A 230,686-nucleotide genomic window follows, 5' to 3' on the forward strand; every position below is an offset into this window, starting at 1 on the left:
CCTCTTATTGGCTTACCACAAGCTAACCCTCCAATAGTTTGGTTTACTACCGCTTGAAGTACTGAAGCTGCTATATCTTCTTTTTTTGCTCCCTCGTTTATAAGAGGTTGAACATCAGTCTTAGCAAACACTCCACATCTTGAAGCTATTGGATATATTACTGAGTGTTCTTTTGCAAGATCATTAAGTCCTGAAGCATCAGTATTTAATAATGCTGCCATTTGATCTATAAATGCTCCTGTACCACCAGCACAAGTACCATTCATTCTTTGCTCTATTCCACCTTTTAAATAAGTGATTTTAGCATCTTCCCCACCAAGTTCAATTGCGACATCAGTTTGAGGAATAATATTCTCAATAGTTTCAGTACAAGCTATAACTTCTTGAACAAACTTAACATTAAGCCATTCAGAAACTGAAAGCCCTCCTGATCCTGTAATAGTTACTGTAACCTTTCTATCCCCGATTCTCTCATAACACTCTCTCATTAGCCCAATTATAGTATTCTTTATGTCTGAGTAATGTCTTCTATACTCAGAATATACAATAGCATCACTACTATTTAGCATTACTAATTTTACCGTAGTTGATCCTACATCTAACCCCAATTTATAATTGTTCATTAATTTTACACCTACTTATTTCATTTTAAATAAAACACCTATATATGTATTATATATTAACTTACTATCAAATCAACATCTTATACAAAATTATAGTTCTAATTATTGAAAATTTAAGATTACGTTTAATATTTTTTAAGATTTTAGTATATTTTTGGTAAAATGAGAATATATTATAAAATCTATGTACATACTGTTAATGTAAAGATTTTTTTCTATTTAAGGTTAATATAACTTATCTTATTTAACCTTAGAAAAAACTTTGTTTTTCTTAAGGAGGAAATATGAATTACTTTAGTGAAGCAAATAGATTATATAATACTAAGGAATATGAGAAAGCAATACAATTTTATAAAAAAGCAGTAGAGTACAAAGAAAATGAAGCTTGCTCTTATTACAATTCAGGAGTTTGTTTTATTAAACTAAAAAACTACAGTGAAGCAATAACTATGTTAAAAGAAGCTCTTAAGCTTCAGAGAGATAGCAAATACTTTTTTAATCTTGGCTATTGTTATGCTATGCAAGAAAATAATAACAAAGCTTTAATATATTTTAATATGTCTTGGGCTTTAGATAATAAAGATAAAGATTGTGAAAAGGCCATTAATTTAATCCTTTCTAAATTAAAAAAAGATTAGCATAAATTTATGCTAATCTTTTTTATATTACCATTCTCCAGCAATATTTTTCTGTCTATGATCTTTATCAAAATTCTTATTATCAAAGTAATTTCCTGCAATATAGAATGTTGGATCTACTTTAATCCATTTATTTTCGTCCTTAAGATAAACTTCATTCCATGCATGGCTTATATATTCTTCTCCATTATAAGCATCCCCCATAACCATTCTAACATTTAATCCTACAGCTCTACACATTGCTACATACAGACAAGCATAATCAAAACATATACCTTCTCTTTCTTTAAATGCAGGTATCGCTCCACTATTTTTAACATTGTTGCTACTCATCACCATATCAGCTTTATTGTAATCATACTTTATATTACTTCCTACCCAATTATATATTGATTTTGCTTTTTCTCTATCAGTTTTATCTCCTGCAGTTATCTCTTTTGCTTTTTTATCTATTTCACTATTTGATTTTATTCCCTGTTCTAGAGTTACACCATTATAATATATAACAGTAGACTTTGATATATCCTCTACAAGTCCGCTTTTTATTTTACTAATTTTCTGCTCATCAATAAGTCTTGTAAGCTTATTGTACATGTTTAAATTTGAAAAAGTATCTATCTGATATCTCGGAGATACACATCCATTATAAGTTACAATTGCAATTAAAATACACAATACAGCTAATGCTCCTCTTATAATCCCAAGTACAGTACTAAGTACAAATAGTAAAAATCCGCTTACTGCTCCTCCATCATTGAAATTAAAATCAAAAATTGAATTAATAAGCCTAAGCACTACGTAAATAATCCACTTAACAACAAAAAATATTGTAATAAATATTAATACCTTTATTAATCCATTAAGTGTTTGTTCTGGACTTATATTTAATAAAAATTTATCCACTTTACTATTAAAAAAATTATAAAAACTGAACATTACAAAAAAACTTAATACACTTGCTATACTTCCTATTATGGCTGTTATTACTTCATCTAAATTTCTACTTATCATAGAATTTTTTATGCTTGTTATAAGCATAAATGCCATTATTATAAAAATGATTATTTGTGCTAAATTGAAGTTCATATTATTCTCCTTTATACTTTAAATAAACCTCTCTAATACACTCTTTTGCTATATCATAATCATACCCTCTACCTAATAAATATCTTGTAATCTTATTTTTTATTTTAAAATCATCAGATTCTCTCTTTATTATAGACAAATATTTTTTTTCACATAACTCAATCGCACGTTTAACCTCGTCATCTCTGTCTAGCTCTTCAAAAACCTCATCTATTAGATACTTATTAACACCTTTTTGTAATAATGCATACTTAATCTTATTCTTACCTTGATTTTTTATACGATCTTTAACAAACATTCTTACAAATTTTGAATCATCTATAAACCCATATTCTTTTAAAAATTCAACTGTTTTATCTATAGTCTCGTCATCAAATTCTTTTAATAATAACTTATCTCTTATCTCTCTTTCAGTTTTGTAACTTCTCTCTACAGTTCTAAGAGCTGTTTCTTTACATTTCGATAGATTTTCTGAAATAGATATTTCAAGAAGTCTTTCTTTATCAACTTCTTCTTTTTCCTTTAATCCAAATTTATAAACGATCTCCATATTTACTGAAAAAGCATATTCATCATCTATATAAATATTTGCTCTCTCTTTATTTCTCTTACCAGCTTCTATTTTAGTTATTTTACTCAAATTTACTCACCTTGTCTATCTCTTCTTAAAATATGAATTGTAGGGTCTTTTAAAACCTTTGAAGCAACTTCATAAATTTGTTCCTTCTCTATTTTATTTATCCTCTCCATATCTTTAACAAATTCTAATACATCTTCATCTTCAAGTTCTTGATGAAGTACATAATTGCAAAGATCTGCTGAATCTTCAAGAGTTGATATAACTGCTGTTTTATGAACTTTCTTCATTATATCTAAGTCCTTATTTTGGAATCTTATTTTTCCTACATGTATATCATTTATAACGCTATCTATAGCAATCTTTGCCTCTTCTACATCCTCATCTCCTACTGATGTATATATATAAAGGACCTTAGAATCTTTGCTTATATCTAAATGTGTAAAAATATCATAAGCAAGGCCCCTATTCTCTCTAACTTCTCTAAATAATAAAGAATTTGCACTTTCACCTAATCTATGATTTAAAATTCTTAAAGAAAGTTCATCTTCTTTCTTTAACTCATTAAATGTATATAGATATACTATTGTACTTTGTTCAATTTCATTTTTATAACTTGTAACTTCTACTTTTTTGTTTTTCTCGAAAATTACATTCTTTTCTCTAAAATTACTTTTTTCCCATTTCCCAAAGCTCTTTTCTATTAATTTAAGGGCTTTTTCATGTTCAAAAGAAGACACTATTGTAACTACTGAATTATTAGGTCCATAATTTTCATTGTAAAATGCTAATAAATCTTCTCTCATAAATTTATTAACATTTTTTTCCGTTCCTATAACATCATATCTTAAATGACTTCTTTCAAATGCTACTTCATCAGTCTTCTTAAAACTTAAATCTTCTATATCATCCTTGCTAGTTCTTATTTCTGCAAGTATTACACTTCTTTCTTTTTCAATTTCTTCTAATGGAAAATTAGAATTTACTATCATATCCCCTAGTAATACTACTCCATTTTCAATTTCTTCTTCTAAGCAACTTATTGTATAGACAGTTGAATCATAGTCTGTATAAGCATTATATTCTCCACCTAAACATTCAAGTTCTTCATTTAATTCTTCATTACTTCTTGAACTTGTCCCCTTAAATAACATATGTTCAATAAAATGACTTATACCCTTCTCATTTAACTCTTCATACATAGCACCAATACCTACTCCAACATTAATAGATGCTATCTTAGTGTCCTTTTTTACTGTTATTACTTTAAGACCATTTTTAAGCACAGTCTTTTTTATATCAAAATTTAATTTAATCATATTCATCTCCTATTTGTAATTTAATTACAACCTTTAATATAATATGTTTTGAGAAATAATACAATACAAACCTTATAAACTATTTAAATATTTTGATATTTGTATATAATGTAATTAAGTATTTTTTTAACAGGGGGTTAAACAACATGAAAAAATCTATACTTATAGTAGAAGATGAAATAAAAATACGTTTTTTAATTAGAGACTATTTTTTAAAAGAAAACTTTAATATATATGAAGCTGAGGATGGCGAAGTTGGATTAGAAGTCTTTTCAAGAGAAAAGATTGATTTAATAATTTTAGATGTTATGATGCCAAATATGGATGGCTTTACATTTCTTGAAAAAATACGTTCTGTATCATCAGTTCCTGTTATTCTTTTAACAGCTAAAGCTGAAGAAGAAGATAAACTTCAAGGATATGAATTTGGAGCAGATGATTACATGACGAAACCTTTTAGTCCAAAAGTTTTAGTTGCTAAAAGTAAAGCTCTTTTAAAACGTACGAGAAAAGATGTTGATTCAAGTTCTCAAGACTTTAATGGTCTTATAATTAATAAACTTTCTCATGAAGTTAAAGTAGATAATGAAATAATATCTCTATCTCCAAAGGAATATGAACTTCTGTTATATCTAATTTCTAATGAAGGAATCGCTCTTTCAAGAGATACTATATTAGATAATGTATGGGGAATTGATTATTATGGTGATATAAGAACTGTTGATACAAATATAAAAAGACTTCGTGAAAAACTATTAGATAAATCTAGTTATATAGTTACTGTTCGTGGTAGTGGATATAAATTTGAGGTGAAATAATGAAAGAAACTTTATCTAAAAGATTATTTATTATAACGTCTATCTTTCTTGTATCTTTTATGGCATTAACCTTAATTTTTCAAACATTTATTTTTGAGGATTTTTATGAGCGTAAAAAAACTAAAGCACTAACAAATGAAATTGAACAATTTTCAATAGAAAATTCTTTTCAGATTAATAATCCAACGAAGCTGTATTCTGCACTTAAAAATTTTGAAGATGCTAATAATTCAAAAATAGCTATCTTCTCAGTAGATGGTAAACTTAGATATATATCAAATGATCTCCAAAATGATAAAGATGATATAGAAATGCTTACAGAATTTTGCTCTTCTTTATTAGATAACAAAGATATTTTAGTTAAACTATTTACTAAAAATAAGCCAATATCAACTACATTTTATACAAATAATCACGCTGACAAAAATATAGGCGTTGCAGCTCCTATGTCAATTAATAGTAAAAATGATTCTATAGTATTATCAGTATCATCTATTCAACCAATTATTGAAGCTAGTAATGTAATAAGTGAATTTTATGTTTACATATTTATAGGTATATTGTTTATCTGTTTGATAATTTCTTCTATCTTCTCTAGTTTAGTTACTCATCCGCTTAAAAACATTAATCATGTTGCAACTAAAATGTCAAAGATGGATTTTTCAGAAAAATGTGAAACCAGTAGAGATGATGAAATAGGAAACCTTGCCAAAACTTTAAACTTCTTATCTACTAATTTACAATCCTCTTTAGATGACTTAAAAGAAAAAAATAAGAAGCTTGAACAGGATATTGAAAAAGAACGTAAACTTGAAACTATGAGAAAGGATTTTGTAGCTAGTGTAAGTCATGAACTTAAAACTCCTATTGGAATTATTGAAGGATATGCTGAGGGAATAAAGGATGGAATAGTATCAGGACATGATGAACTTGTTTATTTGGAAACAATAATTGATGAATCTCAAAAAATGAGTAAACTTGTTTCAGATATGTTAGAACTATCAAAACTTGAGTCTGGTGTAATCAAGCCACAGTTTGAAGTTTTTAATATTAATAGATTAATAAACAAAGTAGTAAATAAATTAAAGCCAGATTCTAAAGAAAGAAATTTAAATATGAGTTTCACCCCAAAAACAGATTACTCTTATATAAATGCTGACATATTTAAAATGGAACAAGTTCTTACTAATATTATTACTAATGCAATAAAGTATACTCCTGAAAACAACAATATTATAGTAAGTATTGATACTGTAAATGAAGAATACTTTAGAATTTCAGTATTAAACACTGGCACTTCAATACCTGATGGTGAGAATATAAATCTATTTAATAAATTCTATAGACTTGATAAATCAGGAAATAGAAAAAATAATAGCACAGGACTTGGACTTGCAATAGTTAAGAATATACTAGATTTACATCACTTCACCTATGATTTAAGAAATGTTCCTGACGGTGTACTATTTGAATTTTTCTTAAAAAAGGCTCAAATTGATGATGTTGGAGAAGAGATATAATAAATGATTTTAATAATAAATTAAGGACTGCTTACTAAGCAGTCCTTTTATTTTATAGAAATGTAATTTTTAAATACTGTATCATTAGTTTTTATATGAATAACCCTTTAAAATCTTAAATACTTTATATGTTAAATTAATCCCCCATCTATTCTGATTATTTGTCCTGTTAAATAAGATGAGTCATCTGTACATAAAAATACTACGCACTTTGCAATTTCACTACCACTTCCAAATCTCCCCATAGGTATTTCATCCTCTAAGGATTTTCTTTCCTCACCTTGTAAAAATGCATTCATATCAGTATCTATTACTCCTGGTGCTATACAGTTTACTCTTATATTTGAAGGCGCCATTTCTTTAGCTAATGCTTTAGTAAATAAATTCAGTCCTCCTTTTGATGCTGAATATATAACTTCACATGATGCTCCAACTTCTCCCCACATAGAAGATATATTTATTATATTGCCACCTCTTCCAATCATATGTGGTATTCCATGCCTTGTTATATACATAGCTCCTTTGAGATTAACTCCTATAAGATTATCTATATCTTCCTCGCTTGCATCCATAAAAAGTCCTAAACTACTTATTCCTGCATTATTAATTATAATATCAATAGCTCCAAATTTATTTATAGCTGCATCTACTACATTTTTTGCGCCTTTAAAACTTTTAATATCCTCTTTCACCTTTATAGCATATCCACCAAATTCCTTTATTATATCTATAGTTTTATTTGCACCCTCTTCATCCTTTGAATAGTTTATTAAAACATTCGCACCATTTTTTGCAAGCTCTATTGCTATATCTCTTCCTATACCTCTAGATCCCCCTGTAACAATTGCTACTTTCCCTAATAATTTGCTCATTTAATTACTCCTTACTGCATTCCTTTAGTACTCTAATTATATTTTTATAAAATATCTTTTCTATTTCATCATAACTAAATCCCTCTTTTTCAAGATAGTTAGCCAATTTATTCATTTCACTTGTATCTTTTATTTCAACTTCATTCCCAATTCCATCAAAATCGCTCCCCAATGATAGAACATCAATTCCACCTATATTTCTTATATGTTTTGCATGCAGTACTAAATCAGTAATAGATGTTACTTTGTTTTCTCCAACAAAATCATTACAGAAATTTAAGCCCATAACACCACCTTTTCTGGCTAAACATTTTATCATATCATCTGTTAGGTTTCTTGGATGGTTCATTATCCTTCTTGAGTTAGAATGAGTCGCTATAAAAGGTTTCTTGCATATGTTTACTAAGTCGTAAAATCCTTGATCTGATAAATGTGAAGCATCAGGTATTATCCCTACTCTTTCCATTTCTTGAACCATTTCTATTCCTTTATCTTTCAAACCCATATCCTTATATTTAAACTCATAATTTGGATAGCCTATGCTGTTTTCATAATTCCAAGTTAATGTTATCATTCTTATACCTAAATCATAAACTTCCTTAACCTTATCTATATCTCCCTTTAAAACTTCACCTTCTTCTATTGATAAAAAGGCCCCTACCTTTCCTATTCTTTCTGCCTCTTTAAGTTCTTTTAGATTTCTTACTATTTTTATGCTATCTCTATTTTTATTTACTTCCTTCATAAAATTTTTGTACATATCCATAAATCCTACAAATGGATCACTAACTTCATCTAAGTCTAAGAAAAAAGCAAATACTTGAGCAAGGGCCTCTCCCCTTTTAAGTTTTTCTATATCAACCTTGCATATGCTATTACCTAATGGCAATTTTTCATTTAACATCCTATAAGCTGTATCACAGTGTAAATCAATATATTTCATAATTCCTCCAATAAATGTATAACAATTTTATTTATATTATAACATTTATTTCTCAACAAATTTCAAATAAGATTCAACTCTTTCAGGTCCTGCCAAAAAACTCCTTCTTATATATAAATTATTTTCATTTCCAACTTCTATACTCCATTTTACCACTGAAATAAGACCCTTATTAATTTCTAAAGATGTTATACTATTAGGAAGAACACAAGAACCATCATTGAAATAAAGTCCTTCTCCAACCTTTGGAAATTTAATCTTATGTGTATGTCCACATATCAATAAAATTTTATTCTTATCTGACCATTCTCCAAGTTCTTTATCAATTTGGCTTCCTTTCTTATAGTTATTTGCTGGACTATTTGGAGCTTTAAATCCAGCAACTCCTTCTAAAAATCTCCATAAATATCTTACTAGAAATCTACTTACACAGCTTAATTCATCATTCATTAAATCTAATTGATGTCCATGAGCTACTATGCCTTTTTTATTTGATGGTATAAAATTCAGTACAATCCCCTCGTGAAATTCTATATTTTCTATAAGATTTAAGAAATTTTCTCCAAAGTTATCTCCGATTTTTTTAAATCTATTTTTATGAATCATTTTAAAATTTTTATTTTTTTTCATCTTATCATGATTTCCATATAACATATATAATCTCTTATCTTTATTGAATCTATTGTATATACTAAATACATCTTTATAATTATAGGCTATATCTCTACAATCTTTATTTTTCCATAACTCATCCCCGTCTCCAATCTCAACTAAAGTGTATTCTTCTTTATAATAATAATTTATGGCTGCTAAATATATATTCTTATTGCCTATAAGTGAATCAGCAGCTCCTCCATCGCCTCTATGGACATCACTTATAAATACAATTTTAGAATTTAAGTCTATATCTAAGACCTCTGCATTTTGCAATATTTTTTCAAACTTTTTCTTTCCCATATCTATCTCTTTATAATTACTTTGTAGTATTATTATATTCATCAATTTATTCTCTGATAGTATAAATAAGTAGTAAATTTATATCTTCCTTTAACCTTCAATTAAATATAATATCTATGCTAATAAATTTTAATTACCTAAGAAAAGAAAAAGTCAGGTAGTATTCTACCTGACTTTAAATTATTTATACATTCTATGTTTTGAGCTTAAATTTTTAACTCTTTCAATTAACTCTTTAGATCCTTCTTCTCTCTTATCTATTAATTCATTAATTATTGAAGCAATCTCTCTCATATCTTCTTCCTTATATCCTCTAGTTGTTACTGCTGCTGTTCCTATTCTTACACCTGAAGTAACAAATGGACTTCTTTGTTCATTTGGAACTGTATTTTTATTTAATGTAATTCCAATTGAATCTAAAAGATGTTCAGCTTCTTTACCAGTTATATCTTTATTAGTTAAATCTACTAATATTAAATGATTATCAGTTCCTCCTGATACAAGTTTAAATCCATAATTGACAAGCTCTTCTCCTAAAACTTTGCAATTCTTAACAACTTGAGTCATATACTCTTTAAAACTTGGATCTAGCGCTTCACTAAAGCATACAGCTTTTGCAGCTATAACATGCATTAATGGACCTCCTTGCATTCCTGGGAATATATTTTTATCAATATCCTTTGCATACTTTTCTTTGCAAAGAATTAATCCTCCTCTAGGTCCTCTTAAAGTCTTGTGTGTTGTTGATGTTACAAAATCAGCATAAGGAACAGGTGACATATGTAATCCTGCTGCAACAAGACCTGCAATATGAGCCATATCAACCATAAAGTAAGCTCCTACTTCATCACATATATCTTTAAATTTTTTAAAATCTATCTCTCTTGAATAAGCACTAGCACCTGCAACTATCATTTTAGGCTTATGCTCTAAAGCAAGTTTTCTTACATTATCATAATCTATAACCTCAGTATCTTTATCCACGCCATATGATACAAAGTTAAATAATTTACCAGAGAAATTTACTGGTGAACCATGAGTTAAATGTCCTCCATGGCTTAAATCCATTCCAAGTACAGTATCTCCTGGATTTAACACAGTAAAGTATACAGCCATATTTGCTTGTGATCCTGCATGTGGCTGAACATTTGCATGCTCTGCATTAAATAATTTTTTAGCCCTTTCTCTTGCAAGGTCTTCAATTTCATCAACTACATAACATCCACCATAATATCTTTTATTTGGATAACCCTCTGCGTACTTATTTGTTAAGTATGAACCCATAGCTTCCATAACTGCTTCACTTGCAAAATTTTCTGATGCAATTAGTTCTATACCCTCTTCTTGTCTTTCAACTTCCTTCTCAATTAAATTATAAATTTCTTCGTCTTTTTTTGATATTTTTTCAAAATTCATATTTACACCCCAATTTCTTTTAATTATAAAAATTATAAGTTCTTAACCAATATTTTTCAATCTTTTTTCTTAAATTTACTAAATATTATTTCTCATATCTATATATTCCATTCATATAATTTTACTTCTTTTAACATTATAATCCCTTTAATATATGATATAATACTCTTGGTAATTGATTTTGAGGTGGTGATATTTTGGATGTAAATAAATTACTTCATTTATCCACATATGCAGGTATTATAATGCTTCAAAGTGGAGCAGAAATATACAGAGTTGAAGAGACTATATGTAGAATATGTGAAGCATATGAAATTGATGAAGCAAATAGCTTTGTTACTCCAACTGGAATTATGGTATCTCTAAGCTATAATGATCAAACTTACTCTATAGTTAAAAGAGTAAATTTAAGAGGAATTGACTTACATAAGATTGAAAGAATAAATGATTTATCAAGAAGGATAGCTGCTTTTAAACCATCCCTTGAGTCAATAGATAAAGAACTTAATGATATAAATAATACAGCAAGATATTCCATGCCTGTTACACTAATATTTTCAGGACTTGCTGCTGGATTTTTTTCAATACTATTTGGAGGAAACTTTAGAGATTTAATTGCAGCCTTTTTTATAGGTGGCTTTATAAAATATCTAGCCTCATTATTTACAAAAATGTCGTTAAATGAATTCTTTATAAACACTATTTGCGCTGGAGTATCTGCTGCATTTGCAATATTATTTTTAAATCTAGGTTTCATAAGGAATATAGATGAAACTATAATCGGAGCTATAATGATTTTGGTTCCTGGTCTTGCAATTACAAATGCCATACGTGATACTATAGCTGGTGATTACTTAGGTGGAATTATAAAGGCTAGCGAGGCTTTTATAGTCGCAATTGCAATAGCTGTAGGTACAGGTAGTGTTATTAGCTTCTGGCTTAAGGTTTTAGGAGGTGTTTAATATGACTATTATCCTACAAACCATATATGCGTTTATAGCAACTTTAGGATTCGGAATAATTTTCAACATACATGGAAGAAACTTATTTTTTGCAGCAATTGGTGGAGGCATAAGCTGGTTTGTTTATGCATTAGGACTTGAAGCTCATTTTTCAACTACAACAAACTTTTTCTTATCTGCAGTAGTTTTTAGTATTTATTCTGAAATACTTGCAAGAAAGTTAAAGACTCCAGTTACTACTTTAGTTGCTTGTGCACTTATTCCGTTAGTTCCTGGTTCTGGAATGTATTACACTATGTATCAAGCTGTTACTGGAGATGTTATGCAATCCCTTGAACTTGGACTTAATACTCTAGCAAGTGCAGGTGCATTAGCACTTGGGGTTATATTTGTATCAACTATAACTAGGCAATACTATAAAGTAAAACTTAAAAGTAAAGTACAGCTTAAAAGGTTTCAAAAACTTAAAAAGATTGAGAAATAATTTCTCAATCTTTTATTTATTCTAATCATCAGTTAAAATCATATCAATACTACATAACTTTTCACTTAGTTCATCTATATCAATAATTTCATCAAATTCACTTGATGGATATTTTATATTAGTTCTTGTATTAACATAATTATCTAATGCTTTTTTAGCTTTACCAAACTCACAAAGTTCAATTCTCAGAAGACATTCCATAAAATATAGATCTCTAAAATCATCATATTTTTTAGTATAAGTTTTTAAGAATTCTTCTTCTTCATTATACATTTTTAGTTGATGAAGAGCTTTTGTTCTATTTATTATAAGTCTTGGTATCAAGTCTACTATATCCTTATTCTTTTCTTCTTTAATTTTTGTTATAGCCTCATCATAATTTTCTAAAGCATTCTTGAAATTCCCCATCTTTCCAAATTCATTGCCTAACCTAAAAAAGTAATATATATCTTTTTTTTCATTTTCATAATTTTCAAGTATTAAAATATTTCTTTTGCTCTTATTAGCAACATCTACTAAATTCTTATCATTTCCATAATGAAAAATTTGAGCATCGCTAAATGATAAGGAATCTTCACCATAATTTTTTATAATACTATCTTTAACAGTCTCTTGTATCTTTCCTTTAAATCTTATGGCACTATCATTTCTAAAAAGTCTTATAGAATTATCTATGGATCTTTTTTTTCCATCTATAAATGAGGCTACTCTAAGACTTATTCCCTTATCTTTTTTATTATCTTTTATATAATTAAAAATCCTTCGTTTCCCTTCATCATTTATTATCTCATCACAATCTAGTACTAGAATCCACTCTCCCTTAGCTTTTTCTATAGATATATTTCGAACATAAGAAAAATCATCTATCCATTTTTCTTTATAGACCATTCCTCCATATGATTTTACAATGTCCATACTTCTATCAGTCGACCCTGTATCTACAACTATTATCTCATCAACCATATCTCTAACACTCTCTAATGCATTTCCTATTGTTTTTTCCTCATCTTTACATATCATACAAAGACTAATTAAAGCCTTTTCCATAATAAAACCCCTCTCAATCTTTAATTTTATATTACATCTAAAAAAGTTATGTAATATTACTCATATATTATAAAGATATTAATTGGTATAGTAATTTATGTTAAATTATTTTACGATTATAAAAAAATAATATTCAGTAAAAAAGACTTCAGTTTATTTAAACTGAAGTCTTTTTATAACTAAAATCCTAATGGAATTCCAAATGCAAAGAATCCGATTAATAGAATTGTCCAACATATTAAGAATCCAACTGAATATGGGAACATTAATCTTATCATATCTCCTAGTGTGTATTCTGGTTTATACTTTCTCATAAATACAAGTATTATTCCAGCATATGACATAAGTGGAGAGATAACATTTGTTGATGAATCTGCTAATCTATAAGCAGCTGATACAAACTCTGGAGTTAAGTTATTGTTAACTTGGTACAACATTGGAATAAATATAGGTCCAAGTAACATCCACTTTGAAGTTAGTCCGCCAACAAATAGGTTTATTATTGAAGTTATTATAATAAAGCCTATTAAAAGAATTATTGGATATTTATCTATTCCAAGTCCTTGAAGGAATGATGCTCCTAAATATGTTATATAAGTTCCAATATTTGAATAACTAAGTAATGCTAAGAAATTATATGAGAAGAATGTTAATACTAAAATATAACCCATTCCACTCATTTGCTTTGACATAGCTCTTACTATGTCCATTGCATTATTAAACTTACCTACTTTTCTACCATAAAATAATCCTGGCATAAAGAATAAGAATGTAATTATTAATATAACATTATTCATAAATGGATTAACTTTTGCTCCATCTTCTCCTATAAAAGGTGCCAATGGTCCAAGATAAAGAGCTATAACTAAACCTACTCCTATTAAGAATCCAAGTCCTGCAAACTTTAACCCTTTATTTTCTTCATCCTTAACTGAAAAATCTGATAAATCCATATCCTCTGGAATAACATATGTTTCTTTTTCTAACCTTGGTTTTATAAATTTAGCAGTAATAAAGTATCCAACCATTGATAATAAAACGGTTGATGCTACTATAAAGAAATAATGCATTGTTGCAGGGTTTAAAGCTTGTCCACTTTGTGATACAAATGGTACCCCTTGTCCTTCTGCAAATATTTTAGCATTGTTACCAACTATAACATCAATTGGAGTTCCCGGTATTAGATTAGCACTAAACCCAGCTGATACCCCAGCAAAAGCAGCTGCCATACCTATTAATGGGTTTTTCTTTAATCCAACATATAATAATCCTGCAAGTGGTATTAATATTATGTATCCAGCGTCTGTTGCAATACTACTCATTATTCCTAAGAAAACTAAAACTACAGGTAAAAATTTATCTGATACTTTAAGTCCTATTTTCTTAATTAATGTAGTTAATAATCCTGACTCTTCTGCAAGTCCAACTCCAAGCATTACAATAAGTATTGTTCCTAAAACCCCGCCACCATAAGCAAGCCAGTTATTTAAAAGTGCATTATCAAATATCCATCTAAAATTCTCTGCTTGGAACATATTCTTTATTTCATAAGCAACTGTTCCACCATCTGCACCTAAAGTTTCAAATTTTATTCCACCCATGAATATAGTTGCAGTAATTACTATTGCATATAATACCATGAATATTATTACTGGATCTGGTATCTTCTTCCCAACCTTTTCAATAAAAGACCCTTTTTGTTTTTTCCCTTCTTTCATTTTTAAACCCCTTTTCTTTGTTTGTTATTTAGACATATTATTATTAATTTATTCACAATTTCTTTTTAATTATATCATCTTTATTTCTATATTTGAAATTTAAAGTATTTTTTACCTATTCTTTATGATTTTCTTTGCGAGATCAATATTTATCCTATATTAATTGATATTTTATCAAAATTAATCCAGTTTTATTATCAAATCAGTATTAGCTTTCTTTTATTATATATCTATATCTCGTACAATTTTTAATTTTTGTATCTATATGGCGGACATTTTTTTATATACAAAAAAAAATACCTCTTTATTCTATTTAGAATAAAGAGGTATTTGTAATTTTTTAATAATAATATCTTAATTATTATTAATTTTATTTTTATGATAATTGTATATATAAAATGGAACCCCTATAAGCATTAATATAAAGCCCCACATTACAGTTTCCGCACCTGATCCGTATATTGTCCATATTGAATATATAAAAGCTAATATTGGAACTATAGCTTTTGTTATGAAAATTTTAAAGTTAAATTCTTTTGCGCCTTTAAACATTAACATTATTTCTGCTGCGGATGTTAAAAGATATACCGGTAAAAATGAAAGTGTTGCAAGTATAGTTATAAATGTAAATGCTGAAACCATACTCTTTTGGAAATTCATAATTAATAATATATTTACTAATATTGATCCTACTATTAAAGCATTTGCAGGTGTACCATACTTTGGATGAAGTTTTCCGAAGAATTTAGGGAATACTCCGTCTTCTCCAGCTGCAAAAGCAACACGTGCAGTTGAAAGAAGCCATCCTATAGTTGTTCCAAGTATACATATAACTACTGCAATTGTAATTGGCTTGCCAATTGAACTACCTAAAATTTTACTTAATATATCAGTAAGAGGTGCTTGACTATTTGCAAGTTCTCCGTTTGGCATAGCACCCATGCTCGCTATACTAATTAACATATAAATTACAGCTGCTATTATCATTCCATAAATTGTACTCTTTTTAACATTTTTTTCTGGATTCTTTATTTCTCCAGCAGTAACAGTTGCACTTTCAAGCCCTACAAAAGCCCAAAGTGTTGATGTTGCCGCAAGTGAAATTGTTGAAAATCCTTTTCCATCTGGAATTAAAGGCATAATATTTGCCACATCAAAGTTTAAGAAAGCAACTATTATAAATATAGCAAAGAATGCAATTTTAAATACAGTTGCTATAGTTTGAAGTTTTCCAGCCTTTTTAACTCCAATAATATTGATTATAGTAAAAAACCATAAAATCGCACTTGTATATATTATTGAAATAAATGGGTCACGTAGTGCTGGAATAACTGCTGAACTATAGCTTGAAAGTGCTACAATTATAGCTGCATTTCCAATCCATGAACCATTCCAATAAAGCCATGCGCTTAAAAATCCTGTAAATTCTCCAAATGCTATTTTTGTATATTGATATGCTCCACCTGTCGTTGGATACTTTGATCCAAGATTTGCAAAGGATATTGCTATTAATATAGATCCAGCTGATGTTATAATCCAAGCAATTATTGTTGCAAGTGGTCCTGAAAGTTGTGCTAATGTTGCAGGAAGCATGAATACACCAGATCCAATCATATTACCACAAACAAGCATAGTGGCCATAAATAGACTAATCTCTTTTTTTAAGTTTCTTTCTTCCAATTTGTCCCCTCCCAATTTTAGAGTAAAAAAATAAGCCCAAAAGAGCTAATGTCTTTGAGCTTGTATATATCCATTACAAACGCAAAGATAGCTCACCACAATTTCTTGTGGCAGTTTTACACATATTCTATGTAAACCCAGTATATAATCTTAAAGCATTAATTATATACTTCGGCAACAATACCTTTCATATTAACTCAAAGTGCTTTCCTCATTAATATTACTTATTATTATTGCGACCTCTATCTTACCCAATTCATTATATTATGACATTGTAATTTTAGACAAAATTTCAGAAAATGTCAAATGATTTTTAAGTATGCTAATCCCTTGTGGTTATCATATTTTAAAAGTTTTCATTAATTTATAAATTCTTAATGAGCAAATTAATACATTCCATAATTTATCTTATACTTTTTGATATTTTGTTTATTTTTAATTATTTTTCAAATATATAATTTATTTTAATATATGTTAATTAATTACTCCCTATATTTTTTTCTTTAACTATATAAATTCTATATAATTCTATTTATTTTAAACTAAATTTTGTTTTCAAAAAATTCATACTTATTTAATGTAGAGGTACCGAATGTTAATAGCTAGTTCAATAATAGAACTTATAATCGTAACAAATTGTTTTTTCGAGGTGTAATTATGAATATTTCACAAATTTTAATTGGGAAACCATTAATGACCAAAGATTTAAAAAATCAAACATTTAATACATTATGGGGGTTACCTATATTATCAAGTGATGCAATATCATCTGTAGCATATGCTGGTGGTGCAATACTTGGAGTATTATTGCCAGTAACAGGCTTATTAGCCTTTAAATATATGTTATTTGTTACAATTGCCATAATACTATTAATGTTCTTTTTAATTTGCTCCTATAAGCAAGTTATTGATTGTTATCCTTCTGGTGGTGGCGCCTATATGGTTGCCAAAGATAACTTTGGTACAAAGACTAGTTTACTTGCAGCATCTGCACTGATAGTCGACTATATTTTAACCGTAGCCGTTAGTGGTACTGCAAGTACGGATGCTATAACATCAGCTTTTCCCTCACTTTATAACTATAGAGTGTTAATAACAATAGGACTTATACTTTTTTTAACTATAGGTAATTTAAGAGGGATAAGAGAAGCTTCAAAGCTTTTTGGCGTACCTACATATCTTTTTGCAATATCAATCTTATTTATGATTGTTGTTGGTATATATAAGGTACACGTTTTAGGATTTACTCCTAAACCACTATATAGCTTGCCAAGCTTTTCAAAAAATATAACAGTTTTAATATTTTTAAAGGCCTTTGCATCTGGATGTACTGCCCTTACTGGTATTGAAGCTGTAAGTAATGCTGTACCAGCATTTAAAGCCCCTTCACAAAAACATGCAAAGCATGTACTTTATTTATTAGGAATTTTAGTATTTTTAATTTTAGGTGGTTTATCCTATCTATCAACAATATATTATGCTATACCAAATCCTGAACAAACACAGATATCACAAATAGCTATTCAAATATTTGGTCATAATATATTTTACTATATAATACAATTTACAACTGCAATAATATTACTTATGGCTGCAAACACTGCCTTTTCAGGCCTACCATTATTATTATCAATAGTATCAAGAGATGGATTTGCTCCAAGACAATTAAGTAAAATAGGAAGAAGACTTGGTTACTCAAATGGAATCATACTGCTTTCAGTAGTTTCAATACTATTAGTAATTATTTTTAATGGAGATTTATCTTTATTACTTCCCCTTTATGCAATCGGAGTATTTATTTCATTTACAATTGCTCAAAGTGGTATGTTAGTTAAATGGTTTAAAGGAAGACCTAAAGGCTGGAGACATAAAGCTTTAGTAAATGGTCTAGGACTTATTGTAAGTGCTACTACTTTAATTATAATAACAGTTTCTAAATTCCTTGAAGGTGCCTGGATTATTTGCATAATAATCCCTATTATAGTATTCATAATGTATAGAATAAAAAAATACTATGATGTAACTTATTCTGAACTTAAGATACATGAAGGAGAGACTCTTAAAACCTATGAATCAGATATTACAAACTATAGAGTTGTTTTACTTATTGATTCTTTGAATAAAAGTTTTGTTAAATGCTATAATTATGCTAAGTCAATATCTTCAGATATAACAATTCTTCATATATCTACAAATGAAGATAAAACAGAGAAGCTTATTGATGATTTTAAGAAATTTGGATTTAAAAATGAAATTACAGTATTATCATCACCTTATAGAGAAATACGTAATCCAATTATTAAATATATAGATCAAATGTGTAAGAATTTATCCAGTGATGAGAAAGTCTTAGTTGTATTACCTCAACTAGTTTCCTCTAAACTTCATGATAACTTCCTTCATAATCAAATTACTCTAATACTTAGAGCATCTTTATTAACTAGAAAAAGTGTTGCACTAGCAACAATACCTTATATAATTAAATAAAAAATAGCCATAAAGATATTTATATCTCTATGGCTATTTTTTATTTTAAAACTTAAAATAATTCCTTAACTTTTTTACCTATTCTTTCTCCAAATATCATAGGTGTATCTATATCTTTATCATTTACTCCATTTACACTTATATATCCTAAATGTATAAATGGCTTTCCAAGAGCTGCCCCACCAGAATAAATAAGCATTCCCTTTACTATTATCTGATTTATTAAAGTTAAAATAGCAGTGTCTGCACCACCCCATATATAATCTGCTGTTGCATAAAATGATGCTAATTTACCTTCTAAATTTATATCATGAGAATCATCAAGCCATTTCTTCATATTTGTAGTAGTATTTGCAAGATATGTTGGTGTTCCAAATACTACTCCTTTACTCTCATCTAAAAATTCTTTGTCAATTTCTTCAATATTCATACATTTTACTTCTATTCCATCTACTCTTTCAATGCCTTTCTTTATTATTCCCCCTACTTCTCTAGTATGTCCACTTTTAGAATCATATAAAATTGAAACCTTCATACTTTCCTCCTTAATATCATTTAATCTCTCTTTTTATATTACACCTATTCATATTATATATCAAAAAAGGCTAAGCTTTGTTTTTTTAACAATGCCTAGCCTTTTAAATTTTGCCTATATAACTTTATGCTAATTTAACTATTTTTTTAACCTTTGCATATCCTACAAAGCTTAAAACTATCATAGGTATTACAAAAGGAATATACATTAAGAATAATACTCCTCCTACAGTGTAAAGAATAGCGCCAGTTAGTGCAAATCCTGCTTTACTTTTAATTGCCCCTATTACATTGAATATAGTTGCTAGAATAATACAAATCATATGTGGTGTTACTAAAGCTGTTGCTATAGCACCTCCTAAAGCTTCTGCATCTGATGACGCTCCAGATATAGCACCTCCAAAATTAACTACTAAAAATATGGAATATAATACTCCAAGTACTGCTGATACAATTAATACCTTACTTCTCTTTTCCATTTTATAATGCCTCCCAATTAATAAAAAATAATACCTGTAGCCTTTTACTTCCTGCTACAAGTATTATTATAAATTGTCTTATTAATTTTATGGTCTGCTATCAGCATACAAATTAAATTTTATTACTTTCCAATAGTAATCCTAATATAAAGAATATAATTATTGTATATAAAACATATCCACCTAATACTTTAAATTTATTATCACTTTTTAATAATGGTAACTTAACTTTAAGATTAAGAAAATTAGAATATAAAAATATAAGTGCTAATAACGCTACTACCATGTATAAGTTTTCTAAAAATACAGATTTAGTACCTTCTGTTCCTGTAGTAGTAAATAGTCCTATCACTAAAAATCCATATCCACAACATGCTAATATCTTCTTCCATAATACCCCTGTCCTAAAGCCAGGAATTATTTTATAAAAGTTTTTTATAGAAATCTTATCTTCACTTTTATTTATATCTTTAATTTCATCAGCAATTGATGTGCTTTTATCCATATCATTAGAATTGCCCTCTACATTTTCTAAATTTACATTTAAAGTGGAATTATCATCTCTTTTAGTAAGGTCTAACAAATTCATTTTTCTCTTTTTATCCACTGTAGAATCATCAACATTATCTACCGATTTATTAAATCCTTCTTTAAGCATTAGCAAATCTCTTTTTAATTCACTTACATTTTGATATCTATCAGATGGTGAAAATTCTATACTCTTTTTTATTATGTTCTGTAGATATCCATTATTAAGTTTATTTTTAGGATAAGTTCCCGTTGTAAGCACATTCATAAGTATTCCTACTGAATATATATCACTTCTTCCATCAGTTTGTATAAAACCAAATTGTTCAGGAGGTGCATACTCTTCTGTACCCTGAATTTTAGTGTCCTCATTTACTCCTTCTTTATATTCCCTTGATACATCAAAATCTATTAATTTTAATACATCATCACTACTTATTATTATATTTGATGGCTTTATATCCCTATGTATAATTGGTGGATTCATATTATGTAGATGTTCTAGTACATCACAAAGAGATATCATATACTCTATAACCTTCTCTTCTTTAATAATTCCTTTATTCTCTACAATTTCTTTTAAAGTATCACCATGAATATATTCTTCAATAACTATTAGAGATTCATTATTTCTAAATACTTCATATATTTTAGGTAAATTCTTAAAATCCGTTTCTTTTATAGTTTCATATATTCTAAGATTATAATTAGTTAAAACCTTTTTTATATAAATTTTTTTATCGTTAGTATTTTCAACTAAATATATCTTACTTTTATTGTTTTCATTTAATTTAGTTAGTTCTTTATAACAAGAAAGCTTGTATTCTAAAACAAGATTATCCATAATTCTATTTCCCCTTACAATATTGATTTTACCCCTAAAGAATTATATCATATTACTTGTACACCTTACAATTTAATCCTAAGGAGTGAATATATAATAATGAATGAAAAAAATACAACGGAATTACTAGATCGTCTTAAAAATACAAAAAATATTAAAGAATTAGAGAATTATATAGATTCTATAGATGAATATACTTATACAGATTTTGCAAAATATATACTAAATAAATGTGAAGAAAAAGGAATTAAAAAAAGTGAACTTATTAATAAAGCTGATATTAGTAGAACTTATGGATACCAAATATTAAATGGAGATAAAAATCCTAGCCGTGATAAAATAATTAAGCTCTGTATAAGTGCTAAACTTAACTTAGATGAAACTGAAAGAGCTCTTGCAATTGCAAAAGTTGGAAAATTATATGCTAAAGATCCAAGAGACAGTGCAATAATATTTGCAATAAATAAAGGATTATCCGTTGCGGATACAAATGAATTCTTATTTAATCTAAATGAATGCTTTGCATTTGGAGATGAATAAAGAACGTGATATAATTCACGTTCTTTTTTATTTTAAATCTGTCGATTCATTCCAGTTTATGCTACATTTAAGTATTAAATTTTTATTTTCTAAATTTTCTTCTTCAATAGAATCAATTAGAATTCTTGCTGCACACTTACCTTCTTCATATGTTGGCTGTGATATTGTTGTTACTGTTGGAGTAGCGTACCTAGTCCACTCCCAATCATCAAACCCTATAAGTCCAACATTATTTGGTATATTTAAATCTTGAGTCTTTATATAATCATAAGATTTCTGAAGTACCTTTCCATTTACAGCAAATATTAAATTCTTCTTATCTAAATCAATATTTGTATTTATTACTTCATTAAGCTCTTCTCTTGTAATATTATCATCAATTACTTGAACTTTATAACTTACACCTAGTTCCTCTAGTGTATCTATAAACCCATTCATTCTTTCCACTCTAACCATTAACATATTTGGATCTTGAGTTAAAAGTACAAAATTGTTATACCCTTTTTCTACTAAATTAGTAATTGCTTCTTTAGTTATGTCATAGTTGTTTGTTTTAACCCACTTACCTCTAAAGTCTTTATTTACTGAATCTAGTAGTACTAATTTTTTACCACGCTCTTTTATTTTATCTATAAGTTTTGTGAATTTTACAGTTGATTGAACAATAAATCCATCAACACCCATATCTAGCATTCTATTTATATATTTCTCTTCATAATTAAAATCATAACTGCTACTTCCGACTATTATCTGATAGTCTTCTTTTCTAGCAACTTTATCTATACCTTTTACTATTGTACTACTAAAAGGATTTGATATGTCAGCAACTACAACTCCTATTAAATTCATCTTTTTAGAGGTAAGACTCCTTGCCACAATACTTGGACTATAGTTAGTTTCTTTAATTACCTCTTCTATTTTTATTTTTGTCTCTGCTGACATCTTTTCATATTTTCCATTTAAATAAAAAGATACTGTTGTTTTCGACGTTCCTGCCATATCTGCTATATCTTTTATTGTTACTTTTTTCATTATACTCCACCTCTAAATCGGTTTACATTGTATTATCTCATTATGCCTTTAATCTTATCTTATTATAATTTTCTCCTTTTTTATGAATAACTATAACTTTCCCGTAGAAAGGTACATCTTTATAATAATACATTTTTCCACCTTTATATGTTTCTTTATTAAATATTATAACAATATAACTCTCATTTTTAGATATTATGAATTCTTTAGAAAATGCTACTTCTTTATCAACATAATCTAGGCTATTGAATTGCTTTATATTAGCTTCTTTAACTTCAATATTACCATCTATAATAATATCATAATTTACACTTCTATTGTTGAATTTTAATGATTTAACAATCTTTTTATTATTATTAACCTTATTGTAACATTTTGATAAAAGTCCATTAGTTATTCTTAACTTTTCTTCACTTATAATTTTAAGATTATCATTTTCATTTTTTATATCTACGCCATTATAATTTAAAGATGCCTTAACATTATTATCCAAATTATATATACATTCAAGTTCATGCTCTCCACTACATTTTACATCATTAATAACTACCCATATTGCAGGCTCTATATATAATACTTTTCTGTTTATTAAATATGGAACTCCTCTTTTAAGTTCTCCTGTAAACGGCATCTCAGCATAACTTATATTATCTTTATTTTTAAAATAATTTTTAAGACAATCTCCGTAGCTAAAGTAACTCCATGATTTATTTGGTACGCCATGCGGATCATTATCTATTACACATACATTATGAGCTTTATAGGATTTTAAATATTCTCTTAATGGATCATCCTCTACATACGTATATCTACCACAATCAACAATATATGGCTTACCTTTATAATAAATTGATATATGCCCTAGATCTGTATGTCCATGTCCACTACCTAATGTTCCATTTTGAAGATAAGTATAATTTCCATTACATTTAAATGTATCTCTTATATAAATATTTCCTGAATCTTTGAAAAGTCTACTCTTATCCATTGGTTCTTTTTTATTTAATTTATTAAATTTATCATAGCCACTTCTTCCAAGTACCCATACACTCATCAAGTCCATATTATCAAAAGAAGCCCATTTTAACATTTCATTATTAAACAAAACTGCAGCTTTAACTAACACATCTCTAACATCTGTTATATCACTATCCCCTTGCGCTTCTTGAGTTGATTTTGGAGATTTTGAATACATTAGATATTCCGCCATACTCTCTATTTTGTTTATAAAATTATTATCTACTTCTATTCCAAGCTTTTTACTATAATTGATGAATTTCATTGAACAATTTAAAACTTCTACATGATACATAATAGATTGCTCCCAATGTGAGCCATCATCAAATACCTGCATATCTATTTGTTCATATAGTTCTTTCTCAGCCCAATTTTTCAAATCTTTATCTTCTAAAAATTCATTAAGCCATAGATATATAGAACATATTGAAGTTGTTTGAAGTACTCCCCAATTACTTAATGTATATTTACCTATATAAGCTTTCTTTAAATACTCTATTTGATCTTTTATACTAAATATTATTTTAAAAGTTTCTTCATCACTTACTTTATTTTCGTCTATTAAATGAATTAATACTTCAATCCAAGCAAGGCATCTAATCCCAGTGTCAATTGTTCTTATAGTATTTCCGCCCTTTATATTAATTTCATTATTATCTATCCAATTAAATATAAACCATTTTAATTTTTCAATATATTTATCATCTTTTTCAATATAATACGCCATAAGTAATTTATTTAAATACTCATGTCTATTTAACATAAATGTCCACTCTTCATCTCCATTTGGTGTATAATCCCACTTTAATGGATCTACTATATAAGGAATATTGCATTGTTCCATATCCCAAGTATTATCAAAAATAAATGAATTATTCATTAGAAGATTTGCACCTATTAACTTTTTATTATATTCTTCATTCCTTTTATTCTTTATATAATCAATAACGAAATATTTATCATATTCATTAAAGTAATTTTCAACTTTACTTTTAAGCTTCTCTAAATTCTTATTATAACTTTTCATATAGAACCCTCCATTAAACTATATAATTTAATCATTATATTTTAAGAGGCTACAAACAATCTTCTTTGCCTGTAGCCTCTTAACTATAACTTATCTATTTACACTTCCTAAGCTTTTATTGTTAATTAAACTATTAATTTCTTCATTGCTGGCTAAACTAATATCCCCTCTTTGGGCATGTTTTAATACAGCAGCAGCTATTCCAAATTCAATAATTTCACTTTTATCTATTATATTATTACCTAGTATCTTTTTAAGAACTCCAGTTGCAAATGCATCTCCTCCACCAATCCTAGATAACATATGAAATTCATATTTAGATGATCTATAAATTTCTCCATCTGCATAAAGAACCCCTGTAAGTGAATGTATATTTAATGCATTAGCTCTTCTTAAAGTTGTTGCTACATACTTAACTCCAAGCTCTTCTGTCATATACTTAAACTTTTCTTTTAAAGCTAAATCAGTTACTTCCTCTTTAGCTGGATCTAAAAATTTAAATTCTTCTGGATTTTTAGTAAGCCACCCAAAACATATATAACTATCCTTAACTATAGGTCTTAATATTTCTAAAAATTCCTCATAGTCTTCAAATAATTTAGCTCTATAATTTAAATCTACGCTAATTTTAATATCTCTTTTTTTAGCTTCATCTATAATTTTAGTACTAATTTTTCTAACATTTTCTCCAAGTCCAAAAGTTATTCCTGAAACATGTAATAATTCTACTCCATTAAATATGTTATCAAAATTTAAGTCATCTTCTTCTAGCTCTGTTATTGAAGAATTCTTTCTATCATATATTACATTTGCACTTCGTGCACCATATCCTTCTTCATAATAATATAGTCCAAGTCTCTCTCCTTTTGTAACTACATTATCACAGTTAACCCCATAGGACATAAGAAAGGCCTTTGCTGAATTTCCTATTGCATTATTGGGTACTGCTGATATTATGCTTGTCTCTACCCCTAAATTTTTAAGACCAATAGCTACATTAGCCTCTGCACCACCAAAGTACATCTCAAGAGTACTTGTTTGGTCTAACCTTAAATTATTAGGAGGAGTTAATCTCATCAATAATTCTCCTAAAACTAAAACCTTCCTCATTGTATATACCTCATTATTTCTTAAGCTCTTTAATTAAATTTATATATTTTTTAGTTTCATCTCTAACTTTATCTGGATCCTTAAGTTTAGTTATTGCACTACCAATACTTACAACTTCAGCTCCACATTTAAACCATTCACTAATATTATCGTAAGATACACCACCAGATACCATAACTCCAATATCTTTAATTGGAGCTTTAATATCTTTAACAATTGAAGGACTATAGGCTGAACCTGGGAATAGCTTTATAACATCTACTCCTGATTCTCTAGCTTCAACAATCTCTTTAGTAGTAAAGCATCCTGGTATATATGGAACTCCATATCTATTACATATTATTGATGTTTCTTTATTAAAATATGGACTTACAATAAATTCTGCACCTTTTAAAATTGCAAGTCTAGCTGTTTCTGGATCAAGTACAGTTCCAGCACCAATTAAAACATCATCATTCTTATCATTGACTAAATTCTTTATTACTTCGTCAGCATTTGGGATAGTAAAAGTAACCTCAATTACTTTACATCCTCCCTCTATGGCAGCCTTTGCGATTTCAATACCTTCTTTTGTAGTATCAGTTCTTAATACTAATACAAAAGCTTCTTTGCCTATAGCAACTAATTTATTAATTTTATTAATCATATTATCTCACAAGCCATCCGCCATCAACTGCAATAACATGGCCATTTATATAATCTGATGCTCTACTTGATAAGAATACTACTGTTCCCATAAGATCTGAAACTTCTCCCCATCTTTCTGCTGGAATTCTTCCAAGTATTTCAGCATTTCTCTTCTCATCTGCTCTAATTGGTGCAGTATTTGCAGTCTTTATATATCCAGGTGCTATAGCATTTATTTGTACGTTATGCATAGCTAATTCATTAGCAAAAGCACGAGTTATTCCAACTACCCCATGTTTTGATGCTGTATAAGGTGGTACAAATTTTCCTCCTTGGAATGATAGCATTGAAGCTATATTTATTATCTTACCACTTCCTTGCTCTACCATTACTTCAGCAACTCTTCTTGAAAGATAATATACAGCGTTTAAGTTTATGTTCATAACCGCTTCAAAGTCTTCATCTTTGTATTCAAGAAGTGGTGCTCTTCTTATTGTTCCAGCATTATTTACTAAAATATCAATCTTTCCATATTCTTTTAAGCAAGTATCTACAACTGTTTCTCTAACTTCCTTTTTAGTAAGATCTCCCTTTACAAAAACAATTTTTCTTCCAGCACCTTCTACAAGCTCTTTAACTTCTTGTATATTATCATCAAAAGAAGTTACTAATAAATCTGCTCCAGCCTTTGCTAATGCTTCAGCATAAGCCATACCAAGACCTGTATTTCCTCCAGTAATTATAGCTACTCTTCCTCTTAAATTGAAAAAATCTAGTGAAAACTCTTTTAAATTATCCATAATAAACATCTCCCTATTCTTTTAAAGCTCCTATAATACTAGCTTTATCTATTTCTATTATTACATCTTTAGCTATTTCAAGCTTTACTATATTCCCATCTATTTTTTTAATCTTTCCATAAATTCCTGATATAGTAATTATTTTTTCGTTAATTTTTAGAGAAGAGAGAATTTTTTCTCTCTCCCCTTCTTGTTTTGCTAATTTCTTTTTATTTAAAAATGGCATTATCATAAGAACTACTACTGGATATGCCGCTAATAACACTATAAGTATGAATGTTAATCTATCCATAAGAAATTAAGCTAAATCCTTTCTACATATAATAGAACTCATGTCCTTAAGTCCTTCTAATGAAGATTCAATTGTCTCTCTTATGTCCTCATCAGTACTAATAACTAAAGTTTTCATTACTATATCAAGTATACATCCAACTGACACTCCACCTATAACATATTGGTTATCACTTTCTTCATTTAAAAGTACTTCCCTTGATGTAATTTGGAAAGGTGCCCCTCCAGTTATATCAGCAAAAATTATTAAGTCCTTATTTTCATTTACATATGAGTGAATCATATCTGTGAACTTATCATGAGTTAATTCTTCATTTAAGTTTATAGCATCTATTCCCTCATCTACTCCAGTTAATAACTTTATAGCTGATTTTATTCCAGCTGCATATTCTCCATGTCCTACAATTAAAATCTTCATTATATCTATTCCTCTCTAATCTATTATGCTAATATTCCAAGTACTGATCCTAGTACTCCTATTACTATTGTTAAAGCAACAACATGATAAGTTGTCCATTTACGTTTCTTAATTAAGTAGAAAACTAGTATTGTAAATAATGCTGGTAATAATGCTGGTGCTATTTTATCTACCATTTCTTGTATAGCAACTACTTTTTCTTTACCATCTGGCATTGCTGCTGTATATTGTATTGGAATTTGTAATTTAACAAATGATACTGCAAGTCCTGAAATTACTGTTACACCAATCATACTTGCTATCTTTGAAATTTCTCCCATCTTCTCGCTTAAAGTTTCAATAACACTTGTACCTAATTTATATCCCCATAAACCGGTTAACAACTTAATAGTTAGTAGTATTCCATTCATTGCTAAGAAGAATAGTAATGGTCCTGCTACTAATCCATCTTGAGCTAATGATGCTGCAATTGTAGAGAAAAGTGGTGCCAAACAGAATTGTGATAAAGAATCACCAATACCTGATAATGGTCCCATAAGTGCCATTTTAATTCCTCTGATTTCATCAGTTGGTGTATCTGCTTCAAGCATTACTAAATGTAGGCTTGTTATAAACGGTAAGAAGTGAGGATTTGAGTTGAAAAACTCAACATTCTCATCTAATGTATTCTTTAGTCCATCCTCATTGTTTTTATATATCTTTTTTAGTGCTGGATACATTACATTCGCATATCCAATACCCTGATAGTTTCCGTAGTTAAATCCATTTTGTAAAAAGTATGATCTTAATGATGTTTTTACATAATCACTCTTTTTTAAAACTCTATTAGATGCCATCTTCAAATACAACCTCCTCGTCTTCTTCATTTCCTCCATTTGATTTACCATTATGCTTTATTCTGAAATACTCCATTAAAGCAAACATTGTTCCAACAAATGCTACTCCCATTACAGGTAAATTTAAATAAGCTACTGCTATATATCCAAGTAATACAAATGGTATTAATTCTGTCTTTGCCATAACTGTTAGAATCATTGCAAATCCTACTGCTGGTAACATCTTACCTGCTACTGATAATCCAGTAATAAGCCATGCTGGTATAAGTTCTATAACCTTTTGTAGACCTTCTGCACTATAAGCTCCTGCAAATCCTATTAAGAAACCTACTATTATAAATACGAATATTGTTGCATTAGCTGCTATTCTAAATTGTTTAAAATTCTTCTTTTCAATTCCCTTTTTAGCATAAGAAGTTAAACCTGTTGCAAAAGTATAAGTTGCTGTTATTAAGAATTGGAATGCTACTGCAAATGGGAAAGATAATGCAAGTGCTGTTGCTGTATCCATTCCACTACCCTTCATAGTTATTGCCATAATTGTTCCAACAATTCCAGGCCCCATTGGATTTGGAGGAACTGTTCCACCTGCTCCTACACCGAATCCCATGAATGCAAGTTCTCCAACAGCTCCCATTGCAAGACCAGTTGGTATATCACCTAGTATAACACCTACACCAAATGATAATATAATACAACGATTTGTATAAATACCTAATAGCATACCTGCTAGACAGAATGCTGTCCATAGACCTATCAGTACACATTGAATTAATGATATTTCCATTATTATACCTCCATAAATAAATTATATTCTACCTCCTAGAGCTTACCTAGGAGGATTTTTCATAAAGTAATTTAATCTAAATATTTTGTTATATCTACTTGAACTGCTCCATCATTTCCTGATGGTGTAGTCTTTGTATTGAATTTTATTCCATACTTTTCTGACATCTCTTTAATTGCAGCTTTATCTTCTTTTCCTAAGTAAATAGAACGAGTTACTTGTTCTTTACCTTCGCAGTTGTGTATATTACCTAAGTTTATTTCTTTAACTGGGACTCCACCTTGAATTAATCTTAATGCATCCTCTGGTGTTTTACATACTATAAATATTTTTTGCTTAGGTGATGCTTTAAAGATTACATCACATGTATGCTGAATTGAGAAAAATCTCATTGCAACAGATTTTGGAACAACTGTTTTCATTAAAGTTTGTTGAATTTTATCTTCACTTGCTTCATCATCTGCAACTATTACAGTATTAACACCTAAAGCATTTAACCACATTTGTCCTTGTCCATGTATTAATCTTTGATCCACTCTCATCATCTCAATATTTGGTGTATTCATAATTCTCTCTCCTCTTTTACCAATATAATTCCCAATCTTTATAGAATCTAATTAATGCTTCTAAATAGTAATAATCTCCCCATATATTACCTTCATCTACTCCTTTTCCTGAATGCCATGAATAAACTCCGTGTAATAAAACCGGTTCACCTTCTCCAATATTAGGATTTGTATAATTATCAATTAACGATTTAAGGATTGTATGCATTGCATATTTATATACTTCCTTGCTTTCATCAACTTCTGGAAGATATTTATTCATTTCATGCATTCCACATACTGCAATTGCAGCTGCTGAAGAATCTCTTGATTGATCATCTCCATCATTAAATATTAAATCCCAATAACATACATTATCCTTAGGTAATCTATTTAAGAAATAATTTGTCATTCCCTTATATAGATTAAATGCCTCAGTATTTTTTGTATTTTTATAATTTAAAGGTATTCCATACACGCCCCAAGCTTGTCCTCTAGCCCAAGCTGATTCATCATTATAACCTTGTCTAGTTACCCCTTTAACTGGAGATCCATCTTCTGGATTCATATAAAATGTATGGAATGCTGATGCATCATCTCTAATAACATAATTACATGATGTTTCAAAATGTGTTTCTGCAATTTTTCTATATTTATCATTTTTTGTTTCATTGCTTGCCCAATATAATAACGGAATATTTAATAAACAATCTATTATAAATCTATAATGATCTTTATGTCCTAGCTCTCCCCAAGCTTGAATAAAACCACCTTTTTCTTGATATCTTGAAATCAATTTATCTGCTGCTTTTATTGAAGCTTCTTTTGCAACCTCTGATCCTGTTAATTTATATGCGCTAACACATGATAGTGAATAAAGGAATCCTAAATCATGGTGATCTATTTCAATGTCTTTATCTACTCTATTTTTAAATGATAAAACATTTTTTTCTGCAAGTTCTCTATATTTGTTATCTCCAGTATATTCGTATGCTAACCATAATAAGCCTGTCCAAAAACCATCTGTCCATTCTATATTTTCTATGATTTCATACTTATTATTCTTAGTTGCTGAATATGGAAACTTTTCTTTAAAATATTCCATATTTGCGTCTATCTGTTTAATAACATTTTCTATAGCTTGCTTTACTTCTGATTTAGTTAATAAATTACTACTTAAAAATTCATCTCTTTTTTTAATATCCTCAATATTTATCTGCTTAATCATAATTATCTCCTAAGTGCTATATTATCTTAATTCATCCATTCTTATTGCATCCATATCATCAAATGTTTGATTTTCTCCACACATTCCCCATATAAATGTATAATCACTTGTTCCTACTCCTGAATGTATTGACCAACTTGGAGATATGATAGCTTGTTCACTTTTTACAACTAAATGTCTTGTCTCATCTGGTTCACCCATAAAGTGGAATACTCTTGTATCTTCTTCCATATCAAAGTAGAAATAAACTTCCATTCTTCTTTCATGAGTGTGACATGGCATTGTATTCCAAGCACTACCTTCTTCTAAAATTGTCATTCCCATTAATAATTGGCAACTTTCGCATACATTTGGATGTACATATTGATATATTGTTCTCTTATTAAGACTTTTAGGATCTCCAAGTCTAACTGGATTTGCCTTTTCTATTTCAATCTTAACAGTTTTATACTCCTTATGAGCTGGTACTGAATTGACATAAAGTTTTGCAGGATCTTCTGGATTTACTGATTTAAACTTTACTTCTTTATTTCCTTTTCCTACATATAATCCATCTCTCTTGTTTAAGTTATATTCAACACCATCTATAGTAACTATTGCAGCTCCACCTATATTTATAAGACCAAGTTCTCTTCTTTCTAAGAAATATTCAACTCCCATTTCTTTTCCTGCTTCAAGAACTAATTCTTTATAAACCGGTTTAATACCTCCAAATATTATTCTATCAACATGACTATAAGTTAATTCAATCTTGTCATCAACAAATATTTCTTCAACTAAATAATGTCTTCTAAGATCCTTTGTAGTATATTTTTTTGAATCCTCTGGATGATTCGCATATCTATAATTCATAATATCCTCCTTAAAGCTCCAACTTAGTAAACCGTTTTTCTTAAACCGCTTTACTTAGCTTATGAGTTTATTATATTTTCTTTTGAAAAGGTTGTCAATAGAATTTTAATATATTTTTTTATAAATATTTAATTTACTTCTTTATATTATTAAAGGTTTTCATAATATATATTATTTTAAGTGCTCTTTTGACTATTTATTACATAAATTATATAAAAAATAAAAAACTAAGAACCTAGTCTTAGTTTTTTACTTAATAAATTTATTTTAATTCTATGCCATATTTGTAACGTCAGTTTTTATATTACTTTCTATATCCTCTAACCCTTCTTCTTTTCTAAATTCCTCTACTGTTTCTTCTTTTAATATCTTATTTAAAAGAAGTGCAACAATTGTTCCTGTTGATATTCCAGATGAAAATATCATTTTTATTCCTTGAGGAAGCTCTGCTATAAATTCTGGTCTAAAGGTAACCCCAAGTCCTAATCCTATTGACGTTGCTATAATTAATAAATTTCTATTATTTATCTTAATGCTACTTAGAGTTTTTATTCCAGCAGCTGCTATAGTCCCAAACATTACTATACCAACGCCTCCAAGAACTGGTGCTGGCATTATATTTATAAGTGCTGCAAATTTCGGAAAAAATCCAAGTAATATTAAAAGTATTCCTGCCATCATAGCTACAAAACGGCTACCATTTTTAGTTAGTGGTATTAAACCAACATTTTGACTAAAAGTTGTATTTGGGAAAGATCCTACTATTCCTGCAAACAAGCTTCCCACACCGTCAGCTAGTACACCTCTACCGATTATTTTATCATCAGCCTTAATATCTGTTACTTCACAAATAGAAGCTAAGCAGCCAACAGTTTCTATAACAGTAACAAAATATGCTGGTATAAAAGTTAATACATACTTTATATCAAAATCTACTCCATACTTAAATATATTAGGCATTGCAAACCAACTTGATTCCTTAACCAAAGTAAAATCTACCATTCCTAGTGGAATACACAATATATACCCTATTGTCATTCCTATAAGAATTGCTGCACTACTTACCATACCCTTACCATATCTATTTAAAAGTAATGTTATAACTAATACAATCATTGCTATACTTATGTTCTTCATACTTCCATAGTCAGCACTTCCTACTCCACCAGCTGCCCAATCAATAGATACTGGTACTAATGTTAATCCAATTAAACATACAACTGTTCCTGTTACAATTGGAGGAAATAACTTCATTAACGGTCTTATAAAAAAACTTAATATAAATTCTAGTATTGATCCTAAAATTGTAGCTCCAATAATTCCTGGAAGCCCTGCAATTGAACCTACTGCAATTGATGGTGCAACAAAAGTAAAGTCTGTTCCCATGACACAAGGTACCTTTGCTCCAAAAGGTCCAATTCCCTTAGATTGTATAACAGTTGCAACTCCTGATGCTAAAATTGAAGCACTTAAAAGTGCAGTTGATGTTGCTCCATCAAAACCTAATGCACTTGATATTACAAGCGGTACTGCTATAATCCCTCCAAAAGCCGCAAAAATATTTTGAAATCCTAATAGTACTTGTGCTGCTAATTTTGGTTTATCATTAATCCCATATATTAGCTTATACTCATTGCTACTTTCTTTAATTTTCTCCATCTTATTTCGTTCCCCTTTTGATATATTTATCATCTGCTCTATTCAATTTTTAGGGATAAAAAAACACCTCAAATACAATTTGAGGTGAATAAATTTAACAATAGTATTATCTATATACTAAATTTATATTTACCTCGTAGTCTGCTAATTTACGGCTAGCAGGTAGAAACTTTCGGACCCTATTTCCGATGATATACGAGCAGTTTCTATGATATGTTTCATATTATATCATAAAATTTAAATCAAAAATTCATTAAATTTAAAATTATTAAAATTTCAAATTTAAACATTTACTTTTATCATAAGTGTATAATTTTTCTAATTATAAAATTATATCTTAATTTTATTCTTTAATTTTTTTCTGATTTATTTATAAACTTTATTATTATAATCACATTATTACTAGATAAATTATATATTATTATATAGAATTTAGTTTATTTTTTAACAAACAGTAAACTTTTACATCTTGTGTAGATTTTTCTGAATATTCGTTATATTATATAAGTAAGTTAATAAATAAAGTGTTTAGAGAGATTTAGAGTTATACACGAAATTTTTAAAATAGATTATATGTTACATGTAATTTCTTTTAGCAATTTAGTTATAGCTCTTTTTTTACAAATCTTTGTTAAATTTTTAACTTATTTTTGTTACAAGGAGGCAATTATATGAATTATTTAAATATTTATAAAGAAAAATTAATTTCAACAGAGGATGCTCTTAACTTAGTAAAATCAAATGATGAAATAGTTTGCTCATTAGGTCCTTGTGAGCCAAAAGGATTTTTAGGAAAATTACACACAATAAAAGATAAGGTTGAGAATGTTACTGTTGTAACTATGTTAAGTTTAAATGAATATAAATACAACACATTAGAAGAAATGAAAGGTCATTTTTTTAATGAATCTCTTTTTATGGGTGCACCCGCAAGAAATTCTAACAAAAACGGACTTTGCTCATATATACCAACTCATTTAAGATATTCAGCTACAAGAAGACTTAAATATAGAAAGCCTAATATATTTGTAGGTGCAGTAACACCAATGGATAAGCATGGATTCTTTTCTTTATCACTCTCTTTAGTTTACGAGAGAGAGAATATTGATAAAGCAGATATAGTTATATTAGAAGTAAATGAAAATCTTCCAAAAGTGCATGGTGATACTTGCGTTCATATAAGTGAAGTTGATTATGTTATAGAAAACACTTGCAAAGTAAATGAATTAATTTCTACGGAACCATCAGATAAAGATTATAAAATAGGCGAATATATATCTTCTTTAGTTGAAGATGGATCAACAATTCAACTTGGAATCGGCAATATTCCTAATGCAGTTGCAAAATCCCTACTTAATAAGAAGGATCTTGGAGTACATACCGAAATGATAACAGAAGGTATAGTAGATTTATTTAATGCAGGAGTAGTAACAAATAAATACAAAACACTTCACCCTCATAAAATAATAGGTGCATTTGCCTTAGGAAGTCAAAAACTTTATGATTTCCTAGATGATAATCCTTGCGTTGAGCTAAAAAGGTGTTCATATACCAATGATCCCTATGTAATTTCAAAAAATAATAAAATGATTTCAATAAATACTGCCCTTTCAGTAGATTTAACTGGGCAATGTTCATCAGAAAGTCTAGGCTTTACTCAATATAGTGGAACTGGTGGACAAACAGATACTGGAGTTGGTGCTTGTATTTGTAGTGATGGTAAATCTATAATAGCCCTTCACTCAACTGCAAAAAATGATACTATTTCAACTATTGCTCTAAATCATTATATAGGTTCTGCAATTTCTTATTCTAGAAATGATGCAGATTATATTGTTACAGAGTATGGAATTGCAAATTTATGTGGGAAAAGTATTAGAGAAAGAGCTTATAGCTTAATAAATATAGCTCACCCAAAATTTAGAGAAGAACTTAAAGAACTTGCTAAAAAAAATAAACTTTGTTAAAGGATGTGTTATTATGAATTCAAAAGAATCAAATAAAAGTCTAAACAATAAAATAGATACTCTAACTAATGAAGTTAAAATACTTGAAATGATCATAAAGAACTCTTCTTCTTGCGATGAAATACTTCGCTATTTTGGAGAGGGGTCTTCCGATTATTTAGATAGTATTATAACAAATGCATCTCAAGTTTTAGGTGAGTAATTTATAATTTAAAACTAAAATAAAAAAAGACATGTAATTATTACATGTCTTTTATGATATTCTCTTTTTTCATCTAATTGTACCTGAAGAATTGATAAAATAATTCCTAATGAAACGATAAATAAAGATATACTAAATACTCTTCTTATCTCCATAACTATTTTAATCAATTTTCTATTTACCATATACAATCCACTATTCACGTTTTGTTAAAGTATATATAATTTACCTAGAATATTGATTGCAAATAAGTTAAAAATAAATATATTAGAATTAATCTATTCATTGTGATATCATTAAATGAACTTATTAAAATAAATTTTTAAACGAAAGGTAAGATTTATGAATTTTAAAAACTTAGGAATAAAATCAGATATACTTAATGTATTAAAAAAATCTGGAATACAAACTCCAACAGATATACAAAAGGAAACTATTCCTTTTATAAAAGAAGGCAGAGATGTTATAGCTGAAGCACAAACAGGTACTGGAAAAACTTTAGCTTTCTTACTTCCTATATTTGAAAATATTTCTCTAGATTCTAAGGGTGTTCAAGCTCTTATAATATCCCCTACAAGAGAACTTGCAATACAAATAACAGAAGAGGCTATAAAGCTTAAAGAAGGAAAAGATATTAATATACTATCTGCTTATGGTGGAAAGGATATTGGGTCTCAATTAAAAAAATTAAAGGGAAATATACAATTAGTAATTGCAACTCCAGGAAGACTTCTAGATCACTTAAAAAGAGGTACCATTGATCTTAAAAGCTTAAAAACATTAGTCCTTGATGAAGCTGATCAAATGTTATTTATGGGGTTTAAAAATGAAGTTGAAGCCATAATGAAAGAGACTCCAAAAAAACGTCAAACTTTATGCTTCTCAGCAACAATGGATTCAAAAGTTAAAAAGTTATCTTATAGATATATGATTGATCCTGTTGTTATTTCAGTAAAAAAAGAAGAGATTACATTAAAAAATATAAAGCAAGATGTAGTTGAAACAACAGATAGAAGAAAACAAGATGCTTTATGTACAGTATTAGATGAAGATAATCCATTTATGGCAATAATCTTTTGTAGAACCAAAAGAAGAGTTGATAATTTAGAACTAGATCTTCATAAACGTGGCTATAACTGTAAAAAGATTCATAGTGACATTCCTCAACCTAAACGTGAAAGAATAATGAAATCTTTTAGAAATGCTGATATACAATATTTAATTGCAACAGATGTAGCTGCTCGTGGACTTGATATAAGTGGTGTTGATAACATTTATAATTATGATATACCAGAAAATGTTGAAAGTTATATACATCGTATAGGTAGAACCGGTAGAGCTGGTGAATGTGGTTATACTTGTCTTTTTGTAGATCCAAAGGATAGTAGAATGTTAGCGGAAATAGAAGAAACTATAGAATTTAAAATTCCAAGAAGAATTTTAAATGATTAAATTAAAAGAGATAATATATATTTAAATATATATTATCTCTTTATTTACCTATGTTTTATTTTATCTCTTTATATGTTGCTTTTATATATTGTTTTTGTTCATCTATTTCTTTCTTTCTAGTATCATTTACATGCTCTAATAACATTAATCCTATACTTATTACTATAATTCCTAATATAATTAAATTTCTTATTTTTATCATCTTTTATCCTCTCTTTATTATTTTGTTATACACTTATTATATATTTTCAATGTTATTTCACATATTTTATAACCTTTCAATAACATTACATATTTGTAATATAAATAATAATGTAACGCTATTTACTTACGACATATCTTTATATATTTTTATCACACTTAAATTTTTCAACAATTTCCTTTGGTACAGCTATATCTTCTAATATTATACTATTTGGATTAGTAGTTAGAGGAAATTCCTCAATCCATATGTTACCATCTATCTTTTCCATAGGATTTACTGCTATACTTGGATCCTCGTCATACACCTCTTCTACATATTCGTCTTCTGTTAAAATAACAATACGTCTACAAGGTTCTTCACTATCTGCATATATATTAAAAAAACTATTATAATTGTCAAAGGATTTTACTGAAGTAACTACTTTGGCTTTTAAACCCAGCTCTTTTGCTGCTTCTAATACATTAATATAATTTTCATTCATCTTATGTACCTCTTTTCTAAAATTACTTACATATTTAACTATACCATATATATTTTATCTAATGTCCTCTCTTATTATTTTTTACATAAAATCTATTATTAAACTAACTAATATCAACCATTAATTTATACAAATAAATTAATTTTAAGCTAAATTTAGGAACTAAATAAAATAATTGACATGCATATTCTAATATGATAAAATAATTACTTTCGCTAAAATTAAACAAATGTGTTATAATAGTATTGTAACTATTTTTTGGAGGTGCTTTGTTTGTTTAATGTAGGAGATAAAATTGTTTATCCTAGCCAAGGTGTTGGTATTATTGATGTTGTTGAAGAGAAAGAATTCTTAGGTGAAATGCAGAAGTATTATAGAATTCATTTAGTTAATAACAACTTAAAACTTATGCTACCTGCTAATCGTTCAGAGATTTGTAATTTAAGATTAATAAGTGACCCTAGTGTCTTAGATAAAACTCTTAATAATATTAATGAATTTTCTACTGAGTTAGAAGAATTAAATAGCAGTAATTGTAAGATGAGGTTACATGATAATACTATAAAATTTAAATTAGGTACACTAAAAGATTATATTGAAATAATATCTAATCTTACTCAAGTTAGTAAAGACCATAATTTAAATACAAGTGAAAAACAAATGTTAACTAATACAAAAAAATTTTTAATTAATGAAATATGTTTAAGTAAAGAAATATCTAATACTGAAGCTACTATTCTATTAGATAATTCACTTTCTTTAATATAAGTTAAGTACATATAATTGAATATATTTTAAAGTAAAGAGAGATATAATAAGATTTTATTTAAATTTATATCTCTTTTTTTCATAAAATAAAAGATGTATGGAAAAATCCAATACATCTTTTATTTTATGATATTATTCAGCAGTTTCATCTACTGCAACCTCTTCTTCAGCTTTGCTCATATCTGCTATAAATGAATTTAAATCCATAAATGAACTTTTAGCAAAATCTAAAAATAAGTCTTCATCAATTTCTTTAAATTCTCTGCTATTAACAACAACTAAATCTCTCATTAAAAGATTAACATCTATCTTACCAACAACTTTAGCAATATTAGCTCCTGTTAAAACGCTTAATATTCCTTCACATTCATTTCTATTATTTATAATAGCATTATTTGATTTTGGTAATGTTTCTTTATAATCTAATGTAATGCCTTCATAAAACTCGCCATATTCATCATAAACTTCTAACGCAATATTGTTAGTGTCTAAATATCTTTCCATGACGCAAGTTAAATTTAAACCATCCCATTGAATTTTTTTATTAAATATCTTTATAGTTGCCATACCTAATTCTACCTTCTTTCAAATATATATCTCTACCTTAAGTGGATTTAAAATAAATCTCTCTAACTTTAAAAGAAGTTAGCTCTACTCACTTAATTTTTTCCTGCTTGTTTATTATACATTAAAAAAGAAGATTTTAAAAATACTTTTCAAAACTTATGCTTTTATTAAATCATCTTCAATATGTATTAATCTTTAAAGCTATTTCTTTAAACTAATTGTTTGCCATTATTTTATCTATTATATCTTTTCTTTCTTCACCTAATATATTAGATAATTTTACAGGCATATGTCCATCTTTATATACACTATTTCCATTAGCCTTAACAATTCTAACTATTTTTTCTTCTAGTTTTTCATAAGTTATAAGATCATCTAAATGTTGATCTATTAAGTCCTTTAAACATGTTGCTAATTCTTTTGGATTTTTGTAAACTGCTCTCATAATGTACTCCTTTGTATTAATTATTTTATCATCTATATAATAACATATTATATTATTATTTTATATTATTATTTAAATTGCTATAAAATCTGCAAAGATATTCATATTTTTTATTAATATCTCTATATAAATACTACCACATTTTCTTATATTTATTAAATGAATAAACTATTTAACCTGTAAAAATATTATAGAGAAAATGTGTAGGATTTTACCTACACACTTTTCCTATTAAATATTAAGATTTATTTAAGCTTAACTACAATCTCTGATGAAACTCCTTTGGCATCTTTAACATCTACATCAAATGTAATCTTTCCATTTTTTAATTTAACCTTTGATATTCTATTATCTTTAGAAACTATATCTTTTCCACTCTTATTTATTTCTATTGATATCTTATTACCTTTAAATGTTGGATCAGATACAGAAATTGTTAAATTTTTATTATTATCTTCTTTCATAATTACTGAAGCTTTCTTATTTGATGCTATATCTCCAGAAGTATTTTTTCCATCTACCCAGAAGTTTGCTCCTTCAATATTTAATGCAGTATGTTTAACCCCACTTGCTTTTTCATCATTTCTAACTATCTTAATCTTAGAATTTTTTGAATACCTTTCCACTTCATCTTTTGACTTATTTGGTAGTAGTACATAGCTATATCCTTCATTCTTAATCTTTTTACCGTGGTTTACATACATAGTTAGATAATTGTTTGTTACCTCTTTATCTAAAGATGATGTTCCTGAATTTATATCTAGCCAATTCCCATCTCTTTTATCTCTTAAAATATTTATATCTTCACCATCTGGGAAATAATATCCTATATCTGAACTTGCAACATTTCCTTGAAGATACGCCCATTTTGCATTCTTTATCTCTTCTTTATTTCCTAAGCTAGGCACCTGCTCTTTTCCATCTACTATAAACTTATTTGTTCCATCTTTTTTAATCTTTCTATTCTCTATTATTGTTTCTGTATCAGATTCATCTTTATTTGTTATTCCAGATCCTAAGCAAACTATCTCATCATCAAACATAAACCACGCTTTATTTGCAGTTAAAGAATCATACTTATTGCTTATTTTCATGCCTGCTACTCCATACTTGCCTAGCTTACTTCCACCTGACCAGCTTTCATTAGTAAGCTCATAATATACTTCATTTTGGGCTGTTGCACCTGGATCAACTCCTGGAATTATTTCTTTATCAGCTCTCTTTTTACTATCAACTGTAGTTCCAGGCATTCTATATGGATCAACAGTTGGCCAAAAATCTTCTGAAAATTGTGTTAAGTCATTATTATAAATATATGTCATTCCATCCCCCTGGAACCAAGGTCTCAAGTTTTCCTTATTCATAAATTCATATTTACTAATTCTATTTGAACTTCTTGAAATTGCTAAGGAATAATCACTTCTCTCGTGGACAGTCTTGTCCATCATATTTAATGCATAATGATTTTCACCTTGTTTTGATGCTACAACATTATCATCCTTCATAATCTTATAAAATGTATTTATAGCATTTATAGATTTAAATCTAGCCCCAGGATCAATTACATCTGAAGACTCCTGTGCCCATTCCTTAACCAAGCTCTGTATTTTTTCTGATGTTTCTTTATCTGAAATCATTGAAAGCTTAAGCATACCTTCCATAATTCCTGCTGCCTGAATATATCCATTATCTTTAGGCCTTGATATAGACCTTCCTCTTACCATATCCATAACATATCCTTTATAGATAATTGGATCAAAACTTTCAAATATCCACTTATATATGTTATTTTTATTATCAGATTTAATACTCCAAGGCGTTCCCTCTAATAAAAACATCAAATTTGATACTTTATTTATTAAAACGTTACCATAAGAGCCAGTATACGCTACTATTCCATGTTGTACATAGGAACCATCTGGATAAAATCCATCATCACTAGTTACATAATTAAATACACTTACTATATCCTCTGATGCTTCTTTTATTTTATCTGGATCCTTTTGATTAACTCCTTGTAATAATTTATTTAAGCATACATCTGCTAAATTTGCTCCCGTATGGTACTTACTACCAGGTTCTATACTTGGTAAGAATTTTTGTATTGCATTCATGTATTTATCAACTTGCTCTTTTGATAGGTCATCATACATTAATACCACTACATCATTTAATCTAGCAGGTATACCAATCATCCAATCCCACCAATTTCCATACTGCTCTTTTTTATCGTTGTATGCGTTTTCATTAATCCACTCTAAAGCATATATTATTTTATCTTTAAGTTCTTCATCTTTATAATAAGTGTCATTAGGTAAGCTATACGCCATTGACATAGATACTATATTATTGAACATTGATGTTATTCTTGCTGGATTTTCTTTATAATCTTTATACTCTTCCCATAGCCAATCCTTTGACTTATCCTCATTCATATTTTGCAAATATTTTTTTGTTTGATTTACATATCCACTTATTTTTTTAGCTATAACCGGATTATTTAAATCTATTGACTTTCCCCCTGTTAAATCATCCTTCCACATAAGCCTTATACTTTCAATGACTTGTTCTTCATTGCTTACTTTGTTTATAGATAATTCTGCTTTTTTAGGATTTAAAGTAGCTGCATTTACTTCAGTGCTAATAAAACTCGTTACTGATATAGTGGAAACTAAAGCTGAAACTACTAAAACCTTTATAACTTCCCTATTTTTTTTCATAAAAATATTCTCCCCTTTATTAAATATTTGCTAAAGCTATATAGCCTCTATTGTAAATATAATATATAGTAAACCGATTTGCAATATATTTTTTATAATTTTCTGATAATTTTTTAATCTATTTTTGAATTGTATTAATATTTCACCACAAATTCTTCTTAATACATATATAATAATAATTATTAACATATGTTTACCTTTGGTTAATTTATATAAAATTTATATTGATATAAAATATTAGTTGAGGTGATTATTATGAAAAATACAATCAAAGTTGCTAGTGCTATACTAGAAAATAAAGATCATAAAATACTTTGTGCTCTTCGATCACCTAGTATGAGTCATCCAAATCTTTGGGAATTTCCTGGTGGTAAAATTGAAGAGTGGGAATCTATTGGTGAAGCTATAGTTCGTGAAATTAAAGAAGAGTTATTATGCGATATCGAATTTATAGAAATATTCAATGATAATATCTATGAATATGATGATGTTATTGTAAATTTAATTGCTACACGCTGCAAAATTATAAATGGTGAACCAAGAGCTACTGAACACTCAGAAATTAAATGGGTATCTAAATCAGATTTAAAAAATTTAACTTGGACTCCTGCCGATATTAAAGCTGTAGATGCACTTATAGAAACTGAATAACAATAGGCAAAATAAAGAACAAGTATCATATTAGATACTTGTTCTTTATTTTACTGTCCCTCTCTCTATTAGATAAGGTTCTAGTTCTATTATATTTTCTTTAATATCTTTTTTATCTATAAGTCTAAGAAGAAGTTTTATACCTTCCTCCCCAATATTGTATATAGGCTGTGCTACTGTTGTAAGTTCTGGTTCAATAAAATTGCAAATATCAATATTGTCAAATCCTAATATACTTATATCTTCTGGTATTTTATATCCGTTTCTAATCAAGTATTTTATCCCACCAATAGCCATTACATCACTACTATAAAATATTGCATCTACATCTATTTCTTTTTCTATAAGGCGCTTAGTTGCCTTAAATCCACCTTCTAATGAAAAATCCTCTTCTATATTAAATTCTTTGTTATATATACCAAGCTCGTTTACTTTTTCTATATATGTTTTTAATCTAATATTAGCAGTACTATATTCTTTATTTCCTCCAATAAAAGCTATATTTCTTTTATTTTTATTATATAAATAATCTAGTCCTAATCTTATACCTTTTTCATTATTGCAGAAAACTCCATTAAACTTTTCAAAGTTTTCAACAACCCTATCTACTATTACAAATGGTATACCTTGGCTTTCTAATATAGCAAAAGATTCATTTTTATCATCACTTGGTGCTATTATAAGTCCATCTATAGCTTTACTCATAAGAAGCCTAATATGTTCATTCTCTCGTTTCTTACTATTTAATGTATTGCATAATATTATGCTATATCCATTCTCTTCTGCTATCTTTTCAATTCCTTTAGCCATTTCGCTGAAAAATGGATTCTGTATATCTGGTACTATAACTCCAATACTATAAGATTTTTTAGTTATTAAACTCTTAGCTAAGTAATTTGGAACATAATTTAGCTCTTTTGCTGCTTTAAATATTTTCTCTTTTGTCTCTTTTGATATATTATTTTCTTTATTATTAAGTACCATTGATACTGTGGTCTTTGAAACATTAACAGCCTTTGCTATATCTAATAAAGTCGTTTTTTTCATCGTTTCCTCCCATAATTTATTATTTAAAATTATACCATATTTCTGTCCATTTAATTTTGTACATTAAGTAAATAAAAGAGCCTAAAACTCCATTAAATTTTAGGCTCCTAACTTTTTAATTTGAGTAAATTTTTAAATCTGCCGCAATATTATTATTTACCTTTTCACCATTGTAAATCTTAGCTGCAAGTTCTACTCCTAATGCACCAATTTCATCTGGTTGCTGTGCTATAGTTGCTTTCATTTCACCTTTTTCTATAGCTTCTTTTGCATCCTCATTTCCATCAAATCCAATTACCATAGTATTAAGTCCAGCTGCTTTTATTGCTTTTGCAGCTCCAAGTGCCATTTCATCATTATGTGCAAATACTACTTGAATATTTGGATCTCTTTGTATTATATTTTCCATAACTTGAAGTCCCTTTTGTCTATCAAAGTCAGCTGCTTGTATTGATATAAATTTAGCTTTGCTTTCTTTATCTAATATATTATGGAATCCTTGACCTCTATCTCTTGTAGCTGAAGCTCCTGGTATCCCTTGAATTTCTACTATATTTATATTGTCTTTATCTTTAAATTTATCTAACACGAATTTAGCTGCCATTTCTCCACCAACAACGTTATCTGATGCTATATGACTTGTAACAAAGCCACCGTTAGATTGTCTATCTAGAGTTATCACTGGAACATTTGCTTTATTTGCTACTTCTATAGTTTTAACTACAGCATCACTGTCTGTTGGATTTATAAGTAGTGCTGTTACTCCAAGTTGTATTAAATCTTCTACATTTGCTCTCTCTTTTGCAGGATCATTTGTTGAGTCAAGTACAATTAATTCAAAACCTAATTTTTTAGCCTCAGCTTCTGCTCCTTCTTTCATTGAAACGAAAAATGGATTATTTAAAGTTGAAAGAACCATTCCAATTTTTTTAGGATTATCTTTTTTCATACATCCAGTTAATGAGCCTAGAGCTAATACTCCAATTAAAGCAAGAGCAATTACTCTCTTTTTTATTCTCATATTCTTTTCCTCCGTAATACCCTATTTCTTTCTACTCTTTTTATCTAATAGAACTGCTATTAATATAACTAAACCTTTAACTATTGATTGGTAGAAAGGTGATACATTCATTAAGTTTAATCCATTATTTAAAACTCCTATTATTAGAGCACCAATTATTGTTCCTGATATCTTACCTTCTCCACCTGCTAATGAAGTTCCTCCAATTACTACTGCAGCGATTGCATCTAGCTCAAAGCCTGTACCTGCATTAGGTGAAGCTGACCCTATTCTACTAGTTATAATTACACCAGCTATTGCTGATACAAAACCTGATACTACATAAGTTAATACCTTTATTTTATCTGTATTTATTCCTGATAATTTAGCTGATTCTTCATTACCACCTAAAGCGTATAAGTATCTACCAAATTTAGTTTGTGATAATATATAAATTGAAATTGCCGCTATTACTATAGTTATAATTACTGGAACTGGTATAAAACCTATTTTTGCATTACCTATCTTTAAGAAGCTTTCAGGTAATTTAGATATTGGAGTACCATTTGTAAATACTAAAGTTGCACCTCTAAATATTGTCATAGTTGCAAGTGTTACTATGAATGCTTGTAATTTACCTTTAGCAATTAGGATACCGTTTACAAGACCTATAACAATACCCACAATAGCCGCAACTATTATTGCTAAGAATATATTATTTGTTGATTTAATAATTGAAGCTCCAAGTGCTCCACTAATTGCAAGAGTTGATCCAACTGATAAATCAATTCCACCTGTTAAGATAACAAAAGTCATACCAACTGCTATAATTGCATTAACTGAAACTTGTGTAAATACATTAGTTATATTTGCTACTGTTAAAAAACTTGGAGTTACAAAAGTTATTATTATACATAATAGTACTAGACCGATTAAGGATTTATATTTATCTAAGTATTCTTTGTAGTTTTCTTTCATGATTTAAAACTCCTCTCATTCGTAAAAATTAATATTCAATAATTAATTTATTCCAACTGCTAATTTCATTATTTTCTCTTGTGTAGCCTCTTCTCTTGAAACTTCACCAGTTATCTTTCCTTCACTCATAACCATTATTCTATCACTTATTCCAAGTACTTCTGGCATATCTGAAGAAATTATAATTATCGCTTTTCCGCTTTCTTTAAGCTCATTTAATAATTCATATATTTCTTTTTTTGCACCAACATCAATACCTTTAGTTGGTTCGTCAATTATTAAAACTTCTGGATGTAACATAAGCCATTTTGCTAAGATAACTTTTTGTTGATTACCTCCACTTAAATTTTTCATAAGTTGCTGTGGATTTGGTGTTTTAATCCTTATCTTTTTAATGTATTCATTTACATCATCCATCTCAGATTTTATATTTAATGCACCAAATTTATTTTCATACCTTGTGAGATTAGAGATTGTCATATTATCAGCTACAGATAAACTAAGTACACATCCTTCTCTTTTTCTATCTTCTGAAAGATAGCATATACCATTTTTAATAGCTTCTTGTATACTGCCGCCTGATAGCTCTTTCCCATTTATCTTAACTGTTCCAGAAGTCTTTTTGTAAGCTCCAAATATTGTCTTTGCAAGCTCTGTTCTACCTGATCCCATAAGTCCTGCAATCCCAAGAATTTCTCCTTCTTTAACCTCAAAATTTGCATTGTTTACTCCAGCTTTTGAACTTAAATTCTTAACTTCTAATATAGCTTTTCCTTTTTTAGTTTCTCTGTATGGAAATTGATCTTCTATCTTTCTTCCAACCATCATAGTTATAAGTTTATCATTATCAATATCCTTAACTAATGCATTGCCTGCATACTTTCCATCTCTTAAAACTTCAACTCTATCACATATTGCAAAAATTTCTTCCATTCTGTGTGATATATATATAATTGCTATACCTTTTTTCTTTAAACTGTCTATTACCTTAAATAATTGCTTTGTTTCAACATCAGTAAGTGCTGTTGTTGGTTCATCCATTATTATAACTGCTGCATTTTTTGTAAGAGCCTTCGCAATTTCGATCATTTGCTTTTCTCCAACATTTAAATTAGATGCAAGTTCATTTGGATCTACATTACATCCAATTTGTTCTAAAAACATTTTACTTCTCTCTACAAGAAGCTTTTTATTTATTCTTCCAGTTCCTTTGTTAACCTTTTCGTTGCCAAGGAATATATTTTCGCAAACAGTTAAGTTATTTATTACACTAAGTTCTTGGTGTATTATTGTAACTCCAAGCTCTTCTGCTGCCTTTATTCCCTTAATATGTACTTCTTCTCCTTGAATGAATATCTTACCCTCATCCTTTTGATATACACCACTTAATATTTTCATAAGAGTTGATTTACCTGCACCGTTTTCTCCCATCAGTGCAGTAACTTCTCCTCCATAAGCTGTTATATCTACATTGTCTAAGGCCTTAACTCCAGGGAATGATTTACTCACACCCTCCATCTTTAACATTGGTTTTTTTGAATCCATATAAATTCCTCCTTTTAGAAGACAACTCCTGACTTTAAAATTATGTTTGCATAAGGTGTTTGTTCTCCTGTTCTTATAACTGCCTTACAATTTTTAAGTTCCTCTTTTAAACCTTCATGACTTATAAATGTTATTTTAACGTCCCCTATTTCCTTCTTTATTTCTAAGAAAAGTTCTGGACTTACATCCTTTGTCTCTGTTGCTATAATAACTTCTTCTATTTCTAACTCTAAAAGAACTGCTTTTAATGTATCAATAAATGTTGGTAAATTCTTAATTAAAGCTAAATCTATTCTTTTAACATTCATTGGAATAGGTAATCCACAATCACCTATTGCCAATGAATCAGTATGTCCCATCTCTGATATAACTGTTCCTATTTCACTATTTAATAATTTTGTCTTTCTCATAAGTCTTACTCCTCTCCATAAACCTCAATAACTTCTGCAAGTCTTGCAATTGAAGGTTGTGCTCCTTCTCTTTGTACTGTTATTGAAGAAACTTTGTTTCCAAATTTAACTGCTTTTAATAAATTTTCAAAACCTAAGTTTTCTGTATCAAGCTTTGAACTTAATCCACCAATAAAACTATCTCCTGCTGCTGTAGTATCTACTGCATTAACTTTAAATGCTGGCACTACTTGTCCATCTTCTTTGCTTATAACAGCGGCTCCCTTTGACCCTAAAGTTATTATTACAAACTTTACTCCCTTTTCTAATAATTCCTTTGATGCTACCTTTGCAGTTTCTAAATCATTTACTTCTATCCCTGTTAAAAGCTCAGCTTCAGTTTCATTTGGAATTATTATATCTGTATACTTTAATAACTCTTCATCTATACTCTTAGCTGGTGCTGGGTTTAAGATAGTTATTTTATTATTTTCTTTTGCTATCTTAAATGCTTCTAATGTAATTTCTTCTGGTGTCTCAAATTGAGATATTAAAATATCACTATCTTGTATTACTTCTTTTGATCTATCTATTTCACTTTTATTTAAAGTCATATTTGATCCTGATATAACAGTTATTGAATTATTTCCTCTATTATTTACTGTTATCATGGCCATTCCTGTTGGCTCATTATCATCCTCAAATATTAAGCTTGTATCTATTCCTTCTTCGTCTAATAAAGTTTTTAAGATTTGTCCATTATCATCTCTACCAATCTTTCCAATCATAGAAACCATATTTCCACATCTTTTTGCTGCAACTGCTTGGTTAGCTCCTTTGCCACCTGCAATCTTTTCAAAAGATTTTGAAAGGATTGTTTCACCTTCCTTTGGCATCTCATTAACTTTTATAACTAAATCCATATTTATACTTCCAAGTACGCAAACTTTATTCATTTAACTCACCTTCCTACTAAATCGTTTCACTAAATCGATTAACTATATAATAATACATCTGTAAACGTTTTTCAACATATTTTTTAAAATTTTTTTAATTATTTTTATAAAACTTTATTAATCATCATTCTTTTTATTTTTATAGAAAATAAAATTGCCGTATACATAAGTATACGGCTCATTATTTTAAACTTTATTTTCTTTTTACTGGTAATAATCTTTTTATTATTAATATAGCCCAATCATCTTCAGGATTTTCTTTCCATTCAAAATCTACAAGAAGTTTTTTAAGCCAAGCATTTAATCCATTACTTTCTTTTGATGCATTTGGATATTGTCTTCCGTAAACTTCTTTAATATCTTCAAGAAGTTTCTTTTGATCCTCTTCTTTAATTTCTTTATCAATTTCATTTAATATCATTTCACGGCACTTATCAAAAGCTTTTGCATCATTTGCATAAAGCATATCTGCCATAAATTGTCTCTCTCTATTTAGCTCTTCTCTAACTTCTTTAATTTCATCTTCATTTGATAAATATTTTAAAGCTACTTTAAGTGCTTCTATTTCTTTATCAAGTTTTTTAATTTTTCTTTCTAATTGAAAATTTTCCATTTAATATTCTCACTTTTCTTGTTTTATTTTATTTAGTTATATTTTTCTTATAACAATTCTTTTATTATATCATTAATTCTTATTTTCTCAAATAATCACATAATTAATTCTTATTAAATATTTTATTTATATAGTTTAATTTAGGAGAATTTTATGTGCGCATTTAGAATTATTTCCTTTGATGGTGGTGGTGTCCGTGGAGCATTATCAGCTAGAATCTTTAAAAGACTTTGTGATAGGCACCCAAAAATATTAAATAAGACTGACCTTTATGCTGGTGTTTCAACAGGATCACTAATAGCTCTATTATTAGCTTTAGGTAAAGATGGTGATGACGTTGATAATCTATATAGTTATGATAATATAAAAAATATTTTCACTCCAAATCATTTAAATATTTTTAGACCTAAGTATAGTAATAAAAGATTAAAAAATACAATAAATTCAGCCTTTGATGAAAACTATAAATTAAAAGATTTAAATAAATATGTCTTCATTCCATCTTTTAATGTAATTGGTCTAGAATCTGAAAGCTGGGAACCTGTATTTTTTAATAATATATCAAAAAATAATAATCTATCAAACTATTCTGTAATAGATGTAGCTTTATCCAGTTCTGCAGCTCCAACATACTTTCCATCTCATAATGGTTTTATAGATGGTGCTGTCGTTACTAATATGCCAACTGCAACTGCTTTAATACAAATTTTAAAATTACACAAACCTAAATTAGATTTTTCTGATTTTAGAATTCTATCAATTGGTACTGGAGTAACTCCTTGTAGTATAAAAAGAGATACTTCAAAGTGGGGAATTGCACAGTGGGCTTATAATCCATTTCTAAAGGCAAAAAAACCTTTAGTTTCAATTTTATTAAATGACACAATCCCTCTAGAGGATATGTATTGCAAAGAACTTCTTAAAAATAATTTTTTTAGAATAAATCCTATTCTAGATAATGAAATTGAAATGGATGATTATAAAAAAGTAAATGACCTAAAAAAATTAGCTAGTGGTCTTGATTTAACAGAAGCTTATAAGTATATTGAAAATTATTTTTTAAAATAAAATGAAAGAACATCCTAATTTAGGATGTTCTTTCATTTATACACCTATAATCTCTTCTAATTTCTTTATATCTATATTCTCTTTAAGCAAATCTGCTAATTTATCGTACTCTCTTAATTTATGTTGTTTATAAGATGATTTCTTTTCAATACCTTCTATTGATATATTATTTCTTTTTGCTATATACTCTATAAGTCTTAAATTAAACTCATCTGAATCAAATATTCCATGAAGATATGTTCCTATAACCGTACCTTCTTTATTTATAGATCCAATTATTCTATTTTCTTCATCACAAATAAATGGAATTGCATTTTCTTTATATTCATTTACTCCATTATGAATCTCATATCCTTCTAATCTTATATTTGAAATATATTCATTTAAAGGATTTTTATCTTTAATAAATGCCTTAGTTTGAATTGTTGTCTTTTCTTTATTAAACTTAGTTTTAAAATCTAATAAATTTAATCCTAATTCTTCTAAAGTATCACCTTCAATTTTTTCATCATCTATTATCTTTTCTCCAAGCATTTGATAGCCACCACAAACTCCAAAGATTAGAGTTCCATTAGCCTGAAGCTCTTTAATTTTATCGTATAAACCTATATTTTTTATAATCTTTAAATCATCTATTGTGTTCTTACTTCCTGGTATTATTATCATATGAGGATCGTCTAACTCCTCAACACGTTTAATGTATCTTACACTTAGATCACTCATTCTTTCTAAATTATTAAAATCAGTGAAGTTTGACATATGAGGAAGCTTTATTACAGCAATATCTATATTTCCCTTTTTACTATTCTTATTTAGTATTTTATCACTTACTCCATCTTCATCTTCAATATCTAATGTGCAGTGAGGCATCACTCCAAGAACAGGTATATTTATTATATCCTCTAATTGTTTCATGGCATCTTTAAATAAATCTACTCTTCCTCTAAATTTATTTATTATTACACCTTTTACTCTTTTTCTATCTTCTTCTCCAAGAAGCATAAGCGTTCCAACAACTGATGCAAACACTCCACCTCTATCTATGTCTGCAACTAATATAGCAGGTACATCTGCCATTTTAGCCATAGCCATATTAGCTATATCAGTATCTTTTAAATTAATTTCAGCACAGCTTCCAGAGCCTTCAAGTACTAATAAGTCATAATTATTTTTTATAGAATCATATGTATTAGAAACTTCTTTTCTTAGTTCCTTATTTATTTCCTTATATTTATAAGCATCCATTATAAATTTAACTTTTCCATTCACTATAACTTGAGTTTTTCCTCCATTTGGTTTTAATAAAAGAGGATTCATAAAAGCTTCTGGCTCTATATTACAAGCTTCTGCCTGAACAACTTGTGCTCTTCCCATTTCAAGCCCATCTTTTGTAACAAAAGAGTTTAATGATATATTCATAGCTTTAAATGGTGCAACCTTTAAGTCTTTATTTGTAAAATATCTACAAATTGCTGTAGCTAATGTACTTTTACCAACTGATGATGCTGTACCAAGTAACATTATTCCTTTTGATTTCATCTTATCCCTCCCTCTTAAATAGTTTTATTTTTATAAAAGAAGTAATTCTATCAATTGTGTTAATCCTTTAAACTTTATATCCTTATAATCAGAACTTAAGAAAAGATATTCACCTTCGCCTCTTTCGTGCATTCCATTTATTGAATTAGTTATATGATCTCCTGTTATAAGAATAGAATATTCGTTATGATTATATTCTATATATTTTAATAGTGGCTTAATCATTTCATCAAATATCTTTTCAACAAATAACACTTTTCCTGCTGTATCTTTTCTGTGAGATAATTCATCACAACCATTTATATGTATCAATAAAAAATCAAACTTATCTATAGCTTCTTTTGCTTTATTTCTTTTTTCTATTAATGAAGTGTCGTAATCTCCAGTAGCATTACTTAAATTAATGCTTTTTAATCCTATGGATAAGCCCATTCCTTTTACTAAATCAATGCCAGAAATAACTGCTCCATTTAGTTTGAATTTTTCTTTCATTGAATCTAAATACGTTTTCTTAGATACTCCCCAAGGATACATCATTATTCCTTCATAACCTATACTTTTAAAATAATTATATGAATACTTCATAAATTCTAATATAATTAATAATTCTTCATCACCTTCATTAATAGCGCTTTTAGGCATTATATCATCTAATATTTTGTAAGTATTATCATGGGGCTTTGAAAAAATAATATCTTTCAAACTATCATAATTCTTATTTATAAAAAGTAAATTCCTATAGGCATCACAATGAATCATTTTAAACTCTTTATTTAGATTTTGATGATTTTTAAGATTCTCTATAAACTTATAAGTAATAAAACTAGCTTCTTCCTTTGATAAACCGCTAGTAAAATCTTTTAATCTATTATCTTCAATTTTAACTAAATTACATCTTAATACAGACTGATCTTCTTTAAGTTCATAGCCTTTAGATAGCGCTTCAAAATAAGCTCTCTCATATATTTTATTTTCTGTAGGAGAATATCCTAAAATATTAAATATACAATTTAAGCTATCTACATCATACCCCATAATGGAATTATCTGAGCTACCTCTAGAAGAAAATTTAGTTATAGATTCTAAATCTTTAAATTCAGAATCTATAACTTCCTTTATATTCTTTGTATTTTCAAAATATCCATCTAAAATTATTAATACCTTTTTATCTTTCATAATTAAAAACCTTACTTAATGCATTAATAATTTTTTCATTCTCTTCTCTTGTTCTAACAGCGATTCTGTAGAATTTATCATTTAATCCTATATAATTATTACAACTTCTTATTAATACTCCATACTTTAATAATTCCATTTTTAAATCTATATCTTCTTTTATCTTAAAAAATATAAAATTAACTGATGGAGTAAACACCTTTAAGCTCTTTATATTTTTCAAATTATTATATAAGTATTCTTTTTCTTTATTAACATAAACAATACTTTCTTTGTTATATGTATCTTCCTTTAAACCACATATCGCGGCAATAGAAGCTAATGTATTAACATTCCAAGACATAGTTACTCTATCTATCTTTTCAAGTAAATCTTTATTATCTGTAACTCCAAATCCTATTCTTAGCCCTGGAATTGCATAAAACTTAGTTAAAGATTTTATAATTACTAAGTTTGAATATTTATATATTAAATTCATAACAGAATACTTGTCTCTATCATCAACAAAATCTAAGAAAGACTCATCAACTGCAACAAAAATATTTAACTTCTCTGCTCTTTTTATAAGCTTTTCTAAATAACTTCTATCAGTTATAACGCCTGTAGGATTATTTGGATTACATATAAATAAAAGATCTATACTTTCATCTAATTTTTCTATAAGTTCATCTGTTAGTTTAAAATCATCCTCTTCTTTTAAAAGAAAATATTCTATATCTCCATAAACGCTTTTAACCCCTTCTTCATATTCTGAAAAGCTTGGGGCTAGCAATAATGTTTTTTTAGGATTTAGGGCACGTGCTAAATTAAATATGCACTCTGCTGCCCCATTGCCTAAAAATATATTTTCTTTTTTTATTTCTTCAAATTTGCTTATTTCTTCTTTCAATTCATAATAAGTTATATCTGGATAATTAACCACATCACTTAAATTATCTATTATAGAATTTTTTATATTTAAATTAAGCCCTAATGGATTTATATTAGCTGAAAAATCAGTAATACTTTCTCTATCTATATTATAAACTCTACATATTTCATCAATGTTTCCACCATGAACAGACTTTATCATTAAATCACCTCAATAATTATACTTATACTACAAGCTAGTATAACACCTAAAAATGAACTTAAGTATAGAATTTTATTTACCATATCAACACTATCTACGGTTATTTTCTTTATTCCATCTCCTATTTCAGGCTTTTTCACTAGCTTTCCAAAGTAGTAATTTGCACCTCCAAGTCTTATATCTAAAGCACCAGCTACTGCTGATTCTGGATGAGCACTATTTGGGCTTGTATGATTACTTTTATCCCTATTATAAATCTTAAAGGCATTTTTATAATCTAATCTTAATAAAAAAGCTGATATTATTATTAAATATGCAGAAAGTCTTGCAGGTATATAATTAAATACATCATCTAATTTAGCAGGAAAATAACCAAAATCCATATATTTATCGTTTTTATAACCGAACATAGAATCCATTGTATTTACTGCCTTATAAGCAAATATAAGTGGTGCTCCACCAATACCTGCAAAGAATAATGGGGCTATTATTCCATCAGACATATTTTCAGCAACAGTTTCAACAACAGCTCTAGTTATTCCTTCTTCATCTAATTTATCAGTATCTCTTCCAACTATATATGATAACTGATGTCTAGCTTTATCTATATTATCTTCCTTTAAATATCTTATTACCTTTAATCCCTCAACCTTTAAAGCCTTTGTTGATAAACAAAAGTATATTGCTATAGATTCATATGCCATAGCTACATATGGACTTATTCTACCTAACAATTTTATAATTATAAAATTAATGAAGAATATTATTAATACAACTGTAACCCAAGTTATTGCCCCTGCAAGCTTTAGATGTTTTTTAAATAACTTTCTAAATACACTCTCACTAAGTTTAGCTACCTTTCCAACTCCCCTAATTGGATGATATGGATTTTGAGGATCTCCTATTATTAAATCTAATATATATCCTATTATTATTTCAATCATGTTAAAGCTCCTAATTTATTATATAATCTTAAAAATTATATCTTTTTATTAAATACTCCACTAATTCAGCCTCATTATAAAAAGTATCTCCATAATTCATTTTAGGTTTATCTATAACAATGAGCTTTATATTTCTATCTATGGCAGATTGTAATTTTTCAATTGTTCCACCAGCTGTTCCGCTATCTTTAGTTATTATTGCCTTCGCATTATATTGGTCTATAAACCCTTTATTTAGTTCATAGCCTACAGGACCTTTAATAGCTATAACGTCTTGAAGGTCAACTCCTAAATCTAACACCTCTTGAAGTATCTTAGAGGATGGCAGAATTCTATGTATAATTCTATTTCTACAATTAAGTTTAAGTATATTTCCTATATTTCTACTTCCAGTAGTATTTAATATATTCCCATCAATTTCTTCTAAGACTTCTTTTAACTCATTATATCCTTGAATTTTTATTATATTTTTATAATCTGAACTACTTAATACGCCTTCTCTCTCATAGCGTATATAAGCAATTCCTGAATCTTTTGCGCTTTGCATTGCGTTTTTACTTACTTCTGTTGCATATGGATGTGATGCATCTACTAAAACCTCTATATTAAAGTTTTTTATTAAATCTATTAATCCATCTTTATCTAATGGTTTTGTATTTAAATGCGCTACTTTATATTCTTTAAGTAACTCACCACCATATTCTGTTGCTGTAGATACAACTATTTTATCAGTATATCTATTCATCATTCTTAAAATTTTCTTACCTTCAGAAGTACCTAATATAAAACCTATCATTTATTTGTCCTCTATTTTATAACCTCTAGGTGTTATAAATGTATCATCTTTAATATAACTTTGTGAATTACCAACTATAACTATACTCATCATGTCAACAATTTCAGTATCAAACTTTTCAAGAGTTGTTATAGTATATTCCATACCATCTCTAAGAGCATTTTTTACAACTGCAATTGGAGTGTTTCCATTTCTATAAGATGCAATTATATCTAAACATTCTCTTAAATACTCAGGTCTACCTTTACTTTTAGGATTATATAAAGATATTATAAAATCTCCCTCTGCTGCAAGCTTAACTCTCTTCTTTATAGCTTCATAAGGAGTCATTAAATCACTTAAACTTATATTACAATTATCATGCATAAGTGGCGCACCAACTACTGAGCCTGCTGCACTTGATGCAGTAAGTCCTGGAACTATAACTACTTCCTCATCATTTTTAAGTTCTAATATAAGACCTGCCATACCATATATTCCAGAATCTCCAGTACTTATTAAGCAAACATCTTTTTCTTTTGAAAGTTCTAATGCTCTTTTACATCTTTCAACTTCGCCTCTCATACCAGTTTGATATATTTCTTTATCACCTATTAAGTCACGTACCATTTCTATATATTTTGTATATCCAACAACTATATCACAATTTAATATTGTATCTCTTGCTTTCATTGTCATATGATCTAGTCCACCTGGACCAATTCCTACTACATATAATTTTCCCATTAATTTAATCTCCTTTTAAATGTACTTTTCTCCTATTGAAAGAGTCATTCCTTCATGTTTAATTTTCTTTACTTTAACTTTTCCGTCCATTAAATAAATTACAGGTTCACATACACATCTTACTCCAACAGTTTTAAATACAAAATCACTGCCTTCATAATCTGCTTCTACACTATTTATTTCATCTTTATTAAAAGTTACAAATTCGCATCCTAAATAATTAGCTAAAGATATTATTGCTTTTTCCTTCTTTTTTATATCTATTGATCCAATCTTAATTACTGACTTTTGATCATAATTATTTTCTTTTAATGCCTTAAGTACAAATTTTCTAAGTTTTTTTTCATCTGTATCTTTTCTACAACCTATTCCTAATACTATATCTTTTCTAATAAGTTTTAACAATTTATCTCTCTTAGGAATATCTAGTTTATTTGTAACCAAAATCATATCGTCTTGTATTTCTTCTGTTTTTATATATCCTTTTGGTGCATATATTATATCTTTTTCGTCTTTAAAGTAAACCTCTTTATTATTTACAATAAGTGATGCTACTTCCTTACATACTTTTAGATTATCTATAAGCAAATTATTTTTTTTTGCAATCATATCTGGAGCTTCTATATTCATTCCATCTGTTGCAGTTGTTATAACTGGTGTATTATTTAGTATTTTAGATACTTTAAGGGTTAATTCATTTGCTCCACCTAGATGCCCACTTACTAAACTTATTGTAAAATTATTATTTACATCAACAACAACTATAGCTGGATCTTTTGTCTTGCTTTTAAGATATGGAGCTATAAATCTTACAGCGATACCAGTAGAACTTATAAATATAACTCCATCTAGTTCTTCCATAAATTCTTTTGTTATGTTTTTTAAATCTAAATTTTCTCTAGATTTAAAAAACACTTTACAATTAATATTTTCTTTTATTTTTTCTGCAATTACATTGCCCTTCTCTGTGACACTTATTACACCAATCATATTTTAAACCTTTGAATCTCTAAACATGTGAGCAAATGACTTATCATAAAGCTTACTCTTTTCATATTCGCAATCTATAAAGTCACCAACTAAAATTTGAGCGCATTTTGTAATTCCAGCTTCTTTAACCTTTTCACTTATATCATCTAATGTACCAAGAAGTATTCTTTGATCTTCCCATGTAGCTCTTTCAACTACTGCTATATTTACATTTCTTCCATATCCACGTCTAAGTTTCTCTACAACCTTATCAATCATTGATATTGATAAGAATATTGCCATTGATGCTCCAATTCCAGCAAGCTTTTCTAAATCTTCAGTTTCTGGAACCTTAGTTCTACCTTCCACTCTAGTTAAAATTACTGTTTGAGTTATGCTTGGAAGAGTAAATTCTTTCTTTATAGCTGAAGCTGCAGCTGTGAATGAACTTACTCCTGGAATTACTTCATATTGTATATCATACTTATCAAGTTCATCCATTTGTTCTTTAATTGCACCATATATAGCTGGATCACCTGTGTGTAATCTTACAATAGTCTTATCCTTATTTTCAGTTATAACTTTTATAACTTCATCTAAAGTCATCTTTGCTGAATTATATATTTCTGCTCCTTCTTTGCAGAATGTCATATGTTCACTTGAAACTAGTGAACCTGCATATATAACTATATCAGCCTTTTTTAGAGTTTCTCTTCCCTTAACTGTAATTAAATCAACATCTCCTGGACCTGCTCCTATAAAATAAACCATTACTTTTTCCTCCTATTATCTACTTGCTATAATTAAAGACATATATTCTCTTGAATTTATTATATCTTCTCTATTTTCTAGTATTTTTTCTCCGTCTCTTCCTACTTTTTGTACACAAACATAATCAAAGCCTTTTTCTTCAAGACAGTTTACAACTTCTTCTTCTCTCTTATAAACTTTCATAATTACAACATACTTTTCATCTTTAATATCAGAAACTCTAGCTGCTGGAAGAACTAAAAGTGGTTCATTTCCTATAACAAGAGTTCTATTTACTAAACTAGCTGCTGCACAAAAAGAAGTTATTCCTGGTATTGTAACAACTTCTATTCCATTCTCTTTCATATGCTTTAGCATATGAATGTATGTACTATAAACATAAGGATCTCCGATAGTTAAAAATCCTACTGTCTTACCCTTTTCTATTTCGCTTTTTATGTATTCATAAGCTTCTTTTGCTTTTTCTACTCTATCTTTTTTTCCCATTGGAAAATGTTTAAGTACAACTTCTGTATTATCTTTTACATAATCCTTTGCAGCTTCATAGGCTACGCTTTCTGCTCCTTCTACTGCAACTGGTGCTACAATAATATCACATTCTTCAATAGCTCTAACAGCTTTAATAGTTAAAAGTTCCGCATCTCCAGGTCCTACACCTATTCCATATAATTTAGCCATCTATTTCTTCCTTTCTGCACTCTACTATAAATATTGGATTATTTGCTATAAGCATTAAGCTCTTTCCCCTTGTTTTGCTTACTTGAAGCATTGTTACATCGACTTTGTAACCAATCTTTTCTACTATGGCAATAGCTTCGTAAACATTCTTTAAAGTTATAAAATTCATAACAAGCTTACCTGAGTTTTTAAGTAACTTATCCGAATAAATTAGAATCTCTTCTAATCCTCCACCACTACCTCCAACAAATATAGAATCAAAAATCTTTTTTTCTTCTACAAATTGTTTTAAATATTCAGTAGCTTCTCCTGTGCAAAGATCTATATTCTTACAATTAAATTTCTCTATATTCTTTCTTGTAACTTCTATTGCATCTTCATCTTTTTCTATTGAGTATACAGTTCCATTATTTGCAATCTTAGCACATTGTATTGTAATTGACCCTGTACCACTACCTATATCTAAAACTTTTGAATCCTCTTCTAATTCTAGTTTACAGACTGAGCTTATTCTTATATCCTCTTTAGTCATAGGACAATTTCCTCTTATAAACTCTTCATCCTTTATAAATTTCATCTCTTCTCCTCATTCCATTATGCTTTTTCAATTATAACTACTGACAAAAGTTCATACTTCCCATCTTTTAAATCCTCTGGAGCACCTATACTTATTTTTTCATCATCATAAGATAAATTTTCACCTATAGTAACTTTCGCTAATATATTATTTTCATATAAAATCTCACAAAGTTTACTTGGATTATTTATTCTATCAGTAAGCCATATTGAACAATCATTTTCTCTTACTTTGATTAAAAATTCTTCTTCTCTCCCATGTAAACTTCCTAAGTAAGCTGTGCTCCACATTATCTGTGCTTTGCTAGTTAGATACTGAAATGAACTTATACCAGGTATAATCTCTATATCATTATTTACCTTTTTCTTTAAATAATTTGTTATTCCATAGAAAGTTGGATCTCCTGAAGCTATTATTGATAAATTTAAATTCTTGTTTTGCTCTACAGCCTCTAATAATTCTTTCAATGATGTCACAACTATAGATTCCTTATTTAAGAAGTCTATAGATTTTACAGCTCTATCAAATCCAATTATTTTATCACTATTTTTTAAAGTTTCTAAAGCTTTTGGAAGTATATATTCTCGCTTTCCAGGACCAAGACCAACTATATAGATCATCTAATTCTCTCCTTCTAATGAATTCCATAAAATTTTAGGACTGCATGGATCATAATACATAACTACATCACAGTTTATTTCATTGTAAGTGTATAGCTCAAGCCTAGCTTTAATCTTTTCACCTATATTTTTATACAAATCATAGAATCCATCACCTAATAATTTAACTGCTCCCTCTGAAGTTTTTTGCTCTAAAACTTCTTTTACAAAATCTATGTCATAACCTAAAAGTGCTAACTCTAATGCTATAACTTCAAGTCTTACATCACTTACTCTACTATGAGTATTAAAACATCCATAAGCCACTTTGCTAACTTTTCCTATATGACCTACTAAAACTATATTTTTAACCTTTAAGCTAGCACAACACTCTAATGCATACCCAACATAATTTGAAATTATAACAGTTTCATTTTCTTTATATCCAAGTTCTTTGCATAGTCTTTCACCCATATTTCCAAAGGTTAATACTAAAGTTTCATTATTTATAGCCTTTTGATTTATCTCTAGCTTAACTGATGCTTTAAGTGCATCTTCTGACATTGGATAAACTATTCCTGTTGTTCCAAGTATAGATATTCCACCTACTATACCAAGTCTTGGATTAAAAGTTTTCTTTGCAACTTCCTCTCCTTTTGGTACGAATATAGTTATTTGAACTCCTTTATCTTCTGGCTTTACACTAAGGACTTCCCTTTCTATACATTCTCTTGGAACTTTATTTATTGCCGGCTCTCCTTTTGGTATAAAGAGTCCATCTTTAGTAATAGTACCTACACCTTTTCCACCTTTTAATACATATCCTTTATCAATAACTTTTGCTTCTGCCCAAATATCTATCCCATGAGTTGCATCAATATCATCTCCGCCATCTTTAATAATTGAGCATGCTACAAAATCTTTTCCTCTTTTTATTTCATTTATCTCTAAATCAAGTACTATACCTTTCGGAGTATCAATTTTTATAGATTTAATTTCTTCATTATTAAATAACATGTAAGTTGCAGCTTTTGCAGCAGCTGATGCACAAGAACCTGTTGTATAACCACACCTTAACTTCTTTCCGTCGCTTTCAACATACAAATCAAGCATTTTTATATCTTACCTTTCATAAAGCATGTACATAAGAGCATTAATAATTGCAGTTGCAACAGTACTTCCACCTTTTCTTCCTTTAACTCTTATATAAGGTATTCCTAATTTCTCTAGCCCTTCTTTACTTTCAGCCGCTCCAACAAATCCTACTGGAACTGCAATTATAAGCTTTGGTTTTGCATCTCCACTTTCTATAAGCTCTCTTAATTTAAAAAGTGCTGTTGGTGCATTACCAAATACAAATATATCAACACCTTCACTAGAAGCTAATTCCACTCCAGCCATTGAACGTGTTATTCCTCTTTCTTTTGATAATTTATGTACTTCATCTAAATTGACATAGCATATTCCTTCTGAATTTAATGCATTTAAAGCTCTCTTATTTATTCCTGATAAAATCATATTAGTATCAGTATAAAGTTTGGCTCCATTTTTAAATATTTCTTTAGCTGCATCTATTGCACCTTCACTTATTTCTAATAAATTTTTATACTCAAAATCAGCTGTTGTATGTATAACTCTTTTTACTACAAGTAACTCTTCATCAGTGAAGTTATGCTCTCCAAGTTCGCTACCTATAATTTCAAAACTTTTTCTTTCTATTCCCATTGGATCTTTTATATAGTTCATAATTCCTGTTAGAGAATCTATGTATCCTCTAACATTCACCTACTTTCTAAAATAAATTTTATTTTTAATAATCAATTATTTCTTTTAAGAAATTAATATTTCCTAAAAAGTTAATATGAGGATATCCAGCTATAGTATTATTTTTCTTATATCCACATACCCATTCACTTTTATTTCCTAAATAATTTTCTTTACTTATATTATAGACTGTCTCTTCTTCTAAATTAACTTTTGATTTATGAAATTCATGACAATTAATTGTGTATAAATTCCCATTATTATGTAGAGTTAGCGTGGAGTATCCAAATCTTTGAAGTCTCTTTGTCATCTCAGTATTTCCTTTAAAGAATCCTACCATTTCAGTTCCGTCTATACTTTCAGTAAGATACATAAGCCCTCCACATTCAGCAAAACATCTAAGTCCATTATCAAGTGCATCTTTTATACTTTTCCTCATAGACTTATTTCTTGAAAGCTCTTCTTTAAAAATTTCTGGATATCCACCACCTAAGTATAGAAAATCTAACCCCTTAGGAAGCTCTTTATCATTTAAAGGACTAAAGTATACAACTTCTCCAATACTTTTTAATAACTCTATATTCTCTTCATAATAAAAATTAAATGCCTTATCTAACGCAATCCCTATTTTTATATCTTTATTTTTTAAGTTGTATTCTATACTTTTTGCTTTATATTCTTTAAATTCCTCTATAAGACCTTCAAGATCTACATAATTCTCTAATAATGAGCTTGCATAATCTATTTTTTCTTTAAGATTTGAAACCTCAACACTTTGAACTAATCCAAGGTGTCTACTTTTTAAATTTAGATTTTCATCCTTTGGTATATATCCAAACACCTTTACATCACAGTTTTTTTCTATAGCAGCTTTTAGCATAGTGTAATAGCTAGGACTTATAGAATTTAAAACTACTCCAATAATATTTGCTTTCTTAAAATCTTTTAATCCATTTATTTCAGCACATAAAGTAACACTTTGAGCTCCTGGAGTGATTACAAGTAAAATTGGCATATCATTAAGTTCTTTTGAAACATGATAGGTTGATCCAAAAGTATCTATTCCCTTACCATCATAAATGCCCATGACCCCTTCAATTATTCCTAAATCTCCATTTCCTCTTGAATAAGTATCCTTCATACCATCTTTACCCATTAGAAATATATCTAAGTTTCTTGAAGGTTTCTTAGTTATAAATTTATGAAAAGCGCTATCTATATAATCAGGCCCAACTTTAAACCCTTGTACTTCAAACCCTTTTCTCATTAAAGAATTCATTAAAGCTAAAGTAAAGGTGGTCTTCCCACCGCCACTTCTATTAGAGGCAATAATTAAAGATTTCATATACCTTCCTCCTATTTCTCTCTTGCTTACTTTCTTAATTTCTTAGTTTCACCACAACCTAAATATGTATCATTTTTCATATCCTCTATATGATCTAGATATATTTTTCTAAAGGCCTCTACTTCTCCAAGACCATGCACATGTGCTTCTACTTCAAGTCCTTTACTTTCTAATATTGTTTTCCATGAATCCTCTTCATCTGATGCCATATCATTCTTAACATGATCCCCTGCAACAACCATTAGAGGTACTAATTTTACCTTTTTTATGTTATTTCTTTCAATTCTCTTTAATACGCTATCTAAAGTTGGGTAACCTTCTACAGTTCCAACAAATGCTCTTTCATATCCTTCATCATATAGCATTGTTTGAAGAGCGCCATAAACAGCATTAGAATAATGTGCACTACCATGTCCAAATAAAACTACAGCTTCTTCTTCATCACATTCTAATAATTCTTTTATGCTTTCTATGAATATTGTATAATCATTTGGAAGTTCTTCTTCTCCTTGATAAAAGAATATTGGTCTTCCAAATTTCATAGTATCGAAATGCTTTTCAAATCTAACTACATTTCCCTTTACATAATCATATTCCTCTCCAGGTATCATGTGAATAGGTTGAACTAAAACCTCATTGTATCCTAAATCTTTTAATTTTTCTAAAACTATCTCTGGTGTATCAACTTCTATGTTATGAACTCTTCTTAACTTATTTATTATCATATGAGATGTAAAACATCTAAATATATCATATCCTTTAAATTTCTCTTTTATTTCTGTTTCGATCTTTTCAATTGAATTTTCTAATGCATCTAAATAACTCGTTCCAAAACTAACTACTAATATTGCCTTTTTCATAATTCACCTCTAAAAATTTCTTGTTTTATCTAAATAATGGGAATAATCAAAAAAGCACTTCTATCCCTAAGGATAAAAGTGCTTTATATACACAAAAAAACAAGATAGGATTTAAAAAATCCATCAAAATTTTATCTATTGTACTTCCCTCCGAAGAATAGCTAACAAATTTTAGGCAGGTTTCCTGACTTAAGGGTCATCCTTGCCTAATCCTTCCCAATATATATTAGTGGTTTCTTTTAAGCTCGTCTCCTTTTACAGTAGCGGGGGCTGTAATGGAATTTCACCATTTTCCCTTTTAATAATTTTTAAAAATTATTCACCTAAAACTAAATTATTTAATTTTACTATTTCTTATTTTTTAATTATATATTATATCTGTTTTTTATTCAATAAATATATTTTCTAATTCTTAGCTAAAAGTTCTAAACTTTCTTCTTTAGCCTTCTCATTTTTATCTTTTAATAAAAATGAAGCAAAAAAACCTATTAGTAGAAGTACTGCTGCTATAAAGAAAGCGTAATTAAATCCATGCACTAACGCCATAGCATTATCATTTAAATTTGCTACTCCTTGTATTCCATCTAAATAACTATTTTTCTTTGTTGTCATCAAGCTAACAAATAAAGATGATCCCATAGCAGCCGCTATTTGTTGAAGAGTATTTATAACAGCTGTTCCATGAGGATATTGTATTGGCTTTAGTTGATTTAAACTATTTGTCTGTGATGAAGTCATAACAAGTGGCATACCAACATTTAGTATGCATAACAATATAATTACATTTGTACAACTTGTATTTATATTAACTCTTGATAATAAATAAAATGAAACTGTCAAAATCATAAATCCAAAAGGTACTAGCTTCCTTGCACCAAGTTTATCATATAAATGTCCTGTTATTATAGATACAAAAGCGTTTATTAAGCCAGCCGGTAATATAGCTAATCCAACTTGGAATGGTGACATATGATATAATCCTTCTAAATACATAGGCATAACAACTAATGTTTCAAATAGAGTCATCATAGACACCATTACAAATATTACACCGAGTCCATATGTTGGAGATTTAAATACTCTTAAGTCAAGCATTGGCTCTTCTAATTTGAATTGTCTTAATGAGAATAATATTAATGATAGAATTCCTATTAAGAAAAATATTAATGTCTTACTAAAATTATTATTTCCTAAAGTGCTAAAGCCTACTATAATTCCTCCAAAGCCTAATGTTGATAAAATTATTGATATTACATCTATTTTAGGTTTTGTTATTTCTGTAACCTTTTCTAAATATATATATCCAACTATAATTGCTAAAATTGCTAGTGGAATTTCCATGATAAATAAATATCTCCATGATAATTTTTGAATTATAATTCCTGATAAGCTTGGTGCTATTGATGGAGCAAATAATATTACAAAAAGTCCAAGACCAACAGCTGCACCACGTTTTTCTGGTGGATTTATAACTACTATTGTATTCATCATTATTGGCACAAACATTCCTGTTCCAGATGCTTGTATTAATCTACCTAAAAGTAATATTGTAAAATTTGGTGCAATAGCTGCTATTATAGTTCCTAATAAAAATAACGACATTGCTACTATGTACAATTGTTTTAATGTAAATCTTTGAATTAAAAAAGCAGTAACAGGAACTAATATCCCTATAACTAAAAGATATCCCGTACTTAACCATTGAACAGTTTGTGCGCTTATATTAAACTGTTCCATAAGCTTTGGAAGTGCTACATTTGTTAATGTCTCATTTAATAAGGCCATGAAACCTCCAAATAGTAATACCGCCATAACCTTAAATATTTTTTCTTTTGATTGCATTTTCTAAACCTCTTTCTTTAATTAGACCAGTCTATATAATTTTTCTAAAAAAATATTTTTAAATAAAATATTTAAAGATTATTATAATCTCAAAAAGTTTTATAATAATCTTTATTCTAATAAACTTTTATTTTATATAGCTATTTATAATCATCTTTATTTTATCAGCAACGAGTAAAAGTGAACCATTATCTTTTTTAGTAAGAGACATTACTATTGCCCCTTCTATCATTATCTGTATTATTCTACTTATCTCTTTTGAATCATTTTCTGATATTCCAAGCTCTAATAATCTTTTATAATATAAAGATTCCCACTCTAAAAATGTATCCATACAAGCTTCTCTAAGAATCTCATTAGTCTGTGAAGCTTCTAATGCTAAAAGACTAACTGTTACCCCTTTGACTACTTCTTCTCTATCTACTATATCAGCTACATTTAAGATAACCTTTTGTATGCCTTCAATAGGATCATTACTTAAATAAAGATTTTCTTTAATTTCTTCTTTTATATTATTTTTAACTACTTTTATAGCTTCTAATGCTAACTCTTCCTTACCCTTTGGAAAATAATAATAAAGTGATCCTTTTGGTGCTTCACTTACCTTTAATATTGAATTTAATCCAGTAGCATGATATCCATTAGAGAAAAATAATTTTGATGCTGAATTTAATATTTTACTTCTTGTATCTATCTTTTTATCCAATTTAAATACCTCATTAACTTTATTATACCGATTGGTCTATATATAAAATACATTCTAAAATTTAAATTGTCAAATATAAGTTTTAGAATGTATTTTAAAACTTAGGAGTAGAACTCCATATACTTATAAAATTCTACTCCTAAAATACTTTATTCTATTGTTTTTGTTCACCTAATATTTTTTCTAATTTTTCTACTATTGCATCATCCATCTTCTTCATATATTCATTAAATACTTTTTCACAATTTAAGAATGGTGATAATACACAAGCTCTTAATATTGTTACCTTCTTAATCCTCTTCCATTCTTCTGTTGAAATTCCACAATTATTAACAAATTTAAGTGGTGAATCCCCATAATCTTCTACTGTAAAGTCAGTATGTGAAGTTAAAAAGTCATTTACATATAAAGCTTCCTTTACATATGAAGCTTCTTCATAAAAGTCATGATTTAAATCATTCATTACTTTTAAATCTTTATTTCCTCTTACATTAAATACAAAGTCAACCATATTAAAATCTGGCTCAACTAATGGATAAACATCAACTATTTTATCTCCAACTTTATATGACTTTTGCATTTCTAATTTATTATAAAGCTTGTAAGCTCCTTCATTTCCTGCACCTATAAGCTTTCCATAACCAGTTATGTTAAGCGGCATTACTTTATGAGCAGTCCAAACTGAAGCTGCTGTAGCACCTGCTTTTGATCCTTCAAGCATAAATGCACCAAGAAGTGATGGTATATCAGCTCCCTTTTCAAATACATATGTTGCAAAATAAGAAATTGAATCTCTCATTCTCTTATCTCTTACAATTATTCCGCCTGCTGAATATGGTATATATCCCATCTTATGTGGGTCAATTGTAATTGTATCTGCCTTTTCCATCGCTTTAAATGCATTATATACATCAGTTGAAGGCCATGATGTACTTTCATCTAATATAGCACCATGTTCTAGCATTTTTTCTTTTAATTTATCTTCTTCAATAAATGAATAATCATCATCTAAGAATATTGATCTAGCATATCCGCCATAAGCTGCATCTACATGTATGTAAAAATTAACTCCCTTCTTTGAGAATTCATCTCTTATTTCTACAATCTTATCAATATGATCTATTGCGCCTTCTTCTGTAGATCCAACAACTCCAACAACCCCAAGTATAGGAATTTGTTTACTTGTATATTCTTCAATTGTCTTTCTAAGTTCATCCATATCCATTCTATAATGATGATCAACTTTAACTGGAACTACAGCTTCTACGCCAAGGCCTAGAATATCTCCGGCTTTAAGCCATGAATAGTGCTTTGTTTGAGGTATTAGCCATTTTCCAAGCTTACCTATCTTATCTCCCATACCTCTTGCAGAATGCTCTTTTATTTCGTCTAATTTATCTCCTGCTTTATCCATAAGATCAAGTATTTCAGAAACACTCATATTTAAAAGTTCCCATTCTGATTTACCATCTACAAGCTCTGGTGTAACCTCTTTCATTGCAAGAGGAATAGATTTTATATTTCTTGCATACCATAACCCTTCATAATTTGCTATGGACCCATCTGCACAAATATGCCCCCAGCCATCATCATTATAGCTTACTAATTTACAGAAATCTTCTCCAACATCTTCTTCCATTTGAGATGTAGCAGGTGATGATTCATAGGCCACATTATTACCGTTATATAACATAGCAGCAAAATAACCTAGTAATGCTGGCATTAATGTTTCTGAGTTCATATGCCCTAAAAATCTTGGTGAATGCCAAGGAACAGAACCTGCTCTTAATTTTGATGATAATTCAATCAATACTTCCTTAAGTCTATCTTTACTTACTATAAAACTTTCTTTACGTTCATCAGAAACTTTAATTATAGTATCATCTTCTGGATGAAAATTCTTTCTCCACTCTGCATGGTCATTAAATAATCTTAAAAGACTTTCTTCAAATAAATCTTCGTTTTCTGATTTTGGTCCTAAAAACATGGCCTTTAAATTAATATCCTCATTATCTTCTAAAATATCAGTACCTTTTTTAATGTTATCTTCCATTTTTTCTGGCCTCCTTCTCTTTTACTTTCTTCCATGATTCTTTCTTAAATGCATATATAATTAAAGGTAATATAAAACATACCAGAGTTCCAATAACTTGGAATGAAATGTACATAGTAGTTCCATCTGGCGGTATAGAGCTTGGAGGTATAAGACTAACTCCTATTGTTATAAATACTCCAATCATGGCTAATATACAAGTAATCCACATACCAGTTTTTCCACCTGGAATAGTAAATGCTCTATGTACATCTGGTTTTTTATATTTTAAAACTATCTCTGCAAGTATTATAAATATATAAACTATACTGTAAAGAATAGTTGTTAATATAAGTACCATAAAGAAACTATTATTAACATCTGGTACTACTACATATACAACTGCTACTAATGACACAACAATTGCTTGAATAAGCACAAATGTTATAGGAACATCACGTCTTGTTCTCTTTTGAAATATAGGTGGTAAATTTCCTTCTTCTGCAACCTTTATCATAGCTTTTGAAGGTCCAAGTACCCATGCACTTAATTGTGCAAGAACACCAAGAGCTATCATTCCTGCAATAACATTTGTAAGCCATGGCATTCCAAGTTCATTAAAATAAATTTGGAATGGCTGAGTTATATTTGATAATTCTATTTTATCTGAAGGTATTGTGTTTGCCTCTGTAAGTCCTGCAATAAGGTTAAATATTATAAGTAATCCCATTGATAGAAATACTGATATTGGATAATTTCTTTTTGGATTCTCTATATTATTTGCATGAACTGATGCAATTTCAAGACCTGAAAATATAAATATTATTCCTGCGAAAAATGATAATTTGTCTAGAGATGCTAAACTTGGTATTGCCGTTTGCATATTAAGTGGTCCTAAATAAACATTTCCATGTTTAAATGTCCACCATAATCCTAAAATAACTAATGCAACAAAAGGTATATATATACCAACTACTGCACCAACACTTCCCACTACCTTACCCATATCAAATTTAAAGTTTAGTAGAGTTACAGTCCAATAAGAAATTACTATTATAATGAATATAAACATGTTATTTTGTGCAAGCTCTGGTCTTCCTATGGCATAAGCAATCATTACACCAACAGTAGAACTTACCATAACCATACCAAAGAATAATTGAACCCATAAAAGCCATGCAGTTACAAATCCCCATCTTTCTCCTAATGCTTCTTTGACCCAAACTTGAGATCCCCCTTCCTCTGGCCATCCAGTTGCTAGTTCAGCTGCAATAAGTGAAATAGGTATTGCAAAAAGTACTGCTGCACCTATCATAAAGAATATCTGTTGCCAACCAACAATTGCTAATGTTGGTACGCTTCTAACACTTCCATAAAAAGCTATACTTATACCTATTAATTGAAATAGGGTAAGCTTTTTATTTCTATTTTCTAAGTCTCCCATACTCTTATTCACATCCTCTTCTTTTGCTTTATACTTTTAATACTTAAATAAATATATTTTTAAAATTATCAATCACCATCCTTTATAAAGACTTATGTTATAGTCTTCCTTTAACTAAATTTATTATGTGTCACATTTTTTACTTTAATACAACTAATAATTTCCTATAAAGCCATATAGAAATTCTGTCTAAATAAAAAGAGAGTAGAAAAATAAATTTATTTTTCTACTCTCTTTTTTTTACTTTTATAAATTAATAATTTTTATTTAAAATTTATTCCTAAATGATAAAAATCTATCTTCTCCACTTCATAAGGATTTCTTCTTTTAATGTTGCTGAATCTATTGATTCACTAACTATTTTAAATCCTTCTCTTTTATAAAATTTCAAGGCCCTTACATTTTCCTTGAAAACATTTAATGTTAAACCATTTAATGTTAAACCATTTAATTCATTCTTAACTGTATCGATAAGTGCCTTACCTATACCTTGTCCTTGACTATCATTAGCTACAAATAATCCCCCTATAAAATTATTATTTAGTATACTAATAAATCCTTTTATAATATCATCTTCTTTATAAATATAAGTTTTTGATATAGGTATATACTTATTTCTAACTATGTCTTGTGATTCTATCCAATAATTTTCATTAATAAAATCATGAGATTTTATTGTACTTTCAACCCAAATTTTCATAATTTCATCTATATCTTTTTTATTAAACAAAAAAATGTTATTTCCCACTCTTAAACTCCCCTTTATTTAAATGTTATATACTCTATAATTAAATTATTTTATCATCACCTATATTTATATACAAGTAAAAGGGGAGTTAAATTACATTATACTTAATTTAAAATATTCTACTTGTTTTATCCAGAGTTTCCCTAATTAATTGAATCTCATCTTCTGTTAATATAGTTATTTTACTAATAGCCTTATTATCCATTCCCATTATTATAGCTGTCCTTGCAGCTTCTACTGCATTACTTCTGTCTCGTTTGTTTTTTAGGTTATTATTAGAATTATTCATATATAAAACCTCCTTACTTAATATATATTAAAAAGATTCACTAGTTTATACTTAGTCCCATACTTATTATTTAATATATGTTTATTTTTTATTATTTCCTATAATATTTCTAATATAATTGAAGATTATAAATCATTATATTAGTTAATAATACTATTAGAGGTGATTTTATGAATACATTAGAAATAGTTATAATATTGATTCTTCTTATAACTATCTTAAAAATTATTACTCCATTAATTACTAAGGCAACTACTTTTAATGATGAAAAAATTAAGTTTAAAGTTAAGATGAAAAAAGAAAGTATAACTAATTTAACAGGTATAGAGTTTGAATATTTTTGCAGATGGCTTTTTGATGATATTTATCATTATAGAGATGTAATTGTAACACCTTCTGAGAATGATGGCGGAGTAGATTTAATTCTAACAGATGAAAATTTTGAAAAGACTTACGTAGAATGCAAAAGATATACAACTACTTATGATTATAGAGATGATAAAAAAATAAAGAATTATGACTTTATGATAGGTAGAGAAATATGCCAGAAATTAGTTGGTGCAATGATGTCTAATGGAATAAAAAAAGGAATCATTGTAACTACCGGTGAAATACATCCTAATGCTGATAAATATATATCTGATCTTAATAAAAATAGTGATTTGGACATTAAATTTATAACTTTACATGAAATAGTTAAAATTCTTGATGCATATTCAGAATCAGAAAATTATTATATAAATATTGAAGTTTAGCTTTTTTATAATTAAGCTTTCAAAAATTAAAAGTGTAGGAATTTTCCTACACTTTTTTACTTACATATATTTATATATCTTTTAAAATTATTTTTTAGGATAACACTCTTATCTATAATTTCAAATCCTGAATCATTTATCATCTTATCCATATTTTCAAAAGTTATTATTATTGCTTTATTTGATATTCTTCGTGTTGTATCTATTATTTCTTTTTGCTGAGTAATTGTAGTTTTAGTAAATAATCCATAAGGCATATCCACAATAGCAATATCAAAATGTTCCTTTATATCATGCATGTTACCTTTAATAATAGCTACATTATATCCTAATGCTTTCATATTTTCCTTAGCATTACAAGCTATTTGAGGATTAATCTCATATCCTATTATATCTAATCCCATAGACTTTCCTTCAATTACTACAGTTCCAACACCACAGCAAGGATCTATTATCTTTTTATTGATATTTTGCCCAACTGCTATATTGACAATTGCTCTCGCTACTCTTGTACTTAATGCATTAGAATATGAAAATGGCTTTTTATCATGATTAAGCCACTTGCAATCATCCTTTTCATATATTCCAAATATCCATTTTCCATAAATCTTTATTAATCCTAATATAATTTTAGGATTATGAATATTTGGTATACCATCTATAGACATACCTATCTCTCTCATAGATTCTAATCTTTCTTTATAGCTAGCTTCATTTTTATCAAGTCTTATAAAGTTTACTTTAAAATCTTCAAAAGACATGTTATCTTCTTTAATTTTTTTAACTACTTCTTCAAGTGTATCTTCTATATATATAATCTTTATACAGTGTTTTATGAATAGACTTCTAGATGGGCTAATATAAACTTTTGAAAAAAATTCTTTACTATCATCCTCTTTTCCAAATAAATATTTCATTTCCATCTGGCATAAACCTTCTTCATACTCTGGATAATTTATAACATAAAAGTACCTTTTAAATTCCATATTATTCATTAAAATATACTCCTAATACTTCGTTTAGTAATCTTTTAATTCTTCTAGTTCTTCTTCTGTAAGATTACGCCAACTACCTTTCTCTATACCAGCTATACTTATATTCATTATTCTTATACGTTTAAGACTTATAACGGTATATCCAAAAACTCTACTCATTCTTCTTATTTGTTTGTTAAGACCTTGGGTTAATATTATTCTAAAAGTATCATCATTTATTCTACTAACTTTGCAGGGTCTTGTCTTAACTTTTAATATCTTTACTCCATTTGACATTCCATCTATAAAATCATCATCAAAAGGCTTATCTACTCTAACTATATATTCTTTTTCATGATTATTCTCAGACTCTAATATCTTATTTGCAAGATCTCCATCATTAGTCATTATTATCAAGCCTTCTGATTCCTTATCAAGCCTTCCTACAGGAAATATATAATTCTTATAATTCATGAACTTAATTATATTATTGTCTACATCTTCCGCAGCAGTACAAGTAATCCCTTCTGGCTTATTTAGTGCTATATATATCTTCTCCATAGGTTTTAAAGGTTTATTATCTAAAAGTATTTCATCAGTTTCTTCTACCCATTGCCCTTTAATACATAGCTTTCCATTAACTATTATTCTGTTCTCTTCAATAAGTCTATTAGTTTCTTTTCTTGAACAAACTCCATAATTGCTAAGTAGTTTATTTATTCTCATCTAAAAATCCTGTCCTTTTAATTAAATTTAATAATCACTTCCAGCTAGATGCCCTGTTGAATATGCTATTTGAAGATTATATCCTCCTGTTTCAGCATCAACATCCATAACTTCTCCTGCAAAGAATAATCCTTTTATTATCTTAGATTCCATAGTTGAAGCATTTATTTCTTTAACATTAACGCCTCCACTAGTAACCATAGCTGCCTTTATAGTTAGTGTTTCTTTTACTGTAAGTTTCATTTCTTTTATATAATTAATAAGCTTTAGCTCATCTTCTTTTTTAAGGTCACTAGGCTTAACTTCAGTTAAGTTTAGAATTTCTAAAATTTCTTTTATAAAGTTTTGTGGAAGTGTCCCTTTTAAATTATTTAGTATACTTTTATTAGGATTACTTCTAATTATCTTAGATATATCCTCTTTAGATTTATCTGATAAGAAATCTAAACTTATTTCCATTTCACCTTTTTCTAGTTCTTTATTAATATAGGAAGATAATTTTAATACTCCTGGACCTGATATACCAAAATGAGTAAAGATCATATCTCCACTAGTTTCAATTTTTCTCTTTTTTATTTTAGTAGTAAATATAACTTCTTTCATTGAAACACCTTGAAGATTTTTTACAAATCCTTCTTTTGTAACTAATGGAATAAGTGCTGCATATAAAGGTTTTATTGTATGTCCGTGTCTTTCTAAAATTTCAAACATACCTCCATCTGAACCTGTTTGAGGATGACTCTTTCCACCAGTTGTTACTATAACTTTATCTGCATATATCTCTTTTCCTTCATTAACTATAACACCTTTAATCTCTTCATTCTCTACTATTAAATCTGAGACTTCTGTATTATACATTATCTTAACATTATTTTTTGAAAGATCTTTTTTAAATATCTCAATTACTTCTTCTGCTTTATCACTTTCTGTATATACCTTTTGATCATACTCAACTTTATACTTTAAATTATTTTCACTAAAATAGTTTAAAATATCTAAGTTAGAAAAATCATAAAAGGCGCTATATAAGAACTTTTTATTACTTACTACCTTATCAAAAAATTCTTCAATATCTCTATTATTTGTTATGTTACATCTTCCACCACCAGTAAGTCTAAGTTTCTTACCAATTTCATTATTTTTTTCAACTAATATTACTTCATTGTTTTTTGAAGAAGTAATAGCTGCCATAATACCAGCAGGTCCTCCTCCAACGACTATAACCTTTGCCATAAAATCTTACTCCTATCTTAAGTAAATTTATCTAAATAAATTATTTAATTCATTTTTATATATAATATAATCCCTATATTATACTATATATAAAATTTGAACAAGTATATATAATTTTACTTTTAATAATAAAAATAAAAAAAGTGTAGTATATATACTACACTTTTAAACTTTATTGCTCTCTTATAACTTCTACCATATATCCATCTGGATCAGTTACAAAATAATATTTAGGTTTCTCACCTGGTAATCCTTTTAAATCAGTAACTTTATATCCAAGTGAAATATGCTTTTCTCTCATTCCTTCTAAATCTTTAACTCCAATAGCCGTATGACTAAATCCATTTCCTATTTCATAAGGCTTTTCAGGATTATAGTTATAAGTAAGTTCTATTTCATATCCGCCAACTTCATTTGATAAATAAACAAGAGTAAATTTATGCTCTGGGAAATCCTTTCTTCTTGTCTCTATAAGTCCTAAACCATCCTTATAAAACTTTAAAGATTTTTCTAAATCCATAACTCTTATGCATGTGTGTAACATTTTCACTGACATATTTACAACTCCTTTTCATAATTATAATAATTACATTTTATCATATAAATTAACATAAAATTTAGTAATAGCTTAATTTAATATATTAATTTATTAAATTATTAAAAGATAATGATTTTCATTTTCGTATAATTTAATATTTATGCTATAATATAAGCATTCTTAATATATTGGGGGGATTTTTTCATGTGGATTGTATATGCTATTCTGTCTGCTGTATTTGCTGCAATAACTTCAATTTTTGCTAAGATTGGTATTAATGGAATTAATTCAAATTTAGCAACTGCTATTCGTACAATTGTTGTTTTAATCTTGGCTTGGGGAATTGTATTTACTACTGGAACTCATAAAGACATTAAAAACATATCAAATAAAAGTATGCTTTTTTTAATATTATCAGGTCTAGCAACAGGATTATCATGGTTATTTTATTATAAAGCTATACAAATGGGACAAGTAACAAGTGTTGTTGCTATAGATAAACTAAGCATTATAATAACAATTGTTTTAGCATTCTTTATACTAAATGAGCAGATAACAGTTAAATCAGTTTTTGGAGGTATTTTAATAGCTGCAGGAACGCTTCTTATGGTCTTATAATTTATTTACTTAATCTAAGATTGTATATTAAATTTTTTTATACTCTTTTAACTTGCTTATAAGTTTACTTATGAATATTGAACTTTTAAAATGCAACTTCAATATATATTTATTTTTATACAAGTTAATAATATATAATTCATAAAATAAAGACTTAGATACATAAACCTTTAAATGATATCTAAGTCTTTATAATATTAACCTATATGTTCAATAAGTATCTTTAATCCCATAAGTATTAAAATTATTCCTCCAGCAACTTCTGCATACTTTTGAAGAATACATCCTAACTTTCTTCCAATGAAAACAGCTATCATACACAATACAAAAGTTGTTATTCCTATTATGGATATTGCAGGTAATATGCTAACATTTAAAAATGCAAAACTTACCCCTACCGCTAATGCATCAATACTTGTGGCTATTGCAAGTAGTGTTAAATTTTTATTACTTAATTCTTTTTCTTCTATTAATTCTTCTTCAACTGAAACTTCATTAGCTATCTCACCTTCATCTAGGCTACAATTTTCTTTTTCTCCTTTAAATGATTCATAAATCATCTTTCCACCAATAGCTCCAAGAAGAATAAATGCAATCCAATGGTCAAAGGATTCAATATAGTCTTTAAAATATCTTCCAGCAAACCATCCTATAAATGGCATTACCGCTTGAAATCCACCGAAAAACACCGCTATCTTTAAAGCATTTTTAAGTAAATTTTTCTTCAGGCTCATTCCTTTTGCAAGTGCCACAGCAAATGCATCCATAGATAAACCTATTCCTGTCATAAAAATTGATAAAAAACTCATATAATTTCTCCTCTTAATTTATTCTACTCATTTAGCACAAAAAAATAAGACTTATGCGTAGCAAAAAAACTACGCATAAGTCTCGTTATTTAATATTAAGCCAGAACCTTTTCCGTTCAATATGTTGACTTAATAACTCTCTACAATTTATTATCGAGCTAACTACTCCCCTATACAAATGAGTATATATTAATTTTTACCATATTATATTATCAGAATTCTTTCATGAAATCAATTAAATTTTTAAAATAAATTTATCTATTGCTTTAGCTACTCCATTATTTTCATTAGTATCTGTTATGTAATTAGCATATTTCTTAATTTCTTCTGGTGCATTATCCATGACAACAGAAAGTCCTGCTTCTTTAAGCATTGATAAATCATTTCCACTATCCCCGATACAGATTATCTCTTCTTTTTTTATTCCAAGTTTTTTTGCTAATATTTTAACTGCACTCCCTTTTGATGTGCCTTTTGCCGTAAGTTCTGCACATCCTCCCCATGAATAAGCTATATCTACATAATCACTTAATTTACCTATGTCTTCTTTAGCCTCTTTAATGGTACTGCTATTTTCATCTTCTATTATTATAAGCTTTAATATATCAGATTCATATTCTTTAAATGCATCCCTAAAATCCTCTACTTCATAAAACTTAATTTCTTCATCTTTATCTGCCCACTCATTCATTACTCTATGACTATCATCTTCTGGAATTTTAGTATCACTTATTATTCCATAAGGTGTATCAAAATAAGCTAAAAATTTATGTTTTTTTATTACCTCATATATTTTATCTAAAGCTTCTCTATTTAATACAGATTTAAATATAACTTCATCCGTATCTTTTCCCCTTATATAAGCTCCATTAGAACATATTAAAGGTGCCTTTATTCCAGTAATTTTTGCATATATTCTTGCTGATGCAAATATTCTTCCTGTTGATATTGCAATATTAACTCCTAAGTCTGTTGCTTCTTTAAGGGCCTTTTTATTTTCTTCACTTACCTCATGATGTTTATTTAATAACGTTCCATCCATATCTATACATACTAACTTATACATACTGTCATAAATCCACCTTTCAAACCTTAGATATAAATTTATATCTATTTTGTCATAATATCTCTGTAAAATACATTTTTCATACATCTTAATTATATCACAAACAAAGAGAAGCCATTCAATAATAAATTTCTTGAATTGCTTCTCTTTATTTTCATCATATATTCTTAAATATCATCATAGTGATCATCAAGTTCAATTTCTTCGCATGTTTCTAATATGCTATCTAAGCCTTCATAATCTTCTAATTTAAGTGTTTTATTACTATGTTCTAATTTGTTTAAAAGAATATCTTTTTCACACTTTAATATATCTGAATCTTTTATTTCTTTAATAACATCATTGGTATTAAACATTTTAATAATTCCATTTTCATATCCTGATGCAAAATTTGCTTCACCTTTTGCTAAATCATCATATTCTAAATCATATTGCTTGCAGTATTCTTCAATGCTATATTTATTAAATTCTTCAGACATACCAATTGCTTCTCTAATACTATCTACTTGCTTTACTTCTCCTTCTGGAAATAAAATTACTACTCCATCTCTCATGTTAAACCCTCCATTAATATGAAATTATTTATAAATTCATTGTATCTCATAATTAAGATTTAAATAAAAAGATTCTATGTATATTTTGTGATATTTTAAATTTAAAATAATATTTTTTCTTCTATATTCTACATATCATTATAATCTTCAAATTCTGGATGCTAAACATACATTCACTTATAGAGTTGTTTCATTTTTACTTATTTATATTTATAGTATACATTAATCACCAATTATTAATAAACTAAGCCTTTAGATTAGTCAATTATTAAGTTTATATTTCATATAATAAAATAATAGCACTATAATTACATAGTTTTTGTAATTAAATAAGGAGGGTATAACTATGAGTAGCTTATTAGATATTAATCTTGAAAAAAATTTATTAGAACTTGAAAATTCTTTAGATGACAGTGAATTTATTAAAGGATATTTTGAAACAACAAATTGTAGTGCTGAAAAAGAAAGAAAAAGTCCAATCTCAGGTGGAGGGCTTTTTGGATATCTATTTTCTGATGAATGGATATGGAATACCATATTTGTATTAACTAATAAAAATTTATATTTAATTAATACAAAAGAAAACTTTGAAAAAGTTTCTTTAAATAAGATACTTATAGAAAATATAGATTCTCTAAATGTATTTAAATATAATGAAAATCCAATAATAGAATTAAAAATTAAAGGACAATCAAAAATACAATATACTCCTTTATCACCTAAATATTTAGATGTACTAAAAAATATAAATAAAGTTACTATTTATGAAAATCCAAAGTCTAAAATAATTAGTCCTGATAATTTATTATTTTCATATTCTATAGTTGCTGTATTGTTATTAGTTAGCGTAATTATATTGTATATTTTAATATAAATTTTTATATTATTATCACTTTATAAGAATTTAAATATTCTTAGTCTTTTATTTTATAATAAATTAAAAAGAAACTTCTATAAATAAGAAGCTTCTTTTTTTATATTTATTTCATTTTTTCAGATTCCTTATAGTTTGTGCCTTTAGTATCAACCTTAATTGATTCAATAACTACATTTTCTTCTGGCTTATCATTAGCTCCTGTCTTGACGCTTTCAATCTTATGAAGCACATCAAGTCCTTCTGTAATTTTTCCAAAAGCAGCATATTCTCCATCTAAGTGTGATGCTGTATTTGTCATAATAAAGAACTGACTTCCAGCAGAATCTTTATCTCTAGACCTTGCCATAGAAAGTATTCCTTCTGTATGCTTTATATCATTATCAAAACCATTTGAAGAAAATTCTCCTTTAATACTATATCCAGGTCCTCCAGTACCAACACCATCTGGATCTCCACCTTGTATCATAAAATCAGGAATTATTCTATGAAATGTTAAACCATTATAGAAACCACTATTAGCTAATGCTATAAAATTATTGACTGTATTCGGAGCCTTATCTGGATATAATTCTCCTTTCATTGTGCCAAATCCTTTTACTTCAATAGTAACTGTAGGTAAATCTTTTTTATTACCCTCATCTTTATTTTCAGTTGATTTATCATTACTCTCTTCTACATTATTTCCTTGATCTTTGTTTTCACCTTGCTTACTGTTATTGCCACACCCAACTAGCATAAATCCAGATATCATTAACGTTAATAATACTAATAATTTAAACTTCCCTTTTTTCACTAGTATTTCTCCCCTTTCCTTTTATATATACATATTGTACCATATTATACTTTACATATTAATATAATCATTTAAAAAGAGGGGAAATATTATAATTTAGAATATTTAATTCTTAACACTACTTTCTATCATTTTAGCCATTTTTAAACTATAATCTCCATCTTCAAATAATACTATATATTTAGAAAAGGTATCTAACTCTCTACTCTCATCTTGTACATATCCGTAATATTCAACAATTTTTTTGTTGTCTAATTCATAAAGCATAGGTTCTTTCGGAATAAACCTATTATTAATATATCTATTTTCTCCATAAAGAACAATATCACTTAAATTACCTGTCTCTAATTCAATAATCTCATTAAATAACAATATAGCTTCCATATAGCTATTTGGAGTTTTATAACCTTTAATTGCATTCATAAATGAATCTTCCATTTGATTTAACTCTAAGTCTACTCCCTCAAAGTATGTATCAATTAAATTATCTTGAGATGGCATAGGTATCATTCCATATCCCCTAAATGCATGTAACCTATATTTATCTTCAAAGTTGTTTTTAATTCTATAAAGAATTAATCTATATCCATCCTTTACCCTTAGAGAGCTTTTCTCATTTATTAGCTTATTTAAATCAATATCTACAACTCCAGAATAAGTCTCTATATATTCTTTAGGATTTTCCATAGATGTTACATTAAAACATTCTAAATCACAATTACTTTCCTTAATAGCTTCCTTAACATTAAATAAAGGTAACTCCGGTGCCATTGGAGCCACATAAATTCCACTTTCTCTTATATCTTCAAAATCTAAATGTAATAATCTATAATTCTCATTTAATGCTTCATTTATTTCTTCTTCACTATTTGTGTTAAATCCATATCTTTTTAAATAAAGTGAATACATATAAGCATAACCTTCATAATCTACAGCCTCTTCTACAACACCTTCTCTATCTAATTCATCTATATATGATTCATACATATCTTTTAATCTATTCATTAGTTGTCCTCTTTTCCTTTAATACTCTAATTTATAATAATTATATAATAATACTATTGATATGTATAATTCTAAATCATATATATTTCACCATTATATAAGCATCCAAACTTTTTTTATCCCAATTAAGCTTTACTTTTTCCTTTATTGCAAAACTTTTATCTAGCCAAAACTCAGTAACATTACTATCATATCCATAAACTACATCAATTCTTATTGATTTACTGTTAAATTCTTCAGCCATTTTCTCTATTTCATAAAATGCCTTACTTCCAAACCCATTATTCTTAAATTTATTATCTATCATTAAAAGAGATAAATAGGTTTCACTATCAAATTTTACATCACATACTCCAATAGTAATATTATTATATACAACCTTAAAGCTATCAAAATTCATTTTTTTCATTTCTTTAAGTTCTTTCACAATAAACTCTTTATCTACCTCTTCTTTATCCAAATGCTCTTTTAAAAATTTAGCATTTGAATTATAAATTTTAACTACATTTTCTATATCATCTTTTGTAAGATAACTAAGACTAATCATATAATCATCCTCCATAAATTTTCTCTATTCCTTACTTATAAATATAATAAAAAGGTATTGAATTTTCATTCAATACCCAGTAAACATTAAAATTTATCATCTACCATAGATTCTTCATGGCTACTTATACAAGTATACCCATCTCTTTTATCTACTGCTAATAATAAAAATAATATCTCTATAACAGCCATAGTAGATAATTTTGAAAATGCAAATTCATCTAAAAATAGTCTCTCTCTTGTAGATGTGTTTATTCTATATTTACATTTACTAGCTAAGGGAGAACTTTCATGATTTGTTATACAAATTGTAGTTGCACCTTTCTCATTTGCAACATCTACTAATGTTAGAAGTCTCTTAGAAGATCCTGTACTTGATACAGCTATTAATACATCTTCTTTGGTCAAACTATATGAAAAAGCAAGTTGATTTTCCCATATTGAATTTGCCACAGCTCTTATTCCTATTTGATTTAATTTGTATGCACCATCTAAAATTATAGGTATTGTATTTCCAACTGCTGCAAATTGAACAATTCTTGATTTCTTGATGGTATCTAAAATAATCTTAACTTCCTTTTCATCTATCATTGCTACAGTTTGTTTTAACTCTTCAATTTTATTAGCCAATATATTTTGAATAGATCCTGATATATTATTTATATCTAAAGTATTTGATATTTTACTTTCTTCCGATGTAACCATTTCTTTTGCAAGACTTATTTTAAGATGATGAAAACCTCTAAAATTACACTTTTTACAGAATCTTATTATTGTAGCTTCGCTAACATTACTTTTGCATGCTAATTCTGAAACTGTCATATCAACTACTTTTTCTTGATTATTTATAACATAATCTGCAATTTTCTTTTCTGCTTCATATAAATTATCATAAACTGCAAATATTTTATCTAATACACTTCTTTCTTTATTTTTCAATTTATCATTGCTCCTTTTTAATTATATGAAGTTAATTAAATAATTTTATTCAAAAGGATATTTAATTCCCCATTGATTTCTAACTTCATCCATTATATCCATTACGTCAATAGATAAATTTAATGCATCTGCCTTCTTCTTATTTTTGATACAATTATTCATTTCTTCTACTTCATAAATTAAAGCCTTCATACCATTTCCAGCTTCTACATTTTCAATTTTTCCATCAAGATACGTTATTGTGGCTTTATTTGCTCTTGGGAAATCATCAACAGTTATAAATCCATTCTCACAAGCTATAATACCTCTTTTTGGCATTTTAGCTCTCATTGTAAGGGTTATTACAGCCATTTCATCTTCTTCATTCTTAAGTATTATTCCTGATTGCTCATCTACTCCTGTTTCAAACTTTTTAACTGTTGTTAAAATTTCTTCTGGTTTACTTGAAAGGAAGTATCTAGTGAATGATAATGCATAAGTACCAATATCTAAAAGAGCTCCTCCAGCTAAATCTTTATTAAAGAATCTGTTAGTTGGATCATTTTCTTTACAGCTTCCAAAAGATACTTGAATCATTTTAAGCTTTCCAAGCTTTCCATCCTTTATCATATCATTAAGCTTTTTATATAGTGGCATGTAATATATAGTCATTGCCTCTGCTACAATTAAATTCTTAGATTCTGCAAGTTCTACTATTTCTTTTAATTGATCTCCATTAACTGTTATTGCCTTTTCGCAGAAAACATGCTTATTATTTTTAAGACTTTCAATTATATATTCATAATGATTGCTATGTGGAGTTGATATATATACTACATCTATTTCATCATCCTTTAGCATTTCTTCATAATTACCATAGGCCTTCTCCACATTATGTTTTTTTGCAAATTCTTCTGCTTTTTCAATTCTCCTTGAACCTACTGCATAAACGTTTCCATTCACTTCATTTATTGCACCTGCAAAGTCTGCTGCTATAGTTCCTGGTCCTAATATTGCCCATTTAATATTATTCATATCTTTCACCTCATAAATTATTTATTTTTAGAAATTATTCTAGTTCCATCTTTCCCTGTAATCAATACCTTTGTAACTTTATCTATAAATAATGAAGTATCTATAACTCCACAGATACTTTTTAAGTTTTTCTCTAATCCATATGCATCTTGAATATCTTCAAAGGTTACATCTATTAACAGATTCCCTCCTTCAGTTATTGTATATCCATCTTTTGCTATACTACTTCTAGTCTCAGGATTTCCACCTAACTTTTTAACTTCCTTCTGCACATAACTAAGTGAATCCTCTATAATTTCTAATACAATGGGATACTTGTTTGTTAAAGTATTTACATATTTGCTGTCATCTATAAGTAGTATATATTCTTTAGACATGCTAGCAATTAACTTTTCCTTAGTATGTATACCGCCACCACTTTTTATGGCATTTAAATTTTCATCTACTTCATCGCAACCATCAAAAGCTATATCAATTTCATCAATCAATGAAGTATGCAAAACTTCTAATCCATTATTAAAACAGAGTGCTTTTGTTTTTATAGAAGGTGTAACAACCTTAACATTTATGTTTTCTTCATTTATATATTGTACAAGATAAGCTATTGTGCTTCCCCCACCTAAACCAATTATACTGTTAGGCTTGATTTGCTTTAAAGCTTCTTTAGCACAAATTTTCTTTAAATTATATTCCTTCAAAAATTCCCCTCCTCATATATTCTCATATTCATTAGAAAAATTTTATCTAATTTTAAATTTGTAACAAATTTTTCTATCCTTTAAAACTATAATATTATAATAGTAATATTTCGTCAATTACTTTATATGCGAAATAAAATTTCGTTAATGCAAGTATTTAATTACTACACTTCTAACACTAGATTTTATTTAAGATTATATTTCCTTCTCTACAAATAAAAATAAGGAATATATTAAGCTCCTTTGCCTAAAATATTCCTTATAATTAGGATTGTTATTTTATTATGTTTGTTTATAAATATTCTTATATTAAAGTAAGAATATACAAAAATACTTAAAGTCTCAAATCATTTAATTCTTTATATACATGTTTTGCGTATTCATGACTTCGGCATAAAACCAGTACATTATTATTACTTGCAACTGTTCCAGCTATTTTTTTATCATCTAATCTATCAATTAATTCTCCTACAGCTGCAGCCATACCATTCATTGTTTTTACTGATATAAAATATTCTTGTATAAAGATACTCAATACTGCATCCTTAAATACACTTTGACATCTCTTTCCAACATCTTCTCGTGTAACTATTATGTATTTATATTCCTTATTACCTGCTGGCTTTCTAATTATATGCATCTCTCTTAAGTCTCTTGATAAGGTAGCTTGAGTAACATTAATTCCACGGTGCTTTAGTTTCACAACTAATTCATCCTGTTTACCTATTTCTTCATTTTCTATTATATCTAGTATCTCTTCGCGTCTTCTTTTCTTTAGTTCATTTTCCATAATACTCTACTCCTCTTCGTAAAATACTATTTCTTGATGCTAAACTAAACATCCCCATTTTAGTTTAGCATCATTAAATTTAATTTTAAATTAATACTATCTTACTATTTTAGTTCCTGATTCCCCAACTAAAGCATCATTAGCTCTCTTAAGTGATGCAATAATAGCTGTTTTGTTTTCTCCTGATTCTGTAAACTTCTTACAAGCTTCAACTTTAGGTAGCATACTACCTGGAGCAAATTGTCCTTCTTCAATATACTTGTCTACTTCTTCAAGATTAATTTCTACTAATTCTTTTTGATTAGGTTTATTATAATTTACACAAACTCTATCTACTGCTGTAAGTATTAATAATATATCAGCATCTAGTATTTCTGCTAATTTCTCTGCTGCAAAATCTTTATCTATAACAGCTGGAACCCCAACAAGCTCATCGCCTTCTCTAACTACTGGTATTCCACCACCGCCACAAGCAATAACTACGAATCCATCGTTAACCATTGTCTTTATAGCTTCTTTTTCAACAATATCAATAGGTTTTGGTGAAGCAACAACTCTTCTATAGCCTCTTCCAGCATCCTCTTTCATTACATATCCTTTATCTTTTTCTAGCTTTTCTGCTTCTTCTTTAGTATAGAAAGATCCTATTGGTTTTGTTGGATTTTGGAATCCTTTATCATTTTTATCTACAACCACTTGAGTTACAACAGTCTCAACTGATTTTTTTATATCTTTTTTATTTAATTCTTCTAAAATTGCATTTTGTAAATGATATCCAATATAACCTTGTGAGAAGGCACCTACAACATCAAATGGGAATAGTGTATTATTATGATCAGCTTGATATGCAGCTTCTATACTTGCAAGTATTTGTCCCACTTGTGGACCATTACCATGTACTATTGAAACTTGATGTCCAGCTTCTATTAATTTAACTACTGATTTTGCAGTATCCTTACAAGTCTTTAATTGACTTTCTGCACTTTTATCCTTTGGATCTGATTGTAATGCATTTCCGCCTAACGCTAAAACTATTTTCATCTTTTGTTCCTCCTTATAATTTCCAAATTATACTTTTATCTTTTGTTTATTATTTAATATTTTTTAATCTTTATCTTTTGTTTTCTTTTAATCTAATTATCTTTTGTTTATATAACCTTTTATTTATATAGCTCTTATCTTTTGTTTAGTAAGTTTTATATACTTATAGTTCCATTTACTAGTAAAACTACTGCTATTATAGCAATTACAATTACTCCTATTGCAATTCCAAATTCTGCTCCTTTAAATACTTTTTCATCTTTATTATTTTGTTTCTTTGCAATATAGTAGAATATAATACCAATTGCGTAAAGAATAAAGCATAGTAATAAGTATTTTAATCCGGCTGCATAACATAACCATATAGCATATACGGTAGCAATCGTTGCACAAATTTTATCTCTTGTTCTTCCTACTGGATTAGTATCATAAGTTTCTCCAGTTATTGTAAGCTTAAGTCCATACATAGCACTTAAAAGATAAGGTACAAGTATCGCTGTACTTGCTACTGAATATAATGCTTGATAAGTACTGCTAGCTACTAATGTTAATACTAAAAATACTTCAACTAAAATATTTGTTATTATTAATGAAGCTGCTGGTGCTCCATTTTTATTTGTTTTTGCAAATATCTTAGGTAAAACACCATCTTTTGCAGCTACAAATGGAATCTCGGCACATAATAATGACCATCCAAGTAATGATCCAAATAATGAAATTATTAAACCTATATTTATAAGAACTGCTCCCCATTTACCAACAGCAAACTCTAAAACATAAGCCATTGATGGATTGTTAAGTCCTGAAAGGTCAACTCTATTCATAACCCCTAAAGACATTAATGAAATTAAAAGGTATATACATAAAGTTCCTATAAGTCCTATTACAGTTGCTTTACCAACATCACTTTGTTTTTTAGCTCTACCAGATACAACTACTGCACCTTCAATACCTATAAAGCACCATAATGTTACTAACATAGTATTCTTTGCTTGATCTAGTACACTTCCTATATCTGTAGTACCCCAGAATTCGAATGTGAAATTATGTAAATTAAATGCAAATATTGCAGCAACTATAAATACACAAATAGGTACTAATTTTGCTATAGTTGTAATTAAATTTACAAGGGCTGCTCCACTTACACCTTTAAGTATTAATGCAGTAAATGCCCAAACTAATATTGAAGCTCCAATAATTGATGGTAAGTTATTACCTTCTCCAAATACTGGTGCAAAATATCCAATTGCTCCAAATAGTAATACTGAGTAAGATACATTACCAATCCATGCACTTAACCAATATCCCCATGCAGAATTGAATCCTATGTACTCACCAAAACCAGCTTTTGCATAACTATATACACCACCACTTAGCTCTGGCTTTCTATTTGCTAATGATTGGTAAACAAAAGCAAGTGCTATCATACCAATACCAGTTATAATCCAACCTAAAATAATTGCGCCTGTACCTGCTCCTCTTGCCATATCAGATGGTAAATTAAATGCTCCACCACCTATCATAGATCCAACAATTAATGCCGCTAGAGATGCAAACCCAAGATTTCTTTGTTCACCAGTTGATTTTTCTTCTGACATTACTATCACTCCTTATTCAGTTTGATTTTAGGGAAAATTTTAGTCGGCTATTAATTAATAGCCGACTAGTGTTGATTATTTTCCTGCTGTAGCTACCATTACGGCCTTTATAGTATGCATTCTATTTTCAGCTTCATCAAATACTACTGAATTTTTACTTCTGAATACTTCATCCTCAACTTCTCTAATATCGCATCCTAATCTCTTTTGGATATCTACTGCAACTGCAGTATCTAAGTCATGGAATGATGGTAAACAGTGCATAAATAATGTATTCTTATTACCAGTTTTATTCATCATTTCTCTTGTAACTTTATATGGTGAAAGTAATTTAACTCTTTCTGGATATAAGTTTTCATCTTCTCCCATTGATACCCAAATATCAGTGTATATAACGTCAGCATCTTTAACTGCTTCATCAACATTATCAGTTACTTCAATTATAGCTCCTGTTTGTTTTGAGTATTCTTGCATTTCCTTTACTATTTCTTGGTCTGGATCTAAGCTCTTTGGTCCTAATGCTACAAAGTGCATTCCCATTTTAGCTGCACCATACATTAAAGCATAGCTCATATTATTTCTTATATCACCTGTAAATACTAATTTTATTTCACTAAGTGGTTTATGTGCATGTTCTTCTATTGTAAGAAGATCAGCTAATATTTGAGTTGGATGGTCTACGTCAGTTAATCCATTCCAAACAGGAACTCCTGCATATTTTGCTAAAGATTCAACAGTTGCTTGACTAAATCCTCTAAATTCAATACCATCGTACATTCTTCCAAGTACTTTTGCAGTATCTTCTATTGATTCTTTTTTACCCATTTGTGAATTTGTTAAGAAAGTTACATGTGCTCCTTCTTCTGCTGCTCCACATTCAAAAGCACATCTAGTTCTAGTTGATGTTTTTTCAAATAATAATACTACATTTTTACCTTTTAAGCTGTCTCCTAAGATTCCTGCTCTCTTTTTAGCTTTTAAATCATGTGATAAGTCTAAAAGATATCTAATTTCTGCTGGTGTAAAATCCTTTAATGTTAAAAAACTTCTTCCTTTTAAATTAACTGCCATTTTAATTTCCTCCTTAGTTTAACTAAGTGTTTACTCTCCATACTCTCATTGAATCAAAGAGAGTAAACACTACATGTATTTTTTATATTTAATTTTTTAATAAGCTATTTTTATAAATCTTCTCTTATTAGTGGCATTGACATACATCTTGGGCCACCTCTTCCTCTTGAAAGTTCTGATGATGGAATTACATGTAATTTTATTCCATACTCTTCTAATATTCCGTTTGTTACATAGTTTCTTGAATAAACTACAACTTCACCTGGTGCTATTGCAAGAGTATTTGAACCATCATTCCATTGCTCTCTAGCTGCGATGATTTCATCACCACCACCACATTTAATTAATGTAACTTTTCTATCTAAATATTTGCTTAATATATTTTCTAAAGTATCTACTTCTTTTACAGTTTTAAGTGCTCCTTCATGTTCTGGATCCTTAGTTATTGCATAAACATTTAAAGGTCCTACAATTCCTGGATGAACTGTAAATTTATCATAATCAACTTGAGTAAACACTGTATCTAAATGCATGAATGCTCTACTTACTGGTATTTGGAAAGCTAGTACAGTTTTAAATGTTGAATCATTATTAAATAATAATCTTTTAGCTAGTTTTTCAACTGAAGCTGAATCAGTTCTTTGTGAAATACCAACTGCTAAAGTATCTTTTGATAATATTAATTCGTCTCCACCTTCAATTGAAGTATTTTCATCTCTGTTAAACCAGAAAGGAACTTCTTTACCTTTAAATCTTGGGTGATTTTCGAATATGTATTTCGCAAATATTGTTTCTCTATTTCTAGTTTCTGTTCTCATGTGATTTAATGTAATCCCATGTCCAATTGTTGCAAATGGATCTCTTGTAAAATAAAGATTTGGCATTGGATCGCAAACAAATGGATAAGTGTTATTTACTAAATCATATAATGAATCTCTATTATATTCTTTAAGTTCTTCTTTTCTAACACCTGCCATCATCTTATCAACCATAGCTTTATTTTCAAAACTTAAGAAGTATCTAGTTAAAGCATCTTTTAAAGACTCACTTTCAACTCCTGCTTCATCTATAAATTGACTTATAAATTTCATTTTTACTTTTTCATCAGTAGCTATTGCTTCTGCAGCAAGTACTTCTAAATAAAGAACTTCAACTCCTGCATCTCTTAGAGTTTGTGCAAATGCATCATGTTCTTCTCTTGCAATTTTTAAATATGGAATATCATCAAAAAGTAGTCTGTCTAACAAATCTGGTGTTAAATTTTCAACCTCTTCTCCAGGTCTGTGTAATAATACAGTTTTTAATCTTCCAATTTCTGAGGTAACATTTAAAGCTCTTTCTCCCATAATATTATCGCTCCTTCTTCTTTTGTAATTTGTAAACAATTCTGCGGGGTCAATCACAATTGATTAACGCTGTTTACAGTTTTTATTATATATACCTGTTATAACGCTTACAAACCATTTTTTGGAATAAAATGCATAGCATTTTTCAATTTTATTCATTCAATGAATTAAAACCTGCATTATTAATTAATATAATGATGTAATTCTCTCGCTATTCATTGCTTTACTACGTTAAAATATTAACTATCCAGAATGAATAATTTATGCATAAACCTGGAATAAATTTATTTATATTTTTTCTATTTTTTCTATTTTATTATATAATCTTCTCTATTTTTTCAGTAATTCCAATATATTCTCATACATTTTCATACATATTTGATATCCATTATCAAATAAATGCAAATAAATAGGAGAATGATATATCATCCTCCTATTTATTTCCTATTTTATATGCGGCTTATTCCATAGACTTCTTATACTTACTCCATTTTTTATTCCTTGATAAATCCAACCATAACTTCCACCAAGTAAAAATATCCTTTTATTTAATTTTGCTGTAACAAATATATCTGTTTGCATAGCTTGACCTTTTATAATACAATCCTTCATATTATCTAAAGCTAATCTTGCATCTTCCTTTATCTTTGCTTGCCAAGGTATATTTTGTGATCCACTAAAAAATTCCCCAGCTCCTATTCCAATTCCACCACACCATTTAATACCCAAAGAATTACAATAATTTTTTAAAACTCTTATTGCAATTTTTGTCTGTTCTCCTTCATAGAAGCCACAGTTTACTACTCCATATAAATTTATTTTATTTACTTTATATCCATTCATATTAATCCAATCCTCAAACTCTTCTAAGTATTCTATAACTGTAGAAGGAAGAGTATCTACATATAATGGAAATGCAATTACAACTATATCACTATCTTTTATTAATTTAAAACTATCTCTCTTACTACTTCTATCTTTTATATTAATCTTTGATAGTTTAATATTATCATCTGATATATTTAATTTACTTTCTATTCTCTCTAAGAAATATTCACTTCCACTTTTTTTACCTTTAGGACTTCCATTAATAAAAACTATTTTTTTCATTTTATATCTCCCTTAATAATTCCTGTTACATCTTTTAAATAATCCTTTATATCTTCTATATTTTCTACAATAAAGATATCTGATTTATCTTTTTGAAGATTTACTGCATTAGCCTTTACTAAACTTTTAAATGTATATCTTTCTTCTTCTGTTATATTAGTACAATATCCAACATGTATTAATTTTGGATATCTTTTATACCTAGGTTTATGATGAACTTCATTATTTATTATTTTAAAAAATGGAGATATATTGGGTATAAGTCTATCTAAGCTTCTTTTTAATGTAACTGAATATGATCCATATGTTATTCTTCCAACATATATTACAAAATCTGAATTGATAAATTCTCTATTTATCTCTTCACTTTTATCTTTTATAACACACAATCCTGGAGTCTTAACCCAACACCCAAAGCATCCAATACAACTTTTTAAATCATATTCATTTAAATCTATTAGTTTTAAATCTTCTAAATTTGTTAATTCCTTTTTTAAAAAGCTTATAATTTCATATCTTAAACTTTTATCCTTATTTTCTTTATCAACTATAATTAAAACTTTCATCTATTCTCCTTCATACCACCTATTTTTATACAGATAACTTAATTACATTATATGGTTATATATTTGCACTGTAAACTTTCTTGTAACATGATTATAAAAATTGTTGCTTTATCTATGTGAAGTCTTGCTCATTGATACACTGTTTTAATCATAACTAAATCTATTAGAATTGAAGATGACTATCTATTAGACTTTGAAAAATGGCATATAGGATAATTTAAATCCTATATGCCATTATTATTATATATCTATATTCTCTTTATATATTTCTCTTCTTCTTCAGTAACATTACCTAAGTATATATTTTTAACTTTACCTTTGAGTAGTTTATATGCGTTTTTCATTTCTTCTAATGACGTCATTTCTTTTGTCATTTTATAATTTGGAAAATATCTCGATAAATGAAGAGGTATATTTGAATCTATGCTTTCTAAAAAATCTCCTAATTCTTCTATAAAATTATTATTTGTATTTTCTCCTGTAACTAAAAGTGTAGTAATTTCAACATGTATTCCACTTTTATTAGCTATCTTTATAATATCTTTAACAGGCTCTATACGTCCTTTGCATAATTTATTATAATAATCATTATCTCCTTTTAAATCAATATTCATTGCATCAATAAATGGAGCTAATTCTTTAAATGGCTCTTTCTTTATATATCCATTAGTTACAAGAACTATTTTTTTATCTTTATTTAATTCCTTTATTCTTTTTGAAACATCATATACAAATTCATAAAAAATACTAGGTTCATTATATGTAAACGCTATTCCTAGATTATCAAAATCTGAACACACAAGCTCTGAAACTTCTTCTACTGTCATCTTCCTTGATTTAGGCATATATTGAGAAATAGAATAGTTTTGACAAAATGAACATTTAAAATTGCATCCAAAGGATCCTATAGATAATATTTTACTTCCTTTATAAAATTCATATAATGGCTTCTTTTCTATTCTATCCATAGAAATACTTGTTATTTCACCATAATTTATTGTATATAATTTAAGTTCCCCACATACTGAGCTACTTTTCCTTACTCCACATATTCCAAAATGACCATCTTCAATTAAGCACCTATGAGGACATAAATTACATCTTATCTTTCCGTCTTCTATATTATAGAATCGAGCTTCTTTCACTACTTTAATCTACCTCCTCAAATCTATCTACCTTAAATCTTTTTAATATATAATTTTCGAAAGGAGATATATTCCCCTTTTGAAGGGCTATGGAAACTTGCGTATCTGCATCTTCTATGCCTTCTAAATTAGGTAATAGCAATCCCATATTCTCCTCATTTTGAACTATAACACCATATATCTTAGGGTCTAAATCTTCCTTTTTACAGATTTCACTTTCATGCAATATATCTACAGATATATCACATTCTAACAATTCATCTTTTCTTAGTTCTGAAAATCTTGGGTCATTAAATGCAGCACTTAATGAATTTTTTATAATTTCATTACCTATACATTCTGTTGTAGGTTTTATTGTCCCTACACATCCTCTTAGATCTCCTCTTATCTTTAAAGATACAAATACGCCTCCCCTATTTCTTAACAATTCTTCATCTTCTATATCTTTATATCTTACAGAAGTTCTCGTGTTAAAGAAATTTTCTATATTTAATCTTGCAAGTCTTGTATAAGGATTACCTTCTCTTTTTCTTCTTCTGTGCTTTTCTTCTTTCTCAAAGATTAAATCATTATATAATGACTTTCCATTTTCAACATCAAACCTCATAACAGCATACCCTACACCGAAAGGTGCTTCATAGCTTAATAAGTTTCCTTTAACTTTCACTCCATCTAATGCACCTGCTAATACATAAAGAGATCTTAATCCACATTCTCCTGCTTCTAAAATCAACTTTTCATCTATCTTAAATAATCCATCTATATTTCCACGCTCTAATATCCCTATTAATTCTCTATCAAATTTTTCGCCATAAGGACTATACTCATATGGACCTTCTTCACTTAGTCTATGTGATAAATCTCCTGATGCTATAAATGCAGCCTTCTCTCCCCTTTCTTCTACTGCCTTTTTTATTTGCATTCCAAACTTATATAATTCAATAGGTGATAGAAGCCCATATGTTATATGAACTATTTTATAATGCTTATTTTTTAAAATATTATAAAGTGGAACTAGTGCTCCATGATCAAGTTCTACTTTTACATTATATAAGTTAGCTTTATCTTTATTTAAATTAACTACTGGAATTTCTTCTTCTATGCAATATTCTAAAATTCTTTTAGTAATATCTCTATCTATCTTTAAATCATAATATACATCACTTGCTCCAAATCTACTTAAATCACCCTCTATATTATAATCATCTATTATACATACTCCATCTCTAAACACATTCCCATGTGGTGTTATTATAATTATTGTTTCAATATCATTATTTTTTATCTCTTTCCCTATAATTTCACAAGACTTAATAGTTTCCCTTATCTCTTCTTCTTTCCCATTACCTACTTCTGGTATCATAATTGGTGGGTGAGGCATTAAATAATATCCCTTCATTTCATACTCCTTCTTTCCTAGAATAACTAGTAATTTATAATATCTTTAATATTTTTCTTATAAATATTATTATCATTGTTCTTCCTAACTATTAATAAAAATACTATTTAAAATTTTACCTTTATTATAATAATGTATTTTATTACTTTTATTCTCTCTAAGTATGATAAGTTTGTTGGTTCTTTTATTATTTATTTCATTTATCTAAATTCCTTAATCTTATATAAGCTATATTTTTATAAATAAAAAGAGCCTATATTAATATAAGCTCTTTTTGTTAATTTCTCATTATAATATATGAAAGATAAACAACATATACAAGTATTAAAATTGTTCCTTCTAGTCTGTTTAGCTTCTTTATCTCTTTATCTTTATTAAAGAATATTATTATTCCTATAATTATAGTTACTATTATTAGGAATAACAAGTCCATATAAAGGTTTCCTGTTACAACTATTGGATTAATAGTTGATGACAATCCTAGTATAAGTAATATATTAAATATATTAGATCCGAGTACATTTCCTATTGCAATTTCAGTTTCTCCTTTAAGAGCTGCAACTATAGATGTTACAAGTTCTGGAAGAGAAGTTCCAACTGCTACAATTGTAAGTCCAACTAATTTTTCACTCATTCCTATTGAATAGGCTATATTAGTAGCTGAATCAACTACAAACTTTCCTCCAAGTACAATTCCAATTATTCCAACTATAATCTTTATAATATTTGGTCCTATCCTTATATTAGTAATAGCTACTTTTGACTCCATATCTATGTCCCTAGAGCCCTTATCTTTAATAGCACTCCTTATTAACACTATAGTATAAATTATACATAATGATAATAATATTAATCCATCTATTCTTGATATTAATCCATCTTTTCCATTAAAGCTAATTCCAAAAGCAATTATATAAAGTATTATTGCAACTAATATATTAACAAAAAAATCTCTCTTTACAATTCTCTTTCTAATTATAAGTGGCATTGCAATAGCTGTGCCTCCAAGCACAACTAATGTATTAAATATGTTAGAACCTAAAACATTACCTATTGCAATTCCATTATTTCCTTGAAGAGCTGATATTGAACTTACTGCAAGTTCAGGTGCACTTGTTCCAAGTGAAACAATTGTAAGTCCAACTATAACTGATGGTATTCCTATCTTTTTTGCTATACTTGATGATCCATCAACAAAAATATCTGCTCCTTTTATTAAAAGAATAAACCCTATAATTAAAATAACTATATCAGTGATATTATTCATCCCTCTTACTCCCTTATATACCTTACTTTACAAAGTTATTTATCTTTTTAACCAGTACTTGGACCTTCTTTTGCTCCTCTGATCCTTCTTCAAAGCCTAAGCAATTTATGGCGTAATTCTCTATAATTAAGCCACCAACATTATTTATAGCAGATCTTATTGCAGCAACTTGAACAAGGACATCACCGCAACAAGTATTTTTTTCCATCATTCCTTGTATTCCTTTAACTTGCCCCTCAATTCTCCTTAGTCTATTCATTATATCTTTTCTGAGCTTTTCATTATGCTCATCAAAAATTAACATATCTTTATCATTTTCCATTTTAGAACATCCTCCTTATACCTCTAGGTGGTATTTTCTTCATTCTTATATTCTACATTATTTTTTTTAATTTTAAAAGCCATTAATATTGTACACTTTTTCTTTACAAAATATAATAGTGCTATTAAACTTATTCTTAGCAATATATTTTTAGGAGGATAAAATGAGTATAGTTACTGTTAAAGAGATGAACCATGGATTTGGTGATAGAGCTATTTTTGAAGATGTTTCTTTTAGACTTTTAAAGGGAGAACACGTTGGACTTATTGGTGCAAATGGTGAAGGTAAGTCTACCTTTATGAATATAATTACAGGTAAACTTATGCCTGATGAAGGAAAAGTTATTTGGTCAAACAATGTACGTGTTGGATATATGGACCAACATGCTGTTTTAAATAAAGGAACTTCTATTAGAGATGCTTTAAGAGAGGCATTTAGATATTTATTTGATTTAGAAGCTGAGATGAATTCACTTTATGAAAAAATGGGTGAGGTTTCAGAAGATGAACTAAATAAAATGCTTGAAAGAACTGCTGTTATTCAAGACATGCTTGATAACAATGGTTTTTATACGATAGATGCAAAAGTTGATGAAGTTGCAAAAGGTCTTGGTCTTTTAGACTTAGGTCTTGATAAAGATGTAGATGATTTATCAGGAGGTCAAAGAACTAAAATATTACTTGGAAAACTTCTTTTAGAAAATCCTGATATATTACTTCTAGATGAGCCTACTAACTATCTAGATGAAGAACACATTGAATGGCTTAAGAGATATTTACAAAGTTATGAAAATGCATTTATACTTATCTCTCATGATATTCCATTTTTAAATGATGTTATTAACTTAATATATCATGTTGAAGAAAGAAAACTTACACGATATGTTGGAGATTATTATGAATTTAAAAGAAAGCATGAAGAAAATAAGAAAAGACTTGAAATAGCATATGAGAAGCAACAAAAAGAAATAGCAAGACTTGAAGATTTCGTTGCTAGAAACAAAGCAAATGTTGCTACAACTGGTATGGCAAAATCAAGACAAAAGAAATTAGATAAAATGGATAGAATAGAGCTTTCAAAAGAAAAGCCAAAACCTGAATTTGATTTTAAATATTCAAGAACATCAGGAAAAACTATCTTCGAAACTAAAGATTTAGTAATTGGGTATAACGAACCTCTTACAAAACCACTTAATCTTTACATGGAAAGAGGTCAAAAGATAGCTTTAGTTGGTGCTAATGGTCTTGGTAAATCTACTCTACTTAAAAGCTTACTTGGAAAAGTTAAGCCACTATCTGGTGAAGTTATGTTAGGTGATTATCAAAATATAGGATATTTTGAACAAGAAGATAGAGAAGAAAATAATAATACTTGTATAGAAGAAGTTTGGAATGAGTTCCCAAGCAAAACTCAATATGAAATAAGAGCTGCCCTTGCTAAATGCGGACTTACTACTAAACAACTTGAATCTAAGATAAGAGTTTTATCTGGAGGAGAGGCTGCAAAAGTTAGACTTTGTAAAATACTTAATACTGAAACTAATATTCTTATCTTCGATGAGCCTACTAACCACTTAGATGTGGATGCAAAAGATGAACTTAAAAGAGCTTTAAAAGAATATAAGGGATCAATACTTCTAGTATCACACGAACCAGAATTCTATAGAGATATAGTTACAGAAGTTTGGAACTGTGAAGACTGGACTACTAAAATAGTATAGTTTATACTACTAATACAATTTCTACCTAAAAGATCAACTTTTTTTGTTGGTCTTTTATTATTCTTATTTAATCTCCTTATTTCTTCTCAAATTTTAATTATTATAAAATAATTTATAGTCTTTAAAATAATAAATTTCTCATTTTTTCATAATTACTTTAACTTTTATTAAAAATATAGTAAAATTATTAATAGATAATTCAAAATTTGCATTTAATTTCTTATCACAAAGGAGGAACATAATTGGAGTTAAAATTTGATATATTTCAAACAATGGCATTAGCTACTATTGTTTTTTATTTAGGAAATTTTTTAAAAAGTAAGATAAAATTTTTATCAAAATATTGTATACCAGCACCAGTAATTGGTGGTCTTATATTTGCAGTTTTAGTTCTTATTCTAAGAATAACTAATATTGCAACAATAACTTTAGATACTACTCTTCAAAATTTATTTATGACTGCATTCTTTACTAGTGTAGGATTTACAGCTAGTATTAAGATACTAAAAAAGGGAGGACTTAACGTAATAATATTTTTGTTTCTTTCTATATTATTAGTAGTATCTCAAAATGCATTAGGGGCATCACTTGCAAAATTATTTAATTTAGATCCTTTACTTGGACTTTGTACAGGCTCTATCCCTATGATTGGCGGTCATGGAACTGCTGGTTCATTTGGCCCTCTTTTAGAGGAAATGGGAGTTGCTGGAGCAACTACTGTATCATTTGCTTCTGCAACTTTTGGACTAGTTATGGGTAGCTTAATAGGTGGTTTTGTTGCTAAAAATTTAATTGAACGTAATAAACTTAAAACACCAAAGGAATCTCATGATAAATTTATACCAGTAAGTGACTTCCATGAAGATAACAAAGCAATTCTTTGTAATAAAAGACTTATGAAGGGTGTTTCTTGGATATTTATTGCAATGGGAATTGGCTCGGTAATTTCAGGGTTTATTCAAAACTTAGGACTTACTTTCCCATCATACATAGGTGCTATGATAGCTGCTGCTATTATAAGAAATCTATGTGACATGAAAAATGTAAAACTTGAAGAGAAAGAAATAGAGGTTATCGGTGGAATAAGCCTTTCATTCTTCCTATCAATGGCTTTAATGAGTCTAAAATTATGGGAACTTTTTGCCTTAGCAGGTCCTATGGTTGTAATGCTAGTTGGACAAATGCTTCTTATGGGTTTATTTGCTTACTTTATTACATTTAAAGTTATGGGGAAAGATTATGAAGCTGCTGTATTTGCATCTGCAAATTGCGGATTTGGTATGGGAGCTACTCCTAATGCTGTAGCAAACATGGATGCATTAACAAGTAAGTTTGGATTTGCACCAACTCCATATCTTACAGTACCAATTGTAGGATGCCTATTTATAGATTTTGTAAATTCAGCTGTAATTACATTATTTATAAATATATTACGTTAAATTTCTTTATAGAGTTAATTTATATTATAATATTTAGACCTATCTAATTGTTTTTATATCAATTAGATAGGTCTTTTTTATTATGTTTTATACCTTACTTATTAATATCCCTTTGTTATTGTAATATTTTTCCTTATGTTTAATCTATGTAAAAAAACTTTTAATTTTATTAAAAATATTGTAAAATTATCATTAAAAGATTTCATATATTAAAAAATAGCATATTAATATTTATTATATTTTATATAATTATTAAATGCATTTCTAAAAAGGGGGCTAAACATATGGAATTAAAATTTGATATTTTTCAAACAATGGCTTTGGCCACACTGGTATTTTATATGGGGCAATATTTAAAAAATAAAATATCAGTTTTATCTAAATACTGTATACCAGCACCAGTTATAGGTGGTATTATCTTTGCAATAGTTGTTCTTATTTTAAAAGTTACTAATATTGCAACTATAACACTTGATACTACACTACAAAATGTCTTTATGACTGCATTTTTTACTAGTATAGGATTTACAGCTAGTATTAAAATATTAAAAAAAGGTGGTATTAGTGTAGCTATATTTTTACTTTTATCAACATTGCTTGTAATATCTCAAGATATTTTAGGTGTATCTTTAGCATCTTTATTTAATTTAGATCCCTTAATTGGGCTTTGTACAGCTTCCATTCCAATGATCGGTGGACATGGAACTGCTGGATCCTTTGGGCCATTATTAGAGTCTATGGGTATTTCTGGTGCAACTACAGTATCATTTGCTTCTGCAACTTTTGGGCTAATTATGGGTAGTTTAATTGGTGGTATTATTGCTAAGAATCTAATAGAACGTAAAAATTTAAAAACACCAAAAGAATCTCATGATAAATCTATTCCAGTAAGCAATTTTCATGAAGATAACAAAGCAATTCTTTGTAATAATAGACTTATGAAAGGTGTTTCCTTAATTTTTATTGCCATGGGACTTGGTTCAATAATATCAGGATTTATTCAAGACTTAGGACTTACTTTCCCATCATACATAGGTGCAATGCTTGCTGCTGCTATTATTAGAAATCTATGTGATATGAGAAATATTCCTCTTGTTGAAAAAGAAATTGAAACTATAGGTGGAATTAGTCTATCATTCTTCTTATCTATGGCTTTAATGGGATTAAAGCTATGGGAACTTTTTGATTTAGCAATCCCTATGATTATAATGTTAATTGGGCAAACTATCCTTATGGCTTTATTTGCTTACTATATAACCTTTAAAGTTATGGGAAAAGATTATGAAGCTGCTGTATTTGCATCTGGAATTTGTGGATTTGGTATGGGTGCAACGCCTAATGCCATTGCAAACATGGATGCATTAACAAGTAAATTTGGATTTGCACCAAATGCTTATTTTACAGTACCAATTGTAGGATGCTTATTTATAGACTTTGTAAATTCAACCATTATAACTTTATTTATAAATATAATTCATTAGAATTATATTTAATATTTACATAATAAAATAGGATTCATATCTCCATGATTAAAAATCATTAAAGATATGAATCCTATTTATCTTTTATTAAAATTCTTTTGCTAATTTATCTGCTTTATCTTTTGCTTCCTTTACAATTCCATCTGCATCTATACCTTGTACATCTACATTTTCTGCTGTGATAGTTTGGAAATCTTTTATTCCGAAGAATGCAAAGATAGTTCTTAAATATCTCTCTCCCATTTCAAAATTTGAAGTAACAGCATTTGAATAATCTCCACCTCTAGATGATACAAATAGTGCTTTTTTACCCTCACATAATCCAACTGGACCTTCTGCAGTATATTTAAATGTTATTCCTGTTACACTTACATAATCTATATAAGCTTTTAATATTGCTGGAATACTTAAGTTCCACATTGGCGCCGCTATAACATATTTATCTGCTTCTTTAAATTGATATGCATATTTTAGTACCTTATGATTTCTGCTATCTTCATTTTTAGGTCCAAATACTACACTTAAATCTTCTCCTCTTAGGAAATCTATACCTTCTTTATATAAATCTAAAGTTATAATTTCATCATTTGGATTATTCTTTTTATACTCATTTATAAACTCATCTGCTATACCGTAAGTTCTTGATTTTCCTTCTGGTTTTATATTTGCTTTTATATATAATACTTTACTCATTTTTACTCTCTCCTTTATGTATATTTTTCTTGTAAATATCTTATTTTAAACATGTTTTATTATTTACTAAATATAATATACTATTCTCTTTCCATGAGAAAAGTATATTACTTATATACTTTTTTAACAAGTAGGCACTTTTTTTATATATAGTATCTAAAAAGATACTGTAATTAATTTAACTTTAATAACCCGCTTTATATCTATACTTGAAAATATTATTTATTAATTTATGCTATAATATAATAAATATAAAATATGAGGTGCTTATATAATGACTAAAAACTTAAGTTTTCATGACAAGTGTCACATGAATGAAATTTGTGAAAAGCCTGAATCGTGTCCAATGATTTTAGTACACAAATTAGTTTCAGGAAAGTGGAAAATACTTATTTTATGGTATTTAACTAATGGTTCTTTAAGATTTAGTGAATTAAAAAGAAAACTTCCTGATGTAACACAAAAAATGTTAACTAACCAACTTAGAAGTTTAGAACAGGATAATTTAATATATAGAAAAGTTTATCCGGTAGTTCCTCCTAAAGTTGAATATGGATTAACTGATATAGGTATTAAAATAATACCTATACTTGAAAATATGCATAATTATGGAATGGAATATATTAATTCATCTTTAGATTAATATATTATTATTTAGAAACTAAAAGAGCTATATTCTTAGCCCTTTTAGTTTTATTTACATATAAATTTAATAAGCCTTTTATTAAATTCATCTAGTTGATCATAGAATAGCCCATGACCACTCTCTTCAAAAGCATATAGGGTAGACCCATGTATATTTTTGTTTAATTCTAAAGCGAACTCAAAAGGACATATCTCGTCTAGCATTCCATGAAATATCCCAGTTGGTACTTTTATACACTTTAAATCATCAAACATATTCTCATCTCTAAGAGATATAGCTGTCTTTATTGTCGCATATCCTGTAGATTTAAGTGATACTCTTAAAAACCAACTTCTAAATTCTTCACTTATATTGCTTGCAAAAAAATTTTTTCCAAAATCACTTATAGCTTTTGGTCTATCCTTATATATTGCTTTAATAATATCATCAACATCTTCTTTTGAAGTTCCATATGGATATCCAGGGTATTTTGTAAAAGATGGTGCTGCTGCTCCTAAGAGCGCAAGTTTTGATACCTTATATCCTTTGTGTCTTGCCATATATCTAATAGCTATTGCTCCTCCCATTGAAAACCCAGCAAGAGTTAAAGATTTAACTTCTAAATTTTTTATTACTTTATATAAATCATCAGCTAAATCATCATAAGAATATCCTTCAAAAGGTTTATCTGATTTTCCAAATCCTCTAATATCTATTGATATACAACGTATATTATATTTAGGTAATATATTATATTGATACTCAAATACTTCACTAGTTAGCGGCCAACCATGAATAAATAACACGGCAGGATTTCCACTTGGATTTATATCATTTACCGCTATTTTTACATCTTTACTGATTTTTTGATAATACATTCTAACACCTCTATTTATTAATATTAGATAATATGTATTTTTTAAAGATATTAGACCATCTGTTAGTATTATAAATATTTTGATATAATATAATTGTTAATTTAATTATGAGGGGAGTATTTTATGGGATACAAAGGAATAATATTTGATTTTAATGGAACTCTTTTTTGGGATTCAGAAAAGCATGAACTTGCATGGAAGAGATTCTCAAAGGATCTTAGGGGACATGAGTTAAGTGATGAAGAAATTAGACTTAATGTCCATGGTAGAACAAACAAAGTGATTTTAGAGTATATTCTAGAAAAAACTTTTACTGATAATAGCTTTGAAACCTTATCTGAAGAGAAAGAAAAGGTTTATAGAGATATGTGTTTAGATGATAAAGATTCATTTAAACTAGCACCTGGTGCTATAGAATTATTTGACTACTTAAAAGAAAAACATATTCCTTTTACTATAGCTACAGCGTCTGGCAAAGAAAATGTATCATTCTTTATAGAAAAATTTAATCTAGATAAATGGTTTGATACCGATAAGATAATTTTTGATGATGGGACAATCCTTGGTAAACCTGAGCCTGATATGTATATAAAAGCTTCTAAAGCACTTAATTTAGACCCTAAAGATTGTATTGTTTTTGAAGATGCTGTATCTGGCGTTGAAGCTGCAAGGAGAGCTAATATAGGTAAAATAATAGTAATTACTCCTACAGAAAAAGAATATTTATTTAAAAATCTGCCTTTTGTTAGTGGTACTATTGTAGATTTTAATTTTAATAAAGAGTTTTTAGAATTAGACTAATTACATTTTAGATTATATATAATAAACTACATTGTATAAAAGCCTACTTAATAATTATTAAGTAGGCTTTTATATTTTTATTGTTAAGTTATTAAATACATGAATTAAAATATAATATAACTTTTTAATTTCATTATAAATTATTTTGTTCTTCTACTAACTCTTCTTTTCTGTATTGATTATCTAAAGCTTTAACAAATGGATAGTATATCATAGTTGATACTAATATACATATAATTTGTACTGCTGCCCCTTGCCATCCAGCTACTAAGAATCCACTAAATATTCCTGGTGTTGGCCAAGGAGCTTGGATTCCATTAAATAATGGCATAAATCCTATCTTCTGAGCAAAATATGCAATAAGTATAGAAACTGTAGGTGCTAATGCTACTGGTATTAACATTAATGGATTAAATATTATAGGAAGACCAAATACTAATGGTTCATTTATATTAAATAATGCAGGTACAGCACTAAGTTTTCCAAGCATCTTTAATCTTTGTGATCTAGCAACAAGTAATACTGATATTATTAATCCGATTGTCATACCTGCTCCTCCAATAGTTGCAAATTGATCAATCATTTGAATTGTACCAATATGACCAGTTTGAAGACTTAAGTTGCCAGCTTCAAATAATTTTTGATTTTCTAATGTGTTTGCTGTAATCATTGGATTTACTATTGAATTAACAACCCCAGGATGGATACCAAACCACCACAATAATCCATTAAGTAATCCAACTATAGTTATAGCTCCAATAGATGCAGTTAACCCTTGAAGTGGAACTTGAAGCATTTCATATATCCATTCATGAAGTGATGTTTCTGCTGCTAAAGCTAGTCCATTTACTAAAAGGCTAAAAGCTATAATTAACACTCCTGGTATAAGTGCACTAAATGATCTTGATACCATAGGTGGTACACTATCAGGTAATTTTATAACCATTTTCTTTCTAACTACAAATCTAAATATCTCTGTTGAAGTTATTCCCATAAAGATTGCAGCTAATATTCCCTTAGATCCAAGCCATGCCATTGGAAGTACCCCTGAAACTATTTCCCCTGATTCTGGTGCTATAGCTATTTTAGGAGTTATTATTATATATGAAACTAAAGCAAGTATCATAACTGATAATTTATCAAGCTCATAATCCTCTGATAATTTGTAAGCTAAAGTACCACAAAGCATAAATCCCATCATATCAAAAGTAGCCTTGTAAGCTGGTGATATATATGAAACCCAGTTTTCGCCAAAAATATTTGCCATAAATTCTGGATATCCCTCCACTGGGAAACTAGTTATAAGTAAAAATATTGATGCGATAATTGTAAGTGGCATTACAGCTAAAAACCCTGATCGTAATGCACTAAAATACCTCATGCTTGTAACTTTTGATACCACAGGTACCATTTTTTCCTCAATTAAATTCGTAAATTTCTCCATATCCCTCTCTCCTTTTATCTACTATGTATATTTTAATTATATCAATTTATATTTTAACAATATATCCCTTTATCAGAGAAATTTCTCCATTTATTCTATTTTAATTAATCATTTTATCCTTTTCACTTTATTTATTTAATATATTCCGATAAATTTTACATACTTATTTAAATTATTATTAAATTTAAAAGAGGTTCATCTAAAAATTAGATAAACCTCTTAATTTTATATTTCATTATAAAAATCTAAAATCTTCTTCATTGCCTCTTCTAGTATACTACTATTTGTTGCTACATTTATTCTCAAAAAGCCTTTATAATCATCAATAAACCTATTCCCACATTCTAGAAGAACTCCTGTCTTTTTAGCAAGATCTACCGAAAATTTAAGACTATCATCTATCTTATTAAACTTAACCCATATTAAATATCCTGCATCTGGAATCATAATATTACAATCAATATGCCTTAAGTATTTATTTACTAAATCAATATTTTTTTCTATTTTTTCAATTAATTCTTTTACCCATAGATATCCATTTTTATAGCAAATGCTTGAAAATTCTGCTCCTAATATATTTAGGTGTATCTTCCGTTTTATCATTCCTTCACATACTCTATCTTTTAAATTAACATTTGAAATCAAAGCATATCCTACATTTAATGATGCAATATTGAATGTTTTATTTGGAGAGCCTATAACTATATAATTATCAAATTTTTCTTTTAATTTATAAATTGAAGAAAAACTATTATTATAAAGGGCTAAATCTCCATGTACTTCATCGGAAATAACTAAAACATTATTTTTCTTTGCAATCTCTAAAATTCTCTCCAATTCATCCGTGTTCCAAATCCTCCCTGACGGATTATGTGGATTACAGAGTAATATACATTTTATGTTTTCATCATTAATCTTTTTGTTTAATCTTTCAAAATTAATAAAATATCTATCTTCTTTAATTTCTAAAGGCTCTTTAATTAACTCTAAACCATTATTTAAAGTTATATCTTTAAAAGGTCCATAAACTGGAGTAAAAACTAATACTTTATCATTGTAATTTAAAACTTCACCTAATACTACATTCATAGTTGTAAGTGCTCCTACTATAGGAACTATATCATCTACATTAACGTCTAAGCTTTGTTTCACTTTATACCAATTTTTTATATCACTTTTAAATTCATCTTTTATATCAAAATATCCAAAATCTCCTCTTGAAACAATATCAATAAAGCCCTTATTTATTTCCTCCGGAAGTCTATAATCCATATCTGCAATGAATAATGGATAATACGGCTCCTTTGCATCTTTAAATCTTTTTTGTATATATTCTCTATTCCATTTCTTTGTGTTATTTTTTTTTCTATCTAGAATTTCATCAAAATTGTACATACTTACCCTTTCATTTTATACTTTTCTATAAATCTTTTTATTATGAGATCCATAGCTATATGCACATTTAATCTAGTATCAACATTTTCATCTGAATCATGAGCATGTCCTGTATAAACAACGTATCTACAAAGTCTCTCAAAGGTTGATCCTCTTGATTCTGTTATAAGTACAACATCTACTCCTTTTAAATTTGTTTCAACAAGTACTTCTAAAAGTTCCGGAGTTTCTCCACTTCTTGATAGCATAAATACAAGATCCTCATTTCTTTTTAATATCTTGCTAGATAATCTCATAAATCTTGAATCATCGTGTTGCTCTACTGGTATTCCTAGAAGTTGTAATTTTATTTGAAATATCTTACCTAAATAATTACTCATTCCCATACCATATATAGTGATTTTTTTGCATTTGACCATCTTATCTACAATTTCATCCTGTGGACTCTCTGTCACAAGCTTATAGGTTTCCATTATAGAATTTATATAGGAGTTATCTGAGAACTCTTTATTGTCCTCTATAAGCTTATTTTTTTCAAAGTAGTCGTCCTTAAATTGTACAAAGCTTTTATACTCTAACTTTTTAGAAAGTCTATGTACAGTACTTGTACTTGTAGTAAATATTTCTGCTATATTTTCTATTGTGAAGGTTTTATAAGTGAACTTTTCTTTATTTTCCAAGAGCTCATGTAATAATTCCTTCTCAAGTCTAGTTAGATTCTTAGTATAAGTTGATATTCTTCTATGTAAATTCAAAAATTCCACCTCTTCCATAATTAAGTAAATAAATCAACTTTACTTTATCATAGAATGGTAATTTTATCACTATATAACCTTTATTATACAGATAATTTTATCAACTTTTTTATCAATTCAGGACAAATTTTTCATTACTAGTTCATAAATAAAAATAGGGCTATTTCACAATCTGCAAAATAACCCACTAAAAACCATAAAATTCCTACAATTCTGTACTTTTAAATTTCTTTAATATAATTTTCGATGATAGCATAGCAGATAATATTAAAATTAAGCTTGTTAATATTAAAACAACATTTAAATTCTCTAAAATAAATGTTAATTCTTCTTTAGATACAAAAAATTTCTTAAATACGTTAATACCAAGGATAATTATAAATATAGGCACAGTTCTAGTATAAGATAGCATCGTACTCTTTGGATATAATAATTCTATATAAAAGTTTAATACAGATAATGTATAAAATATTATAAAACTTATCCCTATAACTCCCATATTAACTACATTACTTACACCCAAATAATATGAAATTGAAACCTGTATAATTATATTGGGAATTAAATATATAATAAAAATAACTATAGGGGTTATTATCTTACTTATTACAATATCCTTTGACGTTATAGGAAGTGATCTTAATAGCATATTTATACTTCCACTTTTAGAACTATTCTTTGCAATTATATAATTCATACTAATTATAGGAAAAATCAGTATCCCCATTACAAAAAACATCATTAAATTCCCTGTAAAACTTTCTATATTTTGTCCTTCAACTTTATATTCAAATAGTGAAATAATACTCGTTACAATCATCCATGGACAATACATAAAGAAAATTAATCTTTGAACCTTTATATCCTTTAAAACCAAATTTTTCATATTACTTCACATCCATTCTATTATAAATTATATTGCTAATTATAAATGATACTATAAATGATATTGCTCCTATTACTAAGAATATGGGATTAGGATTTAATAAAATATTTCCTGATATAACATCTGTAAAATCTCCATTTAAATATCCATCTATTAATATATTAGATAATATATTAGATATTATAACAATACTTATTACAGCAATAATATTGGCAATCTTATAATATTTATAATTAATAGTTATAAATATAGGTTCAAGTATTGAGATATAAAGTAATTCAATGGAAATAGTAAGAATTATAACTGCAGTATTAACTTCCATACTAGGCGGGATAATAATACTTACTAATCTATACATTATATAAGTTAATATATTGATAAAAGTAATATAAATTAAAGCACTTATATATTTTGATAATATATAAGTACTTTTCTTTATTGGCAAAGAACTTATATATATCTGAAATTGATTTCTTTTTGATAATTCAATAGTGCTTACTATTAAATAAAATATCATAAAGGATCCCATAATATATATACTTTCTGATCCTCCATTCACTATAAAAATTACTGACATAAATATTAGTGCTATTATAAATGATTTAGCAAATTTTTTTTGAATGAAAAATTCTATTTTAAGTAAATTTCCCATAGCTATTCCCCTCTCTTTTTTGAATAGTAAATAACTATATCATCTAAACTTGCTCTTTCAAAAATAAGTTTATCTCCATACTTATTTTTAAGTTTATCTCGCTTATTACTTAAAGCTTCAAAATTATACCTTGATTTTCTTATACCAACTAAATCTTTTTTCATTTCATTATCTAGAATATCAATAGGTCCTTTAACTACTACATATTCTTCTAAGAGCATATCCTTTTCTTTTGAGAATTCCATTTTACCGTTATTTATAAATGTTATATAATCTGCAAGCCTTTCCAAATCTGTTGTTATATGAGTTGAATAAAGAATTGATAATTCTTCTTCACTTATTAGATCAAATAAAAGATCTAATAATTCACTTCTAAAAACAGGATCTAATCCTGATGTAGGCTCATCTAATATCAATAATTCCGCACTATGAGAAAGAGCAATTGCCAATGAAAATCTCATCCTTTGTCCTTTTGATAGCTCTTTTACCTTCTTCTTAATGTTTAAATTAAACTTATCTATATAAAATTTAAATTTCTCTTCATTCCACTTAGAATAAAACGGCGCTATGATTTTCTTATTTTCTTCTATAGAAAAATCTTCAAATGCACAACAATCATCATAAACAAAACCTATTCTATCTTTTATACTTACCTCACATTCTTTTAAATTTTTATCAAATATATTTATCTCTCCACTTTTTAAATTTACTAAATTCATTATTGCTTTTATTATGGTTGTTTTTCCTGCTCCGTTTGGACCGACAAGCCCCATTATAAATCCTTTTGGAATAGAAAAGCTTACATTTTTCAAAGAAAACCCTTTATATTCTTTAGTTATATTCTTAATTTCCAATGCATTATTATAACTACTCATTAAAATCTCTCCTCTTTATTCTATTTAAACTTCTTTTAAAGTTTTAAGCATATAGACTAATTCATCAAAACCTAACCCAATACTATTTGAAATATCTATTGCTTCTATAAATTTTTCTTCAATCTCTCTTAATTTTTCTTCTCTTAAAAGTTCTTTATTTTGTTCTGCAACATAAGATCCTTTTCCTGGAAGTGTATATACATATCCATCCTTTTCAAGCTCCTCATAAGCTCTCTTAGTGGTTATCACACTAACTCTAAGTTCAGATGCTAGGCTTCTTATTGAGGGCAGTGGAGAATTTTCTTTAATATTTCCAGATACTATCTCATTTTTTATCTCTTTTGCAATCTGTTCATATATTGGTACTCCTGAAGTATTTGAAATAATGATATTCAAATTCTCACCTCTTTCTAATAAACAGTACATACTGTTTATATACTGTATATATATCATATATACAGTATATACTCTTCTTTAAATAAATGTCAATGTATTTTAAAAATTTTTTAACAAAAAAAGGATCCTATAAACACTTAAATCATGCTTATAAGATCCTAATTTAAAATTACTCTTTAATTTCTTCTTTCTTCTCAGCTTCAGTATTATCTTTTTTACCCTTTTCTTTATTCTTTACTTCTGTATTAACATTTGAAAAAGAGTTAACTATTATATATCTACTATCTCCAACATTCATATAATCAATCTTAACTTTATCTCCAACCTTACTTAAAGCAACTTCTCTTGCTGTTTCTGTTGATACTGAATATATATTATCTGAGCCTTTAAGCTTTACATCATATATGCTTGATCCCTCTTTTACAACTAATCCTATTCTCTCTATTTCACCTTCAACTGACTTAGCATTATTGCTTCCTTCTAATGAAATATTAGTGTTAGTTAATACCTCTAAATATTTATTTAAAGTTGATTGAAGTGAATCTCCAACTGCTACAGTATTATAATTTTTAACATTAACCATGGCATAATTTTTAACTAATCCATTTGCATCTTTTAATGTCATAAAGTATGTTGGTTCATTCTGAATGTTAATTAAGTATGGGAATGTTGCTGTATATTTGTATTGTTGTACCTTACCTTCAGCAGACTTCATTGCTGCCGTTTCTGTTGCACCTGATGTTTTATACATTGTTGTCTTTCCTGTCCTTGTATTAGTTAAAGTAAATCCAACTAAACCTTCGTCATTTCCAACTGAAGTTATACCAGTGTAGTAATAACATTCATCATTATTATATATTAAATTCATTCCCTCTGTAGATACAAGCTTGTCCTTATCACTAAAGTTAAATACTCCATGAACAAGCTTACCCCATTTATCTATATATCTTTTGATAAATGAGTCAGGCTGTATTCTATCAACCCATTTTGGCATATTTTCAATCTCATATACTTCTGCTTCCCCAGTTTGCGCATCAATAATTAATGCACCTGTAGCTTTAGCTTCAGTAATTCCAACACCTGTATCATATCTTGTAATAACCCAATATGGATTTCCTTCATCATCTAGTTCGAAAGTATAATCTGTATGTGCTGCCTTCATATCTCTAAAAAAAGCCGCTCTATCTAAATCTGTTAAAAGATATGAAGATTCTAAATATTTTATTTTAAGAGGTTTTCCACTTACCTCAGTTACAAGTTCAACATCATTTTGATTTGTAGCACTTACCTTTACATATCCTGGCGTTCCTTCATAATTAGTTATCCACTTTATAAGTGATGAATGCTCCAGTGGTGCTACATAATAAAGTTCTCCATTTACACTTTGAAGAGTTAAATCTCCTATATAAACTTGACTACCAAGACTTGGTATTTCTCCAAGTTTTTTGTCAGCTAATTTGCTAGCAAGTTCTTTATCTATTGTTGGTAATTGTTTCAAGTCAATATGTTGTATTTGACTTGAAAATTCAACTCCATCAACTTCCCCAATCAAATCTCTATGAGCTTTATAACTAACTAGAGGACTAAATACTATCATAAGAGCTACATAAATAAGTATACCCGTTCCTCCAGCTATAATATATTTTTTACTAAAGTGAGTAACTCCATAAGCAATACTACTTATTATAAATGGAATAATTAATGCTAAGAAGCTAATAGATAAATCTAAAATTAATCTACTTTGTAAAAATAATATTATTGCCATTACTAAGTATGATATAACAAGCCATTTTAGATATCCTTTAAAACTTGCTTTTTTATCTTTTGCCATATTAGTTACATTATCTTTTGACCTTTTAAATTTCGATATCATGTCAAAAATATCAGAAAAATCTCCTCTATTATTCATAATCTAAATTCTCCTTTTCCTTATATTGTTTGTATTATATCATAATGTAATAATAAATACTATATAGTATAAAAATTTATTCATATATTTTTTATATTCTATTTAAATAACAAATAAATAAAAGCTATCACCAAAATAGTAATAGCTTCTAAATTATTCAAAATCTTCTATTCTTATTATACTTTTTATCTTTTTAACACTTTTAAGTTCATATATATCATCTATTGTATTTATTATTTGTGATTCTCTACAGGTATGAGTTACAAGAACTAAATCAACCTCTTTTTCACTCTTTTTTGATATCCTTTGAATAACAGCTCCTAAACTTATATCATATTCTCCAAAAATTGAGGTCACTTCGCCAAGCACCCCTGGCATATCAAGAACTCTAATTCTTATATAATACTTACTCTCAACGCCTCTAATATCTCTAATTTTCTTGTTCCACAAATTATTTTTAACTACATGATTATAATTTTCAGAATTAACATCATTTTTAAGTATTGTTATCATATCACTAACTACAGCACTTCCTGTTGGTAAGTCTCCTGCACCTCTTCCATAAAACATTAAATCTCCTACTGCATTTCCCTTAATTAATATAGCATTAAAAGAGTCATATACATTTGCTAAAGGATGATTTTCAGGAATCATCGTTGGATGTACTCTCATCTCAATCTTACCATTTCTATCTTTAACTATTGCTAATAACTTTACAACCTTACCAAATTCTTTTGCATACTTTATGTCTATTGATTTAATATTTGTTATACCTTCTCTGTAAACACTATTAACATCAACTTTTGTACCAAATGCTAATGAGGATAATATAGCAAGTTTATACTGTGCATCATAACCTTCAATATCTGATGTAGGATCAACTTCTGCATACCCCATATCTTGCGATCCTTTTAATGCTTCCTCAAAAGTAAGATCTTCTATCTCCATTTTTGTTAGTATATAATTTGTTGTTCCATTTATTATTCCGTACATCTCCTCCACTTTATTTGCAGTAAGACTTTCATTTATTCCTTGTATAATAGGGATTCCGCCAGCTACACTTGCTTCATATTGAAACATAAGCCCCATATCATCAGCCTTTTTAAAAAGTTCATCACCTTTTATTGCAAGAATCATCTTATTAGCTGTTACAATATGTTTTCTTCTATCCATACATTTAATCATATATTCTCTAGCAGGTTCCATTCCTCCCATAACTTCTATAACTATTTTTATAGAGTCATCTTCTAATATATCATTAAAATTTGTTGTAAGTAACTCTTTAGGTACATTTATACCTCTATCCTTCTCTATATCCCTTACAAGTATTTTTGATACATTTACTTCATAACCTGAACGTTTCATAACCTCTTCTCTGTTTGAATTTAATATAGTCCAGACCCCTCGCCCAACATTGCCAAGTCCAAGCAAAGCAATATTAATTTTTTTCATATATAAACCCCCTTCATTTTAAAGTACCCCAATTATGATATAAATTTATTATATAACTAATATCCATATTTTTCCACAATATATTTTTATTCCAACTAAAAAAAGCCTTAGTTAATTAACTAAGACTCTTTATATATATTAATTTAAAACTCTTCTAACTCTGCCTATTTTACTCCAAGGCACATTAGCGATTTTTACATAATCATGTGATTTAGGTGCTTCTATCCATTGTCCATTTCCTATATACATCCCAACGTGTTGAAGACTTCCATAGAACAACAGATCTCCTGGTCTTGCATCATTTACTGATACTTCTCTTCCTGCGTTTATCTGATCATATGTTGAACCGCCTATGTTTATTCCAACTTGTTTAAAGCCCCAATACAATAATCCTGAACAATCAAATGCTCTATATCCATTATTTATATATTTTGATGGTATATTATACTTCCCTTGCGCTGCTTCATTTGGGTACATATTTTTAAACATTCTTAAACTATCATTAGTTATAAGTTCTCCTTTACCTCCCCAAATATATGGTGAGCCAATCTGCTGCTTTAATATGCCATAAACTTTATCAAATGATGCTGATGATGATGGTGTATTAGCTTCATTTTTATCTATTACCTTTATATAGTCTGAGCTTGCATACCCAACTTTACCATTTGCATTTACCTTATACCAATTACCTTCTCTTGCAGTAATTTTAAAAGTTTCCCCTGGGAATAAATATCCAACAACTGAGCTACTTGTATTTGGTGATTTTCTAAGCCTTAGACTAGTTGAAACATTAACAACCTTACCATACTCACTAAGTGACTCACTGCCACTACTACTTCCACCGCTGTTGCTGCTTCCGCCACTATTATTTCCTTCTCCAACTACTTGTACATAGTCTTGATGAACATATCCTGTAGTTCCATCATGTCTTATCTTATAGAAGCTGCCTGACTTTCCAAGAATATCGAAAGTATCTCCTGCTAATAGATATCCTACAACTGAACTACTTGTATTTGCTGCATTTCTTATTCTTAAATTTGAAGTTACATTAATAACTTTTCCTTTTCCTGAAGTACTTTCTGAGTTGCTACCACTATTATTATTATTGTTATTATTGTTGTTGTCATCCCCTTGGCCTATTATTTTTACATAGTCCTTATGAACATAACCAGTATTACCTCTGGCTTTTATTTTAAACCAGTCACCTGATCTTCCAAGGATATCAAACTTATCTCCATTTGAAAGATAGCCTACTACTGAATGACTCGTTGAAGCTCCGCTTCTTATTCTTAAACTACTTGTTACATTAGTAACTTGTCCAACTTTACCACCTAATGAATTATCGGTATTTCCACTATTACTATTACTATTACTATTACTATTATTATTTTCTCCAATTACTTGGACATACTCTCCTGATATATATCCTATACGTCCATTTGAATTTATTTTATACCATCCACCTGATTTTCCAACAATATCAAATGTGTTACCTTCATATAAGTATCCTATTACTGAATGACTAGTTGAAGCTCCACTTCTTATTCTTAGGCTGCTTGTTACATTAATAACTTTTCCTTTTCCTGAAGAAGTACTTCCTGAATTTGAACTCCCTAAGCCTTCCTTTATATAATCACCATGTACATATCCTGTATTTCCTCTAAAATCAATTTTATACCATGATCCTGATTTTCCGATTATATTTACTTTTTCTCCATTACGTAAATAGCCTAGAACCTCTGAGCTAGTATTCGCACTTTTTCTTACTCTAAGACTACTTGTTACATTTATTACATGTCCCGTACTTGTTGATCTATATTCATCTGCATGAGCTGTGACTGTATCATGCATTAGTACTGCTCCAGTACCAGCAGACGTAGCCAGCATTAATGCCATAATCTTCTTCTTATCCATTATATCACTCCCATATATCCAAATTATAACACTCTACTCCTACATTTTACCTCATTTCCATAGATAATTAAAGATTTTTTTGTGCTTTCTGTTAATTTTAAACATTATATGTTATTTTATGAATATTAATTAATATTTTTCATATTCTATTAAATTTATAATGTAAGCGGTAGCGTACTACAACCAATACCTCCTCCAGTCTTTACTATTTCATCGTATTCACAATAAAATACTTTATATCCAGCCTTTTTTAATACTCTAGTTGCTTCAGTATCGCTACATATTACCTTCTTTTTACCAATAGGTAATACATTAGTACCAAGATTATCTGCACTTTCATTAGAAATGTAATATAAATTCTTTATTTCAGTTTCAATCTTATCAATATCATAAACGTATTCACTTATTATTGCTGATTTTTTATCTAATATATTAAATACACAATCTAAATGTAATTTATTTTCTGAATCAAATTTTATTGGAACTACCTTGTATTTTAATCCTTTTTCTTCTATATATTGTCTAAGTTCTTCTATTCCAGCTTCAGTTGTTCTTTGGCTTATTCCAACAAATATAGTTGAATGTCCAACTACAACATCTCCACCTTCTATATTATTTTCAAAAATATAATGTTCTATCTTATTTTTTCTTACAAATTCTATAAGTTTCTCAGTTTCTTTTTTTCTACCTGCACTTCTCATATTACTAATAAACATAATATTTCCTAAAGCAAATCCAATATCTCTAGTAAACACTTCACTATTGCTATTTTCAGTATTTAAAAAATAATATTTTATACCCTCTTCTGATAATATATTTAGCAAATTATTGTAGTTATTAAGTGCCTTCTCTTTACAAAAAGTGCCTTTATGCTTATTATTGTTATTAGTAATTTCTATAAAGCTCGGATATCTCATTAAAATGTATTTTATTTCACTCATATTTTATTCCTCTTTCGCAATTGTTTTATAATTCATTTTTTCAAAAACCAAATAATTTGTCAATATCCTTTAAGTCTAAATAAATAAAACCTAGCATGCTATATTTATTTTTACTATCAAACATTCTATGAAAATCTGACCCAGCTGTATAAATATACCCTCTTTCTTTTGCTATATTTATAAAATATTCTGTATCACTTTTAGTATTTTTTGAATGTATTGCCTCTATTCCATCAAAATCATATTTTAATACTTCGTGTAATAAATCTCTTCGTACAGTAACTGGATGAGCTAAAATAACTTTTGCTTTAAATTTTTTTAAAAAAGCTATTCCCTCTTCTACATCTAATTTTTTTCTATGTTTCTCTTCTCTATCATCTTTTAAATATTCTTTTCTAAATTCTTTTATTTTTCCTTCTCTAATAAGTTGTAATCCCTTTATAAATTTTTTATTTTTATATACCTTATAGTTAAAATATCCAAGCACATGCACTCTTTCTCCTCTATATCTGGTTGAAAGTTCTAATGCCGGAATAATTTTTATTTTTCTTTTTTTTCCTTCTTTAACTGCTTCCTCTACACCATCTACTGTATTATGATCTGCTATAGCAATAGCATCTAATCCTACGCCTTTTGCTAATATTACAATTTCTCTTGGTGAAAGTTCTCCATCAGAACTTTTAGAATGTATATGAAAATCCCCTCTCATTATTTAATGACCTACTTTTTATTGCTTTCTTATACATACTATTCATAAATCCATAAATTCGTACATATTCGACAAATATTATAAAGGAGAAATTTAAACATTTCTCCTCCATAACATTTACATAATTATTATTCTTCTTTACCTTCAATTTTATCTTTTTTGATTTCATCTTCTTCAAAAGTATTTTTTTCAGTTTCTTTATTATTTTTTAATTCTTTATTTTTATCATCTTCTTTAAATGTCTTTTTATCCTTTATTTCTTTATCTTCTTTCTCAAATTCATTTTTTTCTTCATCTACACGAGAAGAATCATATAAAACACTAGTTTGTTTTTCTGACTTACTTTTCTTTTTAGTAACTTGAACTCTCTTTGCATATGCTTGTGGAGGAATAGATTTAGTAATCTTCTTATCTAAAACTACTGAAACATAATCCCCAACTTCACATTTAACTTCTTCCTTACACTCTTTTTTGCAACCTTCGTGCATCTTAGTATTTTTATCAATTATTATAAGAACTTGATCTTTATAAGTTTCGCACCCTTTCATATATCCATCTACAATTACTCTAATATTACCTGAATCATTGCATTTCTCAACTTTTTTAATCTCCCCCATTAATAATGGATCCTTTAATGGATTGGCTGAAGCTGATACACCAAATAGCCCAAGGAAAAAAATTGCTGCAAGTATCGTTCTTTTAAATTGTTTTTTCATATAATATCCTCCTTTGTTATTTATTCAAAAAATATCTTTCCTCAAATAATAAAAATTTATTCAAAATATTATATAAAAATGGTTAATTTATATTTTATTTGAATATAATTTTATTAAGAATAGTATTTAGGAGGCTATATATGAATATAAAAAAATATGAAATACTACAAAGAGGAAAATGCCTACTTCTCTATCTTTTACTCCTACTTTTTATAGCCTTTTTTATTGAAATTATTACAGGTTTCTTATATGCTGACATCTTCCTTATTCTTGGATTAATCACATCCATAATTGGTGGTTTTTCATTATATGGAGGAGCTCATATAGGAAATGGTATTAATACTCTAGGACAAAGTAATTCACAGTATGTATCACAAGCTAATTTAGAAATAACTCATCATGAAAAAGAATCCTTAGATAGAGCAAATAATGCTTTAAGGACAACCTTAATAGATGTTAGATTTCATAGTCTTGAGATAATGCTAAGTGGAATAATACTAATAATCATAAGTATTATTTAAAAAACCCAATAGAAAAGACACCAAAATTTTGGTGTCTTTTTTATTATTCTTCGTTTTCTTCTTTTAATTTTATTGCAATTCCAAGCTCTTCAAGTTGCTTTTCATCAGCTATATTTGGAGCTTCACTTAAATAGCAATATGCATTTTGATTTTTAGGGAATGCTATAACATCTTTTATGTTTTCAGTTCCTGCTAAGAACATTATCATTCTATCTAAACCAAATGCTAATCCGCCATGTGGTGGTGGTCCAAATTTAAATGCTTCTAGTAAGAATCCAAATCTATTCCATGCCTCTTCCATAGTAAATCCTAATGCTTTAAACATTCTTTCTTGAAGCTTAGTGTCGTGTATTCTAATTGATCCCCCACCAAGTTCTTCTCCGTTTAATACAAGGTCATATGCTATTGATCTAACCTTTCCTGGGTCTGTTTCTAAGAATTCTAAATCTTCTTCCATTGGTGCTGTAAATGGATGGTGACACGCAGTATATCTACCTTCTTCTTCACTGTACTCAAATAATGGGAATTCTGTAATCCAAGTAAAGTTAAATTCATTTTTATCTTTAATTAAATCAAGCTTCTTAGCAAGTTCTAATCTTAATGCTCCTAAGCTTTGGAAAACTACTGAATTTTTATCAGCAACTATTAAAACTAAATCTCCAGTTTTTGCATCAGCAGCTTCTAAAAGCTTAGACATTTGATCTTCATTTAAGAATTTAGCTATTGGAGATTGTATTCCATCTTCTTTAACTTTAATCCATGCAAGACCTTTAGCTTTATATGTTTTAACAAATTCTCCAAGTCTATCGATATCTTTTCTTCCCATTGTTGCTCCACCTTCAACACAAAGCGATCTTACTGATCCACCATTTGAAAGAGCATCTGAGAATACTTTAAACTCTACATTATTTACTGCTTCAGAAAGATCATGAATCTTCATTCCAAATCTTAAGTCAGGTTTATCTGAACCATAGCTTTCCATAGCTTCTTTAAATGTCATTCTCTTAATTGGAAGTGATACTTCATGTCCTAATACTTCCTTGAATACATGAGCAATTAATCCTTCATTTAATGCTATTATATCTTCTTGATCCACAAAACTCATTTCTAAATCTACTTGTGTAAATTCTGGTTGTCTGTTTGCTCTTAAATCTTCATCTCTGAAACATTTAGTTATTTGATAGTATTTATCAAATCCAGACACCATTAATAATTGCTTGAATATTTGTGGTGATTGAGGAAGTGCATAGAACATTCCTGGATAATTTCTTGAAGGAACTAAATAATCTCTTGCACCTTCTGGAGTACTCTTAGTAAGTATTGGTGTTTCAACTTCTAGGAATCCATTATTATCTAAGTAGTCTCTAACTGCCTTTGAAGCTCTATTTCTTATCATAAATATTTTTTGCATATCTGGTCTTCTAAGGTCTAAGTATCTATACTTTAATCTTATACTTTCAGCTGCATCTAAGTCTTCCTTAATATATATTGGAGGAGTTTCTGATTCTGAAAGAATTTTTATATCCTCACACTTTAATTCTACAAGTCCTGTTTCTAAATCCTTGTTTGGAGCTTCTCTTAAAACTACTTCACCAGTTACTGCGATACAGTATTCAGGTCTAACTCCCTTTGCTTTTTCAAATACTTCTTCTTTTACGTCATCTCCAAATACAACTTGCATTATTCCAGTTCTATCTCTTAAATCAATGAACTGTAATCCTCCAAGTTTTCTATTTCTTTGAACCCATCCCATTAAAGTAATTTTATTACCTACATGTTCTTCTCTAGGTTCACCACACATCATTGTTCTTTTTAAACCGCTAAGCGCTTCTGCCATATGTGATTCCTCCATATCTATTTTAATATATTTTTTCACATTTTTAAGCTTTCGTACTAATTAGGCTTTAATAACTTCTTTTATTTTTTCTAAGTCATTTAAGTTTAATTCGAACTGCTCTCCATCTTCCATTCTTTTAAATCTTGCTACTCTGCTTTGTAACTCATCATCACCTAAAACAACACTAAATTTTGCCCCTATTTTATTAGCATATTTCATTTCGGCTTTAAAGCTTCTTCCTGCATGATTTATTTCTGAACTTACACCAATATTTCTTAAAGCATGAGCTAGCTTAAATGCTTCTTTAGCCCCTTCTTCTCCTCTTGATGCTAAATAAAGTTCAACAACTGGATCTTTTGGAATTTCTATTCCTTCTTTTTCGATGGCCATTATAAGTCTTTCTATTCCCATACCAAAACCAACTGCTGGTGTCTCTGGTCCACCTATTTCTTCAATTAGTCTATCATATCTTCCTCCTCCACATACTGTGAAATCAGAATTTAATATTTCAAATATTGTCTTAGTATAATAATCAAGTCCTCTAACTATACCTGGATCAATATTATATTCTATTCCTAAAATATCTAAGTACTCCTTAACCTTTGTAAAGTGATCACTACATTCTTCACAAATATAATCTAATATTATTGGAGCATTCTTAGTTATTTCTTTGCAACTATGTTCTTTACAATCTAATATTCTCATTGGATTCTTTTCAAATCTAGTCTTACAAGTAGGACATAAATTGTCATAATTATCTTCTAAGAATTTCTTTAATGCCTCATTATATTTAGGTCTACAATTTGGACATCCTAAATTGTTTATATTAAGACTTAATCCCTTAAGTCCTATTTTATTTAATACTGTCATAGCAAGTGCCATAACTTCAGCATCCATTGAAGGCTTTTCAGTACCAAACATTTCAATTCCAAATTGATGGAACTGTCTATATCTTCCCTTTTGAGCTTTTTCATATCTAAAGCATGGAGTTATATAGAATAACTTAGTTGGTTGTGCTTCATTAAATAATCTATTTTCAATAAAAGCTCTAACTGCTGGTGCAGTTCCTTCTGGTTTTAAAGTTATACTTCTTGAACCTTTATCTTCAAAAGTATACATTTCTTTTTGAACTATATCCGTTGTTTCTCCAACGCCTCTTAAAAATAATTCTGTATGTTCAAAGATTGGAGTTCTTATTTCTCTTATTCCAAAATTCTTTGATATTTCTCTAAATATATTTTCAACATAATGCCATTTATAAGCATCACTTGGTAACATATCCTTAGTACCCTTAGGTGCTTGTATTTCCATTTAATTCCCTCCTATTTATATAATGTATCTAGTAATTTTATCTTACCTTCTATCATTTCATCTATTCTATTTACATATTCTCTAACATCTTTAACATTTGGGAATCTTTCTATTCTGTTCTCATCTAAGAAAACTACCTTAGATACTGCATCAGCGCCAAGTGCAATTATAGTTTGAGTATCTTCTATCATCTGCATATTATAAATACACTCTTTTCCTTCTTTTGCATATCCTAGGTTCTCCATATTTCCAACCATGTTTTTTTGTCTATACATATAGTATGCTTTAAGATTTAATTCACTAGAAAGCTTTTTACTTTCATCATACATCTTAGCTATTTCTTCTTGATCTTTAATTCCAAGACCTTTTTTAAGTATAAAGTTCTCATAAAGTCTTGATCCCCTCTTTAATGAAAGTCCATGAACAGTTAAGCTATCAGGCTGAAGTTTTTTTATCTCTCTTGCAGTATTACAAGCTTCTTCAAGCCCTTCACCTGGAAGTCCTATTATCATATCCATATTTATATCATTAAATCCAAGCTCTCTTGCCATATTGAATTTTTCTTTGACATCTTCTACACTATGATTTCTTCCAATTAATTTTAACGTGTCATCATTCATAGTTTGAGGATTTATACTTATTCTTGAAACTTCATACTTTTTCATTGTTTCAAGTTTTTCTCTAGTAATTGAATCAGGTCTTCCACATTCAACTGTAAATTCTAAAATTTCTCTATCTCTTACAAAAGAATTATAAACCTTATTCATAACATCTTCAAACTCTTCATTTGATACAGCAGTTGGAGTACCACCGCCAAAATATACTGTTTCTATCTCTAAGTTCTTTTTATCTACATATTCTTTGATTTTCTCTATTTCATGAGAAAGTGCATTTAAATAAGGAGCTACTAGCTTCTTATTTCCTCCTATAGGATTAGATGCAAAAGAACAATATAGACATCTTGTTGGGCAAAAAGCCATACCTATATAAATAGCAATCTTTTCATTATTTGTTTTTACAAACTTTTCTTCAAGTTTTGCAACATCAATACAAAGTTTTGCTTTCTCTTCACTTGCCATATGCTTATCATAGAAATATTTTATTATTTTCTCTTCGCTCTTTCCTTCATTAAGAAGTTTTAAAGCAATCTTAGAAGGTCTTATTCCAACTAAAGTTCCCCAAGGATAAACATCATTAGTTATTTCTTTAAGTCCTTTAAATATAACCTTCTTAATAGAATCTTTTATATTATCTTCTACCTTCTCCTTTATCTCTAAGCTTGAGTTTTTAAAGATAATTTCATCATTTTCTATATTTACTATATAATCAAAGTCTGCCTCTTCTGGAAACTTTAATTCATCTAGAGGAAAATATATATTAAACATTTGATATACATCATATCTGTATTTTAAATCATTTAATCCTATATTAATTATCATAATTTCTCCTTAAGTTAAAAATGGATTATTTCTCTTTTCAAATCCAATTGATGACTTTGGTCCATGACCTGGATATACAGTGATATCATCACCTAAAGGTAATAATTTAGTCTTTATGCTACTTATTATCTTTCCAAAGTCTCCTCCTGAAAAGTCTGTTCTTCCTATTGCACCTTGGAATAATGTATCACCTGAGAATAAATTTTTATCAATTAGGAAGCAAACTCCACCTTCTGTATGTCCTGGTGTATGGATAACATTAATTCTGTGATTTCCAAGATATAATTCTGTATTTTCGTCTAAATAACCATCAGCTTTTCTTATATTTCCAAAGACATAATTATCATTTTCTATATACTTTACTTCTGATTCATGCATGTAGAATGGAATATTTAATAATTCACTTAAATATTCAACAGCTCCAACATGATCCACATGCGCATGAGTTAATAAAATAAATTTAGGCTTTATATCTAAACTTTTTATTATTTCTTCAAGTTTTATTTCATCTCCACCTGGATCAATGATCCCAGCTTCTCTTGTATCATTATCAATTACTATATAGCAGTTTGCATCATATATTCCTGCTGGTATTGTTTTTATTATCATAAAAGCATCTCCTTAAGATTAAAATTGTTTGAAACTATCTAGTAGAATAGTAACTGGACCATCATTTTGAATATCAACTTGCATGTGAGCTCCAAATTCTCCTGTTTCTACTCTTAAACCTGTTTCTTTTAACATATCTATAAATTTATCATATAATATTTTAGCTTCTTCTCCACCTTTAGCGCTCATAAAATTAGGTCTTCTACCTTTTCTACAATCGCCATAAAGAGTAAATTGTGAGATAGCTAATATATCACCTTTTACATCTAGTAAAGAATGATTCATCTTATCATTTTCATCTTCAAAAATTCTAAGATTTATTATCTTATCCTTTATGTATTTTAAATCTTCTACAGAGTCTTCTTTTGAAATGCCAACTAGAACATTTACCCCTAAATTAATTTCTCCTACTACTTCTCCATCTACTCTTACTCTTGATGAAGAAACTCTCTGTACTACTGCTCTCAAAACGAACACATCCTTTTTTAATTATTCATTCTGTATACGTCTATTACCCCTTTAATCTTTCTTATAGCTTTCATAAATTCTTTTAATTGTTCAACTGAGTTTATCTTAACCTTTATATTTATGATAGCTATATTTCCTTTTACTGAATTAGCATTTAATGAATTAAGTGGTAATCCCTTTTCACTAATAACAACCATTATTTCAGATAAAATCCCCATTCTATCTTCTGTCTTTATCTGAATTTCAGCAACATAACCAGATCCTTCTGCTCTTCCAAAACTTGCTTCAACTATCTTTTCTGGTTCAGTTTTTATTAAAGTTTTTAGATTGTTACAGTCTTTTCTATGGATTGATACACCTCTTCCCTTTGTGATATATCCTAAAACATCATCTCCAGGAACTGGGTTACAACATTTTGCGAATCTTACCATAATATTATTAAGACCCTTTATTGCTACTCCATAGCTTTTCTCTTTTTCTTGTTTTCTTTCACTCTTTTGTATTTGTTCTTCAATATTTTTTTCTACAGCTTCTTTAGAATATTTATCTTTTTCATCTATATTATCTTCTTTAAGTCTTGAAACAAATGTAGATGCAGTTATCATTCCAACACCTATACTTGAATAAAGATCATCCATTTGATGAATGTTATATCTTTTCATCATTCTATCATATACATCACCTTTTGCGATATCATGATAATTTACACATTGTTTTTTTAGCTCTTTTTCTAAAAGATCCTTACCTTTTTCGATATTTTCTTCCTTTTTAACTCTCTTAAACCACTGTCTTATTTTACTTTTAGCTTGATTACTCTTTGCAATATTAAGCCAATCCATCTTAGGACCCTTAGCAGTTTTTGAGGTTATTATCTCTACTATCTCTCCAGTTTTAAGCTTATAATCTAAAGGAACTATTTTCCCATTAACTTTAGCTCCGACACATCTATTTCCTATATCCGTATGTATTCTATAAGCAAAATCTATTGGTGTTGATCCACTGGCAAGGTTTATTACAACTCCTTTTGGAGTGAATACGAATACTTCATCTGAGAATAAATCTATTTTGAATCCTTCCATAAACTCTTCCGCATCTGAAGTTTCCTTTTGCCATTCTAAAATATCTCTAAGCCATGCAAGCTTTGTTTCAAAGTCCATACCTTTCTCTTCATCATTACTACCTTCTTTGTACTTCCAGTGAGCAGCTATACCATACTCTGCTGTTTTATGCATCTCAAAGGTTCTTATTTGAATTTCAAAAGTTTTTCCTTGTGGACCAATTACAGTTGTATGAAGAGATTGATACATATTAGGTTTAGGCATCGCTATATAATCTTTAAATCTTCCTGGAATAGGCTTATATATAGTATGAACAATACCTAGTACTCCATAGCAATCTTTAACAGAATCAACTAAAATCCTTATTGCTGTTAAGTCAAATATCTGCTCAATGCTCTTATGCTTATTAACCATCTTTCTATAAATACTATAAAAATGTTTTGGCCTTCCTTCTATATCTGCATCAATTCCTGAATCTTCAAGCTTTTCATGTAAATCTTTTATAACGGAATCGATATACTCTTCCCTTTCGATTCTCTTTTCAGCAATTTTATGAACTAAATCATAATATTCTTCTTCATGTAGATATCTAAAACTTAAATCTTCTAATTCCCATTTAATTTTAGACATACCCAATCTATGTGCAAGTGGAGCATAAATATCTAAGGTTTCCTTTGCCTTTTGTTTTTGCTTCTCTTTTTTCATAAACTTTAAGGTTCTCATATTATGAAGTCTGTCTGCTAATTTTATAATTATTACTCTTATATCCTTAGCCATTGCAAGGAGCATTTTTCTTACATTATCAGCTTGCTGCTCTTCTTTAGTCTTATATTTGATTTTACCAAGTTTTGTAACACCTTCAACTAAATTTGCAATTTCTTCATTAAATTCCTTAGCCATATCCTCATAGGTATAATCTGTATCTTCAATTACATCATGTAAAAGACCTGCAGCAATTGTACTTGTATCCATCCCTAGTTCAGCCAAAATACAAGCTACATCTATTGGATGTATTATGTAAGGTTCTCCAGATTCTCTACTTTGACTTTTATGAGCCTCTTTTGCCAAATTATATGCTTTTTTTATTGTTTCGATATCAACATTGTTACAATTTTCATTTATAACTTTAACCAAATTTTCTATCATTAGGATTACTCTCCTTAAAATAGTCCAAAAAACTATAATTACTTAAAATCAAAGGCTGGTTTTTTAACCAGCCATTATCTATTATTATATAATATTATCAAATCATTTTCAATAATTTTAGACATCGTACTCTGTTAATGACATTACATCATAACCTTTAAGCTTATCTCTACCATTTAATTCAGTAAGTTCAATGACAAAATCTAATGATGCAACTTCACCACCTGCAAGTTCTACAAGCTTTGCAACGGCTTCAATAGTTCCACCTGTAGCTAATAAATCATCAACAATTGCTACTCTTTGTCCTTTCTTAATTGCACCCTTGTGTAACTCTAAATTATCTGTACCATATTCTAAATCATAAGCTATTGAAAGAGTTTCCCCTGGTAATTTTCCAGGCTTTCTAACTGGTATAAATCCCACTCCTAAAGCGTAAGCAACAGGAACTCCAAATATGAATCCTCTAGCCTCTGGTCCTACTACCACATCAATATTCTTGTCCTTTAAATCTTCAACTATTGCATCAACAGATGCTCTTAAACCCTCTCCATCACCTATTAATGTAGTGATGTCTTTAAAGCTTATTCCTTCTTTTGGAAAGTTATCAATCACTCTTATTTTGTCTTTTAAATTCATACTAATTCCTCCAATATTTTAAGAATTTCACCTACAAATTAAATTTTATCTTTGGCGTATTCTCGTATTGTATAAATATTTCGCTATTTGTTCCGCTCTATCCTCATCATTTGTTGTAAGTAATTCTAAAACGATCCTAGCATTATTAATCATACCAACTGCACTTGTAGTTGGCGTAATTAAATTTATCATTTTCTCTATATTCTCATCATCAAGTTCTTCTATATTATTAAAATTAATTATTGCTCTTAATCCAATATTATTCGTGTTATCTAAAAATTTCTTACCTTCTTTTAAGAAAACAGCGTTTTCCCCTCTTGCTGAAGAACCTGCCCATTTCGTACCAATTAAAATTAGATCCAAGTATTTATTAATACTCTTCATATTGTAATAAATAGCTATTGCTTGCATTAGCTTAAAAGTCAACGCACTTATAGATAACGTCTTGTACCTATATTGGCATGACTTTTGTCTAGGATTTATGTAAATGTAATCTCTCTTTTCTTCTGTTTTTTTATTTTCAAGAACAATTAAATCTATTCCAAGGCTTTCACATAATTCTACTTCAATCTGTGAAACTAAATCCACTCCTAAAGTAATAAGCAGTTCCCCTCCTAGAAAATCAACTTTAGTCTTTATATCAAAAGAGCCTACCTCTTTACATTCTTCCCCTCCGTCGTGTATTAAATACTCTACATCTGCATTTAAGTATCTTAGCACTAAGCTTAAGGAAGCAATTGCACAAATACCATCAACAGTGTTTGTTCCATATATAATGATTTTTTCCCTATTATTAATAGCAGTAACAAGACGCTCTATAGACTTGTTCATGTCTTTTAAAATAAAGGGGTTATATCCTCTTATGTAATTAGGACAATATATGCTCTCCCAAAACTTACGCATCACTTACTATCTCCTCCATAAAATTAGAAAACAATAATATTATAATTTAAAACAGGTCATTTGACAAATATTTATGAAAAAAAAATAAAAAACCCTCAAAACTTAGTTTTGAAGGTTTATATTTTGCTGTCGTAATCAATAAATTATGCTTCTACTACCTTCTTTTTTGTTCCTTTTTTTTGTAACCAAACCCACATTGGTGATGCTATAAATATTGATGAGTAAGCTCCTGTAGCTATACCAATTATAAGAGGGAATGAAAACTCTCTAACTGTCGGAACAAAAATATTAACTGCTATTATTGTGATCAATGTAGTAAGTGTAGTATTAATTGATCTTGACATAGTTTGTGTTAAACTCTTATCTGCAATTTCTGTTGGAGAAGTTCTTCTCATAAACTTAGAATTTTCTCTTATTCTATCAAAAATTACTATAGTATCATTTATTGAGTAACCTACAATAGTAAGTATCGCTGCTATAAATGGTGAGTTAACTGTAATATTAAATATCGCATATACACTTAATGTAATTAATATATCATGGAATAGAGCAGCTAGTGCTGCTATACCAAACTTTATTTCAAATCTTATTGCTATATAAATAAGCATACAAACAAATGCTATCCCTAATGCTAAGACTGCCTTTTGTGTTAATTCTTTTCCTATTGATGCGCCAATTTCATTTTGTGAAACTAGAGCCTTATCACCTATTTTAAAATCTTTTTTAAATTCATCATATATCTCATTAACCTTTTGACTACCTAAGTCTGGGGCTTTAATTTCATACTCTGTACCATTTACAGTATTAGTTACAGCATCTGGTGAATATTTTTTAACAATATTATCTGCTGCTGCTTTATCAAATTCTTTACCAAAGTTAAATACTACTTGAGTACCACCTTTAAAGTCTATTCCAAAATTAAGGCCTCTTGTAAACATAAACCCTAATCCAACTACTATAACAACAAGTGATAAAGCAATCCATATCTTTGCATGTTCAATTATCTTTAGCATAGCTTTACCCCCTTTTCACTTTCACTCTAAAACGAGATGGTTTACTTAACAATCCAGCATTTACAGCTTGATTCATTAAGAATTTAGTAACTATTAGTGCAGTAAATAAACTTACAACTATACCTATCATTAATGTTATTGCAAATCCTTTAACTGAGCCTGAACCGAAAAAGTATAGTACTAGTGCTGCAATCATTGTTGTTACATTTGAATCAACTATTGATGAAAGTGCATTATCAAATCCTCTTTTTACAGCGGATTTTACTGATACTCCATTTCTAAGTTCTTCTCTAATTCTCTCAAATATAAGTACATTTGCATCAACTGCCATACCTATAGTAAGTAATAAACCTGCTATACCTGGTAATGTAAGTGTTACACCTACTTCAACAAATACTAAAAGCACTAATGTTGTATATAATGTTAGAGCTATACTTGCAATAACTCCTGGCACTCTGTAATAAAGAATCATAAATACAAATATTAAGCATATACCAATAACACCAGCTTTTATAGCATTTGGTAATGCTGATGCTCCAAGCTGAGCTCCTACTGTTTGTTGTGAAAGAGCTTTTATTGAAACTGGAAGTGCTCCTGAATTTATAAGTCCTGCAATATTCTTAGCTTCATCTACACTGCTCATTCCAGTTATTACAGCTTCTCCATTAGTTATTTGGTTTTGAACTGTAGGATTTGTAAGCTGTTCATTGTCCATATTTATTGATATTTGTTTTCCTAAGTATTTTTGTGTAGCTTCTGAGAATAACTTTGTACCCTCATCATTTAACTCAAGGGAAACTACTGGCCTATTAGTTTGTTGATCAATAGTTGCAGATGCTTTCTTTACATCTTTTCCAGTTAATATAACTGTTCCATCTGGTGCCTTAAATGTAAGATCTCCTGTTTTACTTAAAGCATCAACTATTCCTTGAGAATTATATTCTCCAGGTATATCAACTCTAATTCTATTGTCACCTTCTGTAGTAACAACAGTTTCAGCTACTCCAAGTTTATTAACTCTTAGCTGAATTAAATCTTTTGTTTTTTGTAAGTCCTCGTGACTTACGTTTTCATCCTGAATTCCAAGTAGCACTGAGACTCCACCCTGAAGGTCTAATCCTTTTGTTATTGTATCATTGAAAGATTTAACCTCCCATCCACCTACCTTAACACCCATGAAGCATACAGCTGCAAGAATTATGATAGCTAAGGTGCAAAGCGTGAAAATAAATGTGCTTTTTCCTTTTCCTTTCATCTTTATCCCCCTTCGTCATTTAAGTATTAATCTTCATATTATAATTCCCAATTTAATGCTATAATATCCTATTTTTTCTATGGTATCTTTACATTTATTGGTATTTTACTCCGTAAATCGATTTTTATTATATCATAATAACTTACCTTAATAAAGCATTATGTACCATTATAAGTTTTTCTTAATAAGTCTTATATATTGAATTTTGTCGATTAATGAATGCTTTCTTCCTTAATCAACATACTTTCTCTTACATATGTATAATAAATATATAATTCATTATATATTTTTATAATATCTATAATAAAATAAATTATTTTAATACAAAAAAAATATCCATCAACATTGCTGATGGATATTTATATTATGCTTTTGCTTCTTCTTTATATACTTTGCTTGCAATTGAATTTCTCACTAACTTAATCTTTGTTCTATCTGAACTAGTTTCGATAACAACATGTTCTTCATCCATTTGAACTATTTTACCAACAATTCCGCCTCTTGTCATTACTTCATCATTAACTTGTAATGCATCCATCATTTGACTGTATTGTTTCTTTCTCTTCTTTTCTGGAAGGATTATCATGAAGAAGAAAAGTCCGAATATTAATACTAATGGTAGTATTTGATATAAAATTGCCATTGTTCTACTTCCTTTCGCGCTAAAATTATTCTTCGTTGGAATTAAATACTATTCCATAAAATGAGTTTACAGTTATTTCTTTTTGTTGTCAACCAAGTTTTCATTTTATGAAGTTCAATTCATAGAATTATTTTTTTATATTCCATTCTTTAAGCTTTTGTTCTTTAAATTCTTTAAACCTGTCTTCATCTATAGCTTTTCTTATGTCTTCCATAAGTTTATTATAGAAATAAAGATTGTGAAGAACACAAAGTCTCATGGCAAGCATTTCTTTTGCCTTGAACAAATGTCTTATATATGCTCTTGTATAATTTTTACAAGTAGGACATTGACATCCTTCATCTATTGGACTTTTATCTAGTTCAAATCTTTTGTTCATTATATTTATCTTACCATCTTTAGTGAAAACATGGCCATGTCTTCCGTTTCTTGCTGGAAGAACACAATCAAAGAAATCTACACCTCTTTCAACTGCCTCTAATATATTAGCTGGAGTTCCAACTCCCATTAAATATATTGGTTTATCTTGTGGAAGATAAGGCACTACAGTTTCTATAACTTCATACATCTCTTCATGAGTTTCTCCTACTGCAAGCCCACCTATTGCATATCCATCTAAGTCCATTTTAGAAATTGTTTTTGCATGTTCAATTCTAATATCTTTAAAAGTTGCACCTTGATTTATACCAAATAGCATTTGTTCCTTATTTATTGTATCAGGAAGTGAATTTAATCTATCCATCTCAGCTTTACATCTTTCAAGCCACCTTGTAGTTCTAGCAACTGATTTTTCTACATATTCCCTTGGTGAAGGTATTTCAATACATTCATCAAAAGCCATTGCTATTGTTGAAGCTAAATTACTTTGTATTTGCATACTTTCTTCTGGTCCCATAAAAATCTTTTTACCATCTATATGTGAATTAAAGTAAACGCCTTCTTCTTTTATCTTTCTAATCCCTGATAATGAGAATACTTGGAATCCACCTGAATCAGTAAGAATCGGTCTATCCCAATTCATAAACTCATGTAATCCACCCATTTCTCTAACAACTTTATCTGATGGTCTAAGGTGTAAATGATATGTATTTGAAAGCTCTACTTGACATCCTATCTCTTTTAGATCCATACTTGAAACTGCACCCTTAATTGCTGCTAAAGTTCCGACATTCATAAATACAGGTGTCTCTATTGTTCCATGAGGTGTAACAAATCTACCTCTTCTAGCATCTCCGTCTTTTTTTAATAATGTATATCTTTTACTCAAAAATTTCACTCCTTTAAATTTATCCTAAATGTTATTTTATAAACATTGCATCTCCAAATGAGAAGAATCTGTATCTTTCTTTTACTGCTTCTTTGTACGCATTTAATACATGTTCTTGACCTGCAAGTGCAGACACTAACATTATTAAAGTTGATTCTGGCAAATGGAAGTTTGTTATTAAATTATCTACAACTTTAAATTTATATCCTGGGTATATAAATATATCAGTCCATCCACTACATTCTCTTACCATTCCATTTTCATCACCAATAGTTTCTAGAGTTCTAGTTGATGTTGTTCCAACTGATATTACTCTCCCACCATTTTTCTTAGTGTTATTTATTATATCTGCTGTTTCCTTTGATAATTGATAGAATTCTGAATGCATTATATGCTCATCAATTGTTTCAGCTTTAACTGGTCTAAATGTACCAAGCCCTACATGTAAAGTAAGATATGCAACATTTACTCCTTTATCTTCTATTTCCTTTAATAATTCCTCAGTAAAATGTAATCCAGCCGTTGGCGCTGCTGCTGATCCTGTTTCTTTTGAATATACTGTTTGATATCTTTCTCTATCATCAAGTCTTTCATGAATATATGGAGGAAGTGGCATTTCTCCTAATGAATCTAAAACCTCTTCAAATATACCTTCATATTCAAACTCTATAACTCTATTTCCAGTTTCTAAGACCTCTAAAACTTCACATTTAAGTTTTCCTTCTCCAAACTCGAATCTTCTTCCTGGTTTTGCACTCTTCCCTGGCTTTGCTAAGCACTCCCATTTATCTCCATCTAATCTTTTAAGCAGTAAAAACTCAATTTTACCACCAGTTCCTTCCTTAGAGCCTATAAGTCTAGCAGGCATAACTCTTGTATTATTTAAAATTAGAGTATCTCCTTCATTTAAATAATCTAATATATCCTTAAAGATTTTATGTTCTATTTCCCCAGTTTTCTTATCAAGAACCATTAATCTTGATGTATCTCTTTTTTCTAACGGATGTTGTGCTATTAACTCCTCTGGTAAATAAAAGTCAAAATCGCTTACTTTCATATCTTTCGTCTCCCTTACTATTTAAAAAAACTTTTTTGTTCTCCTCGTTTATTCTCAACACCAAACTTTCTTCCTAAATGCTTATAAGCCTTTTCAGTGGCAACTCTTCCTCTTGGCGTTCTTACTATAAAACCTCTTTGAAGAAGATATGGCTCATATACATCTTCTAAAGTTCCAAGTTCTTCTCCTATAAAATAAGAAAGAGTTTCTATTCCAACAGGCCCACCTTTAAAATTATCAATAATAGCTTCTAATATTTTATTGTCAACTCTATCAAAACCTTGGCTATCAACCTCTAATAATTCTAAAGCTTCTCTTGATTCTTTAAAGCTTACTAGATTATCTGCCTTAACTTCTGAATAATCTCTAACTCTCTTTAAGAGTCTATTTGCAATCCTTGGTGTACCCCTTGATCTTCTTGCAATTTCTGCCGCTCCTTCTTCTGTTATAGCGCAACCTAAAACTAATGCACTTCTTACAATAATATCTTTTAACTGCTCTTCTGTATAGTATTCCATAGAACATAATACACCAAATCTATCTCTAAGAGGAGAAGTTAACATTCCAATTCTAGTTGTTGCTCCTATTAAAGTAAACTTTGGAAGATCTAATCTTATAGACTTTGCAGCAGCTCCTTTACCAATAACTATATCAAGGGCATAATCTTCCATAGCAGGATAAAGAATTTCTTCTACATTCCTATTTAATCTATGAATTTCATCTATAAATAAAACATCATTGTCTTCAAGGGTTGTAAGAATTGCAGCTAGATCTCCAGCTCTTTCTATAGCTGGTCCTGATGTTATTTTTAAATTACCACCCATTTCTGTTGCAATAATATTTGCTAGAGTAGTTTTACCAAGACCTGGTGGTCCATATAAAAGAACGTGATCTAATGCTTCACCTCTATTTTTTGCCGCTGTTATAAAAATATCCAGTCTTTCTTTTACTTTATCTTGACCAATATACTCACTTATTTTTTGAGGTCTTAAGCTTAATTCACCATTAAAATCTTCATTAAGCTCATCTGGCGTAATAATTCTTTCCATATTTCAAATCACCTAACCCATTAATACTCTTAAACAATCTTTTATCATAATTTCTACTGTGCTGTCTTTTTTTACATTTTTTATTGCCATATTGGCTTCTTTCTCACTATATCCTAAAGCTAAAAGTGCTCCAAGAACTTCTGAGATCTTAATTCCATAATCATCATTATTTGCATCTAATCCTTGGCTACCATCACTATCTTCATCAAAGAATTCATCTGGTTTTAGCTTATCTTTAAGTTCTAAGATAATTCTTCCCGCTGTCTTCTTTCCTATTCCTGGTGCTCTACAAAGGTGTTTATCATCACTAGTCATTATTGCATATTTTAAATTATTAATTTTACTTATTGATAAAAGTGACAGTGCAGCTTTTGCTCCAACACCATTTATACCAAGTAACATATTAAACATTTTCAGTTCTTCCTTAGATAAAAAACCATATAATCCAATAAAGTCTTCTCTAACTATTTGCTCTAAATAAAGCATGACCTCTTCTCCAACAGATGGCATTCCAGCCATTGAAATTCCTGAAGAATATATTTTATATCCTATGCCATTGTTTTCAACAACAACATAATCCTTTATTATTCCTACGTATTTACCTTTTATGTACTCGTACATTAAGGTTCCCCCTTCCTATGCTTAGGTGAAAGTATGTTCCCATATAAGTCTACTTATTACTTTATCATTTTAATCAAAATCTTTCAACAAATCATATTATTTTTAAAAATATTTTAAGACCTAGCAAAATCTATTGCTAGGTCTTAAAAGTTTGACTAAAATTCCTCTAGTCTAAAATAAGTTTTACTATTAAATTAAGAGGTTTTTAGGTAATTAGCTCTGTTATTTTATTTTCAACATCTTCAAGTTTCGTACTATTAAAATACTTATAATTTTTAAGCTTATTTACATCAATATCTCTAAGCATATCTATAGGAGTATCTTCTGAATATACTTTCTCCTTTTTTATAGTACCTTTATCATCCGTTTTGTAAATAGCTAGATAACCATCACTTTCGCCTATATAATATGTATTTGGCTTTAATGAATCTTCCTTCTCTCTTTTGTATACAAAAGTATCATCTGATTTATTAGCTAGCTTATACCCATCGGACAATACTGCCTTTGAAAGAATTTCTTCTGTAAGATTTTTTTCTATATTAAGTTCTTTAAGTAATTCGCTGACTGTAGTAGTCTTATCTCTAGTTTCACCTGTATAGAATGATACTTTTAGATCTTCTCTAAGTGCCCTTTCCCCTTGACCAGCCACAGTTTCCTCAGCAGTACTTTCAAATTGATTATTTAAATTTCTATTTTCAATACTCTCTGATACAAAATAATAAGTAGTAAAAAATAGACCAATAATTCCTATGATAAACATTGTAAAATAAAACTTCTTATTTATCTTCATTTTCATCACTCCTTATTGGTCATTATTTACATTATTCCATTTTTTATACAAAACATCAAAATTTTCTTCTTTCTTTTTACTAAATATTTTTTTACTACTAACAATTTTAAAAAATATAAGAGGTCTTGCTTATATACAAAACCTCTTTATCTATACTTTAACTTATCCTACTGCATATTCTTTATTAATGCAATATTTTTGAATTAGTTCATTTAATTCAAATACTACATCTGAAATCCTACCAAATTCTTCTTCATTTAATAATCCATTAGTATTAATAAAATCACTTAATCTACCTTCTCCTAGATTACACAGCTTTTCAATACTTAAGATTGTAAAGTTAAATTTATCTACAAGTAAGTTAATATCCATAACCAATTTACTTACAATTTCATTTTCTTTAAAAATTAATTCCTTATTATCCATCAAAATATCACCTCATAGTATGTTATAAAAATAAATTCGAATAATAAAAATAATGTATTTTTGTTTAATCAAATTCCATATATTTCACATTCTCGTTACATTATACACTATTTCGAGGCTTTTGTATCAAAATATTTTAATTTTTAAATAAAATTTTTAATTGTACTATATTCATAATTAAACTTAATTTCAGTATAAATATGCATTTCTTAATTCATCTAAATTCTCTTTACCTAATCCATATTCTTTTTCAAAATATTCATCATAAGAACCATACTTCGCCTTTATTACTTTTAGACTTTCTTCTATAAAATCTCTACTTACTCCTAGAATTCCCTCTATTAATTTCTTAGTTTCTTCATCTTTAATATATGGTTTACACATAGCCATAACTTTTTCATTACTTACTTTCCTATTATTATTACTTTCCAAATAATCTAAAATAACAGTTTCTTCTGGAACATTAAGTGCAAGTAATATTAAAGCTGAACCTATACCTGTTCTATCCTTACCTGCTGTACAATGTTGTAATATAGCTGTATTTTCTTGATTTTTAAAAAGATTAAATAACTCTTTAAATGCTGGATTATTTAATGGCATACTCTTATATCCTTCTATTAATAATTCCTTAGGAGTTATTGTCATTTTATCTCCTTTTAAAATTCCTTCTACATAACTTGCCATATCTAAATTATCATTTCCTAAGTTGCTCATAGCTGATATATTTATATTTTTAACACCATCGACTTCTACGTCTGGTTTTCCTCCCTCTTCTTGCTTTGATCTATAATCTAATACATATTTAATACCTAAAGTTTTAAAATATTCTAAATCATTACCCTTTAGATTAGACAAATCTTCTGACCTATAGAATAAACCCCACTTAACTCTCCTTCCATCTTTAGTATCATAACCACCTAAATCTCTAAAATTTGAGAAGCTTTTAAGAGGCACTATTCTTTCAGCTAATATTATTTCATCACCATTATCCTTAATTTTATAAAAAGTTCTATTATCAGGCTCTGGATCCATAAATGTAATTTCATCAGTATTTTTAAAGTCTTTTAAAAATTTTTCATTTCCATTTAATTTGCTACTATAATAAACTTCTAAATCACTACATTTTCTATTTAGTTTAATTATAATTTCTCCATTCTCTCCTCGTGTTATATTTCCATTTAACTTTTTCATTTTTCCATCCTCCCTTAAGTAACTCTATCTATATTAATATTATAACTCTTAATTTAAAATTTTCTTTTTCAAAAAAATAATTTATATAAAAATAAATAATTAGTAATTTTATTCACATAACTTCCTTTAAAATTACTAATCATAATTATTAACATATATTTAAACTCCGCAATTGTTGACAATTCCGATGGGAATTGTATATAATCAAAAAATAATATATTTTAATAATGGGAAGAGGACTACAAATGAAAAAGATGAAAAAGAAAATTTTATTACTTATTACATCTATTGCACTGATTATTATTGCTTTTGTTGGGTGTGCACCAAAAGAAAATAATCAAGCAACAAACACTAATAAAAAAACTATAACCGTTGGAACATCTGGATCTTACTATCCATTCACTTTTTCAGATAATGGTAAGCTTAGTGGATTTGAAATTGATATTTGGAATGATATAGGTAAGCGCCTTGGATATAATGTAGAATTTAAGACTGCCTCCTTTAGTGGATTATTCGGAATGCTTGAGAGTGGTAAAGTTGATACATTAGCTAATCAAATAACCATATCAAATGAAAGAAAAGAAAAATACTACTTTACTGAACCAACTGTATATAGCGGAGCTCAAATCATAGTAAAGCAAGGTAATGACTCAATAAAGTCATTTAATGATTTAGAAGGTAAAAAAGTTGGAGTTGACCTTGGTAGTAACTATGAACAGATAGTTAAGGATAAAGGGAAAGGTAAAAATATACAAGTTATTACATATCAAAATACAGATGCAGCTTTTAATGAACTATTACTCGGCAGAATAGATGCTGTAGTTATTGATAAAGTCTCTGCTCTTGCTGCTATAAAAGAAAAGAATTTAGCACTACAACTTGCAGGGTCTCCTATTGATAAAATAGAAAATGCATATCCTTTTAGAAAGACTAAGGAAAATGAAGATCTTGTTAAACAAGTAAATAGCGCTTTAAATGATATGAAAAATGATGGTACATTAAAGTCTATATCTGAAAAATGGCTTGGAATGAATGTAACTGTCCCAAATAATAATGAAGGTAATGCAAATAATACTGTAGCTAATAATCATAGTTCATTATCTTTTGATTTTATGTATTCATTAAAATTAATACCTATGTTACTTACAGCTGTTAAGACTACTCTATCTCTTTCAGTCTTTGGTATGATAATAGGACTTATCGTAGGTATTGTTCTTTCAATAATAAGAATTTATAAATTGCCTGTTTTAAAACAAATAGCTGAAATTTATATCTCATTCTTTAGAGGTACACCTCTTTTAGTTCAATTATTCTTATTATATTTTGGTGTTCCTCAAGTAATACCTGGACTTGAAAATATGAGTGCATACACAGCAGCCCTTATAGGTCTTGGATTAAATGCTTCAGCATATATTGCTGAAATACTTAGATCATCAATAAATGCTATAGATAAAGGTCAAATGGAAGCTTGCCTTTCAGTTGGTATGACAAGAGGTCAAGGTCTTAGAAGAATTATTCTTCCTCAAGCATTTAGAATCGCTATACCACCTCTTGGTAATATTTTTGTAGATACAGTTAAAGGTTCATCTCTTGCTTTTACATTAGGCGTTGTGGAACTTCTTGCAAAAGCTCAAATGGAAGCTGCAGCAAGCTACAAATTCTTTGAAAGCTATATTGTTGTAGCCATTATGTACTGGATTATAATCGAATTCTTTAATTACCTACAAAGAATCTTAGAAAGAAAACTTTCAGTATATTAAGGGGTGAATGGAATGATAAAAGTAACAGGTTTAAAGAAAAACTTTAACAAGTTAGAGGTATTAAAAGATATTAATTTAGAAGTGAAAACTGGAGAAGTTGTTGTTGTACTTGGTCCATCAGGTTCTGGTAAATCAACTTTTCTAAGATGTCTAAATTATTTAGAAGAACCAGATAGTGGAGAAATTTCAATTGGTGATGTTAATATAAATATAGAGAATGTATCAAAAAAAGATATAGCTAATTTAAGAAAACAATCAGCAATGGTTTTTCAACACTACAATTTATTTAATAACAAAACAGTTCTTCAAAATGTAACTGAAGCTTTAATTGTCGTAAAAAAAATAAATAAAGATGAAGCAATGAAAATCGCCTTAGATGCACTAAAAAAAGTTGGAATGGAAGATAAAAAGGATGTTTATCCTGGGACTTTATCTGGAGGCCAAAAACAAAGAGTTAGTATTGCTCGTGCTATGGCAATAAACCCAAATGTCATTCTTTTTGATGAACCAACTTCAGCACTTGATCCGGAACTTGTAACTGAAGTTTTAAATGTTATTAAAGATCTAGCAAAGGAGCATAGAACAATGATTATAGTTACTCATGAAATGTCTTTTGCTAGAGATGTTGGTGATAGAATAATATTTATGTCAGACGGTGTTGTTGTTGAAGAAGGAACTCCTGATGAAATATTTAAATCACCTAAGAATGACAGAACAAAACAATTCTTAAGCAGATTTGTAAGTTTAAGTAAAGATTTATAGTTAGCCGTATAAAAAAATCCTATCTAAGATATCTTAGATAGGATTTTTTATATCTTTATAAATTTATTCTTCATTGTCAATTTCAGCTATAGCTTCATTTATACCTTCATTATTTAAATCTATGGCTTTACCTACGGTTCCACCAAGCTTTTTCCATACATAGTTATGAACTTCAACAGCATTATTAAAATCTAGCTTGTCCCACTTTTCTATTTCTACAGTAAGAAAATCGTCTATGCCTTCTACTGATTTTAATAATTCCTTTATCCTTTTTCTAGTTATCTTCTCTTCACCCCAAATTTGATTATCTTCTGCAATTATTAATGAATTAGCCATTTTATGAACTTCATCATATATCTTTTCTATGTTATTTATATTTTTACTATCTACTTCTCCCTCATTACTTTCTAAACTATTAATTTTTTGACCTTTAACACTTACATTCTGTATATTCTCTTTTTCATTATCTCTAATTTCATATCTATATAGCAAAAATCCTAATGGTAATGATACTACAATTGTTACTATTAAAGCAATTATTATATTCTTACTACCCTTACTAATATTTATTTCTTCATAATCCTCTTCATATTCTACATATTCTTCTTCCCCCTCTTCATAGCCTTCCTCATCATTTTCATACTCATCATCTATAACTTCATCTTCATTATTATCCATAATAATCTCTTCCTCTTTACCTTTCCCATTAATTTTTTCATCACCCACATTATTTTTCATATTATCTCTCCCTTTTATTTCCATTTATATTATAATTTTACATTACGAAGAGACATATTTCAATAAATAATTTTTATAAAAATAAAAAGAGATGACATAATCATCTCTTTTTAAAGTTTATAATACTTCTTTTAATAACCATTCTTTCGTATCTCTATCACAAAAAGCACCTTCTACACTATTTAGATATATCTTTTTAAAATCGTCTTTACTTAGTGAATGTATCTCATCTATTTTATTACATTCTTCTGTTAAAGTTATATTAGATACTGTTCTATTGTCAGTGCTTAAGTTAACATTCAGATTATCATCCAAGAATTTTTTTATAGGATGTACTTCGTAGTCTTTCACTGCTTTAGTTTGAACATTGCTCTTAGGACACATTTCTAATGTTACATTCTTTTTTCTAACTAAATCATATACTTCCTTATCATTTTCAATAGCTACTGCATGTCCTATTCTTTCTGCTCCTAAAAGCTCTATTGCCTCTTTTACATTTCTTGAAAATCCTGTTTCTCCTGCATGTATTGTAACTCTATAGCCATACTTTCTTCCAAGTTTAAATGGTTCCTCAAATGCCTCAACAAAGCCCTCAACTTCTCCTCCTGCAAGATCTAAAGCAACAACACCTTTTCCTATGAATTCACGTCCACCTTCTATAACTTCATATACTGAATCTACAGGCATATGTCTTAAAAGACTTAAAATAAGATTACTTTTAACTCCAAAATCTCTTTCTCCTTCTTTTAGTCCTTCAAGAACACTTTCTATAATTTCTGGAACCTTCATTCCTTTTTCTTTATGGAAAAGTGGTGCAAATCTAATTTCTATGTATTTAACATTTTCCTTACTTACATCTTCAATTAATTCATAAGCAATTCTTTTAAGATTTTCTCTACTTTGCATTAACTTAACTGGTAGATCAAATCTTTTTAAATACTCATCTAATGAAGGGCACTCATCTGGAACAACTAATATTTTCTTCATTTCCTCATAATCTTTAATTTCTATATCTATTTTTTCTTTTTCTATAATATCTAAAACAGTATCTACTCTTAAGCATCCATCTAAATGACAATGCAATTCAACCTTTGGTAAATCTTTAAACTTCATAATATACTCCTCCTAAACTATTTTCCTTAATATATGTATTTTTATATAAAAAAAAATTCTTGATTGCGAAGAAAACACTCAAACTTTTGAATCTTTTCTTCGTAATCAAGAATTATTGGTTCTTGGTAGAAACTCCTTAACCGTATTTTAAGGATTATACGAATCATTTTTTAAATTAAATATATTCTATCATATTTCTTTAATAAAGCAATAGTATTTTTTTTATTTTTTAAAAATAAAAAGCATCACAATTGATGCCTTTTTAATCATTATTATTAGTTAATAAATCACATTTAGATTAAGCTTCTAACTTTCTAAGCTTTCTGTTAATCTTTGCAATTAAAGCTGCATTTTGACTTCCTTTATTTGCTAAGGAGTCTCTTCTAACCTCTAACGCTAATCTCTTATCCATTTAAAATTCCCCTCTCACCCATAGTATAAATATGAATATTATTCATATTTACTACTATTTTACCATATATTATATTTTTTTCAATATATTTGAGATAATATATCAAAAAATAAAGAAGATATAATTATATCTTCTTTATTTTTATTTATTACATTTTAGGGTTTTCTTTTTTCTTCGTTACTCTTCCATCTTCTTTTGCTATTTTCTGAAATCCAAATTCATTTGCTATTTCATATTGTAATTCATCTAATCTAGGTGTTGTCTTTTGTCCTTCATTTTTAAAATTTGGATCTGTACTTCTATACTCTCTATGGCTCATGTTTATTCCTCCTCTAATTAATAGATAGTTAATCTATTATTTCTTGAAAGGTACTTTTCTCTCTTTATTTTTTCCAAGTTTTCTTGATTCACTAGAATATCCTATTTCATTTGCTGTTTCAACTTTCATTTTTTCTACTTCTTTTTTACTTTTTTGTTTTGATTTTTTATTATCTTTACTATTTTTATTATTTTTATGAGACATTCTATCAACTCCTTTAACTAAATAAGCTATCATTTATATTATTAGCGTTACATAGTTATCTATTCCTTAAATGCTTTCCTAAAGAGTTATTTAATATTTTAAAATCCTTTATATTACTTAATCGTAAATTTAGGTAATATAATTTTTTATAACTTAAATAATTAACTATTTTTTTAATTAAATAAAAAAGCCACCTTTCAAAACAAATTATTTATTAATCTGCTTTGAAAAGTAGCTTGATAAATGAAACCCATAATCATAATTATTGTTTTTATAAACATTTATCATAATGAAGAGGCTTTTTCCTACTTCATATTACTTTTACCTTCTGTAAAACATATTGTAAAAACTCTGCTAATACTGAATATTACTACATTTAACAGTATTATTCATCCCATCCTTCTGGGAATTCAGCATTGTGGTAAACTTCTTGAACATCATCGTCGTCTTCAAGTAAGTCTAACATTTTTTGGAATTTCTTAGCATCATCTTCATTTATTTCAGTTGTTGTGTCTGGAATCTTCTTAACTCCAGCTTCTAAGAATTCTAATCCTTGTGATTCTAATGCTTCTCTAACTTCACCAAAACTACCTGGTTCAGTATATACAACAAATACTTCATCTTCTGCTTGGAAATCATCTGCTCCAGCATCTAATGCCATCATCATTACCTCTTCTTCATCTAAATCGCCTTTTTCTATAACGATTTCTCCCTTTTCTTGGAACATGAACCCAACGCAACCTGCAGTTCCCATATTTCCGCCACCTTTAGTGAAGGCACTTCTTACATTACCTGCTGATCTATTTTTATTATCTGTTAATACTTCAACTATTACTGCAATACCTGATGGACCATATCCTTCGTAAACATTTTCTTCATAGTTTACTGATGATAATTCTCCAGCTGCCTTTTTGATTGATCTTTGTATAGTATCATTAGGCATATTAGCTGCCTTTGCTTTTGCTATTACATCTCTAAGTTTAGCATTAGACTCAGGACTTGAACCACCGTTCTTTACTGCAACAATTAATTCTTTACCAATCTTTGTGAAAATTTTTCCTCTTTTTGCATCCATTTTACCTTTTTTGGCTTGGATGTTATGCCATTTTGAGTGTCCTGACATGTCTATTCCTCCTTACATTTGTTAAAACTATAAAAATTATACCATAAAATTATATCATAAAAATTTCACTTTATTCAACATATCTATTGTTTATATATTTTTTACAATTTCAGGGGTTAAATTCCTTTAAAAAGTCTATTATCTTCTTTAAAGTATATTCCCTCTTCAGTTTTAGATATAATAGCTTTACCATTTGTAGCTTCCGTTACTTCTTTTTCAATTATAGGCACAACTGTTTCTTCAGCATATATATGAACTATAACTTTATCTGTGTACTCTGAATCTTCTATATGCCAATTGTTTTGTCCACAAAGATACTGTATCTTTCCAATAAGATCGTAATCTATTTCTATTGATACTTTAGCACCTTCAACCTTTTCAACAACTCCACCAGCTTTAAGTGCTATACTAGCTCCTTTTGTATATGCCCTAGTAAGTCCACCAGCACCTAAAAGTATTCCACCAAAATATCTAGTTACTACTATAGCGCAATCTGTTACCCCTTGCTTTTTCATAACCTCTAATATTGGTATACCTGCTGTTCCTTGTGGTTCTCCATCATCAGAATATCTTTGAATTCCATAGTTTTGTCCAATAACATAAGCCCAGCAATTATGTCTAGCTTGCTTATGCATACTTTTTATTTCATTTACAAATTCTTTAGCCTCTTCTTCACTTTCAACTCTTTTTGCATATCCAATAAACTCTGACTTTTTTTCCTCAAAGCGATCTTCTCCACGATCCCTTATAGTTATATATGCCATGACTTAAACTCCTCCTTAATTATCCTAAGTCCTTTAATTATATTATCACAATCTGTTTGTGAAAATCCTATTCTAAAAGACCTATCGCCCTCTTCATTAGCTCTAAAAAATAATACCCCTGGTGTAATATAAACGTGCTTCTTTTTTAATCTATAGAATAACTCTCTTGAAGATATTCTACTATCTTTAATCTCTAAGTAGTAATTTAATCCTCCATTTGGTTTGTTATAATATACATAATCTGAAAGCTCTTCCTTTATAATTTTTCCCATTAAATTATAACGTTTCTTATACTCAACTGAAAGATTGTGTATATTTTCTTTCCAGTTTTTATTTGCAATATAATATTCTAAAGCTCTTTGCATAAGAGTTGATGTAGTTATATCAGTATTAAATTTAGTTCTTAAAAAATTTTCTCTAAATTTTTCAGGTACAATTATATACCCAAGTCTTATACCAGGTATAAATATCTTTGAAAAACTTTTAATATATATAACTCTATTTTCTTTATCTAAATATTTAAAAGGTATATAGTTAAAATCTTCTTCATAAATAAGTTCTGATAGATAATCATCCTCTATTATGTAAAAGTCATGCTCTTTTGCAAGTTCTAATATACGCTTCTTTTTTTCTAAACTATATGATACTCCTGTAGGATTTTGAAAATAACTCATAGCATAAAAAAGTGTAATTTTATTTTTCTTTAACACTTTTTCAAATTTTTCAATATTAATTCCGTCCTCTTCTATTGGAACTTCAAATATATTTGCTCTTCTCCACTTAAAAACTGATAAAGCACCACCATAAGTTGGCTTCTCTACTATGACATTATCATTTATGTTAAGTAATGCTTTAGAAGCTATATCAATCCCCTGTTGAGCTCCTGAAACTATTAATATATCCTCTGTATTTACTTTACCATCCCAAAATACATTATTTATAGTTTCTCTTAAAGGATCATATCCTAATGTATTTTGAGAAAGTAATACCTCTTCACCATCTCTATCTAAAACAGTATTTATTATTTCTTTAAAGTCTTTAATAGGAAAAAGTATTTCTTTTGTTGTTTCTCCTGTAAAGTCCACATATTTAGATCCATCATCATTTTTAAGAAGCTTAAAAGTTTTTGAATAGTCTTTTCTAAAAGGAGAAATCATCTCCTTTTTCTTTGCAAAGGTTCCACTCCCTACTTTCTGATACGCAAACCCTTCATTTTTAAGTTTTTTATAACAATTAATAGCTGTTATTTTATTTACATTAAGGTCAGTACTTAACTCTCTAATAGTTGGAAGTTTCTCTCCATCTAGTATACTTCCATCTTCTATTAACTTTTTAAACTTATTAGCAATTTGAATATACTTTGGTGTTTCCTCTTCAAATATAATTTCCTTTATACTCTTCAAAACATATCATTCCTTATTCTATTCCATATACATTTTCATTAATTATAATATTATTATCTTTATCCATAACCTTTTTACTCATTTTCTTAATTATACCTTTTGATAAAAGCTTTTTAAGTATCTGTTCTACTTTTACTTTACTTCCTGCTATTTTAAAATTTTTAATTATTTCAGAAGCACTTAAATATTCGCTACTATCTCCTAAAATATCTAGTATCACCTTTGAAGCTGCTAGTATATTATCTTCAATATACCTTTCTATATAGCTTACAATCTCTATTATATCCTCTTTGTTTATACCGTTAAATAGTCTCTCATCTATTATGCTTTTAAATGAATCATTTAAATTAACTGCCATTCTAATAGAGTCTTTGCTTATTGTATATCCATTTAGACTTAGATATAATTTTGAAAAACTATCTAAACTTCTTATCATCACTTCGTATGCTGTATACATTCTATCGATTTGTATATATTTTTTACATATACTTATTTCTTTAATGACCTTACTTAAGTATTCTAAATTTTCTTCATGAGTATATTCATCTCCACCATATATAGCTCTATTGTAAATTGAGTTTATCTCTTTATCTCTTGAAAAAACTATTTTTGAGAATTTTAGTATACTCTTTGAAGTCCCCTTATTTCCTTCATTTTCATAAGAGTCCATAAACTTTTCCTTGCTAAGTAATTTAGCATGTATTGGAATCCCATTAACTTCTGAGTATATATCACGAACTTCATGGAATTCATTTTTGTACACAACAAAAAAATCTATATCTGATTCCTCCCAAATATCTCCTGAAACCATACTTCCAAAAGTAAAAACCGCACTAACATTTTTATTTCTTTTAAAATCTTCCATTATATCATTAAACGCTTTTTGATACTCAATTATTATGCTTTTCATCATCAATATGCCCCCTATAACACTACTCCTCTTTTAATCTATTATAACAAAACTGTTTCAATTGTTAAAATACTATTTAAAATTAATAAAGATTCCTAACACAAAACTCTGTATTAGGAATCTTTAAGTAAAAATCTATTTATTTTTTAATCTATTACTTTTATTATATATTCTTTTGTCTTATTATAAGCTTCATCATCTACTTCAACAGTAAGTGCTGTTCCTTCATCTACATACTCTTCTTTTAATATTCTTCCATTTCTATGAAGGAATGAAACAACATCTCCTTTATCATAAGGTATTACGTATTCTGCCTTCTTTAAATTATAAGGAAGCTTAATTTCTATCTGATTTAATAACTCATCTAAATTTATTTCTTCCTTTGCAGAAACTTTAACTATATCATCATAATAAGAAACTTTTTCTTCTATGTTAGATATTTGTTCCTCTGTAGCTTTATCAATTTTATTTAAAACAAGAATTGTCTCTTTATCAATTGATCCAAGTTCTGATAAAACTTCTTCAACAGCCTTTATTTGATCTAATGCATCATCACTTGATACATCAACCACATGACATAAAAGATCTGAATATATAACTTCTTCCAATGTTGATTTAAACGCCTCTACCAAATCATGAGGAAGCTTTCTAACAAATCCTACTGTATCTGTTAATGTTATAAGACCTTTATTTTTAAGTATTACAGCTCTTGTTGTAATATCTAATGTAGCAAATAGCATATCTGCTTCAAATACTTCTTCTTTATTTCTATTATCCTTTGATGCTGCAATGCTACATAGAGTATTTCTTAAAGTTGATTTACCTGCATTTGTATATCCAACTAAAGATACTTTAGGAATGCTTTCTTTGTTTCTTTTCTCTCTTTGCACTTCCCTAGTTTTCTTAATCTTTTTAAGATCTTGATTTAAATCATAAATAGTCTCTCTTATATGTCTTCTATCTGTTTCTAATTTCTTTTCTCCAGGACCTCTAGTACCAATACCTCCTCCTGTTCTTGAAAGTATTGTTCCAAGTCCTTGAAGTCTACTTAATCTGTACTTTAATTGAGCAAGTTCTACTTGTATCTTAGCTTCTTTACTCTTTGCTCTTGTTGCAAATATCTCTAATATTAATGTAGTTCTATCTATAACCTTAGCACCTATTGCGTTTTCAAGATTTCTAACTTGTGATCCTGAAAGTTCATCATCGAATATAACTACATTTGCTCTTTCTGTTTGTCTTAGGTGTGCTATTTCTAAAACTTTACCTCTACCTATATAAAAAGCTGGATCAATTTTACTTCTTCCTTGATATACTTTAGTTAAAACTGGTATGTTACAAGCTTTTGTAAGTTCTGCAAGTTCTTCTAAGCTCTCTCTTGTATCAGAACCTACTAATATAGCTTTTTCACCCTCATCTTCTATTACATCATTTTCTTTTATAAGACTTTCAGTATATCTAATTTTATCTATTATATCTATTGACATTAATTGTTCAAATGATAAATTATTTGTTTCTTCATATACTAAATTATTATTGTATACAGTTAAATTAGCTAATGAAAAGTCTATTACTTTACCATTATATATGCCTATTGCAATAATTGAATCTAACTTAAGCTTTATAAGTGCAGTTAAATCAAGTGCTGAAAGATTACTAAGACCATTTGGATGAGTGTGTATTACTCTTACTCCTGAAAGTCTCTTTTCATGAATATCTAAAACTGGTAATTCAACTGATGTTGAATCTCCTATAGCAACTGATGTAACCTTTCCTTTTCTATCTATGGCTACACTTATCTCTCTTTCTATTTGAGAAGAAAGTCTAGCTATTATATCAATTATTTCTATATTACAAACTTCTTGTTTTTGTGTTTTTATGCTATATAAGGTATCTAATTCTGCAAGAACTGAATTTCTGATTCCTTCTGTGTTTCCTTGTATCATTTAATCACCCTTTTCAAATCTCTATTATTCAATTTGACTATAATTCTATACTAATAGAACTTAATTGTAAACTATGTCAATTAAAATTTTTACTTGATTTTTCTTTTATAATACAGTATTTTATTTATTAAAGAATTATTCAAAGAAGACGAAATATATTTTTACTTGGAGGTTTTATTAATGGAAGATAAAAAACGTAATATTTTATTCTCAGAAGAGCAAATTCAAACAAGAATCGCTGAACTTGGAAAGGTGATAACAGAGGATTATAAAGATAAAAATCTTTATGTATTATCATTACTAAGAGGAAGTTTTATATATGCAGCTGACCTAGTTAGATACATAGATACTAAAGCTAAAATTGGCTTTATGACTACATCAAGTTATGGAAATAATGAATCAAGTTCTGGAAATGTTAAAGTTGTAAATGATATTCCAGATAATATAGAAGGATATGATGTTTTAATAGTTGATGATATAGTAGATAGTGGTATTACTATGGACTTTGTTGTTAATCACGTAAAAAAATTAGGTGCTAAATCAATAAAAACTTGTGTGCTATTAGACAAACCTTCAAGAAGAAAAGTTGAAATAACTCCTGATTATTGTTGCTTTGAAATTGAAGATTTATTCGTGGTAGGTTATGGATTAAACTATGGCGACCACTATAGAAATGTTCCTTATGTTTTCAATTGGGAATGCTAGAAATTTAATTTAATCAATACTAAACCTAGATAAGTTTAAATTTATCTAGGTTTAGTAATTTTTAATTATTATAAATTATAGTTTAACTATATAATTTTTTACGAATTATACATATTCTTATCCAAATTCAGTTAAGCAAAAAGACTAAGGTCAATATAATCTTAGTCTTTTTGCTTAACTTAAAATCATATATAAATATCTTTTCTATATTGGCATTTTAAATACCTCTTCTTTAAATGACTCTTTGAAGATATAAAGTCTACAAAATAAAGATCTAACAATTAACCATAACTTCTAAGTATAATTTTATACTACCACTTTAAATTCCTAAGTAAAAATTATATAACACTCATCATTTATATTTATTTTATATGTATAGTGTAAATAAACTAATATCATATGTTTAACAAAAATTTGTACCAAAATAAAAATACTAATTAAAGTGTTATAATTTAATCAAATAATTTGCAAAGGAGGTATAACTACTATGAAAAACACAGGGAATTATCAAGAAAATAAATTAAATTTAATATTAAGATTCTTCAGATTCATTATTACTATTTTTTTAGCAATTCTATTATATGAAGCAATATTTTCTAATATTTTCACTAAAAAATTTCATACGGTACTATATATTCTTTTATGGTTATATATATCGTATATAATTTTACCGATAATAATTAGATTTATAACCAAACTTTATTTACCTGATTATTTCATAGGTAGAACAAAAACCAATGATGGTTTGTTTGGAGATCCTATAAATATTGCTTTTTTGGGAGATAAAGAAAACATAATAGAAGCATTTAAGCTTAATGGTTGGCATATAGCCGATAATCTAGGCCTTAAATCATCAATTAAAATTGGATTAGCAAGTGTATTTTCTAAGTCTTATCCTTGCGCTCCAGTTAGCTCTCTATTCCTATTTACTAGAAAACAGGATATAACTTTTGAAAAAGAAGTCTATGGTAACCCTAGAAAAAGACATCATATACGTTTATGGAAAACTCCAGAGGAATGGTACTTGCCAGGAGGCTTTCAAGCAGATTGGTTAGCTTCAGCAACATATGATAAAAATATAGGATTATCTTTATTCACTGGTCAAATAACACATAAGATTGATTCAAATATAGATGCTGAAAGAGATTTTGTAATTCAATCTTTAAAAGAAAAAGATACCATAGAAGATGTAAAATTAGTTCAACATTTTACAAGTAGCTATCATGGTCGAAATGGTGGTGGTGATCGTATTTATACTGATGGCTCTTTACCTTTTGTAAAAATTAAAGATATAAATAATATTAATATAAAAAGTATCAAGTAGCTAAAGCTACTTGATACTTTTTATTTATTTAAATCTATAGCTGTATCTGGTATATCTCCAACTATTATTGTTTCTGAAAGTGGTATCTGAGTGTTAACTTCCATTTCAGTATTATACATAGGTATGATTATTCTTATTATTGCTTTTACATTTAAATATATCTTATGCCTAGTTTGATTAATCCCAGCACTTTCAAATACAGATTCATATGAGGTTTCTATATTGCCAAGGGGCTCCATTTCTATTGTAATTTTTGGTCCTAAGTTATAATAAATACTCTTATCAGTCATCCAACCAAGTGGTACCTCTATCCCCTTCTCTCCAAATTCTTCTAGCTTTTCATTACATTTTATAGATATCTCTCCAGTTATCTTATTAAGTAACACTGTATTAGCTTGAATTAAATTTATTTTATTGTCTTTATCCCTACCTATCATTATTATCTCTTTACCTGCAGCTTTTTCATCAAAAGTCTCTATACTAACTTGATTAATTGTCTTAATAGCTTCTGCTCTCATCATAGTTTCAGATATTGCCAAAACAGAAGGCATTACTTTCTTATCAAAAACAACTAATAATAGATTAAAAAGTATAAAAATGGTGATAATAATAGCTATAAATGATTTATATCTTCTTTTACGCGCTCTTGTATAATATTTCATATAACACCTTTTTATTGAGTTATTGATTTACTCATATTATAATTATGCTATAATGGTTAAGAATATTATTCATTAATTTTAAATGATTGGGAGGAAGATATGGCGGATAAAAAAGACACAAACAAAGATAAAAACGTTAAAAAGAGCCAAGCTTCAAAGATAAATGATTCGAAATCAAAATCGAATAAAAATATTTCTAAGAAATCTAAAAAGAAAAAAATCTTTAAATGGATTGGACTTAGTATTTTATTTGCATTCTTAGCAATAGCAGTAATTGGTGTAGGTTATGTAGTTGCGGTGGTTAAGAATACTCCACCTATAGATATTAATAAAGTTGTCAACGTTGACCAAACTCTTCAAGCCTATGATAATAAGGGTGAATTTATAGCATCCCTTCACGGTAAAGAAGATTATCAAAAAGCAACATCTGATGAGATACCACAAAATCTTAAAGATGCTATAGTATCTATAGAAGATGAAAGATTTTATGAACATAATGGTATTGATATCAAGAGAATTCTTGGAGCAGTAGCTAATGATGCTATTTATGTAGTAACTGGAAAAGGTGGTCTTCAAGGTGCATCTACTATAACACAACAATTAGTTAAGAATACTATTTTAACTAATAAACAAACAATTGAGAGAAAAGTAAGTGAAATGTATCTTTCATTAGAACTTGAAAAGATGCTTTCAAAAGATGAAATATTAACTGCTTACTTAAATCATTTCCCAGTAGGGGGAGTTGCTTATGGTGCTCAAGCCGGTGCACAAATGTATTTTGATAAGGATGTTAAAGATTTAAGTCTTATACAATGTGCTTATCTTGCAGGTGTAACTCAAGCACCTACATCTTATAGTGCTTTCACCCCTAGAAATGAAAAAGATCCTAGCATTTATATAAATAGAACTAAAACTGTTTTATCTAAAATGTTAGAGCATAATTATATTACTCAAGATGAATACAATAAAGCAATTAAAGATTTAGATGCTGGAAAACTTAATTTTAAAAAGTCTAAAACTGACTATAGACTTCCATATGAAGACTTCATATACCCTGCTGTAGATCAAGTAAAAAAAGACTTAAAAGAAAAGTATAAGTATAGTGATGAACAGGTAGAAAATCTTATCCAAACTGGCGGACTTAAAGTTTACACAACTATGGATAAAAATTTACAAGACTATGCTCAGAAAGTACTAAATAATTATAATAACTATGGAATGAATGGTTCTGATAAACTTGGTAAAGATGGTGTTCCTTTATTACAAGCATCAGCTACAATTACAGATTACAGAACTGGTGAGGTTATTACAATGGTTGGTGGTAGAGGTGATCAAGGAGCTAGATCTCTTAATAGGGCCTATGATGCTCTAAGATCAGTTGGTTCTTCAATAAAACCACTTACAGTATATGGTCCTGCTATAGATACTAAAAAGGCAACAGCTGCATCTGTAGTAGACGATGCTCCAATTCCAAAATCAGTACTATCATTTAGTCCAAAAAATTCGCCTGATACTTATCAAGGATTAATTCCACTTAGAGAATCTTTAAGAGTATCTAGTAACGTTGGTGCTACTTTAACCCAACAGCTTATGGTTGGAGATGCTACATCATTAGCATATGGTGAAAAATTCGGGCTTAAATTTAATAGTAATTCAAGAAATCAGTCAACTTATGCCTTAGGACAATTTGATAATTCACCTAGCGATCCTGATGGTGGTAATACTTATATTATGGCATCAGCTATAGGTACATTTGGTAACAATGGTGTATATGTCAAACCTAGATTATATACTAAAGTTGTAGATGAAAATGGAAAGGTACTTTTAGATAGTACAAAGCAAGAAGATAAAATCTTATCTCCTCAAGCTGCTTATATCGTATATGATATGATGAAAGGACCTTTAACTTATAATGCTCAAAGAGCTAATTTAGGTGCTATGCCAGCTGCTGGTAAGACTGGTACTTCTTCTGATAGTAAAGATTACTGGTTTGCAGGATTAACTCCTCATTTAAGTGGTGCAGTTTGGGTAGGTTATGATAATCAAGCATCAATTAAAGGTGGAGGCTCTGGTAGAACTGCTTCTAACCTTTGGGGATTAATTATGAAAAAGGCTAATGAAGGTTTAAGCACTAAAGATATAGTAAAGCCTTCTGGAATAGTTGAAGTTTCAGTATGTAAGGATTCTGGATTGCTTGCAACTGATTTATGTAGAAATGATCCTAGAGGAAATAGAGTTTATACAGAAATGTTTATTGATGGTACTCAACCAACAAGCTACTGTGAAACTCACGTAAGTGCTAGAGTTAATAGTATAACTGGACTGCTTGCAACTGATAATACGCCACCAGGATTAATAACAAATAGAATCTTTATAAAGAAGGATAATCCAAATAGCGTAACTGCAGATTATAAATATGTTCTTCCAACTTCATATGATAGCATGACATCAATGCCACCAAGTGAAGATAAGGATAAGGATAAAAACAAAGATAAAGATAAAGACAAAGATAATAAACATGATGAAGATAAACCTAATAATGAAAATACATCTCCATCAGATAATAACAATAATAACGAAAATAATACTGATACTGAAAATAAACCAGTAACCACTCCACCAACTCCTCCATCACAAGGAACTACTTCTGGCGGAAGTAATTCAGGAGGAAATTCACAAAGAAATAAGCAAAATTAATTTTATAATAACCACCACAAATTGTGGTGGTTATTTTTATTTTCAAAATATGAATTTTGTAAAATACTCTCTTGCAGCAAAATATATATTTTATATTTTTTTAACTATTTTATTCAATAAATTGTATATCTATGAATTTTTTATTACACATTCTTGCATTTCTATTCTTTTTATTATAAAATATAATATATTATATAGTTTAGGGAGGGGAAAAAATGGAATTATTAAATAATTTTATTTTACAATTTAATGATATTTTATGGACGTACATTTTAATAGCACTGTTATTAATTTTAGGTGCGTATTTTACTTTTAGGACTAAATTCGTACAATTTAGATACATAAAAGAAATGTTTAGATTGCTAGGAGATGGATTCTCAGCAGAGAAAAAGAAAGGGAGTATTTCTTCTTTCCAAGCATTCTGTATTAGTACAGCTTCAAGGGTTGGTACTGGAAACTTAGCAGGTATTGCAATTGCAATATCAGTCGGTGGTCCTGGTGCAATATTCTGGATGTGGTTAATTGCACTTATAGGTGCTGCTTCAAGCTTTGTTGAATCAACTTTAGCTCAAATATATAAGCAAAAAAATGCGGATGGTTCCTTTAGAGGTGGTCCTGCTTACTACATGGAAAAGGGCCTAAATAAAAGATGGATGGGAGTAATATTCTCAATACTTATAACTATAGCTTTTGGATTAATCTTTAACTCAGTTCAATCAAATACTATTACTTTAGCATTTCAAGATGCCTTTGGAGTAGATAGACTAGTTGTCGGTATTATTTTAACTTTAATTACTCTTTTCGTAATATTTGGAGGAGTTCATAGAGTAGCAAAGGTTTCAGAAATTTTAGTTCCAATAATGGCTTTAACTTATATTGCAGTTGCAATATTTATATTAATATTAAATATTACTGAAGTACCTTCAGTGATAAAATTAATATTTGAAAATGCTTTTGGATTTAAAGAAATAGCTGGTGGTACACTAGGTGGTGCTATGCTTATGGGTGTTAAGAGAGGTCTTTTCTCAAATGAAGCTGGTATGGGTAGTGCTCCAAATGCCGCTGCTACAGCTGATGTAACTCACCCTGTTAAGCAAGGTCTTATTCAAACATTAGGTGTGTTTACAGATACATTAATTATTTGTAGTTGTACTGCATTTATAATTCTTCTATCAGGTGTTGATTATACTGATGGAACAATTACAGGAATACAACTTACTCAAAAAGCTTTAAGCGCTGAAGTAGGTGGATGGGGAAATTCATTTATAGCTATATGTATACTTCTATTTGCCTTTAGTTCTATAGTCGGTAATTACTATTACGGAGAATCTAACATAGAATTCTTAACTGAAAAGAAATCTTATCTATTTATATATAGAATTTTTGTAATAGCTATGGTATTCTTTGGATCAGTTGCAGAAATTCAAATAGTTTGGAATTTAGCCGATGTATTCATGGGACTTATGGCTATTGTAAACTTAATCGCTATAACATTACTTAGTAAGCAAGCATTTGCTGCATTACGTGATTATACAGAACAAAAAAGATCCGGTATCAAAGAACCTTTATTTAAATCTTCTTCAATACCTGGACTTAAAAATGTATCTGAGTGGAATTAATAAAAACAGTAGGTATTTAAATACCTACTGTTTTTTGGTTAAGTTATTTTACTTCAGTTTTCTCTACTATATTACTAAATGTATTTATTATTCTACCTGAACTTGATCCTATAAAATAAACATTGCTTTCTTTATTATTTGATACACTTATTACATAACAAAGTTCTAGTTTCTTACCTTCTTCTCTTCCACTAGCAAAAGCTAGGTATGTATCTGAAGATATCTTACCATCCTTATTGGTATCATTAAATGCTTTTAATGCTTTCTTCTCTGCCTCATCCTTTGATACATTAATTTTAATCTCCTTGTGATTATCATCTTTAGTCTTATTTAGGTATCCTTGAAGTTTACCATTGCTCTTATTTATGTTCATTATAACTTCCTCTGAATAATATGGATATCCATCTTCGTATTTAGAAAAAACAACTGAATAAAATGGTGAATCTTCTTTTATATCATTATTGTTAGTATTAGTTTCCTTTATCCTGTAATCACCAGTACATATTTTTGATAAGTAAACCTTTGCAATATCTTGTGCTTCTTTAAAATCAATATTTACTACTTTACTTAATTTAATATTATCTGCAAAACTAATTACATTAAAATCCTTATCTAAATCTACTCTATAATTATCACTTATTAAAGAATATATTTCTTTATTTTTTTCTGCACCTGTTTTTTCTTCTAATTTAAATTTTATATTACTATCATTTTTTTCAATAATGTTTTCATTTTGCAATTTTTTAATAAACTTATCTGCTTCAACTATTTGTTTTCTCCCCTGACCAAAGTAAGTATACAGTAAAATTGGTATCATTACTATAAGCACAACTAATATTGCTATGCTAATATATCTCCCTTTTTTTCTTCCCATAATGTCCCTCCATTTAAGTAAATACATGCCTAATTATATAATTATTTTACACTAATCCTTTTATTTATGGAATACTATAAAAAACAATTTATGTACTTTTTAAACTACTTACATCATATATGAACATTGTTATAATTCCCCTCCTTTGCGGTGTCTTTCCTATTAATGTTATAGTATAATAAGTTTAAGAAATTTATCATATTTTTACTATTAGAGGAGGTTATTGTATGAGTTTATCAACATTAATAGAACAAAAGAGAAAAGCAAAAATTAGACAAGCACAAAAAAAGACTGCTAAAACATTAGCTGCTGGTGTAACAGTTGGTGCAATTGCAGGTGCTTTAAGTGGAGTTTTACTTGCTCCAAAATCAGGTAAAGAAACAATTAAAGATATAAAGGGTACAGCTAAAGATGTTAATGATAAAGTAAGAGCTCACGCTACTAAAGCTACAGCTAATTGCAAAAATAATATCTTAGATGCTAAATCAAAGATTAAAGATTATTTAAATAGTAAAAACCAAGCTACTGAAGTAGAATCTACCTTACCTAATGAAAAGGAAGTTGAAGAAGTAGTAGATGAAAAAGTAGAATCTGTAGAGGAAAATAAATAATGTATATTAACGTAGTTGATTTATTTTGGCTTTTTATTGGAATATTAGGTGCAGTAGCATTAATCATTTTAATACTTTGCTTACTAAAACTTTCAAGTGTTTTAAACAGAGTTGATACTCTTTTAGATCAAAATAAGAAAAATCTTGACACTACTTTAACTAACGTTAAAGATATTTCTGATAATGTTAAAGATATCAGTGATGTTGCAACAGAAGCTACAGCAGATGCTATAGTTGTAAAAGAAAATCTAACAGATCAACTTAATACCATAAAAGATATTATAAGTATCGCTACAAGCGTATTTTTAAAGAAATAAAAAAAGCAAGTGGAATTTTTCTTTTTCCACTTACTTTTTTAACCCTATTTCACATGCTAATTTTTCTTCTAAATCATTCCCACCAATTTTTTTGATAAGATTAAGATATAATTCTAAATTTCCCATTATATTTGTGCTTAACATCAATTTCCCATTATCAGTATAATTTCTTTTCACTAACCTAAAATCACTTTTTTCCATATCAAGCCCATCAATCCAATCTCCATAAGGAACTAGAACCCCACTTAATTCTTTGCAACTTGCTAAGTAGTAAATACCTTCATTAAGAGCACAAATAAAGTCACACTCACTATAATAACTTAATATGTTATCAATGACCTTTTCCCTACTTTCTTTTGAAACTATATTCTTTCCGCCTGGAACTATTAATACATTGAGCTTTTTTATATCTTCATTTTTATTAACCTGTAATTTTATATTTTTACTAATATTAATTTCATTATCAATATTAATCCCATAAACATTAAACATTCTCTTACCTATAATATTATTAGCTTTATCAAATAACTCTTTTGCCATAGTATAATCAAGCATATTCATATTATTTATCATTAATATTCCTATATTAGTATTTGTTCCTTTCTCAAAATTTAAAAATTCTTCTTTTGTTATCCTTATTGTTGTCTTTCCACTAAATTTTCTTACTTCTTCAAATCCTATCTTTTGAGCTACCCTTTCTCCTTCCACCGTTATTACATTATCCATTAGCATATCTCCACCAAATTCTACAAAGTAATATTCAAGAAGCAACCTGACCGCTTCTTCACCATATCCTTTATTCCTATAATCTGAATGGACTTTAACATTAAACCGTGCAATTTTAGTTGCAGAGTCATAACCATGGAAACTAACTTCCCCTACAGGCTTGTCTGCATTAGTATAGATAAGGCAATAAAAATTCTTTCCGTCTGTTGGAGCAACCATTTTTTTATAAAACATTTCCCATTTATTTTGCGAAAAATTAAATACTCCACCAATATCCTTCATGGTATCTTTATGGCCCCAAAGTTCTTGAACAAATTTTAGTTCATTATACTCTGGTTGCTTTATATATACTTTTTTACCATTCCTTCTATATAATCCTTCTCTTAGATTCATTCTAATCACCTTTATTAAAAATTCACCCTTCTAAATTGTAACTATTTTAACTTTACTTTATTATAACAAATTTTCGCCACTTTTTTATATATTAATAAATTTTTATTGTTTATACATTATTTTTCATATTTTAATAAATTTTAGAAAAATATCTTTGCCAACTTTTTGAAATTATTCACTATTTTTTAAAAATCTTAGTATTACTAAACTTTTCTTACTCTTTTTTTAAACTTATTCTAAAACTAATCTTCTATATCCCTTTAGCCTCAATGAATAAGCTACAAATTTTTTTTATATTTTTTTGTTAAATATATTGATTTTTTTGCATATAGTAATTATAATTAGTCTTGTTTGTTTAGTAATCTTAAACTTTATGTTTAGTAACAGTGATATTTTTTAAATAGAAATGGTGGTGTGAAGAATGGAAATTGGCGATAAAATTAGAAGTCTTAGAATTGCTAAAGGGCTTACTCAAGAAGAATTAGCCAATAGATGTGAATTATCTAAAGGTTTTATTTCTCAAGTTGAAAATGATTTAACTTCCCCATCTATTGCTACTTTAGTAGATATTTTAGAAATTTTAGGAACTAATTTAACTGAATTCTTTAGTGAAAATGGTGAAGAAAGAATTACTTACAAAAGTGATGATATGTTTGAGACTGAAGATGAAGACTTAAAATATAGTTTGAAATGGTTAGTACCAAGTGCTCAAAAAAATGATATGGAGCCTATTATGCTAACTTTAGAACCTGATGGTCGATACATAGAGGAAGAACCTCATGAAGGAGAAGAATTTGGATTTGTATTAAATGGAAGTGTAATACTTCATTTAGGCGATAAAAGTTATAAAGTAAAAAAAGGTGAAAGCTTTTATTTTAAGCCTAAACTAAATCATTATCTTTCAAATCCAGGAAAGACAGTTGCAAAGTTAATCTGGATAAGTACTCCCCCATCATTTTAATATTCTTTAATTTTAAATTCTAGAAAGAGGTGTTTATTATGAATGATAACATTCTAATGCTAAAAGGTATAAGTAAAAAGTATGAAGATAATGAGGTGCTTAAAACACTTAATCTTAATATAAAGAAAAATGAATTTTTAACTCTATTAGGTCCAAGTGGATGTGGTAAAACAACTACATTAAAAATAATTGCTGGATTTGAAACAGCAGATAATGGAAAAGTTATATTTGGTGATAAAGATATGGCAAGCCTTCCATCCCACAAAAGACCTGTAAATACTGTATTCCAAAAATACGCTTTATTTCCTCATATGAACGTATATGACAATATAGCTTTTGGATTAAAAATAAAGAAAACACCTAAGGAAGAAATTAAGGAAAAAGTAACTGAAATGCTTAAACTAGTTGCACTTAGTGGCTTTGAAAAAAGAAGTATAGAATCACTAAGTGGAGGTCAACAACAAAGAGTTGCCATAGCAAGAGCTCTAGTTAATGAACCTGAAGTTTTACTTCTTGATGAACCTTTAGGTGCATTAGACTTGAAGCTTAGAAAAGAAATGCAAATTGAGCTTAAAAAAATTCAACAAAGATTAGGTATTACTTTTATATTTGTAACTCATGATCAAGAAGAAGCTCTTACTATGTCAGATACTATAGTTGTTATGAATAAAGGAGTTATTCAACAAATGGGAACTCCTCAAGATATATATAATGAACCAGCAAATGCATTTGTTGCCGACTTCATTGGTGAAAGTAATATAGTAGATGGTATAATGCACGAAGACTTTAAAACAGAGTTTTGCGGAAAAATATTTGAAAGTGTTGATAAAGGCTTCGATAAAAATGAAGCAGTTGATATAGTTATTAGACCAGAAGATATAAAAATTGTTAAACCTGAAGATGGAATGCTTAAAGCAAAAGTTATATCTGTTATATTTAAGGGAGTTCACTATGAAATAGAAATAGAAGTTGAAAATTGTAATAAGAGATGGATTATACACAATACTAAGTCTGCTGATATAGGCTCAATTATTGGAATAGATATATATCCAGAAGATATTCATGTAATGAAAAAGGTGACAGAAAATGAATAATAAGAAAAGAAGTTTTGCAGCTTATCCATATGTAGTATGGAGTGCTCTATTTATAGTAATTCCTTTATTAATGATTTTATTTTTCAGTTTAACAATTGATTCTGGGTCAGGTTATCAGTTTTCAACTGAAAATTTCCAAAGACTTATGAATCCACAATATATTAGAATATTTGGTCGTTCACTTTCTCTAGCTTTTATATCAACAGTTGTTTGCTTAATTATAGGTTACCCAGTAGCTTATATTGTTGCAAAAATGCCAGAGAATAAACGTAATTTAATTATTATGCTGTTTATATTACCAATGTGGATGAACTTCTTATTAAGAACATATGCTTGGTTACCTATCTTAGGTAAGAACGGTATAATAAATAACTTTTTAGGAATTTTCGGCGTAGAGCCAATTCAATTCCTTTATACAAACGGAGCTATTTTACTTGGTATGATATATAATTTCTTACCATTTATGATACTACCTATATATACAGTATTATCTAAAATAGATCAAAATTTAGTAAATGCAGCATCAGACCTTGGAGCAAATAGAAAACAAACTTTTATAAGAGTTATACTTCCACTTAGTATTCCTGGCGTAATCTCTGGAATAACAATGGTGTTTATGCCAGCTGTTTCAACATTCGTTATTTCAAGATTGTTAGGTGGCGGAAAAGAAATGTTAATTGGTAATGTTATAGAACAACAATTTACAACTATGAGTGACTGGCACTTTGGATCAGCACTAGCAATTATATTAATGATATTAATATTAATATCTATGGCACTAATGTCAAGATTTGATGGTGAACAAAACGAAGGTGGTGGTCGTTTATGGTAAGTAGATTTGAAAAATTTATAAAAAAATTCTATTTAGCTATAATCTTTATATTTTTATACGCACCAATTGTTACTTTGATGGTATTTTCTTTTAATGATTCAAAGTCAATGGGAAAATGGAATGGATTTACTTTTAAATGGTATGGAGAATTAATTCATAATGATTCTTTAATGGAAGCATTATATTATACTATTTTAATTGCAGTAATAGCTTCTGTTGTCGCAACTATTATAGGTACAATTACAGCTATTGGTATTCATAATATGAAGGGAAGAAAAAAATCATTATTATTGAATGTAAATAATTTACCTATAATAAATCCAGATATAGTTACTGGTGTTGCTTTAATGAGTTTATTTATATTCTTAAAGTTCGATTTTGGATTTAATACAATGTTACTAGCTCATATATCTTTTGATATTCCTTATGTAATATTGTCTGTACTTCCAAAGCTTAGACAACTTCCAGATAATACAATAGAAGCTGCTATGGACCTTGGCGCTACTCCTTGGTATGCAATGCGAAAGGTTATAATACCACAAATAAAACCTGGAATATTTGCAGGATTTTTAATGGCATTTACTATGTCAATTGATGATTTTGTAATTAGTTTCTTCACTACAGGACCTGGTGTTACAAACCTTTCAATTGAAATTTACTCAATGGCAAGACGTGGTATTAAACCTGAAATTAATGCACTTTCTACATTAATGTTCGTAACAGTCTTAATATTGTTACTACTAGTTAATAAAAAGAAAAAAGTAGAGGTGAACTAGATGAAAAAATTTAAACTTTTCAGCGCATTAGCCTTAAGCGCAGTGCTTGTTGTAGGACTATTCACTGGATGCGGAAATAAAGCAGATGCAACTACTTCAAAACAACTTAATATATACAACTGGGGAGATTATATAGATCCTGAATTAGTTACTAAATTTGAGGAAGAAACAGGTATAAAAGTTAATTACAATACCTATGACACCAATGAAACTATGTATTCAAAAATCAAAGATGGTTCTAGTAATTACGATTTAATAGTACCCTCTGAGTATATGGTTGAAAAAATGATTAAAGAAAATCTTTTAGATAAAATAGATTTTAATGAGATTCCAAATTATAAATATATAGGTAAAGAGTTTAAGCATCTTGCTTATGATCCTAAAGATGAGTATTCAGTTCCTTATATGTGGGGTACTATAGGTATAGTTTATAATCCTGATATAGTAAAGAAACCTGTAGATAGCTGGAATATTCTTTGGGATAAAGATTATAAAGGCCAAATTGTTATGTTCGATTCTGTTAGAGATGCTATGGCAATTTCACTTAAAAGACTTGGCTACTCTATGAATTCAACAGATCCAAAACAAATAAGCGAAGCAACTGAAGCTTTAATTCAAGAGAAACCTCTAGTTCAAGCTTACATGGTTGATGAAGTTAAAGATGCAATGATAAGTGGCGAAGCTGCTATTGCACCTGTTTGGTCAGGAGATGCTCAATATATAATGAATGAAAACCCTAAAATTAAATTTGTAATTCCTAAAGAAGGTACAAATAAATGGTTTGACGCTTTAGCTATTCCTAAAGGTGCAAAGCACAAAAAAGAAGCTGAAGAATTTATAAACTTCTTATGTAATCCAGAAAATGCACTTCAAAATGTTGAATATATAGGATATCAAACTCCAAATACTAAAGCTTTTGAAATGTTACCTAAGGAAATACAAGAACAATACCCAAGTGAAAAAGACCTTAAAAATTCTGAAGTATTTAATGACTTAGATCACAAAACATTATTAGAATACAATGATGCATGGATTAAAGTTCGTTCTTAATATTAAAAAGACAATCAAGATTAATTCTCGATTGTCTTTTATTTTATTTAAACCAAAGTTCTATCTCTCTATTAGCACTTTCAACTGAATCTGATGCATGTACACAATTTTCAGTTGAATTTTTTCCATACAAGGCCCTTATTGTTCCCTCATCTGCTTTCTTAGGGTTAGTTGCTCCATTTATTTTTCTAATCCTATCTATTGCATTATCTCCTTCTAATATTAATGCACATAGGGGACCTCTAGTAATATAATTTATTAACTCCTCAAAAAAAGGCTTTCCTATATGTTCTTTATAATGCTTCATTGCAAATTCCTTATTAATAGTCATCATCTTAAGTCCAACAACTTTAAGTCCTGCTTCCTCATACATAGAAATTATTTTTCCTATTATATTTTTCTCCACTCCATCTGGTTTTATAAGAACTAAACTCTTCTCCATACAACCTCCATAAATTCCCTTTTTATTTTATTCTAAATTATATCTTGTTTATTTTCAATATTTTTTCCTAATATTAGTAGTATTTTTACCCTTTATATCTAAATAGTTCATCCTATGATATAATAATTGATAATATGTTATTGAAAGGATGAGGTTTATGTTTAGGATAAAAGCCTTAGTTAGTGGTCGTGTTCAAGGTGTAGGGTTTAGGTACTTTGTTCAGATTAATGCCTTAAAATATAATTTAACTGGATGGGTTAAAAACCTATCTGATGGAGATGTATCCCTAGAAGTTCAGGGAAATAAAATAGATATTGAAAAGTTTTTAGGAATATTAAAAGATGGAAATCGATTTGCTAAAGTACGAAATATATCTGTACATGAAATAGACTCCGACCCTTTAGAGAAAAAGTTTAAAGTAACTTATTAGCAGAAAAGTAATATAATATAAAAGAGCTAGTCTAAATAATTATTTAGACTAGCTCTTTATTTATTTTATATCTCTAAGAAATTTATTTGTTTCATCAAATACAACTTTTCTTAAAGCAATTATTGCAATTAAATTTGGTATAGCCATAAGACCATTTACTATATCAGCAGAAATGAAAATTATATCTAATGATATAAAAGCACCAACTGCTACTAAAGCTATATAAAGTATCTTAAATGGAATTATTGCCTTCTCACCAATTAAGTATTCTACACATTTCTCTCCATAGTAATTCCATCCTAAGATTGTTGTAAATGCAAAGAATATAAGCCCAACATTAACTATATATTTCCCAATTAAAGCAATAGGAAAACCAACCTCAAAAGCTGCAGTTGTTAAGCTTGCACCATCAAGTGGTGAAGTATACATTCCTGTAAGGACTATTACTATACCTGTCATTGTACAAATTATTATCGTATCAAAGAAAGTACCAGTCATAGATATTAATCCTTGTCTTGCAGGTGAGTTTGTTTTTGCAGCAGCTGCTGCTATTGGTGCACTTCCAAGTCCAGCTTCATTTGAAAATACACCTCTACTTATTCCTCTTTGCATAACCATAATAATAGATACACCAGCTGCTCCTCCAAGCGCTGCCTGTGGATTAAATGCACTATCTACTATTATTTTAACAGCTGTAGGAATAGATTGTATATTAAATACTATAACGATAACTACTCCAATTATATAAAGTAATGCCATAAATGGAACAATAGCTTCTGATACTTTAGATATTCTTTGTATTCCTCCTAAAGTTACCATTGCAACTAATATAGTAACTATAATTGCAGTTACAATTACAGGTACATTAAATCCTGTCTTTAAAGCTTCTGAAATAGATTTTACTTGTGCAAATGTTCCAATTCCAAATAGTGCAACTAGAACTCCAAATAATGCAAATATTTTGGCAAGCCATTTAACTCCCATACCATTTTGTATATAGTACATTGGCCCACCTTTTACAACTCCATTTTCATCAAATTCTCTGTACTTTATAGCAAGAACACCTTCTGCATATTTAGTTGCCATTCCAAAAAATGCTGCAACCCACATCCAAAATAATGCTCCAGGTCCACCAGCTTTAATTGCTGTTGCAACACCAACTATATTACCAGTACCAATGGTAGCTGAAAGAGCTGTACATAAAGCACCAAAACTTGATACATCACCTTTTGCTCCCTCTTCTTTTTCAAATATAAATTTTAAAGCCTTAGGTAATTTTGTTATTTGTAAAAACCTAAGTTTAAATGTTAAATACACTCCCGTTCCTAATAATAAGATTAGAAGTGGTGGACCCCATACAAAAGAGTCAATACTTGTTAAAATTTTTTCCATAAAAAATCCTCCTAAATTTAAAAATTCCGGAGGAGATTAAATAAAGCTAAATTACTTAGCTTCAAAAAATCCCCTGTCCTTTTACCTGAGAGTTTCAGCAGAAAAATAAATTTCATCTGCCTTGCTCCTTCGGTGCTCAAAATATATATTTTGAGGCTCTCCAGAGGCTCGTCCAGTAGCGGTCCTAATACCTGAAAGATTTCCCTCTTCGGTGGATTGATATAAAAATCAATCTCTCTCCCACTACCTTCATCCGAACATATTGAATTGTGATTATATTATATATATAAAATTAATGTAAATCAAGTTTTTTGTAATATTATATTCTTCTCTTTTATTTTTGTTATTTTCTCTACATTTATTTTATGTTTATTGTTATAAAATTTTTAATACCATCTTAATATAACTTTATTAAGACTTTTCCGACAAAAGATATTAATTCTTATTAATGTCTTTTATCATCCTTCTGCTTTCTAAACTTACCCTCTTAAATCCATATCTAGTATAATATTTTACTAAATTTTCGTTATTAGCTATAAGAGATATATACGAGTATCCATACTTCTTAGCTCTCTCTTCGGTATCCTTTAATAATAATTGACTATAATTTTTCCCTCTGTAATTTTTATCTATAATAATATTTGATAAATAATACTCATTTTTCTTGCACTCCTCATAAAATATATATTCAATCCCTCCACATATAAATTTCACCTTATCTTTTATATTTTCTTGCATTTTTATTAAGTATCTATCCCCTTTAAAAGTTGACTTCTTTAGCCTTTCACCCCTTATAGCCAAGGTGAGTCCTATTACTTCATCTTTATTTCTAATAACTCTGAAATTCTTATAATAAACTCTACTTCCTTCTATCATCATAATTTTTCTTAATCTACTTATTAAAGTATCTCTATCTCCTGTTCCCCACTCTATCTCTGGAAAATCTTCTGTTTCAAATAAAAGATTAGAGATCTTATTTATATATTCTTCCCTTCCATTTTCAATAATTAAGCTATCTTTATACAAAATTCTCATTCCTCTCATTAACTTCTATTGTTAATTATAAATAACATAAAAGAATAAATAAAACATTTTATGAGAAAAATATTTTTATTAATATTTATAACTTGGAGGAAAAACTTATGAATAACTCTTTTATTAATGAAATATTACAAACTACTACCTCCACATCATCAACTATTATAAAAAAGGAGCTTCTTATAGATAGGGATAAATCAACACAAATTACAATAATGTACTCTCAATCAACAGTAGATAAAGATATTATTAATAGAGATATATTAAACCCTATTATGCATAACTTTAATGTATTATTCCCAAAAGATATTGATAAATACGATTTTTTAATTAAAGTTGCACTCCCAGTATGTAATGCAGTAATTGAGACCTCCTTTTCAGAGATCTGCAATTCTTTGCGTTCTGGAAAGACCCTTATAATTTTTGATGGATATAGAAAAAGTATCATAGTAGATACAATATCTTTTACATATAGAAGTGTATCATCACCTACTTTAACATCAACACTTTCTTCATCTAAAGAAGACTTTAATGAATCTTTAGAAACTAATATATCGATTTTTAAACGTAGATTTAAAGATCATAACTTAGTTATAGATAAAAATGTTGTAGGTAGGAGAAGTAAAACCAATGTAAATATTCTATATGTAAAAGATATAGCTAATCCTAATGTTGTTGATAATGTAATTCAAAAAATAGCTGATATAGATGTAGATAATATTCAGTCTCTAGGGGCACTTCAGCAATATATTGAGGAATTTAGTTATACCATAGCACCACAAGGCTATTTAACTGACTCAGCAGAAAGTGCTGTAAACAAATTAGCAGAAGGTAAAGTTATTGTTCTTATGGAGGGAAGTCCTTATGCCCTTTGTCTTCCTGCTTTATTTGTTGAATTTTTCCATAGTCTTGATGATTATAGCAATAGAGCTATAACTTCATCCTTTGCAAGATTGCTTAGATTTCTTGCAACACTAATTGTAATAACTATGCCTTCTTTATATATTATTTTAACTAAATTTAACCCTGAACTACTTGTAGATAAATTTGTTCAGCCAATAGTTAACTCTAGGCAAGGTATACCCCTTTCACCTTTTTTAGAAATTTTTGTTATGGAACTTATAATAGAATTATTACGAGAAGGAGGCGCAAATCTCCCAAGTAAAGTTGGTCAGACACTTAGTATAGTAAGTGGTGTTATAATTGGAGATGCTGCCCTTCAATCAAAGATAATATCTCCTTCTGCTCTTTTTATGGTGGGAATAAGTGTGGTTTGTACATTCTTAATTCCTAATTATAGAATGGCATTATCTTTAAGGCTTATTAAATTTCCATTTATGATACTTTCAAATGCATTTGGTCTTATAGGTTTTGTTATGGGGGTTTATATGCTTTTAATAGCTATCTTTAATTTAAATGTATATGGTGTAGATTTTGCTTGCTTTTATTCTGATGATATAAAAGACTCCTTTATTAGAAGCAAACTTCAAACTCTTATAAAAAGGCCCATTTTATTTAAAACAATTGATAAAATTCGTTTAGGTAATACTACTAACAAAAAGCGCGGTGAAAATTATAATGAGAAAAAATCTTGAAATAACAACTAATCAATTTGTATGTATGCTAATATCATATACAATAATTGCAACAGAACTTAAGTATCCAGCTGTAATGAACAGCTATGCTGCTCAAGATGGCTGGATAGCTACTGCATTATCTGGTCTATATCCAATTATCTTTTTTATTTTATATGGATTTGTTTATAAAGAATATCCTTATAAAAATATTTTTCAAGTAAATAGAGAATTGCTTGGAAAAATTATAGGTAATATATTTAATATGTTATTTATTATATACTTAATCTGCTATGCTATAACTCATCTAGCTGGTTTTACAATACTGCTAGCAAACACAGTAGTTCCATATTATAGTAACTCTCAAATTATAATCATTGTGCTTATTGCATCATCTTTAGCAACCTTTTATTCCTTTAGGTCTCAATTAAAACTTGGGCAACTAATGCTTTATTTAGTTGTATTTCTTATTCTATCATTAGGGTTTTCATTAAAAGATGGTAAATTACTAAATATTATGCCCATTCTTTCAATAAGCTCTACAAATTTAATTAAAGCTGTTTTTCATGGTATATATGGTTATGCTGGTTTTGAAATAATGCTTTTATATTTACCTTACTTAAAGAATAAAAAAGATTATAAGAAAATAGCTATTTCAACTTGTACATTTTTAATACTTATTCTTACTTGGATGGTATTTATAACTATTTTTTATTTCGGACCTGACACACTTAATTTTTTCAATTTTCCAATACTTAATTTAACCGCTTCCATTAAAGTGCCTCTTATAAATAATTTTATTTTAATATTTGTCACAATATGGTCAATATATGCCTTAAAAAATTCAACTTTATCAATTACAAACGTTTTAAACGTTCTTCCACCAGCAACAAATTCAAAGTTCAAAAAACTTTGGTTAATTATTATAATCCCGTTTTTTTATTTTACAACAAATTTAACAAGCAATATTATTAATCTTGTTTTTTTTGTAAATGTAATTTTTATAAAACTTATGCTTATAGTATTATTTAATGTTTTTTTATTATTTATTGTTGTATTAAGGAGGAAATCATATGGAAAAAGAAAAAGTAGTACTACTAAAAACAATTAAAAGATATTCTTTTTTAGTTTTATTAATTTTATCCTTAATTATATTATCGAAATTATATAAAAATCAGCAGTTTGCTCAGATTGAAGACATAGATTTCGTTGCAGGTGTAGGATATGATATTAATACTGATATGGATAAAAAAATATATTCTATTCCGGTATTAGTATATGACTATAGTAAAGGTGGTTCAGCCGAGGGCCATTTAATAGAGGCCAGAGGCACAACTCCAGTTGAATCTAGAGTTAATAGGCAATTGCACTCTGGTAAGAAGTTTTCATTAGGTACAGAAAAAGCATATGTTTTTTCTAAAAAGGTTGCTCTAGATGGTCTAGAAGTTCCTCTAGATGGTTTAATGAAAAACAATCAAGTTTCTAATTCTGCATTAATAATCACGACATCTAATGATCCAAAAGATGTACTTTCACTGAAAATCCCTGGCTATCCAACAGCACCTGACTATATAGCAGGTTTAGTTAAATCCTTACAGGCATATTCATACTTTTCAACAAAGCACTCACTCTTTACTGCATATATTGACAATAGCACAGAAGGTTGCAAGTTCATAGCTCCAAATATGGATATAATCAATGATAAACTTTATTTTACATCCATGTCAGTCTTTGATAAAGGTAAGCTTGTTGCTTCTATACCTGTAACTTTAATGAAGGCTGTAAACACTCTTAGAAATGATACAGGTTCAGGAGTTGCAACATTTTCTCTAGATGATAATAACTTTATTACATTCAATATAATTTTTAAAAAGAAAGTTGATTGTACAAAGAATAAAGATGGAAATTTTAATTTTGATATTAATATAGATGTTAATGGTACAGTAGCTAATAATAATACTCCAATTAAGGCAACTTCTTCACCATCTGAAAAAAAACAATTAGAAAAAAAATTATCGAACTATATGAAATCTAATCTAACAGATTTCATAGGTATTATGAAATCTGAGTATAAAATGGATCTTTTAAATCTCGGACACGTAGCTGCTGCTAAATATGGTCGTCATAAGATAACAAATTGGGATGAAGAAATATTAAAATCATCTATTAATATTAATGTAGACTTTAAGGTAAACAGATTTGGTCTTGGTAAAATATCCTTTGACTAAAATAAGCTTAATACTATTTATAAATAGTATTAAGCTTATTCTTAACAATCTACTCTATTTCGTTTTTCGCCTCTATTAAATGCTCTTATATTCTCCAATAAATCTTTAAATAATCTATTTCTAGCCTCAACACTTGCCCAAGCTATATGGGGAGTTAAAACTAATCTATCTTTATTCTTAACTGATAATAAAGGATTATCTTCTTGTATAGGTTCTACAGAAAATACATCAAGTGCTGCTCCTGATATTTTTCCCTCATCTATTGCCTTTGCTAAATCTTCATCTACTACAATTGGACCTCTTCCCATATTTACTACAATGGCTTCCTTTTTCATTTTACATAAATTTTCATAATTAATTAGTCCCTTTGTATTATCATTTAGTGGTGCATGTATTGATATTATATCTGATTCTTTTAATAGTTCTTCTAAGTCAACTCTTCTATAATCTGAACTGTTATTTCTTCCTGATGTTGAATAGTAAATTACATTTACACCAAATGCTTCACATACTTTAGCAACACCTCTTCCTATAGCTCCAAGACCTATAATACCCCATGTCTTACCCATAAGATCGTTATATGGTCTATCTAAATTTGTAAACATTCCAGATTTTGAATATTCTCCTGATTTAACAAAGTTATCATAAAAACTTATTTTATCATATAAGTGTAATAATGATGCAAAAGTATGTTGAACTACTGTGTTAGTTGAATATCCCGCAACATTTGTAACTGCAATATTATTCTTTTTTGCATACTCAATATCAATATTATTAAATCCTGTTGCCATCTCACATATTAATTCTAAATTTTTAGCTTCTTTTAGATTGTCCTCATTTAACACAACTTTATTAGTTAAAACGATATTAGCATCTTTTATTCTTTCTACCACATCAGCTTTATCAGTCATATCATAAACTACACATTCTCCAAACTCTTTTAACATATCATAATCTATACTTCCTAATGTTTTTCCGTCTAAAACAACTAATTTTTTCATAATATCACTCCATTCAATATCATTATAATTTATTCTATCATAAAATTTTGTATAATTTCTTTCTAATTTATAATAATTATGTGTATTAATTCAAATATTTGACAAAAATAATAATAGATACTAATCATGAAAGGAGTCTTTTATATGAATAGCATAGATTTAGTATGTCTAGCTTGTGAATGCTCTTGTAATCTTGCTATAAATATTGACAATTCTAAGATTACATCAGTAACAGGTAATAAATGCAAAAATGGAATTTCTTACGCAAATAAAGAATGTATAATTCCTTCTAGAGTAGTTACAACGATAATAACAGTTGTTAATGGAAGCACTAGGACAGTACCTGTAAAAAGTGAAATTGATGTTCCTAAATCATTAATTTTTAGTATTTTAAAAGAGCTTAAAGATTTAACAGTAACTGCTCCAATTAATACTGGTGATATTATTAAAGAGAACATATGTAATACAGGTGTTAATATAATAGCAACTAAAAGCGTAGCAATTTCCCCTTAAGTTTTAAAAATAATAAAAACTATATTATCTTTTATTATATTTTTTATTTTAAGAATATTTCTCCATCTGTAAACGTATAATTTAAATAACAATACCTCTCTAAAAGCATTAGAAGATATACTTCTAATAATCTAAGATTTATCATTAAAAGCCCAGTATAAAAGAGCTACACTTTTATACTGGGCTTTTTACAATCTTAATTAAATATATAGATTATCCTTTAATTTATCTATCTAAAACATTACTTTATAAAGTTAGCAAGTAAGAAGAGTATCCATAAATGAGCCGGATAAAATATGTAAAATAACCATCTTAAATCTCTTCCTTTTTTTCCGTTATATATGTATATAAAAGGTATTGTAAATACCATCATCCATAATGGATAAGTTAATAATGCTTGAATATTAAATCCTGGGAAAAACAATGCAGAAAAGACAAAAATAGCAAGATACATATCTCTTCTATTATTGAAGCATTTATAAAATATAAATACAAATGCAGGTCCTATTATTAAAGATTCGCTAGCAATACCTAATGAAACAGCTACTAATACTTTAACAAATGCTGCTTTATAATTTTTTGTTCTAAATTGAACCATTCCATTTAACATAACAAATCCTGCTACCATTGAAATGAATATGTTATTTGGTAATATGTATACCTTTGATTGAAAGGCATGGCTTAACCCTGAGTTTGCTACTAGCATTAGGAATATGTATATAGATGCTTTTTTATCTGATATAACCTTATCTTTAACTGACAGATATATTAGTATACCTGATAGTATAATTACTCCTATAAAACTTAAGTAGGCTAATCCTCCAAAATTACTATAAGATAAATTGCTTCCATCTACCCCTTTTAATAATGCAATAGAAATAATTGCATTTCCTAAAAACATAATTTCTGATGCAACTAATAATCGCTTCAGGTAATTAGTTTTTGACGATGTTTTAAAGTATCCTTCAACTAAAAGATAAAAGAATACAGGCATTACTACTCTACCAACATAATGAAACCAAAATGGTGCACCATCAAAAAAAGTTGCAATGTGGTCAAGTAGCATAAAGATAATCATTAATACTTTAAGCTTAAATCTATCCATCTTTTTCTCCTTTGTATTTATTTCACATTAATAAATTATACATCTTTAACCTTTACATTAAAAGCCTTTTGTAATACTATATCTAGTAGACAATTATAAAGAGGTGAAAATATGCACATTTTATCATACAAGGTTACATATAAAGAGGTTGATGATATAATAACCAACTTACAAATAAATGATATATTTAATGTTTTCTATGAAAATCCATTAGAAATAACTACTGATGAATTTGGTTATGGATACATTGAAAAGGAAGATGAAGAAATAATACTTAAGGTTGCTTATGATGAAGATACTTGTAATTTTGAAAGCTTCAAAGAAAAAGTCTCAGATATAATAGGCAAAAAAGAAGATTCTGTTGAAGAAATAAATTACGAATATGAGGACTTCTCTATTCCAGCAATACATATTGATGATGAGTGGGTTTTAGCATCCCCTGATGAAGAAATAGAAGGTAAGAAAAAAATAAACTTTATCTCTCAAGGTGCCTTTGGTACTGGACTCCATGAAACAACACAGGATCTATTATCTGTAATACTTTCAAAAGATTTTACTGAAAAAAGAGTATTAGATATCGGAACTGGTTCTGGTGTATTATCATTAGCTACAGCAATAAAAGGCGCTTCTGAAGTAGTTGCACTAGATATTAGAGATGTTCAAGATGAAGTTTTACTTAATGCATCATTAAATGAAATCGAGAGTATTAAAGTTTTAGTAGGCGATGCCTTATCTGGTGAGGTTACAATAGATGGTGTATTTGATTGGATATATATAAACATAGGTGGTGCTGAAACTGAAATGTTTATGCCACTTATTAAAAATCATTTAAAGAAAAATGGATATGTCTTAGTATCTGGTCTAGTTGAATGGAGTTTTGATTCTGTAAAAGCTATCGTAGAATCTTATGGATTTAAAATGGTTGAGAAACATCAGTCAAATGAATGGTGTACTGCTATATTTAATTAAAATACTAAAAAGAGGATTACTAAATTAAAGTTATCCTCTTTTTCTATTAACCTCATCTAATATTCTTTTCAATTACAAAGAAGCTCTTTGTTTTAAATAAATAATCTATTTTATATTTTTCCCTATACAAAGCCTAAAACCTCATAAATTTCTTCTAAATTTAAAATAAATTTTCTCATACACAGTTCCCTATAAAATTTATATAAATTCTTTTATATTTTATATAATGGTATTTAAAGTGCATTCTATCCTTTTAAACATCTTTATTATTTTATTAATTATATCGGAAATTTTTTTATAGATATTCAATTTATATCTATATTACTTTGACAATTTTCTATAAATCCACACTTTTCTTTCCTGAATTCTCCCTGTTGTGCTATACTATAATAAATATTAAATAGGGAATATCAACATTTTCTTCTAAAAAGGAGGTCTTTATATGAGAAAAATTTTGATATGTTTTTTTACCATTCTAGCCTTAACGTCTAGTATGACATTACCAGCTTTTGCAGATAATCTAGATGAAAGTAAGGTCAAATATAACCAAATAAGTGGAGAAATTAAAGATTTAGATAATAAAATAGCAGACTTAGATTCACAAGTTAACACTCTTAATGCAAAGATACAAAATAATAAAGATAAAATTAATTCAGTTGAAAAAGAAATTGATACTACGCAACTTAAAATAAATTCAACTGAAAAGCAAATAGATGAAGGACAAGCCGTCTTATCTAGTAGATTAAGATCAGTCTATAAGAGTGGTAGCTACTCTTTATCTTCTTATGTTGCTTTCATATTTGAATCAAATAGTCTTGGCGATTTAATTGAAAGACTTAATGCTATAAATAAAATAGTAACTGCAGATAATGATATGATAAGTGAATTAAAAAATAATGCATCAACATTACAAAATGATATGAAAAATTTAACTGCAAAAAAAGAAGAAATCGTTAAACTTAATGATGAGAATAATAACAACTTAAAAACTGTTGTTGCCAAGCAAGATGATTTGAAAGCATCTAAAGCTAAATTCGATGCTGAAAAATCAAAAGTTGAATCAGTTATTATAGAAAATGAAGAAAAGCTTATTGCTTACCCTATTAATGTTATTGATTCTGCCTCATCATCAGTTAGTGATTTACAAAATGCGGTATCAACACTAAAAGAACTATTACCTCAACTTTCTACTTCATCTGTTAAGAACAAGTCTAATTCTTATATTTCAAAAGGAAATAGCTTGATTGATAAAAAGAAGGCTGAAGAAAAAGCTAATAATAGTTCAAATAACAATAGTAACTCAAACAATAATACTACTAATAATACTACAGGTAAGAAGACATTAACTATGGAAGCTACTGCTTACTCTGGACATAATACTACTGCTATGGGTATTAAGCCTGTTAGAGATCCTAATGGAATAAGTTCAGTGGCTGTAGATCCTAGTGTTATTCCTTTAGGTAGTAAAGTCTACGTAGATGGATATGGCTTTGCAATAGCTTCAGATACAGGTGGTGCTATTGTAGGAAATAAAATAGATTTATTTATGAATTCCGAATCAGAATGTCTCCAATTTGGTAGAAGAACAGTAACAGTAAAAATTATAGCTTACCCAGGAGAATGGTAATCTAAAAAGAGTAACTCAAAATATTTTGAGTTACTCTTTTAAATTTTTAATGCAATCTTTAATAAAAAACTAGAAGCTATTTAAGCTTCTAGTTTCTTATTATTTTTATGTATTAATTATTGTTATTTCTTGAAATTATATGGTAACAAATTGCTAATAATATGCCGCCAACTAAATTACCTAAAGTAACAATTCCTATATTATATATAAATCCACTAATTGTAATAGCCATACCTTGTGGTGATAATAAACCAATGGCTAATAGTGTCATATTAGCCACACTATGCTCAAATCCAGCTGTTATAAACACAAATAAGCACCAAAATACCATAATAAGCTTTCCTGATTCACTCTTAAGCTTAATTGAACACCATACTGCTAGACATACTAATATGTTACATAGTACTCCCCTCATGAATAATTCTGGAGCTCCCATTGTCATCTTCATAGTGCTTGTCTTAGCAATAAACTCTCCTACTGGTCCAGTTGCAAGTCCTGCCATAACAAAAGCCCATGCACCAATTACTGAGCCTATTAAATTCCCTATAAAAGCCGCTATCCAAACCTTTATTGTTTCCCCCCAAGATACTGAACCATCTAATGAAGCAACTGTCATCACAAAATTATTCCCTGTAAATAATTCCGCTCCTGCAAATATTACTAAACTAAGTGCAACACCAAATGAAGCTCCCATAACTATCTTTGCTGCAGGTGATCCTCCATTTGTTAAAATTCCTCCAATTGAAAATATTAACATGATTCCAAGACCTATATATAGTCCAGCTAAAATACTACTCACCATATATCCTAATTTATTATTTTTTAATAAATTTACTTTGCTCTTTCCTGCATTAGCTACAGCTTTCAATTCATCTTTAAACATATCTTTTCTCCCCTTACATCATCTATCATCCTTGTTAAATATATAACGATTTCTAATCATTTTCCGTGATAATTGTCACATTTTTTAGAAATTTACCATCCTTTTATTAAAAAATTTATATAATTTAATCAAAAAAATTAATATGTGAACTAAATAGTATACATCTATATAATAGATTATTTATATACTTAACTCACTGTATATAATTTCTTATAATATACTGTCTTTTAATAATAAAAAAGATACGTAAAATTTTTCTCATTAAAAATTTCTCATTTTAATTACATATAATTTTAATATTTATTTGGTATTATATAGGTAAAATATTCCAAAAATTTAAGAGGTGATTTTTATGTTTGAATTTATAAAAGAATTTATTAAATCCCCAAAATCTATTGGCTCAATAGCTCCTAGCAGTAGATATTTATCAAATAAAATGATAGAAGATATAAATTTTGAAAATTGTAATTGTATTGTTGAGTATGGTCCTGGTACTGGTGTATTTACTGAAAAAATAATTGCTAGGAAAAAAGAAGATACACTATTTCTTGTATTTGAAAATGATAGATTATTTGCTAACAAACTTATAAATATGTATGGTCATAAGAAAAATGTAAAAATAATAAATGATAGTGCAGAAAATATAAAACGATATTTAGATATATATAATATTTCTAATGTTGACTATATAATATCAGGACTGCCTTTTACTTCATTGCCTAAGGAGGTATCTAATACTATTCTTAAAAATACAAGTAGTTTATTACATACTAATGGCGAGTTCATTACATTTCAATATTCTTTAATAAAAAAAGAATATTTTAAGAATTATTTTAAAAATATATATATTGATAGAGTAATTGCAAATATACCTCCAGCGTATGTGCTAAAATGCACTTGTATAGATAAGGTATAAAGAAAAGTAGAAGCAATTTATAATATCAAAAGATTTCTAATATTATAAATTGTTTCTATTTTTCTTTATTATACAATTATTTTATATTTTCTATAAAATATATTAAAAATCTCAAATATAGTTGTACTTTCTCCACCTGGAAGTATTATTGCATCTATATTATCTAATTCCTTCTTACCTTTTACTTCAATAGCTTCATGTCCAATGGCATCAATATGCTTTATATGCTCAATAACACCACCTTGAAAAGATAATACTCTAATTTTCATTTTACCATTCTCTTTCAGCATATTTTGTCTTAAGTTCTTCAGCTGAACTTTCACTCATCGCTTCCCCTAAATCTTCTGAAACCTCTGAAAGTTTCTTAGGATCATTATAATAAGTTGTTGCAAGAACTATTGCTCTAGCTCTTTTCTCTTGATTACCTGATTTAAATATACCAGAGCCTACAAATACACCTTCACTTCCAAGTTACATCATAAGTGATGCATCTGCTGGTGTTACAATTCCTCCTGCCGCAACAAAGTTAGCTACATGTAATTTTCCATTTTTATGAACATACTTCACTAAATCATATAGTTCATTAAGCTCTTTTGAAATAGTCATTAACTCTTCTTTTAGAGCATTTTGTATTTCTCTAATTTCACTCATAATTGTTCTCATATAGGAAACTGCTTGTACAACATCTCCTATACCTACTTCCCACTTTGTTCTTATCATTGATGCCCCTTCTCCAATTCTTCTTAAAGCCTCACCTATATTAGTTGCCCCACATACAAAAGGTACTTTAAATTCATCCTTGCTTATATGATATTTATCATCTGCTGTTGTTAAAACCTCACTTTCATCAATAAAATCTATATTTAATGACTCTAATATTTGAGCTTCTACAAAATGTCCTATTCTAACCTTTCCCGTAACAGGCATTGATACAAGTTCATAATAATTTTATATACAAGAAATCCTCATCATTAATGCGACCATATTAATCTTCACTTTCTAAATTTGAAAAAAGATAGTTTAAAATTTAAACTATCTTTTTTTTTAATAAATTTATTATTCTGATTTATTATAAGTATCTGATAATTGTTGAAGTAATGGTTTATTTGGATTTACCCATTCCTTACATATAGTTAATTCTGTAACTGCAGAATGACCAGCTACAATTTGTCCCAATCCATTAGAATAGATAAGTCTTAACTCTGGATTACTACTTGTTAATGTAGCATTTAGATACATTTCTGCCCCTTCTTTTGCTGCTGTTAGCATACTCATAGCTATAATTTCATTGCCTATTTCTGTTTTTCCTTTTATTAAATTTGAAATTAAATTTGGCATTACTACTCCCCCTTTTTAATTGTATCTTGGTTTTCTTTAATAAACTTTTTAATTGCCTTTATTCTTCCTTCAGCCGCAAGCACACTAGCTTCACCTTGTCTTTTTAAATCTTCATCTGTTATTAAAACATTTATAGCTCTTTGCGCTATAACAGCATCATTTTCCATCTTTAATATAGCAGTTAAAGATAGAATCTCTACTTCAGAAACTTTTTTCATACTTATATCCTCCATACATAATATATTTTACAACTTTATATTATGTAATATTTAATTCAAATAAACTTCCAATTTTTATGTAATGTTTTATATTAATAATAGACTTTCAAATATGTTAGAAATAAAAAAAGGTTGAATAAGCGAAACTTTTGTTTCTATCTTATTCAACCTTAACATTCAAATCATGCGAGACAAGCCATAAGCGGAGTTCTGTATTAAGCAATCATCTATCTAGGTTTACTATTGCTAGCAAACTCAAGCGACACACCACGAAGCGGAACGGGCCGTTCCAAAATGCTTCTTTCTCGGTCTTGCTCCAAGTGGGGTTTACATAGCCATAATGTCTCCATTATGCTGGTGAGCTCTTACCTCGCCTTTCCATCCTTACCTAAGAAAACTTAGGCGGTATATTTCTGTTGCACTATCCTTCGAGTCGCCTCGACTGGCCGTTAGCCAGCACCCTGCCCTATGGAGCTCCGACTTTCCTCTCCTAGCTCTAAGGCTAGCAGCGATTGCACGTCTTACTCGCAAGACTTATGATATCACATAATTTAAAATAATACAAATAAAATTTTTTCCATTTAACAAACAAGTACAAATATTATAATTAATAAAGCCATTATAACTATACCTGTAAATCCTACCCCTAAAAATAGCAACGTAAAAAACATTGCTATGCATACAGCAATTTTTGCAGGAGTAAACCAACTTATACAATTAAGTCTTCTAATAGTCTGCCATCCTGGTAATCCACCAAAGATTCCGCCTTTTCCTCTTCTTCTACTCATAACACCATCCATAAAATATTATTATTACTTAATGTATGTATTATTTAGTATTTTGTTACTTTTAAATAAATGTATAGGGATCACTACTTACTTTAGAATCTATGAACTCTATATCCTTAAAGTTTTTCTTTAATTCTTTCATAGTTTCTAAAAATACTAACCACTCTGTGTTAAAATGTCCTGCATCAATTATGTTTACTCCTAATTCTTTATAATCTGATGCAAAATGATAAGTTGTATCTCCTGTTATTATACAATCAGCACCAAGTTTTACTGCTTCACTTATAAAATCTTGACCGCTTCCATTTATTATAGCTAAAGTCTTAACTGTATTTACGCCTTCTACAACTCTTAAATTTTTTATATTAAGATTTTTCTTTATTAAAGATATAATTTCTTTAATATCAGTTTCTTTTTCTAATCTAACTATTCTTCCAAGACCTGCATTATTAAATCCATTTATTCTAGATTCTTCAATTATTTCATGTGAAGAAAATCCTAACATATTAACAATAGTATCATTTATTCCATTCTCTACAGAATCTAAATTAGTATGACTTGAATATAATGAAATATCATTTTTTATAAGTTCTATTATTTTACTTCCCAATAAATCGCTTTTTACAATTTTGTTAGGTTTTCTAAATATAAGCGGATGATGAGTTATTATCATATCACATCCATTATCTTTAGCCTCTTCTATGACTCTTTTTGTACAATCTAAGGCTAATAACACCTTACTTACTTCTTGTTCTTCATCTCCAACCATAAGACCTACATTATCAAAATCTTCTTTTAACACTTCTGGTGCTATTTTATTCATAGCACATTTAATATCCTTAACCTTTATACCCATAATTCCTCATCTCCAAATTAATTACAGTAATTTTTTAAATTAGTTAATATAGCTATCTTTTCTTCTAATTCTTTTTTTCTATTTAAAGCACTTTCTGTATCATCTTCTATAAAGCTTAATATCTTTTCGTATTTTTCTTTTTTAGCTTCTATGTATTCTCCCATTAAAGGATGTCTATCTCTTAATAATTTTGGACTAATTTCATAGTAAATAGGATCTAACTCTGTTTCTTCTCCAACTTTAGCTTTAACCTTAAATAATTCATAATACTTATCTTCATCTATACATAAATCTTCAGCAATAACTTCATAACCATTAGTATAAAGATATTCTCTTAATACCTCTGGATTTTGTGCTGGTTGAAGTACCATAAATTCTAATTCTTTTACCTTATCTTTATCAGCTTCAAGTATATCTCTTATTAAATTTCCACCCATGCCTGCTATAATAGCAACTTGAGCTTCTCCAAGTTTTATAGTTTCTAATCCTCCACCTAATCTTGTATCAATATTTTCATCAACACCTTCAAATATTGAATTTAATTTAGCCTTATCAAGTGGATCTTTATTTATATCTGATGCAATAGCATTTTTACATATTCCATTTTTAACTGCATATATAGGAATATATCCATGATCTGTTCCCACATCAACTAAAGTATCACATTCTTCAATATAATCTACTATTAAACTTAATCTTTTACTTAATTCCATAACTCGTCTCCTATTTCCTAACAATGATTTTTAATATAGTTTTTCTTTTGTTTTACAAAATTTTATTATAACATATAATATCAAAAATAAAATAGCACCATTTAAGGTGCTATTTTAAGATTAATCTAAATAATCTTTAAGCTTTTTACTTCTTGATGGGTGTCTTAATTTTCTTAGAGCTTTTGCTTCTATTTGTCTAATTCTTTCTCTAGTAACATTAAATTCTTTACCAACTTCTTCAAGAGTTCTAGCTCTTCCATCATCTAATCCAAATCTTAGTCTTAGTACTTTTTCTTCTCTTGGAGTTAATGTATCTAAAACATTTATAAGTTGTTCTTTAAGCATTGTAAATGCTGCTGCTTCTGCTGGTGCTAATGCATCATCATCTGGAATAAAATCACCTAAATGGCTATCCTCTTCTTCTCCAATTGGAGTTTCAAGTGAAACTGGTTCTTGAGCAATTTTTTGAATTTCTCTTACCTTTTCAACTGGTAAATCCATAACCTTTGAAATCTCTTCTGGGAAAGGATCTCTTCCAAGTTCTTGTAATAATTGTCTTTGAACTCTTATTAACTTATTTATAGTTTCAACCATATGAACAGGGATTCTTATAGTTCTTGCTTGGTCTGCAATAGCTCTTGTAATCGCCTGTCTAATCCACCATGTAGCATATGTTGAGAACTTATATCCTTTTCTGTAGTCAAATTTTTCTACAGCTTTTATAAGGCCTAAATTACCTTCTTGTATAAGATCTAGGAAAAGCATACCTCTTCCAACATATCTTTTTGCTATACTTACAACAAGTCTTAGATTAGCTTCTGCTAATTTCTTTTTAGCATATTGACTTCCCTCTTCTATCTTCTTAGCAAGTTCTATTTCTTCCTCTGATGATAATAGTGGAACTTTACCAATTTCTTTTAAGTACATTCTAACTGGGTCATCTATTGCAATACCTTCTGGTACACTTAAGTCTAATTCCTCTTCCTCTTCCTCAGCTGCCTGTGGCTCACCTATAACTTCAATACCCATTGACTCTAAAACCTCATAGATTTTCTCTATTTGTTCTGGAGTTAATTCAATATTGTCAATCTCATCCATAATTTCTTTATAAGTTAATGAACCGCTTTTCTTTCCTTTATCTATAAGACTTTTAACTACGGTCATCTTTTGATTTCTATCTTTCTTTTCTTCTTTACCTTTTACCTTTGTTTTTCCTGCCATAATTTTGTGACCTCCTTCCGTCATGACCAAATTAAACCCTCTCTCCCCTTTTTAGTGCATCATTTATTTTATTTAGCTCTAACGCAATTTTTATTGATTCCTCTATTAATCCTTCTTTTTCTAACCCTTTTAATTTTACTTTAAGCTCTTCTGCTTTTTTTCTAAGTTTAAAATCTTTTATTTGCTTTATGTAGTCTAATACTAGCCTTTGTACATCTCGAGCTTTTAAAACTTGGAATTCTTTTATTTTTACCCATTCTTTAGAAGAATCTACGTCATCGCAACCTGCCTCAACATGTAGATTAATATCATTTAATCCATTTTCTTTAGCCTCTTTAATCAAATTAAAGATTTTTGCATGTGCTTTAGAATTTAAGTCATCTGATGAAATATTTAAAGTTATATCCTCATAACAATCATCTTCTAGCATTAATTTTATTAATGATTTTTCAGCTTTTATATAACCAGGCTCTACATATAATTTTGTTCCATATTCTTCCTTTTTATTCATTAAATCATCACTTTTCGTATTCCTTGTAATAGCAATTAGGTCATATAATGACTGTTCTTTAATTCCTGTGTCTTCTGATATACTTTTTACGTAAATATCCTTTTCTACAGGATTCAAATTTGCTAATATTTCTGTAACTCTATTACCATACTCTACAAGTGAAGATTTATCTTTAAAGTTTATTCCTTCTTTTGCTTTGCTAAGTCTATAAGCTATTAAGCTATCAGCTTTATTAACTAATTTCAGAAAGGCTTCCTTTCCATTACTCCTTACAAACTCATCTGGATCTTTTCCTTGAGGAATTTGAAGTACTCTAACATCAAACCCAGCCTCTTTTAAAATTTCAAGTCCTCTTAAGGTTGCTGTTTGACCTGCAACATCTGCATCATAGGAAATAATAACCTTATCTGCATATCTTTTAAGTAGTCTTGCTTGATTAACTGTAAGTGCTGTACCTAAAGATGCAACAACATTTGTTATTCCATATTGATGAAGTGAAATTAAATCCATATATCCTTCAACAATAATGAAATATCTTTCCTCTATTTTGTTTTTAATAGCAAAATTTAACCCATAAAGATTTGTTCCTTTTTGGAACACTAATGTCTCTGGAGAATTTAAATATTTTGGTTTTGAATCATCTAAGACTCTGCCACCAAAGCCTATAACTTCTCCTTTAATATTAAACACTGGAAACATTACTCTGTTTCTAAACCTATCATATATTGTTCCTTTTTGACTTTTTATTACAAGGCCTGCTTCAAGCATTAAAGCTTCATTAAAGCCTTTTTTCTTAAGGTACATACGAAGGTTTTGCCATCCATCTTTTGCATAACCTAAACCAAATCTCTTTATGGTTACTTCTTTCATTCCTCTATTTGTAAAATACTCTTTTGCATTTTTATCCCTTTGAAGATTCGAAAAAAAGTATCTTGCAGCCTCTACATTTATCTTATATAAAAGTTCTTTCTTCTTAACTACTTTACTTTCTTCTCCGTTTCCAAGGTTTAAAGGAATGTTTGCACGCTCAGCTAAAAGCTTGCAACTTTCTATGAAGTTTAAGTTCTTTTGCTTCATTACAAATGTAAGTACATTGCCAGCTTCTCCACAGCCAAAACATTTATAAATCTGCTTATCCTGTGAAACGCTAAAAGAAGGCGATTTTTCTCCATGAAATGGACAAAGTCCCATGTAATTACGCCCTGATCTTTTTAACTTTACTGTTTCTGAAATAACATCAACAATATCATTTTCTTGCTTAATTCTTTCAATAGTTTCTTCTGTAATACGCAAGGAGCTTCTCTCCCTCCTCAGCTTTTTTTATGCAACCTATATTGTATTCGACATTTTTTTTAGTATTCCTTCTTTTATTTTTATATAATTGTAGAATATTATATTTTTTTCACTCTTTATTATTTATTCTGCTTAAAGGATAAAATTCCTTCTTTTTATTCAATAATTTTATGTTTCCTAATTTTGTATTTTTTATTCCTTAAATTAGTATATTACTAGTTTAGGAACATAAATTTCATTAAATTTATTAAGACAATAATCATCACTCATACCAGCAATATAATCTGCCACGCCTCTATATATCCCCTCCTCCTCCACTATATCTTTATAAAGCTTTGGCATTTTTTCTGGCTTTTTAGTATAAAAATCTATTATTGCCTCCAAAATAAATTTTGCTTTATCTCTCTCTACCTTTAAAATTTCTCCTAGATAAATATTTTTGAACATAAACCCTCTAAGTTCTCTCATAGCTTCATCTTTTTCTTTACTAAGACCTACTTTAAATACTCCTTCATCTAAGTTTTTATTTGATTCAATTATAAAATCTGTAACTAATGTCTCTATTCTTTCAGAATGAGTTCTTCCAAGTACCTTTATTACTTCTTTCGGTAACTCTTCTTCATTTAATAAATTTGCCCTTATCGAATCATCAATATCATGATTTATATACGCTATTTTATCTGAGTACTTTACAACTCTTCCCTCTAACGTAATCGCATCATGATTTTCATTCTTAGAAAGTCCACTATGCTTTAAAATTCCATCAATAACCTCTTCTGTTAAATTTAATCCCTTTCCATCCTTTTCAAGCCTCTTGACGACTCTTACACTTTGTTCATTATGCCTAAAACCTTCTTTAAGGAACTTATTTAAAACTTCCTCTCCATTATGTGCAAATGCAACATGCCCCAAATCGTGACCTAATGATATTGCTTCTATTAGATACTCATTAAGTCCTATTCCTATTCCTATTGTTCTTGCAATTTGAGATACTTCTAATGTATGAGTCAATCTATTTCTATAATGATCCCCATTTGTTCTAATATAAACTTGTGTCTTATCCTTTAATCTTCTGAAGGCCTTTGAATGTATTATTCTATCTCTATCAACCATATAACACGTTCTGACTGAATCATCTTGTTCTTTTCTTTCTCGCCCTTTACTTTCGAATGAGAATTGCGATTCTTGTCTCAATGTCAACCTTTCAAACTTCTCAATTTTCTCTCTTATAACCATATAATTTCACCTCATATCAACTATTCTATAATTATCTCTAAAATCCTCTAATTATTACTTCAATTTATTATTTGCAAAAATTTAAAATTTATTATTTAAAATTATATTATTCTATTTCATACTTATTACTAATAGTATAATAATAAGCAATTATTTGAGGGGAGTATTTATGGATAGAAAGAAAGAACACCAAATTATAGATATTTTTTCTGAAGAAAATATAAAAAAAAATATATTAACTCATTACGGATTAGAGAACGCTAAAGTTAATATTATAAAATTCAAAGATACAGATAAACAAAGAGCTGTATATAAAGTATGCTATAAAGGAAAATGTTACTGTCTAAAAAAGGTTTACTTTGACGAAGCTAACCTCTTATTCGTATACTCATCATTGGAGTGGCTTTGGCAAAATGGAATAAAAACTCCAAAACTTTTAAATACATTATATGGAAATAAATTTGTTAAATTTAATAACATGTATTTTATCCTTACAATATGGATAGATGGAATGAAATGTGACTTTGATAATCTAGACCACGTTATAATCTCCGCAAAGCAATTAGCTGGTATCCATTCATGCTCAAGAAAGTTTACTCCCATTGAAGGAAGTGAAAAAAGAATAGGATTCTCTGACTATTACATATCAACTTTAAAGCATTTCAATCAAATATTGATATCTTATAATACAGCCTACAAATTATTAGATGATTATTCTATTGAGTTTCTTGAAAAATTTGATGATAATTTAGAGCTTGCTAAATGGTCATTATATCTATCTTCTCATATAGATAATAGTGAGCTTTCAAGTTCTTTATGCCATGGAGATTATGTAAATAAAAATATAATTTTTGATAAAAGTACTCGTATATGGGTTATTGATTTAGATAAATGTAAGCTTGATTATTCTGCTAGAGATTTAGGATATTTTTTAAGAAGGTTGCTACGAAGAGACCACACTAGATTTGATGTAGAACTTACACTTTCTATTCTAAGGGAATATAACGCTATAGCACCTCTTACCCCTTCTGATATACGATATATTTTAGCATATGTATGTTTCCCACAAAAATTTTGGAAAATATCTAGAGACTATTATAAAAATATAAAAAAATGTAATAAACAAGCGTTTGTAACTCTCTTAAAAAAATCAAACGAAAAGACTTACTTCCAGCTTAAATTCATCAAAGAAATTTCAGCAAGAGTAGAACTAGAATATGGATTTAAATTATAAACATTATATATAAATAAATTTTTATTTATAATAAAAAACAGTCTAGAATTTCTAGACTGTTTTTTATATTAATTATCTTTTATTTTTAACTTGTGCTTGAGCTGCTGCAAGTCTTGCAAGAGGCACTCTAAATGGTGAACATGAAACATAGTTTAATCCTATATTGTGACAGAATTCAACTGATGCTGGATCTCCACCATGTTCTCCGCATATACCAAGCTTAATATCTTCTCTTGTAGATCTACCTTTTTCTGCAGCCATCTTTACTAATTGACCTACTCCATTTTGGTCTAGCTTAGCAAATGGATCTTGCTCATAAATTCCTCTTTCATAGTAAGATGCTAGGAATTTAGCAGCATCATCTCTTGAGAAACCAAAAGTCATTTGAGTTAAATCATTTGTACCAAATGAGAAGAACTCAGCTTCTTTTGCAATTTCATCTGCAGTAAGTGCAGCTCTTGGAATTTCTATCATTGTACCTACTGTATATTCAATCTTAGTTCCTTTTTCAGCCATTACTTTTTCTGCAGTTTCAACAATAACATCTTTAACATATTTTAATTCTTTAATTTCTCCAACAAGAGGAATCATTATTTCCGGAACTACATTATATCCTCTCTCAATGTTAACAGCTATTGCAGCTTCTATTATTGCTCTTGTTTGCATTTCTGCAATTTCTGGATAAGTTACAGCAAGACGACATCCTCTATGTCCCATCATTGGGTTAAATTCATGTTTGCTATCAACTGCTAATTTAATATCTTCAACATCTACATCAAGTTCTTTAGCAAGTGCTATCTTGTCTTCCTCTGTGTGAGGTAAGAACTCATGTAATGGTGGGTCTAAAAGTCTTATTGTAGCTGGCATTCCTTTAAGCGCTTCATATATTCCTATAAAATCAGCTTTTTGCATTGGAAGAATCTTATTAAGAGCTTTTCTTCTATCTTCTTCAGTCTTAGCTATTATCATTTCTCTAACAGCTAATATTCTATCTTCTGCAAAGAACATATGCTCTGTTCTACAAAGACCTATACCTTCAGCTCCAAATTCAACTGCTTGTTTCGCATCTCTTGGAGTATCAGCATTAGTTCTAACCTTTAACTTTCTTATTCCATCTACCCACTCCATAAATGTTGCAAAATGTCCAGTTATTTCAGGAGTAACAGTTTTAATCTTTTCTCCATATATATTTCCTGTTGTTCCATCTATTGAAATAAAGTCATTGCTTGTATAAACATTACCATTAACCTCTAATATTCTAGCATCTTCATTTACTTTAAGCTCTCCACATCCAGCAACACAGCAAGTACCCATTCCTCTAGCAACAACTGCTGCATGAGAAGTCATACCTCCTCTTACAGTTAAAATACCTTCAGCTGCTATCATACCTTCTATATCTTCTGGTGAAGTTTCAAGTCTTACTAATACAACTTGTTCACCCTCTGCAGCTCTTTCCTTAGCTTCTTCAGCTGTAAATGCAATTTTACCACATGCAGCACCTGGTGAAGCTGGTAGACCTTTTGCAATTGGATTTGCAGACTTTAAATCTTCATCATAGAAAGCTGGATGAAGTAATGTATCTAATTGCTTAGGCTCAACTTTAAGTATAGCCTCTTCCTTAGTAAGCATTCCTTCTTCAACTAAATCAACAGCTATTTTAAGTGCAGATTGTGCTGTTCTCTTACCATTTCTAGTTTGAAGGAAATATAATTTACCTTCTTCTATTGTAATCTCCATATCTTGCATATCTTTATAGTGATTTTCTAACGTATTAACAATATCAATAAACTCTTGATATATCTTTGGATTTTGCTCTTCTAATTTCTTTATAGGAAGTGGTGTTCTTATTCCTGCAACAACGTCTTCACCTTGTGCGTTCATTAAGTATTCACCATATATTTCTTTATCTCCATTTGCAGGATTTCTTGAGAATACTACTCCTGTTCCTGAAGTTTCTCCCTTATTACCAAATACCATTTCTTGAACATTTACAGCTGTTCCCCATTCACCTGGGATATCATTTAATCTTCTATAAACAATAGCCCTTGGATTATTCCATGATCTAAATACAGCAGTAATTGATTCAATTAATTGTTCTTTTGGATCTTGTGGGAATTCCTCTCCCTTTTCTTTTTTATAAATTTCTTTGTATTGACCAACAAGCTCTTTTAAATCATCAGCATCTAAATCTGTATCGACAGTAACGCCTTTTGCTTCCTTCATCTCATCAATTTTATTTTCAAATAATCTCTTTTCTATACCCATAACAACATCTGAGAACATTTGAATAAATCTTCTATAAGAATCATAAGCGAATCTTGGATTATTAGTAAGATCTGCCATAGCTTCAACAGCTACATCATTTAATCCTAGGTTTAAAATTGTATCCATCATACCAGGCATTGAAACTCTAGCTCCTGATCTTACGGATACAAGCAATGGATTTTCTGTACTTCCAAACTCTTTTCCTGTTATTTTTTCAAGTTCTTTCATAGAATCTTCAATTTCTCGAATTATAGAAGGTGTTATAACCTTTCCATCTTCATAATACTTATTACAAGCTTCTGTTGTAACAGTAAATCCTTGCGGAACTGGAACACCTAAAATAGACATTTCTGCTAGGTTAGCTCCTTTACCCCCTAAAAGATTTTTCATTGATGCATTTCCCTCTTTAAAAAGGTAAACGTACTTTTTCTCCATCTCAATACTCCTCCGTTCAATACTAATGTTATCTATACTAGCGGAAGCCTATAATTTGCTCCGTAGTTAACCCAATAAAATTTATTTATTTGTTTTGTCCAAGTTTAACAAATAATTTTGTAACGTTAGTCTTTGATACTTTACCCACTATTTTGTATTGTTCCCTGTCATCTACCACAATTTTTTCTACTATTGGAATACTATCAATTTCATGTTCTATTATTTTTGTTGCAATGTCATATGCAGGATCATCTACTGTTCCACATACTATATTTGGCATTCTAGTCATTATAACTCCAACTGGAACTTTATGAATATCTGTACCACCTATAGCAATTTTAAGAAAATCTTTTCTTGATACCGCACCTGTTAAAAAGCCTGAATTCTCAACGAATAAAGTACCCACATCGTTTAAAAACAAGTATACGATTGCATCATATACCATCGTTGACTCATTAACTATTGATGGCTTTGACATTATGTCTCCAACTTTAATTTCACTTATATACTCATGAACTAAACTACTTTTTGGTTTATTTGAGTATACATAACCAACCTTCGGTCTCGCATCTAATGTCCCTATCATTGTTAAAATTGCTAAATCTGCTCTAAGTGCAGCTCTAGTTACACCTAACTTTTCAGCCAAACATTCACTAGTTACAGGTTGACCTTCTCTAACTAGCCTAATTATTTCTTCTTGTCTATCTGACAATTTCAAAACGAATCCCTCTTTCTAAAAATAAGGAATATTCACATTTGTTATATTTTCAAATTATATACTAATTATACCATGTATTTTTTGTTTTACTATATAATATTTTATCAAAATTTCACCAAATATTCTGAATATTCCCTATTTGTTCATTTTATCTTTATCACACAGGTGTTTTTCTTCAAATTTCTTCCATTTATTCCTTATCTTCGAAATTTACTGTATATGTATATACAGTTTCATCATCTGTATGACTGTTTTTTCTATTTGCTTTTATATTTTTAAAATCGCTTTTTTTATTATTAAATTTATCTTTAACTATATCTGCAATTTCAAAGGCCTTACCTTTAACCTCTACAGCAGCTTTTTCAACATATTTATTTACTACTTCAACAGATCCATCGCATCTTGTTATTTCTATAGTTAATTTTGTAGCAACTGCTGCTATTACTCCAAAAGCTAAAATTGGTGGAATTATAACTGCTATAACAGTTGCTGCAATTCCAGCATTAACAGGAACATCAACTAAAATAGCATCATCCTTTTTAACTTTTATTCTGCTTACATTACCCTTTTCTATTGTATCTTTTAACCATGATTTAAGTTCCTCTATAGTTTCTCCTCTTTTTGATCCATCATTTGATGAATCTCCTTTAGCATAATTATATTTTGAACTTTCTTCTTCAGCAAATGGAACAACTACATTACTTTCTATATATATTAATGCTTCTAGTACATCACCTTTATTAGCTTCTAAAGCTTCCTTTGCCATTTCATAGCTAACTCCAGTTCTTTCTCTTATTTGATCCACTTTTTCTAAAGTAATTTCTTTCATAAATTATCACTCCTTTAAGTAATTCAACATTTCTAAGCTTTTAGGCTTTTTCGCATAATTTGATGAAATTATAAATGTCGTTACCCTTTCTATTTCCTTTTTTATATCTTTTGATAAATTAAGTCTAAATATTTTATCTGAACTCATATTTGTTAAAAATTTAAGTGCATTATATGCTCCTTTTGATACATGAAGTCCATGAGTTCTGTTACATTCTTCACAAATCCCACCAAAATTTGATAAACTTATGTAGTTTGAAACACCAAGTTTTCTTCTGCAGCTTACACATTGATCTAAAAGAAGACCATATCCTGTAGCTTTTAGAAGCTTTAATTCAAAAGCTCTTATAAGAAGTTCATAATCTATAGCATCAGTATCTAAAAGATATAAAGTTGTTATAAATTCTTTATATAACCATCTATTACTTTCTCCATCCATAAGACCTATATCAATAAGTTCGCAAAGATAGGATGAATATGTAAGTTTATCTAAATTCCCCATAAGACCTTGGAATGAATTAATAATCTTTCCTTCTTGTAAATTGGATAAATTTTTCCCTTTAAAAATCATATAATCTCCATAGCAAAGAGGAAGCGTTATTGCAAACAACTTACTCTTATTTTTTTTTGCTCCTCTTGCTATAGCTGTGATTTTCCCAAGTTTTTCAGTATATAACCAGACTAATTTATCATTTTCCTTATAATCCTGAGCTTTAATTATTACACCCTGCGTTTTTAATAAGGACAATTCAATCAACCCCCAAAACCTTACTTAAGCTTCTTATATCCTAATTCCTTAAGTAATGTTTGGTTATCTCTCCATTCTTTTCTTACTTTTACCCATATTTTTATATTAACCTTACTTCTTAAGAATCTTTCTAATTCATATCTTGAAGTTTCTCCAATCTTCTTTAGACATTGCCCATTTTTCCCTATTATTATTCCTTTATGAGAGTCTTTTTCGCAAATTAAATCTACTTCTATATGATAAGTTCCATTTTCTTTTTGCTTCATTTGTATTACATCTACAGCAATACCATGTGGAACTTCATCTCTTAATGTTCTAAGTGCTTTTTCTCTAACTATCTCTGATACTACAAATCTTTCTTGTACATCAGTAATCATATCTTCTGGATAATATTTAGGTCCTTCTGGCAATTCTGCAACCATTAATTCTAATAATTTATCTACATTTTTACCTTTTATAGCTGATATTGGTATTATCTCTTTAAAATCAAATTCTTTCGAAAAATCTGTAAGCGTTTTTGCAACTACATCCTGAGTGGCTTCATCGATTTTATTTAATACTAAAAATACTGGTGCATTTTTTGCTTTTAATGATTCTAATATAAATTTATCTCCTCTTCCTATCTCTTCACCTGGATTAGTTAAGAAAAGAATTAAATCAACGTCCTTTGTTGAATCCTTAGCTGAATTAACCATATATTCTCCTAGCTTATGCTTAGGCTTATGAATACCTGGTGTATCTACGAATACCATTTGATAATCATCTGTAGTTAATATTGTTTGAATATTATTTCTTGTTGTTTGTGGTTTGTTTGAAACTATTGAAAGTTTTTCTCCCATTATATAGTTCATTAAAGTAGACTTACCTACATTTGGTCTCCCTACTATTGATATAAATCCTGATTTAAACATTTTTCCTCCTGTTACTCTAGATCTTTCTTTGTAAAAGATCCTGGCAATATTTCATCTAAAGTTTTTTCTATATAATCATTTTCATTTTTTATAATGTAAATTTTCATATCTTTGCTTTCTGCAAATTCTGTAATCACCTGTCTGCATATACCACATGGATATGTGTAATTATTAACATCACCAATAAGTGCAAGTTCTTTTAATACCTTATTACCCTTTGATACTCCATTAAATATGGCAGTACGTTCTGCACAATTTGTTGCCCCATATGATGCATTCTCAATATTACATCCAGTATATATATTCCCATCTTCAAAAAGTGCTGCTGCTCCTACCTTAAAATTTGAGTATGGACAGTATGCTTTTTCTCTTGCTGAAATTGCCTCTTTTATTAATTTTGTGTTTGCCATATAACATCCCTCATTTCTGAATTGTGTAAACTATATCTTATTATGTGCTATTTATTATATCACTAATAGTTAATTAAAAAAAGTTTTATATCTAAAGGTTTATAATTTAAAAATAGTAAATATAAGTAGTGTTATTAAAATACCAAATAGAGCACCTACAATAACCTCAAAAGTTGAATGAACTTCAGAGTCTACTCTACTTTGTGCTGTTATTATGGCCATAATAAAGCTAAGCATAATACATATAGGCTCTTCTGTTATTAAGGATATAGCAGTAGCTAATGAAAAAGATAGAGCACTATGCCCACTTGGCATACCACCCTTTAGTGGTGTACCTTCTCCGAATATTGCCTTTACTATTATTGTTACTATGCAAACTATAACCAATACAATAAATATAGTATATGGCTCAGATCCCTTTATTTTATGAAGTAATATAAGAGATAAATTAGATAATTTATCCCAAAATATAATATACCCAACTACAACTGAATTTATAGCCGTTAAAAGCACCGCTCCCGCTGCTACATTTTTAGAAATTTTAGCAAGAGGATGATAATGTTTAGTATTCATATCAACCACTGCTTCTATTGCTGTATTTAAAAGTTCTGCTCCAATTACCATAGTTATAGTTACGGCAAGTATTAAAAATTCATTTTTTGAAACATCAAAGCAAAGGCATGCTATTAACACTAGCAAAGTTAACACCATATGTATCTTCATGTTTCTTTGAGTCCTAACAGTATAAATTATTCCATCTATAGCATTATTAAAACTATCAACAATCTTTTTTAATCTCATAAAAAATCACCCTTATTTTTTATCTTGTAATATCTAATTTTCCAAGTATCTCTTCTTCTCTTCTTCTCATTATTTTTTTGTCTTCATCCTCCATATGATCATATCCTAAAAGATGTAATACCGAATGTACTACTAAATAACAAGCTTCTCTTTCAAAGGAATGATTATATTCTTTGCTTTGTTCTAATGTCCTTTCTAATGATAGTACTATATCTCCTAAAACTAACTCTTCTCCATCCATAAATGTTGCATCAAAGTTATTATCTTTATACACTTCTTTAAAAACTTTTTTATTATCATAATCTAGCATTGGAAATGAAAGTACATCTGTTGCTCTATCTATTCCTCTCGTCTCGTTGTTTATATCTCTTATTTCTTCATTATCTACAAAAAGCATAGATATTTCACAATCAATATATACCTCTTCCTCTTTTAGCGCAAAGCTTATAACACTTTCAAGCTTTTTAATAAATTCATCTGTTACTTCTATTTTATCCTGTCTGTCATCTACATAAATCATATAAATTCTCCTTATTAATTTAATTATAAATTAAATTATGGGGAGTGTCGCCCTCCCCATAAAAATTAACTATTTTTAATCTTCTTCTCTGTTGGATACTCTATTCTTTGATGATAAATACCATATAGAGCCTTAAGAAAACACTTACGTATCTTCTCTAAATCTTTTAGTGTTAAATCACAATTATCTAACTGTCCTGAGTAAAGTTTATCCTTAATAATATTATTAACCATTTCTTCTATTTTACCTTTAGTCGGATCAGAAATAGATCTAACTGCGGCTTCCACACTATCTGATAACATTATTATTCCAGCCTCTTTACTGCTTGGAATTGGTCCTGGATATCTAAAGTCCTCTTCTTTTATATCTTCAGGATTCTCTGCATTATTTTTCATAGTATAGTAAAAATATTTAACAAGTGTTGTACCATGATGTTGTTCTATTATATCTTTAATTACATCTGGTAAATTATACTCTTTCGCAAGTTCTACCCCATCTTTAACATGAGATATTATTATTAGTGTACTTAAATTAGGGTTTATTTTATTATGAGGATTTTCTTTTCCTATTTGATTTTCACCAAAGAAAAATGGCCTCTTCGTCTTACCTACATCATGGAAATATGCTCCTACTCTCGCTATTACAGGATTTGCATTAACTTCTTCTGCTGCCATTTCTGCAAGATTTGCAACTAACATACTATGATGATATGTTCCTGGCGCTTCCATTAATAATTTTTTTAGTAATGGATTATTAGGATTTGATAGTTCAAGTAATTTTAATGTTGTAACAACATCAAAACTTGATTCTAAAAATGGTAATACCCCAATAGCTAAAATCGCTGAGAATACAACTCCTACAGCTGCAAGCCCACTAAACATTAATATTTCTTTAAAATTATTTGAAAGTAATACACCAGTTGTAAATGTAAGTAATGCACTCATTATCATCAGAGATATTGATGAATAAAATATATCATTTCTTTGTTGCATTTTTCTAAGTCCAGTAGAACCTAATATAGCATTTAGAATTCCAAGCATTATAATTTGAGGATTAAAATTAACTAGAGCTCCTATTATAATTACATTTATACTACATACAACAAGGGATAATTTATAATCAACTAATAATGATATAAGTATAGGTGCACAAGCAAGAGGAATTGCAAAAGGTGATAATCCACCTATTACTCTTGCTAAAATAAAACTAAATATATTTATTATATTCATAAGTATAATAAGTTTAGTGTTTTTATAAACTTCTTTATGATTCTTTGATATATACACATATTGTGTAAAGAAAACTATTATTGTAAATAGAGCAAGCACAGCATAAAGAATTAAAAACGAAGTACCTCCACTTTGATCTAGAAGGCCTAAATCTTCAAGAACAGCTATTTGCTCTGCTGTAACAGGTTCTCCTTCACTTACTATAGTTTGATTCTTTTTTATAATTACTTTAGGTACATTTTTTTGTACTTCTTTTATAAGTTCATCTGTTTTTTCTTTATCGTAGAAGAAATTCGGTTTTAATTCAGGCAGAATTAGCTTTTTAAGAACTTTCTTTACATTAACTGAAGTATTCATTTCATTAATTCTTCGTTCTGCTAAATCAGTTGCCTTTTTCATACTTTGTTTGTTACCATCTTGAATATTCTCTTCATACACTTCTTTTATAATTCCGTTAACTTCAAACTTTATATCATTTAACGTTTCTTGTGACAAAGCAAGTAATACTTTATAATCACTTTCAGATAAATTACTATTACCTAGCTTTGAAAGTTCTTTTAGCTTCTCTTTCTCATCATCAACTGTGGTATTTAAGTTTATAATTTTATTTAGAACATCATCAATGTTCTTTTCTACCTCATTTTGAACCTCACCTTTAAGAGTATACGGTTTATCAATCTTTTCCGTAGCTTCTTTAATTCTCTCTTGAGTAGCTAATTCATTCACCGTATCTCTAGGTGCCTTTATATCTACCCTTGCAATGTCCCCCTCTTTTAAATCATATTGTTTAGGTGCAATTGCAGTTATAAGTAATATATATGTTATAACAATCGTAATTGTATTTACTAAAAATCTTACATACTTCTCTTTAGGCTTAATTTCAATTTTATTTCTTCTTATCAAGTTTACCACCTTCTTATCAACTAATATATAGCCTCCTGTTATGATGCAATATCTTCTTCAACTGCAAATCTTGCAATAATTTTTATCTTTCCATCGCCAATATATTCTACATCATAATTTCTTCCTACCACTTTAGCTTCATTAGTTAGATCTTTTACAAGAAACTTTTCAAGTTTTTTAACGGATTCTTCTACTATTTCATCTTTATTTAAGTTTATTTCTTTATTTTCCATTTCATAATAAGTAACAGACTGTACTATTCCATCTTTATCTTCTATTTTATCATAGTTCTCGAAGGAATTTGTAGACTTTTTTAAGTAAATTTTCTTTCCACCTATATTTAAATAGATATCACTATCTTTATTTCCTGTTCTCTCTAATTTTTCACCATTTATTTGAACATCCAAACTCCTTTCATAGAATACATTCGCTATAACGACTCCTTCTGGGTTTACAGCATATTTTTCCTCTCTAAGCCCACCATAAGGATATATTAATATATCCCCCTTTTTCACTATGTCTCCTGGGCTTACAGCAGCTGTTCCAGATTCAGTATATATTCTTTTTACCTCTCCATCTTTCTTTGCTATGATTTCGCCTTCTCTTCCATCAGAAATTTCCGGTGGATTAACCTTTTCTTCAACTTTAAGCTTTAAACTTGACCCTTCCATTCTCGCTCTAACCCAAAGTATTTCTGGACTAAGATCTTCTAATTTTTTTTCAATATCATATACATTTATTTGACTTTTACTTAATCCCTGTTTAATACCTAAGCCACTAAGCATCTTTCTAACTTCGAAAGGAGATACGTTTTTCTCTGTCTCTATATCAATAGCCCATATACGAGTTGAAAGTATAAATAACATAGCTAAAAATATCACTCCTCCAATGACAAAAGAAATCCTCTTTTTTAATCTAGAAAATCTTATTATTGCACCTTTTCTCTTTAATATTTTTATTTTTCCATTGCACCTTTTAACAATTTTTTTTACATCATCATAATCTTCACCATATATATTCATAGTAAAGGTAGCCGCATCAATTCTTCGTATATTATCTACTCTTATATCATTTTTCCATAGTGCATTTAACATTTGTTCTTTATTTATAAGGGTCACTTCTACTGTTATTATTGTTAATTTTTTTGTTTCAAAGTTCATTAGGCAAAATCTCCATAATTAATTGATTTAAATTTTCCACTCAAAACTATTGTTTCTGAGGCTATATATAGAATTTCAAAATTCATTCCATCTATTTTTACGATGCCCTTATTTGTTTTAACTTTTATACACTCATTTTCGAAGCTCTCTATCCCCTTATGATTTTCAATCGTTATCTCGCTATCTCCTAAAACTGTTATCTTAGGTAATCCCATTATTACATCTTTAGGAAGGTCAATCTTTTCTAAAATCTCATTTTTCTTGTTTACCAAACTTTCTCTCACTAAATTCTCTCCCCCACAATATTTCTATCATAGTAATTTATGATTTTTATATTGTTTTAATACCAAAAAGAAGATGAGCTTTAATAAAGCTCATCTTCTTTTAATCTAAATATAACAAAAAGGACTCTTATAAGAGCCCTTTTGCTATTTATTATTTAAATAATTTTTCACTATTTGACTTACAAGCTTGCCATCAGCTTTACCAACAATCTTTGGTCTAACTAACGCCATAACTTTTCCCATGTCTTTTATGCTATTTGCACCCGCTTCTATAGCTGATTCCTTAACGATTTGTAAGATTTCTTCTTCGCTTAATTGCTGAGGAAGGTAATTTAGCAAGATACTGATTTCAGCGTTAGCCTCATCTACTAAATCTTGTCTATTACCTTTTTCAAACTCAAGCACAGCTTCTCTTCTTTGCTTGACTTCTCTCGCTAATATCTCAATTACTTGACTATCATCTACAGGTTTATTATCTGTTTTTTCAACTAATAAAACTGCAGCTTTAGCCGTACTTAATACATTAGCCTTAAACTTGTCTTTTGCCTTTAAAGCAGTTTTCCAATCTTCTTGAAGTCTATCTTTAATTGTTGGCATTTTATATACCTTCTTTCAAAATACTACTTGAACTTTCTCTTTCTAGCAGCTTCTGATTTCTTTTTCTTCTTTACGCTTGGCTTTTCGTAATGTTCTCTCTTTCTAACTTCTGAAAGAACTCCAGCTCTAGCACATTTTCTTTTAAATCTTCTTAACGCACTTTCAAGTGTTTCGTTTTCTCCAACTTTTATTTCTGACATAATTATCCCTCCCTCCGCTAGCTTAAATTATCAATTCAATCAGCTACGGGCTTAATAACACAAGCTATATTATACATTATTCATGTTAATTGTGTCAACAATTTCATGAAAGATTTTTTAGCCCGGTGGCCATTTTAATTCTCTACCACCTAAAACGTGGAAGTGCATATGATCTACAGTTTGACCGCCTAGAACTCCACAGTTATTTACAATTCTATATCCATCCTCTGAAATACCTAGTTCACTTGTTATTTTATTTATAACTTCAAAGATGTGTGCAACTACATTAGAGTTTTCTTTTGTTATGAAGTTAGCACTTTTTATATGTTCTTTAGGTATAACTAAAAAATGAACTGGAGCCTCTGGACTTATGTCGTAAAAAGCATATACATATTCATCTTCGTATATCTTATTTGATGGAATTTCTCCATTAACTATTTTACAAAAAATACAGTCTGACATAAACTCACCCCCTTTAATAGAGTAGTTACTTTATTATTTTACCACTTTTCCCTCTGCATAGTCACCCTTTGATGATAAAATTTTCACTTTTATTATATCTCCAATATCATCTTTAGAAGCTCCACTCACATGAACTTTAATAAAGTTTCTAGTATATCCTTCATATATTCCTTCTTTACCTTTTACTTCTTGCTCAATTAATATATCCATTTCTCTTCCTATTAAGCTTTCAGTAACTTCAGCTTCATTTTTTTCATTAAGCTCTATTAATTTTTTACTTCTTTCTTCTTTTTTAGTCCCATCAACTTGATCTTTCATATCTGCTGCTTTTGTTCCAGTTCTTGGACTAAACTTAAATATATGAGTTTTAGTTAATTTATTTCTCTTTAAGAATTCATATGTTTCATTAAATTCTTCATCAGTTTCTCCTGGAAATCCAACAATAACATCTGTTGTTATTGATGCATCCTCTAGAGTATCTCTTAATACATTAACTATTCTTTCGTATTCTGCTGCTGTATATCTTCTATTCATTCTCTTTAATGTAGGATCACATCCACTTTGTAATGATAAATGGAATTGTGGACAAAGTTTTTTCATATTCTTAATCTTCTCTACAACATCATCTGTGAAAAATGCTGGTTCTATAGAGCCTATTCTAACTCTTTCTATTCCATCAATTTTCTCTATCTCTTCAAGCAATGTAACTAAATTAACATTACCTTCTAAGTCTAATCCATAAGATGCTGTATGAATCCCTGATAATATTACTTCTTTAAATCCATGGGCTGCAAGTTGTTTTATTTCTTCAAGAACGCTATTAAAGTCTTTTGAACAAACAGCTCCTCTTGTGTATGGTATTAAACAATATGCACAGAATCTATTACATCCATCTTGTATTTTTAAGAATGCTCTAGTTTTATCTCTATAATCTTCTATCTTTAATTGTTCGAATTTCTTATTTCTAAGTACCCCACCAACTTCTATTTGTGGTTTTTTCTCATCCATAGCTTTATTTACGTAATAAACTACTTCTCCCTTATTTCTGCTTCCAAGAACAACATCTACGCCTTCTATTCCTGAAACCTCTTTAGGAGCAATTTGAGAATAACATCCAACTACTGCAATTATAGCATCTGGATTTAATCTTCTTGCTCTACCTATTATTTGTCTTGATTTTTTATCTCCCATATTTGTAACTGAACATGTATTTACAACATATACATCTGCAATTTCTGTAAAGTCTACAACTTCATATCCTTCTCTTACAAACTTTTCAGTCATAGCTTCTGATTCATACATATTTACTCTACATCCTAATGTAGCAAATGCAACTTTCATTAAATTATTCCTCCTAGATCTCCTAACTCATATTGAATTAATGAAGTGGCCACAAAGCCTGCTGTTTCTGTTCTAAGTATTCTTTTACCTAAAGTTATTATATAAGCTCCAGCATCCTTCAATCTTTCAATTTCACTCTCTTCAAATCCGCCTTCTGGCCCTACTATTATGCAGACTCTTTTTATATTTTCTTTATCTATATCTTTCATAAGTCCTTTAATTCCATAGTCTTCTTTATTTTCATATGGAACTAAGCTTAAGTCAAAGGTATTTATTTCATTTATTAATTCATCAATTCCAATAGGGCTTAAAACTTCTGGAATTACACTTCTTTTACTTTGCTTACAAGCTTCAAGTGCTATTCTATTTAATCTATCTAATTTCTTAAAATCACCCTTAAGCTTTACATCTACCCTTTCAGTCATAAGTGGAATAAATTTACTTATCCCAAGTTCTGTGCCCTTTTGAACTATTAAGTCCATCTTTTGAGCTTTAGGCATTCCTTGAAATAATACTATTTCAACATCACTTTCGTTATTTATATCTAGCTTTTCAATTATATCTAAGGTAACCTCGCTCTTTGTTACTTCACTTATTTTAGCTAAATATTCTACACCAGCACAGTCATTTAAAACTACCTCTTCACCTTCAGCTAGTCTTAAAACTTTATAAATATGTTTTACATCTTCCCCCACTATTTTCCCTTTATCATCAAATATATAGTTTGATGGGGTAAAAAACTTATGCATTTACTCTTCACCTAACCTTTATTTTGCTTTTGCTATAATACAGTTCCATTCTCCGTCCTTGTTAACTTTAACAACTTCAAAGCCTGACTCTTCTAACTTATCAGTAACCATACTTACTCTTTCATGTATAATACCTGACGTTATGAACATTCCACCACTTTTTAGTACCCTCTTAACATCATCAATTAGTATACATATTACTTCAGCAATAATATTCGCAACAACTATATCAGCTTTTCCTTCTATTACTTCAACTAGATTTCCATAAAGTATTTCTATATTATCTAAATCATTATATCCTACATTTTCCTTAGCAGATTCTACTGCAACTGGATCTAAGTCAACACCTACAGCTTTCTTAGCACCAAGTTTAGCTGCTGCTATTGCAAGTATACCTGATCCTGTACCGACATCGAATACAGTACTATCTTTTTCAACATATTTTTCTAAGGCTTGAATGCACATTTTTGTTGTTTCATGATCTCCTGTTCCAAAGGCCATACCTGGATCTAATTCTACTACTAATTCGCCTTCGTTTTCTTTGTATTCTTCCCATATTGGTTTAACAACAATATGTTCTCCAACTTTTGAAGGCTTATAGTACTTTTTCCAGTTATTTGCCCAATCTTCTTCATGAGTTTTAGTAACTTCTACTCTTCCTTCGCCAACATTGAATCCCATTTCTTTTATTTCTTGTACTTTTTCTTTTACATATGTAACAACTTCATCTATATTATCTTCTTCTGAGAAATATCCTTTAACTACAGCATACTCCCCCTTATGTTCTAAAACATTTATATCTGCAAAGTCCCAAGTTAATGGTCCTTGTTCTCTTTCTAATATATCATTAGGGTCTTCTACTGAAACTCCCTTACAGTCTAATATATAAAAAATACCTTCTATAGGTTCAAGTGCCTCACTTGTTGTAATAACTTTTACTTCTATCCATGATCCTTCCATGAAATTCATTCCTTTCTCTTTCATTTATTAATGAACTTAATAAATAATTTTACCCTTTTTAAATGAAATCTGTCAAGGAAAGCTTAAAACCCAGATGAATATATATTCATCTGGGTTTTAATGACATCTTAAAATGTATCATTTATAAATCTCTCTTTAATCTTTTTTGTTAATTTAAGATTACTTTTATCTTTTATCATATAAAAAACTCCTACCCCTTAATTCCACCTATATTAACTCCTTCAGTTAATTTCTTATGGAATATTGAATAAACAATTATTGTTGGTACCATTACTATAACCATCCCTGCAAACATTGCACCCCAATCAGTTGCAAACTTATTTACTTCCATTAAATTTTGAAGTCCAACAGGTAATGTTTTCTTTGAATCTTGAGTTATAAATGTCATTGCCATAGCATATTCATTCCAGAATCCCATGAAATTAAATATTAAAACTGTTATTATTCCAGGCTTTGCAAGAGGAACTATAACACTTGTTAATGTTCTTGTATAACCACATCCATCTATCATTGCAGCTTCTTCATAATCTTTAGGTATACTTTGCATAAATCCTATTAATATATAAATTGAAAATGGTAATTGCAAAACTGCATAAACTAAACTTAGTGCTACTCTATTATTTAATAAATTTAGATCACTCATTATTAAGAATAATGGTACTATTATATATACTGATTGTATAAATAATCCTGCCATATAAGAATTCTTCAAGAAATTTGATCCTATAAATTTATATCTAGATAATGCATAAGCTGATGGTACTGCAAGAATCATTAAGAAAGCTAATGCTAGTAATGTTACTATTATTGAATTTATGAAATAATCCCCCATATTTGCTTTAGTAAAAGCATTTGTATAATTTTCAAATCTCAGTGTTTCCGGTAGTGCCCATGGTGCAGTAGTAAATTCACTTGGTGATTTTAGCGAAGATAAAACTGTCCAAATTAAAGGAACAATAACAAGCAAGCTTCCGAAAATCAGTACTATTCTCAATGTCCAATTTTTAATCTTTTCGCCTTTATTTTCAACTCTCATAGCTATTCTCCTCTCTTTTATGCTTCACTCTTTTTTGTTATTCTATTTAAAATAAGTGCAAGTCCAACTGCCATAATAAATATTACGACACCTATAGCCATTGCATAACCATAATTTGAATTAACAAAGGCTTGCTTGTACATGTAAGTTAACAGTACTTCAGAACCACCATCTGGACCTCCTCCAGTCATTACATTTACAAATATAAAACTTAAATTAAATACTCCAGTTATAAAGAATACTAAAGTAACTCTTACAATTTCCCAAATCATCGGTAATGTAACATATCTAAATCTTTGCCAAAAAGTAGCTCCCTCTATATCTGCCACTTCATAAAGCTCTGGTGGGATTCCATCAAGACCTGCCATATATATTACCATATAATATCCTACTGCTTGCCACACCATCGCCATTGCAAGTGCCCATAATACAATTTTTGGATCTCCAAGCCAAACCAGCTGAAGGGATTCTATCCCAAGCATTTCAAAGAAAGAATTTAATATACCAATTGAAGGATCATAAATGTATGTAAATAGGACCCCTATAACAACCATAGATAAAACATTAGGGAAGAAGAAAACTAATCTATAGAAATTCTTTTCTTTAAGTTTTCCTTGTGTTAAGAAGATTGCTAACAATAATGAAAAAACTATTGTTATACTTGGGAATACTAAAAGTAAAAACCCTGTATTTTTTAAAGACTTTATAAAATATTCATCTGCAAAGAGAGTTTTAAAGTTATCAAAGCCTATAAAAGTTGCATTATCTGATAATCCTCCCCAGCTATATAAAGACATACTAAATCCTTTTATTATTGGGTACACCATAAATAAACAAAACAATACTAACGCAGGAATTATACACCACGCTATAAATACTTTCTTTTTATTATTTTTCACGTATCTCACTTCCAATGCTATATATTTAGTAATGGTTGGGTTTTACCCCAACCATTATCCATTATTTTAATATTTATTATTTTTTTAATGCTTCACGAAGTTTTGCATCTGCTTTTTCAAGCTTGTCAGCCCACTCTTTAGCTGTTAACTTCTTATTCATGATTGAAGCCATTGGATTGTACACTTCATCAGCGATATTAACTTCAGTTCCAGTTACTGTCTTAAAGTCAACAGTTATTGGTTTAACGCCATTTTCAAATATCTTGAAACACTCATAGTTTGATTGGTTTAATTTTTCTTTAGCAAATTCTAAACCTTTTTTAACTGGTACAACTGCACCTGATAATTCAGAGTTTAATTTAACATTTTCATCTTTATATTGGAATGCTAAGAATTTCTTTGCTAAATCTTTGTTCTTTGCAACTTTTGGAATATACATTTGTTCCATCATAGTAGTTGCATATTGAGTATCTCCATCCTTAAATACAGGAGGTGCCATAAATCCAAATGAGAAGCCTTCTTTTGGAATTGTATTCTTCATTTCATCTTCAAACCAATTTCCATTTGGTATAAATAAAGCTTTTCCATCTAAGAATGCTTGTTGTGCTGCTGTATGGCTCATACCAACTGTTCCTTTTAATAAATAATCATCTTTTCCTATCTTTTCAAATGCTTCTAAAGCTTTCTTAGCTCCTTCGCTATTCCAAGCTCCTTCTTCATAATTAAATACTGCTTTTAAGTCTTTTTCTCCACCAGCTGATGCAATCATTGGCCATATCATAGCTTCATTATATGATGGATTTAAGCCTTGATAAGTAAATAATGCTTTTCCATCAGCTTTAGCCTTATCACCTAGAGCAAAGAATTCATCCCAAGTTTTTGGTGCTTTATATCCTTTGTCTTCAAAATAAGTTTTGTTATACCACATACCTGTTACATTATAGTAAAGTGGTGCTAAATATACTTTTCCATCTCCATATGGAGCTGTAAGTGAAGTATCTAAGAATCCATCTAAAATTTTATCTTTAAGCTTTCCGCCTCCATCTGGATCTTCTCCTTCAAATACATCTGATATATCTTCTAGAGCATTATCTTTTATTAGAGATGTAGCTAGTCCAGATTTATCAGTTGATCCTAAGTATATAAAGTCCGGTGCATCACCTGATGCTATTCTAGGTCTTACTATTTCTCCAATCTTTGGATTAGCTTCTACATTAACTTTAACCCCTGGATTTTCTTCTTCAAATTTTTTACTAATTTCTTTCCAATACTCTGATCCATGTCCACCTTCAAATACTGCAATATTTAATACTTGCTCCTCTTTCGGTTTTGAATCTGTTTCTGCAGTTTTGCTTCCACAACCTGCAAACATTGATAGACCAACAGTTGTCGCTGCTAAAAGAGTTAGCATCTTGATACTTCTCTTCTTCATTTTTTCTCCCCCTTAAATACTTTTTATATTTACTTTATAATTACCTTACAACTAAATATTACCATTAATCGTTTTCACTTAATATAAACGCTATTTACAATAATATGGAATATTTTTACGTAATTATTTGTAACATTTTTTCTTAAATTCACTAGGATTTATCCCATAGAATTTTTTGAATAATTTATTGAAATAAAACTGGTCATCAATCCCTACCATTAAGGAGGCTTCCTTTATCATAATAGATTTATTTGAAAGGAGTTCAAGTGCTCTATTCATCTTTCTTTCATTAATAAAATAAGTAATATTTTTACCTGTTTCATTCTTAAAAATTCTACTTAAATAACTTTCATTCATATTTATAGTTTTAGACAACATTTTTAAAGAAATCTTTCTTTCTATATTTTTATCTATATAATTTATAATATCTTCAATTTCTTTTCTATAAGCTCTATTATTTGCATCATTTATCCAATTTTCTATATTTTTAAACTCTTCTCTTAAAAAATTCTTAAGGATAAGTATATCTTTACTACTTTCAATAACTTTTCTTATATAATTAAATTTATCCACATTTTTGAATCCTTTTTGCAATTCATTTCCTTCTATATTTGCAAGAATAAATATAAATAATTCTTTCACATACTTAGGATTAGCTTCTTCTTTTATTACATAATCAATTATTTTATCCACCAAACAGGAATTATTACTAAACTCTCTTTCACGCACATTTTTTACAATTTCCATTGGATATTTTATTTTTGTATAATCAATATATTTAAATTTCGGCATTGTTGAACAATCTATAACAGACTCTTCCCCTAAATAAAATCTCCATTGGAATAACTCTACTATCTCACTAAAACAATTTCTAAAAGTTTTTTTCCCAATATACTCTTTAGATACTGCAATTGACATAGTTATATTTAGATATTGTTTTATATTCTTTACAATAGTGCTGTTTATATTAATTAAATTATTTTTTTCACTATTATTAAATATAATTATTCCACTATGATTATTTATAAATATTAATTTATAATTTATCTCTTTGTATATAGTTTCATCTATAATATTTTCTATATTTTTTTTAAGGTTTGTACGCTCTTTTATTTTATCTTTATAAATTTTGTCTATATTATCTACTTTAAAGTAGCTAACATTAAAACTATCATCTAATATTTTAAACTCTTTATTATCAATACACTTTAAAAATTCTTTCTCATCAATTTCTTCTTGTTTTGTCATAAGAAGTAGATTCTTTTTTAAGTCTTCAACATCAAAGCCTTCTATACTTTTACATTTTAAATTATTAAACTCTATTTCCTTACTCACTTGACTTATTATTCCCTCAATATCTTTACCTTCAATAGTAACCTTTAACAAATAATCAAAGGCTCCTTCTTTCATAGCCATTCTTACTAAGTCATAATCTCCATGGTTACTTAAAACAATAACTTTACTTTGTATATTTCGTCTCTTAACCTCTTTAATAAGCTCTATTCCATCTAAATTAGGCATTTTTAAATCAGTTATTATTATATCTGGTATATTTTCATCAATAACTTTTAATGCTTCAATACCATCTTTTTCATATCCAATAACTTCACAATTAAGCTCTTTCCAATTCACTATATTCCTCATAGCTATTCTAATTAACTTTTCATCATCTACTACTAAAACCTTAAGCATTTAATTCCCCTCCCTCTCTATTTACCGGTAGCATTATCTTAACTTCTGTCCCCTCATCAATCTCACTTTTTAGTTCCACTGTATATTCCTTGCCATAAGTTAATTTAATTCTTTCACAGACATTTTTATATCCAACCCCAGATAATTTTCCCCTCTTTTTTTCTTTATGCTTCTCTTGATTAAAACCCTTGCCGTTATCTTTTATAAGTATTTCTAATATATTATTGTTTTCTGATATTATAATATCTATTTTTTGATTATCCTTATCCTCATCAAATCCATGAAGTATAGAGTTCTCTATTATAGGCTGAAGTATAAATTTAACTATTTTATAATTATAAAATTCCTCTTCTATATGATAATTAACTTCAAAAGAATCTCCATATCTAAGTTTTTGTATTACTATATAACTTTTTATATTATCTATTTCTTCTCTTATAGTTACAAATTCATTTGAATCTACTATTGTATTTCGCAATAGCTTTGCTAAAGCACCAAGTCCATTTGATACTGATGTATCTTCATTCATTACTGCTATCCATTTTAATGTATTTAACGTATTGAATAAGAAATGAGGATTTATCTGAGCTTGTAGCATTTTTATCTCTGATTCGCGTTTTAGTTCTTGCTCATACTTAATTTCATCTAACAAACTATTTATCTTAGAAATTAATCCATTAAATTGCTTTGATAATATTCCTATTTCATCATTGCTATCATCCTCTAACTTAACACCTATACATCCACTGATTGCTCTATCCATACCTTTGACTAAATTATTTATAGGATTATATATACTTTTATAAATATAATTAGATAGAATAATTGTTAATGCTATAAAAGTTAACATATATATAAGCAAAGTTACTAGTACTCCCCTTATTCTATCTAGAAAACTTTCATAGGGTACTAAATTTACAACCTTCCATCCTAGTTTACTTACCTCTTTATAATTACCTATATATCTTGAGGAATCTATAATTGTATTATCTCCATTTAAATCTATAATCTTTTTATAAGGAAATTTTTGTTGTCCAAATAAATATTCGTTTTTTTCATTTAGTACTACTATTGATGCTGAATTATCTAAATTTACATTTAGAAAACTTCCTCCAAAAGCCTTCTCATTTAAAGCTACAAAAATATATCCATTTACAACTTTAGTCAATGGATTTCTAATAGCTCTAGCCATTGATATAGCGCCTTGTCCATCAATTTGCGTATGGAACCATATAGTTCTTCCTGGAACTTCTTGTGCTATAGCTGAATACTTTAAAACATCTTCTTTTTTAAAATACTTAAATCCTTGGGTGTACAATATAGATAAATCATTTGTAAGTATCTCAACTTCTCCAGCACTTGATAGTAAATGTAGTTTTGAATATAGAAATTCATTCATTCTATTTGCAAAATTATATTCCTCAGTAGAACTCATAATCTTAGATTTATTTAATCCCTCATAAATTAATGGTGATAGCAGGACTTCATCTAATTGTTGTTCAAATTTTCCAATATTTAAATTGATATTTTCTTCAACAATATTTAACATCTCATTAGAATAATTATCTATATTTTCTTTAATAATCTTATTGCTTTCTTTATAACCTATAAAAAAAATAACTATCATTGATATTATTGGTATTATTAAAAAACCAAATATCAATCTCTTTTTTATTCCAATAGATCTAATAATATTTCTTTTAAATTTACCCATTCCCCTCCTTAAGCCCCCTTGCCGCATCATATTAATTATTATATCATCTCGGTAAATTTTTTACAAAATTTACTTAATTTAAATATTTAGACAAAAAAAGATAGTTACAGGTTTTCCCATAACTATCTTTTTAAACTATTTGTATTCAATCCATCTCATTTCCATTGGATTAAGTTTTAATTGCTCCTTAATTTCCCCATCTATGATTAAGTCTGTATTCTGTATACATCTAGTATTATTAATTACAACTACTTTTCCTAGTTCCTCAAAGGCCGCACACTCGGTATTTACGTTTGTAACATAATACTTCTTCATTTCGTCTTCTCTACCTGCCGCAAAATACACTGCTCTTAAAAGCAATCTACAGTTTTGTGGAGTATAAGGAAGTCCTGCAAAGTAAACACTTCTTCCATTTCCAAAAGTATTTACTACAAGATTTGAGTATTCTCTATCTTTAGATAATATCTGGTAATTATCACCTTTAGCATATACACCATCCATTCCTTCTCCAAAGTCTAACTCTTCATCTATATCTTCAAGCAAGAAATGTTTATCATTTATGTCATTGTACTTTCTTGTACTTAATGAAAATCCTATTTCCTTATCTACTCCCATTACATCATCTAATTGGAAATATCTCCCTTGATATTGGCATGCTGTTGGATCTCCAACACCTATAAATCCGCCTCCATTATATACCCACTCTCTTATTTTGCTAACTAGCTTTTCATCCATCCAGTTATCTCCACCACTCCAAGCAGTATAAGCATCACCAGCATTTATTATTACTTTTATATCATCTGAAATTCCTCTTTCTTTTATATCATCAAAGCTTATAAATTCTACATCAACCGGCATACCACTTAAACATTCTATTACTCCAACATAGGAATAAATTTCTCTATACCATAAAGCATGTGCTACTTGATTAGTTTGCCAAGTTCTAAGTTTACCCCATGAATTTAATACCCCAACTTTTAATGAAGTATATGACTTTGTTCCCTTTGTAGTCTCATGAATTTCTCTAAATTCATTACAAATTTTCTCAACCTCATCCACAAATTCTGGGAACTCTTTAGTTAATCCTAAATATCCACCATATCCAATTCTTTCAAGAGGTTTTCTAAGAATCGCTCTCCTAGCTTGTAGCCAATTTTCTTGCCCTTCTTTAACAGGATCTCCACCTTCTGTAAATACATCCGGGAAGAAGTATGGAAGAAATCTACCTTCAGTATATTTAACTCCAGGTATATCACTTATCATTCTCATAGTAGCTCCATTACCTACTGATCCAACAACTGCATCAAGTCCTATACTCTCAAAATATTTTCCATAGGGTTCTGTACCTATCCAATTATCCCCTAAGAACATCATTGCCTCCTTGCCCTTTTCATGGCACATATCAACCATCTTTTTTGCAAGAGACGCTACCCATTTTGATTGAAAATCTATATAATCCTTATATTCCTTTGTTGGAACTCTAAATGGTGAATTGTAATATCCTTCATCTACAATATCTTCTGGTCTTAATTTATAACCTTTATCTTTCTCAAAATCTTCCATAGCTTTAGGACTAACAGATGAACTGTATCCGAACCAATCAACAAACTTCTCTTTTCCTATTTCATTAAAGCATAGTGTAAAATGGTGGAAAAACGTTGTAAATCTCACAACATCTATTTCTGGATTTTCGTCAAGCCATTTCTCCAAAAGTTCTAGCATATGCTTTTGGGATTTAGGTTGTCTACAATCATATGGAACTTCATGTGGCTTATCCCCCCAATCATTTGTTATATGATTGTACATTTGAGTAGGATCCCATATCATATAAACTAAAAAGTTTACTGTATATTTGTGCCACATAACAACATCTTCTATTAACACTTTCTCATTTTCTCTATCAAAAGTCCATTTATCATTATCTAATACTTCCCCTGTTGTTCTATCTATAACTTCCCACCAAAGTTTTTCATCATGTACTTTATCTACGTCAAATTGTTCTTTAAAATATCCCTTAAGTAAATCTATCTCTATATTATTTGAAGTTGCAACAACTGGCTCTGACATTAAATAAAGCTGTTGTACCTCATCCATATTTTCTCTAATAAAATTTTGATCATTTCTTGTAGTTAGGTATGTACTATAATTTTTTACACCTAATCCTGTTATTTCTTCGCCAAGTTTTGTGCCATCACAATCTCTTATAGCATCCGCTCCCCACTTTTCTATTATATCTTTTATATAATCATTCATATTTTTATCAGTTGGTATTGTAACTCTTCCTTTTATCATAATTGATCCCCCCTAAAAGTTATTTAATTAAATTTTAATTTATAGAAGTACGTATTAAAATGGTTGTTTTTTTTAGATATATATAATATTTTTACTTTCATTCACTAAATCATAATAGTAATTAAAATATACTCCACAAATAAAAAAGAAGCCCTACTTAGGCTTCCTTAAGTTATTATTTTCTAATGTTTAAATCTCTCTTTATAATCTTTTGGAACTTCTCTGCCACTTAGTTTATACGCCATAAGGGCAGCTCCATGCCAAGGCTCTATTTCTGGCTCCTTAATTATACAATTTATACTATCTTCATCTAACATAACCTTTAATGGATCTAATATTAAACCTCCTGATCTAAATACTCCTCCAGTGTATGATAATATAAAGCCATCTTTTAGATTTAAAGTAGTTGATAATGATCTTATATGAAGAAACAAATTATATGCTGCTTCTTCAAATATAAAATTACATACCCTACATCCTTCTTTTGCAGCAATTGATGCTATTCTAGCAAAGGATGCTATTTCAGTTCTTGAAAATTTTAATCTATTAAAAACAATGTCCACCACTTCAAAATAATCCTTTATATCTAACTCCCTCTCCATTATATCTAATAATACTGTTTTTTCTTTTCTTCCATCCTTTTGCTTAGTATATTCATTAATGACCCTAAGAGCTATCCAATATGCACTTCCATCATCACCAATTCCAGGTCCCCATCCTCCACATCTTGCTTCTATTCCTTCTTTATTTCTTCCATAAGCTATACTTCCCGTTCCAGAAACTATATTTATACCGTCATTGCATCCAGTTCCTGCTGCCCATCCTGCAACGGCATCATTTCCAACAGTATAATTTATTCCATTAAAAATATCCCCTACTATATCATCTATAATATTCTTATCACTCTTACTTTCTCCATAGCCAGGTATACCTAGAAATACATGTCCAATATCATTCTTTCTTATATTACTTTCTGATATTATAATATCTAAAGTACTTTTAAGTTCATTCCTTAAATTTAGAGCTCCTATTTGATGTATGTGAATTGTACCTCTTTCTACATCTTTAATTATATTAAGGTTCTCATCCACTAAAATATATCTAGTTTTAGTTCCTCCACCATCTACTCCTAAATAATACATAAATTCATCCCTCCAAAACTTTTTTGAAAACATTACCATATTTTTCATTAATTCTATCAATAAATTTTCATTACAGTCAACAGAATTGTTATATGTTAAAAAAATAATAGTACAAATAACTATAATTATACATATAATTCTTTTTATAAAAATTCTAAATATTATAACTACAAAAAAAGTAAATTATTTAATAATACTAGTAAAAATAATACATAGTGTTTATTTTTATACATCTTTATAATTAAACTATATTGATTGATACTACGTTTTTTAATATTTCAAAACACTAGTTAATTTATTAACTACATAAAGGAGAGTTTAATTATGGCAGGATTAGTACTGAAAAATATTGATAAAGTTTATGATAACGGTTTTAAAGCCGTTAACAATTTTAATTTAAATATCGAAGACAAAGAGTTTATAGTATTTGTAGGTCCTTCTGGGTGTGGTAAATCTACAACCCTTAGAATGATTGCAGGTCTTGAAGAAATTAGTGGTGGTGAACTTTATATAGGAGATACTTTAGTTAATGATGTTGCTCCAAAGGATAGAGATATAGCAATGGTATTCCAAAATTATGCGCTATACCCTCATATGACAGTTTATGAAAATATGTCTTTTGGTCTTAGATTAAAAAAATTGCCTAAAGATGAAATTGATAAAAAAGTTAAGGAAGCTGCTAAGATATTAGATATTACTCATTTATTAGATAGAAAGCCTAAAGCATTATCTGGGGGACAAAGGCAAAGAGTAGCTATGGGCAGAGCTATCGTTAGACATCCTAAAGTTTTCTTAATGGACGAGCCTCTTTCAAATCTTGATGCAAAACTTAGAGTTCAAATGAGAATAGAAATTTCAAAACTTTACAACGATCTTGAAACTACTTTTATATATGTAACTCATGATCAAACTGAGGCTATGACACTTGGAACAAGAATTGTAGTTATGAAAGATGGTATAATTCAACAAGTAGATACACCTAAAGAAATATATGAAAATCCTGTTAATATGTTTGTAGCTAGCTTCATTGGAAGTCCTCAAATGAACTTCTTATATGGATCTATTGATAATAAAAATGATAATTCTACTATTAAAATATTTGAAAATAATATTCCTGTTCCTAAGGATAAAATTAATTTACTAAATAAGTCTAAAGGAAAAGATATTATTATAGGAGTTAGGCCTGAAAATATTTTTATAGCTGATAATATTCCTACTGATAAAGACATGGTTAAGTTTACTGGTACTGTTGATATCTTAGAGAATCTAGGTTCTGAAACTTATATTCATTTAAAGAAAGATGATAAACATATTATTATCAAAGCTGCTGGTGCTTTATCTTATAATAATGGAGATAAAATAACTTTTGCTTTTGATATTAATAAAATCCATGCATTTGATAAGGAATCACAAGATACGATATTTTAAATTTTAAAATATAAAAATATAAACTTATTTTATCCCCGAAATATTTTTTATGCGAAAAAGACATAGAATTAATTCTATGTCTTTTTCGCATAAAAAAAGACTGCTAAAAGCAGTCTTTAAGATTTATTTAAATAAATCTCTAAATCCTTTTTTGTGATGTTCTTCAGCTCCATCAATCTTTTCTCCTGATGCTTCCATAAACATCATTAAAGCTTCTTTTTGCTTTTCATTAAGCTTCTTTGGAATATCAACTATAACTTTAACGTATTGATCTCCTCTTCCACTACTATTAACTCTTGGTACACCTTTTCCTTTTAATCTAAATAAAGTTCCTGATTGAGTTCCTGATGGTACTGTATATTTAACATTACCATCAACTGTTTCAACAGTTATTTCTGTTCCAAGAGTAGCTTTTGCCATTGATATATGTGCATCTACATATATATCAGTTCCTTTTCTTGTGAATTTATTAGAAGGTGCAACTACTATCTTGATATAAAGATCTCCAGCTGGTCCACCATTACTACCATGTTCACCTTGTCCTCTAAGTGGCATAACATTTCCAGTATCAACACCTGCTGGTATATTTACTTTAATCTTTCTAGTCTTTCTAACCTTACCTTTTCCTTTACATGTTTGACATGGCTCTTCAATTATCTTACCAGTTCCATGACACTTATCACAAGTTGTTGTACTTACAAAACTTCCAAGTGGAGTTTGTCTTTGTACTCTTATTTGTCCTGAACCATGACATGATGGACATGTCTTAGGAGTTGTTCCAGGCTTAGCACCTGTTCCATCACAAGCTTCACAATTTTCACTTCTTGTAACTGATATTTCTTTTTCTACTCCCTTTATTGCCTCTTCAAAAGTTAATCTTACTGTGTATTCTATATCAGCGCCTCTTCTTGGTCCATTATTTCTTGATGAACCACCGCCACCGCCTCCAAAGAATGAGTCAAATATGTCTCCGAATCCTCCCATATCTGTGAAGTCGAATCCACCAAATCCACCAGCTCCTGCTCCAAATCCACTTCCATCAAAATCAGCTGTTCCGAATTGATCATACTTAGCTTTTTTCTCTGGATCTGAAAGTACTTGATAAGCTTCATTAATTTCTTTAAATTTCTTTTCAGCTTCAGCATTTCCTTGATTTTTATCAGGATGGTATTTTATAGCTAGCTTCCTAAAGGCTTTTTTTATCTCTGAATCACTTGCACCCTTTTCTAAACCAAGGATTTCGTAATAGTCTTTTTGTGCCATCTATTTTCACCACCATATTTTTTAAATTTCATAAACTTTACAAAAGGGAAGACGACACTTGCCTTCCCTCCCTGTATTATATAAGAGATTATAGTATATTTACAACTATTTATCGTCTTCTACTTTAAAATCTGCATCTACAACATTATCATCGTGTGGTGCTTCATTAGTTCCTTGTGCTCCACCCATGTTGTTTGGATCGAATCCTTCAGCTCCTGGTTGTTGAGCTCCAGCTTCTTGGTATATCTTTGATGATATTGCATAGAATTCTTGAGTTAATTCTTCGATAGCTTTCTTGATACCTTCTATATCATCACCATCTTTTATCTTCTTAACTTCTTCTAACTTAGCTTGAACTTTTGCTTTATCATCAGCTGAAACTTTATCTCCAAGTTCTTCTAATGTCTTTTCAGTTTGATATACAACTTGATCAGCATTATTCTTAACTTCTATTGATTCTTTTCTCTTCTTATCTTCTTCAGCGAACTTTTCAGCTTCTTTAACAGCATTTTCTACGTCACTGTCACTTAAATTTGTTGAAGCAGTAATTGTAATGTTAGCTTCTTTTCCTGTTCCTTTATCCATAGCAGATACTTTAACAATACCATTAGCATCTATATCAAATGTAACTTCGATTTGAGGAATTCCTCTTGGTGCTGGTGCTATTCCTGATAATGTAAATCTTCCTAATGTCTTATTATCAGCAGCCATTTGTCTTTCACCTTGAACTACGTGAATTTCAACTGATGTTTGACCATCTGCAGCTGTTGAGAATGTTTGACTCTTCTTAGCTGGGATTGTTGTATTTCTTTCTATAAGTGGAGTAGCAACTCCTCCTAAAGTTTCAATTCCAAGTGTTAATGGTGTAACATCTAATAATAATACATCTTTAACTTCTCCTGTTAATACACCTGCTTGAATAGCTGCACCAATTGCAACACATTCATCTGGGTTTATTCCCTTTGAAGGTTCTTTTCCTGTGAAGTTTTTAACTGCTTCTTGAACAGCTGGTATTCTTGTTGATCCACCAACTAATAATATCTTATCTATTTCATTTATTGATATTCCAGCATCAGCTATTGCTTTCTTCATTGGTTCAATTGATCTTTGAACTAAATCATGAGTTAATTCGTTGAATTTAGCTCTAGTTAAGTTCATATCTATATGTTTTGGACCAGTTGCATCAGCTGTAATGAATGGTAAGTTAATATTTGTTTGTGTTGATGATGATAATTCAATCTTAGCTTTTTCAGCAGCTTCTTTTAATCTTTGAAGTGCCATTTTATCTTGTCTTAAGTCGATTCCATTTTCAGATTTGAATGTATCTGCAATGTAATCCATGATCTTGTTATCGAAGTCATCTCCACCAAGCTTTGTATCTCCATTTGTTGATAATACTTCAAATACTCCATCACCAAGTTCTAAGATAGATACGTCGAAAGTACCACCACCTAAGTCATATACTAATACTTTTTCTTCGTGATCTGCTTTTTCTAAACCATATGCTAAAGCTGCAGCTGTTGGTTCATTTATTATTCTAAGTACTTCAAGTCCTGCTATTTTACCAGCATCTTTTGTTGCTTGTCTTTCAGCATCATTAAAGTAAGCTGGAACAGTTATAACTGCTTGAGTAACCTTTTCTCCTAAATAGCTTTCTGCATCTGATTTTAATTTTTGAAGTATCATTGCTGATATTTCTTGTGGTGTATATACTTTATCATCAATTTTAACTTTATAATCAGTTCCCATATGTCTCTTTATTGAGATTATTGTTTTATCTGGATTAGTAATTGCCTGTCTTTTAGCAACTTGACCAACTAATCTTTCTCCATTTGCTTGGAATGAAACAACTGATGGAGTTGTTCTTGAACCTTCTGAATTAGTTATAACAACTGGTTCTCCACCTTCCATAACTGCTACACATGAGTTTGTAGTTCCTAAATCAATTCCTATTATTTTTGACATAATATATTTCCTCCTTAACGCAAACCTTCGTTTGTTATTAATTTCTATTTTATTTATGTTATTATTTAAATTTAATTAGCTACTTTAACAACAGAATGTCTTATAACTTTATCTCCTCTTTTGTAACCTTTCATAAATACTTCAGCAACTGAATTATTATCAAGGTTCTCATCTTCAATATGCATTACTGCTTGATGAAGATTAGGATCAAAGCCTTCTTCTGTTCCTATTTCTTCAACACCTAACTTTTCTAGAGCAGTTTGGAAGCCTTTAAGTGTCATCTCAACACCTTTTTTCATGTCTTCAACACTTCCATTAGCTTCGACAGCTCTTTCTAAGTTATCAAGATTTGGTACTATTTCTTTTAGTACATCTATACATGCATCTGTATAAATACCCTCTTTTTCTTTAGCTGTTCTTTTTCTATAGTTTTCATATTCAGCTGTAATTCTTAGAAGTCTATCTTTTAAAGTCTCAAGTTCGTTAGTTAATTTTTTGTTTTCATCTTTAGTCTTTCTAAACATTTCTAACTCATCCTCTTCTTTTTTATTATCATTTTCCTGAGACTCTTCTACTACTTGCTCTTCTTCATTTACTGGCTCTTCCAAATTTTCTTTTATCTCTTCATCAACTATGATATTTTCATCATCTTTGATCTCATTTTCTAAATTTTCATTCTTATCTATCATTTCCTTATACACACCTCGTCTTCTTTAATTTTTAGACTGCCCTTTTAAAGTCTTATTCAATTCTTTCATGACCTGTGCCATTATTGCGATTACTTTTGAATAGTTAATTCTTCTAGGTCCTATCAATCCAATAGTCCCTTTTGCACTATCGCCTAGCGAGTATTCAGCTGATATAACACTACATTCTCTTGCTTCTGGAATATAATTCTCATCGCCGATTCTTATTGTTATATCATTTTCAGGTTCTATAAGTTCAACAACACAATCTTTATTATGAAGAAGTGATAATATCTCTTTTGCCTTTTCTATATCGTTGTACTCAGGAAAATTAAAAATATTTGTTGCACCCTCCATAAATACTCTAGATGTATCATCCTCTTTTAAGCATTGATATAATGCTGGGAGCATTGCATTAAATACTTCCTCATACCCATGTAAATCTACTTTTAAGTTATTTATAACCTCCAAGTTAATTTCATCTATTGAAAGATGTAATAGCCTTTTATTTAAAATAGTATTTATTTTATTTAATACTTCTATAGAAGGCACTTTATTAATTCTAATTATTTGATTCTTAATAAGTCCACCATCAGTAACAATTACTGCTAAAAGGCTTTTCTCATCAAGATTCATAACTTGGATAGATTTTAAATAGCTCATGCTCATAGAAGGTGTTTTTACAACACATGTAAGATGTGTTAATTCTGAAAGTAAAGTACTTGCATTTTTAACTATCTTATTAACTTCTAACATTGCTGAGTTTATAACATATTCTTTTATCTTTAAATCTTCTTCTTTACTTAAAAGTGGTTTTTCCATTAAACTATCTACATATAATCTATATCCCTTGCTTGATGGAATTCTTCCTGCAGAGGTATGAGGTTGTTCTAAATAACCCATATCTTCAAGATCTGCCATTTCATTTCTTATTGTTGCAGATCCAACTCCTAAGTCATGATTCTTTGCTATTGTTCTAGAACCTACTGGCTCTCCAGTTTTAATGTAATCATTGATAATAGCTTCTAATATTTTTATTTTTCTATCATCAATAACCATATCATCACCTCTACTTATTAGCACTCACTAAGAACGAGTGCTAATGACTATATTTAAATAATATTCTCGTTGATTATTTTTGTCAACGAGAATTTTTACTTTTTAATATTAATTTATTTAATTTAATCCATATTAGCTTTATTTTTCTTCTATTTGCTTCTTTTTTTTACTTTTTACAATATGAATTCACTCATAACATAATTTGATAATTCTATACCTTTATCAGTTAAATAAATATTATTATTTTCTTCTTTTAAAAGGCCCTTTTTTATATTATCCTTAATTACTGCTCTGTATACATCATATATATCTTTTTTAAACCTGTTTTTGAAGTCATCTTTATTTATACCTTGAATCATTCTAAGACCTAAGAACATAAACTCTTCCATATCTTCTTTTTCAGTATTTTTTACAACCTCTTCATATATATCTTTGCCATTACATATTCTTTCGATATATTCTGTTATACTATCTATATTCTTTACTCTACTACCATTTATATATGAACTAGATGATACTCCTACTCCTAAATACTCTTCACACTTCCAATAAACTTTATTATGATAACATTCCATACCTTCTTTTGAATAATTAGATATTTCATATTGATGATAGCCATTAGCTTCTAATATATCTTTAGTTAATTTATACATTTGTCTTTCATCCTCTTCTTTTGGAAGATTAAGAATACCTCTTTCACTCATATTATAGAAAGGGGTTCCTTCTTCAATGATTAGACTATAACATGATATATGCTCTGGATTTAACTTAATAATACCCTTTAATGTTTCTTCATAATCAGAAATACTTTGATCTGGTAGACCAAACATAATGTCAATGTTTATATTTTTAAATCCAAACCTTCTAGCTCTATTGTAATTTTCGCAAAATTCTTCTATTGTATGTATTCTTCCTATTTTTTTAAGCAGATTATTATTAGTTGTCTGAAGTCCCATACTTATTCTATTCATCCCGCAATCTTTTATAATTCTAAGCTTACTCTCTGTTAATGTTCCTGGATTACATTCTATAGTTCTCTCTGCATTTTTTATATAACTTATGCTATTTAACTTATTTAATAACTTATAAAGATTGTCTTCATTTAAATGTGATGGGGTCCCACCTCCAATAAATAAACTCTTAATAACTTTATCGCTACACTTTATATCTATCTCTTTAATTAAAGCATTTATATAATCATCTTCTAGGCCTTCTTTTCCAGCATATGATGGAAAATCACAGTAAAAACACTTTTGTTTGCAAAATGGAATATGTACATATAATGCAATTTCTTTCATTTTAAATTCACCTTCTTCTTTTACTTTTAATTATTATAACAAAAAAGAAGATTCTAATCTTAATTTATTAGAATCTTCTTTAATAAATTTATAGTAAAGCTTCTGCTTGCTCTTCAAGAAGCTTTAATTCTTTGTTCTCAGTTTCTATTACAGAAAAATCGTGTATTTCTTTAAAATTATAGAAAAAGTTTGCAAATGCTATTTTCTGAGCCCTATTTATATCAAGATCTACTGCTATTTTATCTAAATAATCTACCTCTAAATCTCCATAATTGCCATCTACTAAAGCTAGTCCAATTAATTCAAAGTATATAATTCTCTTTATTCTTTCCTTACTTTTCTTTAAAACAGCTACTATATCATCATAAGATAATATCCCAACTTTATCTTTCTCTAATCCAAGTTCCTTTACATAACCTTCTATTAATCTCTTTTCTTCTCTAGCAACTACATTATCTATATTTGCAAATTGATCTAATAAATTTACAAATGATACTGCTTCTTCATTGTTAAGTTCTTTTAAAAACATATAACACCCTCCATTTCTTTTGTTTATTATACATTAAAAGATTTCTTTTTTCACTTAACTTAATTAAACTTTAATTTTAAATTTATAAAAACTTATTTTTATTGTATTGTAAATTAATCCATTTAAAGATTTCTTTTTAATTCTTATAATTATTAAATATTTATTTCATAAAATATTTAATAATTATAAGAACAACTCCAAATACAATCAAAAATACGCCTGATACTTTATTTAACTTTTTATTACTTGTCTTATTTGCAAATTTTGCTGCTACTCTAGAACCAATAACAGCACATACTACACATATTATTAAAGCTATTATATCAGTTCCTCCATGAATTATATGCGCAGCTGCTCCAGTTAAAGCAGTAAATGACATGATAAAAACACTAGTTCCAATTGCTGTTTTTAAATCATATCCTAATACTGATGTAAGTACTAATAAAAGCATTACTCCTCCACCAGCTCCAATTGCTCCACAAACAACACCAACTAAAGCACCAAAAATTATTGAAAGTACTATTTGTTTTTCTTTACTTCTATTTAAAACATGCCCATCTTTAGATGTTGTAATTGGCTTTATAATAAGCTTAATCCCTAATAATATAGTTAAATACATAGATATGCCGCCTAAAATATTATTTGGTATAAACTTAGCAAAATAACTAGCTACATATGTGAAAAACATTGTACTAATCATCATTATTAATCCATTTTTTATGTCTATATTTTTGTTCTTAAAATACGTAATAGATGATATTCCAGCTGCAAGTACATCTGCTGAAAGTGCTATACCTATAGCCTCATAGGCATTAAACCCTAAAAGTGCAACAAGCATTGGAGTTATTATTGAAGCTGCTGATAATCCAACAAGTCCTATTCCTACTCCTGCCAATAAACCTGAAAGTATATATACAATTATAGTTATCAAAAAAATCACTCCTTCTCTTTAAACCAAATTCAATTAAGCTACTCTAGTGCTATTATATATAAATTAATTGAATATTTTATAAATACGAAGTAATAACTTTGTCAATTTATGTATCTACTACTATTCTATATAAAAAGTAATTTATTAACTAAATGATATAATTCTAATTTTTTAAAAAACATAAAGCATAAAAAGCACTTACAATTAAGTAAGTGCTTTTTTAATAAATTTTTATACTATTATTTAAATTTTTAACTTTAATGCTTAAATTATCACCTTATATCTTTTCTAACAAATCTATATTGTCTACATTATGCATTATAAGATTCTTCTGAACTCTATATATTCTTGTTTTAATTTCATTATTATCAAATAATATAATAAGTTCATTATTTAAGCCATTATTGTTAACATAAGTATCTATACTACTTCCTTTTACACTTATAGGAATTATGTCTCCATTGTATCTTTTAAGGGTTCCTGTTATTATTCCTTCTCTTCTTAATTTTTTACACTTTATTTTTGGATCTCTTCTATTTACTTCTATCATTTAATATACACCTCCATAATTTCTTATAGTAATGTATATGCACCATAAATAAATTAATTCTTACATTAAATTTTATAAAAAAAAGAAACTCTAATTGAATTAGAGTCTCTTTAAATAATTTTATTAATCTACTTTTAAAATTGACATAAATGCTTCTTGTGGAACTTCTACTGATCCCACTTGTCTCATTCTCTTCTTACCTTCTTTTTGCTTTTCAAGAAGCTTTCTCTTTCTTGATATATCTCCACCATAACATTTAGCAAGTACGTCTTTTCTCATAGCTTTAACAGTTTCTCTTGCTATGATTTTAGCTCCTATTGCTGCTTGTATTGGCACTTCAAAAAGTTGTCTTGGAATAATTTCTTTAAGTTTTTCAGCTATTCCTCTTCCTTTATGATAAGCTCTCTCTTTTGGTACTATCATTGAAAGAGCATCTACTACATCTCCATTTAGAAGAATATCAAGCTTGCAAAGATCTGCTCTTTCATATCCTTTGAATTCATAATCTAATGATGCATATCCTCTTGTCTTTGATTTTAATGTATCAAAGAAGTCATAAACTATTTCATTTAAAGGAATATCGTAATTTATTACAGCTCTTGTTTCCTCCATATATTGCATATCAATATATGTTCCTCTTCTATCTTGACAAAGTTCCATAACAGCTCCTACATATTCAGTTGGTGTTATTATAGATGCTTTTACAACAGGTTCTTCCATATAATCAATTTCACTCATTTCTGGAAGATTAGTTGGATTTGTAATATCAAAAACTTCTCCATCAGTCTTTTTTATCTTGTATATAACAGATGGTGCTGTTGTAATTATATCTAGATTAAATTCTCTCTCTATTCTTTCTTGGATTATTTCCATATGTAATAATCCTAAGAATCCACATCTAAATCCAAATCCTAATGCAACTGAACTTTCTGGTTCAAAATTTAATGCTGCATCATTTATTTGAAGCTTTTCTAATGCTTCTTTTAATTCTTCATATTTCGCTCCATCTACTGGATATATACCTGAATAAACCATTGGAATAGCTGGCTTATATCCTGGAAGTGCTTCTTCTGTTTCTCTTCCACTCTCAGTTATTGTATCACCAACTCTAGCATCTTTTACATTCTTAATAGATGCTGTAATATATCCAACGTCACCTGCTCTTAGTTCATTCGCTGGTAAAAATCCTGGAGTAAACACTCCAACTTCTGTAACATCATAAACTTTATCAGTTGCCATAAACTTTATTTTAGTTCCTCTTTTTACTATACCATCTTTGATTCTTACATAACTTACAACACCTTTATAAGTATCATAGTATGAATCAAAAACTAAGGCTTTAAGAGGTGCTTCTTCATCTCCACTTGGTGCTGGTATATCACGAACTACAGCTTCTAATACATCTTCTACATTTAATCCTGTTTTGGCTGATATCATTGGCGCTTCGTCAGCTGGAATACCAATTACATCTTCAATTTCTTGCTTTACTTCATCCGCTCTTGAAGATGGAAGGTCTATCTTATTTATAACAGGACTTATTTCTAAATCATTGTCTAATGCCAAATAACAATTTGCTAATGTTTGAGCTTGTATTCCTTGCGTTGCATCAACAACTAATACTGCACCCTCGCATGCTGCCAAACTTCTTGATACTTCATATGTAAAATCTACGTGTCCTGGAGTATCTATAAGATTTAATATATATTCTTCTCCGTTCTCTCTTCTATAAATAAGTCTTGCTGCTTGAGACTTAATTGTTATTCCTCTTTCTCTTTCAATTTCCATATTATCAAGTACTTGTTCTTCCATTTCTCTTTTAGTTAAAGTACCTGTAATTTCTAACAATCTATCTGCTAATGTTGATTTACCGTGGTCTATATGCGCTACTATTGAAAAATTTCTAATAAATTTTTGTCTATCATTTTTCATATATAAAACTGCCCTTCTATGTACAAAAGCAGTTATTTCACCCCCATATATTAAAGTCAAGCTAAATTATATCACACTTTGCATAGTAAGTGTCAATAATTTATGGGTTAATATAACTGCTATTTATTATTTATTTTAAGGCATTATTTTTTCAAATAAGGCCTCTATGTCATTAATTAAATTTACTGATATATTCTTAACTGCTAAAACTGCTTTTTTCACTCCACTTATTAGGTAGGATTCCTCTTTTATTTTTATTCTTTTATCATTTATAGTTACTAAATATTCCCCTTCGTTTTCATTATTATAGATTTTAACATTTGAATTATCTTGAATAAAACTATTAAACTCTTCCCCAAACTCTGTATTAACTATCTTTTTATTGTCATCAGTATTTCCTACTGGTGATAATGCTTTGGTATTTATAATATTAATATTTACTAGTCCAATACTAGCAAATATTAAAAGAAAACTTGAAAATATTATTATTAAATACTTCTTCTTTTTCATAAAGTTTCACCTCTTTAAAAATTCCTATTTATAAAGATTTCCACTTTAAGTAAATTTATTCATTTATTTCCCATTTATATACTCAGCTATTATTCTAGCAATATATTTGCCTGATGTCATAGCCTCTTTTGATGTGTTTATATTAGCTCCAACTTCTATAAGTATTGAATTACTAAATATATCTTGATTAAATGAATTTATTCCTCTATTGTATGTGTATGTCTTTCTTGCAAGTCCTGGATATAATTCGTTGGTTATTGCAGAGAGTTCTTTTTCTAACTTATCATTAGCTTTAAATTTTGAACTACTTATTGAATTTACATACATTATTTTAGCCATACTTTCCCCATTTATACTTGTTGTAAATAAATCCTTAGTTTTTTGAGTTGCCTTTTTTAGATCAACACCATCTCTATGCATATCTATTACAAGTTTAAAGCTATCATTATATTTTTTTGCATATCCTTTTACAGTTTCTCTTGATCTATTATAACTATCATTATATGAAGTATCATGTATTGTTTTATCATGTATAACTGAGATACCATACTTTTCTTCAAGTTCTTTCTCAATTACATTTCCAACGCCAACTACATTATAATTTTGGTCATTGGTTGATTTTTCTGATTCAGCATAATTTTCTCCTGAATGTGTATGATATATTAAGACTTCTGGCTTTGATTTATTAAGTTCCTTTTTAAGCTTTGGATTATATAAATTACTTTTTTCTTCTTCTGTATATCTTGACACTGCACCATCATTTAATTGAAATGGAGTGTACTCCTCTGCTTGGTCATTTTGGGTTAATTTATCATTTAATTTAAACATCGGAATTTCACTATTTATTAACTTTGCCCCACTAATATCTGAAAGACCTAAGGCTTCTAATGCTATATTTTTTAGTGATAAATTATTTTCATAATATGCACCTTCATCATAAACTTGTGTTTCTATTAGGGGCATTGAAAAATTTAAGAGTTCTACATACGCAAGGCCACCTCTTTCATTGTTATTTTTCAATATATAGATACATCTTCCAAAAAATACAACTATGAAAACAAGTAAAATCATAATTCCTATATCCATGGAACCAGTTATTTTCTTCACTTTACCTTTTGATATCACCTCTTATCCCCTCCCACTTTTAAATGTATATGAGGAGATTTACATAATTATTCTTTTAGTAAATTATTTTTTCTTATTTATATATTCAGCTATTACTCTTGCAAGATATTTTGCAGTTGTCATAGATTCTTTTGATGTATTTATATTTGACCCTACTTCTATAAGAATTGAGTTATTAAATATATCTTGATTAAGTAGATTTATTCCTCTATTCCATGTTTCAACATTCTTTATAAGTCCAGGATACAAGGAATTAGTTATACTTACTAATTCTTTTTGCATTTTATCATTGGATTTAAATTTGGAGCTTCCTCTTGTATTTAAATACATTATTCTCGCCATGTCTTCTCCATTTATATTAGTTGTAAAAGCTTCTTTTGTTCTATCTGTAGCTTTTTTACGATCAATACCATCTCTATGAATATCTACTACTAATTTAAAGTTGTCACCATAATTTTCATAATATTTTTTTATAGTTCCTCTAGACCTATCATAACTATCATTATAAGAAACATCATGGGCCGTTTTATCATGTATAACTGAGATACCATACTTTTCTTCAAGCTCTTTAGCTATTATATTACCAACTCCAACTACATTAAGATTTGGATCATCACTAAAATTCTTACTCTCTGAATATCCTTCGCCTGTATGAGTATGATAAATTAGAACTTCTGGCTTTGATTTATTAAGTTCCTTTTTAAGTTTAGGATTATATAGATTACTTTTTTCTTCTTCTGTATATTTTATTATCGCCCCTTGATCTAACTGAAAAGATTCATACCTTTCTACTTCATCACGCTTTAATAACTTTTCGCTTAATTTAAATATAGGCATTTCGCTATTTAATAATTTTTCTCCGCTTATATCTGAAAGCCCAACTGCTTCTAACGCTATATTCTTTAGAGATAGGTTATTTTCATAATAAGCTTCTTTATCATAAACCTGAGTCTCCACTAAAGGCAGTGAAAAGTTTAAAAGCTCTACATATGCAAGTCCACCTCTTTCATTATTATTTTTCATGATATAAATACATCTTCCAAAGAAGATAACTATACTTATAAGTAGTACTATAACTCCTATATCCATAGAGCTATTTATTTTTCTTCCTTTAGCTTTTGATATCACCTATCATCCCCTCCTCATTTATAAATATATATGAGGAAATTTACATAGTTATTATATGTTTTTAATTAACGAATTTATCTATATATAGATAAAATAAAAAAGATCAGAATTTAATTCTAACCTTTTTTATTTTATAAATTTAATTAATATATAATTTTAGCTCATAAATTTATTTATATCTTCCATATCCAAATTCGGCTGTACAGCTATATTTATTCCATTTGCAATTATTCTTGAAAGAGAATCTATTACTAAATCAACTTCCTTTGGTGTAACCATCAAATCACCTATATATGGATTTAATAATTCTTTTATAAGCACACTCTTTTCATGCTTATCTATACTTTTTATCATATTATAGAACGCTGAATCTTTTTCAGACTTACTTATAAGTTCATCTATTACTAAATCTATACTGTCATTTGCAATAGTTGCAGCATCGACTACTGTTGGTACTCCAATCGCTATAACCTTTACACCTAATGTTTCCTCATTTATTCTCATTCTATGATTTCCAACACCAGCTCCTGGTGATATTCCTGTATCACTTATTTGAATGGTTCTATTTACCCTTTCTATTTTTCTAGATGCTAATGCATCAATACATATAACTATATCCGGTTTTATTTTATCTACAAGAGCTTTTATAACATCCCCTGTCTCTATTCCTGTAATACCTAGTACTCCAGGTGCAATAGCGCAAACTGGTATTATTGAATCATCGATGGATTCTGGCATTACATCTTTTAAATGTCTTGTTACCATTATTTTTTCTACGACTTTAGGTCCAAGGGCATCGGGAGTAACTTTCCAATTCCCAAGTCCAACTACAAGAGCTGTCTTACCTTGATCAATATTTACTAAAGCTTTTAGTGTCTTTCCTACCGCTTGAGAAACATCATCCATAATCTCTCCATCATATACTGTGTACTCTGGAATATCCACAGTTATATAATTTCCTATTGGTTTTCCTAATTTTTTTGCTCCATCCTCATTTTTTATTGTTACTTTTGTAACCTTACTATCATTTATTATATCTTCGTCTACAATAACCCCGTCAATGTCGTTTTTATGTACCTTGGCATAGTCTTCCTTTGCTTCAATTGCAAGGTCTGTTCTAAAGTTTAACATACTCTCACCTCTTAATTTATTATGTATTCTAAATTATTTTTCCTCTTTGTTTAAATTTAATACTTGAATATAATAAACTTCAATGCTATAATATGGTTTGTTGAATGTAAACTCGTACGCAAATTCCCCGTGAATTCGCTATGAGGCCCTATAAAATTTAGAGGGGGTGAAAAGTAATGGCAAATATAAAATCAGCTAAGAAAAGAATTAAAGTTACTGCAACAAAAACTTTAAACAATAGAATGGTTAAATCAGCTTTAAAAACTGCTATAAAGAAGTTAGAAGCTGCTATCGCTGCTAACAACGCTGAAGAAGCTAAAGCTTTATTCGTTAAAGCTACTAAGTCTTTAGACATGGCTGCTTCAAAAGGAGTTCTACACAAGAACATGGTTGCTAGAAAGAAATCAAGACTAGCTGCAAAGTTAAATGCTATGGCATAGTAACATAAACCGACCTTAACGGTCGGTTATTTACTTTTAGTGAATTTGATTAAGAGTATCTTAATTACATAAAAATACCTCACCACTTATTGGTGAGGTATTTTTACTTTTTAACCATTGCGATATTTAAAAGGAATAATTCAAGTTCTGCTTTTTTATCTCCTGAACTACTCTTTAGATTTTTCTCTGTATTTATACAAAAAGTTAATATTTTTTCAAGCTGTCCTCTTGAAAACTTTTTACTTTGAAGGATTAATTTTTCAACAACAAATTGAGGTATTCTAAACTCTCCAATAAAGTCTTGTACATTCTTACCCTTTAATAATCCAATCTTTATATCATATAGTCTTTTAAATTGATTTTCTATAGTTGTAATTATAAGCATATGTTGATCAGCTTTAAATAAAAGTTCATTTAATATATCAAGTGCTCTTTCAATTTTTCTTTGTGATATTAAATCAACTAAATCAAATACATCATCTTCACTTTTATTTGGAATTAATAAATCAATATCTTTTTTATTTATATCTCTATCTCCTACGTAATCAACAATTTTAGAAACTTCTTTTTTAGCTATATCTAAATTCATTGGAAGCTTCTCGCAAAGATACCTAAGTTCTATTTTATTTATACTCTTGTTATTTTCTTTAAACATAGAGTCAACTCTTTTATAAAAACCATCTCTCTTTAGTTTATCTATCTGAACTACAGTAGTTATTTTATCCAATGCCATTATATTTTTATTTTTCTTTACAGTATCTCTCTTATCACCAAATACATGATATAAAACCAATATAGTATGTTCTGGCATATCCTTTAAATATTCCTTCATACTATTATATAAACTCTTGCTTGAAGCATCTAATTTCTCTTTTAGAAATGCACATCTATAAACTATAACTACTTTCTTTTCAGCCATAAATGGAAGAGTCTCACATGCATTCATAATTTCATCAAAAGTACATTGTACTCCATCAAACTTAATAAAATTTAAATCTCTAAGTCCTTCATCAATATATGGATTTACTAAATTCCCTACTGCTTCTTTAATTAATTCTTCATCAGCACCACAAAAAACATATGAATTCTTAATTTTTTGATTTTTTATGTCCTTCTCTAATGTTTCATAATTTATCAAACTAATCACCTTTCAAATTCAATTTACTTTACTAATATATCATCACCTAATATAATAATCTCACTAGCTTCATTCTCTTTGAAATTTATTATATCATATTTCACTTCCTTTTTATTCCCACCAGATACATTTAAATAATAACTACTTCCACTTACACTTAGAATATAATCTTTTCCTTCTTTTTCTAAGTAATAACTATCCGATATATTTATTTTCTTAAAATCCTTATAACCTTTTGAAGATGCCGTTTTAC

229 protein-coding genes, 1 other RNA gene, 2 pseudogenes and 6 riboswitches (2 of these 238 only partly in view) are annotated in these 230,686 nt (G+C 28.6%); of the genes and pseudogenes, 46 read left to right on the top strand and 186 right to left on the bottom strand.

All coding sequences use genetic code 11. The features are described from left to right. Positions 1 to 623, bottom strand: the beginning of a protein-coding gene (locus tag ACQPUW_RS07345) for an acyl-CoA dehydratase activase-related protein (RefSeq protein ID WP_430836806.1). The gene continues 3,688 nt to the left of window position 1, outside the view; only the first 623 of its 4,311 coding nucleotides appear in the window; its start codon is at positions 621 to 623; its stop codon lies beyond the left edge, outside the window. A 284-nt stretch (positions 624 to 907) separates the two neighbouring features. On the opposite strand from ACQPUW_RS07345, the gene ACQPUW_RS07350 reads away from it, so the two are divergent. Then, entirely contained in the window at positions 908 to 1,261 is a 354-nt protein-coding gene (locus tag ACQPUW_RS07350; RefSeq protein WP_430836807.1) for a tetratricopeptide repeat protein, read from the top strand. 27 nt (positions 1,262 to 1,288) lie between these two features. Here ACQPUW_RS07350 and ACQPUW_RS07355 read toward each other — a convergent pair whose 3' ends face one another. From ACQPUW_RS07355 to ACQPUW_RS07365, 3 genes are read right to left on the bottom strand one after another with little or no spacing between them, the layout of a single operon-like run. Then, positions 1,289 to 2,347 (bottom strand): transglutaminase domain-containing protein, encoded by a 1,059-nt coding sequence (locus tag ACQPUW_RS07355; protein ID WP_430836808.1) that lies wholly within the window; start codon positions 2,345 to 2,347, stop codon positions 1,289 to 1,291. Between the two features lies 1 nt (position 2,348). Continuing rightward, the gene (recX, locus tag ACQPUW_RS07360) at positions 2,349 to 2,987 is read right to left on the bottom strand and encodes a recombination regulator RecX (protein ID WP_430836809.1); all 639 of its coding nucleotides are present in this window, start codon (positions 2,985 to 2,987) and stop codon (positions 2,349 to 2,351) included. A 2-nt stretch (positions 2,988 to 2,989) separates the two neighbouring features. Next, positions 2,990 to 4,243 (bottom strand): M16 family metallopeptidase, encoded by a 1,254-nt coding sequence (locus ACQPUW_RS07365; RefSeq protein WP_430836810.1) that lies wholly within the window; start codon positions 4,241 to 4,243, stop codon positions 2,990 to 2,992. A gap of 146 nt (positions 4,244 to 4,389) precedes the next feature. Between ACQPUW_RS07365 and ACQPUW_RS07370 the strand changes: the two genes are divergently transcribed. Continuing rightward, positions 4,390 to 5,061, top strand: coding sequence for a response regulator transcription factor (locus tag ACQPUW_RS07370; protein WP_430836811.1), 672 nt, complete (start codon positions 4,390 to 4,392; stop codon positions 5,059 to 5,061). Beyond that, entirely contained in the window at positions 5,061 to 6,581 is a 1,521-nt protein-coding gene (locus ACQPUW_RS07375) for a HAMP domain-containing sensor histidine kinase (RefSeq protein WP_430836812.1), read from the top strand. The genes ACQPUW_RS07370 and ACQPUW_RS07375 overlap by 1 nt, the downstream gene beginning before the upstream one ends. 131 nt (positions 6,582 to 6,712) lie before the next feature. Here ACQPUW_RS07375 and ymfI read toward each other — a convergent pair whose 3' ends face one another. The 4 genes from ymfI to glyA all read right to left on the bottom strand — a co-directional run bounded on the left by ymfI (position 6,713) and on the right by glyA (position 10,769). Continuing rightward, positions 6,713 to 7,453, bottom strand: a complete 741-nt coding sequence (gene ymfI, locus ACQPUW_RS07380) for an elongation factor P 5-aminopentanone reductase (protein WP_430836813.1) — start codon at positions 7,451 to 7,453, stop codon at positions 6,713 to 6,715. A 4-nt stretch (positions 7,454 to 7,457) separates the two neighbouring features. Further along, positions 7,458 to 8,396, bottom strand: a complete 939-nt coding sequence (locus ACQPUW_RS07385) for a dipeptidase (RefSeq protein ID WP_430836814.1) — start codon at positions 8,394 to 8,396, stop codon at positions 7,458 to 7,460. 45 nt (positions 8,397 to 8,441) lie between these two features. Beyond that, complete coding sequence (locus ACQPUW_RS07390) at positions 8,442 to 9,353, bottom strand: metallophosphoesterase (RefSeq protein ID WP_430836815.1); 912 nt, start codon at positions 9,351 to 9,353, stop codon at positions 8,442 to 8,444. Between the two features lie 180 nt (positions 9,354 to 9,533). Further along, positions 9,534 to 10,769: a serine hydroxymethyltransferase gene (gene glyA, locus ACQPUW_RS07395; protein ID WP_430836816.1), complete on the bottom strand. Its 1,236-nt coding sequence runs from the start codon at positions 10,767 to 10,769 to the stop codon at positions 9,534 to 9,536. Between the two features lie 197 nt (positions 10,770 to 10,966). On the opposite strand from glyA, the gene ACQPUW_RS07400 reads away from it, so the two are divergent. Further along, positions 10,967 to 11,731, top strand: coding sequence for a threonine/serine exporter family protein (locus ACQPUW_RS07400; protein WP_430836817.1), 765 nt, complete (start codon positions 10,967 to 10,969; stop codon positions 11,729 to 11,731). A gap of 1 nt (position 11,732) precedes the next feature. Then, positions 11,733 to 12,215 (top strand): threonine/serine exporter family protein, encoded by a 483-nt coding sequence (locus ACQPUW_RS07405; RefSeq protein WP_430836818.1) that lies wholly within the window; start codon positions 11,733 to 11,735, stop codon positions 12,213 to 12,215. Between the two features lie 21 nt (positions 12,216 to 12,236). Here the strand turns inward: ACQPUW_RS07405 and ACQPUW_RS07410 are convergent, their stop codons facing one another. The 3 genes from ACQPUW_RS07410 to ACQPUW_RS07420 all read right to left on the bottom strand — a co-directional run bounded on the left by ACQPUW_RS07410 (position 12,237) and on the right by ACQPUW_RS07420 (position 16,660). Then, complete coding sequence (locus tag ACQPUW_RS07410; RefSeq protein WP_430836819.1) at positions 12,237 to 13,262, bottom strand: glycosyltransferase; 1,026 nt, start codon at positions 13,260 to 13,262, stop codon at positions 12,237 to 12,239. Positions 13,263 to 13,441: 179 nt separating this feature from the next. Next, positions 13,442 to 14,980 (bottom strand): AbgT family transporter, encoded by a 1,539-nt coding sequence (locus tag ACQPUW_RS07415; protein WP_430836820.1) that lies wholly within the window; start codon positions 14,978 to 14,980, stop codon positions 13,442 to 13,444. Positions 14,981 to 15,334: 354 nt separating this feature from the next. Then, positions 15,335 to 16,660 (bottom strand): APC family permease, encoded by a 1,326-nt coding sequence (locus ACQPUW_RS07420; RefSeq protein ID WP_430836821.1) that lies wholly within the window; start codon positions 16,658 to 16,660, stop codon positions 15,335 to 15,337. Positions 16,661 to 16,740: 80 nt separating this feature from the next. Further along, positions 16,741 to 16,913, bottom strand: a riboswitch (Lysine riboswitch). 404 nt (positions 16,914 to 17,317) lie between these two features. Here ACQPUW_RS07420 and ACQPUW_RS07425 point away from each other — a divergent pair. Then, on the top strand, positions 17,318 to 19,147 hold the full coding sequence (locus tag ACQPUW_RS07425) for an APC family permease (RefSeq protein WP_430836822.1): 1,830 nt from the start codon (positions 17,318 to 17,320) through the stop codon (positions 19,145 to 19,147). A gap of 52 nt (positions 19,148 to 19,199) precedes the next feature. Here the strand turns inward: ACQPUW_RS07425 and ACQPUW_RS07430 are convergent, their stop codons facing one another. The 3 genes from ACQPUW_RS07430 to ACQPUW_RS07440 all read right to left on the bottom strand — a co-directional run bounded on the left by ACQPUW_RS07430 (position 19,200) and on the right by ACQPUW_RS07440 (position 21,532). Then, positions 19,200 to 19,682: a flavodoxin family protein gene (locus ACQPUW_RS07430; protein WP_430836823.1), complete on the bottom strand. Its 483-nt coding sequence runs from the start codon at positions 19,680 to 19,682 to the stop codon at positions 19,200 to 19,202. Positions 19,683 to 19,806: 124 nt separating this feature from the next. Next, positions 19,807 to 20,160, bottom strand: a complete 354-nt coding sequence (locus tag ACQPUW_RS07435; protein WP_430836824.1) for a hypothetical protein — start codon at positions 20,158 to 20,160, stop codon at positions 19,807 to 19,809. Positions 20,161 to 20,272: 112 nt separating this feature from the next. Continuing rightward, positions 20,273 to 21,532 (bottom strand): serine/threonine-protein kinase, encoded by a 1,260-nt coding sequence (locus ACQPUW_RS07440; protein ID WP_430836825.1) that lies wholly within the window; start codon positions 21,530 to 21,532, stop codon positions 20,273 to 20,275. 99 nt (positions 21,533 to 21,631) lie between these two features. Here ACQPUW_RS07440 and ACQPUW_RS07445 point away from each other — a divergent pair, with 99 nt between their 5' ends. After that, positions 21,632 to 22,072: a helix-turn-helix domain-containing protein gene (locus ACQPUW_RS07445; RefSeq protein ID WP_430836826.1), complete on the top strand. Its 441-nt coding sequence runs from the start codon at positions 21,632 to 21,634 to the stop codon at positions 22,070 to 22,072. Between the two features lie 27 nt (positions 22,073 to 22,099). Here the strand turns inward: ACQPUW_RS07445 and ACQPUW_RS07450 are convergent, their stop codons facing one another. From ACQPUW_RS07450 to ACQPUW_RS07510, 13 genes are all read right to left on the bottom strand, one after another. Beyond that, positions 22,100 to 23,104 carry a LacI family DNA-binding transcriptional regulator gene (locus ACQPUW_RS07450; RefSeq protein ID WP_430836827.1) on the bottom strand — a complete coding sequence of 335 codons (1,005 nt, stop codon included), beginning with the start codon at positions 23,102 to 23,104 and terminating at the stop codon, positions 22,100 to 22,102. 40 nt (positions 23,105 to 23,144) lie between these two features. Continuing rightward, positions 23,145 to 25,148, bottom strand: coding sequence for a heparinase II/III family protein (locus ACQPUW_RS07455; RefSeq protein ID WP_430836828.1), 2,004 nt, complete (start codon positions 25,146 to 25,148; stop codon positions 23,145 to 23,147). 90 nt (positions 25,149 to 25,238) lie between these two features. Beyond that, complete coding sequence (locus tag ACQPUW_RS07460) at positions 25,239 to 26,258, bottom strand: sugar kinase (RefSeq protein ID WP_430836829.1); 1,020 nt, start codon at positions 26,256 to 26,258, stop codon at positions 25,239 to 25,241. A gap of 13 nt (positions 26,259 to 26,271) precedes the next feature. Continuing rightward, a complete protein-coding gene (locus ACQPUW_RS07465) occupies positions 26,272 to 26,904 on the bottom strand; it encodes a bifunctional 2-keto-4-hydroxyglutarate aldolase/2-keto-3-deoxy-6-phosphogluconate aldolase (protein ID WP_430833048.1) in 633 nt (210 codons plus the stop codon). A gap of 1 nt (position 26,905) precedes the next feature. After that, entirely contained in the window at positions 26,906 to 27,685 is a 780-nt protein-coding gene (gene kduD, locus ACQPUW_RS07470) for a 2-dehydro-3-deoxy-D-gluconate 5-dehydrogenase KduD (RefSeq protein ID WP_430836830.1), read from the bottom strand. A 13-nt stretch (positions 27,686 to 27,698) separates the two neighbouring features. Further along, positions 27,699 to 27,977, bottom strand: a complete 279-nt coding sequence (gene yajC / locus ACQPUW_RS07475; protein ID WP_430836831.1) for a preprotein translocase subunit YajC — start codon at positions 27,975 to 27,977, stop codon at positions 27,699 to 27,701. Between the two features lie 6 nt (positions 27,978 to 27,983). Continuing rightward, the gene (locus tag ACQPUW_RS07480) at positions 27,984 to 28,394 is read right to left on the bottom strand and encodes a PTS sugar transporter subunit IIA (RefSeq protein ID WP_430836832.1); all 411 of its coding nucleotides are present in this window, start codon (positions 28,392 to 28,394) and stop codon (positions 27,984 to 27,986) included. A 23-nt stretch (positions 28,395 to 28,417) separates the two neighbouring features. After that, complete coding sequence (locus tag ACQPUW_RS07485) at positions 28,418 to 29,230, bottom strand: PTS system mannose/fructose/sorbose family transporter subunit IID (protein WP_430836833.1); 813 nt, start codon at positions 29,228 to 29,230, stop codon at positions 28,418 to 28,420. Beyond that, positions 29,220 to 30,017 carry a PTS mannose/fructose/sorbose/N-acetylgalactosamine transporter subunit IIC gene (locus ACQPUW_RS07490; protein WP_430836834.1) on the bottom strand — a complete coding sequence of 266 codons (798 nt, stop codon included), beginning with the start codon at positions 30,015 to 30,017 and terminating at the stop codon, positions 29,220 to 29,222. Before ACQPUW_RS07490 ends, ACQPUW_RS07485 begins: the two co-directional genes overlap by 11 nt. Before the next feature lie 71 nt (positions 30,018 to 30,088). Continuing rightward, on the bottom strand, positions 30,089 to 30,583 hold the full coding sequence (locus tag ACQPUW_RS07495) for a PTS sugar transporter subunit IIB (RefSeq protein WP_430836835.1): 495 nt from the start codon (positions 30,581 to 30,583) through the stop codon (positions 30,089 to 30,091). A 16-nt stretch (positions 30,584 to 30,599) separates the two neighbouring features. Beyond that, positions 30,600 to 31,790, bottom strand: a complete 1,191-nt coding sequence (locus tag ACQPUW_RS07500; RefSeq protein WP_430836836.1) for a glycoside hydrolase family 88 protein — start codon at positions 31,788 to 31,790, stop codon at positions 30,600 to 30,602. Between the two features lie 21 nt (positions 31,791 to 31,811). Beyond that, positions 31,812 to 32,642, bottom strand: coding sequence for a 5-dehydro-4-deoxy-D-glucuronate isomerase (gene kduI, locus ACQPUW_RS07505; protein WP_430836837.1), 831 nt, complete (start codon positions 32,640 to 32,642; stop codon positions 31,812 to 31,814). 273 nt (positions 32,643 to 32,915) lie between these two features. After that, on the bottom strand, positions 32,916 to 34,301 hold the full coding sequence (locus ACQPUW_RS07510; protein ID WP_430836838.1) for a uracil-xanthine permease family protein: 1,386 nt from the start codon (positions 34,299 to 34,301) through the stop codon (positions 32,916 to 32,918). Positions 34,302 to 34,418: 117 nt separating this feature from the next. Further along, positions 34,419 to 34,520, bottom strand: a riboswitch (purine riboswitch). A 452-nt stretch (positions 34,521 to 34,972) separates the two neighbouring features. Here ACQPUW_RS07510 and ACQPUW_RS07515 point away from each other — a divergent pair. Then, positions 34,973 to 36,268, top strand: a complete 1,296-nt coding sequence (locus tag ACQPUW_RS07515; protein WP_430836839.1) for an acetyl-CoA hydrolase/transferase family protein — start codon at positions 34,973 to 34,975, stop codon at positions 36,266 to 36,268. Between the two features lie 13 nt (positions 36,269 to 36,281). Then, on the top strand, positions 36,282 to 36,470 hold the full coding sequence (locus ACQPUW_RS07520; RefSeq protein WP_204594310.1) for a hypothetical protein: 189 nt from the start codon (positions 36,282 to 36,284) through the stop codon (positions 36,468 to 36,470). 14 nt (positions 36,471 to 36,484) lie between these two features. Here the strand turns inward: ACQPUW_RS07520 and ACQPUW_RS07525 are convergent, their stop codons facing one another. Further along, entirely contained in the window at positions 36,485 to 36,655 is a 171-nt protein-coding gene (locus tag ACQPUW_RS07525; protein ID WP_430836840.1) for a hypothetical protein, read from the bottom strand. Between the two features lie 157 nt (positions 36,656 to 36,812). On the opposite strand from ACQPUW_RS07525, the gene ACQPUW_RS07530 reads away from it, so the two are divergent. Continuing rightward, positions 36,813 to 37,922 carry a DEAD/DEAH box helicase gene (locus ACQPUW_RS07530; RefSeq protein ID WP_430836841.1) on the top strand — a complete coding sequence of 370 codons (1,110 nt, stop codon included), beginning with the start codon at positions 36,813 to 36,815 and terminating at the stop codon, positions 37,920 to 37,922. A gap of 55 nt (positions 37,923 to 37,977) precedes the next feature. Here the strand turns inward: ACQPUW_RS07530 and ACQPUW_RS07535 are convergent, their stop codons facing one another. Beyond that, on the bottom strand, positions 37,978 to 38,124 hold the full coding sequence (locus ACQPUW_RS07535) for a hypothetical protein (protein WP_430836842.1): 147 nt from the start codon (positions 38,122 to 38,124) through the stop codon (positions 37,978 to 37,980). 139 nt (positions 38,125 to 38,263) lie between these two features. After that, positions 38,264 to 38,608 carry a hypothetical protein gene (locus tag ACQPUW_RS07540; protein ID WP_430836843.1) on the bottom strand — a complete coding sequence of 115 codons (345 nt, stop codon included), beginning with the start codon at positions 38,606 to 38,608 and terminating at the stop codon, positions 38,264 to 38,266. Positions 38,609 to 38,881: 273 nt separating this feature from the next. Here ACQPUW_RS07540 and ACQPUW_RS07545 point away from each other — a divergent pair, with 273 nt between their 5' ends. Then, complete coding sequence (locus tag ACQPUW_RS07545; RefSeq protein WP_430836844.1) at positions 38,882 to 39,376, top strand: CarD family transcriptional regulator; 495 nt, start codon at positions 38,882 to 38,884, stop codon at positions 39,374 to 39,376. Positions 39,377 to 39,508: 132 nt separating this feature from the next. Here ACQPUW_RS07545 and ACQPUW_RS07550 read toward each other — a convergent pair whose 3' ends face one another. The 3 genes from ACQPUW_RS07550 to ACQPUW_RS07560 all read right to left on the bottom strand — a co-directional run bounded on the left by ACQPUW_RS07550 (position 39,509) and on the right by ACQPUW_RS07560 (position 43,108). Next, positions 39,509 to 39,943, bottom strand: a complete 435-nt coding sequence (locus ACQPUW_RS07550) for a hypothetical protein (RefSeq protein WP_204594315.1) — start codon at positions 39,941 to 39,943, stop codon at positions 39,509 to 39,511. A gap of 214 nt (positions 39,944 to 40,157) precedes the next feature. After that, on the bottom strand, positions 40,158 to 40,388 hold the full coding sequence (locus tag ACQPUW_RS07555; RefSeq protein ID WP_204594316.1) for a TIGR04540 family protein: 231 nt from the start codon (positions 40,386 to 40,388) through the stop codon (positions 40,158 to 40,160). Between the two features lie 245 nt (positions 40,389 to 40,633). After that, entirely contained in the window at positions 40,634 to 43,108 is a 2,475-nt protein-coding gene (locus ACQPUW_RS07560; RefSeq protein ID WP_430836845.1) for a polysaccharide lyase 8 family protein, read from the bottom strand. A 255-nt stretch (positions 43,109 to 43,363) separates the two neighbouring features. Between ACQPUW_RS07560 and ACQPUW_RS07565 the strand changes: the two genes are divergently transcribed. Further along, the gene (locus ACQPUW_RS07565) at positions 43,364 to 43,759 is read left to right on the top strand and encodes a (deoxy)nucleoside triphosphate pyrophosphohydrolase (RefSeq protein WP_430836846.1); all 396 of its coding nucleotides are present in this window, start codon (positions 43,364 to 43,366) and stop codon (positions 43,757 to 43,759) included. Between the two features lie 45 nt (positions 43,760 to 43,804). Here the strand turns inward: ACQPUW_RS07565 and ACQPUW_RS07570 are convergent, their stop codons facing one another. From ACQPUW_RS07570 to ACQPUW_RS07600, 7 genes are all read right to left on the bottom strand, one after another. Next, entirely contained in the window at positions 43,805 to 44,806 is a 1,002-nt protein-coding gene (locus ACQPUW_RS07570) for a LacI family DNA-binding transcriptional regulator (protein WP_430836847.1), read from the bottom strand. Between the two features lie 115 nt (positions 44,807 to 44,921). Then, positions 44,922 to 45,827: a ribose ABC transporter substrate-binding protein RbsB gene (rbsB, locus tag ACQPUW_RS07575; protein ID WP_430836848.1), complete on the bottom strand. Its 906-nt coding sequence runs from the start codon at positions 45,825 to 45,827 to the stop codon at positions 44,922 to 44,924. A gap of 21 nt (positions 45,828 to 45,848) precedes the next feature. Continuing rightward, entirely contained in the window at positions 45,849 to 46,784 is a 936-nt protein-coding gene (locus tag ACQPUW_RS07580; RefSeq protein WP_430836849.1) for an ABC transporter permease, read from the bottom strand. Positions 46,785 to 46,826: 42 nt separating this feature from the next. Then, positions 46,827 to 48,329, bottom strand: a complete 1,503-nt coding sequence (locus tag ACQPUW_RS07585; protein WP_430836850.1) for a sugar ABC transporter ATP-binding protein — start codon at positions 48,327 to 48,329, stop codon at positions 46,827 to 46,829. 14 nt (positions 48,330 to 48,343) lie between these two features. After that, positions 48,344 to 48,739 carry a D-ribose pyranase gene (gene rbsD, locus ACQPUW_RS07590; protein WP_430836851.1) on the bottom strand — a complete coding sequence of 132 codons (396 nt, stop codon included), beginning with the start codon at positions 48,737 to 48,739 and terminating at the stop codon, positions 48,344 to 48,346. 5 nt (positions 48,740 to 48,744) lie between these two features. Then, positions 48,745 to 49,674: a ribokinase gene (gene rbsK, locus ACQPUW_RS07595; protein ID WP_430836852.1), complete on the bottom strand. Its 930-nt coding sequence runs from the start codon at positions 49,672 to 49,674 to the stop codon at positions 48,745 to 48,747. Positions 49,675 to 49,867: 193 nt separating this feature from the next. Next, the gene (locus ACQPUW_RS07600) at positions 49,868 to 50,287 is read right to left on the bottom strand and encodes a hypothetical protein (RefSeq protein ID WP_430836853.1); all 420 of its coding nucleotides are present in this window, start codon (positions 50,285 to 50,287) and stop codon (positions 49,868 to 49,870) included. A gap of 153 nt (positions 50,288 to 50,440) precedes the next feature. Between ACQPUW_RS07600 and ACQPUW_RS07605 the strand changes: the two genes are divergently transcribed. Further along, the gene (locus ACQPUW_RS07605) at positions 50,441 to 51,355 is read left to right on the top strand and encodes a patatin-like phospholipase family protein (protein ID WP_430836854.1); all 915 of its coding nucleotides are present in this window, start codon (positions 50,441 to 50,443) and stop codon (positions 51,353 to 51,355) included. Between the two features lie 36 nt (positions 51,356 to 51,391). On the opposite strand, the gene ACQPUW_RS07610 is transcribed toward ACQPUW_RS07605, so the two are convergent. The 21 genes from ACQPUW_RS07610 to ACQPUW_RS07710 form a co-directional block, all read right to left on the bottom strand. After that, the gene (locus tag ACQPUW_RS07610; protein WP_430836855.1) at positions 51,392 to 52,894 is read right to left on the bottom strand and encodes a cobyric acid synthase; all 1,503 of its coding nucleotides are present in this window, start codon (positions 52,892 to 52,894) and stop codon (positions 51,392 to 51,394) included. A gap of 30 nt (positions 52,895 to 52,924) precedes the next feature. Then, positions 52,925 to 54,070, bottom strand: coding sequence for a hypothetical protein (locus ACQPUW_RS07615; RefSeq protein WP_430836856.1), 1,146 nt, complete (start codon positions 54,068 to 54,070; stop codon positions 52,925 to 52,927). Further along, positions 54,060 to 55,142 (bottom strand): threonine-phosphate decarboxylase CobD, encoded by a 1,083-nt coding sequence (gene cobD / locus ACQPUW_RS07620; RefSeq protein ID WP_430836857.1) that lies wholly within the window; start codon positions 55,140 to 55,142, stop codon positions 54,060 to 54,062. Before cobD ends, ACQPUW_RS07615 begins: the two co-directional genes overlap by 11 nt. Beyond that, on the bottom strand, positions 55,142 to 56,086 hold the full coding sequence (gene cbiB, locus ACQPUW_RS07625) for an adenosylcobinamide-phosphate synthase CbiB (protein WP_430836858.1): 945 nt from the start codon (positions 56,084 to 56,086) through the stop codon (positions 55,142 to 55,144). Before cbiB ends, cobD begins: the two co-directional genes overlap by 1 nt. Positions 56,087 to 56,114: 28 nt before the next feature. Next, on the bottom strand, positions 56,115 to 56,882 hold the full coding sequence (locus tag ACQPUW_RS07630; RefSeq protein ID WP_430836859.1) for a cobalt-precorrin-6A reductase: 768 nt from the start codon (positions 56,880 to 56,882) through the stop codon (positions 56,115 to 56,117). Next, positions 56,883 to 57,608, bottom strand: a complete 726-nt coding sequence (gene cobJ, locus ACQPUW_RS07635; protein WP_430836860.1) for a precorrin-3B C(17)-methyltransferase — start codon at positions 57,606 to 57,608, stop codon at positions 56,883 to 56,885. Positions 57,609 to 57,623: 15 nt separating this feature from the next. Beyond that, positions 57,624 to 58,598, bottom strand: coding sequence for a cobalt-precorrin 5A hydrolase (cbiG, locus tag ACQPUW_RS07640; protein ID WP_430836861.1), 975 nt, complete (start codon positions 58,596 to 58,598; stop codon positions 57,624 to 57,626). Positions 58,599 to 58,601: 3 nt separating this feature from the next. After that, a complete protein-coding gene (gene cobM, locus ACQPUW_RS07645) occupies positions 58,602 to 59,348 on the bottom strand; it encodes a precorrin-4 C(11)-methyltransferase (protein ID WP_430836862.1) in 747 nt (248 codons plus the stop codon). Positions 59,349 to 59,363: 15 nt separating this feature from the next. Then, positions 59,364 to 60,026, bottom strand: coding sequence for a cobalt-factor II C(20)-methyltransferase (locus ACQPUW_RS07650; RefSeq protein WP_430836863.1), 663 nt, complete (start codon positions 60,024 to 60,026; stop codon positions 59,364 to 59,366). Continuing rightward, positions 60,019 to 60,603 (bottom strand): precorrin-6Y C5,15-methyltransferase (decarboxylating) subunit CbiT, encoded by a 585-nt coding sequence (gene cbiT, locus ACQPUW_RS07655; protein WP_430836864.1) that lies wholly within the window; start codon positions 60,601 to 60,603, stop codon positions 60,019 to 60,021. The genes ACQPUW_RS07650 and cbiT overlap by 8 nt, the downstream gene beginning before the upstream one ends. A 17-nt stretch (positions 60,604 to 60,620) precedes the next feature. Beyond that, positions 60,621 to 61,223: a precorrin-6y C5,15-methyltransferase (decarboxylating) subunit CbiE gene (gene cbiE / locus ACQPUW_RS07660; RefSeq protein ID WP_430836865.1), complete on the bottom strand. Its 603-nt coding sequence runs from the start codon at positions 61,221 to 61,223 to the stop codon at positions 60,621 to 60,623. After that, the gene (gene cbiD / locus ACQPUW_RS07665) at positions 61,224 to 62,315 is read right to left on the bottom strand and encodes a cobalt-precorrin-5B (C(1))-methyltransferase CbiD (RefSeq protein ID WP_430836866.1); all 1,092 of its coding nucleotides are present in this window, start codon (positions 62,313 to 62,315) and stop codon (positions 61,224 to 61,226) included. A 9-nt stretch (positions 62,316 to 62,324) separates the two neighbouring features. Beyond that, on the bottom strand, positions 62,325 to 62,948 hold the full coding sequence (locus ACQPUW_RS07670) for a precorrin-8X methylmutase (protein ID WP_430836867.1): 624 nt from the start codon (positions 62,946 to 62,948) through the stop codon (positions 62,325 to 62,327). Between the two features lie 64 nt (positions 62,949 to 63,012). Beyond that, positions 63,013 to 64,311, bottom strand: coding sequence for a cobyrinate a,c-diamide synthase (locus ACQPUW_RS07675; RefSeq protein ID WP_430836868.1), 1,299 nt, complete (start codon positions 64,309 to 64,311; stop codon positions 63,013 to 63,015). 26 nt (positions 64,312 to 64,337) lie between these two features. Beyond that, on the bottom strand, positions 64,338 to 65,171 hold the full coding sequence (locus ACQPUW_RS07680) for a sirohydrochlorin cobaltochelatase (RefSeq protein ID WP_430836869.1): 834 nt from the start codon (positions 65,169 to 65,171) through the stop codon (positions 64,338 to 64,340). Positions 65,172 to 65,328: 157 nt separating this feature from the next. Then, positions 65,329 to 65,513, bottom strand: a riboswitch (cobalamin riboswitch). A gap of 63 nt (positions 65,514 to 65,576) precedes the next feature. Further along, complete coding sequence (locus tag ACQPUW_RS07685) at positions 65,577 to 67,013, bottom strand: MDR family MFS transporter (protein ID WP_430836870.1); 1,437 nt, start codon at positions 67,011 to 67,013, stop codon at positions 65,577 to 65,579. Between the two features lie 127 nt (positions 67,014 to 67,140). Further along, entirely contained in the window at positions 67,141 to 67,719 is a 579-nt protein-coding gene (locus ACQPUW_RS07690; RefSeq protein WP_430836871.1) for a TetR/AcrR family transcriptional regulator, read from the bottom strand. A gap of 154 nt (positions 67,720 to 67,873) precedes the next feature. Further along, positions 67,874 to 69,772 (bottom strand): tyrosine decarboxylase, encoded by a 1,899-nt coding sequence (tdc, locus tag ACQPUW_RS07695; RefSeq protein WP_430836872.1) that lies wholly within the window; start codon positions 69,770 to 69,772, stop codon positions 67,874 to 67,876. Continuing rightward, positions 69,762 to 71,195 carry a tyrosine-tyramine antiporter gene (gene tyrP, locus ACQPUW_RS07700; RefSeq protein ID WP_430836873.1) on the bottom strand — a complete coding sequence of 478 codons (1,434 nt, stop codon included), beginning with the start codon at positions 71,193 to 71,195 and terminating at the stop codon, positions 69,762 to 69,764. Before tyrP ends, tdc begins: the two co-directional genes overlap by 11 nt. A gap of 295 nt (positions 71,196 to 71,490) precedes the next feature. After that, the gene (locus ACQPUW_RS07705; RefSeq protein ID WP_430836874.1) at positions 71,491 to 71,943 is read right to left on the bottom strand and encodes an N-acetyltransferase; all 453 of its coding nucleotides are present in this window, start codon (positions 71,941 to 71,943) and stop codon (positions 71,491 to 71,493) included. A 109-nt stretch (positions 71,944 to 72,052) separates the two neighbouring features. After that, a complete protein-coding gene (locus tag ACQPUW_RS07710) occupies positions 72,053 to 72,232 on the bottom strand; it encodes a hypothetical protein (protein ID WP_204594346.1) in 180 nt (59 codons plus the stop codon). Between the two features lie 170 nt (positions 72,233 to 72,402). Here ACQPUW_RS07710 and ACQPUW_RS07715 point away from each other — a divergent pair, with 170 nt between their 5' ends. Beyond that, the gene (locus ACQPUW_RS07715; RefSeq protein ID WP_430836875.1) at positions 72,403 to 72,987 is read left to right on the top strand and encodes a restriction endonuclease; all 585 of its coding nucleotides are present in this window, start codon (positions 72,403 to 72,405) and stop codon (positions 72,985 to 72,987) included. A gap of 56 nt (positions 72,988 to 73,043) precedes the next feature. Here ACQPUW_RS07715 and ACQPUW_RS07720 read toward each other — a convergent pair whose 3' ends face one another. From ACQPUW_RS07720 to gloA, 4 genes are all read right to left on the bottom strand, one after another. Beyond that, entirely contained in the window at positions 73,044 to 73,982 is a 939-nt protein-coding gene (locus tag ACQPUW_RS07720; protein ID WP_430836876.1) for a TRM11 family SAM-dependent methyltransferase, read from the bottom strand. A gap of 24 nt (positions 73,983 to 74,006) precedes the next feature. After that, positions 74,007 to 74,687, bottom strand: a complete 681-nt coding sequence (locus tag ACQPUW_RS07725; RefSeq protein ID WP_430836877.1) for a 23S rRNA pseudouridine(2604) synthase RluF — start codon at positions 74,685 to 74,687, stop codon at positions 74,007 to 74,009. 27 nt (positions 74,688 to 74,714) lie between these two features. Further along, on the bottom strand, positions 74,715 to 75,920 hold the full coding sequence (locus tag ACQPUW_RS07730; protein WP_430836878.1) for an NAD(P)/FAD-dependent oxidoreductase: 1,206 nt from the start codon (positions 75,918 to 75,920) through the stop codon (positions 74,715 to 74,717). 172 nt (positions 75,921 to 76,092) lie between these two features. Then, the gene (gene gloA / locus ACQPUW_RS07735; RefSeq protein WP_430836879.1) at positions 76,093 to 76,476 is read right to left on the bottom strand and encodes a lactoylglutathione lyase; all 384 of its coding nucleotides are present in this window, start codon (positions 76,474 to 76,476) and stop codon (positions 76,093 to 76,095) included. A gap of 186 nt (positions 76,477 to 76,662) precedes the next feature. Between gloA and ACQPUW_RS07740 the strand changes: the two genes are divergently transcribed. Continuing rightward, positions 76,663 to 77,076 (top strand): EamA family transporter, encoded by a 414-nt coding sequence (locus ACQPUW_RS07740; protein WP_430836880.1) that lies wholly within the window; start codon positions 76,663 to 76,665, stop codon positions 77,074 to 77,076. Positions 77,077 to 77,273: 197 nt separating this feature from the next. On the opposite strand, the gene ACQPUW_RS07745 is transcribed toward ACQPUW_RS07740, so the two are convergent. From ACQPUW_RS07745 to ACQPUW_RS07755, 3 genes are all read right to left on the bottom strand, one after another. After that, the gene (locus ACQPUW_RS07745; protein WP_430836881.1) at positions 77,274 to 77,885 is read right to left on the bottom strand and encodes a manganese efflux pump MntP family protein; all 612 of its coding nucleotides are present in this window, start codon (positions 77,883 to 77,885) and stop codon (positions 77,274 to 77,276) included. A gap of 235 nt (positions 77,886 to 78,120) precedes the next feature. Then, positions 78,121 to 78,951 (bottom strand): Cof-type HAD-IIB family hydrolase, encoded by an 831-nt coding sequence (locus ACQPUW_RS07750; protein WP_430836882.1) that lies wholly within the window; start codon positions 78,949 to 78,951, stop codon positions 78,121 to 78,123. 167 nt (positions 78,952 to 79,118) lie between these two features. Further along, a complete protein-coding gene (locus ACQPUW_RS07755; RefSeq protein WP_430836883.1) occupies positions 79,119 to 79,505 on the bottom strand; it encodes a hypothetical protein in 387 nt (128 codons plus the stop codon). A 346-nt stretch (positions 79,506 to 79,851) separates the two neighbouring features. Here ACQPUW_RS07755 and ACQPUW_RS07760 point away from each other — a divergent pair, with 346 nt between their 5' ends. Continuing rightward, positions 79,852 to 80,379, top strand: a complete 528-nt coding sequence (locus ACQPUW_RS07760; protein ID WP_430836884.1) for a hypothetical protein — start codon at positions 79,852 to 79,854, stop codon at positions 80,377 to 80,379. 106 nt (positions 80,380 to 80,485) lie between these two features. On the opposite strand, the gene ACQPUW_RS07765 is transcribed toward ACQPUW_RS07760, so the two are convergent. The 17 genes from ACQPUW_RS07765 to ACQPUW_RS07845 form a co-directional block, all read right to left on the bottom strand. Further along, positions 80,486 to 81,133, bottom strand: a complete 648-nt coding sequence (locus tag ACQPUW_RS07765) for a peptidylprolyl isomerase (protein WP_430837291.1) — start codon at positions 81,131 to 81,133, stop codon at positions 80,486 to 80,488. A 147-nt stretch (positions 81,134 to 81,280) separates the two neighbouring features. Continuing rightward, positions 81,281 to 82,180 (bottom strand): hypothetical protein, encoded by a 900-nt coding sequence (locus ACQPUW_RS07770; RefSeq protein ID WP_430836885.1) that lies wholly within the window; start codon positions 82,178 to 82,180, stop codon positions 81,281 to 81,283. Between the two features lie 76 nt (positions 82,181 to 82,256). Continuing rightward, a complete protein-coding gene (locus ACQPUW_RS07775; protein ID WP_430836886.1) occupies positions 82,257 to 82,727 on the bottom strand; it encodes a GNAT family N-acetyltransferase in 471 nt (156 codons plus the stop codon). An 86-nt stretch (positions 82,728 to 82,813) separates the two neighbouring features. Continuing rightward, a complete protein-coding gene (locus ACQPUW_RS07780) occupies positions 82,814 to 83,665 on the bottom strand; it encodes a MurR/RpiR family transcriptional regulator (protein WP_430836887.1) in 852 nt (283 codons plus the stop codon). A 45-nt stretch (positions 83,666 to 83,710) separates the two neighbouring features. Next, positions 83,711 to 84,679, bottom strand: coding sequence for a Gfo/Idh/MocA family protein (locus ACQPUW_RS07785; RefSeq protein WP_430836888.1), 969 nt, complete (start codon positions 84,677 to 84,679; stop codon positions 83,711 to 83,713). 17 nt (positions 84,680 to 84,696) lie between these two features. Further along, a complete protein-coding gene (gene rpiA, locus ACQPUW_RS07790; protein ID WP_430836889.1) occupies positions 84,697 to 85,377 on the bottom strand; it encodes a ribose-5-phosphate isomerase RpiA in 681 nt (226 codons plus the stop codon). Between the two features lie 334 nt (positions 85,378 to 85,711). Beyond that, on the bottom strand, positions 85,712 to 86,167 hold the full coding sequence (locus ACQPUW_RS07795) for an arginine repressor (protein ID WP_430836890.1): 456 nt from the start codon (positions 86,165 to 86,167) through the stop codon (positions 85,712 to 85,714). A 96-nt stretch (positions 86,168 to 86,263) separates the two neighbouring features. Continuing rightward, positions 86,264 to 87,208 (bottom strand): carbamate kinase, encoded by a 945-nt coding sequence (gene arcC / locus ACQPUW_RS07800; RefSeq protein ID WP_430836891.1) that lies wholly within the window; start codon positions 87,206 to 87,208, stop codon positions 86,264 to 86,266. A 155-nt stretch (positions 87,209 to 87,363) separates the two neighbouring features. Then, the gene (gene arcD / locus ACQPUW_RS07805; RefSeq protein ID WP_430836892.1) at positions 87,364 to 88,806 is read right to left on the bottom strand and encodes an arginine-ornithine antiporter; all 1,443 of its coding nucleotides are present in this window, start codon (positions 88,804 to 88,806) and stop codon (positions 87,364 to 87,366) included. A 75-nt stretch (positions 88,807 to 88,881) separates the two neighbouring features. After that, positions 88,882 to 89,877: an ornithine carbamoyltransferase gene (gene argF / locus ACQPUW_RS07810; RefSeq protein WP_430836893.1), complete on the bottom strand. Its 996-nt coding sequence runs from the start codon at positions 89,875 to 89,877 to the stop codon at positions 88,882 to 88,884. 110 nt (positions 89,878 to 89,987) lie between these two features. Continuing rightward, the gene (gene arcA / locus ACQPUW_RS07815) at positions 89,988 to 91,226 is read right to left on the bottom strand and encodes an arginine deiminase (protein WP_204594426.1); all 1,239 of its coding nucleotides are present in this window, start codon (positions 91,224 to 91,226) and stop codon (positions 89,988 to 89,990) included. A gap of 441 nt (positions 91,227 to 91,667) precedes the next feature. Next, positions 91,668 to 92,333, bottom strand: a complete 666-nt coding sequence (locus ACQPUW_RS07820) for a hypothetical protein (protein WP_430836894.1) — start codon at positions 92,331 to 92,333, stop codon at positions 91,668 to 91,670. Further along, a complete protein-coding gene (locus ACQPUW_RS07825) occupies positions 92,330 to 92,899 on the bottom strand; it encodes an NAD(P)H-dependent oxidoreductase (protein WP_430836895.1) in 570 nt (189 codons plus the stop codon). Before ACQPUW_RS07825 ends, ACQPUW_RS07820 begins: the two co-directional genes overlap by 4 nt. Positions 92,900 to 93,147: 248 nt before the next feature. Next, positions 93,148 to 94,044: an AmmeMemoRadiSam system radical SAM enzyme gene (gene amrS, locus ACQPUW_RS07830; protein ID WP_430836896.1), complete on the bottom strand. Its 897-nt coding sequence runs from the start codon at positions 94,042 to 94,044 to the stop codon at positions 93,148 to 93,150. A 4-nt stretch (positions 94,045 to 94,048) separates the two neighbouring features. After that, positions 94,049 to 95,443, bottom strand: coding sequence for an AmmeMemoRadiSam system protein A (gene amrA, locus ACQPUW_RS07835; RefSeq protein ID WP_430836897.1), 1,395 nt, complete (start codon positions 95,441 to 95,443; stop codon positions 94,049 to 94,051). Between the two features lie 277 nt (positions 95,444 to 95,720). Beyond that, positions 95,721 to 96,710 carry a calcium/sodium antiporter gene (locus ACQPUW_RS07840; RefSeq protein ID WP_430836898.1) on the bottom strand — a complete coding sequence of 330 codons (990 nt, stop codon included), beginning with the start codon at positions 96,708 to 96,710 and terminating at the stop codon, positions 95,721 to 95,723. 22 nt (positions 96,711 to 96,732) lie between these two features. After that, entirely contained in the window at positions 96,733 to 97,032 is a 300-nt protein-coding gene (locus ACQPUW_RS07845; RefSeq protein WP_430836899.1) for a metal-sensitive transcriptional regulator, read from the bottom strand. A gap of 163 nt (positions 97,033 to 97,195) precedes the next feature. Here ACQPUW_RS07845 and ACQPUW_RS07850 point away from each other — a divergent pair, with 163 nt between their 5' ends. From ACQPUW_RS07850 to gltS (ACQPUW_RS07860), 3 genes are all read left to right on the top strand, one after another. Then, positions 97,196 to 98,752: an ABC-F family ATP-binding cassette domain-containing protein gene (locus tag ACQPUW_RS07850; RefSeq protein ID WP_430836900.1), complete on the top strand. Its 1,557-nt coding sequence runs from the start codon at positions 97,196 to 97,198 to the stop codon at positions 98,750 to 98,752. 242 nt (positions 98,753 to 98,994) lie between these two features. After that, a complete protein-coding gene (gltS, locus tag ACQPUW_RS07855) occupies positions 98,995 to 100,191 on the top strand; it encodes a sodium/glutamate symporter (RefSeq protein WP_430836901.1) in 1,197 nt (398 codons plus the stop codon). A gap of 284 nt (positions 100,192 to 100,475) precedes the next feature. After that, positions 100,476 to 101,672 (top strand): sodium/glutamate symporter, encoded by a 1,197-nt coding sequence (gene gltS / locus ACQPUW_RS07860; RefSeq protein WP_430836902.1) that lies wholly within the window; start codon positions 100,476 to 100,478, stop codon positions 101,670 to 101,672. Positions 101,673 to 101,759: 87 nt separating this feature from the next. On the opposite strand, the gene ACQPUW_RS07865 is transcribed toward gltS (ACQPUW_RS07860), so the two are convergent. Beyond that, a complete protein-coding gene (locus ACQPUW_RS07865) occupies positions 101,760 to 102,365 on the bottom strand; it encodes an FMN-dependent NADH-azoreductase (protein WP_430836903.1) in 606 nt (201 codons plus the stop codon). Positions 102,366 to 102,639: 274 nt separating this feature from the next. Here ACQPUW_RS07865 and ACQPUW_RS07870 point away from each other — a divergent pair, with 274 nt between their 5' ends. Beyond that, positions 102,640 to 103,008, top strand: a complete 369-nt coding sequence (locus ACQPUW_RS07870; protein WP_430836904.1) for a winged helix-turn-helix transcriptional regulator — start codon at positions 102,640 to 102,642, stop codon at positions 103,006 to 103,008. A 50-nt stretch (positions 103,009 to 103,058) separates the two neighbouring features. Here the strand turns inward: ACQPUW_RS07870 and ACQPUW_RS07875 are convergent, their stop codons facing one another. Then, positions 103,059 to 103,868 (bottom strand): alpha/beta fold hydrolase, encoded by an 810-nt coding sequence (locus ACQPUW_RS07875; protein WP_430836905.1) that lies wholly within the window; start codon positions 103,866 to 103,868, stop codon positions 103,059 to 103,061. 123 nt (positions 103,869 to 103,991) lie between these two features. Between ACQPUW_RS07875 and ACQPUW_RS07880 the strand changes: the two genes are divergently transcribed. Further along, positions 103,992 to 104,669, top strand: a complete 678-nt coding sequence (locus ACQPUW_RS07880) for an HAD family hydrolase (protein WP_430836906.1) — start codon at positions 103,992 to 103,994, stop codon at positions 104,667 to 104,669. Positions 104,670 to 104,802: 133 nt separating this feature from the next. Here the strand turns inward: ACQPUW_RS07880 and ACQPUW_RS07885 are convergent, their stop codons facing one another. The 13 genes from ACQPUW_RS07885 to ACQPUW_RS07945 form a co-directional block, all read right to left on the bottom strand. Then, the gene (locus ACQPUW_RS07885) at positions 104,803 to 106,113 is read right to left on the bottom strand and encodes a PTS sugar transporter subunit IIC (protein WP_430836907.1); all 1,311 of its coding nucleotides are present in this window, start codon (positions 106,111 to 106,113) and stop codon (positions 104,803 to 104,805) included. Positions 106,114 to 106,338: 225 nt separating this feature from the next. Beyond that, positions 106,339 to 107,508: a MalY/PatB family protein gene (locus ACQPUW_RS07890; RefSeq protein WP_430836908.1), complete on the bottom strand. Its 1,170-nt coding sequence runs from the start codon at positions 107,506 to 107,508 to the stop codon at positions 106,339 to 106,341. A gap of 2 nt (positions 107,509 to 107,510) precedes the next feature. Continuing rightward, positions 107,511 to 108,263 (bottom strand): MurR/RpiR family transcriptional regulator, encoded by a 753-nt coding sequence (locus tag ACQPUW_RS07895; RefSeq protein WP_430836909.1) that lies wholly within the window; start codon positions 108,261 to 108,263, stop codon positions 107,511 to 107,513. Positions 108,264 to 108,468: 205 nt separating this feature from the next. Next, entirely contained in the window at positions 108,469 to 109,149 is a 681-nt protein-coding gene (locus ACQPUW_RS07900) for an ABC-2 transporter permease (protein ID WP_430836910.1), read from the bottom strand. A gap of 1 nt (position 109,150) precedes the next feature. Further along, entirely contained in the window at positions 109,151 to 109,801 is a 651-nt protein-coding gene (locus ACQPUW_RS07905) for an ABC-2 transporter permease (RefSeq protein ID WP_430836911.1), read from the bottom strand. Positions 109,802 to 109,803: 2 nt separating this feature from the next. Continuing rightward, entirely contained in the window at positions 109,804 to 110,676 is an 873-nt protein-coding gene (locus ACQPUW_RS07910; protein WP_430836912.1) for an ABC transporter ATP-binding protein, read from the bottom strand. A gap of 24 nt (positions 110,677 to 110,700) precedes the next feature. Continuing rightward, a complete protein-coding gene (locus ACQPUW_RS07915) occupies positions 110,701 to 111,072 on the bottom strand; it encodes a GntR family transcriptional regulator (RefSeq protein WP_430836913.1) in 372 nt (123 codons plus the stop codon). Between the two features lie 169 nt (positions 111,073 to 111,241). Further along, complete coding sequence (locus ACQPUW_RS07920) at positions 111,242 to 112,903, bottom strand: cell shape-determining protein (RefSeq protein WP_430837292.1); 1,662 nt, start codon at positions 112,901 to 112,903, stop codon at positions 111,242 to 111,244. 231 nt (positions 112,904 to 113,134) lie between these two features. After that, positions 113,135 to 114,433: a homoserine dehydrogenase gene (locus tag ACQPUW_RS07925; protein ID WP_430836914.1), complete on the bottom strand. Its 1,299-nt coding sequence runs from the start codon at positions 114,431 to 114,433 to the stop codon at positions 113,135 to 113,137. Positions 114,434 to 114,571: 138 nt separating this feature from the next. Next, the gene (locus tag ACQPUW_RS07930; protein WP_430836915.1) at positions 114,572 to 116,347 is read right to left on the bottom strand and encodes an SH3 domain-containing protein; all 1,776 of its coding nucleotides are present in this window, start codon (positions 116,345 to 116,347) and stop codon (positions 114,572 to 114,574) included. A 155-nt stretch (positions 116,348 to 116,502) separates the two neighbouring features. Beyond that, on the bottom strand, positions 116,503 to 117,288 hold the full coding sequence (locus ACQPUW_RS07935) for a dimethylarginine dimethylaminohydrolase family protein (RefSeq protein WP_430836916.1): 786 nt from the start codon (positions 117,286 to 117,288) through the stop codon (positions 116,503 to 116,505). A gap of 40 nt (positions 117,289 to 117,328) precedes the next feature. Beyond that, the gene (locus tag ACQPUW_RS07940; RefSeq protein WP_430836917.1) at positions 117,329 to 117,997 is read right to left on the bottom strand and encodes a PHP domain-containing protein; all 669 of its coding nucleotides are present in this window, start codon (positions 117,995 to 117,997) and stop codon (positions 117,329 to 117,331) included. Between the two features lie 128 nt (positions 117,998 to 118,125). After that, entirely contained in the window at positions 118,126 to 118,713 is a 588-nt protein-coding gene (locus ACQPUW_RS07945) for a hypothetical protein (RefSeq protein ID WP_430836918.1), read from the bottom strand. 140 nt (positions 118,714 to 118,853) lie between these two features. On the opposite strand from ACQPUW_RS07945, the gene ACQPUW_RS07950 reads away from it, so the two are divergent. Next, entirely contained in the window at positions 118,854 to 119,234 is a 381-nt protein-coding gene (locus tag ACQPUW_RS07950) for a hypothetical protein (RefSeq protein WP_430836919.1), read from the top strand. A gap of 43 nt (positions 119,235 to 119,277) precedes the next feature. Here ACQPUW_RS07950 and aspS read toward each other — a convergent pair whose 3' ends face one another. The 18 genes from aspS to ACQPUW_RS08040 form a co-directional block, all read right to left on the bottom strand. Further along, positions 119,278 to 121,071 (bottom strand): aspartate--tRNA ligase, encoded by a 1,794-nt coding sequence (gene aspS, locus ACQPUW_RS07955; RefSeq protein WP_430836920.1) that lies wholly within the window; start codon positions 121,069 to 121,071, stop codon positions 119,278 to 119,280. 60 nt (positions 121,072 to 121,131) lie between these two features. Further along, positions 121,132 to 122,382 (bottom strand): histidine--tRNA ligase, encoded by a 1,251-nt coding sequence (gene hisS / locus ACQPUW_RS07960; protein ID WP_430836921.1) that lies wholly within the window; start codon positions 122,380 to 122,382, stop codon positions 121,132 to 121,134. A gap of 11 nt (positions 122,383 to 122,393) precedes the next feature. Beyond that, positions 122,394 to 123,821, bottom strand: coding sequence for a coproporphyrinogen III oxidase (locus tag ACQPUW_RS07965; RefSeq protein WP_430836922.1), 1,428 nt, complete (start codon positions 123,819 to 123,821; stop codon positions 122,394 to 122,396). 9 nt (positions 123,822 to 123,830) lie between these two features. Continuing rightward, positions 123,831 to 124,430 carry an MBL fold metallo-hydrolase gene (locus tag ACQPUW_RS07970; RefSeq protein ID WP_430836923.1) on the bottom strand — a complete coding sequence of 200 codons (600 nt, stop codon included), beginning with the start codon at positions 124,428 to 124,430 and terminating at the stop codon, positions 123,831 to 123,833. 18 nt (positions 124,431 to 124,448) lie between these two features. Next, positions 124,449 to 124,898, bottom strand: a complete 450-nt coding sequence (dtd, locus tag ACQPUW_RS07975) for a D-aminoacyl-tRNA deacylase (RefSeq protein WP_430836924.1) — start codon at positions 124,896 to 124,898, stop codon at positions 124,449 to 124,451. 17 nt (positions 124,899 to 124,915) lie between these two features. Continuing rightward, entirely contained in the window at positions 124,916 to 127,102 is a 2,187-nt protein-coding gene (locus tag ACQPUW_RS07980) for a RelA/SpoT family protein (protein ID WP_430836925.1), read from the bottom strand. A gap of 117 nt (positions 127,103 to 127,219) precedes the next feature. Further along, positions 127,220 to 127,738 (bottom strand): adenine phosphoribosyltransferase, encoded by a 519-nt coding sequence (locus ACQPUW_RS07985; RefSeq protein ID WP_430836926.1) that lies wholly within the window; start codon positions 127,736 to 127,738, stop codon positions 127,220 to 127,222. Positions 127,739 to 127,783: 45 nt separating this feature from the next. Then, positions 127,784 to 128,641 (bottom strand): DHH family phosphoesterase, encoded by an 858-nt coding sequence (locus tag ACQPUW_RS07990; RefSeq protein ID WP_430836927.1) that lies wholly within the window; start codon positions 128,639 to 128,641, stop codon positions 127,784 to 127,786. Between the two features lie 143 nt (positions 128,642 to 128,784). Then, on the bottom strand, positions 128,785 to 129,654 hold the full coding sequence (gene secF / locus ACQPUW_RS07995; RefSeq protein WP_430836928.1) for a protein translocase subunit SecF: 870 nt from the start codon (positions 129,652 to 129,654) through the stop codon (positions 128,785 to 128,787). A 4-nt stretch (positions 129,655 to 129,658) separates the two neighbouring features. After that, entirely contained in the window at positions 129,659 to 130,909 is a 1,251-nt protein-coding gene (secD, locus tag ACQPUW_RS08000) for a protein translocase subunit SecD (RefSeq protein ID WP_430836929.1), read from the bottom strand. 364 nt (positions 130,910 to 131,273) lie between these two features. Continuing rightward, positions 131,274 to 131,552, bottom strand: a complete 279-nt coding sequence (gene yajC, locus ACQPUW_RS08005; protein ID WP_430836930.1) for a preprotein translocase subunit YajC — start codon at positions 131,550 to 131,552, stop codon at positions 131,274 to 131,276. A gap of 127 nt (positions 131,553 to 131,679) precedes the next feature. Continuing rightward, entirely contained in the window at positions 131,680 to 132,819 is a 1,140-nt protein-coding gene (gene tgt / locus ACQPUW_RS08010; protein WP_430836931.1) for a tRNA guanosine(34) transglycosylase Tgt, read from the bottom strand. Positions 132,820 to 132,850: 31 nt separating this feature from the next. Next, positions 132,851 to 133,876 (bottom strand): tRNA preQ1(34) S-adenosylmethionine ribosyltransferase-isomerase QueA, encoded by a 1,026-nt coding sequence (gene queA, locus ACQPUW_RS08015; protein WP_430836932.1) that lies wholly within the window; start codon positions 133,874 to 133,876, stop codon positions 132,851 to 132,853. Between the two features lie 17 nt (positions 133,877 to 133,893). Then, positions 133,894 to 134,925 (bottom strand): Holliday junction branch migration DNA helicase RuvB, encoded by a 1,032-nt coding sequence (gene ruvB / locus ACQPUW_RS08020; RefSeq protein ID WP_204594399.1) that lies wholly within the window; start codon positions 134,923 to 134,925, stop codon positions 133,894 to 133,896. Positions 134,926 to 134,937: 12 nt separating this feature from the next. Beyond that, a complete protein-coding gene (gene ruvA, locus ACQPUW_RS08025; RefSeq protein WP_430836933.1) occupies positions 134,938 to 135,546 on the bottom strand; it encodes a Holliday junction branch migration protein RuvA in 609 nt (202 codons plus the stop codon). A gap of 205 nt (positions 135,547 to 135,751) precedes the next feature. Then, complete coding sequence (locus ACQPUW_RS08030) at positions 135,752 to 136,336, bottom strand: hypothetical protein (protein WP_430836934.1); 585 nt, start codon at positions 136,334 to 136,336, stop codon at positions 135,752 to 135,754. A 162-nt stretch (positions 136,337 to 136,498) separates the two neighbouring features. After that, positions 136,499 to 136,765: a hypothetical protein gene (locus tag ACQPUW_RS08035; RefSeq protein ID WP_430836935.1), complete on the bottom strand. Its 267-nt coding sequence runs from the start codon at positions 136,763 to 136,765 to the stop codon at positions 136,499 to 136,501. A 186-nt stretch (positions 136,766 to 136,951) separates the two neighbouring features. Next, positions 136,952 to 137,953, bottom strand: a complete 1,002-nt coding sequence (locus ACQPUW_RS08040) for a tyrosine-protein phosphatase (protein WP_430836936.1) — start codon at positions 137,951 to 137,953, stop codon at positions 136,952 to 136,954. Positions 137,954 to 138,207: 254 nt separating this feature from the next. Here ACQPUW_RS08040 and ACQPUW_RS08045 point away from each other — a divergent pair, with 254 nt between their 5' ends. Beyond that, the gene (locus ACQPUW_RS08045) at positions 138,208 to 139,713 is read left to right on the top strand and encodes an ABC transporter permease subunit (protein ID WP_430837293.1); all 1,506 of its coding nucleotides are present in this window, start codon (positions 138,208 to 138,210) and stop codon (positions 139,711 to 139,713) included. A 12-nt stretch (positions 139,714 to 139,725) separates the two neighbouring features. Next, the gene (locus ACQPUW_RS08050) at positions 139,726 to 140,475 is read left to right on the top strand and encodes an amino acid ABC transporter ATP-binding protein (protein ID WP_430836937.1); all 750 of its coding nucleotides are present in this window, start codon (positions 139,726 to 139,728) and stop codon (positions 140,473 to 140,475) included. 63 nt (positions 140,476 to 140,538) lie between these two features. Here the strand turns inward: ACQPUW_RS08050 and ACQPUW_RS08055 are convergent, their stop codons facing one another. The 9 genes from ACQPUW_RS08055 to hflX all read right to left on the bottom strand — a co-directional run bounded on the left by ACQPUW_RS08055 (position 140,539) and on the right by hflX (position 149,407). Beyond that, positions 140,539 to 141,213: a DUF6241 domain-containing protein gene (locus ACQPUW_RS08055; RefSeq protein ID WP_430836938.1), complete on the bottom strand. Its 675-nt coding sequence runs from the start codon at positions 141,211 to 141,213 to the stop codon at positions 140,539 to 140,541. 117 nt (positions 141,214 to 141,330) lie between these two features. Continuing rightward, complete coding sequence (gene add / locus ACQPUW_RS08060; protein ID WP_430836939.1) at positions 141,331 to 142,326, bottom strand: adenosine deaminase; 996 nt, start codon at positions 142,324 to 142,326, stop codon at positions 141,331 to 141,333. Between the two features lie 82 nt (positions 142,327 to 142,408). After that, a riboswitch (purine riboswitch) is annotated at positions 142,409 to 142,508 on the bottom strand. Positions 142,509 to 142,886: 378 nt separating this feature from the next. Beyond that, the gene (locus ACQPUW_RS08065; protein ID WP_430836940.1) at positions 142,887 to 143,057 is read right to left on the bottom strand and encodes a hypothetical protein; all 171 of its coding nucleotides are present in this window, start codon (positions 143,055 to 143,057) and stop codon (positions 142,887 to 142,889) included. A 36-nt stretch (positions 143,058 to 143,093) separates the two neighbouring features. Continuing rightward, positions 143,094 to 143,261 carry a small, acid-soluble spore protein, alpha/beta type gene (locus tag ACQPUW_RS08070; RefSeq protein ID WP_430837294.1) on the bottom strand — a complete coding sequence of 56 codons (168 nt, stop codon included), beginning with the start codon at positions 143,259 to 143,261 and terminating at the stop codon, positions 143,094 to 143,096. 385 nt (positions 143,262 to 143,646) lie between these two features. Further along, a complete protein-coding gene (locus ACQPUW_RS08075; protein WP_430836941.1) occupies positions 143,647 to 144,384 on the bottom strand; it encodes a YebC/PmpR family DNA-binding transcriptional regulator in 738 nt (245 codons plus the stop codon). A gap of 116 nt (positions 144,385 to 144,500) precedes the next feature. Beyond that, complete coding sequence (locus ACQPUW_RS08080; protein WP_430836942.1) at positions 144,501 to 145,148, bottom strand: YigZ family protein; 648 nt, start codon at positions 145,146 to 145,148, stop codon at positions 144,501 to 144,503. Continuing rightward, complete coding sequence (locus tag ACQPUW_RS08085) at positions 145,136 to 146,551, bottom strand: PLP-dependent aminotransferase family protein (RefSeq protein WP_430836943.1); 1,416 nt, start codon at positions 146,549 to 146,551, stop codon at positions 145,136 to 145,138. The genes ACQPUW_RS08080 and ACQPUW_RS08085 overlap by 13 nt, the downstream gene beginning before the upstream one ends. 13 nt (positions 146,552 to 146,564) lie before the next feature. Continuing rightward, positions 146,565 to 147,464, bottom strand: a complete 900-nt coding sequence (locus tag ACQPUW_RS08090; protein ID WP_430836944.1) for a nucleotidyltransferase domain-containing protein — start codon at positions 147,462 to 147,464, stop codon at positions 146,565 to 146,567. A 143-nt stretch (positions 147,465 to 147,607) separates the two neighbouring features. Further along, the gene (gene hflX, locus ACQPUW_RS08095; protein ID WP_430836945.1) at positions 147,608 to 149,407 is read right to left on the bottom strand and encodes a GTPase HflX; all 1,800 of its coding nucleotides are present in this window, start codon (positions 149,405 to 149,407) and stop codon (positions 147,608 to 147,610) included. Between the two features lie 180 nt (positions 149,408 to 149,587). Between hflX and hpt the strand changes: the two genes are divergently transcribed. Together hpt and ACQPUW_RS08105 are read left to right on the top strand one after the other, a co-directional pair. Further along, positions 149,588 to 150,112 (top strand): hypoxanthine phosphoribosyltransferase, encoded by a 525-nt coding sequence (gene hpt / locus ACQPUW_RS08100; protein WP_430836946.1) that lies wholly within the window; start codon positions 149,588 to 149,590, stop codon positions 150,110 to 150,112. A 487-nt stretch (positions 150,113 to 150,599) separates the two neighbouring features. Next, positions 150,600 to 151,436 carry an LssY C-terminal domain-containing protein gene (locus tag ACQPUW_RS08105; protein ID WP_430836947.1) on the top strand — a complete coding sequence of 279 codons (837 nt, stop codon included), beginning with the start codon at positions 150,600 to 150,602 and terminating at the stop codon, positions 151,434 to 151,436. A gap of 20 nt (positions 151,437 to 151,456) precedes the next feature. Here ACQPUW_RS08105 and yunB read toward each other — a convergent pair whose 3' ends face one another. Beyond that, positions 151,457 to 152,098: a sporulation protein YunB gene (yunB, locus tag ACQPUW_RS08110; RefSeq protein ID WP_430836948.1), complete on the bottom strand. Its 642-nt coding sequence runs from the start codon at positions 152,096 to 152,098 to the stop codon at positions 151,457 to 151,459. A 192-nt stretch (positions 152,099 to 152,290) separates the two neighbouring features. Between yunB and ACQPUW_RS08115 the strand changes: the two genes are divergently transcribed. Together ACQPUW_RS08115 and ACQPUW_RS08120 are read left to right on the top strand one after the other, a co-directional pair. Next, positions 152,291 to 154,795, top strand: coding sequence for a transglycosylase domain-containing protein (locus ACQPUW_RS08115; protein ID WP_430837295.1), 2,505 nt, complete (start codon positions 152,291 to 152,293; stop codon positions 154,793 to 154,795). A gap of 215 nt (positions 154,796 to 155,010) precedes the next feature. Then, positions 155,011 to 156,414 carry an alanine/glycine:cation symporter family protein gene (locus ACQPUW_RS08120; RefSeq protein ID WP_430836949.1) on the top strand — a complete coding sequence of 468 codons (1,404 nt, stop codon included), beginning with the start codon at positions 155,011 to 155,013 and terminating at the stop codon, positions 156,412 to 156,414. Positions 156,415 to 156,457: 43 nt separating this feature from the next. Here ACQPUW_RS08120 and ACQPUW_RS08125 read toward each other — a convergent pair whose 3' ends face one another. Continuing rightward, positions 156,458 to 157,288: a hypothetical protein gene (locus tag ACQPUW_RS08125; protein ID WP_430836950.1), complete on the bottom strand. Its 831-nt coding sequence runs from the start codon at positions 157,286 to 157,288 to the stop codon at positions 156,458 to 156,460. Between the two features lie 227 nt (positions 157,289 to 157,515). On the opposite strand from ACQPUW_RS08125, the gene ACQPUW_RS08130 reads away from it, so the two are divergent. Continuing rightward, the gene (locus ACQPUW_RS08130) at positions 157,516 to 157,899 is read left to right on the top strand and encodes a YtxH domain-containing protein (RefSeq protein WP_430836951.1); all 384 of its coding nucleotides are present in this window, start codon (positions 157,516 to 157,518) and stop codon (positions 157,897 to 157,899) included. After that, entirely contained in the window at positions 157,899 to 158,216 is a 318-nt protein-coding gene (locus ACQPUW_RS08135; RefSeq protein ID WP_204593809.1) for a hypothetical protein, read from the top strand. Before ACQPUW_RS08130 ends, ACQPUW_RS08135 begins: the two co-directional genes overlap by 1 nt. Before the next feature lie 30 nt (positions 158,217 to 158,246). On the opposite strand, the gene ACQPUW_RS08140 is transcribed toward ACQPUW_RS08135, so the two are convergent. After that, complete coding sequence (locus ACQPUW_RS08140) at positions 158,247 to 159,335, bottom strand: GNAT family N-acetyltransferase (RefSeq protein ID WP_430836952.1); 1,089 nt, start codon at positions 159,333 to 159,335, stop codon at positions 158,247 to 158,249. Between the two features lie 421 nt (positions 159,336 to 159,756). Between ACQPUW_RS08140 and ACQPUW_RS08145 the strand changes: the two genes are divergently transcribed. The 5 genes from ACQPUW_RS08145 to ACQPUW_RS08165 are packed head-to-tail and all read left to right on the top strand — an operon-like array spanning position 159,757 to position 164,048. Next, on the top strand, positions 159,757 to 160,296 hold the full coding sequence (locus ACQPUW_RS08145; RefSeq protein ID WP_204593807.1) for a helix-turn-helix domain-containing protein: 540 nt from the start codon (positions 159,757 to 159,759) through the stop codon (positions 160,294 to 160,296). 35 nt (positions 160,297 to 160,331) lie between these two features. Continuing rightward, entirely contained in the window at positions 160,332 to 161,390 is a 1,059-nt protein-coding gene (gene potA, locus ACQPUW_RS08150; RefSeq protein WP_430837296.1) for a spermidine/putrescine ABC transporter ATP-binding protein, read from the top strand. After that, on the top strand, positions 161,383 to 162,222 hold the full coding sequence (locus ACQPUW_RS08155) for an ABC transporter permease (protein WP_430836953.1): 840 nt from the start codon (positions 161,383 to 161,385) through the stop codon (positions 162,220 to 162,222). Before potA ends, ACQPUW_RS08155 begins: the two co-directional genes overlap by 8 nt. Continuing rightward, entirely contained in the window at positions 162,216 to 162,998 is a 783-nt protein-coding gene (locus ACQPUW_RS08160) for an ABC transporter permease (protein WP_430836954.1), read from the top strand. Before ACQPUW_RS08155 ends, ACQPUW_RS08160 begins: the two co-directional genes overlap by 7 nt. Further along, positions 162,999 to 164,048 (top strand): ABC transporter substrate-binding protein, encoded by a 1,050-nt coding sequence (locus ACQPUW_RS08165; protein ID WP_430836955.1) that lies wholly within the window; start codon positions 162,999 to 163,001, stop codon positions 164,046 to 164,048. Between the two features lie 43 nt (positions 164,049 to 164,091). Here the strand turns inward: ACQPUW_RS08165 and ndk are convergent, their stop codons facing one another. Continuing rightward, a complete protein-coding gene (ndk, locus tag ACQPUW_RS08170) occupies positions 164,092 to 164,490 on the bottom strand; it encodes a nucleoside-diphosphate kinase (protein WP_430836956.1) in 399 nt (132 codons plus the stop codon). 157 nt (positions 164,491 to 164,647) lie between these two features. Between ndk and ACQPUW_RS08175 the strand changes: the two genes are divergently transcribed. After that, on the top strand, positions 164,648 to 164,920 hold the full coding sequence (locus ACQPUW_RS08175; RefSeq protein WP_430836957.1) for an acylphosphatase: 273 nt from the start codon (positions 164,648 to 164,650) through the stop codon (positions 164,918 to 164,920). A 60-nt stretch (positions 164,921 to 164,980) separates the two neighbouring features. Here the strand turns inward: ACQPUW_RS08175 and ACQPUW_RS08180 are convergent, their stop codons facing one another. Then, positions 164,981 to 166,312: an alanine/glycine:cation symporter family protein gene (locus ACQPUW_RS08180; protein ID WP_430836958.1), complete on the bottom strand. Its 1,332-nt coding sequence runs from the start codon at positions 166,310 to 166,312 to the stop codon at positions 164,981 to 164,983. Between the two features lie 70 nt (positions 166,313 to 166,382). Continuing rightward, a riboswitch (glycine riboswitch) is annotated at positions 166,383 to 166,479 on the bottom strand. 2 nt (positions 166,480 to 166,481) lie between these two features. Further along, positions 166,482 to 166,565: riboswitch (glycine riboswitch) on the bottom strand. 182 nt (positions 166,566 to 166,747) lie between these two features. Then, complete coding sequence (locus tag ACQPUW_RS08185) at positions 166,748 to 167,338, bottom strand: GNAT family N-acetyltransferase (protein WP_430836959.1); 591 nt, start codon at positions 167,336 to 167,338, stop codon at positions 166,748 to 166,750. A gap of 116 nt (positions 167,339 to 167,454) precedes the next feature. Here ACQPUW_RS08185 and ACQPUW_RS08190 point away from each other — a divergent pair, with 116 nt between their 5' ends. From ACQPUW_RS08190 to ACQPUW_RS08200, 3 genes are read left to right on the top strand one after another with little or no spacing between them, the layout of a single operon-like run. Then, positions 167,455 to 168,945 carry a spore germination protein gene (locus ACQPUW_RS08190; protein ID WP_430836960.1) on the top strand — a complete coding sequence of 497 codons (1,491 nt, stop codon included), beginning with the start codon at positions 167,455 to 167,457 and terminating at the stop codon, positions 168,943 to 168,945. Then, entirely contained in the window at positions 168,929 to 170,035 is a 1,107-nt protein-coding gene (locus ACQPUW_RS08195) for a GerAB/ArcD/ProY family transporter (protein WP_430836961.1), read from the top strand. The genes ACQPUW_RS08190 and ACQPUW_RS08195 overlap by 17 nt, the downstream gene beginning before the upstream one ends. After that, positions 169,998 to 171,152, top strand: coding sequence for a Ger(x)C family spore germination protein (locus ACQPUW_RS08200; protein ID WP_430836962.1), 1,155 nt, complete (start codon positions 169,998 to 170,000; stop codon positions 171,150 to 171,152). Before ACQPUW_RS08195 ends, ACQPUW_RS08200 begins: the two co-directional genes overlap by 38 nt. A 41-nt stretch (positions 171,153 to 171,193) precedes the next feature. Here ACQPUW_RS08200 and ACQPUW_RS08205 read toward each other — a convergent pair whose 3' ends face one another. Next, the gene (locus ACQPUW_RS08205; RefSeq protein WP_430836963.1) at positions 171,194 to 172,153 is read right to left on the bottom strand and encodes a D-2-hydroxyacid dehydrogenase; all 960 of its coding nucleotides are present in this window, start codon (positions 172,151 to 172,153) and stop codon (positions 171,194 to 171,196) included. A 144-nt stretch (positions 172,154 to 172,297) separates the two neighbouring features. Here ACQPUW_RS08205 and ACQPUW_RS08210 point away from each other — a divergent pair, with 144 nt between their 5' ends. Then, a complete protein-coding gene (locus tag ACQPUW_RS08210; RefSeq protein WP_430836964.1) occupies positions 172,298 to 172,666 on the top strand; it encodes a DUF1667 domain-containing protein in 369 nt (122 codons plus the stop codon). 241 nt (positions 172,667 to 172,907) lie between these two features. Here the strand turns inward: ACQPUW_RS08210 and ACQPUW_RS08215 are convergent, their stop codons facing one another. Then, the gene (locus ACQPUW_RS08215) at positions 172,908 to 173,771 is read right to left on the bottom strand and encodes a TraX family protein (RefSeq protein WP_430836965.1); all 864 of its coding nucleotides are present in this window, start codon (positions 173,769 to 173,771) and stop codon (positions 172,908 to 172,910) included. A 111-nt stretch (positions 173,772 to 173,882) separates the two neighbouring features. Here ACQPUW_RS08215 and ACQPUW_RS08220 point away from each other — a divergent pair, with 111 nt between their 5' ends. Further along, on the top strand, positions 173,883 to 174,740 hold the full coding sequence (locus ACQPUW_RS08220) for a 50S ribosomal protein L11 methyltransferase (RefSeq protein ID WP_430836966.1): 858 nt from the start codon (positions 173,883 to 173,885) through the stop codon (positions 174,738 to 174,740). A 442-nt stretch (positions 174,741 to 175,182) separates the two neighbouring features. After that, positions 175,183 to 176,367, top strand: coding sequence for a 3D domain-containing protein (locus ACQPUW_RS08225; RefSeq protein WP_430836967.1), 1,185 nt, complete (start codon positions 175,183 to 175,185; stop codon positions 176,365 to 176,367). 112 nt (positions 176,368 to 176,479) lie between these two features. On the opposite strand, the gene ACQPUW_RS08230 is transcribed toward ACQPUW_RS08225, so the two are convergent. Next, on the bottom strand, positions 176,480 to 177,250 hold the full coding sequence (locus ACQPUW_RS08230; protein WP_430836968.1) for a formate/nitrite transporter family protein: 771 nt from the start codon (positions 177,248 to 177,250) through the stop codon (positions 176,480 to 176,482). Positions 177,251 to 177,602: 352 nt separating this feature from the next. Between ACQPUW_RS08230 and ACQPUW_RS08235 the strand changes: the two genes are divergently transcribed. Continuing rightward, a complete protein-coding gene (locus ACQPUW_RS08235; protein WP_430836969.1) occupies positions 177,603 to 178,166 on the top strand; it encodes a class I SAM-dependent methyltransferase in 564 nt (187 codons plus the stop codon). A gap of 101 nt (positions 178,167 to 178,267) precedes the next feature. Here ACQPUW_RS08235 and ACQPUW_RS08240 read toward each other — a convergent pair. From ACQPUW_RS08240 to ACQPUW_RS08290, 11 genes and pseudogenes are all read right to left on the bottom strand, one after another. After that, positions 178,268 to 178,435: pseudogene (locus ACQPUW_RS08240) on the bottom strand (pyridoxal 5'-phosphate synthase glutaminase subunit PdxT); the annotation flags it as partial. Between the two features lies 1 nt (position 178,436). Next, positions 178,437 to 179,105: pseudogene (locus ACQPUW_RS08245) on the bottom strand (pyridoxal 5'-phosphate synthase lyase subunit PdxS); the annotation flags it as partial. 117 nt (positions 179,106 to 179,222) lie between these two features. Continuing rightward, positions 179,223 to 179,504 (bottom strand): spore coat protein, encoded by a 282-nt coding sequence (locus ACQPUW_RS08250; RefSeq protein WP_430836970.1) that lies wholly within the window; start codon positions 179,502 to 179,504, stop codon positions 179,223 to 179,225. A 2-nt stretch (positions 179,505 to 179,506) separates the two neighbouring features. Continuing rightward, a complete protein-coding gene (locus ACQPUW_RS08255; RefSeq protein WP_430836971.1) occupies positions 179,507 to 179,722 on the bottom strand; it encodes a hypothetical protein in 216 nt (71 codons plus the stop codon). A gap of 183 nt (positions 179,723 to 179,905) precedes the next feature. Beyond that, an RNA gene (gene rnpB / locus ACQPUW_RS08260) (RNase P RNA component class A) lies at positions 179,906 to 180,250 on the bottom strand. Positions 180,251 to 180,303: 53 nt separating this feature from the next. Continuing rightward, the gene (locus ACQPUW_RS08265; protein WP_430836972.1) at positions 180,304 to 180,510 is read right to left on the bottom strand and encodes a hypothetical protein; all 207 of its coding nucleotides are present in this window, start codon (positions 180,508 to 180,510) and stop codon (positions 180,304 to 180,306) included. Positions 180,511 to 180,571: 61 nt separating this feature from the next. Next, positions 180,572 to 181,366 (bottom strand): Nif3-like dinuclear metal center hexameric protein, encoded by a 795-nt coding sequence (locus tag ACQPUW_RS08270; protein WP_430836973.1) that lies wholly within the window; start codon positions 181,364 to 181,366, stop codon positions 180,572 to 180,574. Between the two features lie 17 nt (positions 181,367 to 181,383). Then, positions 181,384 to 182,079 carry a tRNA (adenine(22)-N(1))-methyltransferase gene (locus ACQPUW_RS08275; protein ID WP_430836974.1) on the bottom strand — a complete coding sequence of 232 codons (696 nt, stop codon included), beginning with the start codon at positions 182,077 to 182,079 and terminating at the stop codon, positions 181,384 to 181,386. A gap of 120 nt (positions 182,080 to 182,199) precedes the next feature. Continuing rightward, the gene (gene rpoD / locus ACQPUW_RS08280) at positions 182,200 to 183,324 is read right to left on the bottom strand and encodes an RNA polymerase sigma factor RpoD (RefSeq protein WP_430836975.1); all 1,125 of its coding nucleotides are present in this window, start codon (positions 183,322 to 183,324) and stop codon (positions 182,200 to 182,202) included. Positions 183,325 to 183,331: 7 nt separating this feature from the next. Beyond that, positions 183,332 to 185,104 carry a DNA primase gene (gene dnaG, locus ACQPUW_RS08285; protein ID WP_430836976.1) on the bottom strand — a complete coding sequence of 591 codons (1,773 nt, stop codon included), beginning with the start codon at positions 185,102 to 185,104 and terminating at the stop codon, positions 183,332 to 183,334. A 204-nt stretch (positions 185,105 to 185,308) separates the two neighbouring features. After that, a complete protein-coding gene (locus ACQPUW_RS08290) occupies positions 185,309 to 186,340 on the bottom strand; it encodes a deoxyguanosinetriphosphate triphosphohydrolase (protein WP_430836977.1) in 1,032 nt (343 codons plus the stop codon). Between the two features lie 169 nt (positions 186,341 to 186,509). Here ACQPUW_RS08290 and ACQPUW_RS08295 point away from each other — a divergent pair, with 169 nt between their 5' ends. After that, a complete protein-coding gene (locus ACQPUW_RS08295) occupies positions 186,510 to 187,574 on the top strand; it encodes a CotS family spore coat protein (protein WP_430836978.1) in 1,065 nt (354 codons plus the stop codon). 72 nt (positions 187,575 to 187,646) lie between these two features. Here ACQPUW_RS08295 and ppdK read toward each other — a convergent pair whose 3' ends face one another. From ppdK to ACQPUW_RS08415, 24 genes are all read right to left on the bottom strand, one after another. Next, positions 187,647 to 190,274, bottom strand: coding sequence for a pyruvate, phosphate dikinase (gene ppdK, locus ACQPUW_RS08300; protein WP_430836979.1), 2,628 nt, complete (start codon positions 190,272 to 190,274; stop codon positions 187,647 to 187,649). Between the two features lie 85 nt (positions 190,275 to 190,359). Continuing rightward, positions 190,360 to 190,992, bottom strand: a complete 633-nt coding sequence (locus tag ACQPUW_RS08305) for a helix-turn-helix transcriptional regulator (RefSeq protein ID WP_430836980.1) — start codon at positions 190,990 to 190,992, stop codon at positions 190,360 to 190,362. A gap of 190 nt (positions 190,993 to 191,182) precedes the next feature. Further along, complete coding sequence (locus ACQPUW_RS08310; protein ID WP_430836981.1) at positions 191,183 to 191,821, bottom strand: DUF4342 domain-containing protein; 639 nt, start codon at positions 191,819 to 191,821, stop codon at positions 191,183 to 191,185. Between the two features lie 6 nt (positions 191,822 to 191,827). After that, complete coding sequence (gene recO, locus ACQPUW_RS08315; protein ID WP_430836982.1) at positions 191,828 to 192,577, bottom strand: DNA repair protein RecO; 750 nt, start codon at positions 192,575 to 192,577, stop codon at positions 191,828 to 191,830. A gap of 11 nt (positions 192,578 to 192,588) precedes the next feature. Next, on the bottom strand, positions 192,589 to 193,479 hold the full coding sequence (era, locus tag ACQPUW_RS08320) for a GTPase Era (protein ID WP_430836983.1): 891 nt from the start codon (positions 193,477 to 193,479) through the stop codon (positions 192,589 to 192,591). A gap of 11 nt (positions 193,480 to 193,490) precedes the next feature. After that, positions 193,491 to 193,889, bottom strand: coding sequence for a cytidine deaminase (locus tag ACQPUW_RS08325; RefSeq protein WP_430836984.1), 399 nt, complete (start codon positions 193,887 to 193,889; stop codon positions 193,491 to 193,493). A gap of 99 nt (positions 193,890 to 193,988) precedes the next feature. Next, the gene (locus ACQPUW_RS08330; RefSeq protein ID WP_430836985.1) at positions 193,989 to 194,690 is read right to left on the bottom strand and encodes a diacylglycerol kinase; all 702 of its coding nucleotides are present in this window, start codon (positions 194,688 to 194,690) and stop codon (positions 193,989 to 193,991) included. 19 nt (positions 194,691 to 194,709) lie between these two features. Beyond that, positions 194,710 to 195,210, bottom strand: coding sequence for an rRNA maturation RNase YbeY (gene ybeY / locus ACQPUW_RS08335; protein WP_430836986.1), 501 nt, complete (start codon positions 195,208 to 195,210; stop codon positions 194,710 to 194,712). Positions 195,211 to 195,275: 65 nt separating this feature from the next. Continuing rightward, positions 195,276 to 197,342 (bottom strand): HD family phosphohydrolase, encoded by a 2,067-nt coding sequence (locus tag ACQPUW_RS08340; RefSeq protein WP_430836987.1) that lies wholly within the window; start codon positions 197,340 to 197,342, stop codon positions 195,276 to 195,278. 38 nt (positions 197,343 to 197,380) lie between these two features. After that, entirely contained in the window at positions 197,381 to 198,502 is a 1,122-nt protein-coding gene (gene yqfD, locus ACQPUW_RS08345) for a sporulation protein YqfD (RefSeq protein ID WP_430836988.1), read from the bottom strand. Further along, positions 198,502 to 198,786, bottom strand: a complete 285-nt coding sequence (yqfC, locus tag ACQPUW_RS08350; RefSeq protein ID WP_430836989.1) for a sporulation protein YqfC — start codon at positions 198,784 to 198,786, stop codon at positions 198,502 to 198,504. The genes yqfD and yqfC overlap by 1 nt, the downstream gene beginning before the upstream one ends. Before the next feature lie 144 nt (positions 198,787 to 198,930). Next, a complete protein-coding gene (locus ACQPUW_RS08355; RefSeq protein WP_430836990.1) occupies positions 198,931 to 199,383 on the bottom strand; it encodes a GatB/YqeY domain-containing protein in 453 nt (150 codons plus the stop codon). Between the two features lie 23 nt (positions 199,384 to 199,406). Beyond that, positions 199,407 to 199,583, bottom strand: coding sequence for a 30S ribosomal protein S21 (rpsU, locus tag ACQPUW_RS08360; protein ID WP_008429643.1), 177 nt, complete (start codon positions 199,581 to 199,583; stop codon positions 199,407 to 199,409). A 117-nt stretch (positions 199,584 to 199,700) separates the two neighbouring features. Continuing rightward, the gene (locus tag ACQPUW_RS08365) at positions 199,701 to 200,045 is read right to left on the bottom strand and encodes a histidine triad nucleotide-binding protein (RefSeq protein ID WP_204593772.1); all 345 of its coding nucleotides are present in this window, start codon (positions 200,043 to 200,045) and stop codon (positions 199,701 to 199,703) included. 33 nt (positions 200,046 to 200,078) lie between these two features. Next, positions 200,079 to 201,386 (bottom strand): tRNA (N(6)-L-threonylcarbamoyladenosine(37)-C(2))-methylthiotransferase MtaB, encoded by a 1,308-nt coding sequence (mtaB, locus tag ACQPUW_RS08370; RefSeq protein ID WP_430836991.1) that lies wholly within the window; start codon positions 201,384 to 201,386, stop codon positions 200,079 to 200,081. Further along, entirely contained in the window at positions 201,386 to 202,135 is a 750-nt protein-coding gene (locus tag ACQPUW_RS08375) for a 16S rRNA (uracil(1498)-N(3))-methyltransferase (protein ID WP_430836992.1), read from the bottom strand. The genes mtaB and ACQPUW_RS08375 overlap by 1 nt, the downstream gene beginning before the upstream one ends. Positions 202,136 to 202,153: 18 nt before the next feature. Then, a complete protein-coding gene (prmA, locus tag ACQPUW_RS08380) occupies positions 202,154 to 203,095 on the bottom strand; it encodes a 50S ribosomal protein L11 methyltransferase (protein WP_430837297.1) in 942 nt (313 codons plus the stop codon). Positions 203,096 to 203,306: 211 nt separating this feature from the next. After that, complete coding sequence (locus tag ACQPUW_RS08385) at positions 203,307 to 204,152, bottom strand: carbohydrate ABC transporter permease (RefSeq protein ID WP_430836993.1); 846 nt, start codon at positions 204,150 to 204,152, stop codon at positions 203,307 to 203,309. A 17-nt stretch (positions 204,153 to 204,169) separates the two neighbouring features. Then, positions 204,170 to 205,051, bottom strand: a complete 882-nt coding sequence (locus ACQPUW_RS08390) for a carbohydrate ABC transporter permease (protein ID WP_430836994.1) — start codon at positions 205,049 to 205,051, stop codon at positions 204,170 to 204,172. Positions 205,052 to 205,127: 76 nt separating this feature from the next. Further along, positions 205,128 to 206,483, bottom strand: a complete 1,356-nt coding sequence (locus tag ACQPUW_RS08395; RefSeq protein WP_430836995.1) for a carbohydrate ABC transporter substrate-binding protein — start codon at positions 206,481 to 206,483, stop codon at positions 205,128 to 205,130. Positions 206,484 to 206,606: 123 nt separating this feature from the next. Beyond that, on the bottom strand, positions 206,607 to 208,175 hold the full coding sequence (locus ACQPUW_RS08400; RefSeq protein WP_430836996.1) for a response regulator transcription factor: 1,569 nt from the start codon (positions 208,173 to 208,175) through the stop codon (positions 206,607 to 206,609). After that, a complete protein-coding gene (locus tag ACQPUW_RS08405; protein ID WP_430836997.1) occupies positions 208,168 to 209,889 on the bottom strand; it encodes a cache domain-containing sensor histidine kinase in 1,722 nt (573 codons plus the stop codon). The genes ACQPUW_RS08400 and ACQPUW_RS08405 overlap by 8 nt, the downstream gene beginning before the upstream one ends. Before the next feature lie 135 nt (positions 209,890 to 210,024). Next, positions 210,025 to 212,181: a 1,3-beta-galactosyl-N-acetylhexosamine phosphorylase gene (gene gnpA, locus ACQPUW_RS08410; RefSeq protein ID WP_430836998.1), complete on the bottom strand. Its 2,157-nt coding sequence runs from the start codon at positions 212,179 to 212,181 to the stop codon at positions 210,025 to 210,027. A 182-nt stretch (positions 212,182 to 212,363) separates the two neighbouring features. Then, positions 212,364 to 213,323 (bottom strand): BadF/BadG/BcrA/BcrD ATPase family protein, encoded by a 960-nt coding sequence (locus ACQPUW_RS08415; RefSeq protein WP_430836999.1) that lies wholly within the window; start codon positions 213,321 to 213,323, stop codon positions 212,364 to 212,366. A 324-nt stretch (positions 213,324 to 213,647) separates the two neighbouring features. Between ACQPUW_RS08415 and ACQPUW_RS08420 the strand changes: the two genes are divergently transcribed. Then, positions 213,648 to 214,751 (top strand): ABC transporter ATP-binding protein, encoded by a 1,104-nt coding sequence (locus ACQPUW_RS08420; RefSeq protein WP_430837000.1) that lies wholly within the window; start codon positions 213,648 to 213,650, stop codon positions 214,749 to 214,751. A gap of 123 nt (positions 214,752 to 214,874) precedes the next feature. Here the strand turns inward: ACQPUW_RS08420 and dnaJ are convergent, their stop codons facing one another. The 13 genes from dnaJ to gpr form a co-directional block, all read right to left on the bottom strand. After that, the gene (gene dnaJ / locus ACQPUW_RS08425) at positions 214,875 to 216,014 is read right to left on the bottom strand and encodes a molecular chaperone DnaJ (RefSeq protein ID WP_430837001.1); all 1,140 of its coding nucleotides are present in this window, start codon (positions 216,012 to 216,014) and stop codon (positions 214,875 to 214,877) included. 105 nt (positions 216,015 to 216,119) lie between these two features. Continuing rightward, positions 216,120 to 217,979, bottom strand: coding sequence for a molecular chaperone DnaK (gene dnaK / locus ACQPUW_RS08430; protein ID WP_430837002.1), 1,860 nt, complete (start codon positions 217,977 to 217,979; stop codon positions 216,120 to 216,122). A gap of 71 nt (positions 217,980 to 218,050) precedes the next feature. Next, positions 218,051 to 218,668: a nucleotide exchange factor GrpE gene (gene grpE / locus ACQPUW_RS08435; protein ID WP_430837003.1), complete on the bottom strand. Its 618-nt coding sequence runs from the start codon at positions 218,666 to 218,668 to the stop codon at positions 218,051 to 218,053. Between the two features lie 24 nt (positions 218,669 to 218,692). Continuing rightward, a complete protein-coding gene (gene hrcA, locus ACQPUW_RS08440; RefSeq protein WP_430837004.1) occupies positions 218,693 to 219,724 on the bottom strand; it encodes a heat-inducible transcriptional repressor HrcA in 1,032 nt (343 codons plus the stop codon). Between the two features lie 173 nt (positions 219,725 to 219,897). After that, positions 219,898 to 221,022: a radical SAM family heme chaperone HemW gene (gene hemW, locus ACQPUW_RS08445; protein WP_430833209.1), complete on the bottom strand. Its 1,125-nt coding sequence runs from the start codon at positions 221,020 to 221,022 to the stop codon at positions 219,898 to 219,900. An 88-nt stretch (positions 221,023 to 221,110) separates the two neighbouring features. Next, entirely contained in the window at positions 221,111 to 221,551 is a 441-nt protein-coding gene (locus ACQPUW_RS08450; RefSeq protein WP_430837005.1) for a hypothetical protein, read from the bottom strand. A gap of 160 nt (positions 221,552 to 221,711) precedes the next feature. Further along, positions 221,712 to 222,491, bottom strand: a complete 780-nt coding sequence (locus tag ACQPUW_RS08455; RefSeq protein WP_430837006.1) for a sulfite exporter TauE/SafE family protein — start codon at positions 222,489 to 222,491, stop codon at positions 221,712 to 221,714. A gap of 268 nt (positions 222,492 to 222,759) precedes the next feature. Next, positions 222,760 to 223,032, bottom strand: a complete 273-nt coding sequence (locus ACQPUW_RS08460) for a hypothetical protein (protein ID WP_430837007.1) — start codon at positions 223,030 to 223,032, stop codon at positions 222,760 to 222,762. 123 nt (positions 223,033 to 223,155) lie between these two features. Further along, positions 223,156 to 224,961 (bottom strand): translation elongation factor 4, encoded by a 1,806-nt coding sequence (gene lepA / locus ACQPUW_RS08465; protein WP_430837008.1) that lies wholly within the window; start codon positions 224,959 to 224,961, stop codon positions 223,156 to 223,158. Between the two features lie 135 nt (positions 224,962 to 225,096). Further along, positions 225,097 to 225,471, bottom strand: a complete 375-nt coding sequence (locus tag ACQPUW_RS08470; RefSeq protein ID WP_430837009.1) for a hypothetical protein — start codon at positions 225,469 to 225,471, stop codon at positions 225,097 to 225,099. 63 nt (positions 225,472 to 225,534) lie between these two features. Further along, on the bottom strand, positions 225,535 to 226,596 hold the full coding sequence (locus tag ACQPUW_RS08475; protein WP_430837010.1) for a stage II sporulation protein P: 1,062 nt from the start codon (positions 226,594 to 226,596) through the stop codon (positions 225,535 to 225,537). 63 nt (positions 226,597 to 226,659) lie between these two features. Next, on the bottom strand, positions 226,660 to 227,724 hold the full coding sequence (locus tag ACQPUW_RS08480; RefSeq protein ID WP_430837011.1) for a stage II sporulation protein P: 1,065 nt from the start codon (positions 227,722 to 227,724) through the stop codon (positions 226,660 to 226,662). A 156-nt stretch (positions 227,725 to 227,880) separates the two neighbouring features. Next, positions 227,881 to 228,855, bottom strand: a complete 975-nt coding sequence (gene gpr, locus ACQPUW_RS08485) for a GPR endopeptidase (RefSeq protein WP_430837012.1) — start codon at positions 228,853 to 228,855, stop codon at positions 227,881 to 227,883. 176 nt (positions 228,856 to 229,031) lie between these two features. Here gpr and rpsT point away from each other — a divergent pair, with 176 nt between their 5' ends. Beyond that, complete coding sequence (gene rpsT / locus ACQPUW_RS08490; RefSeq protein ID WP_204593749.1) at positions 229,032 to 229,295, top strand: 30S ribosomal protein S20; 264 nt, start codon at positions 229,032 to 229,034, stop codon at positions 229,293 to 229,295. A gap of 103 nt (positions 229,296 to 229,398) precedes the next feature. Here rpsT and holA read toward each other — a convergent pair whose 3' ends face one another. Further along, a complete protein-coding gene (gene holA, locus ACQPUW_RS08495; RefSeq protein ID WP_430837013.1) occupies positions 229,399 to 230,433 on the bottom strand; it encodes a DNA polymerase III subunit delta in 1,035 nt (344 codons plus the stop codon). 23 nt (positions 230,434 to 230,456) lie between these two features. Beyond that, positions 230,457 to 230,686, bottom strand: the 3' end of a protein-coding gene (locus ACQPUW_RS08500) for a ComEC/Rec2 family competence protein (RefSeq protein ID WP_430837014.1). It continues 1,465 nt past the right edge of the window; the window shows 230 of its 1,695 coding nt (coding positions 1,466–1,695); its start codon lies off the right edge, out of view; it ends in the stop codon at positions 230,457 to 230,459.

This window comes from Clostridium sardiniense (assembly GCF_050584765.1).
GTDB lineage: Bacteria > Bacillota > Clostridia > Clostridiales > Clostridiaceae > Clostridium > Clostridium sardiniense_A.

Bases quoted from the DNA above. Each gene is read 5' to 3' on its own strand.
- ACQPUW_RS07350 (WP_430836807.1), top strand. From the start codon at position 908: ATGAATTACTTTAGTGAAGCAAATAGATTATATAATACTAAGGAATAT.
- ACQPUW_RS07355 (WP_430836808.1), bottom strand. From the start codon at position 2,347: ATGAACTTCAATTTAGCACAAATAATCATTTTTATAATAATGGCATTT.
- ACQPUW_RS07365 (WP_430836810.1), bottom strand. From the start codon at position 4,243: ATGATTAAATTAAATTTTGATATAAAAAAGACTGTGCTTAAAAATGGT.
- ACQPUW_RS07370 (WP_430836811.1), top strand. From the start codon at position 4,390: ATGAAAAAATCTATACTTATAGTAGAAGATGAAATAAAAATACGTTTT.
- ACQPUW_RS07375 (WP_430836812.1), top strand. From the start codon at position 5,061: ATGAAAGAAACTTTATCTAAAAGATTATTTATTATAACGTCTATCTTT.
- ymfI (WP_430836813.1), bottom strand. From the start codon at position 7,453: ATGAGCAAATTATTAGGGAAAGTAGCAATTGTTACAGGGGGATCTAGA.
- ACQPUW_RS07385 (WP_430836814.1), bottom strand. From the start codon at position 8,396: ATGAAATATATTGATTTACACTGTGATACAGCTTATAGGATGTTAAAT.
- ACQPUW_RS07390 (WP_430836815.1), bottom strand. From the start codon at position 9,353: ATGGGAAAGAAAAAGTTTGAAAAAATATTGCAAAATGCAGAGGTCTTA.
- glyA (WP_430836816.1), bottom strand. From the start codon at position 10,769: ATGAATTTTGAAAAAATATCAAAAAAAGACGAAGAAATTTATAATTTA.
- ACQPUW_RS07405 (WP_430836818.1), top strand. From the start codon at position 11,733: ATGACTATTATCCTACAAACCATATATGCGTTTATAGCAACTTTAGGA.
- ACQPUW_RS07410 (WP_430836819.1), bottom strand. From the start codon at position 13,262: ATGGAAAAGGCTTTAATTAGTCTTTGTATGATATGTAAAGATGAGGAA.
- ACQPUW_RS07415 (WP_430836820.1), bottom strand. From the start codon at position 14,980: ATGAAAGAAGGGAAAAAACAAAAAGGGTCTTTTATTGAAAAGGTTGGG.
- ACQPUW_RS07425 (WP_430836822.1), top strand. From the start codon at position 17,318: ATGAATATTTCACAAATTTTAATTGGGAAACCATTAATGACCAAAGAT.
- ACQPUW_RS07430 (WP_430836823.1), bottom strand. From the start codon at position 19,682: ATGAAGGTTTCAATTTTATATGATTCTAAAAGTGGACATACTAGAGAA.
- ACQPUW_RS07435 (WP_430836824.1), bottom strand. From the start codon at position 20,160: ATGGAAAAGAGAAGTAAGGTATTAATTGTATCAGCAGTACTTGGAGTA.
- ACQPUW_RS07440 (WP_430836825.1), bottom strand. From the start codon at position 21,532: ATGGATAATCTTGTTTTAGAATACAAGCTTTCTTGTTATAAAGAACTA.
- ACQPUW_RS07445 (WP_430836826.1), top strand. From the start codon at position 21,632: ATGAATGAAAAAAATACAACGGAATTACTAGATCGTCTTAAAAATACA.
- ACQPUW_RS07450 (WP_430836827.1), bottom strand. From the start codon at position 23,104: ATGAAAAAAGTAACAATAAAAGATATAGCAGATATGGCAGGAACGTCG.
- ACQPUW_RS07455 (WP_430836828.1), bottom strand. From the start codon at position 25,148: ATGAAAAGTTATAATAAGAATTTAGAGAAGCTTAAAAGTAAAGTTGAA.
- ACQPUW_RS07460 (WP_430836829.1), bottom strand. From the start codon at position 26,258: ATGAGGAAGGTTTTAGTTTTAGGAGAATTATTGATGAGATTAACTCCT.
- ACQPUW_RS07465 (WP_430833048.1), bottom strand. From the start codon at position 26,904: ATGATTAATAAAATTAATAAATTAGTTGCTATAGGCAAAGAAGCTTTT.
- kduD (WP_430836830.1), bottom strand. From the start codon at position 27,685: ATGGATAATTTAAAAGAGTTTTCACTAGATTTTTTCAATTTAAGAGGA.
- yajC (WP_430836831.1), bottom strand. From the start codon at position 27,977: ATGGATAGATTAACATTCATACTTATAGTGTTATTAGCGGCATATCCA.
- ACQPUW_RS07480 (WP_430836832.1), bottom strand. From the start codon at position 28,394: ATGAAGATTTTAATTGTAGGACATGGAGAATATGCAGCTGGAATAAAA.
- ACQPUW_RS07485 (WP_430836833.1), bottom strand. From the start codon at position 29,230: ATGGCATCTAATAGAGTTTTAAAAAAGAGTGATTATGTAAAAACATCA.
- ACQPUW_RS07490 (WP_430836834.1), bottom strand. From the start codon at position 30,017: ATGGAAATATCATTAATTCAATGTGTACTGATAGGTCTATGGACAGCA.
- ACQPUW_RS07495 (WP_430836835.1), bottom strand. From the start codon at position 30,583: ATGAATACACCAAATATTGAGATGATGAGAGTGGATCAAAGATTAATA.
- ACQPUW_RS07500 (WP_430836836.1), bottom strand. From the start codon at position 31,790: ATGATTAAGCAGATAAATATTGAGGATATTAAAAAAAGAGATGAATTT.
- kduI (WP_430836837.1), bottom strand. From the start codon at position 32,642: ATGAATTATAGATATGCGAATCATCCAGAGGATTCAAAAAAATATACT.
- ACQPUW_RS07510 (WP_430836838.1), bottom strand. From the start codon at position 34,301: ATGGAGAAAATTAAAGAAAGTAGCAATGAGTATAAGCTAATATATGGG.
- ACQPUW_RS07515 (WP_430836839.1), top strand. From the start codon at position 34,973: ATGAATTATTTAAATATTTATAAAGAAAAATTAATTTCAACAGAGGAT.
- ACQPUW_RS07520 (WP_204594310.1), top strand. From the start codon at position 36,282: ATGAATTCAAAAGAATCAAATAAAAGTCTAAACAATAAAATAGATACT.
- ACQPUW_RS07525 (WP_430836840.1), bottom strand. From the start codon at position 36,655: ATGGTAAATAGAAAATTGATTAAAATAGTTATGGAGATAAGAAGAGTA.
- ACQPUW_RS07530 (WP_430836841.1), top strand. From the start codon at position 36,813: ATGAATTTTAAAAACTTAGGAATAAAATCAGATATACTTAATGTATTA.
- ACQPUW_RS07535 (WP_430836842.1), bottom strand. From the start codon at position 38,124: ATGATAAAAATAAGAAATTTAATTATATTAGGAATTATAGTAATAAGT.
- ACQPUW_RS07540 (WP_430836843.1), bottom strand. From the start codon at position 38,608: ATGAATGAAAATTATATTAATGTATTAGAAGCAGCAAAAGAGCTGGGT.
- ACQPUW_RS07550 (WP_204594315.1), bottom strand. From the start codon at position 39,943: ATGGCAACTATAAAGATATTTAATAAAAAAATTCAATGGGATGGTTTA.
- ACQPUW_RS07555 (WP_204594316.1), bottom strand. From the start codon at position 40,388: ATGAGAGCAGTTTACAAAAATCCAAAAGAATTAGCAACATGTTTAAAG.
- ACQPUW_RS07560 (WP_430836845.1), bottom strand. From the start codon at position 43,108: ATGAAAAAAAATAGGGAAGTTATAAAGGTTTTAGTAGTTTCAGCTTTA.
- ACQPUW_RS07565 (WP_430836846.1), top strand. From the start codon at position 43,364: ATGAAAAATACAATCAAAGTTGCTAGTGCTATACTAGAAAATAAAGAT.
- ACQPUW_RS07570 (WP_430836847.1), bottom strand. From the start codon at position 44,806: ATGAAAAAAACGACTTTATTAGATATAGCAAAGGCTGTTAATGTTTCA.
- rbsB (WP_430836848.1), bottom strand. From the start codon at position 45,827: ATGAGAATAAAAAAGAGAGTAATTGCTCTTGCTTTAATTGGAGTATTA.
- ACQPUW_RS07580 (WP_430836849.1), bottom strand. From the start codon at position 46,784: ATGAAAGAAAACTACAAAGAATACTTAGATAAATATAAATCCTTAATC.
- ACQPUW_RS07585 (WP_430836850.1), bottom strand. From the start codon at position 48,329: ATGGATTCAAAAAAACCAATGTTAAAGATGGAGGGTGTGAGTAAATCA.
- rbsD (WP_430836851.1), bottom strand. From the start codon at position 48,739: ATGAGAAAGACAAAATTATTAAATAGTGAAATAGGAACAGTTATATCA.
- rbsK (WP_430836852.1), bottom strand. From the start codon at position 49,674: ATGAATAAAGTTTGCGTACTTGGAAGTATAAATATGGATTTAGTTATA.
- ACQPUW_RS07600 (WP_430836853.1), bottom strand. From the start codon at position 50,287: ATGGAAAATTTTCAATTAGAAAGAAAAATTAAAAAACTTGATAAAGAA.
- ACQPUW_RS07605 (WP_430836854.1), top strand. From the start codon at position 50,441: ATGTGCGCATTTAGAATTATTTCCTTTGATGGTGGTGGTGTCCGTGGA.
- ACQPUW_RS07610 (WP_430836855.1), bottom strand. From the start codon at position 52,894: ATGAAATCAAAAGGAATAATGTTACTTGGTACAGCATCATCAGTTGGT.
- ACQPUW_RS07615 (WP_430836856.1), bottom strand. From the start codon at position 54,070: ATGAAAGATAAAAAGGTATTAATAATTTTAGATGGATATTTTGAAAAT.
- cobD (WP_430836857.1), bottom strand. From the start codon at position 55,142: ATGATAAAGTCTGTTCATGGTGGAAACATTGATGAAATATGTAGAGTT.
- cbiB (WP_430836858.1), bottom strand. From the start codon at position 56,086: ATGATTGAAATAATAATAGGATATATATTAGATTTAATAATAGGAGAT.
- ACQPUW_RS07630 (WP_430836859.1), bottom strand. From the start codon at position 56,882: ATGATAGGTTTTATATTAGGTACTTCTGAAGGTAAGAAAATTTTAAGA.
- cobJ (WP_430836860.1), bottom strand. From the start codon at position 57,608: ATGGGAAAATTATATGTAGTAGGAATTGGTCCAGGTGGACTAGATCAT.
- cbiG (WP_430836861.1), bottom strand. From the start codon at position 58,598: ATGATTGGTGTAATAAGTGTCACAGAGAAGGGCAATGTAATTGCAGAA.
- cobM (WP_430836862.1), bottom strand. From the start codon at position 59,348: ATGGTTTATTTTATAGGAGCAGGTCCAGGAGATGTTGATTTAATTACA.
- ACQPUW_RS07650 (WP_430836863.1), bottom strand. From the start codon at position 60,026: ATGGCTAAATTATATGGAATAGGTGTAGGACCTGGAGATGCGGAACTT.
- cbiT (WP_430836864.1), bottom strand. From the start codon at position 60,603: ATGAAATTTATAAAGGATGAAGAGTTTATAAGAGGAAATTGTCCTATG.
- cbiE (WP_430836865.1), bottom strand. From the start codon at position 61,223: ATGATCTATATAGTTGGTCTTGGTCCTGGAAAGCGAGAATATATACTT.
- cbiD (WP_430836866.1), bottom strand. From the start codon at position 62,315: ATGCTTGATTTGTATGTTGAAAGCGACGGAAAGAAGTTAAGGTGTGGT.
- ACQPUW_RS07670 (WP_430836867.1), bottom strand. From the start codon at position 62,948: ATGAACTATATAAAAGATCCAATGGGAATAGAAAGAAAAAGTTTTGAA.
- ACQPUW_RS07675 (WP_430836868.1), bottom strand. From the start codon at position 64,311: ATGAAATCTTTAATTATTGCCTCTAATAGAAGTGGCGGTGGGAAGACC.
- ACQPUW_RS07680 (WP_430836869.1), bottom strand. From the start codon at position 65,171: ATGAAAAAGGCAATATTAGTAGTTAGTTTTGGAACGAGTTATTTAGAT.
- ACQPUW_RS07685 (WP_430836870.1), bottom strand. From the start codon at position 67,013: ATGCAATCAAAAGAAAAAATATTTAAGGTTATGGCGGTATTACTATTT.
- tdc (WP_430836872.1), bottom strand. From the start codon at position 69,772: ATGGAAGATAACATTAAAAAAGGTACTGATATTTTAGAAGATAATGAG.
- tyrP (WP_430836873.1), bottom strand. From the start codon at position 71,195: ATGGGAGACTTAGAAAATAGAAATAAAAAGCTTACCCTATTTCAATTA.
- ACQPUW_RS07710 (WP_204594346.1), bottom strand. From the start codon at position 72,232: ATGAATAATTCTAATAATAACCTAAAAAACAAACGAGACAGAAGTAAT.
- ACQPUW_RS07715 (WP_430836875.1), top strand. From the start codon at position 72,403: ATGAATACATTAGAAATAGTTATAATATTGATTCTTCTTATAACTATC.
- ACQPUW_RS07720 (WP_430836876.1), bottom strand. From the start codon at position 73,982: ATGAATAATATGGAATTTAAAAGGTACTTTTATGTTATAAATTATCCA.
- ACQPUW_RS07725 (WP_430836877.1), bottom strand. From the start codon at position 74,687: ATGAGAATAAATAAACTACTTAGCAATTATGGAGTTTGTTCAAGAAAA.
- ACQPUW_RS07730 (WP_430836878.1), bottom strand. From the start codon at position 75,920: ATGGCAAAGGTTATAGTCGTTGGAGGAGGACCTGCTGGTATTATGGCA.
- gloA (WP_430836879.1), bottom strand. From the start codon at position 76,476: ATGTCAGTGAAAATGTTACACACATGCATAAGAGTTATGGATTTAGAA.
- ACQPUW_RS07740 (WP_430836880.1), top strand. From the start codon at position 76,663: ATGTGGATTGTATATGCTATTCTGTCTGCTGTATTTGCTGCAATAACT.
- ACQPUW_RS07745 (WP_430836881.1), bottom strand. From the start codon at position 77,885: ATGAGTTTTTTATCAATTTTTATGACAGGAATAGGTTTATCTATGGAT.
- ACQPUW_RS07750 (WP_430836882.1), bottom strand. From the start codon at position 78,951: ATGTATAAGTTAGTATGTATAGATATGGATGGAACGTTATTAAATAAA.
- ACQPUW_RS07755 (WP_430836883.1), bottom strand. From the start codon at position 79,505: ATGAGAGATGGAGTAGTAATTTTATTTCCAGAAGGAGAAGTAAAGCAA.
- ACQPUW_RS07760 (WP_430836884.1), top strand. From the start codon at position 79,852: ATGAGTAGCTTATTAGATATTAATCTTGAAAAAAATTTATTAGAACTT.
- ACQPUW_RS07765 (WP_430837291.1), bottom strand. From the start codon at position 81,133: ATGATATCTGGATTTATGCTAGTTGGGTGTGGCAATAACAGTAAGCAA.
- ACQPUW_RS07770 (WP_430836885.1), bottom strand. From the start codon at position 82,180: ATGAATAGATTAAAAGATATGTATGAATCATATATAGATGAATTAGAT.
- ACQPUW_RS07775 (WP_430836886.1), bottom strand. From the start codon at position 82,727: ATGATTAGTCTTAGTTATCTTACAAAAGATGATATAGAAAATGTAGTT.
- ACQPUW_RS07785 (WP_430836888.1), bottom strand. From the start codon at position 84,679: ATGAATAATATTAAATGGGCAATATTAGGACCAGGAACTATAGCAGCA.
- ACQPUW_RS07795 (WP_430836890.1), bottom strand. From the start codon at position 86,167: ATGGAAAATGAACTAAAGAAAAGAAGACGCGAAGAGATACTAGATATA.
- arcC (WP_430836891.1), bottom strand. From the start codon at position 87,208: ATGAAAATAGTTTTAGCGTTAGGCGGAAATGCATTACAATCAGATCCA.
- arcD (WP_430836892.1), bottom strand. From the start codon at position 88,806: ATGTCAGAAGAAAAATCAACTGGTGAACAAAGAAATCTTGGGTTTGCA.
- argF (WP_430836893.1), bottom strand. From the start codon at position 89,877: ATGGCAGTTAATTTAAAAGGAAGAAGTTTTTTAACATTAAAGGATTTT.
- ACQPUW_RS07820 (WP_430836894.1), bottom strand. From the start codon at position 92,333: ATGAAAAAAATAGTTTTTATTAATGGAAGTCCTAAAGGTAAAAAAAGT.
- ACQPUW_RS07825 (WP_430836895.1), bottom strand. From the start codon at position 92,899: ATGAAAGTTTTAATTATAGTTGATAAAGAAAATAAGGATAAAAGTTTA.
- amrA (WP_430836897.1), bottom strand. From the start codon at position 95,443: ATGAAGGGATATTATTTAATGCCTCACCCACCAATTATGATACCAGAA.
- ACQPUW_RS07840 (WP_430836898.1), bottom strand. From the start codon at position 96,710: ATGAATAATATCACTGATATAGTTATTTTAATTATAGGGTTTATTCTT.
- ACQPUW_RS07845 (WP_430836899.1), bottom strand. From the start codon at position 97,032: ATGGAAAATGATAAAGATATGTTAATTTTTGATGAGCATAATGAAAAG.
- ACQPUW_RS07850 (WP_430836900.1), top strand. From the start codon at position 97,196: ATGAGTATAGTTACTGTTAAAGAGATGAACCATGGATTTGGTGATAGA.
- gltS (WP_430836902.1), top strand. From the start codon at position 100,476: ATGGAATTAAAATTTGATATTTTTCAAACAATGGCTTTGGCCACACTG.
- ACQPUW_RS07865 (WP_430836903.1), bottom strand. From the start codon at position 102,365: ATGAGTAAAGTATTATATATAAAAGCAAATATAAAACCAGAAGGAAAA.
- ACQPUW_RS07870 (WP_430836904.1), top strand. From the start codon at position 102,640: ATGACTAAAAACTTAAGTTTTCATGACAAGTGTCACATGAATGAAATT.
- ACQPUW_RS07875 (WP_430836905.1), bottom strand. From the start codon at position 103,868: ATGTATTATCAAAAAATCAGTAAAGATGTAAAAATAGCGGTAAATGAT.
- ACQPUW_RS07880 (WP_430836906.1), top strand. From the start codon at position 103,992: ATGGGATACAAAGGAATAATATTTGATTTTAATGGAACTCTTTTTTGG.
- ACQPUW_RS07885 (WP_430836907.1), bottom strand. From the start codon at position 106,113: ATGGAGAAATTTACGAATTTAATTGAGGAAAAAATGGTACCTGTGGTA.
- ACQPUW_RS07890 (WP_430836908.1), bottom strand. From the start codon at position 107,508: ATGTACAATTTTGATGAAATTCTAGATAGAAAAAAAAATAACACAAAG.
- ACQPUW_RS07900 (WP_430836910.1), bottom strand. From the start codon at position 109,149: ATGAAAAATTTGGTTTTAAAGGATATAAAGGTTCAAAGATTAATTTTC.
- ACQPUW_RS07905 (WP_430836911.1), bottom strand. From the start codon at position 109,801: ATGGGAAATTTACTTAAAATAGAATTTTTCATTCAAAAAAAATTTGCT.
- ACQPUW_RS07910 (WP_430836912.1), bottom strand. From the start codon at position 110,676: ATGAGTAGTTATAATAATGCATTGGAAATTAAGAATATAACTAAAGAA.
- ACQPUW_RS07920 (WP_430837292.1), bottom strand. From the start codon at position 112,903: ATGGCAAAAGATAAAAAAGCAAGTTTTAAAGGATATCTAAAATGGCTT.
- ACQPUW_RS07925 (WP_430836914.1), bottom strand. From the start codon at position 114,433: ATGAAAAAAATTAATATTGCTTTGCTTGGACTTGGCAATGTTGGGCGA.
- ACQPUW_RS07930 (WP_430836915.1), bottom strand. From the start codon at position 116,347: ATGGATAAGAAGAAGATTATGGCATTAATGCTGGCTACGTCTGCTGGT.
- ACQPUW_RS07935 (WP_430836916.1), bottom strand. From the start codon at position 117,288: ATGAGTGAAATAAAATACATTTTAATGAGATATCCGAGCTTTATAGAA.
- ACQPUW_RS07940 (WP_430836917.1), bottom strand. From the start codon at position 117,997: ATGAGAGGGGATTTTCATATACATTCTAAAAGTTCTGATGGAGAACTT.
- ACQPUW_RS07945 (WP_430836918.1), bottom strand. From the start codon at position 118,713: ATGAAAAAACAATTTAAAAGAACGATACTTGCAGCAATTTTTTTCCTT.
- ACQPUW_RS07950 (WP_430836919.1), top strand. From the start codon at position 118,854: ATGAATATAAAAAAATATGAAATACTACAAAGAGGAAAATGCCTACTT.
- aspS (WP_430836920.1), bottom strand. From the start codon at position 121,071: ATGGCAGAAGCGCTTAGCGGTTTAAAAAGAACAATGATGTGTGGTGAA.
- hisS (WP_430836921.1), bottom strand. From the start codon at position 122,382: ATGGAAATACAAGCACCTAAGGGTACTAAGGATATGTTACCAAGTGAT.
- ACQPUW_RS07965 (WP_430836922.1), bottom strand. From the start codon at position 123,821: ATGATAATTAATATAGGATTAAATGATTTAAAATACAGATATGATGTA.
- ACQPUW_RS07970 (WP_430836923.1), bottom strand. From the start codon at position 124,430: ATGATAATAAAAACAATACCAGCAGGAATATATGATGCAAACTGCTAT.
- ACQPUW_RS07980 (WP_430836925.1), bottom strand. From the start codon at position 127,102: ATGATAGAAAATTTGGTTAAAGTTATAAATGAAAATTGTAACAATGTT.
- ACQPUW_RS07985 (WP_430836926.1), bottom strand. From the start codon at position 127,738: ATGAATTTAAAAGACAAAATAAGAGTGATTGATAACTTTCCAAAAGAA.
- ACQPUW_RS07990 (WP_430836927.1), bottom strand. From the start codon at position 128,641: ATGCGTAAGTTTTGGGAGAGCATATATTGTCCTAATTACATAAGAGGA.
- secF (WP_430836928.1), bottom strand. From the start codon at position 129,654: ATGCTAAAGATAATTGAACATGCAAAGATATGGATTGCTTTATCACTT.
- secD (WP_430836929.1), bottom strand. From the start codon at position 130,909: ATGAAAGGAAAAGGAAAAAGCACATTTATTTTCACGCTTTGCACCTTA.
- yajC (WP_430836930.1), bottom strand. From the start codon at position 131,552: ATGGCAATTTTATATCAAATACTACCATTAGTATTAATATTCGGACTT.
- queA (WP_430836932.1), bottom strand. From the start codon at position 133,876: ATGAAAGTAAGCGATTTTGACTTTTATTTACCAGAGGAGTTAATAGCA.
- ruvB (WP_204594399.1), bottom strand. From the start codon at position 134,925: ATGGAAAGAATTATTACGCCAGATGAGCTTAATGAAGATTTTAATGGT.
- ruvA (WP_430836933.1), bottom strand. From the start codon at position 135,546: ATGTACGAGTACATAAAAGGTAAATACGTAGGAATAATAAAGGATTAT.
- ACQPUW_RS08030 (WP_430836934.1), bottom strand. From the start codon at position 136,336: ATGAAGATAAATAAGAAGTTTTATTTTACAATGTTTATCATAGGAATT.
- ACQPUW_RS08040 (WP_430836936.1), bottom strand. From the start codon at position 137,953: ATGAAAAAGTTAAATGGAAATATAACACGAGGAGAGAATGGAGAAATT.
- ACQPUW_RS08045 (WP_430837293.1), top strand. From the start codon at position 138,208: ATGAAAAAGAAAATTTTATTACTTATTACATCTATTGCACTGATTATT.
- ACQPUW_RS08050 (WP_430836937.1), top strand. From the start codon at position 139,726: ATGATAAAAGTAACAGGTTTAAAGAAAAACTTTAACAAGTTAGAGGTA.
- ACQPUW_RS08055 (WP_430836938.1), bottom strand. From the start codon at position 141,213: ATGAAAAATAATGTGGGTGATGAAAAAATTAATGGGAAAGGTAAAGAG.
- add (WP_430836939.1), bottom strand. From the start codon at position 142,326: ATGAAGTTTAAAGATTTACCAAAGGTTGAATTGCATTGTCATTTAGAT.
- ACQPUW_RS08065 (WP_430836940.1), bottom strand. From the start codon at position 143,057: ATGAGCCATAGAGAGTATAGAAGTACAGATCCAAATTTTAAAAATGAA.
- ACQPUW_RS08070 (WP_430837294.1), bottom strand. From the start codon at position 143,261: ATGTCTCATAAAAATAATAAAAATAGTAAAGATAATAAAAAATCAAAA.
- ACQPUW_RS08075 (WP_430836941.1), bottom strand. From the start codon at position 144,384: ATGTCAGGACACTCAAAATGGCATAACATCCAAGCCAAAAAAGGTAAA.
- ACQPUW_RS08080 (WP_430836942.1), bottom strand. From the start codon at position 145,148: ATGGCATATATAACTATAAGGGATCGTGGAGAAGATCGCTTTGAGGAA.
- ACQPUW_RS08090 (WP_430836944.1), bottom strand. From the start codon at position 147,464: ATGATGAAAAGCATAATAATTGAGTATCAAAAAGCGTTTAATGATATA.
- hflX (WP_430836945.1), bottom strand. From the start codon at position 149,407: ATGATACAAGGAAACACAGAAGGAATCAGAAATTCAGTTCTTGCAGAA.
- hpt (WP_430836946.1), top strand. From the start codon at position 149,588: ATGGAAGATAAAAAACGTAATATTTTATTCTCAGAAGAGCAAATTCAA.
- ACQPUW_RS08105 (WP_430836947.1), top strand. From the start codon at position 150,600: ATGAAAAACACAGGGAATTATCAAGAAAATAAATTAAATTTAATATTA.
- yunB (WP_430836948.1), bottom strand. From the start codon at position 152,098: ATGAAATATTATACAAGAGCGCGTAAAAGAAGATATAAATCATTTATA.
- ACQPUW_RS08120 (WP_430836949.1), top strand. From the start codon at position 155,011: ATGGAATTATTAAATAATTTTATTTTACAATTTAATGATATTTTATGG.
- ACQPUW_RS08125 (WP_430836950.1), bottom strand. From the start codon at position 157,288: ATGGGAAGAAAAAAAGGGAGATATATTAGCATAGCAATATTAGTTGTG.
- ACQPUW_RS08130 (WP_430836951.1), top strand. From the start codon at position 157,516: ATGAGTTTATCAACATTAATAGAACAAAAGAGAAAAGCAAAAATTAGA.
- ACQPUW_RS08135 (WP_204593809.1), top strand. From the start codon at position 157,899: ATGTATATTAACGTAGTTGATTTATTTTGGCTTTTTATTGGAATATTA.
- ACQPUW_RS08140 (WP_430836952.1), bottom strand. From the start codon at position 159,335: ATGAATCTAAGAGAAGGATTATATAGAAGGAATGGTAAAAAAGTATAT.
- ACQPUW_RS08145 (WP_204593807.1), top strand. From the start codon at position 159,757: ATGGAAATTGGCGATAAAATTAGAAGTCTTAGAATTGCTAAAGGGCTT.
- ACQPUW_RS08155 (WP_430836953.1), top strand. From the start codon at position 161,383: ATGAATAATAAGAAAAGAAGTTTTGCAGCTTATCCATATGTAGTATGG.
- ACQPUW_RS08160 (WP_430836954.1), top strand. From the start codon at position 162,216: ATGGTAAGTAGATTTGAAAAATTTATAAAAAAATTCTATTTAGCTATA.
- ACQPUW_RS08165 (WP_430836955.1), top strand. From the start codon at position 162,999: ATGAAAAAATTTAAACTTTTCAGCGCATTAGCCTTAAGCGCAGTGCTT.
- ndk (WP_430836956.1), bottom strand. From the start codon at position 164,490: ATGGAGAAGAGTTTAGTTCTTATAAAACCAGATGGAGTGGAGAAAAAT.
- ACQPUW_RS08175 (WP_430836957.1), top strand. From the start codon at position 164,648: ATGTTTAGGATAAAAGCCTTAGTTAGTGGTCGTGTTCAAGGTGTAGGG.
- ACQPUW_RS08180 (WP_430836958.1), bottom strand. From the start codon at position 166,312: ATGGAAAAAATTTTAACAAGTATTGACTCTTTTGTATGGGGTCCACCA.
- ACQPUW_RS08190 (WP_430836960.1), top strand. From the start codon at position 167,455: ATGAATAACTCTTTTATTAATGAAATATTACAAACTACTACCTCCACA.
- ACQPUW_RS08195 (WP_430836961.1), top strand. From the start codon at position 168,929: ATGAGAAAAAATCTTGAAATAACAACTAATCAATTTGTATGTATGCTA.
- ACQPUW_RS08200 (WP_430836962.1), top strand. From the start codon at position 169,998: ATGGAAAAAGAAAAAGTAGTACTACTAAAAACAATTAAAAGATATTCT.
- ACQPUW_RS08205 (WP_430836963.1), bottom strand. From the start codon at position 172,153: ATGAAAAAATTAGTTGTTTTAGACGGAAAAACATTAGGAAGTATAGAT.
- ACQPUW_RS08210 (WP_430836964.1), top strand. From the start codon at position 172,298: ATGAATAGCATAGATTTAGTATGTCTAGCTTGTGAATGCTCTTGTAAT.
- ACQPUW_RS08215 (WP_430836965.1), bottom strand. From the start codon at position 173,771: ATGGATAGATTTAAGCTTAAAGTATTAATGATTATCTTTATGCTACTT.
- ACQPUW_RS08220 (WP_430836966.1), top strand. From the start codon at position 173,883: ATGCACATTTTATCATACAAGGTTACATATAAAGAGGTTGATGATATA.
- ACQPUW_RS08225 (WP_430836967.1), top strand. From the start codon at position 175,183: ATGAGAAAAATTTTGATATGTTTTTTTACCATTCTAGCCTTAACGTCT.
- ACQPUW_RS08230 (WP_430836968.1), bottom strand. From the start codon at position 177,250: ATGTTTAAAGATGAATTGAAAGCTGTAGCTAATGCAGGAAAGAGCAAA.
- ACQPUW_RS08235 (WP_430836969.1), top strand. From the start codon at position 177,603: ATGTTTGAATTTATAAAAGAATTTATTAAATCCCCAAAATCTATTGGC.
- ACQPUW_RS08250 (WP_430836970.1), bottom strand. From the start codon at position 179,504: ATGCCAAATTTAATTTCAAATTTAATAAAAGGAAAAACAGAAATAGGC.
- ACQPUW_RS08255 (WP_430836971.1), bottom strand. From the start codon at position 179,722: ATGAAAAAAGTTTCTGAAGTAGAGATTCTATCTTTAACTGCTATATTA.
- ACQPUW_RS08265 (WP_430836972.1), bottom strand. From the start codon at position 180,510: ATGAGTAGAAGAAGAGGAAAAGGCGGAATCTTTGGTGGATTACCAGGA.
- ACQPUW_RS08270 (WP_430836973.1), bottom strand. From the start codon at position 181,366: ATGGGTATAAAGGTTAAGGATATTAAATGTGCTATGAATAAAATAGCA.
- ACQPUW_RS08275 (WP_430836974.1), bottom strand. From the start codon at position 182,079: ATGGAATTAAGTAAAAGATTAAGTTTAATAGTAGATTATATTGAAGAA.
- rpoD (WP_430836975.1), bottom strand. From the start codon at position 183,324: ATGACGGAAGGAGGTCACAAAATTATGGCAGGAAAAACAAAGGTAAAA.
- ACQPUW_RS08290 (WP_430836977.1), bottom strand. From the start codon at position 186,340: ATGGTTATAAGAGAGAAAATTGAGAAGTTTGAAAGGTTGACATTGAGA.
- ACQPUW_RS08295 (WP_430836978.1), top strand. From the start codon at position 186,510: ATGGATAGAAAGAAAGAACACCAAATTATAGATATTTTTTCTGAAGAA.
- ppdK (WP_430836979.1), bottom strand. From the start codon at position 190,274: ATGGAGAAAAAGTACGTTTACCTTTTTAAAGAGGGAAATGCATCAATG.
- ACQPUW_RS08310 (WP_430836981.1), bottom strand. From the start codon at position 191,821: ATGAAAGAAATTACTTTAGAAAAAGTGGATCAAATAAGAGAAAGAACT.
- era (WP_430836983.1), bottom strand. From the start codon at position 193,479: ATGTTTAAATCAGGATTTATATCAATAGTAGGGAGACCAAATGTAGGT.
- ACQPUW_RS08325 (WP_430836984.1), bottom strand. From the start codon at position 193,889: ATGGCAAACACAAAATTAATAAAAGAGGCAATTTCAGCAAGAGAAAAA.
- ACQPUW_RS08330 (WP_430836985.1), bottom strand. From the start codon at position 194,690: ATGAGATTAAAAAAGATTGTTGATAGTTTTAATAATGCTATAGATGGA.
- ybeY (WP_430836986.1), bottom strand. From the start codon at position 195,210: ATGATTTATGTAGATGACAGACAGGATAAAATAGAAGTAACAGATGAA.
- yqfD (WP_430836988.1), bottom strand. From the start codon at position 198,502: ATGAACTTTGAAACAAAAAAATTAACAATAATAACAGTAGAAGTGACC.
- ACQPUW_RS08355 (WP_430836990.1), bottom strand. From the start codon at position 199,383: ATGCCAACAATTAAAGATAGACTTCAAGAAGATTGGAAAACTGCTTTA.
- rpsU (WP_008429643.1), bottom strand. From the start codon at position 199,583: ATGTCAGAAATAAAAGTTGGAGAAAACGAAACACTTGAAAGTGCGTTA.
- ACQPUW_RS08365 (WP_204593772.1), bottom strand. From the start codon at position 200,045: ATGTCAGACTGTATTTTTTGTAAAATAGTTAATGGAGAAATTCCATCA.
- mtaB (WP_430836991.1), bottom strand. From the start codon at position 201,386: ATGAAAGTTGCATTTGCTACATTAGGATGTAGAGTAAATATGTATGAA.
- ACQPUW_RS08375 (WP_430836992.1), bottom strand. From the start codon at position 202,135: ATGCATAAGTTTTTTACCCCATCAAACTATATATTTGATGATAAAGGG.
- prmA (WP_430837297.1), bottom strand. From the start codon at position 203,095: ATGGAAGGATCATGGATAGAAGTAAAAGTTATTACAACAAGTGAGGCA.
- ACQPUW_RS08385 (WP_430836993.1), bottom strand. From the start codon at position 204,152: ATGAGAGTTGAAAATAAAGGCGAAAAGATTAAAAATTGGACATTGAGA.
- ACQPUW_RS08395 (WP_430836995.1), bottom strand. From the start codon at position 206,483: ATGAAGAAGAGAAGTATCAAGATGCTAACTCTTTTAGCAGCGACAACT.
- ACQPUW_RS08400 (WP_430836996.1), bottom strand. From the start codon at position 208,175: ATGCTTAAGGTTTTAGTAGTAGATGATGAAAAGTTAATTAGAATAGCT.
- ACQPUW_RS08405 (WP_430836997.1), bottom strand. From the start codon at position 209,889: ATGGGTAAATTTAAAAGAAATATTATTAGATCTATTGGAATAAAAAAG.
- gnpA (WP_430836998.1), bottom strand. From the start codon at position 212,181: ATGATAAAAGGAAGAGTTACAATACCAACTGATAAAAATATGAATGAT.
- ACQPUW_RS08415 (WP_430836999.1), bottom strand. From the start codon at position 213,323: ATGTATTATTTAGGAGTAGATGGTGGAGGAACTAAAACTAGATATATT.
- ACQPUW_RS08420 (WP_430837000.1), top strand. From the start codon at position 213,648: ATGGCAGGATTAGTACTGAAAAATATTGATAAAGTTTATGATAACGGT.
- dnaJ (WP_430837001.1), bottom strand. From the start codon at position 216,014: ATGGCACAAAAAGACTATTACGAAATCCTTGGTTTAGAAAAGGGTGCA.
- dnaK (WP_430837002.1), bottom strand. From the start codon at position 217,979: ATGTCAAAAATAATAGGAATTGATTTAGGAACTACAAACTCATGTGTA.
- grpE (WP_430837003.1), bottom strand. From the start codon at position 218,668: ATGATAGATAAGAATGAAAATTTAGAAAATGAGATCAAAGATGATGAA.
- hrcA (WP_430837004.1), bottom strand. From the start codon at position 219,724: ATGGTTATTGATGATAGAAAAATAAAAATATTAGAAGCTATTATCAAT.
- hemW (WP_430833209.1), bottom strand. From the start codon at position 221,022: ATGAAAGAAATTGCATTATATGTACATATTCCATTTTGCAAACAAAAG.
- ACQPUW_RS08450 (WP_430837005.1), bottom strand. From the start codon at position 221,551: ATGTTTTTAAAAGAACTTAACAATGAAGAAGCAGTATCATTTGTAAAT.
- ACQPUW_RS08460 (WP_430837007.1), bottom strand. From the start codon at position 223,032: ATGATAGAAGTAAATAGAAGAGATCCAAAAATAAAGTGTAAAAAATTA.
- lepA (WP_430837008.1), bottom strand. From the start codon at position 224,961: ATGAAAAATGATAGACAAAAATTTATTAGAAATTTTTCAATAGTAGCG.
- ACQPUW_RS08470 (WP_430837009.1), bottom strand. From the start codon at position 225,471: ATGAAAAAGAAGAAGTATTTAATAATAATATTTTCAAGTTTTCTTTTA.
- gpr (WP_430837012.1), bottom strand. From the start codon at position 228,855: ATGTTAAACTTTAGAACAGACCTTGCAATTGAAGCAAAGGAAGACTAT.
- rpsT (WP_204593749.1), top strand. From the start codon at position 229,032: ATGGCAAATATAAAATCAGCTAAGAAAAGAATTAAAGTTACTGCAACA.